At 66.3% G+C, this 230686-nt stretch carries 190 protein-coding genes, 1 tRNA gene and 1 pseudogene (2 of these 192 cut by a window edge); 117 read left to right on the forward strand and 75 right to left on the reverse strand.

What is annotated here, in order from left to right; all coding sequences use genetic code 11:
• A protein-coding gene (murL, locus tag SOM47_RS05070; RefSeq protein WP_042612711.1) for a UDP-N-acetyl-alpha-D-muramoyl-L-alanyl-L-glutamate epimerase crosses the window boundary here: on the forward strand, positions 1 to 538 show its 3' portion. It extends 815 nt beyond the left edge of the window; the window shows 538 of its 1353 coding nt (coding positions 816-1353); its start codon lies off the left edge, out of view; the stop codon is at positions 536 to 538.
• Entirely contained in the window at positions 519 to 1925 is a 1407-nt protein-coding gene (gene murD / locus SOM47_RS05075) for a UDP-N-acetylmuramoyl-L-alanine--D-glutamate ligase (protein ID WP_320504928.1), read from the forward strand. Before murL ends, murD begins: the two co-directional genes overlap by 20 nt.
• An 84-nt stretch (positions 1926 to 2009) precedes the next feature.
• On the opposite strand, the gene SOM47_RS05080 is transcribed toward murD, so the two are convergent.
• The gene (locus tag SOM47_RS05080) at positions 2010 to 3008 is read right to left on the reverse strand and encodes a polyprenyl synthetase family protein (protein ID WP_042612709.1); all 999 of its coding nucleotides are present in this window, start codon (positions 3006 to 3008) and stop codon (positions 2010 to 2012) included.
• A gap of 227 nt (positions 3009 to 3235) precedes the next feature.
• Between SOM47_RS05080 and SOM47_RS05085 the strand changes: the two genes are divergently transcribed.
• Both SOM47_RS05085 and SOM47_RS05090 read left to right on the forward strand, forming a co-directional pair.
• Positions 3236 to 4852, forward strand: a complete 1617-nt coding sequence (locus tag SOM47_RS05085) for an alpha-glucosidase family protein (RefSeq protein ID WP_320504929.1) — start codon at positions 3236 to 3238, stop codon at positions 4850 to 4852.
• A 153-nt stretch (positions 4853 to 5005) separates the two neighbouring features.
• Positions 5006 to 5308, forward strand: a complete 303-nt coding sequence (locus SOM47_RS05090) for a hypothetical protein (protein WP_320504930.1) — start codon at positions 5006 to 5008, stop codon at positions 5306 to 5308.
• A gap of 100 nt (positions 5309 to 5408) precedes the next feature.
• On the opposite strand, the gene SOM47_RS05095 is transcribed toward SOM47_RS05090, so the two are convergent.
• Together SOM47_RS05095 and SOM47_RS05100 are read right to left on the reverse strand one after the other, a co-directional pair.
• Positions 5409 to 8174 carry a TonB-dependent receptor gene (locus SOM47_RS05095; protein ID WP_320504931.1) on the reverse strand — a complete coding sequence of 922 codons (2766 nt, stop codon included), beginning with the start codon at positions 8172 to 8174 and terminating at the stop codon, positions 5409 to 5411.
• Between the two features lie 189 nt (positions 8175 to 8363).
• Positions 8364 to 10439, reverse strand: coding sequence for a glycoside hydrolase family 97 protein (locus tag SOM47_RS05100; RefSeq protein ID WP_414715756.1), 2076 nt, complete (start codon positions 10437 to 10439; stop codon positions 8364 to 8366).
• Positions 10440 to 10676: 237 nt separating this feature from the next.
• Here SOM47_RS05100 and SOM47_RS05105 point away from each other — a divergent pair, with 237 nt between their 5' ends.
• From SOM47_RS05105 to SOM47_RS05130, 6 genes are all read left to right on the forward strand, one after another.
• Positions 10677 to 12893 (forward strand): glucosidase family protein, encoded by a 2217-nt coding sequence (locus SOM47_RS05105; protein ID WP_320504932.1) that lies wholly within the window; start codon positions 10677 to 10679, stop codon positions 12891 to 12893.
• Entirely contained in the window at positions 12890 to 14389 is a 1500-nt protein-coding gene (locus SOM47_RS05110) for an MFS transporter (RefSeq protein ID WP_320504933.1), read from the forward strand. The genes SOM47_RS05105 and SOM47_RS05110 overlap by 4 nt, the downstream gene beginning before the upstream one ends.
• A complete protein-coding gene (locus SOM47_RS05115; RefSeq protein WP_320504934.1) occupies positions 14389 to 16107 on the forward strand; it encodes an alpha-amylase family glycosyl hydrolase in 1719 nt (572 codons plus the stop codon). The genes SOM47_RS05110 and SOM47_RS05115 overlap by 1 nt, the downstream gene beginning before the upstream one ends.
• 234 nt (positions 16108 to 16341) lie before the next feature.
• Positions 16342 to 16728, forward strand: a complete 387-nt coding sequence (locus tag SOM47_RS05120; RefSeq protein ID WP_320504935.1) for an SseB family protein — start codon at positions 16342 to 16344, stop codon at positions 16726 to 16728.
• A gap of 81 nt (positions 16729 to 16809) precedes the next feature.
• Positions 16810 to 17688 carry an endonuclease/exonuclease/phosphatase family protein gene (locus SOM47_RS05125; protein ID WP_320504936.1) on the forward strand — a complete coding sequence of 293 codons (879 nt, stop codon included), beginning with the start codon at positions 16810 to 16812 and terminating at the stop codon, positions 17686 to 17688.
• Complete coding sequence (locus SOM47_RS05130) at positions 17688 to 18185, forward strand: hypothetical protein (protein ID WP_320504937.1); 498 nt, start codon at positions 17688 to 17690, stop codon at positions 18183 to 18185. The genes SOM47_RS05125 and SOM47_RS05130 overlap by 1 nt, the downstream gene beginning before the upstream one ends.
• 281 nt (positions 18186 to 18466) lie before the next feature.
• On the opposite strand, the gene SOM47_RS05135 is transcribed toward SOM47_RS05130, so the two are convergent.
• Positions 18467 to 18808, reverse strand: coding sequence for a hypothetical protein (locus SOM47_RS05135; RefSeq protein ID WP_320504938.1), 342 nt, complete (start codon positions 18806 to 18808; stop codon positions 18467 to 18469).
• Positions 18809 to 18818: 10 nt separating this feature from the next.
• Complete coding sequence (locus tag SOM47_RS05140) at positions 18819 to 19850, reverse strand: LacI family DNA-binding transcriptional regulator (RefSeq protein WP_320504939.1); 1032 nt, start codon at positions 19848 to 19850, stop codon at positions 18819 to 18821.
• 751 nt (positions 19851 to 20601) lie between these two features.
• Here SOM47_RS05140 and SOM47_RS05145 point away from each other — a divergent pair.
• From SOM47_RS05145 to SOM47_RS05165, 5 genes are all read left to right on the forward strand, one after another.
• Positions 20602 to 21177: a single-stranded DNA-binding protein gene (locus SOM47_RS05145; RefSeq protein ID WP_320504940.1), complete on the forward strand. Its 576-nt coding sequence runs from the start codon at positions 20602 to 20604 to the stop codon at positions 21175 to 21177.
• Positions 21178 to 21470: 293 nt separating this feature from the next.
• Positions 21471 to 22310 carry a TIM barrel protein gene (locus SOM47_RS05150; protein WP_042612718.1) on the forward strand — a complete coding sequence of 280 codons (840 nt, stop codon included), beginning with the start codon at positions 21471 to 21473 and terminating at the stop codon, positions 22308 to 22310.
• 30 nt (positions 22311 to 22340) lie between these two features.
• Positions 22341 to 24029 carry a GMC oxidoreductase gene (locus SOM47_RS05155; protein ID WP_320504941.1) on the forward strand — a complete coding sequence of 563 codons (1689 nt, stop codon included), beginning with the start codon at positions 22341 to 22343 and terminating at the stop codon, positions 24027 to 24029.
• Positions 24029 to 24604 carry a gluconate 2-dehydrogenase subunit 3 family protein gene (locus SOM47_RS05160; RefSeq protein ID WP_320504942.1) on the forward strand — a complete coding sequence of 192 codons (576 nt, stop codon included), beginning with the start codon at positions 24029 to 24031 and terminating at the stop codon, positions 24602 to 24604. Before SOM47_RS05155 ends, SOM47_RS05160 begins: the two co-directional genes overlap by 1 nt.
• A gap of 11 nt (positions 24605 to 24615) precedes the next feature.
• A complete protein-coding gene (locus SOM47_RS05165) occupies positions 24616 to 25359 on the forward strand; it encodes a 3-keto-disaccharide hydrolase (RefSeq protein ID WP_320504943.1) in 744 nt (247 codons plus the stop codon).
• 29 nt (positions 25360 to 25388) lie between these two features.
• Here the strand turns inward: SOM47_RS05165 and SOM47_RS05170 are convergent, their stop codons facing one another.
• The 5 genes from SOM47_RS05170 to SOM47_RS05190 are packed head-to-tail and all read right to left on the reverse strand — an operon-like array spanning position 25389 to position 30018.
• Entirely contained in the window at positions 25389 to 25685 is a 297-nt protein-coding gene (locus SOM47_RS05170; RefSeq protein WP_042612413.1) for a c-type cytochrome, read from the reverse strand.
• Positions 25686 to 25703: 18 nt separating this feature from the next.
• The gene (locus tag SOM47_RS05175) at positions 25704 to 26567 is read right to left on the reverse strand and encodes a sugar phosphate isomerase/epimerase family protein (RefSeq protein ID WP_042612414.1); all 864 of its coding nucleotides are present in this window, start codon (positions 26565 to 26567) and stop codon (positions 25704 to 25706) included.
• Positions 26568 to 26586: 19 nt separating this feature from the next.
• The gene (locus SOM47_RS05180; protein WP_042612415.1) at positions 26587 to 27711 is read right to left on the reverse strand and encodes a Gfo/Idh/MocA family protein; all 1125 of its coding nucleotides are present in this window, start codon (positions 27709 to 27711) and stop codon (positions 26587 to 26589) included.
• Between the two features lie 9 nt (positions 27712 to 27720).
• Positions 27721 to 28938, reverse strand: coding sequence for a nucleoside permease (locus SOM47_RS05185; protein ID WP_042612416.1), 1218 nt, complete (start codon positions 28936 to 28938; stop codon positions 27721 to 27723).
• Between the two features lie 27 nt (positions 28939 to 28965).
• Entirely contained in the window at positions 28966 to 30018 is a 1053-nt protein-coding gene (locus tag SOM47_RS05190; RefSeq protein WP_320504944.1) for a sugar phosphate isomerase/epimerase family protein, read from the reverse strand.
• Positions 30019 to 30114: 96 nt separating this feature from the next.
• Here SOM47_RS05190 and SOM47_RS05195 point away from each other — a divergent pair, with 96 nt between their 5' ends.
• Positions 30115 to 31119, forward strand: coding sequence for a LacI family DNA-binding transcriptional regulator (locus tag SOM47_RS05195; protein ID WP_042612418.1), 1005 nt, complete (start codon positions 30115 to 30117; stop codon positions 31117 to 31119).
• Between the two features lie 72 nt (positions 31120 to 31191).
• On the opposite strand, the gene SOM47_RS05200 is transcribed toward SOM47_RS05195, so the two are convergent.
• The gene (locus tag SOM47_RS05200) at positions 31192 to 32844 is read right to left on the reverse strand and encodes a M4 family metallopeptidase (RefSeq protein ID WP_320504945.1); all 1653 of its coding nucleotides are present in this window, start codon (positions 32842 to 32844) and stop codon (positions 31192 to 31194) included.
• A 324-nt stretch (positions 32845 to 33168) separates the two neighbouring features.
• Between SOM47_RS05200 and SOM47_RS05205 the strand changes: the two genes are divergently transcribed.
• The 10 genes from SOM47_RS05205 to SOM47_RS05250 all read left to right on the forward strand — a co-directional run bounded on the left by SOM47_RS05205 (position 33169) and on the right by SOM47_RS05250 (position 43491).
• On the forward strand, positions 33169 to 34170 hold the full coding sequence (locus SOM47_RS05205; protein WP_320505063.1) for an aldose epimerase family protein: 1002 nt from the start codon (positions 33169 to 33171) through the stop codon (positions 34168 to 34170).
• Positions 34167 to 34934: an SDR family oxidoreductase gene (locus tag SOM47_RS05210; RefSeq protein ID WP_042612421.1), complete on the forward strand. Its 768-nt coding sequence runs from the start codon at positions 34167 to 34169 to the stop codon at positions 34932 to 34934. Before SOM47_RS05205 ends, SOM47_RS05210 begins: the two co-directional genes overlap by 4 nt.
• Positions 34935 to 34941: 7 nt before the next feature.
• Positions 34942 to 35556, forward strand: a complete 615-nt coding sequence (locus tag SOM47_RS05215) for a 2-dehydro-3-deoxy-6-phosphogalactonate aldolase (RefSeq protein ID WP_042612422.1) — start codon at positions 34942 to 34944, stop codon at positions 35554 to 35556.
• The gene (gene dgoD, locus SOM47_RS05220) at positions 35553 to 36701 is read left to right on the forward strand and encodes a galactonate dehydratase (protein ID WP_042612423.1); all 1149 of its coding nucleotides are present in this window, start codon (positions 35553 to 35555) and stop codon (positions 36699 to 36701) included. Before SOM47_RS05215 ends, dgoD begins: the two co-directional genes overlap by 4 nt.
• Before the next feature lie 2 nt (positions 36702 to 36703).
• A complete protein-coding gene (locus tag SOM47_RS05225; protein WP_052811783.1) occupies positions 36704 to 37621 on the forward strand; it encodes an SMP-30/gluconolactonase/LRE family protein in 918 nt (305 codons plus the stop codon).
• Positions 37618 to 38496 carry a 2-dehydro-3-deoxygalactonokinase gene (locus tag SOM47_RS05230; RefSeq protein WP_042612425.1) on the forward strand — a complete coding sequence of 293 codons (879 nt, stop codon included), beginning with the start codon at positions 37618 to 37620 and terminating at the stop codon, positions 38494 to 38496. The genes SOM47_RS05225 and SOM47_RS05230 overlap by 4 nt, the downstream gene beginning before the upstream one ends.
• A gap of 82 nt (positions 38497 to 38578) precedes the next feature.
• Complete coding sequence (locus SOM47_RS05235; RefSeq protein ID WP_320504946.1) at positions 38579 to 40141, forward strand: sodium/sugar symporter; 1563 nt, start codon at positions 38579 to 38581, stop codon at positions 40139 to 40141.
• Between the two features lie 11 nt (positions 40142 to 40152).
• Entirely contained in the window at positions 40153 to 42000 is a 1848-nt protein-coding gene (locus SOM47_RS05240) for an NPCBM/NEW2 domain-containing protein (RefSeq protein WP_320504947.1), read from the forward strand.
• An 82-nt stretch (positions 42001 to 42082) separates the two neighbouring features.
• A complete protein-coding gene (locus tag SOM47_RS05245; RefSeq protein WP_042612428.1) occupies positions 42083 to 42790 on the forward strand; it encodes a FadR/GntR family transcriptional regulator in 708 nt (235 codons plus the stop codon).
• Complete coding sequence (locus SOM47_RS05250) at positions 42787 to 43491, forward strand: MOSC domain-containing protein (protein ID WP_320504948.1); 705 nt, start codon at positions 42787 to 42789, stop codon at positions 43489 to 43491. Before SOM47_RS05245 ends, SOM47_RS05250 begins: the two co-directional genes overlap by 4 nt.
• A gap of 27 nt (positions 43492 to 43518) precedes the next feature.
• Here the strand turns inward: SOM47_RS05250 and SOM47_RS05255 are convergent, their stop codons facing one another.
• Both SOM47_RS05255 and SOM47_RS05260 read right to left on the reverse strand, forming a co-directional pair.
• On the reverse strand, positions 43519 to 44361 hold the full coding sequence (locus tag SOM47_RS05255; protein WP_320504949.1) for an isocitrate lyase/PEP mutase family protein: 843 nt from the start codon (positions 44359 to 44361) through the stop codon (positions 43519 to 43521).
• A gap of 33 nt (positions 44362 to 44394) precedes the next feature.
• Positions 44395 to 45057, reverse strand: coding sequence for an NAD(P)H-binding protein (locus SOM47_RS05260; RefSeq protein WP_320504950.1), 663 nt, complete (start codon positions 45055 to 45057; stop codon positions 44395 to 44397).
• A gap of 376 nt (positions 45058 to 45433) precedes the next feature.
• On the opposite strand from SOM47_RS05260, the gene SOM47_RS05265 reads away from it, so the two are divergent.
• Complete coding sequence (locus tag SOM47_RS05265; protein WP_320504951.1) at positions 45434 to 46573, forward strand: metallophosphoesterase; 1140 nt, start codon at positions 45434 to 45436, stop codon at positions 46571 to 46573.
• Here the strand turns inward: SOM47_RS05265 and SOM47_RS05270 are convergent.
• Positions 46539 to 47504, reverse strand: a complete 966-nt coding sequence (locus SOM47_RS05270) for a TIGR03571 family LLM class oxidoreductase (RefSeq protein WP_414715757.1) — start codon at positions 47502 to 47504, stop codon at positions 46539 to 46541. The two genes, SOM47_RS05265 and SOM47_RS05270, sit on opposite strands and share 35 nt — an antisense overlap.
• A 184-nt stretch (positions 47505 to 47688) precedes the next feature.
• On the opposite strand from SOM47_RS05270, the gene SOM47_RS05275 reads away from it, so the two are divergent.
• Entirely contained in the window at positions 47689 to 48930 is a 1242-nt protein-coding gene (locus SOM47_RS05275) for an MFS transporter (protein WP_320504953.1), read from the forward strand.
• Between the two features lie 195 nt (positions 48931 to 49125).
• Here the strand turns inward: SOM47_RS05275 and SOM47_RS05280 are convergent, their stop codons facing one another.
• From SOM47_RS05280 to SOM47_RS05295, 4 genes are all read right to left on the reverse strand, one after another.
• The gene (locus tag SOM47_RS05280) at positions 49126 to 50073 is read right to left on the reverse strand and encodes a nucleoside hydrolase (protein WP_042614676.1); all 948 of its coding nucleotides are present in this window, start codon (positions 50071 to 50073) and stop codon (positions 49126 to 49128) included.
• 238 nt (positions 50074 to 50311) lie between these two features.
• Positions 50312 to 52468: a TonB-dependent siderophore receptor gene (locus SOM47_RS05285; RefSeq protein WP_192083117.1), complete on the reverse strand. Its 2157-nt coding sequence runs from the start codon at positions 52466 to 52468 to the stop codon at positions 50312 to 50314.
• Positions 52469 to 52687: 219 nt separating this feature from the next.
• The gene (gene mqo / locus SOM47_RS05290) at positions 52688 to 54394 is read right to left on the reverse strand and encodes a malate dehydrogenase (quinone) (RefSeq protein ID WP_320504954.1); all 1707 of its coding nucleotides are present in this window, start codon (positions 54392 to 54394) and stop codon (positions 52688 to 52690) included.
• A gap of 182 nt (positions 54395 to 54576) precedes the next feature.
• Positions 54577 to 55482 carry a LysR family transcriptional regulator ArgP gene (locus SOM47_RS05295; RefSeq protein WP_320504955.1) on the reverse strand — a complete coding sequence of 302 codons (906 nt, stop codon included), beginning with the start codon at positions 55480 to 55482 and terminating at the stop codon, positions 54577 to 54579.
• Positions 55483 to 55615: 133 nt separating this feature from the next.
• Here SOM47_RS05295 and SOM47_RS05300 point away from each other — a divergent pair, with 133 nt between their 5' ends.
• Together SOM47_RS05300 and SOM47_RS05305 are read left to right on the forward strand one after the other, a co-directional pair.
• Positions 55616 to 56251, forward strand: coding sequence for a LysE/ArgO family amino acid transporter (locus SOM47_RS05300; RefSeq protein WP_042614668.1), 636 nt, complete (start codon positions 55616 to 55618; stop codon positions 56249 to 56251).
• Positions 56252 to 56395: 144 nt separating this feature from the next.
• Complete coding sequence (locus SOM47_RS05305; RefSeq protein ID WP_320504956.1) at positions 56396 to 58375, forward strand: alpha/beta hydrolase family protein; 1980 nt, start codon at positions 56396 to 56398, stop codon at positions 58373 to 58375.
• A 53-nt stretch (positions 58376 to 58428) separates the two neighbouring features.
• Here the strand turns inward: SOM47_RS05305 and SOM47_RS05310 are convergent, their stop codons facing one another.
• Together SOM47_RS05310 and SOM47_RS05315 are read right to left on the reverse strand one after the other, a co-directional pair.
• Positions 58429 to 60180: a peptide MFS transporter gene (locus SOM47_RS05310; RefSeq protein ID WP_320504957.1), complete on the reverse strand. Its 1752-nt coding sequence runs from the start codon at positions 60178 to 60180 to the stop codon at positions 58429 to 58431.
• 76 nt (positions 60181 to 60256) lie between these two features.
• Positions 60257 to 61408 carry an acetyltransferase domain-containing protein gene (locus SOM47_RS05315; RefSeq protein WP_320504958.1) on the reverse strand — a complete coding sequence of 384 codons (1152 nt, stop codon included), beginning with the start codon at positions 61406 to 61408 and terminating at the stop codon, positions 60257 to 60259.
• Between the two features lie 141 nt (positions 61409 to 61549).
• On the opposite strand from SOM47_RS05315, the gene SOM47_RS05320 reads away from it, so the two are divergent.
• From SOM47_RS05320 to SOM47_RS05330, 3 genes are all read left to right on the forward strand, one after another.
• Complete coding sequence (locus SOM47_RS05320; protein WP_320504959.1) at positions 61550 to 63517, forward strand: OPT family oligopeptide transporter; 1968 nt, start codon at positions 61550 to 61552, stop codon at positions 63515 to 63517.
• Positions 63518 to 63648: 131 nt separating this feature from the next.
• Positions 63649 to 65727 carry a prolyl oligopeptidase family serine peptidase gene (locus SOM47_RS05325; protein WP_320504960.1) on the forward strand — a complete coding sequence of 693 codons (2079 nt, stop codon included), beginning with the start codon at positions 63649 to 63651 and terminating at the stop codon, positions 65725 to 65727.
• 123 nt (positions 65728 to 65850) lie between these two features.
• Complete coding sequence (locus tag SOM47_RS05330) at positions 65851 to 67092, forward strand: DUF819 family protein (RefSeq protein ID WP_320504961.1); 1242 nt, start codon at positions 65851 to 65853, stop codon at positions 67090 to 67092.
• Between the two features lie 581 nt (positions 67093 to 67673).
• Here SOM47_RS05330 and SOM47_RS05335 read toward each other — a convergent pair.
• The 5 genes from SOM47_RS05335 to SOM47_RS05355 are packed head-to-tail and all read right to left on the reverse strand — an operon-like array spanning position 67674 to position 70707.
• On the reverse strand, positions 67674 to 68153 hold the full coding sequence (locus SOM47_RS05335) for a hypothetical protein (protein WP_320504962.1): 480 nt from the start codon (positions 68151 to 68153) through the stop codon (positions 67674 to 67676).
• A gap of 49 nt (positions 68154 to 68202) precedes the next feature.
• A complete protein-coding gene (gene minE / locus SOM47_RS05340) occupies positions 68203 to 68463 on the reverse strand; it encodes a cell division topological specificity factor MinE (RefSeq protein ID WP_042615170.1) in 261 nt (86 codons plus the stop codon).
• A 2-nt stretch (positions 68464 to 68465) separates the two neighbouring features.
• A complete protein-coding gene (gene minD, locus SOM47_RS05345) occupies positions 68466 to 69275 on the reverse strand; it encodes a septum site-determining protein MinD (RefSeq protein ID WP_042615169.1) in 810 nt (269 codons plus the stop codon).
• A gap of 42 nt (positions 69276 to 69317) precedes the next feature.
• On the reverse strand, positions 69318 to 70097 hold the full coding sequence (minC, locus tag SOM47_RS05350; protein WP_042615174.1) for a septum site-determining protein MinC: 780 nt from the start codon (positions 70095 to 70097) through the stop codon (positions 69318 to 69320).
• A gap of 13 nt (positions 70098 to 70110) precedes the next feature.
• The gene (locus SOM47_RS05355; RefSeq protein ID WP_042615168.1) at positions 70111 to 70707 is read right to left on the reverse strand and encodes a GNAT family N-acetyltransferase; all 597 of its coding nucleotides are present in this window, start codon (positions 70705 to 70707) and stop codon (positions 70111 to 70113) included.
• Between the two features lie 140 nt (positions 70708 to 70847).
• Here SOM47_RS05355 and SOM47_RS05360 point away from each other — a divergent pair, with 140 nt between their 5' ends.
• From SOM47_RS05360 to SOM47_RS05380, 5 genes are all read left to right on the forward strand, one after another.
• Complete coding sequence (locus SOM47_RS05360) at positions 70848 to 72038, forward strand: sensor histidine kinase (protein ID WP_042615167.1); 1191 nt, start codon at positions 70848 to 70850, stop codon at positions 72036 to 72038.
• The gene (locus SOM47_RS05365) at positions 72038 to 72679 is read left to right on the forward strand and encodes a response regulator (RefSeq protein ID WP_042615166.1); all 642 of its coding nucleotides are present in this window, start codon (positions 72038 to 72040) and stop codon (positions 72677 to 72679) included. The genes SOM47_RS05360 and SOM47_RS05365 overlap by 1 nt, the downstream gene beginning before the upstream one ends.
• 228 nt (positions 72680 to 72907) lie before the next feature.
• Entirely contained in the window at positions 72908 to 73981 is a 1074-nt protein-coding gene (locus SOM47_RS05370) for a polyketide cyclase (RefSeq protein WP_192083126.1), read from the forward strand.
• A gap of 88 nt (positions 73982 to 74069) precedes the next feature.
• Positions 74070 to 74441: a DUF423 domain-containing protein gene (locus SOM47_RS05375; RefSeq protein WP_192083127.1), complete on the forward strand. Its 372-nt coding sequence runs from the start codon at positions 74070 to 74072 to the stop codon at positions 74439 to 74441.
• Between the two features lie 3 nt (positions 74442 to 74444).
• The gene (locus tag SOM47_RS05380) at positions 74445 to 75119 is read left to right on the forward strand and encodes a DNA-3-methyladenine glycosylase family protein (protein ID WP_192083128.1); all 675 of its coding nucleotides are present in this window, start codon (positions 74445 to 74447) and stop codon (positions 75117 to 75119) included.
• Positions 75120 to 75242: 123 nt separating this feature from the next.
• Here SOM47_RS05380 and SOM47_RS05385 read toward each other — a convergent pair whose 3' ends face one another.
• From SOM47_RS05385 to SOM47_RS05405, 5 genes are all read right to left on the reverse strand, one after another.
• On the reverse strand, positions 75243 to 76046 hold the full coding sequence (locus SOM47_RS05385) for a M15 family metallopeptidase (protein WP_192083129.1): 804 nt from the start codon (positions 76044 to 76046) through the stop codon (positions 75243 to 75245).
• A 9-nt stretch (positions 76047 to 76055) separates the two neighbouring features.
• Complete coding sequence (locus tag SOM47_RS05390; RefSeq protein WP_192083130.1) at positions 76056 to 76655, reverse strand: hypothetical protein; 600 nt, start codon at positions 76653 to 76655, stop codon at positions 76056 to 76058.
• Positions 76652 to 77956 (reverse strand): alpha/beta hydrolase family protein, encoded by a 1305-nt coding sequence (locus SOM47_RS05395; protein WP_249404316.1) that lies wholly within the window; start codon positions 77954 to 77956, stop codon positions 76652 to 76654. The genes SOM47_RS05390 and SOM47_RS05395 overlap by 4 nt, the downstream gene beginning before the upstream one ends.
• On the reverse strand, positions 77953 to 78132 hold the full coding sequence (locus SOM47_RS05400; protein ID WP_042615160.1) for a type II toxin-antitoxin system antitoxin: 180 nt from the start codon (positions 78130 to 78132) through the stop codon (positions 77953 to 77955). The genes SOM47_RS05395 and SOM47_RS05400 overlap by 4 nt, the downstream gene beginning before the upstream one ends.
• 61 nt (positions 78133 to 78193) lie before the next feature.
• Entirely contained in the window at positions 78194 to 79072 is an 879-nt protein-coding gene (locus SOM47_RS05405; RefSeq protein WP_320504963.1) for an SPFH domain-containing protein, read from the reverse strand.
• Between the two features lie 132 nt (positions 79073 to 79204).
• On the opposite strand from SOM47_RS05405, the gene purT reads away from it, so the two are divergent.
• Entirely contained in the window at positions 79205 to 80392 is a 1188-nt protein-coding gene (purT, locus tag SOM47_RS05410) for a formate-dependent phosphoribosylglycinamide formyltransferase (RefSeq protein WP_320504964.1), read from the forward strand.
• A gap of 1 nt (position 80393) precedes the next feature.
• Here purT and SOM47_RS05415 read toward each other — a convergent pair whose 3' ends face one another.
• The gene (locus SOM47_RS05415) at positions 80394 to 81611 is read right to left on the reverse strand and encodes an endonuclease/exonuclease/phosphatase family protein (RefSeq protein WP_320504965.1); all 1218 of its coding nucleotides are present in this window, start codon (positions 81609 to 81611) and stop codon (positions 80394 to 80396) included.
• A gap of 38 nt (positions 81612 to 81649) precedes the next feature.
• Complete coding sequence (locus tag SOM47_RS05420; RefSeq protein ID WP_320504966.1) at positions 81650 to 82405, reverse strand: arginyltransferase; 756 nt, start codon at positions 82403 to 82405, stop codon at positions 81650 to 81652.
• Between the two features lie 152 nt (positions 82406 to 82557).
• Between SOM47_RS05420 and SOM47_RS05425 the strand changes: the two genes are divergently transcribed.
• Positions 82558 to 83121 (forward strand): EF-hand domain-containing protein, encoded by a 564-nt coding sequence (locus tag SOM47_RS05425; RefSeq protein ID WP_042615155.1) that lies wholly within the window; start codon positions 82558 to 82560, stop codon positions 83119 to 83121.
• 71 nt (positions 83122 to 83192) lie between these two features.
• On the opposite strand, the gene SOM47_RS05430 is transcribed toward SOM47_RS05425, so the two are convergent.
• The 4 genes from SOM47_RS05430 to SOM47_RS05445 all read right to left on the reverse strand — a co-directional run bounded on the left by SOM47_RS05430 (position 83193) and on the right by SOM47_RS05445 (position 86844).
• The gene (locus SOM47_RS05430; RefSeq protein WP_320504967.1) at positions 83193 to 84419 is read right to left on the reverse strand and encodes an RNA polymerase sigma factor; all 1227 of its coding nucleotides are present in this window, start codon (positions 84417 to 84419) and stop codon (positions 83193 to 83195) included.
• A 119-nt stretch (positions 84420 to 84538) separates the two neighbouring features.
• Entirely contained in the window at positions 84539 to 85054 is a 516-nt protein-coding gene (locus SOM47_RS05435) for a pathogenicity-like protein (RefSeq protein ID WP_320504968.1), read from the reverse strand.
• A 10-nt stretch (positions 85055 to 85064) separates the two neighbouring features.
• Positions 85065 to 85973 carry an acyl-CoA thioesterase II gene (tesB, locus tag SOM47_RS05440; RefSeq protein WP_042615152.1) on the reverse strand — a complete coding sequence of 303 codons (909 nt, stop codon included), beginning with the start codon at positions 85971 to 85973 and terminating at the stop codon, positions 85065 to 85067.
• Positions 85974 to 86064: 91 nt separating this feature from the next.
• Positions 86065 to 86844 (reverse strand): enoyl-CoA hydratase/isomerase family protein, encoded by a 780-nt coding sequence (locus tag SOM47_RS05445; protein WP_320504969.1) that lies wholly within the window; start codon positions 86842 to 86844, stop codon positions 86065 to 86067.
• 34 nt (positions 86845 to 86878) lie between these two features.
• On the opposite strand from SOM47_RS05445, the gene SOM47_RS05450 reads away from it, so the two are divergent.
• On the forward strand, positions 86879 to 87331 hold the full coding sequence (locus tag SOM47_RS05450) for a copper chaperone PCu(A)C (protein ID WP_042615150.1): 453 nt from the start codon (positions 86879 to 86881) through the stop codon (positions 87329 to 87331).
• Positions 87332 to 87436: 105 nt separating this feature from the next.
• On the opposite strand, the gene SOM47_RS05455 is transcribed toward SOM47_RS05450, so the two are convergent.
• Both SOM47_RS05455 and uvrA read right to left on the reverse strand, forming a co-directional pair.
• Complete coding sequence (locus tag SOM47_RS05455) at positions 87437 to 87844, reverse strand: acyl-CoA thioesterase (protein WP_042615149.1); 408 nt, start codon at positions 87842 to 87844, stop codon at positions 87437 to 87439.
• Positions 87844 to 90846, reverse strand: coding sequence for an excinuclease ABC subunit UvrA (uvrA, locus tag SOM47_RS05460; RefSeq protein ID WP_192083138.1), 3003 nt, complete (start codon positions 90844 to 90846; stop codon positions 87844 to 87846). Before uvrA ends, SOM47_RS05455 begins: the two co-directional genes overlap by 1 nt.
• Positions 90847 to 91138: 292 nt before the next feature.
• Here uvrA and rplU point away from each other — a divergent pair, with 292 nt between their 5' ends.
• The 3 genes from rplU to cgtA all read left to right on the forward strand — a co-directional run bounded on the left by rplU (position 91139) and on the right by cgtA (position 92986).
• Positions 91139 to 91456, forward strand: a complete 318-nt coding sequence (gene rplU / locus SOM47_RS05465; RefSeq protein WP_042615146.1) for a 50S ribosomal protein L21 — start codon at positions 91139 to 91141, stop codon at positions 91454 to 91456.
• 11 nt (positions 91457 to 91467) lie between these two features.
• A complete protein-coding gene (rpmA, locus tag SOM47_RS05470; RefSeq protein WP_042615145.1) occupies positions 91468 to 91731 on the forward strand; it encodes a 50S ribosomal protein L27 in 264 nt (87 codons plus the stop codon).
• Positions 91732 to 91930: 199 nt separating this feature from the next.
• Positions 91931 to 92986: an Obg family GTPase CgtA gene (cgtA, locus tag SOM47_RS05475; protein ID WP_320504970.1), complete on the forward strand. Its 1056-nt coding sequence runs from the start codon at positions 91931 to 91933 to the stop codon at positions 92984 to 92986.
• Positions 92987 to 93609: 623 nt separating this feature from the next.
• On the opposite strand, the gene rpsT is transcribed toward cgtA, so the two are convergent.
• Positions 93610 to 93879 carry a 30S ribosomal protein S20 gene (gene rpsT / locus SOM47_RS05480; RefSeq protein WP_042614258.1) on the reverse strand — a complete coding sequence of 90 codons (270 nt, stop codon included), beginning with the start codon at positions 93877 to 93879 and terminating at the stop codon, positions 93610 to 93612.
• Positions 93880 to 93995: 116 nt separating this feature from the next.
• On the opposite strand from rpsT, the gene murJ reads away from it, so the two are divergent.
• The 6 genes from murJ (at position 93996) to SOM47_RS05510 (ending at position 103087) form a co-directional block, all read left to right on the forward strand.
• Positions 93996 to 95588, forward strand: a complete 1593-nt coding sequence (gene murJ / locus SOM47_RS05485; RefSeq protein WP_320505064.1) for a murein biosynthesis integral membrane protein MurJ — start codon at positions 93996 to 93998, stop codon at positions 95586 to 95588.
• Between the two features lie 75 nt (positions 95589 to 95663).
• On the forward strand, positions 95664 to 96611 hold the full coding sequence (locus SOM47_RS05490) for a bifunctional riboflavin kinase/FAD synthetase (RefSeq protein ID WP_320504971.1): 948 nt from the start codon (positions 95664 to 95666) through the stop codon (positions 96609 to 96611).
• Positions 96608 to 99439, forward strand: a complete 2832-nt coding sequence (gene ileS / locus SOM47_RS05495; RefSeq protein WP_320504972.1) for an isoleucine--tRNA ligase — start codon at positions 96608 to 96610, stop codon at positions 99437 to 99439. Before SOM47_RS05490 ends, ileS begins: the two co-directional genes overlap by 4 nt.
• Complete coding sequence (gene lspA / locus SOM47_RS05500; RefSeq protein ID WP_057509280.1) at positions 99439 to 99957, forward strand: signal peptidase II; 519 nt, start codon at positions 99439 to 99441, stop codon at positions 99955 to 99957. Before ileS ends, lspA begins: the two co-directional genes overlap by 1 nt.
• 35 nt (positions 99958 to 99992) lie before the next feature.
• A complete protein-coding gene (gene ispH / locus SOM47_RS05505; protein WP_320504973.1) occupies positions 99993 to 100943 on the forward strand; it encodes a 4-hydroxy-3-methylbut-2-enyl diphosphate reductase in 951 nt (316 codons plus the stop codon).
• 260 nt (positions 100944 to 101203) lie between these two features.
• The gene (locus SOM47_RS05510; RefSeq protein WP_320504974.1) at positions 101204 to 103087 is read left to right on the forward strand and encodes a M61 family metallopeptidase; all 1884 of its coding nucleotides are present in this window, start codon (positions 101204 to 101206) and stop codon (positions 103085 to 103087) included.
• A gap of 111 nt (positions 103088 to 103198) precedes the next feature.
• On the opposite strand, the gene SOM47_RS05515 is transcribed toward SOM47_RS05510, so the two are convergent.
• Positions 103199 to 104182 (reverse strand): hypothetical protein, encoded by a 984-nt coding sequence (locus tag SOM47_RS05515; protein ID WP_320504975.1) that lies wholly within the window; start codon positions 104180 to 104182, stop codon positions 103199 to 103201.
• 567 nt (positions 104183 to 104749) lie between these two features.
• Between SOM47_RS05515 and SOM47_RS05520 the strand changes: the two genes are divergently transcribed.
• From SOM47_RS05520 to SOM47_RS05535, 4 genes are all read left to right on the forward strand, one after another.
• A complete protein-coding gene (locus SOM47_RS05520) occupies positions 104750 to 105256 on the forward strand; it encodes a hypothetical protein (protein WP_320504976.1) in 507 nt (168 codons plus the stop codon).
• Positions 105257 to 105291: 35 nt separating this feature from the next.
• Positions 105292 to 105367: transfer RNA gene (locus SOM47_RS05525), tRNA-Thr, on the forward strand.
• A 389-nt stretch (positions 105368 to 105756) separates the two neighbouring features.
• Positions 105757 to 106506 carry an RHS repeat-associated core domain-containing protein gene (locus SOM47_RS05530; RefSeq protein WP_320504977.1) on the forward strand — a complete coding sequence of 250 codons (750 nt, stop codon included), beginning with the start codon at positions 105757 to 105759 and terminating at the stop codon, positions 106504 to 106506.
• A 60-nt stretch (positions 106507 to 106566) separates the two neighbouring features.
• Positions 106567 to 106929: a hypothetical protein gene (locus SOM47_RS05535; RefSeq protein ID WP_042613149.1), complete on the forward strand. Its 363-nt coding sequence runs from the start codon at positions 106567 to 106569 to the stop codon at positions 106927 to 106929.
• A gap of 193 nt (positions 106930 to 107122) precedes the next feature.
• Here the strand turns inward: SOM47_RS05535 and SOM47_RS05540 are convergent, their stop codons facing one another.
• Positions 107123 to 108259, reverse strand: coding sequence for a GGDEF domain-containing protein (locus SOM47_RS05540; protein WP_320504978.1), 1137 nt, complete (start codon positions 108257 to 108259; stop codon positions 107123 to 107125).
• Between the two features lie 194 nt (positions 108260 to 108453).
• On the opposite strand from SOM47_RS05540, the gene SOM47_RS05545 reads away from it, so the two are divergent.
• The 7 genes from SOM47_RS05545 to SOM47_RS05575 all read left to right on the forward strand — a co-directional run bounded on the left by SOM47_RS05545 (position 108454) and on the right by SOM47_RS05575 (position 128487).
• Positions 108454 to 109170 (forward strand): response regulator transcription factor, encoded by a 717-nt coding sequence (locus SOM47_RS05545; RefSeq protein WP_320504979.1) that lies wholly within the window; start codon positions 108454 to 108456, stop codon positions 109168 to 109170.
• Positions 109171 to 109401: 231 nt separating this feature from the next.
• Positions 109402 to 118029, forward strand: coding sequence for a CLIPPER-2 domain-containing protein (locus SOM47_RS05550; protein WP_320504980.1), 8628 nt, complete (start codon positions 109402 to 109404; stop codon positions 118027 to 118029).
• A 19-nt stretch (positions 118030 to 118048) separates the two neighbouring features.
• Complete coding sequence (locus SOM47_RS05555) at positions 118049 to 121705, forward strand: porin family protein (RefSeq protein WP_320504981.1); 3657 nt, start codon at positions 118049 to 118051, stop codon at positions 121703 to 121705.
• A 5-nt stretch (positions 121706 to 121710) separates the two neighbouring features.
• Positions 121711 to 123129 carry a sensor histidine kinase gene (locus SOM47_RS05560; RefSeq protein ID WP_320504982.1) on the forward strand — a complete coding sequence of 473 codons (1419 nt, stop codon included), beginning with the start codon at positions 121711 to 121713 and terminating at the stop codon, positions 123127 to 123129.
• Positions 123130 to 123244: 115 nt separating this feature from the next.
• Complete coding sequence (locus SOM47_RS05565) at positions 123245 to 124447, forward strand: OsmC family protein (RefSeq protein ID WP_320504983.1); 1203 nt, start codon at positions 123245 to 123247, stop codon at positions 124445 to 124447.
• A gap of 54 nt (positions 124448 to 124501) precedes the next feature.
• Entirely contained in the window at positions 124502 to 127516 is a 3015-nt protein-coding gene (locus tag SOM47_RS05570) for a TonB-dependent receptor domain-containing protein (RefSeq protein ID WP_320504984.1), read from the forward strand.
• A 5-nt stretch (positions 127517 to 127521) separates the two neighbouring features.
• Complete coding sequence (locus SOM47_RS05575) at positions 127522 to 128487, forward strand: DUF1684 domain-containing protein (protein ID WP_320504985.1); 966 nt, start codon at positions 127522 to 127524, stop codon at positions 128485 to 128487.
• Positions 128488 to 128526: 39 nt separating this feature from the next.
• Here SOM47_RS05575 and SOM47_RS05580 read toward each other — a convergent pair whose 3' ends face one another.
• The 4 genes from SOM47_RS05580 to SOM47_RS05595 all read right to left on the reverse strand — a co-directional run bounded on the left by SOM47_RS05580 (position 128527) and on the right by SOM47_RS05595 (position 132128).
• Entirely contained in the window at positions 128527 to 129831 is a 1305-nt protein-coding gene (locus tag SOM47_RS05580; protein WP_320505065.1) for a GGDEF domain-containing protein, read from the reverse strand.
• Between the two features lie 2 nt (positions 129832 to 129833).
• A complete protein-coding gene (locus tag SOM47_RS05585) occupies positions 129834 to 130649 on the reverse strand; it encodes an alpha/beta fold hydrolase (protein ID WP_320504986.1) in 816 nt (271 codons plus the stop codon).
• 111 nt (positions 130650 to 130760) lie between these two features.
• Positions 130761 to 130997 carry a helix-turn-helix domain-containing protein gene (locus tag SOM47_RS05590; protein WP_320504987.1) on the reverse strand — a complete coding sequence of 79 codons (237 nt, stop codon included), beginning with the start codon at positions 130995 to 130997 and terminating at the stop codon, positions 130761 to 130763.
• Positions 130998 to 131789: 792 nt separating this feature from the next.
• Positions 131790 to 132128: a hypothetical protein gene (locus SOM47_RS05595; protein WP_320504988.1), complete on the reverse strand. Its 339-nt coding sequence runs from the start codon at positions 132126 to 132128 to the stop codon at positions 131790 to 131792.
• Between the two features lie 104 nt (positions 132129 to 132232).
• On the opposite strand from SOM47_RS05595, the gene SOM47_RS05600 reads away from it, so the two are divergent.
• The 6 genes from SOM47_RS05600 (at position 132233) to cyoD (ending at position 139556) form a co-directional block, all read left to right on the forward strand.
• Positions 132233 to 133237 (forward strand): 2-hydroxyacid dehydrogenase, encoded by a 1005-nt coding sequence (locus tag SOM47_RS05600; protein ID WP_320504989.1) that lies wholly within the window; start codon positions 132233 to 132235, stop codon positions 133235 to 133237.
• A gap of 60 nt (positions 133238 to 133297) precedes the next feature.
• Positions 133298 to 134920: an L-lactate permease gene (locus tag SOM47_RS05605; protein WP_320504990.1), complete on the forward strand. Its 1623-nt coding sequence runs from the start codon at positions 133298 to 133300 to the stop codon at positions 134918 to 134920.
• A 610-nt stretch (positions 134921 to 135530) separates the two neighbouring features.
• The gene (cyoA, locus tag SOM47_RS05610) at positions 135531 to 136577 is read left to right on the forward strand and encodes a ubiquinol oxidase subunit II (RefSeq protein ID WP_101100241.1); all 1047 of its coding nucleotides are present in this window, start codon (positions 135531 to 135533) and stop codon (positions 136575 to 136577) included.
• 2 nt (positions 136578 to 136579) lie between these two features.
• Positions 136580 to 138577, forward strand: coding sequence for a cytochrome o ubiquinol oxidase subunit I (gene cyoB, locus SOM47_RS05615; protein WP_042613164.1), 1998 nt, complete (start codon positions 136580 to 136582; stop codon positions 138575 to 138577).
• A complete protein-coding gene (cyoC, locus tag SOM47_RS05620; protein WP_042613165.1) occupies positions 138574 to 139212 on the forward strand; it encodes a cytochrome o ubiquinol oxidase subunit III in 639 nt (212 codons plus the stop codon). Before cyoB ends, cyoC begins: the two co-directional genes overlap by 4 nt.
• Positions 139212 to 139556: a cytochrome o ubiquinol oxidase subunit IV gene (cyoD, locus tag SOM47_RS05625; RefSeq protein ID WP_042613166.1), complete on the forward strand. Its 345-nt coding sequence runs from the start codon at positions 139212 to 139214 to the stop codon at positions 139554 to 139556. Before cyoC ends, cyoD begins: the two co-directional genes overlap by 1 nt.
• Before the next feature lie 244 nt (positions 139557 to 139800).
• Here cyoD and SOM47_RS05630 read toward each other — a convergent pair whose 3' ends face one another.
• The gene (locus tag SOM47_RS05630; protein ID WP_320504991.1) at positions 139801 to 141858 is read right to left on the reverse strand and encodes a putative bifunctional diguanylate cyclase/phosphodiesterase; all 2058 of its coding nucleotides are present in this window, start codon (positions 141856 to 141858) and stop codon (positions 139801 to 139803) included.
• A gap of 163 nt (positions 141859 to 142021) precedes the next feature.
• Between SOM47_RS05630 and radA the strand changes: the two genes are divergently transcribed.
• The gene (radA, locus tag SOM47_RS05635; protein ID WP_057509205.1) at positions 142022 to 143404 is read left to right on the forward strand and encodes a DNA repair protein RadA; all 1383 of its coding nucleotides are present in this window, start codon (positions 142022 to 142024) and stop codon (positions 143402 to 143404) included.
• Positions 143405 to 143524: 120 nt separating this feature from the next.
• On the opposite strand, the gene SOM47_RS05640 is transcribed toward radA, so the two are convergent.
• Positions 143525 to 144322: a cytochrome C assembly family protein gene (locus SOM47_RS05640; RefSeq protein ID WP_192083156.1), complete on the reverse strand. Its 798-nt coding sequence runs from the start codon at positions 144320 to 144322 to the stop codon at positions 143525 to 143527.
• A 120-nt stretch (positions 144323 to 144442) separates the two neighbouring features.
• Here SOM47_RS05640 and ffh point away from each other — a divergent pair, with 120 nt between their 5' ends.
• From ffh to SOM47_RS05680, 8 genes are all read left to right on the forward strand, one after another.
• Positions 144443 to 145819 carry a signal recognition particle protein gene (ffh, locus tag SOM47_RS05645; RefSeq protein WP_320504992.1) on the forward strand — a complete coding sequence of 459 codons (1377 nt, stop codon included), beginning with the start codon at positions 144443 to 144445 and terminating at the stop codon, positions 145817 to 145819.
• 43 nt (positions 145820 to 145862) lie between these two features.
• The gene (locus tag SOM47_RS05650; protein ID WP_320504993.1) at positions 145863 to 146936 is read left to right on the forward strand and encodes an NAD(P)H-dependent flavin oxidoreductase; all 1074 of its coding nucleotides are present in this window, start codon (positions 145863 to 145865) and stop codon (positions 146934 to 146936) included.
• Positions 146933 to 147736, forward strand: a complete 804-nt coding sequence (locus tag SOM47_RS05655) for an aminotransferase class IV family protein (protein WP_414715758.1) — start codon at positions 146933 to 146935, stop codon at positions 147734 to 147736. Before SOM47_RS05650 ends, SOM47_RS05655 begins: the two co-directional genes overlap by 4 nt.
• A 102-nt stretch (positions 147737 to 147838) precedes the next feature.
• A complete protein-coding gene (rpsP, locus tag SOM47_RS05660) occupies positions 147839 to 148099 on the forward strand; it encodes a 30S ribosomal protein S16 (RefSeq protein ID WP_042612633.1) in 261 nt (86 codons plus the stop codon).
• A 43-nt stretch (positions 148100 to 148142) separates the two neighbouring features.
• A complete protein-coding gene (gene rimM, locus SOM47_RS05665) occupies positions 148143 to 148655 on the forward strand; it encodes a ribosome maturation factor RimM (RefSeq protein ID WP_042612634.1) in 513 nt (170 codons plus the stop codon).
• On the forward strand, positions 148655 to 149413 hold the full coding sequence (gene trmD / locus SOM47_RS05670; protein ID WP_320504994.1) for a tRNA (guanosine(37)-N1)-methyltransferase TrmD: 759 nt from the start codon (positions 148655 to 148657) through the stop codon (positions 149411 to 149413). Before rimM ends, trmD begins: the two co-directional genes overlap by 1 nt.
• A gap of 156 nt (positions 149414 to 149569) precedes the next feature.
• Positions 149570 to 149977 (forward strand): 50S ribosomal protein L19, encoded by a 408-nt coding sequence (gene rplS / locus SOM47_RS05675; RefSeq protein ID WP_042612636.1) that lies wholly within the window; start codon positions 149570 to 149572, stop codon positions 149975 to 149977.
• Between the two features lie 88 nt (positions 149978 to 150065).
• Positions 150066 to 150446 carry a DUF6404 family protein gene (locus SOM47_RS05680; RefSeq protein ID WP_042612637.1) on the forward strand — a complete coding sequence of 127 codons (381 nt, stop codon included), beginning with the start codon at positions 150066 to 150068 and terminating at the stop codon, positions 150444 to 150446.
• Between the two features lie 157 nt (positions 150447 to 150603).
• Here the strand turns inward: SOM47_RS05680 and SOM47_RS05685 are convergent, their stop codons facing one another.
• Entirely contained in the window at positions 150604 to 152091 is a 1488-nt protein-coding gene (locus SOM47_RS05685; RefSeq protein ID WP_042612638.1) for an MATE family efflux transporter, read from the reverse strand.
• Between the two features lie 178 nt (positions 152092 to 152269).
• Here SOM47_RS05685 and hslR point away from each other — a divergent pair, with 178 nt between their 5' ends.
• Positions 152270 to 152677 carry an Hsp15 family ribosome-associated heat shock protein gene (gene hslR, locus SOM47_RS05690; protein ID WP_320504995.1) on the forward strand — a complete coding sequence of 136 codons (408 nt, stop codon included), beginning with the start codon at positions 152270 to 152272 and terminating at the stop codon, positions 152675 to 152677.
• A gap of 62 nt (positions 152678 to 152739) precedes the next feature.
• On the opposite strand, the gene katG is transcribed toward hslR, so the two are convergent.
• From katG to mutS, 4 genes are all read right to left on the reverse strand, one after another.
• Positions 152740 to 154977: a catalase/peroxidase HPI gene (katG, locus tag SOM47_RS05695; RefSeq protein WP_320504996.1), complete on the reverse strand. Its 2238-nt coding sequence runs from the start codon at positions 154975 to 154977 to the stop codon at positions 152740 to 152742.
• 156 nt (positions 154978 to 155133) lie between these two features.
• On the reverse strand, positions 155134 to 155763 hold the full coding sequence (locus SOM47_RS05700) for a DUF937 domain-containing protein (RefSeq protein ID WP_192083164.1): 630 nt from the start codon (positions 155761 to 155763) through the stop codon (positions 155134 to 155136).
• Between the two features lie 89 nt (positions 155764 to 155852).
• Positions 155853 to 157871, reverse strand: a complete 2019-nt coding sequence (locus tag SOM47_RS05705) for an acyltransferase family protein (protein WP_320504997.1) — start codon at positions 157869 to 157871, stop codon at positions 155853 to 155855.
• A 153-nt stretch (positions 157872 to 158024) separates the two neighbouring features.
• Positions 158025 to 160652, reverse strand: a complete 2628-nt coding sequence (mutS, locus tag SOM47_RS05710) for a DNA mismatch repair protein MutS (protein ID WP_414715759.1) — start codon at positions 160650 to 160652, stop codon at positions 158025 to 158027.
• A gap of 187 nt (positions 160653 to 160839) precedes the next feature.
• On the opposite strand from mutS, the gene SOM47_RS05715 reads away from it, so the two are divergent.
• Entirely contained in the window at positions 160840 to 160986 is a 147-nt protein-coding gene (locus tag SOM47_RS05715; protein WP_320505073.1) for a hypothetical protein, read from the forward strand.
• 11 nt (positions 160987 to 160997) lie between these two features.
• Positions 160998 to 161597 carry a hypothetical protein gene (locus SOM47_RS05720; protein ID WP_320505067.1) on the forward strand — a complete coding sequence of 200 codons (600 nt, stop codon included), beginning with the start codon at positions 160998 to 161000 and terminating at the stop codon, positions 161595 to 161597.
• On the opposite strand, the pseudogene SOM47_RS05725 reads toward SOM47_RS05720, so the two are convergent.
• Positions 161535 to 161998 (reverse strand): annotated as a pseudogene (locus tag SOM47_RS05725) (transposase); the annotation flags it as partial. The gene SOM47_RS05720 and the pseudogene SOM47_RS05725 sit on opposite strands and share 63 nt — an antisense overlap.
• Before the next feature lie 115 nt (positions 161999 to 162113).
• On the opposite strand from SOM47_RS05725, the gene SOM47_RS05730 reads away from it, so the two are divergent.
• The 3 genes from SOM47_RS05730 to SOM47_RS05740 all read left to right on the forward strand — a co-directional run bounded on the left by SOM47_RS05730 (position 162114) and on the right by SOM47_RS05740 (position 165278).
• A complete protein-coding gene (locus tag SOM47_RS05730; protein ID WP_320504999.1) occupies positions 162114 to 163778 on the forward strand; it encodes a CocE/NonD family hydrolase in 1665 nt (554 codons plus the stop codon).
• Positions 163779 to 163983: 205 nt separating this feature from the next.
• Positions 163984 to 164571: a TetR/AcrR family transcriptional regulator gene (locus SOM47_RS05735; RefSeq protein ID WP_042612644.1), complete on the forward strand. Its 588-nt coding sequence runs from the start codon at positions 163984 to 163986 to the stop codon at positions 164569 to 164571.
• Positions 164572 to 164705: 134 nt separating this feature from the next.
• Positions 164706 to 165278 carry a DUF308 domain-containing protein gene (locus SOM47_RS05740; RefSeq protein ID WP_320505000.1) on the forward strand — a complete coding sequence of 191 codons (573 nt, stop codon included), beginning with the start codon at positions 164706 to 164708 and terminating at the stop codon, positions 165276 to 165278.
• A 30-nt stretch (positions 165279 to 165308) separates the two neighbouring features.
• On the opposite strand, the gene SOM47_RS05745 is transcribed toward SOM47_RS05740, so the two are convergent.
• Entirely contained in the window at positions 165309 to 166262 is a 954-nt protein-coding gene (locus tag SOM47_RS05745; RefSeq protein WP_414715760.1) for a cation diffusion facilitator family transporter, read from the reverse strand.
• 131 nt (positions 166263 to 166393) lie between these two features.
• On the opposite strand from SOM47_RS05745, the gene SOM47_RS05750 reads away from it, so the two are divergent.
• Together SOM47_RS05750 and SOM47_RS05755 are read left to right on the forward strand one after the other, a co-directional pair.
• Positions 166394 to 167020 (forward strand): YiiX/YebB-like N1pC/P60 family cysteine hydrolase, encoded by a 627-nt coding sequence (locus SOM47_RS05750; protein WP_320505001.1) that lies wholly within the window; start codon positions 166394 to 166396, stop codon positions 167018 to 167020.
• Positions 167017 to 167919, forward strand: coding sequence for an alpha/beta hydrolase (locus SOM47_RS05755; RefSeq protein ID WP_320505002.1), 903 nt, complete (start codon positions 167017 to 167019; stop codon positions 167917 to 167919). Before SOM47_RS05750 ends, SOM47_RS05755 begins: the two co-directional genes overlap by 4 nt.
• Before the next feature lie 93 nt (positions 167920 to 168012).
• Here SOM47_RS05755 and SOM47_RS05760 read toward each other — a convergent pair whose 3' ends face one another.
• Positions 168013 to 168405, reverse strand: a complete 393-nt coding sequence (locus SOM47_RS05760; protein WP_320505003.1) for a barstar family protein — start codon at positions 168403 to 168405, stop codon at positions 168013 to 168015.
• A gap of 261 nt (positions 168406 to 168666) precedes the next feature.
• Here SOM47_RS05760 and SOM47_RS05765 point away from each other — a divergent pair, with 261 nt between their 5' ends.
• Positions 168667 to 171411, forward strand: coding sequence for a hybrid sensor histidine kinase/response regulator (locus tag SOM47_RS05765; protein WP_320505068.1), 2745 nt, complete (start codon positions 168667 to 168669; stop codon positions 171409 to 171411).
• 106 nt (positions 171412 to 171517) lie between these two features.
• The gene (locus tag SOM47_RS05770) at positions 171518 to 171880 is read left to right on the forward strand and encodes a glycine zipper 2TM domain-containing protein (RefSeq protein WP_101098382.1); all 363 of its coding nucleotides are present in this window, start codon (positions 171518 to 171520) and stop codon (positions 171878 to 171880) included.
• Positions 171881 to 171996: 116 nt separating this feature from the next.
• Here the strand turns inward: SOM47_RS05770 and SOM47_RS05775 are convergent, their stop codons facing one another.
• Positions 171997 to 173052 (reverse strand): threonine aldolase family protein, encoded by a 1056-nt coding sequence (locus SOM47_RS05775; protein ID WP_320505004.1) that lies wholly within the window; start codon positions 173050 to 173052, stop codon positions 171997 to 171999.
• A 395-nt stretch (positions 173053 to 173447) separates the two neighbouring features.
• On the opposite strand from SOM47_RS05775, the gene SOM47_RS05780 reads away from it, so the two are divergent.
• Entirely contained in the window at positions 173448 to 176039 is a 2592-nt protein-coding gene (locus SOM47_RS05780) for a TonB-dependent receptor (RefSeq protein WP_320505069.1), read from the forward strand.
• 39 nt (positions 176040 to 176078) lie between these two features.
• Here SOM47_RS05780 and SOM47_RS05785 read toward each other — a convergent pair whose 3' ends face one another.
• The 6 genes from SOM47_RS05785 to SOM47_RS05810 form a co-directional block, all read right to left on the reverse strand.
• Positions 176079 to 177182 carry a metallophosphoesterase gene (locus tag SOM47_RS05785; RefSeq protein ID WP_320505005.1) on the reverse strand — a complete coding sequence of 368 codons (1104 nt, stop codon included), beginning with the start codon at positions 177180 to 177182 and terminating at the stop codon, positions 176079 to 176081.
• 76 nt (positions 177183 to 177258) lie between these two features.
• Positions 177259 to 179517 (reverse strand): TonB-dependent siderophore receptor, encoded by a 2259-nt coding sequence (locus SOM47_RS05790; protein WP_320505006.1) that lies wholly within the window; start codon positions 179515 to 179517, stop codon positions 177259 to 177261.
• A 16-nt stretch (positions 179518 to 179533) separates the two neighbouring features.
• Complete coding sequence (locus tag SOM47_RS05795) at positions 179534 to 179833, reverse strand: DUF3325 domain-containing protein (RefSeq protein WP_042612653.1); 300 nt, start codon at positions 179831 to 179833, stop codon at positions 179534 to 179536.
• Positions 179830 to 181407, reverse strand: coding sequence for a PepSY-associated TM helix domain-containing protein (locus tag SOM47_RS05800; protein WP_320505007.1), 1578 nt, complete (start codon positions 181405 to 181407; stop codon positions 179830 to 179832). Before SOM47_RS05800 ends, SOM47_RS05795 begins: the two co-directional genes overlap by 4 nt.
• Positions 181404 to 181739 (reverse strand): hypothetical protein, encoded by a 336-nt coding sequence (locus tag SOM47_RS05805; RefSeq protein ID WP_197974207.1) that lies wholly within the window; start codon positions 181737 to 181739, stop codon positions 181404 to 181406. The genes SOM47_RS05800 and SOM47_RS05805 overlap by 4 nt, the downstream gene beginning before the upstream one ends.
• 89 nt (positions 181740 to 181828) lie before the next feature.
• Complete coding sequence (locus SOM47_RS05810) at positions 181829 to 182266, reverse strand: winged helix-turn-helix transcriptional regulator (RefSeq protein WP_320505070.1); 438 nt, start codon at positions 182264 to 182266, stop codon at positions 181829 to 181831.
• Positions 182267 to 182347: 81 nt separating this feature from the next.
• On the opposite strand from SOM47_RS05810, the gene SOM47_RS05815 reads away from it, so the two are divergent.
• The 3 genes from SOM47_RS05815 (at position 182348) to gpmA (ending at position 185415) form a co-directional block, all read left to right on the forward strand.
• Positions 182348 to 183550 carry an MFS transporter gene (locus tag SOM47_RS05815; RefSeq protein WP_320505008.1) on the forward strand — a complete coding sequence of 401 codons (1203 nt, stop codon included), beginning with the start codon at positions 182348 to 182350 and terminating at the stop codon, positions 183548 to 183550.
• 85 nt (positions 183551 to 183635) lie between these two features.
• Positions 183636 to 184598 carry a cation diffusion facilitator family transporter gene (locus SOM47_RS05820; protein WP_320505009.1) on the forward strand — a complete coding sequence of 321 codons (963 nt, stop codon included), beginning with the start codon at positions 183636 to 183638 and terminating at the stop codon, positions 184596 to 184598.
• Positions 184599 to 184665: 67 nt separating this feature from the next.
• Positions 184666 to 185415, forward strand: coding sequence for a 2,3-diphosphoglycerate-dependent phosphoglycerate mutase (gene gpmA / locus SOM47_RS05825; RefSeq protein WP_042612657.1), 750 nt, complete (start codon positions 184666 to 184668; stop codon positions 185413 to 185415).
• 3 nt (positions 185416 to 185418) lie between these two features.
• On the opposite strand, the gene SOM47_RS05830 is transcribed toward gpmA, so the two are convergent.
• Entirely contained in the window at positions 185419 to 185847 is a 429-nt protein-coding gene (locus SOM47_RS05830) for a DUF4262 domain-containing protein (protein WP_320505010.1), read from the reverse strand.
• A gap of 170 nt (positions 185848 to 186017) precedes the next feature.
• Between SOM47_RS05830 and SOM47_RS05835 the strand changes: the two genes are divergently transcribed.
• Positions 186018 to 188114: a M13 family metallopeptidase gene (locus tag SOM47_RS05835; protein ID WP_042612659.1), complete on the forward strand. Its 2097-nt coding sequence runs from the start codon at positions 186018 to 186020 to the stop codon at positions 188112 to 188114.
• A gap of 209 nt (positions 188115 to 188323) precedes the next feature.
• Here SOM47_RS05835 and mfd read toward each other — a convergent pair whose 3' ends face one another.
• From mfd to SOM47_RS05850, 3 genes are all read right to left on the reverse strand, one after another.
• On the reverse strand, positions 188324 to 191788 hold the full coding sequence (mfd, locus tag SOM47_RS05840) for a transcription-repair coupling factor (RefSeq protein WP_320505011.1): 3465 nt from the start codon (positions 191786 to 191788) through the stop codon (positions 188324 to 188326).
• Positions 191789 to 191945: 157 nt separating this feature from the next.
• On the reverse strand, positions 191946 to 192491 hold the full coding sequence (locus tag SOM47_RS05845; protein WP_042612661.1) for a GNAT family N-acetyltransferase: 546 nt from the start codon (positions 192489 to 192491) through the stop codon (positions 191946 to 191948).
• Between the two features lie 93 nt (positions 192492 to 192584).
• Positions 192585 to 193442: a 23S rRNA (adenine(2030)-N(6))-methyltransferase RlmJ gene (locus tag SOM47_RS05850; RefSeq protein ID WP_042612662.1), complete on the reverse strand. Its 858-nt coding sequence runs from the start codon at positions 193440 to 193442 to the stop codon at positions 192585 to 192587.
• Between the two features lie 35 nt (positions 193443 to 193477).
• Here SOM47_RS05850 and creB point away from each other — a divergent pair, with 35 nt between their 5' ends.
• From creB to SOM47_RS05880, 6 genes are all read left to right on the forward strand, one after another.
• Complete coding sequence (gene creB / locus SOM47_RS05855; RefSeq protein ID WP_320505012.1) at positions 193478 to 194197, forward strand: two-component system response regulator CreB; 720 nt, start codon at positions 193478 to 193480, stop codon at positions 194195 to 194197.
• A gap of 2 nt (positions 194198 to 194199) precedes the next feature.
• Entirely contained in the window at positions 194200 to 195633 is a 1434-nt protein-coding gene (gene creC, locus SOM47_RS05860) for a two-component system sensor histidine kinase CreC (protein ID WP_320505013.1), read from the forward strand.
• An 87-nt stretch (positions 195634 to 195720) separates the two neighbouring features.
• Positions 195721 to 197076 carry a cell envelope integrity protein CreD gene (gene creD, locus SOM47_RS05865; protein WP_320505014.1) on the forward strand — a complete coding sequence of 452 codons (1356 nt, stop codon included), beginning with the start codon at positions 195721 to 195723 and terminating at the stop codon, positions 197074 to 197076.
• A 146-nt stretch (positions 197077 to 197222) separates the two neighbouring features.
• Positions 197223 to 198839 carry a M20/M25/M40 family metallo-hydrolase gene (locus SOM47_RS05870; RefSeq protein WP_320505071.1) on the forward strand — a complete coding sequence of 539 codons (1617 nt, stop codon included), beginning with the start codon at positions 197223 to 197225 and terminating at the stop codon, positions 198837 to 198839.
• 104 nt (positions 198840 to 198943) lie between these two features.
• Complete coding sequence (gltX, locus tag SOM47_RS05875; RefSeq protein WP_320505015.1) at positions 198944 to 200350, forward strand: glutamate--tRNA ligase; 1407 nt, start codon at positions 198944 to 198946, stop codon at positions 200348 to 200350.
• Positions 200351 to 200375: 25 nt separating this feature from the next.
• Complete coding sequence (locus SOM47_RS05880; RefSeq protein WP_042612667.1) at positions 200376 to 200861, forward strand: Fur family transcriptional regulator; 486 nt, start codon at positions 200376 to 200378, stop codon at positions 200859 to 200861.
• Positions 200862 to 201363: 502 nt separating this feature from the next.
• Here SOM47_RS05880 and SOM47_RS05885 read toward each other — a convergent pair.
• From SOM47_RS05885 to SOM47_RS05905, 5 genes are all read right to left on the reverse strand, one after another.
• Positions 201364 to 202557, reverse strand: a complete 1194-nt coding sequence (locus SOM47_RS05885; protein ID WP_320505016.1) for an HlyD family secretion protein — start codon at positions 202555 to 202557, stop codon at positions 201364 to 201366.
• 9 nt (positions 202558 to 202566) lie between these two features.
• A complete protein-coding gene (locus SOM47_RS05890; protein WP_320505072.1) occupies positions 202567 to 204249 on the reverse strand; it encodes an MFS transporter in 1683 nt (560 codons plus the stop codon).
• The gene (locus tag SOM47_RS05895) at positions 204246 to 204812 is read right to left on the reverse strand and encodes a TetR/AcrR family transcriptional regulator (RefSeq protein WP_320505017.1); all 567 of its coding nucleotides are present in this window, start codon (positions 204810 to 204812) and stop codon (positions 204246 to 204248) included. The genes SOM47_RS05890 and SOM47_RS05895 overlap by 4 nt, the downstream gene beginning before the upstream one ends.
• Before the next feature lie 104 nt (positions 204813 to 204916).
• Positions 204917 to 206137: an MFS transporter gene (locus SOM47_RS05900; RefSeq protein ID WP_320505018.1), complete on the reverse strand. Its 1221-nt coding sequence runs from the start codon at positions 206135 to 206137 to the stop codon at positions 204917 to 204919.
• 162 nt (positions 206138 to 206299) lie between these two features.
• On the reverse strand, positions 206300 to 208483 hold the full coding sequence (locus SOM47_RS05905) for a TonB-dependent receptor (protein ID WP_320505019.1): 2184 nt from the start codon (positions 208481 to 208483) through the stop codon (positions 206300 to 206302).
• 153 nt (positions 208484 to 208636) lie between these two features.
• Here SOM47_RS05905 and SOM47_RS05910 point away from each other — a divergent pair, with 153 nt between their 5' ends.
• Together SOM47_RS05910 and SOM47_RS05915 are read left to right on the forward strand one after the other, a co-directional pair.
• Complete coding sequence (locus SOM47_RS05910) at positions 208637 to 209050, forward strand: MerC domain-containing protein (RefSeq protein ID WP_320505020.1); 414 nt, start codon at positions 208637 to 208639, stop codon at positions 209048 to 209050.
• A gap of 111 nt (positions 209051 to 209161) precedes the next feature.
• The gene (locus tag SOM47_RS05915) at positions 209162 to 209344 is read left to right on the forward strand and encodes a 30S ribosomal protein THX (protein WP_042615275.1); all 183 of its coding nucleotides are present in this window, start codon (positions 209162 to 209164) and stop codon (positions 209342 to 209344) included.
• A gap of 250 nt (positions 209345 to 209594) precedes the next feature.
• On the opposite strand, the gene SOM47_RS05920 is transcribed toward SOM47_RS05915, so the two are convergent.
• Positions 209595 to 211658: a 3-hydroxyacyl-CoA dehydrogenase NAD-binding domain-containing protein gene (locus SOM47_RS05920; RefSeq protein WP_320505021.1), complete on the reverse strand. Its 2064-nt coding sequence runs from the start codon at positions 211656 to 211658 to the stop codon at positions 209595 to 209597.
• A 235-nt stretch (positions 211659 to 211893) separates the two neighbouring features.
• Here SOM47_RS05920 and rpoE point away from each other — a divergent pair, with 235 nt between their 5' ends.
• From rpoE to recO, 9 genes are all read left to right on the forward strand, one after another.
• Positions 211894 to 212514 (forward strand): RNA polymerase sigma factor RpoE, encoded by a 621-nt coding sequence (rpoE, locus tag SOM47_RS05925; protein ID WP_042615277.1) that lies wholly within the window; start codon positions 211894 to 211896, stop codon positions 212512 to 212514.
• On the forward strand, positions 212511 to 213359 hold the full coding sequence (locus tag SOM47_RS05930; protein WP_320505022.1) for a sigma-E factor negative regulatory protein: 849 nt from the start codon (positions 212511 to 212513) through the stop codon (positions 213357 to 213359). Before rpoE ends, SOM47_RS05930 begins: the two co-directional genes overlap by 4 nt.
• An 86-nt stretch (positions 213360 to 213445) precedes the next feature.
• Positions 213446 to 215005, forward strand: a complete 1560-nt coding sequence (locus SOM47_RS05935; protein WP_320505023.1) for a DegQ family serine endoprotease — start codon at positions 213446 to 213448, stop codon at positions 215003 to 215005.
• A gap of 203 nt (positions 215006 to 215208) precedes the next feature.
• Positions 215209 to 217002, forward strand: a complete 1794-nt coding sequence (lepA, locus tag SOM47_RS05940; RefSeq protein WP_042615285.1) for a translation elongation factor 4 — start codon at positions 215209 to 215211, stop codon at positions 217000 to 217002.
• A gap of 58 nt (positions 217003 to 217060) precedes the next feature.
• Positions 217061 to 217855: a signal peptidase I gene (gene lepB, locus SOM47_RS05945; protein ID WP_042615280.1), complete on the forward strand. Its 795-nt coding sequence runs from the start codon at positions 217061 to 217063 to the stop codon at positions 217853 to 217855.
• 30 nt (positions 217856 to 217885) lie between these two features.
• On the forward strand, positions 217886 to 218269 hold the full coding sequence (locus tag SOM47_RS05950) for a DUF4845 domain-containing protein (protein ID WP_042615281.1): 384 nt from the start codon (positions 217886 to 217888) through the stop codon (positions 218267 to 218269).
• Complete coding sequence (rnc, locus tag SOM47_RS05955) at positions 218259 to 218942, forward strand: ribonuclease III (protein WP_320505024.1); 684 nt, start codon at positions 218259 to 218261, stop codon at positions 218940 to 218942. The genes SOM47_RS05950 and rnc overlap by 11 nt, the downstream gene beginning before the upstream one ends.
• Positions 218939 to 219835: a GTPase Era gene (gene era, locus SOM47_RS05960; protein ID WP_320505025.1), complete on the forward strand. Its 897-nt coding sequence runs from the start codon at positions 218939 to 218941 to the stop codon at positions 219833 to 219835. Before rnc ends, era begins: the two co-directional genes overlap by 4 nt.
• 24 nt (positions 219836 to 219859) lie before the next feature.
• The gene (recO, locus tag SOM47_RS05965; RefSeq protein ID WP_192083188.1) at positions 219860 to 220582 is read left to right on the forward strand and encodes a DNA repair protein RecO; all 723 of its coding nucleotides are present in this window, start codon (positions 219860 to 219862) and stop codon (positions 220580 to 220582) included.
• 9 nt (positions 220583 to 220591) lie between these two features.
• On the opposite strand, the gene SOM47_RS05970 is transcribed toward recO, so the two are convergent.
• Positions 220592 to 221326 (reverse strand): Hpt domain-containing response regulator, encoded by a 735-nt coding sequence (locus SOM47_RS05970; RefSeq protein ID WP_192083189.1) that lies wholly within the window; start codon positions 221324 to 221326, stop codon positions 220592 to 220594.
• Positions 221327 to 221452: 126 nt separating this feature from the next.
• Here SOM47_RS05970 and rlmD point away from each other — a divergent pair, with 126 nt between their 5' ends.
• The 9 genes from rlmD to SOM47_RS06015 all read left to right on the forward strand — a co-directional run bounded on the left by rlmD (position 221453) and on the right by SOM47_RS06015 (position 228620).
• The gene (rlmD, locus tag SOM47_RS05975) at positions 221453 to 222787 is read left to right on the forward strand and encodes a 23S rRNA (uracil(1939)-C(5))-methyltransferase RlmD (RefSeq protein WP_320505026.1); all 1335 of its coding nucleotides are present in this window, start codon (positions 221453 to 221455) and stop codon (positions 222785 to 222787) included.
• Positions 222788 to 222862: 75 nt separating this feature from the next.
• A complete protein-coding gene (locus SOM47_RS05980; protein ID WP_192083190.1) occupies positions 222863 to 223378 on the forward strand; it encodes a CYTH domain-containing protein in 516 nt (171 codons plus the stop codon).
• 87 nt (positions 223379 to 223465) lie between these two features.
• The gene (locus SOM47_RS05985; RefSeq protein ID WP_320505027.1) at positions 223466 to 224167 is read left to right on the forward strand and encodes a DsbA family oxidoreductase; all 702 of its coding nucleotides are present in this window, start codon (positions 223466 to 223468) and stop codon (positions 224165 to 224167) included.
• Positions 224168 to 224234: 67 nt separating this feature from the next.
• The gene (gene nagZ, locus SOM47_RS05990) at positions 224235 to 225242 is read left to right on the forward strand and encodes a beta-N-acetylhexosaminidase (protein WP_320505028.1); all 1008 of its coding nucleotides are present in this window, start codon (positions 224235 to 224237) and stop codon (positions 225240 to 225242) included.
• Positions 225242 to 225799, forward strand: coding sequence for a hypoxanthine-guanine phosphoribosyltransferase (locus SOM47_RS05995; RefSeq protein WP_042614978.1), 558 nt, complete (start codon positions 225242 to 225244; stop codon positions 225797 to 225799). Before nagZ ends, SOM47_RS05995 begins: the two co-directional genes overlap by 1 nt.
• Positions 225799 to 226545 carry an S-methyl-5'-thioinosine phosphorylase gene (locus SOM47_RS06000; RefSeq protein ID WP_042614977.1) on the forward strand — a complete coding sequence of 249 codons (747 nt, stop codon included), beginning with the start codon at positions 225799 to 225801 and terminating at the stop codon, positions 226543 to 226545. The genes SOM47_RS05995 and SOM47_RS06000 overlap by 1 nt, the downstream gene beginning before the upstream one ends.
• 89 nt (positions 226546 to 226634) lie before the next feature.
• Entirely contained in the window at positions 226635 to 226838 is a 204-nt protein-coding gene (locus SOM47_RS06005; RefSeq protein WP_042614976.1) for a cold-shock protein, read from the forward strand.
• Between the two features lie 81 nt (positions 226839 to 226919).
• Positions 226920 to 228182, forward strand: a complete 1263-nt coding sequence (locus tag SOM47_RS06010; protein WP_320505029.1) for an FAD-dependent oxidoreductase — start codon at positions 226920 to 226922, stop codon at positions 228180 to 228182.
• A gap of 171 nt (positions 228183 to 228353) precedes the next feature.
• A complete protein-coding gene (locus tag SOM47_RS06015) occupies positions 228354 to 228620 on the forward strand; it encodes a hypothetical protein (RefSeq protein WP_042614974.1) in 267 nt (88 codons plus the stop codon).
• 482 nt (positions 228621 to 229102) lie between these two features.
• Here SOM47_RS06015 and pdeM read toward each other — a convergent pair whose 3' ends face one another.
• Positions 229103 to 229747, reverse strand: coding sequence for a ligase-associated DNA damage response endonuclease PdeM (gene pdeM, locus SOM47_RS06020; RefSeq protein ID WP_320505030.1), 645 nt, complete (start codon positions 229745 to 229747; stop codon positions 229103 to 229105).
• A protein-coding gene (locus SOM47_RS06025; protein ID WP_320505031.1) for a ligase-associated DNA damage response DEXH box helicase crosses the window boundary here: on the reverse strand, positions 229737 to 230686 show its 3' portion. The gene runs 1507 nt beyond the window's last position; the window shows 950 of its 2457 coding nt (coding positions 1508-2457); its start codon lies beyond the right edge, outside the window; it ends in the stop codon at positions 229737 to 229739. Before SOM47_RS06025 ends, pdeM begins: the two co-directional genes overlap by 11 nt.

The raw sequence follows: 230686 nt of genomic DNA on the forward strand, positions 1-230686 counted from the left end.
GCGCTACGTCGCTGCCGACCTGCAGTACTACTCGCTGCTACGGCCGATGTCCGAGCTGGCCGTGGCGCGGCAGTTCGCCAAGACCGATTTCTACGACGCGCATTTTTCCAGCTGCAACCGCAATTTCCACATCCTGGGCGAGCGCCCGGTGAACCGCTGGTGTGGTGTGTGCCCGAAGTGCCACTTCGTGTTCCTGGCGCTCGCACCGTTCATGTCCAAGGCCCGGCTGGTACGCATCTTCGGCCGCAACCTGCTGGATGACCTGGACCAGGCCGGCGGCTTCGATGCCCTGCTGGAATTCCAGGACCACAAGCCGTTCGAATGCGTGGGCGAGGGCAAGGAGTCGCGTGCGGCGATGGCTACCCTGGCCACCCGTCCGGACTGGAAGGAAGACGCGCTGGTGAAGCGTTTCTGCAACGAGATCCTGCCGCAGCTGGATGCGGCCGAGCTGGCGCTGGAGCCGATGCTGGAACTGCAGGGCGAGCATCGCATCCCGGCCGGGTTGTGGGAGCGGGTGCGTGAAGATTTCGCAGCTTGAGGGAAGGCGGGTCGCCTTGTGGGGCTGGGGCCGTGAGGGACGTGCGGCGCATGCCGTGCTGCGCGCGCGATTGCCGGCGCTGCCGCTGACCCTGTTCTGCCCGGCCGCCGAAGTGGATGCGGCGCGGGCGGAGGCGGGCGGCACGCTGGATGTGCGTGGCGAACCCAGCGCGGAGCTGCTGGCCGGCTTCGACGTGGTGATCAAATCGCCCGGCATCAGCCCGTACCTGCCGGTGGCACAGGCAGCGCTGGCGCAGGGCACGCAGTTCATCGGCGGCACCGCGCTGTGGTTCGCCGAACATGCGTCGGACGATGGCACGGTGCGCAACACGATCTGCGTCACCGGCACCAAGGGCAAGAGCACGACCACTTCGTTGTTGGCGCACCTGCTGCGCGCTGCGGGGCATCGCACCGGGCTGGTGGGCAATATCGGGCTGCCGCTGCTGGAGGTGCTGGATCCGCAGCCGGCACCGGCTTTCTGGGCAGTGGAGCTGTCCAGTTACCAGACTCGCGAGGTCGCCCGCAGCGGGGCGCACCCGCAGGTCGCGGTGGTGCTGAACCTCTTTCCGGAACACCTGGACTGGCATGGCAGCGAACAGCGCTACCTCCAGGACAAGCTGGCGCTGGTCACCGAAGGCGCGCCGCGCATCGCGGTGCTCAACGCGGCCGATCCGCGCCTTGCTGCGTTGTCCCTGCCGGACAGCGAGATCATCTGGTTCAACCAGCCGAGCGGCTGGCACATGCGCGGCGACATCGTGCACCGCGGCGGACAGCCGGTGTTCGACAGCCGCTATACGCCGCTGCCGGGGCGGCACAACCGCGGCAACCTGTGCGCGGTGCTGGCGGCCATCGAGGCGCTGGGGCTGGACGCGGTGGCGCTGGCGCCGGCGGTGCAGTCGTTCCGGCCGCTGCCCAACCGGCTGCAGCGCATCGGTGCGCGCGAGGGCGTGGTCTACATCAACGATTCGATCAGCACCACCCCGCACGCCAGCCTGGCCGCGCTGGACTGTTTTGCCGGGCAACGCATCGCGCTGCTGGTGGGCGGGCACGACCGCGGGCTGGACTGGAGTGACTTCGTCCAGCACATGGCACACGACCAGCCGCCGCTGGAGATCATCACCATGGGCGCCAACGGGCCGCGCATCAACGCGTTGCTGCAACCGCTGGCCGACGCCGGCCGCTTCGGCCTGCACGCCGCGCAGGACCTTGCCGAGGCGATGGCCCTGGCACGCGCTGCGCTCGGCAATGCGGGCGGGGTGGTGCTGCTGTCACCCGGCGCACCCAGCTATGGCGTGTACCGCGATTACGTTGCACGTGGCCGTCACTTCGCCGAGCTGGCCGGTTTCGACCCGGACCTGATCAGCGCCATCCCTGGCATCGGCCTGTAAAAAAGGGGACGGAGGGGATTAAGTCGCAATTGGCCACAAGGCGGCCAATTGCGACTTAATCCCCTCCGTCCCCTTTTTTGAACGTCAGTGGCTGCGGCTGACGGCGTAGCGGGCCAGGCCGCGCAGGGCGGCTACCGCATCGTTGTCGGCCAGGCCGTCCAGTGCACGCTCGGCAGCTGCGGCGTATTCCTCGGCGCGGTTGCGGCTGTAGGCCAGCCCGCCGGTGGCGTGGATCGCCGCCAGCACCTCGGGCATCGCGCTGGCGTCACCGTCCTGCACGATGCTGCGCAGGCGCTGGCGGGTTGCCTCGTCCGAATGGGCCATGGCGTGGATGAGCGGCAGGGTGGCCTTGCCTTCGGCCAGGTCATCGCCCAGGTTCTTGCCCAGTTCTTCGGCGTTGGCCGAGTAATCCAGCACGTCATCGGCGATCTGGAACGCATAACCCAGCGCCATGCCGTAGTCGTACAACGCCTGCTGGGTGGCCTCGTCCACCCCGCTGGCCAGCGCGCCCAAGCGGGTGCCGGCGGCGAACAGCACCGCGGTCTTGCGCTCGATCACGCGCAGGTAGGCGGCTTCGTCGGTATCGGGGTTATGCACGTGCAGCAACTGCAGCACTTCGCCTTCGGCGATGCGGTTGGTGGTGTCGGCCAGGATCCGCATGACCGGCATCCGATCAAGTTCCACCATCAACTGGAAGCTGCGCGAATACAGGAAATCACCCACCAGCACGCTGGGCGCGTTGCCCCACAGTGCGTTGGCGGTGCTGCGACCACGGCGCAGGCTGGATTCGTCCACCACGTCATCATGCAGCAGCGTGGAGGTGTGGATGAACTCGATGATCGCCGCCAGCTGGTGGTGTTCCGGGCCGGCGCCACCGACCGCGCGGCCGGCCAGCATCACCAGCATCGGACGCAGGCGCTTGCCGCCGGCGGAAATGATGTGGTCGGCGATCTGGTTGATCAGCACCACGTCCGAAGCAAGCCGGCGCCGGATCAGGGCATCGACGGCCGCCATGTCGTCGGCGGCAAGCGTCTGGATCTGGGGCAGGCCCAGGGCGGCACGGGTGTCTTCGATGATGGTCATGCGGTCTGGCTTCAAGGCTCGCCGCCGATTATAGGCGCTGGCCGTGAATTCGGGCGCATCCGGGCCCGGACAGGGCGCTGGTGGCCGCCCGATGGACCGTTGAAGGCACCGGTCGCCGTGAATACGTATGCAGGCAGCTCCACGCCGCAGGGCCCGAGGCTAAGCTTCCATCGCTGCATTCCGGCCCGTGTTTCCGCAGGGGCCAACAGAGCCCGGAGGGGGGCCTGATGTCCAATACGCCATGGTGGCGCGGCGCCGTCATCTACCAGATCTACCCGCGCAGTTTCCTCGATGCCAACGGCGATGGAGTCGGCGACCTGCCCGGCATCATCGACCGCCTGGACTACATCGCCGCGCTCGGCGTGGACGCGATCTGGATCTCGCCGTTCTTCAAATCGCCGATGGCCGACTTCGGCTATGACATCGCCGATTACCGCGACGTGGATCCGCTGTTCGGCACCCTGGACGATTTCGACCGGCTGCTGGCCAAGGCGCATGCGCTGGGCCTGAAGGTGATGATCGACCAGGTGCTGAGCCATACCTCGATCGAGCACGACTGGTTCCGCGAGAGCCGCCAGGACCGCACCAATCCGAAGGCGGACTGGTATGTGTGGGCCGACCCGCGCGAGGACGGCACCGCGCCGAACAACTGGATGTCACTGTTCGGTGGCGTGGCGTGGCAGTGGGAGCCGCGGCGCGAGCAGTACTTCCTGCACAACTTCCTGGCCGACCAGCCGGACCTGAATTTCCATAATCCGGCGGTGCAGAAAGCCACGCTGGACAACGTGCGGTTCTGGCTGGATCGCGGGGTGGATGGATTCCGACTGGATGCGATCAATTTCTGCTTCCATGACCGCCAGCTGCGTGACAATCCGCCGAAGCCGGCGGACAAGCGCGTCGGGCGTGGTTTCAGTCCGGACAATCCGTACGCCTACCAGTACCACTATTTCAACAATACCCAGCCGGAGAACCTGCCGTTCCTGGAGGAACTGCGTGCGCTGCTCGACCAGTATCCGGGGGCGGTCAGCCTGGGTGAAATCTCCTCGGAGGATTCACTGGCCACCACCGCCGAATACACCACCGCCAAGCGCCTGCACATGGGGTACAGCTTCGAGCTGCTGGTGGATGACTACAGCGCGGCCTATATCCGCGATACGGTATCGCGGCTGGAAGCGGCGATGACCGAGGGCTGGCCGTGCTGGGCCATCTCCAACCATGACGTGGAGCGCGCGGTGACCCGCTGGGGCGGGCATCCGGCCGATCCACGCCTGGCACGGATGCTGGTGGCGATGCTCTGTTCGCTGCGCGGCTCCATCTGCCTGTACCAGGGCGAGGAGCTCGGCCTGGGCGAGGCGGATGTCCCGTTCGAGGCGCTGCAGGACCCCTACGGCATCACCTTCTGGCCGAACTTCAAGGGCCGCGACGGCTGCCGCACCCCGTTGCCGTGGCGCGATGCCCCGCTGGCCGGTTTCACCACAGGCACGCCGTGGTTGCCGATCCCGGCCGACCATCAGTCGCGCGCAGTCGCCGTGCAGGAAGCCGAGCCGGATTCCGTGCTGTCTGCTTTCCGCCGCTTCCTGGCCTGGCGACGCACGCAGCCGGTGCTGATGCACGGTGCCATCCAGTTCCTGGACAGTGCCGAGCCGGTGCTGCTGTTCGAACGCACGCTGAGCGAAGAACGGTTGCTGCTGGCCTTCAATCTGTCCTCCCAGCCGGTACGCCACCCGCTGCCCGCCGGGGCATGGCGGGCGGTGGAGGTGCCGGGTCCGGATGCGGGCGCGATCGATGGCGTCGACATGGTGCTTCCCGCGCACGCGGTGTACTGCGCACGTCGCATCGACTGACTGTTATCTCCGTTGGTGGTAGTTGAAGGGGCGCGGCCGAGGAGCTGCGCCCCTTTTTTTGGTCGAATTCCGAGGCGGGAAGCGAACTGTCCTGAACGACAGCGTCAGACAGGCAAGGCAAATTCCAAGCTCCTGCCACAGAACGGAACCGACATGAAAATCCATCCCGCGACAGTCCTGGTGATGTGTGCGCTGCTCGGTGCAGCCTTCGACACGACCGCCACGCAAAGGGGGCCGGACCAGGATGCAGCGTGCGCCGATGCCTTCAGCCGATCCCCCGCCGCCGCAACCTGCACGCTGCACAAGGCTGAAGCCAACGTCAACCATTGCAACTTGTGGGCAAGCTGCAGGCGCGACAACGGGAGCTTCAACGAAACGTTCGGCGTATTCAAGGGAGACCGTGTTTACAGGGTCTGCAACAAGGATGGCAAGCTGGTAGCTGGCTGCCCTGGCTGAGCGACCCGGTGAACCGGGCACGACGGATGTTTGCCACACGCCGGAAACGAAAATGGCGCCCCATGAGGGCGCCATTCCGTTCAGTCCCGCGGAGGCAGGGTCAGAACTTGTAGTTCAGCCCCAGCATGTAGGTGCGGCCCCATTCCACGTATTCCAGCGGACGATCCGTCGTCCCGGCATAGGTGCGGTACGGCTCGTTGGTCAGGTTGGTGCCCTGCAGCAGCAGGGTCAGGCCGGCCATGGCGCTGCTGTCGCTGAAGGTGTAGCTCACCTGCGCGTCGGTCACGTTCTCGCCCACCACGTAACGCAGCGTGCGGTTGCCGTTGAAGTTGCCGATCTCACCGATGAAGTCCGAACGACGGCGCTGGCTCACGCGTGCTTCAAACCCATTGCGCTCGAAGTAGGCGGTGAAGTTGTACACGCGGTCGGACAGGCCGGGCAGCGCGATCGGATCGCTGCCCACGCTGGAGGCGCTTTCCGGATCCAGGATCTCGATGTCGCTGTCGTTGAAGGTCGCGCTGGCCTGCACGCCGAAACCACGCAGGGCATCGGTGAACATGTCCAGCGGCAGCGAAGCGGTCAGTTCCAGGCCGCGCAGGGTGCCGCCCTTGCCGTTCTGCGGCGAAGAGAACGTTCCGGTCTGCAGCACCGGTGCCACCATGCCCGGCGGCGGCACGTAGCTGGCCAGCAGGTCGGAGAAGTCGTAGTCGTCGACCGACTGGGTGTACACGTAGCTCTTCAGGTCCTTGTAGAACACCGCGGCCGCCACATAGGCGCGTTCACCGAAGTACTTTTCATAGGACAGGTCGAGCGCGGTGGCACGCCATGGATCCAGCAGCGGGTTGCCGCCGCTGCCGCCGGGGCGGCCGGTGGCGGTGTCCACGCCAAACTCCAGGCCGGCACGCATCTGGTCCACGCGTGGGCGCGCCACCTGCTTGGCCGCGGCGAAGCGCAGGGTCTGCTGGTGCGGGAACATGAAGGCCAGGTTCAAGCTCGGCAGCCAGTCGTTGTAGGTCTTGCCGGCGTCGATCGGCAGCACGTTCTGGCCGTCCGGACGCGAGCGGTCGAAGTAGTTGGACTGCGAGCTCTGGTCGGCGTGCTGCATCTGCACGCCGATATTGCCGCGTACGCCGACCACGCCGATGTCGGTGTTGATGTTGGCGCGCAGCCACGCGGTGGTGATCTTCTCCTGCACCGTCCACGACTTGGGAATCAGGTAGTCCAGATCGGTGACCGGGTTGAACTCCATGTAGCGCTCGACGGCGGCCGGCACGTTCCAGGCCGGGATGTAGCCGATGCCGGCGAAGCCCAGGTTGACGCGGTCACGCTGCAGGTCAGCGGCGATATTCGCATCGCCCTGTGCACCGAGCAGGATGTTGCCCTCGGCCTGGGTTTTGTCCTTCTGGCGGTCGGCGTAGTTGACGCCGATGTCGAAGTCGGCGAACACCGAGGAAAGGCCTTCCGGCGCCGGCAGGGTGAGTGCCACGCGTGCACCCTTCAGGCGGTCTTCCACCGTGGGTACCTTGCCGTAGCCGGATCCGTAGATGGTGTTGGTCAGGAACAGCGCATCGGGATTGGAGTAGTCCAGCCCCGGAGTGATCTGCGAAAAACCGTTCGGGTTGACCACCAGGCCGATGGTATCCAGCTGCGGCATCGGGGTCAGCTGCAGGTTGTTTTCCAGGTTCAGCTCATCGCGGGTGGCCTTGGAGTAGTTCACGTCGGCCACCAGCTTGACGCCGTTGCCGAAGGTGAACTCGTTGTTCCAGCCGAACGCATCGATCTTGTCTTCGCGCTTGTTGTACATGCCGCGCACCAGCGGATAGACGCCGCTGGCGGTGCCACCGGCGAAGGTGCCATCGGCATTCACCTGCGGATTGCTGATCAGCAGGCCCGGCGTGTAGCCACCGTTGAAGTTGCTGAGGTTGACCTCGAACTGGTTGGCGGTGTCGATCTGTTCGGCTTCAGTGTGGAAGGCATCGAGCGTACTGGTCCAGCTGTTGGACGGCCGGAACTGCACGGTGGCCATCACGCCGTCGCGCTTGTTGTTGCCGGTGCGGCGCAGCGCCTTGATGCCATCGCTGAAGGCAACGCCCGGGGCTAGCCCCGGCCGGTTGCCGTTGTCGGTGTGTTCGGTGGTCCACGGCTCGTACAGACCGACCTGGTTTTCCTGGATCGGGTTGTCGCTGTGCGCGTAACCAATGGCAATGCCCAGCGTCTTGTCCAGGAACTGGTCGATGTAGCTGGCGCTGAAGCGGTTGCCGAACTCGTCCACGCCAGCGGCTTCGCCGAGCGAACTCTTCTGGTAGCGGCCGCTGACCGCGATCACGCGGTCCGGGAAGCTCAGCGGACGGGCGGTCTGCATGTCGATGGTGCCCGACAAGCCCTGGCCGACCAGGGCCGCGTCAGGAGTCTTGTACACGGTCACGCCGTTGACCAGTTCGGACGGATACTGGTCGAACTCGACGCTGCGGTTGTCACCGGTGCTGACCACTTCGCGGCCATTGAGCAGGGTGGTGGCGAAGTCCGGCGACAGGCCGCGCACGCTGATCACCTGGGCGCGGCCGGCCACGCGCTGTGCGGCCAGGCCGGGCAGGCGCGCGAGCGATTCGGCGATGCTGACGTCGGGCAGTTTGCCGATGTCTTCAGCGGAAATGACTTCCACCACCGAGGTGGCGTCCTGCTTCACCGCGATGGCGTTCTCGATGCCGCGGCGGATGCCGGTGACCTGCACCGCATCCAGGTTGGTCGCCGCAGAACCGGTCTGGCCGGTGGCGGTGGTGGACGTGGTGGACTGCGCAAATGCGAGTACCGGTGACAGTGCGACGGCCAGCGCCAATGACAGCGCGTTGCGCTTGTGGTTCGACATTTCCCCTCCCAGGCAATGTTGCCGAATCTAGTTGTGGTCCGCGCCGGCACTGCCGATACGGGTCGCGGCACGGTGGCCGCTGACTGCGACGCTATGGTATGCAGCGCGCCGCGCGCTGGAATCAGCCTGCATACGTATTCAATGCAACGACATGCGGTGTAAGCGATTACAAAAAGGGGACGGAGGGAATTAATTTGAATTAATTCCCTCCGTCCCCTTTTTGAAGCGGATGGCCTGGCCGCCGCCGGGGCCGAGGATCAGGGTGAGCTGGTCGGAGCTGGTGACCTCGCGGGTCTCGCGCGCGAAGGCAAAAGGATTGGTGCGGAAATCCGCGCCGTCGCCATCGCGGTAGATCTCCGCCGTGTAGCGCACGCCCGGTTCCAGGAAGCCCAGTGATACCGGCAGCACGCGGCCGTGCTCATCGGTGATGCTGCCCAGGAACCAGTCGCGGCTGTTGCGGTCGCGGCGGACGATGGTGACGAAGTCGCCGACCTCGCCATCCAGCACCCGGGTCTGTTCCCAGTCCACCGCCACGTCCTTGATGAACTGGAAGGCGTCCAGGTGCTGCTGATAATGCTCGGGCAGGTCGGCGGCCATCTGGATCGGGCTGTACAGCACCACGTACAGCGCCAACTGGCGGGCCAGCGTGCTGGGAATGGCCTGCCCATGGCGGCCCTTCAACGACAGCACCCCGGGGGTGTAATCCATCGGCCCGGACAGCATCCGGGTGAACACCAGGTTGACCTCGTGCTCGGGCGGATTGGGCGGCTGGCCCCACGCGTTGTACTCCATGCCGCGTGCGCCTTCGCGCGATATCCAGTTCGGATAGGTGCGGCGCAGGCCGGTGTCCTTGATCGGTTCGTGCGGATTGACCGCGAGCCTGCGTGCGGCCGCTTCCTGCACCACCTTCAAATGGTGGCGGGCCATGAACTGGCCGTCATGCCATTCGCGCAGCAGCGGGCCACCGGCCGGGTTGCGTCGGTCCACCTGGCCGTCATCGCAGACGTAGCCGGTCTTGAACGAATCCACGCCCAGGCGCGCATACAGATCGAGCGCCGCGCCCAGCTGGTCCTCGTAATGGTCGATGGCGCAGCCGGTTTCATGGTGGCCCACCAGGTGCACGCCCTTCTTCGCACCGTACGCGGACAGCGCCTCGATATCGAAATCCGGCGTCGCGCGGGTGAAGTCGAAGTCGTAGCCGTTGCCGACCCAGTTGCCGTCCCAGCCGGGATTCCAGCCTTCCACCAGCACGCCACGGAAGCCGTTGGCGGCGGCGAAATCAATCACCTTCTTCGTCTTGGCGGTGGTAGCGGCGTGGCGCCGGCCGGTGGCCCAGCTTTCCTCGTCCAGGTGCATCGACCACCACACCCCGAGATACTTCGATGGCTTGACCCAGCTGACATCGCCCAGCGCATTGGGTTCGTTGAGGTTGAGGATCAGGTCCGATTCGACCAGTCCACCCGCGCGGTCGGCGATCTGCAGCGTGCGCCACGGCGTGCTGAAGGGCAGGGCACGGCGGACCTTCCAGCCATCGGCGGACGGTGACAACTGCGCGCGCAGGCGCTGGCCTTCGGTGCGGCGCAGCCACATGCCGGCATAGTCCACCAGCGCGGCTTCGTGGATGGCCACGTGCAGCCCGGCGTCGCTGCGCAGGGTGATGGGGGTGTGCGCCAACGGCACTTCCTGCAGCGGCGTGCGCGCATAGAGGTATTCATAATGGATCGGCTCGCCGGCCGGGATCCACCAGGCCGTGGACGGCTGGGCGATGGCGAACTCGGTCAGCTCCTCATCGATGATCGCCTCGGCCAGTCCCGGCTGCTGCGGAAACACGTAGCGAAAGCCCACGCCGTCATCGAACACCCGGAACACTACGTCCAGCCGGCGTTTTTCGCCGGTGGTCTGGCGCAGGGAAACGGTCAGCTCGTTGTAGTGGTTGCGGGTCAGTCGGCGTTCGCCCCAGGGCTGCTCCCAGGTTTCATCGAAGCGGCGGGTGCTGCTGCCGGTGATTTCAAAATCGCGGTCCAGCCGGCCATCGCGCAGTTCGAAGCCCAGCTTGGATGCGTCCACCACCGCATCGCCCAGTCGCTCCACCTGGTAGCGGGCCGTCCCGCCGTCCACCTGCAGCGTCACTTTCAGGATCTTCCCCGGCGATTCGACACTGGCCGACGGGGTGGTGGCAGCCATCAGGACCGGGCTGGCGAACAGCAGGGCCAGGCCCAGCCACGGCCTGCTGTGCCCACGCAGCAACAATGAAAACAGCGACATTTCCCCTCCCAGGGTGATGCAGGAACTGCGCCGACCATAGCCCAGCCGGTACGGCCGCCTGACCCGACAGGCCATGAATACGTATGCAGGCAGACCGCCTCCGGCGCCTGCCGTCTACCATGTCCGCACGATGCCTTGAGGGAGGCGTTGCGCCCCCGCCGGCCGCTTGGCAGGCAGGGACCTACAACATGCAAAGAGGGAGGGAGGGTGACAGGCGCAAGCCGGTCGTCCGCTTCGATGCTGAAGATGATCTGCCTGACCGTCGCCATCGCGACGACGCTGGGTTCGGCCGCGCATGCCGCCGACCTGGAATTCGCTGGCCGCACGGCGCGCGCCGAATCCGTGGCCGGTGGCGGCTTCGTGCTGCACACGCCGGATCGCCAAGTGCGCATTACCGCGCAGCCGATGCGCAGCGATACCGCCAGCCCGATGTTCGATGCCCTGTTCGCGCTTGCGCAGCAGGAACTGGACCAGGACCGCGTGGAGGCGATCCGCGATCCCTCCTTTGACGAGGGCCGCCCGGTGCCGTGCGAGTGCTTCAAGACCGGTGCCAACTGGCCGTATGTCTGGACGCGCGATGTCAGCTTCGCCGCCGACCTGGCGCTGGCACGGCTGGATCCGCAGCGCACCCGACAGTCGCTGCAGTTCAAGCTGTCCGAAGCACGCGATGGCCATACCTCCGGCCTGTTCGTGGCGCAGGACACCGGCTCCGGTGGCAGCTGGCCGATCAGCAGCGATCGCATCGTGTGGTTCCTCGCCGCGCGCCACCTGCTGGACGACACCGCCTTCGCCGATCAGGTCTGGCAGGCGCTGCAGGGCACGCTGGCGCAGGACCGGGCGATGGTGTTCGACGCGGCCACCGGACTGTACCGGGGCGAGACCTCGTTCCTGGACTGGCGCGAGCAGACCTATCCGGACTGGACCCGCGAGGACGTGCGCTTCATCGGCGATTCCTTCGCGCTGTCCACCAACGTGCTGCACTACCAGGCCCTTCGGCTTGGCGAGCAGTTGGCGGATCAGCACGGCGATGCCACGCGCGCGGCGCAGTACAAAGCCTGGGCCGATGCGCTGGGGCTGCGGATCGATGCGCGCTTCTGGCGCGAAGATGCCGGCCAGTACATGAGCTACATCGGCGAAGCCGCGCACCCGGTGCCCTACGCCAAGTACGATCTGCTGGCGACGTCGCTGGGTGTGTTGGCCGGCGTGCTGCCGACCGAGCGTGCACGCCGCGCGCTGGCTGCGTATCCGGCGAGTGCGGCCGGCAGCCCGGTGGTGTGGCCGCAGGAAGGCAACCAGCCGGTCTACCACAACCGCGCGATCTGGCCGTTCGTCAGTGCGTATTCGCTGCGCGCCGCGCGCCTGCTGGACGATGCGCCGCGCATCACCGGCGAAGTGCAGTCGCTGATGCGCGGTGCTGCGTTGGCCGGTTCGAACATGGAAAACTACGAGCTGCTGACGCAGAAGATCCACGTCGACGAAGGTAAGTTGAGTGGGCCGGTGGTGAACTCCGAACGCCAGCTGTGGTCGGTCGCCGGCTACCTGGACATGGTGCTGCAGGGCGTGTTCGGCATGGAAACCGACGGCCGAGTGCAGCCGAAGCTGCCGGTCGCGCTGGTGCCGGAACTGTTCGGTACGCGTGACCGCATCACGCTGCAGATGGAGGGCAAGCGCTATGTGCTGCTTAAGCCTGACGTGCTGCAGGGTGAGCTGCTGGTGGCCGGAAAAGTACAGCGCGACGGTGACACCACGACGGTGCAGCTGGCGCCCGCGGCGACTTCTCCGCAGCGTGTGGTGCGTGCCCAGAGGGCACGTACTGCCGTTGATGCGGCCGCCTATGCACCCGCGACGCCTGCCGCGCCTTCGGCCAAGCAGGACGGCAAAGCGTGGACCATCAGGGTGCCGGCCCAGCACGTGCTGTGGCGCGATGGTGCAGCCGTTGACGTGCACGATGGCGTGGCCCGCATGGCGGATGACGGCCTGCAGCACTGCCTCAGCCTGACCTATCGCGAAAACGCGCTGGAATCGCTGCACAGCCCGACCACCTGCATCGGCCCGCAGCAGCGCCTGCCCGGTGCGCAGCGCTGGTCGTGGACGCAACCCGCGGCCGGTCGCGTGCGCGTGCGGCTGCAGTTCAACAACCCCAACGGCCCGATCAACACCGGGGTCACCGCTGCGGTGAAGCAGCTCGCGGTAAGCTGCGCCGGCCAGCCCGTACAGACGCATACGATGGTGATGCCGCATAGCGTGGCGGTGCAGGAATCCACCGCGGCCGAGTTCGACCTGCCTGCCAGCGCGTGCACGTTCCAGCTGCAGGACGGCTTCAACATGAGCGCGCTTCAGCACTTCGCCCACTACACCGGCGGCAAGGGCGGCCGCGCGGGCGTGCTCAACGAGGCGGACGTCAAGGCGCTGCTGCTGGCACCCATCGCCCCGCTCGCAGGGGATCGCCCATGAGCCGTCCCGCTGTCAGCCGGCCTGACAAACCGCAGCTGTCGTTCTGGCAGATCTGGAACATGTGCTTCGGTTTCCTCGGCATCCAGTTCGGCTTCGCGCTGCAGAACGCCAACGCCAGCCGCATCTTCGAAACCTTGGGCGCGTCAATGGACGCGGTGCCCGGGCTGTGGATCGCCGCACCGCTGACCGGCCTGCTGGTGCAGCCGATAGTCGGCTATCTGTCCGACCGCACCTGGACGCGCTGGGGCCGTCGCCGCCCGTTCTTCATGATCGGCGCGGTGCTGACCACGTTGGCGCTGCTGGTGATGCCGAACTCGCCCACGCTGTGGATCGCCGCTGGCACGCTGTGGGTGCTGGATGCGTCCATCAACGTATCGATGGAGCCGTTCCGTGCCTTCGTCGGTGACCAGCTGGCACCGCGCCAGCGGCCGACCGGCTTCGCCATGCAGAGCTTCTTCATCGGCGTGGGCGCCATCGTGGCCAGCTTCCTGCCCTTCATCCTCGCCCACTTCGGCGTGGCCAATACCGCCGCGCCGGGCGAAGTGCCGGATACCGTGCGCTATGCGTTCTACTTCGGCGCGGTGGTGCTGCTGGCGGCGATCACCTGGACCGTACTGAGCACGCGCGAATACTCACCGACCGAGCTGGCCGGCTTCGCCGATGCCGAGCCGCCGCACGCCCATGCGGTGGCCGCGCGCGGCGTTCCGCCGTGGGCGCAGATTGTGCTGTGGCTGGTGGTGGGCATCGTGCTGGCGGCGCTGATCGCCTGGCAGGGCGGGGACAAGATGCTGTACGTGCTGGCCGGCCTGTGTGCGGCCTACGGCATCCTGCTGGGCGTGGCGCGGGTGCTGCCCGGCACCCACATGCTGGCCACCATCGTCGATGACCTGCGCCACATGCCGGGCACCATGCGGCGGCTGGCGTGGGTGCAGTTCTTCTCCTGGTTCGCATTGTTCGCGATGTGGATCTACACCACCGCCGCAGTGGCCGGCACCCACTTCGGTTCCACCGATCCGCAGTCGGCCGCCTACAACGAAGGGGCCAACTGGGTCGGCGTGCTGTTCGGTGCGTACAACGGCTTTGCTGCCCTTGCCGCCCTGCTGATCCCGCTGATGGTGCGCGCCATCGGGCTGCGCTGGAGCCACCTGGTCAACCTGTGGCTGGGCGGGGCAGGGCTGGCGTCGATGATGTTCATCGACGATCCGCACTGGCTGCTGTTGTCGATGGTGGGCGTGGGCTTCGCCTGGGCGTCCATCCTGTCCCTGCCTTATGCCCTGCTGTCGGACAGCGTGCCGGCGGCGAAGATGGGCGTGTACATGGGCATCTTCAATTTCTTCATCGTGATCCCGCAGCTGGTGGCCGCCAGCGCGCTTGGTTTTGCCCTGCGCGCATGGCTGGGTGGCCAGCCGATGCAGGTGCTGGTACTGGGCGGCTGCAGCCTGCTCGTGGCCGGCCTGTGCGTGCTGCGTGTTCCGTCCCGTCCGGAGGTGGTGTGATGCGTGTGCGTCTGTCTGTTGCTGTAGGTTTCGCCCTGTTCGCTGGCCAGGTGCTGGCCGCCCCGCGCCCGGAGTACGTAGGCACCACCGAACCGTTCGCCAGTGATGCGGTCTATTTCGTGGTCACCGACCGCTTCGTCAATGGTGACCCCTCCAACGACCATCGCGACCAGGGCGGCAAGCACCGCACGTTCGATATCCCGGTGCCGTGCCCGGACAAGGTGGACGGCAACATCGGCTACCTCGGCGGTGACTTCAAGGGCGTGCTCGACAACGCGGACTACATCCGCAACCTCGGCTTCGGCGCAGTGTGGATCACCCCCATCGTCGACAACCCGGACCAGGCGTTCACCGGCAGCAAGGAAATCAGCTGCACCAGTACCCTGACCGACCGCGGCAAGACCGGTTACCACGGGTACTGGGGCACCAATTTCTACAAGCTGGACGAACACCTGCCCAGCGCCGGCCTGCAGTTCGCCGACTTCACCAGGGGCCTGCACGCAGCCAGGCTGAAGGTGGTGCTGGACATCGTCGGCAACCACGGCTCGCCTTCATGGACCATGCCGGTGCGCCAGCCGCAGTTCGGGCAGATCTTCGACAAGGACGGCAGGTTGATCGCCGACCACGAAAACCTGGCGCCGCAGCAGCTGGATCCGAAGCACAACCGGCTGCATGCGTTCTACAACAACATCGGCCCGGTGGATTCGTCGAAGGGTTCGATTTTCGACGGCAACCTGGCTGAGCTGGGCGACTTCAACGAACACAACCCGGCGGTGATGGATTACCTGGTGGGTGCCTACCTGCAATGGACCGCGCAGGGCGTGGACGCGCTGCGCATCGATACCATCGGCTGGCTGCCGCACCCGTGGTGGAACGCGTTCGTGCGCCGCGTGCGCGCCGAGCATCCGGGCATGTTCATGTTCGGCGAAGCGTTCGACTACGACGCGTCGAAGATCGCCGAGCACACCTGGCCGGCGAATGCCAATGTCAGCGTCTTGGATTTTCCCTCGCGCGGGGCGATGGAGGAGACCTTCGGGCTGAAGCAGAAGGGTTTCGAGACGCTGGCTGAGCCACTGCACCTGCTGGGCGGACCGTACGCCAACCCGTACGAGCTGATGAGTTTCTACGACAACCACGACATGCCGCGGCTGGATGCCAGCGATACCGGCTTCATCGACGCGAACAACTGGCTGTTCACCGCGCGCGGCATTCCGGTGCTGTACTACGGATCGGAAACCGGCTTCATGCGCGGCCGCGCCGAGCACGCCGGCAACCGTGCGTATTTCGGCCAGCAGCGCGTGGACGCCGCAGCGCAGAGTCCGATCTTCGGGCCGCTGCAGCGCGTGGCGAAACTGCGCGAGACGACCCCGGCACTGCAGCGCGGGCTGCAGGTCAACGAGCGTCTGCAGGGCAACGAAGCGGTGTTCTTCCGCGTGCTGCAGTTCGACGGCGTCAAGCAGACGGCTCTGGTGCTGTTGAACAAGGGGGATGCAGCAACGCGCATCGAGGTGAAGCGTTACCTGCAGCCCGGCACCTGGCGCGACGCCCTTGACGGCGGCAGCGTGGAAGTCTCCGGCGCCCTTCAGGCCGATGTCCCCGCGCACGGCATCAAGGTGTTCATACTGGATGCCCCAGTGCAGCAGGACGCGCTACGCGCCGAACTCGACCGCGCCATGTCCGACCAGCACGCCCGCACCCGCAAACTCACCACTCCCTGACCATCCCGCTCCGGTGCGTGACGACCGTTGGTCGTCACGCTGTTGCCTCCGCTCCGGTAGGTGACGGCCGCTGGCCGTCATGCCCCTGCTCCGGTGGGTGACGACCGTTGGTCGTCACGCTGTTGTCTTTGAATCAAGAGCGTGACGACCAACGGTCGTCACCCACCACAGCCCTCCAGCGGCCCTCACTACCGCAGGTACAATCACGCTTCCGCCCGCCGTGCTGCACCCGCCATGACCGACCTTCCGCCCCAGACCCCGATCGAAACCCTGCTGCAGACCGCCATGGCCGGCCAATTGCCGATCAAGGCCTTCATGCAGGCCTTCGTCGCCTCCGAGGTGGTGCTGCTCACCGGCAGCCTGGTCACCCCCGACGGTAGCGGTTTCGACCCGCTGTTGTTCGACAAGCAAGGCGTGCTGCACGTCGCCGTGTTCACTGCCCCGGCGCGCGTCGGCGTCCATTCCGAACAGGCCCCGCACCAGATCCGCTGGCTGATGCTCGACGTGCTGCGCCGCGTACCGGGCGGCTACGGCGTGGTGATCAATCCCGGCACCACGCTGGGCTTTGAGATTTCGCCGACGGGAGTGGGTGAAATCCTCAAGGATTTCGCAACTTTGTAGCAGGTCGATCCATATTTCGCATCGCAGAATAGGCAATGTTCGCGTAAATTGGATCATCTGATTTTAGGCACTCGGCGCACGATGGAACTTCGCCTTCTTTGGTGGAACGTTGGAATCCTCAACGGAATTGGCCGCGCAGCCTCCGATTCAAAGCGTTCGGCTGCAATCTCGATTCTGGGTGAGTTGATCGGATCTCATCAGTCCGACCTGATTGGATTATGTGAGATATCCGTCGAGGACGTTCGCGCGCTGGAGCTTGTCGTGAATGACCTTGGATATGGGGTGAGGTCGCTACATGCGCAGGATGGAAAAGTTCGCTGCAATATGTGCGTGGTGTATCGAGTCGGAAAGTTGCGATTGTCCGAAGAGATGATCATTCATCACGTTGCTAGGTCAGGGGGCAAGGCGCTGCGGCTTGGTGTTGGCATTGTGGTCACTTTCGAAGCTGGCAAGGATGAGTTGGCGGTTGTGCTGTCCCATTGGCCAAGCCGTCTTTACATGCCCGACAGAAGCCAGGAGCGGATTTACCTGGGTTCTAAACTTCTTGACATAGTCTCCGAAATGCGTATGCAAAGACCGGTGGTCCTGATGGGCGATTATAATGATGAGCCATACAGTGACTCTATTTTCCACCACCTAGGTGCTGTTCGGGACAGCTCTCTGGCATTGGCTAATGGCAAAATCTACAACCCCTTCTGGAAGCATCTATCTGGGCCGTGGTCGCATCCTTTCACGGGCCTTCCGATAAGGCACGGCACACATCGATACGGCAGTGCCAGGAATCAAACTTGGTGGCTGTTCGATCAAATTATGTTTACGCACGATTTGCTCACAGGTGATAGCTGGGTCTTGGATGAATCGGGCGTTGGCGTGATTCCCTTGTCTGGCATTGGTGGCAGGAGCAAAGAAGCTAATTTCGATCACCTTCCGGTGGTTGCTCAATTGAACTGGAGTGTTTAATGGTTGATTTCGTCAAGGCGCTTCGTCAGGGGATGGCAGCCAAAGAAAATGCCGACAAGAATCAGGAGGAGATTAGAGGGGTTCTAGCCAGAGCCAGTTCGCAGTTTGCTGAAGTAGGTCTGAATGGATTCGTCTTCAAGATTGGCTCGGTCATGAAGATGACGGCGGCCTCGCTAAAGAAGCAGCGTGCGGGGATCCTTGGGATGACGCTTGACGATATGCCTGAGTATGAGATTTCTCATTACGCTTTGAGGGCTACTATCGGAAATCATCAGGTCGACCTTTGTGAGTGGTCCCGATCGGATGCTGGCTATCCGGTAAAGCTGAAGTACGCCGGGCGCGAGGTCACATGTCAGGACGGTGGCGGACTCGAGGTTGCCTTGACCGAGCTGCTGTCGACCGCATACGCAGGGCGGGAGATCGCGAAGCTCTTAACCACGGCGGGCGTTGCGCTGCCGAATTCGGCGTCGGATGATCCTGTGCAGACCGAGGAATGATCTGCAGTTTGGTTCGGCCTGCGTGGTTTCTTGTGCCACGCTGGTGATGGTTTTCGCTGCTGATTGAAATGCCGGTCCGGCCGGGCTGGCGCCGACACCTTACGCTGGGAAACTCCGTCCAGGGGGCGTCCAGGAGGCGTAGGGTTTGACGGGTAGTGACGGCCGCTGGTCGTCATGCAGACACACATGCACCAGCCGACCTGACGGCCAGTGGCCGTCACTAGCCTTGCACTCTCCACATAGCGTCTTGGGTCCCAGCGCTGACCCACCCCACGCGCGTGTCACCCGGCGTCCGGCTTCTTGTGCGGGTACCAGAGCAGTGAACTGCCGTTGTTCAGTGCTTCTTCGTAGAAGCAGACAAAGCCGCGGTAGAGATCCGTGTTCAGCACCTCCACCCGGAGCCTGCCGCAGCGCAGGTCCTGTATATCGCCCATGCCGAAGCGCGCGCACTCGGCCAGTGCCTCGTCGAACGCATCCTCCTCGCTCGGCTGGCTGAGGAACAGCATGCAGTTATGCCGATCGCCGACTTCCGGCGCCTTCCAATCGAACTCCGCCGTGCCTGAATACGCGCCGGAGAATCCGTAGATCATCACCACCCTCAGCGGTGTTTCTTCAGCAGCCATGCGGGTCCTTTCAGCGTTGCTGCGATGATTCGCGCAGCACCAGTTTCACCGGAATGCTCATCCCTTCGGCGGTTTCGCCGGCCACCAGCGCCAGTAGTTTCTCCACCAACAGCTGTCCGGCCTGCTTGGTGTCCTGCGCGACGGTAGTCAGCGGCGGCGATACCGAAGCCGCCAGGGGAATGTCATCAAACCCAGTGACGCGCACATCATGCGGTACGCGCAGGCCGTGTTCGCGCAGGGCGCGCAGCGCGCCGATGGCGATAAGGTCACTGGCCGCGCAGATGGCATCGAATGGCACGCCACGTGTCAGCAGCAGTTCGCAGGCGGTCTGCCCGTATTCCTCGGTGGTGATGGCGTCGACCTGCAACTGCGGATCGGCCGCCAGGCCACGCGCTTCCAGTGCAGCCACGTGCCCGCGGTAACGCTCCTGGAACTCCGGGTAATGACTGGAGGCATGGCCGAGGAAGGCGATACGGGTGCAGCCCTGGCCCAGCAGGTGGGCGGTGATGTCGAACCCGCCTTGGTAGTTGTCGCTGCCGATTGATACGCCGGGCTGGCCGGGCAGGGCGGCGCCCCAGCGCACGAAATGCGTGCCTTGTTCGACAAGCCGCTGCAGGCGGGTGAGCGATTCGTGGTAGTCGCCATAGCCCAGCAGGATGATGCCGTCGGCCTTGTTGCTGTCTTCGTAATCGGTATGCCAATCGGTGGACAGCTGCTGGAACGACACCAGCAGGTCGCGGCCGTGCAGGGCGCAGGCGCGGGTGATCGAGCCCAGCATCGCGTGGAAGAACGGATTGATCAACGAATCGTCGGTGGTGGGGTCTTCGAAGAACAGCAGCGCCAGCGTGCCGGCATTGCGCAGGCGCAGGCTGGAGGCGTTCTTGTCGACCTTGTAGTTCAGTTCGCGGGCGATGGCGATGATGCGCTGGCGGGTCTCGGCATTGACCATCGGGCTGCCACGCAGGGCGCGCGACACCGTGGGCTGAGAAACCCCGGCCAGGTGGGCGATGTCCAGGGACGTGGCTTTGCCTTTGATGGTCATGAACGCGGCGCTGGGGTGACGGCCTTCATGATGCCACGGGCTGTCGCGGGTCGCTGGTTTGAGCCACGCCGGAAGGCCACCTGCGCCGAGGCACGAGGTGGCGGACGGTGCGGGTCACAGTACCGGGGACGCTACCCCGCTATTTTCCCGGCGGATCCGAAGATCCCCGCGCACCGCCCGCCATGGAACCGACGGGACGATGCATTCTCTGCCCGGACGCCAAGCATGGGCAAAGTGCGGGGTGAAGCGTCTTACGCAGGACTGTGATCCTGGCTGGCCTCGTTGGACCAGCCCCGTCATCCTGCGCGGGCAGGGCGCGAGCGGCTATGAGAAAAACTGCAATCTGCAGGTGCGCGACGCCGAGCACGGCTCGGCGCTACCCGCCCCCAGCCGCCCGCGCGACCCTGCCGCCCCCATGACCCGGTAGCGCCGAGCCACGCTCGGCGGAATCCCCCCGCAGGCCAACATCCTCGCCGCCCCCTACACCGGTAGCGCCGAGCCACGCTCGGCGGGATCCCCCCGCAGGCCAACATCCCCGCCGGCCCCCGGAAACCCCATACCGCCAAACCCCGCTCGCCCGGCCCCCACACAGGCAGAACCCGACCCCGCACGACCCAATCCCACCCGAGTCCAGCGCCCGTCCAGTGGTAACATGGGGCGTTCTGCAATCCCCCCAATTCACTGGGGCGGTCCCGCGCCGGCGCCCCCAAGGCCCGCCCGGACCGTCCCCGGACAACGGAAGAACACTCCTATGGCGCGTGGCATCAACAAAGTCATCCTGGTCGGCAACCTCGGCAACGACCCGGATGTGAAGTACACCCAAGGCGGCATGGCCATCACCCGTATCAGTCTGGCCACCACCAGCGTCCGCAAGGACAAGGATGGCAACCAGCAGGAGCGGACCGAATGGCACCGCGTGGTGTTCTTCGGCAAGCTCGGCGAAATCGCAGGTGAATACCTGCGCAAGGGCAGCTCGGTGTACGTCGAAGGCAGCCTGCGTTACGACAAGTACACCGGCCAGGATGGTGTGGAAAAGTATTCCACCGACATCATTGCCGATGAAATGCAGATGCTCGGCGGCCGCGGTGAAGGCGGCGGCGGCGGTGGCGGAGCAGGTGGCGGTGGCGGTGGCGGTGGCAATTACGGCGGTGATCGTCCGCAGCGCCAGCAGGCCCCGCGCCAGGAATACGGCGGCGGTGGTGGCGGCGGTCAGCGCCAAGGCGGCCAGGGCGGCCAGGGCGGCGGCTACGGCCAGCAGCGTCCGCAGCAGCAGCCGCAGCAGGCGCCGCCGATGGACGACTTCGCTGACGACGATATTCCGTTCTGACGGAGAGTCTGCTGCCAGCTTTCAAGACGTTTCAGAAAGCCTCGTTTCGACGGGGCTTTTTTGTGTCCGACGGGCCTGCCAAAGGGGCACGACACACCACGCATTGTGCCCCGCATCACGTATTTTCGTGCACTGCGTCTTGCAAAAAAACGACGGCCCGGCCTATGGTGCAATCGATTGCATTTCGATGAATCGTTGCGTTTGATACCGGTTGGGAGGCCGGAAAGCAGATGCCCAGCCATCCGACTGGATCGATCCAAGGCCGAGTGCTGACGCGACGGGATGCGCTGCGCATGGCCATCGCTGGCAGCGTCGGCCTGGGCACTGCCGCCGTTCTGCCCGCGCGCGCCGCAGACACCGCCACCTCACTCAAAGGCAACCTCAAGCACTCCGTCGCCCGCTGGACCTTCCCACAACAGTCGGTCGCCCAGCTCTGCCAGACGGTCAAGGACCTCGGCTTTTCCGCCATCGATCTGGTCGGCCCGAACGACTGGCCCACGCTGAAGGCCCATGGCGTGGACAGCTCCATGTGCAACGGCGCGGAGATCAGCCTGGAAAAGGGCTTCGCCGACCGCCGGTTCCACGATGAACTGGTGGCGCGCTACACGCGACACATCGACCTGGTGGCCGATGCCGGTTATCGCAACCTGATCTGTTTTTCCGGCAACCGCAACGGCATGGACCCCCAGCAGGGCATGGCGCATGCCGAGGCTGGCCTCAAGCGCATCCTCGGGCATGCCGAGAAGCGCGGCGTAGTGCTGGTGATGGAGCTGCTGAACTCCAGGGTCGATCATCCTGATTATCTGTGCGACCACTCCGCCTGGGGCGTGGATCTGTGCCAGCGGATCGGTTCGGCGCATTTCGGCCTGCTTTACGACATTTACCACATGCAGATCATGGAGGGCGACATCATCGCCACCATCGGCAGGCATCACGCATATTTCAAGCATTACCACACCGCAGGCGTGCCTGGCCGACACGAGATAGGAGACCAGCAGGAACTGCATTACCCCGCCATCTGTCGCGCGATCCGCGACACCGGCTTCGATGGGTATCTGGCGCAGGAATTCATGCCTGCAGCGCCCGATCCCGTTGGCTCGCTGCGCGAGGCGATACGCCTCTGCGACGTCTGAAACGATATCCACCAAGGTGAAGCAGAACCCATGGCAGACAATCATTACGACGCGATCGTCGTCGGCTCCGGAATCAGTGGCGGTTGGGCGGCAAAGGAACTGACCGAAAAAGGCCTCAAGGTGCTGATGCTCGAACGCGGACGCAACATCGAGCACGTCAAGGGCTATGTCAACGCGATGAAGGAGGCATGGGATTTCCCGCATCGCAACCGGCCCACGCAGGCGATGAAGGCGGACTTCCCGGTGCTGATGCGTGATTACGGCCTTGCCGAGAATCTCGAGGGCATGTGGGCCAACGAGAAAGACTCGCCTTACATCGAGACCAAACGGTTCGACTGGTTCCGCGGGTATCACGTGGGTGGTCGCTCGCTGATGTGGGGCCGGCAGAGTTATCGCCTTTCGGACCTGGATTTCGAGGCGAACCTGAAGGATGGCATCGCCACCGACTGGCCGATCCGTTACGCCGACATTGCGCCCTGGTATGACCACGTGGAGAAGTTCGCCGGGATCGCCGGTACGCGCGAGGGGCTGGACGTATTGCCGGACGGTGAGTTCCTGCCGCCGATCCCGTTGAACATCGTCGAGAAGGACGTGGCTGCGCGGATCAAGCAGGCCTTCGGCGGCACGCGCCACATGATCCACTCGCGCACCGCGAACATCACCCAGCCCAAGGTCGAACAGGGCCGAGTCAATTGCCAGTACCGCAACAAGTGCATCCTGGGCTGTCCGTTCGGCGCGTATTTCTCGACCCAGTCGGCGACGCTGCCGGCGGCGATGAAGACCGGCAACCTGACCTTGCGGCCGTTCTCGATCGTCAAGGAAGTGCTGTACGACAAGGACCGCAAGCGGGCGCGCGGCGTGGAGATAATAGACGCCGAGAACGGACAGACCTACCAGTACACCGCCAACGTCATCTTCCTAAATGCCTCCTCGTTCAACTCGACCTGGCTGCTGATGAACTCGGCCACCGATGTCTGGGAAGGCGGGCTGGGGTCTTCGTCCGGCGAGCTTGGGCACAACGTGATGGACCACCATTTCGGCGCGGGGGCCTCCGGCCGGGTCGAAGGCTACGATGACAAGTACTACTTCGGTCGCCGCCCCTGCGGCTTCTACGTCCCGCGTTTCCGCAACGTCCTCACCGATGACAAACGTGGCTATTCCCGCGGTTTCGGTTACCAGGGGGGTGCAAGCCGCAACGGCTGGTCGCGCGAGATCGCCGAAATGAACATCGGCGCCGATCTGAAGGACGCGCTGACCGTGCCGGGCGACTGGCGCATCGGCATGACCGGGTTCGGAGAAATGCTGCCGCACCATGACAATACGATCCGCCTGGACAGCGACAAGAAAGACAAGTGGGGGCTGCCGGTGCTGGCGATGGACGTGTCCCTGCGCGCGAATGAAACGGCGATGCGCAAGGACATGGCCGCAGACGCCGCCGAGATGCTGGAGGCCGCCGGGGTGAAGGACGTGAAGATGCACGACAACGACTACGCCCCGGGCAAGGGCATCCACGAAATGGGGACCGCGCGCATGGGCCGTGAGCGCAGGAATTCGGTGCTGAACCAGCACAACCAGGTCTGGGACGCGCCCAATGTCTATGTCACCGACGGCGCCTGCATGACCTCCAGCGCCTGCGTGAATCCTTCGCTGACCTACATGGCCCTGACCGCGCGTGCTGCCGACCACGCGGTGCGTGAACTGAAAGCGGGGAACCTCTGATGGACCGCCGCGAACTGCTGAAGATGATCGTTGCCGCCACCGGTGCGGCGATGGTCGGCCTGCCTGCGCTGGCCAACGGACAGGTGCCTGCCGCGGGGTCGAAGAGCGCCTTCTCCGCCGCCGATGTCGCCACGCTGGACGAGATCGCTGAGACCATCCTTCCGCGCACCGGCACGCCGGGGGCCAAGGACGCCGGCGCGGGTGCGTTCATGGCGACGTTTGTCAGCGACTGCTACACCGCCGAGCAGCAGGCGGCGTTCCGCGCCGGCCTGGTTGATATCGACAAACGCGCCGGTGGCCGCTTCGTGGCGCTCACCGCGCAGGACCGCACCGAACTGCTGCGCACGCTGGATGCGGAGGCCAGGAAACGCATTGTCGAGGTGGACGACACGGGCACCGCAGAAGCCGCCGCCGCGGTGCCGCACTACTTCACGATGTTCAAGCAATTGACCATCTTCGGCTTCTTCACCTCGAAAATCGGCGCGACCGAAGTCTTGAAGTACGTCGCCGTACCGGGCCGTTATGAGGGCGACGTCGCCTATGTTCCCGGCACGCCCGCATGGGGGACCAGCTGATGAAGAACACGATGACCAGCCCCCTGCTGGCTGCCGCCTGCCTGCTGGCAACCGCGCCTGTGTTCGCGCAGGCCAGCGGCGACCCCGCGCGGGATCCGACCAGGACCGAGGTCTGGAAACCGGTGCCTGCGAGCGTGGCCACCCCCACCGGCGGCGCGCCCTCCGATGCCATCGTGCTGTTCGACGGCAGGGATGTTTCCGCGTGGGAATCCGAGCAGGGTGGACGCGTGCCGTGGCGCGTCGACGATGGCGCCATGACGGTGGTGCCGGGCAGCAAAGGCATCCGCACCCGGCAGCGGTTCTGCGATATGCAGTTGCACGTTGAATGGCGCTCGCCCAGCGCAACGGCCGGTTTCGAGGGCCAGGACCGCGGCAACAGCGGCATCTTCCTGCAGGAGTTGTACGAACTGCAGGTGCTGGACAGTTACAACAACCCGACCTACGCCAACGGCCAGGCCGGCTCGATCTACAAGCAGGCGATGCCGCTGGTGAATGCCTCGCGGCCGCCGGGCCAGTGGCAGGTCTACGACATCATCTGGAAGGCGCCGCGCTTCTCGCAGGGCGGCGGGCTGACCTCGCCCGCGCGCATCACCGTGCTGCACAACGGCGTGTTGGTGCAGGACGATACCGTGCTGGCGGGCAGGACCGAGTACATCGGTGCCCCCTCGTATGCGCCGCATGACTGCGCGCCGATCTCACTGCAGGAGCACGATTCCGCAGTCAGCTACCGCAACATCTGGGTGCGCGAACTGTAACCGCACGGCGCCATCCCGGCGCCGCGATTCTACTTCGCAAGGAAGCTCGTGATGTCGTCGATCTCCTGTTGGGAGAGCTGCGAAAAGGGTGGCATCAGGCCGCCGCCCTTGCTGATCTTTTCCTTGATCTGCGCCGGCTGCAGGCGCTTTCCGACGTCGGTGAGCGCAGGGAACGCGCCCGGCATGCCCGCGCGATCGGCGCCGTGGCAGGCCGTGCAGTGAGTTGCATAGAGCTGCGCGCCGGCGGCGGGGTCGTCCTTGGACCACGCCGCGTTCGCAAAGGTCGCCGCCGATAGAACCACGGCGGTTGTCAGGATCTTGTTCAAGTGGGTTTCCTTGGCGTGCTAGCGCGGTGCGCTGGCTGGCAGGGTGGCGGTCAGGTGGTTGCGCAGATAGTCCGCGCCGGTCTGGATGATGGCGGCCGGATCGCGCGGATGGTCGTGCTCGACGATGTACCACTGCACGCCGGCGGCTGCCGCAGCGGGCAGGATCGTGTTCCAGTCCAGCACGCCCTGGCCGACCGCCGCGAAACCGCCTTCGTCCTCGGCCTGGCCCTTGGGCGCATTGTCCTTGGCGTGCACCGCGAACACCCGGCCGCGGAATTTCCCGAGCATGAGCGCCGGGTCATGGCCGGCACGCGCTACCCAGGCCAGGTCCAGCTCGGTCTGCAGATCGGGCCCGGCCGCGGCGAACAGCAGCTCCAGGCCGGTGGTGCCGTCGAAATCGACCAGTTCGAAATCGTGGTTGTGGTAAGCCATGCGCATTCCCTGGGACCGCGCCCGCTTGGCGAGGCGGCCCAGTTCCTGGCCGAGCGCGGTCCAGCCGACGGCGTCCGTCGGGCGGTCCTTCTCGTCCAGGTACGGGACCACCAGCGTCGTGTTGCCGATCGAGCGGTTGAAGGCGATCACGCTGTCCAGGTCGTTGCGCAGCTCTGCCAGCTGCACGTGCGAGGACACCGCCTTGATCGCATACCGGTCCAGCAGCTGCTTGAGTTCGGCTGCGGTTACGTTCTGCGTGCCGACGGTCTCCACCGCATGCACCCCGGCGTCGTGGACGATCTTCAACTGCTGGTCCAGCGTGCCGGCGTCGCGCAGCGTATACATCTGCACCGCGATGGGCTTCTGCGGGGCGGTGGCTTCGCCGGCGAAGGCGGGCAGGACAGCGCACAACAGCAGAACGAGAGGGGCGGTGCGTGCAGCGATGTTCATCAACAGATCCTCCGGGGATTCAACCGATGGGGGTCCAGGCGCGCGTCCTGGCCGATGCGATGACGCGGTCGACGATCAACGCCGAGCGCAGGCCGTCTTCGAAGGTGGGCAGGCCCTGCGGTTGCTCGCCTTCGATGGCCCGATAGGTGTCGGCGACAAAGGCTTCGAAACAGGTGCCATAGCCCTGCGCGTGGCCGGCCGGCAAGGCCGACAGCCGGCGTTGTTCGGCAGTGCCGGCACCCGGCCCACGCACGAAGATTTCTTCGCGCTGGTCGGGCAGGCCGATCCACAGCCGCTCGGCATCTTCCTGGTTGAATGCCACGCTCGCCTTGGCGCCATCGATCTCGAACCAGAGACGATTGTGGCGGCCTGCCGAGACCTGGCTGACCGTCAGCGAGGCGAGGGCGCCGGCGCTGGTCCTGAACATCGCCGCGGCCACGTCTTCGCTCGCGACCGGCTGCATCGCGCCGCCCGCCGCCGGCGTGCTGAAGCTCTGCCCGGTCAGGGTGCCGCGCTCGCCTATCACGGTGGCGAACGCCGCGCTTACGTCGACGAACCGCTCGCCGCCGACCCACTCCACCAGGTCGCACCAGTGGGAGCCGATGTCGGCGAACACGCGTGACGCCCCGCCCAGTGCCGGGTCCACGCGCCAGTTGTTGCTGGCCGGATCCAGCAGCCAGTCCTGCAGGTAGCTGCCGTGGATCAGGTGCAGTGGGCCCAGTTCGCCCTGGGCGATGCGCGCGCGGGCCTCGCGCACCACCGGGTGGTAGCGGTAGACGAAGGGCACCGTGGCGACCAGCCCGGTCGAGGCGGCCAGTGCTGCCAAGGCCTGTGCGTCTTCCAGCGTGGTCGCCAGCGGTTTCTCGCAGATCACGTGCTTGCCCGCTTCCAGTGCCGCCTGCGCCATGCCGCGGTGCAGATGGTTGGGCGTGCAGACGTGCACCACCTGGACCTGCGGATCAGCGAGGACTTCGTCGATATCGCGGTAGGCGCGCGGGACATTCCACGACTGCGCCACCTCGCGTGCGCGCTGCGGCGATGAGGCGGCCACGCCGCGTACCGTGGCGCCGGCGAGGAGGGCCGCGCGACGGTGCACTGCGCCGATCATGCCGGTGCCGACAATGGCGATTCCAAGCGTGCGCATCTGTGGTCCTCAGGGTGTGGAAGGGGCGGCGGCGACCACCGGCCGGTCGCGGAACAGCAGCAGGAAGGCGACCAGCACGACCAGCGCCACGCCTGCGGGGAACAGCCAGATCTTCTGCCAGTCCGGTCCGGCTGCGGTGGTGTAGTGCTCCACCACCGCGCCGGACAGGAACGTGCCGATCAACATGCCCACGCCGTAGGTGGCCAGGGTGATGAAGCCCTGTGCGCTGCTGCGCGCGGCGGGGCCGGCATGCGCATCGGTGTAGATCTGGCCGGTGACGAAGAAGAAGTCGTAGCAGATGCCATGCAGCACGATGCCGATCACCAGCAGGGAGAAGCCGCCGCCTGCATCGCCGAAGGCGAACATGACGTAGCGCAGCACCCACGCGGCCATGCCCACGGCCAGCATCGCCTTGACGCCCAGCCGCACGAACAGGAACGGCATCGCCAGCATCAGCAGCACTTCGGATACCTGGCCCAGCGATTGCAGGCCCGCCGCGCCGCGCACGCCGAGGTCGTTGAGGTAGGGGTTGGTGAAGTTGTAGTAGAACGCCAGCGGGATGCAGATGGCGATGGAAGCCAGGAAGAACACCAGGTAGGAGCGCGACTTCAGCAGCCGCAGCGAATCCAGCCCCAGGATCTGCCCCAGCCCGGCGTCGCGTTGCCGGGCCAGCGGTGGTGTGTGCGGCAGGGTGAAGGCATACAGGCCCAGTGCCACCGAGGCGATCGCCGCCATCTGGAAGGTCAGCTCGAGACGATGCGCCTGCTCCCAGCCCAGCCAGCCGATCAGCACGCCCGCCACGATCCAGCCGACGCTGCCGGCGACACGCACGAGCGGAAACTGCTTTTCAGGCGATTGCATGTGCCGCATCGCCACGCTGTTGGCCAGCGCCAGGGTCGGCATGAACAGCAGCATGTAGCCCATGACGCAGGCGGAGAACGTGCCGAAGTCGGTCGCCGTGGAGGCCATCCACATCAGCACCGCGCCGGCAAGGTGCAGCACCGCGAGGATGCGCTGCGCAGCGAAGTAGCGGTCGGCGACCAGGCCGACCAGGAAGGGCGCCACGATGGCGCCGATCGACTGGCTGAGGAAGGCCGTCGCCACCTGGCTGGCGCTGGCCTGCAGCGGGCCCTGCACCAGGTACGTGCCCAGGGTCACGAACCATGCGCCCCAGATGAAGAACTGCAGGAACATCATCGCGCCCAAGCGCGACATGGCGTACGTCATGGCTACCCCTCCCAGGGCGGTGATGGCTCAGATCCCCAGCATGCGATGCAGTGACTGCGTATCCACGCCGGTGTCGGCGAAGTCGTCGAAGGCACGCTCGGTCACGCGGATGATGTGGTCGCCGATGAAGGCAGCGCCCTCCCGTGCGCCGTCTTCCGCGTGCTTCAGGCAGCACTCCCACTCCAGCACCGCCCAGCCCGGGAAATCGTACTGGGCGAACTTCGAGAAAATCGCCTTGAAGTCGATCTGGCCGTCGCCGAGCGAGCGGAACCGCCCGGGACGATCGATCCAGTCCTGGTAGCCGCCATACACGCCACTGCGCGCGCTGGGGCGAAACTCCGCGTCCTTGACATGGAAGATGCCGATGCGCGCGTGATAGCGGTCGATGAACCCGAGGTAGTCGATCTGCTGCAGCAGCAGGTGACTGGGGTCGTACAGGATTTTCGCGCGCGGATGGTGGTCCACCACGTCGAGGAAGCGCTCGAAGGTCGCGCCGTCGTGCAGGTCCTCGCCCGGGTGGATTTCGAAGCACAGGTCCACCCCGCAGGCATCGAAGGCATCCAGGATGGGACGCCAGCGGCGGCCGAGTTCGGCGAAGGCTTCTTCCACCAGCCCGGGCGGGCGTTGCGGCCAGGGATAGAAGTAGGGCCAGGCCAGCGCGCCGGAGAACGTGGCATGCGCCGTCAGTCCCAGGCGCTGGCTGGCCTTGGCGGCCAGCATCAGCTGCTCCACCGCCCAGACCTGGCGGGCGGCCGGGTCACCGCGCTTTTCTGGCGGTGCGAAGCCGTCGAACAGGCTGTCGTAGGCGGGATGGACGGCGACCAGTTGCCCTTGCAGGTGGGTGGACAGCTCGGTGATCTCTACGCCCTGCGCGGCCAGTGTGCCGGCGATGTCATCGCAGTACGCCTGGCTGCGCGCAGCCTCGGCCAGATCGAACAGACGGGGATCGCTGGTGGGTACCTGCAGGCCACGATAGCCCAGCCCTGCCGCCCATCCGGCCATGGTGTCCAGCCGGTTGAAGGGCGGTGTGTCGCCGATGAACTGCGCCAGGAACAGCGCGGGACCTTTGACCGTCTTCAAGGTGATTCGCCCTCGATGCAATCGATTGCATTATCCTAGCAGGGCCTCCTGGAAGAGCTGTTGTGCAGTGCACAGCGCAACCGAAGACCAAAAACCATGGCCACTATCTACGACATCGCAAAACACGTCGGCGTCTCCGCTGGAACGGTTTCGCGCGCGCTGTCCCGTCCGGACAAGGTCCTGCCGACCACGCGCAGCCGCATCGAACAGGCCGCCGCCGCACTGGGCTACGTGCCCAACACGGTGGCCAGGACGTTGAAAACCCAGCGCAGCGGCAAGATCCTGGTCACTGTTCCGGACATCGCCAATCCGTTCTTCGCGCAGATCCTGCAGGGCGCGGAGGACGCCGCGCAGGCGGTCGGCTACGCCGTGCTGCTGGGCGACACGCAGCATCAGCCCGATCGCGAGGAGCGCTATGCGCAGATGCTCCGCCGCAACGAGGCCGACGGCCTGATCGTGCTGGGCCATCGCCTGCCGCCGACGGCGCGCGCGATCGTGCAGCAGCGGGGCGCCGCCGCGCCGGTGGTGAATGGCTGCGAGTTCGATCCCGCGTTGGGCATCCCCAGCGTCCACATCGATAACGCGGCCGCTGCACGGGCGGTGATGGAACACCTGTATGCACTGGGCCACGAGCGGATCGCCGTCATCGGCGGGCCGCCCGATAATCCGCTGCACCAGCAACGGCTGGAAGGCGTGCGGGCGGCCGGCAAGGCGCGCGGCCGTCTGCACCAACTTGTCGTCGAGCCTGGCGACTTTTCGGTGGAATCCGGCCATGCCGCGGCGCTGGCGCTGTTGGCCCGCACGCCCGCTCCCACGGCGATCTTCTGCGTCAGCGACCAGATGGCGCTGGGCGCGCTGGCGGCTTGCCGGGACCTGGGCGTCCGCGTGCCGGATGACCTGTCCATCGTGGGCTTCGACGACCTTGCCTCGTCCCGCTACCTGACGCCGGCGTTGACGACTGTCAGGCAACCGATGCGGGAAATCGGCGCCTGCGCGGTCAGTCTGTTGCTGGCCATCATCGAAGGTCGGGATGTGCCACTTCAGCAGACGCTGGATTTCAGCCTGATGGTGCGCGGCTCGACGGGTGGGCCAAGGAAGTGATGACGGCGCGGCGATGACCCGGCAGGCGCGATGCCTGCCGGATCCCGTTGTCGGCATCACGCCACGGCGCGCTCAGGCATCGCAGCGCACGCCGACTTCATCGAATGCGATCACCACGTCTTCTACCGGGTAATCCAGGTCCCGTGCGGCGGCAATGACGCCACAGGCGCCGCTTTCGAACGTGCTGCTCGGTGTCCAGTAGTTCTGGTTGGCCGTGGCCATCACAATGAACGCCTGTCGGGTATCCCAGCCCTCGCGGTGCGAAAGCAGGTAAAAGGCCCTGTTGTAGACGCCGGACGAGTAATGATTGTTCGTGCCCGGACGGAAATCGCGCGCATGCCCGATCGACCTGCCGTCACGCGTCGGGTCTTCGAAGTAGCGAAGCGCCGCGTCTCGCTTGATGATCCCGGCACCCACCAGGAAGTCGTTTTTGCCTTTCAGGTAGTACTCGGCGGCTTCGCCTGCCATATCCGAGAACGCCTCGTTCATGCCGCCGGAGTGCAGTGCGTTGTAGATCAACCCGGAGTTCTGTTCGGTGAAACCATGGGAGACCTCATGGGCGACCACATCCAGAGAGACCAGTGGATAGAACATGTTCTGCCCATCGCCGAAGGACATGACGCGGCCGTTCCATGTCGCGTTCTCGTAATTGCGCGAGTAGTGGACCTGAAGCTTCAGCTGGAACCGCAGCGGTGCGGTGTCCAGCCAGTCGCGGTACATGTCGAACACAGTGCCGCCGGCTGCGTGCGCGTCGTTCAATGGGGAGTAGGCGCCATTGATGGCTTTGACTGTGTTCTGCGGGCAGCTGAAGCTGTGTGCTGCCGTGACCGCGCCTGATCCGCCGTGGTTGAGGTTGATGGTTTTTACGTTGTCGTTCTCCAGCCTGCACGTCGCGCCGTCAGTGGTGACGTCAAGGTGGGGCGCATTCGCGCCGTAGGCGATCTGTCCGGTCTTCTCGTTGCCACCCGGGCCGATACCGATCTTCGCCGTGGCCAGGCCCTCCCATTGCTCCAGCACGTTGCCGTCCATCGCATCGACGATGGTGAAAGGGCGGGTGGCTGGCTGGTGCTCGCCCTCGGCCAGGAAATCCACCACCCATGCCAGCCGTGCCACCGCGTGTGCATCGAGATGGATCATCAGTCGCTGGTTCTGGTTCTGTATCCGCATGCCGCCGGCGCGCATCCCGGGGGCACTGGCTTTGGCGATGTCCGCAGCACGCGCGCCTTCGATGCGGGGTGCCACATCGGGAACCTCGGCCTGCAGCGAGGCGACCGCCGTGCCGAACAGGCTCCGCACCTGGCCCGTGGCAGCGGTGGCGACCACCACATGTTCACCGAATACCGGTACGCCGTGATGCAACTGTTCGAAGCGCTGATGCTGCACGCCGTTGCGGTCGACGTGGCTGGACAGCAGTCGCAAGCTGGAACCGGCATCGAGCCCGAGCACCGACGGAAGTCCAGTGGTCCCGGTGTTGCCGCGGGCCAACGCCGGGGTCGCCGCGAGATCGAGCCGATGCAGGACAATGCGCTCGGCGGCCGCCGCAGGCACGGCCAGCAACGCGGCGGAACACAGGGTAAGGGACAGCAGGCTGCGGGATGGCAGGTGGATCATGGGTGGCACTCCTCGCTGGATGGATGCCGGAGCGGTAGCCCTGCAGGAAGATCGGGCTTTCACGGGAGTTACCGCCGACGAGGTCACCGTGGTGCGGGGCGAGCGCCGCAGCAACGGCGGCGGATGCGACGGCGGGGCCTGCGCGGCCCCGTGCCAGGTGGGATCGGCCTCCACGCCTGGCGTGATTCTCGTTTCTCCTTACCCTCGTGTACTTGAGTGCCTGACCCTTGTGGCAATAAATCCGTAGGTGCTGCTGGGTATGGGGGAGGGCAGGAAAGGCAAGCACGCAGGACGCAGACCATGCTGCGGTGCAACTTTTCATTTGTAGTATTATTTGATTAATTGCAATCCAGGCCGTTGGCCGTGTCGCACCGCCTCCGAACTATGGAATCGTGGTGCCGTTGGAGTTCCTTGGCGTGGAGCGTGGATTGCATGGTGATGCTGGAAAACGCCCATGGGCTACGGGCAGAGATCGCACAGCGCGGCGCCGCCCTGGCGGCCATGTGGGTGCCGGACCGTGACGGGCAGTTCGCAGACGTGGTGCTGGGCCATGCCGAGCAGCGCCAGCGGACGTCGGATCGGTCCTTCTTTGGTGCCAGCATCGGCCGGGTAGCGGGACGCATCAGCACGGCCGGCTTCCTGCTCGAGGGCCAGCATCATCCGCTCGATTCAGTCGATGGCCTCACCACCCACCATGGCGGACCCGACGGATTCGATGCCCGTGACTGGCAATGGCTGGGCGTGCGCCGTGACCGGGCGCGGCTGCAACTGGTCAGCCCGCATGGCGACCAGGGCTTCCCGGGCGCGCTGACGGTCACCGTGGACTATCGGCTGGATGACACTGACACCCTGCACGTGGACTACGCCGCCACCTGCGACCGCCCCACGGTGGTCAACCTGACCCATCATCCGTTCTGGAACCTCGCCGGCGAAGGGGCGGGCGCGGTGGACGCACATCTTCTGACACTGCCTGCATCGCGCATGGTGGCGCTGAGCGCAGCGCTCACGCCCACCGGACAACGGCCAGAGGTGGCCGGCAGCGCGTTCGACTTCCGCCGCGCGCGGTTGATCGGCGAGGCGCTGTCCGTCACTGGCGATCCGCAGTTGCAGCTCGCCGGCGGCCTGGATCATTACTGGATTCTCGATGCCCCGGCAGACGCCGGCGTGCGCCCGGCGGCGCGCCTGCATGACCCGCATTCCGGCCGCGTGCTGGACGTGCTGAGCGACCAGGCAGGCGTGCAGGTGTATTCGGGAAACTTCCTGGATGGCAGCCTGCAGGGGGCATCGGGCAGGCCATATCACGCACACGCGGCCATCTGCATTGAACCGCAGGCCTATCCCGATGCGATGAACCAGCCCGCCTTGCCGGACATCACGTTGCAGCCCGGTGCGGTCTACCGCAACCGCATCCGTTATCGCTTCAGCAAGGACACCCCATGAATGCAGTGACTGACCCCGCACAGCGGCTGGCCGGCAAGGTGGCGATCGTCACCGGTGCCGCCAACGGCATCGGCCGTGCCATCGCCGGACTGTTCCAGGCGCACGGTGCCATCGTGGCCGGCTACGACCAGTCCGCGCCCTGCGCTGAGGACGCGGTGTGTGCGCTCTTCCAGCAGGGCGATGTCAGTGATGCCGATGCGGTGGCGGCCTTCGTGGAACGTGTGGTGTCCGCCCACGGCCGCGTGGATGTGCTGGTCAGCAATGCCGGCATGGATGTGTTTTCCGCGCCGCTGGAGCTGTCTTCGCAGACCTGGCAACGCAACCTGGACGTCAACCTCGGCGGCCACTGGAACTTCGCCCGCGCCGTGCTGCCCTGCATGCTGGCGCAGGGCCGCGGATCGGTGGTCAACATCGCCTCGGTGCACGGCCATCGCATCATCCAGGGCGCCTTCCCGTACAACGTGGCCAAGCACGCCTTGATCGGCCTGACCAAGGCGCTCGGGTTGGAGTACGCCGACAAGGGCATCCGGTTCAACTCCATATCGCCCGGGCTGATCCTGGTGGACCGCATCGAACGCTGGTTCGAATCACAGCCCGATCCTGCCCAGGCACGCCTGGAACAGGAAGCACTGCTGCCACCCAAACGTATCGGCGAAGCGTCGGAAGTCGCGCAGACCGCGTTGTTCCTGGCCAGTGACGAAGCCCGTTTCATCAATGCCGCCGACATCCTGATCGATGGCGGCCGCAGCCAACTCTATTACTGAGCCCGCCATGACCCATTCCCCGCTTCCGCTGATCGCCATCCTGCGCGGCATCACCCCGGCCGAGGTGCGCGCGCACGTGCGCGTGTTGATCGATGCCGGCATCACCCAGATCGAAATACCCACCAACTCGCCGGACTGGCTGGGCAGCGTGCAGCTGGCCCTGCAGGAAGCCGACGGCCACGCCGAGGTGGGCGCCGGCACGGTGCTGGACATCGCCGATGTGGACCGCCTGGCGGACAGCGGCGCGCGGCTGATGGTGACGCCGAACACCGACCCGGTGGTGATCGCGCATGCACGTTCGCGTGGACTGGATATCGCCGCCGGGTTTGCCACCGCCAGCGAGGCCTTCGCGGCCTTGGCCGCCGGTGCGCAGCGTTTGAAGCTTTTCCCCGCGGCACATTTTGGCCCTGCCTATGTGCGTGCGCTGAAGGCCGTACTGCCGGTAGACGTGCCACTGTATGCGGTAGGGGGCATCGGGACGGACAACCTGGCCGCGTTCCTGCAGGCCGGCTGCGCCGGCGCCGGGCTGGGCGGTGAGCTGTATCGCCCGGGCCAGGATGCAGCCACCACGGCGGGCCATGCGGACGCCTTCGTTGCTGCCCTGCGGAGTGCGAACGCATGAAGATCACCCGCCTGAGCACCTACCGCGTGGCGCCACGCTGGATGTTCCTGAAGATCGAGACCGATGAAGGCGTGATTGGATGGGGAGAGCCGGTCATCGAAGGCCGTGCGCGCACGGTCGAAGCCGCCGTGCACGAGTTGGGCGAGCAGTTGATCGGCAAGGATCCGGCGCGTATCAACGACCATTGGCAGGTGATGTATCGCGGCGGTTTCTACCGCGGCGGTGCGGTGTTCATGAGCGCGCTGGCCGGCATCGACCAGGCGCTGTGGGACATCAAGGGCAAGACGCTCGGCGTGCCGGTGTACCAGCTGCTGGGTGGGCTGGTGCGTGACCGCATGAAGACCTATTGCTGGGTGGGCGGTGACCGGCCGGCCGATATCATCGAACAGATCCGGGCACGCGTGGCGCTGGGCTATGACACCTTCAAGCTCAACGCCTGCGAAGAGATGCCCTTGCTGGCGCCCAGCCGCACCATCGATGCGGCGGTGGCCAAGGTGGCCGAGATACGCGAGGCGTTCGGGCAGAGCATCGAATTCGGGCTGGATTTCCACGGTCGCGTCGGCTGGCCGATGGCCAAGACGCTGATCCGCGAACTGGAGCCGTACCGCCCGTTGTTCATCGAAGAACCGGTGCTGGCCGAACAGGCCGAATACTACCCGCGGCTGGCCGAACACACCGCCATTCCGCTGGCAGCCGGCGAACGGATGTTCTCGCGTACCGAGTTCAAGAGCGTGTTCGCCGGCGGCGGCCTGTCGATCGTGCAGCCGGACCTGTCGCATGCCGGCGGCATCACCGAATGCATGAAGATCGGCGCGATGGCCGAAGCCCATGACGTGGCATTGGCGCCGCATTGCCCGCTCGGGCCGGTGGCACTCGCGGCATGCCTGCACGTGGATTTCGCCAGCTGGAATGCAGTGCTGCAGGAACAGAGCATCGGCATCCATTACAACGCCGATGGCGAGCTGCTGGACTACGTCAGGAACAAGGACGCCTTCACCATGCACGGCGGTTCGATCCTGCCCTTTACCCTGCCGGGGCTGGGCGTGGAGATCGACGAAGCGGTGGTGATCGAACGCGCGCGCCGCGCCGGTGAGTGGCGCAATCCACTGTGGCGGCACGAAGACGGGAGCGTGGCCGAATGGTAAGCATGGGCGAGGGCCGGACCCTGCCGACCGCCGCGCTGGCGTTCGACAGCCATTGCACGCTGGGCGAAAGCATTGTCTGGTGCGCGCGCGAACGGGTGCTGTGGTGGACCGACATCAAGGGCCGGCGCATCTGGCGCGGCAGCCCGGACGCGGGCAGTACCCAGTGGTGGAGCACGCCGGGGCGGGTAGGTTCGCTGGCGCTGTGTGAGTCAGGCCGGTTGCTGCTGGGGATGGAAGACGCACTGTACCTCGGTGATCCCACCCGCCACGCTGCCGGTACCGGTCTGTCCTGTGACCACCTGGTCGACGTGCCGATGGAGGGGGCGGCCATGCGCATCAACGATGGCCGCCTGGACCGGAGCGGCAACTTTGTCTTCGGCTGCATCAACGAAGATCCCGCGCATGCGCGGACGGCGCGCTTCCACCAGTACTCGCTCAGGCAGGGCCTGCGTGCGCTGGCCCTGGAGCCGGTGGCCATCGCCAACGGGATCTGTTTCGATCCCGATGGGCGGGGCATGTATTACTGCGACTCGCTGCAGGGACGGATCATGCACGTCGGCTACGACGCAGCCACGGCCACGGTCAGCGAGCCACGCGTGTTCGCGGTCATCGAAGGCGGGGCCGAGCCGGACGGTGCCGTCGTGGATGCCGATGGACGGGTGTGGGGTGCGCAATGGGCCGCGGGGCAGGTGGTGCGTTACGCCGCCGCCGGTGAGGTCGAACTGCGCGTGCCGGTGCCTGCATCGCAACCGACCTGCGTGGCGTTTGCCGGCGAGGATCTGGGCACGTTGTATGTCACCTCCGCACGGGATGGGCTGGATGCTGCCGCACTGCACGCGCTGCCGACCAGCGGAGGTGTGTTCACGGCCGTGCTGGATGGCGTGCGTGGCCTGCCTGACGTCCGGTTCGCAGACGCATGATCGCCATCGACTGGGGTAGCTCCAGCCTGCGCGCGTTCCGCCTGGACCGCGACGGGCAGACGGTGGACAGCCGTCGCTCCGACCAGGGGCTGTTGAACGCCAATGGACGATTTGCCGAGGTGCTGGAGGCACTGATCCACGGCTGGGACGATGCGCTGGTGGTGATGGCGGGGATGGTGGGCAGCCGCCAGGGCTGGAGGGAGGTGCCTTATGTGCAGGCCCCGGCGGGGCTGCATGAGATCGCGGCGGGAATGCAGCGATTGAACGACGCTGCCATCGAGCGCGAACTGTGGCTGGTGCCGGGCCTCAGCTGCGTGGACGTGCACGGCGTACCGGACGTCATGCGCGGCGAAGAGACCCAGCTGTGCGCGTTGCTGCCGGTGCTGGGGCCGGGCACGCATCCTGTCGTGCTGCCGGGTACCCACAGCAAGCACGCGCAGGTGGTGGACGGGCGCATCCAACAGTTCAGCACCTACATGACCGGTGAGCTGTTCGCGGTACTGCGCCAGCACAGCCTGCTCGGCCGGATGATGGTGGACGCGCCGCATGATGCGGCCGCCTTTGCCGAGGGCGTGGCGATGGCCGCGCGCGATGGCAGCTTGTTGCACCAGCTGTTCAGCGTGCGCACCCGGGCGCTGTTCGACCAGTTGCAGCCTGCGCAGCTGGCCAGCTATCTGTCCGGCCTGTTGATCGGCAGTGAACTGCAGGCCATCGATGCCGAGGGTGGGCCGCTGCACGTGATGGCCTCCGATGGCCTGGCCGATGCCTATGTTTGCGCACTGGCGCTGCAGGGACGGGCGGCAACGCGGCATGCCGAAGACAGCGTGGCGCAGGGTCTGTACCTGCTTGCCCGTGCACGTGAGCTGCCGATGTAAGCGCAAGCCAGGCGCAACGGTTACTTCTTTCCACTCCGAACGCCGGTGACAGATCCCGGCACCCGCCTCAAGGAAGCAGGACATGCAACTTTCGGTGCTCGATACCTCCATCGTACTGGTCTACCTGGCTGCTGTATTCGTGCTGGCGCAGTGGGTTTCGCGGGAAAAGGCCGGCCACACCAAGAATGCCAAGGACTATTTCCTGGCCAGCAAGTCGCTGCCGTGGTGGGCGGTGGGCGCTTCGCTGATCGCTGCCAACATCTCCGCCGAGCAGATCATCGGCATGTCCGGTTCCGGCTATGCCATCGGCCTGGCCATTGCCTCCTACGAGTGGATGGCCGCCTTGACCCTGCTGATCGTCGGCAAGTGGTTCCTGCCGATCTTCCTGCGCAATGGCATCTACACCATGCCGCAGTTCCTGGAGCAACGTTACGGCACCCGCATCCGCACGCTGATGGCGGTGTTCTGGCTGGGGCTGTATGTGTTCGTCAACGTCACCTCCATCCTGTGGCTGGGGGCGATCGCGGTCAGCCAGGTCACTGGCATGGACCAGATGCTGGCGGTGGTGTTGATCGGCGTGTTCGCGCTGCTGTACCAGCTCTACGGCGGCCTGAAGGCGGTGGCGCTGACCGACATCGTGCAGGTGTCGCTGCTGGTGCTGGGCGGGCTGCTGGTGACCGGGCTGACCTTGAGCCAGCTGGGCGAGGGCGCCGGCATCGTGGCCGGGTTCCATCGCCTCTGGGAGGCGCATCCGGGCCACTTCGAGATGATCCTCAGCAAGGACAATCCGTTCTACAAGGACCTGCCAGGCATCAGCGTGCTGATCGGTGGGCTGTGGATCATGAACATCAGCTACTGGGGCTTCAACCAGTACATCATCCAGCGCGCATTGGCCGCCAAGGACATCGGCGAGGCGCAGAAGGGCGTACTGTTCGCTGCTTTCCTGAAGCTGCTGATGCCGGTCATCGTGGTGGTGCCGGGCATCGCCGCGGTGATGCTGGCGCCGGGCCTGGACGCGCCGGACCAGGCCTATCCGACCATGATGCGGTTGCTGCCTACCGGCATCCTCGGGCTGGTGTTCGCTGCACTGGTGGCGGCGATCGTGGCCTCGCTCGCGTCCAAGATCAATTCGGTGGCGACCATCTTCACCCTGGATTTCTACGCCCAGCGCAAGGGCCCGCATGAGCAGGCCACGCTGGTACGCGTGGGCCGCCTCGCCGCCGTGGTCACGGTGGTGCTGGGCATCCTGGCAGCCAAGCCGTTGCTGGGCAGCTTCGACCAGGCCTTCCAGTACATCCAGGAATACACCGGCTTCTTCACCCCGGGCATCGTGGTGATCTTCCTGCTGGGCCTGTTCTGGAAGCGGGCCAACGAAGCCGGTGCGCTGGCGGCGGCGGTGGGCTCGTTCGTGCTGTCGATCGTACTGAAGCTGGCGTGGCCTTCCTTGCCGTTCATTGATCGTGTCGGCCTGGTGTTCCTGCTGGCACTGCTGCTGGCGGTAGGCGTATCGCTGGCCACGCCTGCCGCGCCGGCCAAGGACGTGGTGCGCACCGACGACGTGGTGTACGCAACACGCACGTCCTTCAACGTGGGGGCCATGGCGGTCGTCGCGATCCTGGTTGCCCTGTACACCCTGTTCTGGTGAGGAGAGAGAGCATGACCTGCAAGACCCTGCTTGCCGTCGCCCTGGCGTTGGCTCCGTTGTCCGGCATCGCCGCCGAGCCCCGCGAAGACCTGCAACCCAGCGGACGCTTCAGCGTGTATGGACATGGCGCCGCTGCGACGCCGCCGATGGGCTGGAACCCGTGGAATGCGTTCCGTACCGAAGTCACCCAGGACAAGATCCTGTCGGTGGCAGAGACCATCAAGCGCAATGGCATGCAGCAGGCCGGCTACCGCTACATCAACATCGACGACGGCTGGTGGCTGCAGCGCCGCGCCGACGGCGGCATCCAGATCCGCACCAGCATGTTCCCGATGGCGGCCAGCCGCAGCGGTGTGCCCAGCCTGCGGCCGTGGACCGACCACCTGCATGCGATGGGCTTCAAGGCCGGCCTGTATACCGATGTGGGGCGCAATGCGTGCTCGCAGGCACATGATGCGCACAGCCCGAATCTTCCGGTCGGCACGACAGCGCAGCGCGAGATCGGCCTGGAGGGCTTCGAGGCCAGCGACCTGGCCACGATGTTCGGGGAATGGGGGTTCGACTACATCAAGGTCGACGCTTGTGGATTGGCTGATTTCGGCCAGGGCAGCAAGGCGTTGGCGAGCGCGACCTACCGCGAAGGGCGTCCGTTGATCGTGCGTGCCGATGCCCAGGCCACCGATGCGGACAAGGTCGAAGGCGCGTATGCGCGGGTCGGCAGGCTGCTGGCACAGGTCAACCCGGACAACGATTTCGTGCTGTCGATCTGCCCATGGGGAGAAGCCGGCGTGGGCAACTGGGGCGGCCGCCACGGCAACCTGTGGCGCACCAGCCCGGACATCGAAATGACCTGGGAAAGCATGCTGCACAACTTCGATACTGCATCGCGCCGGGAACTGTATGCCGGTCCGGGGCGCTGGAATGATCCGGACATGCTGGCGGTGGGACTGGGCGAATTCGGTGCCGACCACATGACCGAAGCGCGCACGCATTTTTCGATATGGGCCATCCTGGCGGCGCCGCTGCTGGTGGGCTTCGACCTGAACCATGCCACCCCGGCGCAGGTGGCGTTGCTGTCCAATCCGGAGGTGATCGCAATGAACCAGGATCCGGCCGGCAACCAGGGCCGGATCGTCGCCAGCGAGGGACCGCTGCAGGTGCTGGTCAAGCCGTTGTCCGCCCGCGGCGAACGCGGCGTGCTGTTGTTCAACCGGGGCGAAGCAACGGTGGAGGCACGGGTCACCGCCGCGCAGATGCTGCTCAGCGACGCCGCCCCGATCCGGGCGCGTGATCTGTGGGAACAACGCGACGTCACAGCCACCGACGGCGGGATGGCATTCACCCTGCCAGCCCACGGCGCGGTGCTGTTGAAGGTCAGCGGCACGCCCGATACGAGCGAGGGCACATCACTGGGGGAGATCACCGGCCGCATCCATGTGGCGGTGGACGGCCTGCCCGGTTACAGCGCCCGGCCGGCCGAGGTATCGGGTACCCCGCGGGTGGACCGCACACCGCAGGGCGGGCCGCTGCGCATCGCCGGCACGGCGTACGCGCGGGGTATCGGCATCCACGCCAATTCGCGCTTGGAGGTGCTTGCGTCAAGCCATTACAAGCGCTTCACCGCGCTGGCGGGCGTGGATGACAGTGCGGCGGCTGCGTCCGGCACCGTGGTGTTCAAGGTCTACGGGGACGGCAAGCCGTTGTTCACCAGCGCGCCGGTGCGACGCGGGCAGGCGCCGGCACGGATCGAGGTAGCCGTGCAGGGCGTGCAGGTGCTGGAACTGGTGGCCGAAGCGGCGACCGTGGGAGAAGGCGCCCGCACGCCGGTGGTGGCCTGGGCCGGCGCGACGCTGCAGTGATGGCAGGCCTGCAGGGGGCGCGTAGGGGGTCGGTCTATACTTGCGCCATGCAACCCCCACGCGCCCCCGACCAGGTCTGGACATGATGGCGACATCCAGTCGTAGCCTGCATGGGCAGATCGTGCACGAGCTCGGCAAGCTGATCGTGGCCGGCCAGTACAAGCCCGGGGAAATACTGCCGCGCGAAGAACTGCTGTCCGCGCAGCTGCAGGTCAGCCGCACCGCGCTGCGCGAATCGCTGCGTGTACTGGGTTCCAAGGGGCTGATCGAAACCCGCCAGAAGATCGGCACGCGGGTACGCGAGGCCGAACACTGGAACCTGCTGGATCCGGACGTGCTGTCCTGGCACGGCGCGGCGTTGCCCACGCTGGAGTTCGTCGAACAACTGGCCGAGATGCGTGAACTGATCGAGCCGCCAGCGGCCGCCTTGGCCGCGCAGCGGCGTACCGATGCGCAGTTGGCGCGTATCGGCCAAGCGTATGAGGCGATGGCGGCGGCAGAGGACATGGAGGCCTGGGCAGCGGCAGATCTGCGCTTCCACCACGCCGTGCTGGACGCGACCGGCAATGCGCTGCTGCGACCGTTGTTCAGCGTGATCGAAACCGCACTGGGCAGTTACCTGTTGCTGTCCGCGCGCAAGGCCGATGCGGACTTCAAGTATTCGCTGCCGCGGCATGCGCGCGTGCATGAGGCCATCGCGGCGCAGCAGCCCGAGCAGGCCCGGCAGGCGATGCTGGAAATGATTGCCGATTCCCGCAGCAACCTGCGCAGGCAGGCGCCGTCTCCATGAACTGCACGATTCCGCCCGCGGTGGCACTGGATGCGATCCATACCGGACGCGCGGTCCCCTATACGCGTCCGGGAAGCTGCAGCGCGATCGCCAAAGTACCGGTCAGCGGGCCGGTGCGTATCCATGCCGAAGGCATCGAAGGTGATGAACAGGGCGATCGCCGGGTGCATGGCGGTCCGGAAAAAGCGATCCATCATTATCCGTTCGATCACTACGCGTTCTGGCGCGGGGCGCACCGGCATCCATTGCTGGACGGGAGCGGCGCCTTCGGCGAGAACTTCTCCAGCACGGGCTGGACCGAAGACACGATCCACCTGGCCGATGTGATCCGGGTCGGCACGGCCACGCTGCAGGTGTCGCAGGGGCGGCAGCCGTGCTGGAAGCTCAACGACCGCTTCGGCCTGCCGGACGTGGCGCGCAGCATGCAGTCCAGCGGCCGCACCGGGTGGTATTACCGGGTGCTGGAGGGTGGCCAGGTGGCACCGGGTGATGCGATGACCGTGGTGGAGCGGCAGTGCCCGGACTGGTCGTTGCGCCGGCTCGGCCATGTGCTGTTCGACCGTACCCTGGAGCGCAGCGTGCTGGAGGAAGCCAGCCAACTGCCGCTGACGGCATCATGGAAGAAGCTGCTGTCCAACCGGCTGCAGCGCAACGAAGTGGAATCCTGGCATTCAAGGTTGCAGGGACCGGAGCCCGGGTAGCGCCGAAGCCGTGCTCGGCGGCCTGCATCAGGCATCGCGGTGCAGGGGCCGCTCGAACAATGCATTCAACGTAGCCCCCGACGCCGCACCTTCCAGTCCGGCGAAGCTCCCCTGTTCCTGCAGCAACTGCGCGGCCTGCATGAAACCGCCCCAGGCCGCCCGTGCCAGTGCGCCGCCCAGGCTGACCCGCCGCACGCCCATCGCGGCGATGTCCTGCAGGGTGAACGCACTGGGGCCGCCGACCAGCAGGTTCACCGGTTTCGGTGCCACCGCGGCCACCACCGCCTCGATGTGCGCGCGCTGCACGATGCCCGGTGCATACAGGCAGTCCGCGCCCGCATCAGCGTAGGCGCGCAGGCGCAGCAGGGTGTCGTCGATGTCGGGTTGGCCGACGAAGAAATTCTCGGCACGACCGATCAACATCACGTCCGCACCCGAACGGTCGATCGCCGCGCGCGCGGCACGCAACCGGGCCAGTGCTTCATCCAGGGGCCGCAGCGGCTGGAAGGCATCCGGGCTGGCATCTTCGATGGACAGGCCTGCCACGCCGGTATCGATCGCGCGCAGGACGGCGCGTTCGACATCGGCCGGCGCCGCGCCGAAGCCATCGCCGAAGTCCGCGTTCAACGGCAGCGACGTGGCAGCGGCCATCTCGCGCAGATGCGCCAGTACCTGCTCCAGGTCCTCAGCCCCATCGGCCTTGCCCTGGCTCCAGGCATGGCCGGAACTGGTCGAGGCCAGTGCCTTGAAGCCGGCGCTCTGCAGGTAGCGCGCGCTGCCGGCATCCCATGGATTGGGAAGTACGAAGCAACCGTGCTGGTGCAACGCGCGGAACTGTCGTCGGCGTTCGCTGGTATCGGGTGTGGTCATGGATGAAGGCCTGGTGGGCGGCGGAGGGAAGTATCAGGACTGCGCAGCAAGATAGTGCAGCGCATCGCCTACCGGCGTGGTGCCCGCGGTCAGCTCGATGATCGCCCGCGTGATGCCGGGGCGCTCGACCAATGCCACCAGGGTAGCGGCCACGTCGGCACGCGGCACCTCGCCGTAGGCGATGGCCGGGCCGGCCGTTACCAGCTTGCTGCCTTCGGCATCGGACAAGGTGCCCGGCCGCAGGATCACCCACTCCAGCCCGGAGGCGGCCAGGTACACGTCGGCCTGCTTCTTGACCTGCATATAGATCTCGAAGGTGTCCGACATCGGCTTGCCCCGGCCGGCCTCGGGAAACGCAGAGACCAGCAGGAAGCGCTGCACGCCGGCACGCCGCGCTGCATCCACCGCGACCTGCAGCGCGTGGCCATCGATGGCACGCGTGGCCTCCGCACCGCCCTTGCCGCCGGCGCCGGCAGAGAACACCACCACGTCACTACCGGCCAGCATTTCCGCCAACCCCACCGCATCCAACTGCTGCAGGTCCCCGCACACCGGCACCGCGCCATCGGCCCGCAGCGCATCGGCCTGTTCGGCCCTGCGATGCAGCGCCCGCACCCGATGCCCCCGCTCCGCCAACTGCCGCACCAGGTGCCGCCCGACCTTGCCAGCCGCACCCACAACAAAGACCTGGCTCATACCGGGCACTCCACAGAGGAAAGGAACCCCTACCATGCCCCACCCAACGTTGCCTCCCTGTAGCGGCCGGCATGGTGCTCTCTTCTTTTTTCCTCCCATACGCGGCCTGCGCAGTGAACCTGTCATGGGCCGGGCGGGTGGGGTTGGCAGGACGCTGAGCCGCATGGATGCGGCGACGCAGCCTACAAGGACGTACTTGCGGCGTGTCCTGCCAACCCCACCTGCCCGGCCCAACCCCCAGTAACAACGTCAACCGCCGCCCGCGAGGGGCCCAGCCGTTCGCCACAGAACACTGCTTTCCGCACTGGAACCCCGGAGACGAAATCAGTCACGATGCACGGCTAACCTCCCCACTGCTCCCCCTGGAACCCCCACCGTGCTGAGTGTCATCGCTTCCGTTCTCGCGCTGTACATCGTGCTGCGCCTGGTCTGGCCCCTGCGCCTGCCACTGGCCGCGCGCCTTCTCCTTGCCGTGCTGGTGTTCGGCATGGCCCTGCACCATCGCATCGTCGCCCAGTTCGCCGGCACGATGGCTTCGCCGGAAATTCCGAAGATGGTCATCGCCGTGCTCGCCACCGGCTTCACCGCCCTGCTGCTGGGGGCGCTGTTCCTGCTGCTGCTGGATGCCGCGCTGCTGCTTGCGCGCTTGCTGCGCTCGGCCAGGGCGACCGCTGCACTGCGCGCGCGCTGGCTGCGGCCGATCGCCGGCCTCACCGCGCTGGCGCTTGGCATTTTCGGTGTCAGCCAGGGCATGGCGGTGCCCAAGCCGCGCAGCATCGAGGTGGAGATCGCCGGACTACCAGCCGCCTTCGATGGCTATCGCGTGCTGCAGCTGACCGACATCCATGCCAGCCGCCTGCTGACCGGCGACTGGGTGCGCAGGGTCGTGGCCGAAAGCAACGCGCTGAAGCCGGACCTGGTGGTCATCACCGGTGACCTCATCGATGGCACGGTCACCGCCCGTGCAGATGATTTCCAGCCGCTGGGTGGCCTGCAGGCGCCGGACGGCGTCATCGCCATCACCGGCAACCATGAGTATTACGCGCAGTACACCGAGTGGATGCAGGCCTTCCGCGGACTGGGCATGCAGGTGCTGGAAAACACCCATACCGAAGTGCGTCGTGGCGATGCGGGGCTGACCATCGCCGGTGTCACCGATCCGGTGGCAGAGCGCTACGACCTGCCGCAGCCGGACCTGGCAGCCGCGCTGCACGGCGCTGATCCGCAGGCGCCGGTGATCCTGCTCGACCATCGCCCGCGCGAGGCGCAGGCCAACGCGGCGCGCGGAGTGAAGCTGCAGTTGTCCGGCCACACCCACGGCGGCCACATCATCGGCATGGACCAGCTGGTGAAGCGGGCCAACGGCGGCTATGTATCCGGCCGCTACCAGGTGGGCGACATGACCCTGTACGTGAGCAACGGCGCGGGTCTGTGGCCGGGCTTTGCCGCGCGCATCGGCGTGCCTTCGGAGATCACCCTGATCACCCTGAAGGCTGCGCCGAAAGCGCGGGAATGATCTCCGCGCCGATCTGTTCGATGATCTCGGCGGCAGGTCGCCCGCCACTGAGGCTGAACATCACGTGGTCCACGCCGAGGGCGTGCATGCGCTGCAGATAGTCCCGGACGGCAGCGCTGCCACCACGCAGGCCCAGCTCCAGCGGCGTAGCCGGCGCTGCAGGATCTTCCAGCAGCTGCAGCTGGGCGGACTGCACGAAGGGCTTGCGTGCACTGCCGAGCTTCTGCCGCAGGGCGTGCTGCCACAGTCCGATCCGGCCTTCCTGCGTGCTTTCTTCCCGGTGGTAGGTGGCCCAGCCGTCGGCATGTTCGGCAATCCACTGCAGGGACTGCCGCGCCGATCCCACCACCAGCATGGGAATGCGTGCGGCAGGCGCGGGCAGTACCGGATAGCCCACCTGCTGCAGCATCAGCGCACGCTCCTGCACGTCCGGCGACAGTGCCGCGCGCAGCAGCGGCCAGCGTTCGCGGAACACCTGCGCGCGCTGCTCCAGAACGGCGCCGAAGGCGGCGAACTCTTCGGGCCGGTCGCCCGAGCCCAGGCCCAGCACGAAGCGCCCGTTCGACACACGCTCCAGGCTCAGGGCGGCCTTGGCGATGTGCAGCGGATGGCGCAGCGGCAGCACCGCCGCGGCCAGTCCGATGGCGATGCGCGAGGTGGCGGCGGCGAGCAGGGTGAGCCAGACGAAGGGGTCATCGACGGCACTGGCCTGTGGCGCAGCGGTGTCCCCAGGCGACCGCTGCGGCACCATCAACGGGACATCGCGCGCCCACAGCGCAGCGAAGCCCTGTGCTTCGGCCAGGCGCGCCAGCGCCTGTGCCTGGACAGGATCCGGCTGCGCACCGGCATCGCTGCCCAAGGGCGTCATCAATCCCAGTGTGAGATGGCCCGGAGCGAAGAGTGTGTCGTAAACGGCATTATGTCCCGGCACGGGCGGTGTCCCTTTCTTCGAGGACTGCAGCCTACCTGCAACGCCGTGCAGCGGGCGCCACCTGCAGTGGAATGCTGCAGGCCACTGTCGTGTGGGGTCTCCTTCACCCGTGCTGCGCTAGGGTGGCCGCTTCTGGAATGGAGGCTGTCGGATGCAGCATCGGGGAGCAGGCGCGAGCGGTGCGATGCATCGCCGCTCAATGTGGGTAGCGGCGCTCTCCACCGTCGTGGAGTGGTACGACTTCACCCTGTACCTGTACTTCGCCACCGTGCTCTCGCGGGTGTTCTTCGGCGGCGGCGAGACCGCGCTGTTGGCCACGCTTGCCGGCTTTGCGGTGTCCTACCTGATGCGCCCGCTGGGTGCGCTGTGTTTCGGCCATCTTGGCGACCGCTTGGGACGGCGCTGGATGCTGCTCGCTTCGATGGCATTGATGGCTGCGGCGATGCTGGCCACGGCCTTGTTGCCCACTCATGCGCAGATCGGTGCCAGTGCCGGGGTGCTGCTGTTGGCGTTGCGCTGCGTGATGGCGTTTTCAGTGGGCGGCGAATACACCGGCGTGGTCGCCTACCTGCTGGAAAGCGCGCCGCCGCGGCGACGCGGCCTGGTGACCTCGCTGGCGTCCGCGGCAAGCGAGGTCGGGGCGCTGCTGGCGGTTGCGTTGTCGGCGCTGACCGTGGCGCTGCTGCCGCCGGCGGACCTGGATACCTGGGGCTGGCGTATCCCGTTCTTCGTCGGCGCCGCACTGGCGCTGCTGATCCTGCTGGCGCGTTCGGGCATGCACGAATCGCCTGAGTTCGAACGCCAGCAACGCGAAGGCAGCGTGCCCAGTGCGCCGATACGGCAGATCCTGCGCACTCATCCGGGGGCAGTGGCGCGCACCTTCGCGATCTCTGCGCTGGGCTCGATCACGTACTACGTGGGCATCACCTATGTGCCGGCATTCCTGCACGCCAATGGGCGAGGGGAGGGCGAGGCGTTGTGGCTGTCGACCATCGCCGCGGTGGCGGTGATCCTCGCCACGCCGCTGTTCGGGCTGCTGTCGGACCGATTCGGACGACGGCCGCTGCTGCTGGGGCTGACCCTGCTGTCGGCGCTGTTGCCGCTGTCGATGTTCGCGTGGATGGCGCAGGCATCGACGCTGGGAGTAGTCGCTGCAGCGGTCGTCCTGGCCTGCGTGGCCGGTGGCATCAGTGCAGTGGCGGCCTCGGCCACGGCCGAACAGTTCCCCGGCGAAGGCCGGCTGAGCGGGCTGGCGCTCGGCGTGACCATGGCCACGGCGGTATTCGGTGGTGCGACACCGTGGCTGGCACAGTGGTGGGTCGAACGCAGCGGGTGGAACGCTGCGCCCGGGGCGATGATCGCCATCGTCGCGTTGCTGGTGCTGCCGGTGCTGTGGCGCCTGCCGGAGACCCGCCCGCTGCGGTAGCGCCGAAGGCAGCGGACGGCAAAAGCAGGACGGCCAGCGGCCGTCCCTACCGTGGTAGCGCCGAGCCATGCTCGGCGAGCGCAGCGGCAGGCAAAGCAGGACGGCCAGCGGCCTTCCCTACCGTGGTAGCGCCGAGCCATGCTCGGCGAGCGCAGCGGCAGGCAAAAGCAGGACGGCCAGCGGCCCTCCCTACCGTTACAGCGACAGGGTTCTTTCGATGTCCGCCAACACGGCGCTGGCATCCACGCCGATCGCGATCGACTGCATCGCCTGGCCATCCCACACGCTGGGACCAAAGGCCATGCCGGCCGGCTTGGGGATGGTCATTCCGCGTGCCACGCCATCGGTGGCCACGCGTACGCTGGCATGTTCGAAGTCGAACAGTTCCGGACGGGTCAGCGCGATGCAGGCACAGCAGTCGTGCACCACCATGCCCTTGTGGCCGGCCTGCAGGTAGAAGTCCACATAGTCCTGTGACAGCGCACGCACCAGGTCCGCATCGGCGCCACCGGCGTGGGCCAGTGCATCCAGTCCGTGGCGGTCCATCTCCACCTGGGTGGTGACGTCCAGGCCGATGGCGGTCACCGGCCAGCTGGCGGTGAACACGATGTCGGCGGCTTCAGCGTCGCCCCAGATGTTGGCCTCGGCGGCCGGGGTGATATTGCCGTTGACATGGAAGGCGCCTCCCATGATCACCACGCCGCGCACCAGCGAGGCGATATCCGGCGCTTCGCGCAGGGCCAGCGCCAGGTTGGTCATGCGGCCCACGGCGACCAGGGTGACCTGGCCCGGCTGCGCACGGACCAGGTCGATGATCAGCTGGTGCGCGCTGCGCGGATCGGCGGCCACGTCCAGCTGCGCCGGCACCGGGTGGTTGCCCAGGCCGTTGTCACCGTGGATGTGCACTGGCCAGGCTTCGGGCTGGGCATCGGGCTGCAGCGGGCCGGCGGCGCCGCGCGCCACGGGGGCATCCAGGCCCCAGGCCTGCTTCAGGAACAGCGCGTTGTGGGTGGTCGATTCGACGGCGGCATTGCCGAACACCGTGGTGACGGCCAGCAGGTTCACCTGCGGGTGCTTGTGCAGGTACAGCAGCGCCAGGGCGTCGTCGACGCCCGGGTCGGTATCAAAAATAACGTTGTGCATCATGTTGTTGTTCTTCTTCCGTCCGGGGTGGTGCGGGGCGCGCCCAGCGGCGCTGCCCGTAGCGTAGTGTCTCAAGTGTCCGGACATGATGACAGGCGGGCTCGGCGGGCGGGGGCTGACGACCAGCGGTCGTCACCCACCAGCGGCAGGATCAGCGGGCGGTAGCGCCGAGCCATGCTCGGCGAGCGCAGCGGGATGGGAATGACGACCAGCGACTCGTCACCCACCGAGGGCGGTATCAGTACTTCCAGCGCAGGCTGAAGGCCACGAAGCGCGGTTCGCCGTAGTTGTTGTAGTCCAGGTTGGCCCAGTAGGTCTTGTCGAGCGCGTTGCGCACGCTCAGCGTTGCCGTCCAGCTGTCGCTGATGCGGTAGTTGGCGTTGAACTGCACAAGCGCATACGCCGGCTGGTTGACCGTCACCGTGCCGCCCGGGGGGTAGGGCACGTTGAAGCCCTGCACCTTGCTCTGCCACTGCACGCCACCGCCCAGGGTCAGGCGCTCCCAGGCACCGCGCAGGCGCACGCTGGTGTTGAGCTGCAGGAAGTCTTCGGGCAGGTTCGCGTACAGCAGGTCGGTCGCTGCCCGGGTCACCTTGACGTGGGTGAAGCCGGCATTGACCGTCCAGCCCGGCAGGATCTCGCCGTTGAGGTCCATTTCCCAGCCGCGCGCCTTGGTGCCGTTGATGCCGATGTAGGCCGAGCTGCCATCGCTGAGCGAACCGTCCGGCACGCTGGCATCGCGCACGGCGTAGTTGTCCTGCTTCGCTTCGAACACCGCGGCATTGGCGGTGAAGCGGCCGTCCAGCCATTGCGACTTGATGCCTGCCTCGACATTGGACCCTTCCACCGGGGCCAGCAGGTTCTCGTTGCGGTCCTTGTAGTTCTGCGGATTGAAGATCTCGGTGTAGCTGGCATACCCGGAAACATTCGGGGTGATGTCATACACCAGGCCCACGTACGGGGTGACTTCGTCATCCACCTTGTAGGCGCCGCTGGTGGCGGTGTAGGTGTTGGCGATGTTGTACGCGCGGGTGCGGGTTTCCCACGAACTCAGGCGCGCGCCGGCGATCAGCGAAAGTGGCTCGGCAAGGCGCAGGCGGGTGGATGCGTACACGCCGCGCTGCGTGGTGCGCGCATCGCGGTGCGCGCCGGTGCGGTTGACCACCAGCTCCGGCGCATTGCCATCCCAGGCGTGGATGTCGGGGATGTCGTAGCGCCAGCCGCCGGTGGGGGTCATGGTCCAGGCGGTGGACTGCAGGTCGGAGAAGCTGCCACCGAACACCACGTCGTGTTCGCGGCCGAACAGACCGAAGGTGCCTGACAGATAGACGTCCACGCCCTTGCGCGTGTCATCGGTCTCGCCCGCTGCACCCAGCAGATAGATGCCTGCGCCGGTGGTCGCATCCGGATACCCGCTGCCGTACACGCGCACGTTCTGCACGTTGCCGCGGGTGTAGGCGGTATTGACCCTCAGCAGCCAGTTTTCGCCGAAACGCTGTTCCAGGTTGGCGAACGCGGTGCTGGTCTGGCGCTGCCACCTGGCCCAGTCCGGGGCCAGGTTGGTGCTGCGCGGCAGGTGCGCGAAGCTGCCGTCGCTGTTGAAGAACGGCACCGTGCCCCAGGTGGTGGCGGTGGGATTGTTGTCCTGGGTCTGGAAGCCGACGGTGACGGTGGTGGAGTCGGTCAGGTCGCCTTCCAGTACCGCCATGCCGGACATCTTGTCCTCGCTGTAGCGGTCGTAGTAGTAGTCCTTGTCCTGCCAGGCGGCGACCACGCGGCTGCGGAAGCGGCCATCGGCGGTCAGCGGCGCGTTGACGTCGGCCTGCATGCGGCGGAAGTCCCAGCTGCCGGCACTGATAGCGAAGGAGGCATCGAAGTCCTTGCCCGGGCGCTTGCGCAGCAGGTTGACCGTGGCCGAGGGCACGCCGGCGCCGCTGAGCAGGCCGTTGGCACCGCGGATCACTTCAATGCGGTCGTAGAAGGCGGTGTCGTATTCCTGGTTGGTCGAGCCGCTGTAGGTCGGCAGGCCGTCCACCTGGAAATCGGTGATGGCGAACCCGCGCGCGTAGTACAGCGGGCGCTGGGTGTCGTAGAAGGAGACGTTGACGCCGGTGACGTTGCGCATCACATCGTTGACGCTGAACAGCGATTCGTCCTGCAGGCGCTCCAGGCCGATCACGGTGCTGGACTGCGGCGTTTCCTGCAGGGTGATGGGCAGGCGCGTGGTGCTGGACGCAACGGCGCGGCTGCCGCGCACGCTGACTTCGTCGAGGGTCTTGGCATCCGGGGCGGCGCTGGCATCGGCAACGGTATCGGCCAAGGCAGGCGCGGTGGACAGCGCAGCCAGCAGGGCAACGGTCAACGGTGCGTGGCGGAACGAGAGAATGGCAGTCATGGCGGCTTCGAGGGAAGACGGGAAGGCGGGCAGGGCACGGCCGGCGGAAGGCGCCGACAGCCGGTCGATAGGCGCACAAATGTAAATGATTATCGACAACTTTACAATTCTCATCTTCTGGCGGGGGTGTGACAACCAAGGTCGTCCGCTACAGAAGCGGAAACAAAAGCGGCCACCCGAAGGTGGCCGTTGGCGTGTTCCCGGAAGCGGGGCGCAGGCTTACAGCGCCTGCATTTCCTCGTTCCTGTTGCGCTTTTCCTGCGGCGGCAGCGGCGTTTCAGCCGGGCGCGCCACGGTCGCCGGAATGGCGGGCGGCTGGGCCACGTCAGCCGGTACGTCCAGGAACGGCAGCTTCAGCGTCTGGCTGGTCAGCGTGCGGATCTCGTTGGTCAGGGCAGGGCTCTCGTTGAGCTTGCGGCCGTAGGACGGCACGATCTCGCGCAGGCGGGCTTCCCAGCCGGCCTTCATCTCGTCCGGGAAGGCCCTGGCCATCAGGTCGAGCATGATCGGCGGCGAGGTCGAGGCACCCGGCGACGCCCCCAGCAGGGCGGCCAGGGTGTGGTCCTTGTCGGTCACGATCTCGGTGCCGAACTGCAGCAGCGGGCCCTTTTCCGGGTCGTTCTTGATGATCTGCACGCGCTGTCCGGCGGTGACCAGGGTCCAGTCCTCGCGCTTGGCGTTGGGGTAGTACTTGACCAGCTCGGCCTGGCGGTCATCGTCGTTCAACTGGGCCTGGCTCATCAGGTACTTCACCAGGTCCAGGTTGTCCGCGCCCACGTTCAGCATCGGCGCCACGTTGCTGTGGGTGACCGACGAATACAGGTCGAACCACGAGCCGTGCTTGAGGAACTTGGTGCTGTACAACGCGAACGGTCCGAACAGAACCACCGGCTTGCCATCAAGCTTGCGCGAATCCAGGTGCGGCACCGACATCGGCGGCGAACCGGTTTCGGCCATGCCGTAGGCCTTGACGCCATGGCGCGAGGCGATCGCCGGGTCCTTGAAGGCAAGGAACTGGCCGCCGACGGGGAAACCGCCGTAGTTCTTCGACTCCGGGATGCCCGACAGTTGCAACAGCTTCAGCGCGGCGCCACCGGCACCGATGAAGACGAAGCGCGCGTGGGTGGTGCTCTCGTTGCCGGACTTGAGGTCCTTGACGGTCACGTTCCAGGTCTTGTCGTCGTTCTGGCGGAGCGCGCTCACTTCATGACCCAGATGCAGGCCGAAGTTCGGACTGCGCTTGAGTCCGTCGGTGAGCTGGCGGGTGATCACGCCGAAGTTGACGTCGGTGCCCAGCGGCATCCAGGTTGCGGCAACCTTCTGGTTCGGGTCGCGGCCTTCCATCAGCAGCGGTGCCCACGCCTTGATCTGCGCGGGGTCTTCCGAGTACTGCATGCCGTAGAACAGCGGGTTCTTCACCATTGCCTGCTGGCGCTTGCGCAGGAAGTTGATGTTGTCATCGCCCCACACGAAGCTCATGTGCGGGGTGGCGTTGATGAAATCGCTCGGCTGGCTCAGGCGGCCCTGGCGCACCTGGTGCGACCAGAACTGGCGCGATATCTCGAACTGTTCGGCGATGCCGACCGCGCGCTTGGTCTCGATGCTGCCATCGGGCAGCTCAGGCGTGTAGTTCAACTCGGCGAATGCCGAGTGCCCGGTGCCGGCATTGTTCCAGCCATCCGAGCTCTCCTGGGCCACGCCGTCGAGCCGCTCGTAGATCTGGATGTTCCAGTCCGGCTGCAGTTCCTGCAGGTAGGTGGCCAGGGTGACGCTCATGATGCCAGCGCCCACCAGGACCACATCGACGGGTTTTTCGTTGCTTGCCGCCGGCACCGAGCGCGTGGTGAGCGGCCAGTACAGGAACAGTACCGACGCCACCAACAGCAGCACGAGCAGGGCGACTAAAGCCTTGCCAAATTTCTTCATGGGAACGATTCGTTTGGGGAGGGAATCAGGATGCGTGCCGGACAGGTACGGCGCGTGAAAACGCGTCAGGATAGAGCCGCCCACGGCAACCAGTGTCGGATTTTACCCCTTTACGGTACGGATTTGGTGCGACGCAGCATCCTGCGGGAGGTAGCGGGCGGCCGGCCCGACCCGGCAAAGCCTCAGCGCTTGCGGCGGATCAGCGCGGTCGAGGCTCCCAGCACCGCCCGCGTCAGCAGGGCCATCGTCTGCACATCGCCCTTCCAGTGCTGCCAGTACAGCGGCACGTCTTCCCAGGCGCGCTGGCGCACGTAGACCAGCCGTCCGGCATCCAGGTGGCGCTTGACCAGCGGCAGCGGGTTCATGGTCCAGCCCAGCCCGCCCAGGTTGGCCTGCACGAAGGCGCGGGTGGAGGGAATCCACCAGGTCGGCGCCGTGTTGGGTACTTCCACCCCGGCCATGCGGCGGGCAAAGCGCGCCTGCATGTCGTCTTTGCGGTTGAACACCAGCACCGGGGCCTCGGCCAGCGCCTGCGCGCTCACCCCTTTGCCGAAATGGCGGTCGCGGAATTCCGGGGTACAGGTGGCCGCGTAGCGGATGCTGCCCAGGGCATGGATCTGGCAGCCCTGCACCGGCTCGTCCAGCGTGGTCACCGCGCCCAGCACCGTGCCCTGGCGCAGCAGTTCTACGGTGTGGTCCTGGTCTTCCACGCGCAGGTCCAGGGTGGTGCCGGTGACCTGGGCGAACTGCTGGGCGGCCTGTGGGAACCAGGTTTCCAGGCTGTCATGGTTCACCGCCACCGGAATGCTGGCCTGCGGCAGGTCCTCGTCGGCCAGCCCCATGCGGTGCAGCGCATCGTGTTCCAGCAGGGCGGTCTGCTCGGCCAGCTGCACCAGCACCTGGCCCTCGGCGGTGGCGGTAGCCGGTGCGCCCCGCTTCACCAGCAGCCGGCCGACGCGGTCTTCCAGTGCTTTCACCCGCTGGGAAACGGCCGAAGCGGTGACATTGAGCGCCTGCGCGGCGCGGTCGAAGCTGCCTTCGCGGATGACCGCGGCGAGGGCGCGGAGCTGGGCATGGTCGACGCGCATGGCGATTAAGTTCTGCTAAAGAGGCTTAAGTAAGTTTAGCTTTTCTTGAGATTGGTGCAACGCGACAATGCACCCCGTACCCGGTGCTGTCCGCCTTCGCGAGGCACCGCTCCCTGCTCCACGAGGTGTTCCCATGTTCTCGATCATTTCCGCCAGCACCGGCCTTGCGGCCTGGTTCAGTGGCGCCGCCACCGGCATCGGCCTGTTCGCCGTGGTCGGCGCGCAGAGCGCCTTCATCCTGCGCCAGGGGATCCTGCGCAAGCACATCGTGCCGGTCGTGGCGACCTGCGCGGCGATCGATGCGGTGTTCATCTTCGCCAGCGTGGCCGGACTGCGCACCCTCATCCAGGCCGCGCCGTGGCTGACCAGCGCCGTGCTGTGGACCGGCGTGGCGTTCCTGGCGTGGTACGCGCTGAAGTCGGCGCGGCGTGCGATCGCCGGCGGCGGTGGCATGGGCGAGGCCGAAAGCGATGACGGCAGCCGCCGTGCCGTGCTGATGGCCGCGGTCGGCTTTTCGCTGATCAACCCGCACTTCTGGCTGGACATGATGGTGATCGGCTCCATCGCTGAAAACTTCGGCAACGACCGCATGGCCTACGCGGCCGGCGTGGTCACCGCCAGCTGCCTGTGGCTGACCGCGCAGGGCCTGGGCGCCCGCCTGCTGGCGCCGCTGTTCAACAAGCCAGGCACCTGGCGGGTGCTGGACGGCACCATCGCGGTGATCCTGAGCATCCTCGCGCTGACCCTGGCGGTCCGTGGCGTGAACTGATTCCACTCTCCAAGGTGGGGTGTGCAGGGCGGCATCGGAAACGGTGCTGCCCTTTTTTTCAGGTTTTCCTGATTCCCAATTCGTTCACCTCCTGTTTACAATCGCCCGGTCGCGGACATGGTGTCCGCAGGGGGCGGGATAAGGATGCGCAAGACGATACTGGCGGCGATGATCGCCGCGATGGCCCTGCCGATGATGGCAACGGCAGCGGACGTAAACCTGGACACGTTCCTCAAGCGCGACAGCTTCACCGATCTCAAGCTGTCGCCGAACGGCGACTACTACGCGGCAACCATTCCGCTTGAGAAGTCGACCGCCGTCGCCATCCTGCGCGTGGCCGACAGCCAGATCGTAGGGCGCTTCGTGCCGCCGGAGAACAACCATGCCGCGCGTTTCGACTGGGTCAGCGACGACCGGGTTCTGATCGAACTGGGCCAGAAGTTCGGTTCGCTCGACGAGCCGCAGCGCACCGGTGAGCTGTATTCCCTGCGTGCCAACATCACCAGCGGTGAGCTGCTGGTCGGCTACCGGGTGACCGGCGGCAACACCGGCACGCGCATTTCCGGCAAGAAGGCCGAGGCCGTCGCGGCGTTCCTCAGCGATGACCTGCCGCGCGATGACAAGCACGTGCTGATCGCGGTGACGTCGTTCAACGGTGACCCGTACACGCGCCTGGAGCGGATGGACGTGACCAGTGGGCGCCGCATCCCGGTGACCCGTTCGCCGGTGCAGCGTGCCGACTTCACCACCGATGCCGAAGGCAATGCGCGCTTCGCGCTGGGTGCCGGTTCGGACAACGTCAACAAGCTGTTCTACCGCGACCGCAACAATGAAAACTGGAAGCTGGTCAACGACGAGGCGGTGTCCAAGCGGATCGAGCGCGCGATCGGGTTCTCCGCCGACGGTGCGTTGGCCTACCTCAACGTGGAACAGCCTGCGGGACCGGACAAGATCGTCAGCTGGAATCCGGCCAGTGGCGAGCGCAAGGACCTGCTGCGCGACCCGATGGTCGACCCGGCGCGGCTGATCTACCGACCGGGCACCGCGGTGCCCGTGGGCGCGCTGTTCCTCGGCGATACACCGCGCACCCGCTTCTTCGACGAGACCTCTGCCGACGCCAAGCTGTATCGCAGCCTGGAATCGGCCTTCGGCGGGGACGCGGTCTTCATCACGTCCAGCACGCGCGACAGCAACAAGGTCCTGGTGGAGACGTTCTCCGGCCGTAATCCCGGTGATTTCTTCATCTACGACCAGAAGGCGAAGGCGGCCCAGCACGTGGTCAGCCGCAGTACCTGGATCGACCCGGCCCAGACCGCGCCGGTCCGCGCGATCACCGTCAAGGCACGTGACGGTTTGCCGCTGCACGGCTTCCTGACCACCCCGCACGGGCGTGAGGCGAAGAACCTGCCGATGGTGGTGCTGCCCCACGGTGGGCCGTTCGGCATCTTCGAAGATGGGACCTACGACAGCCAGGCGCAGATGCTGGCCAGTGCCGGGTATGCCGTGCTGCAGATGAACTTCCGCGGTTCCGGCAATTACGGCCGTGCATTCGAACAGGCCGGTGCCCAGCAGTGGGGCATGGCGATGCAGGACGACCTGACCGATGCAACCCGCTGGGCGATCAGCGAAGGCGTCGCCAACAAGGCGAAGATCTGCGTCTACGGCGCCAGTTACGGCGCCTATGCGGCGCTGATGGGCGCGGCGAAGGAACCTGGCCTGTACCGCTGTGCCGCCGGTTACGTGGGGGTCTATGACCTGCCGATGATGCACAGCCGCGGCGACATCCAGCAGCGGATGTCCGGGGAGACCTACCTGCGCGAATGGATCGGCCCGGCCGACAAGGTACGCGACGTATCGCCGGTCAACCTGGCATCGCAGATCAAGGTGCCGGTGTTCCTGGCGGCGGGTCGCGAAGACCAGCGTGCCCCGGTGCAGCACACCGAACGCATGGAAGCGGCATTGAAGAAGGCCGGCGTACCGGTGGAGAGCCTGTACTACCCGCGCGAAGGGCACGGCTTCTACGTCGATGCCAACCGTCGCGAGTACTACGGCAAGCTGCTGGCGTTCCTGTCGCAGAACCTCGGCGGTGACAAGGCGGCCGCGCCGAAGCCGGCCGCACCGTGAAAAAGGGGACGGAGGGAATTAATCTCGATTAATTCCCTCCGTCCCCCTTTTTCTTACTTCACTCCGTGCATCATGCGGCGCAGCAGGGGGGCGGTGGCGAAGGCGAGCACGGCGCAGCCCAGGCCGATCCACATCAGCAGCCAGAACAGGTGGGCGTAGCTGGCCGAGGCGCTCACCACGTCCAGCGTTTCGCCTTCGGGTACTTCGATGGCGGCCAGCTTGCCGAACAGCGCGGCCAGCGTTTCAGAGAACGCCGTGGCCAGGAACCAGGTGCCCATCATCAGGCTGACCACCCGCGGCACCGCCAACTGGGTGACCGCCGACAGGCCCACCGGGGACAGGCACATCTCGCCACTGGCCAGCAGGAAGTAGGCAAGCACCAGCCACCACACACTGGCCATCTGGCCGGTGGCGCCGACCTGCTGCGCGGCCAGCGCCAGCGGCACGAACGACAATGCGCCAAGCACCAGGCCGATGGACGATTTCATCGCCTTGCCCGGTTCGGCACGGCGGCGGTCCAGCCAGCCCCACAGCAGTGCGAACAACGGCGCCAGCACCACCAGGAACAACCCGCCCAGGTAGGTGAGCGAACCGGCGGTCTGGGGGATGACCAGGCAATCGCGGACCAGCAGCACCAGCATCACCAGCACGATGGCGATGAACATGCGGCGTGGCCACGCGGAGCCGGGCGAGCGGTCGGACAGCCGCGCGCTGACCACGAAGCCCAGCGGCGCCAGCAGCAGCGACAGGATCGACCACGGCAACGGGGTGCCCTCGCGGATCACCAACGCGGGCACGATGTCCTTGGTCAGCAGGCGATCGGTGAAGGTGACCCATGAGCCGTAGCTCTGCTCGTACAGGGTGAAGAACACCAGCGCCATCAGGATCAGCACCATCAGCGCGATCATCTGCTGGCGCTGCACCGGCGTGCAGCGGGTGCCGGTGAACCAGGCAAACCACAGCAGCACGCCCCCCAGCACCACCAGCATCAGCATCAGCGCCAGGCTGATTTCACCGCCGAGTGCGAAGGCGCCGTTGCCGGCGGCCCACATCAGCCAGGCCACCGGCAGCACCGCCAGCACCGCGCCGACGTAGATCAGCCATTCGCGCGGCAGGCCCAGCACGCGTTCGCGCAGTGAAGCCGGATCACGCGGTTCGGCGTGGCCGTGCAGGTACTTCTGCCCCCACAGGAACATGCCCAGGCCGACCAGCATGCCGATGCCGGCCGCACCGAAACCGTACTTCCAGCCGTAGGCTTCACCCAGGAAGCCGCACACCAGCGAAGCGAACAGGGCGCCCAGGTTGATGCCGGCGTAGAACAGCGAGAAACCCGAATCTCGGCGCGGATCGTCTTCGGCGTACAGCTTGCCCACGATGGTGGAGATGTTCGGCTTGAGGAAGCCCACCCCCATGATGATCAGCGCCAGCGACAGGTACGTGATGGTCAATGCACCGGTATCGCGCACCACCTGGCCGTTTTCCAGGTAGGCCGCGTGCCCTTCGAAGGCCATGCCCAGGTGGCCGAGAACCAGCAGTACGCCGCCGAACAGCACCGCCCGGCGCATGCCCAGCCAGCGGTCGGCCAGCATCCCGCCGAACACCGGGATGCAGTACACCAGCCCGCCGTAGGCACCGAGCAGGTCCAGCCCGGCCTTGTCGCCGAACAGGTGGTACTTGGTGAGGTACAGCAGCAGCAGCGCCTTCATCCCGTAGAAGGAGAAGCGCTCCCACATTTCGGTGAAGAAGCAGACGTAGACGCCCTTGGGGTGGCCCAGGAAATCGTCATTGGCAGCGATGGCGGTCATCGGTTCGGGGGCAAGCAATGAAGCCGGCGATTATGCGGTCAGAACTCCGTGGATGCGCGGAAAGTGCCAGCCGTCCTCACAGATAGCGCAGCCAGGCGAGGTCCTTGCGGCGAGCCTTCAGTGCGGCGAAGGCACGGGTCGGCAGGTACAGCAGAAGCGCCAGCGCGATGCTGATCAACAGCAGCGCGGCCACCGATTCCACCGCGAACAGCGCGCCGTTGGTGGGTCCCCACAGCGCCAGCGCGGCCAGGTACATCAGCTTCAACACATACAGGTGCAGCAGGTAGAAGAACATCGGCGCCGCACCGATCCGGGCCAGCGGCTGCAGCGCGGCGGCCACGGCCGGCACTTCGTACAGGCGCAGCAGCAGCAGGCCCACGCCGAGGGTGGCCAGCAGGAACAGCAGCGAAGGCGGGTACTTGGTGATGTTGAAGATGCCCATCAGTGTCTGCAGCGTGGTGGGCTGCAACTGCCACGGCGCATCGCCGTAGACATTCAGCGCCCGCAGCAGCATGAACGCCGCCAGCGCGCCCCAGCCGGCCCACAGCAGCCAGCGCTGACGCTGTGCCGGCGGGCGCGTGGCGGCGAACCACGGTCCCATAAGGTAGCCCAGCACGATCACTCCGATCCACGGCAGCAACGGATAGGACGTACGCAGGCGCAGCGCATCGCCGAGCACGATCCAGTCGCGCTGGTGCAGCACCTTCCACAGCGTGGCCAGCACGCCGTCGCCTTGCACGTGCACGCCATCGAGCAGGTTGTGCCCGGCCACCAGCAGCAGCGCCAGTGGCAGCAGCACGCTGCGCGGCAGCCAGACAAGCCCGGCCAGCGCGATCATGCTCAGGCCGATCACCCAGATCACCTGCAGGTAGATCGTGTCCGGCGGGAACTGGAAGGTCCAGGCGAAGTTGACCAGGGTCAGCTCCAGCACCACCAGGAACAGGCCGCGCTTGAACAGGAAGCCGGCGATGGCGCGGCGTGGATCGGCTTGGCGCTGGCCGTACAACCAGGCCGACAGGCCGGTCAGCAGCACGAACACCGGTGCACACAGGTGGGCCAGCAGCCGGCAGGCGAACAGGGCAGGGGACACCGTGGTCACGTCCATCGGATCGCTGACCTGGTGCTGCAGGAAGAAGGTTTCGCGGACGTGGTCGAGCAGCATCAGCAGCATCACGGTGCCGCGCAGCTGGTCGATGGAGGCCAGCCGGGTGGAGACGGAAGGGGGCATGCGGGCGCGCTGGAAGGGGTCTGGAAAGGATATAACATATCATTTAGGCCCCGGCCCGTGCGAGGGCCGGGTACCGGCGTGCTGGACTTGCCGCAGGCCGGACGCTAGCGTTGCAGGGATTTTTTCGTATCAGGGGCTTCAATGAACAACGTCGCTGCGCCCAAGCAGCTCACGTTCCGCGCGGTGGTGCTTGCCATCGTGTTGGCCGTGGTGCTGTCGGCCGCCAACGCCTACCTGGGCCTGTTCGCAGGCCTGACCATCGCCACCGCGATTCCAGCGGCGGTCATCTCCATGGGCGTGCTGCGCCTGCTGGGCGGTGGCACCATCCTGGAAAACAACATCGTCCAGACCGGCGCGTCGGCCGGCTCGTCGATCGCCGCCGGTGTGATCTTCACCATTCCCGCGCTGGTGATCATGGGCTACTGGCCGGACTTCAAGTACTGGTGGGTGCTGGGCATCGCCGGCCTCGGTGGCCTGCTCGGCGTGCTGTTCTCGGTACCGCTGCGGCGCTCGATGATCGTCGAAGATCCGCTTCCCTTCCCGGAAGGCAAAGCGGCGGCCGAAGTGCTCAAGGCCGGTGAGAACCCCGGTCCGGGCCTGAAGATCCTCGGCCTGTCCGCGGTGATTGGCGCGGTGGTCAAGGTCGCCGCGGCCAGCGGCATGCGCCTGATCCCGGATGCCTGGGCCACCTCGGCCTACCTGGGCAGTTCGAAGATCACCGCCTTCATCGGCACCAACCTGTCGCCGGCGCTGCTCGGCGTGGGCTACATCGTCGGCCTGAATGTCGGCATCGTGGTGGTGTCCGGCTCGATCCTCACCTGGCACATCGCCATCCCGGTCTACCAGGCATTCTTCCTGCAGACCGACCCGGCGCTGGCCGCGTCCATCGCCACCGCCTCGTCCACCGATGCGGCGTTCGCCATCTGGGGCGCGAAGATGCGCTACCTGGGTGTGGGCGCGATGCTGATCGGTGGCATCTGGACCCTGTTCTCGCTGCGCAAATCGCTGCTGAGCGGCGTCAAGAGTGGCTTCGCCGCGGCCCGCAAGAGCTCCGGTCCGGCGCTGGCCGAAACCGAGCGCGACCTGCCGATGAAGTGGATGCTGGTGGCGCTGGTGGCCTTCACCCTGCCGCTGCTGGCGCTGTACCAGGCCATCGTCGGCCAGTGGCACGTGTCGATCCCGATGACCATCATCATGATCGTCGCCGGCTTCCTGTTCGTTTCCGTATCGGCCTACCTGGCCGGCCTGATCGGCTCGTCCAACAACCCGGTTTCGGGCATCACCATCTCCACCATCCTGTTCGCTTCGGCGGTGCTGGTGCTGCTGCTGGGCAAAGATGGCCTGACCCCGGTCGGCGCCTTCGGTGCACCGCTGGGCGCGGTGGCGGCGATCATGATCGGTGCGGTGGTGTGCTGCGCGGCGGCCGTCGGCGGTGACAACCTGCAGGACCTGAAAGCCGGTTACATCGTCGGCGCCACGCCGTGGAAGCAGCAGCTGATGCTGGGCATCGGTGCGTTCTCCTGCGCGCTGATCATGGCCCCGGTGCTGAACCTGCTGGCCACCGCCTACGGCATCGGCGCCCCGACCCCGGAGCATCCGAACGCGCTGGCGGCCCCGCAGGCGAACCTGATGGCGTCGGTCGCGCGCGGCCTGTTCGGCGGCGAACTGCCGTGGAACTTCATCATGATGGGCGCGGTGGTCGGTGCCGCCATCATCGCCCTGGATGAGTGGCTGAAGAAGACCGGCAAGCGCTTCCGCGTGCCGGTGCTGGCTGCCGCGATCGGTATCTACCTGCCGCTGGAACTGATGGTGCCGATCTTCCTCGGCGGCCTGATTTCCTACCTGGTGGAGCGCTTCCACAAGGTGCGTGCCGATGACGAAGAAGGCCGCGACCGCGTGCACAAGCCGGGCGTGCTGTTCGCCGCCGGCCTGATCACCGGCGAAGCCCTGATGGGTATCGCCATCGCGGTGCCGATCGTGGTCAGTGGCCGCGCCGACGTGCTGGCGGTGCCGTTCACGCTGCCGGCCGCGCAGTGGATCGGCCTGGCCGTGCTGTTCCTGGTCGGCTGGCTGATCTACCGCACCGGCAAGAAAGCCAACGCCGGCTGATCGGCCCAGCGGGAAGTGGGGAAGCGCCGGGCCATGCCCGGCGTTTTCCTGTCCGGGGGCATGACCGATGGCCTTGGCAGGCTGCCGTGCCGGGGCCTACCATCGACGTTTTGCCGTCCCGCGGAGAACCGATGAAACTGCGTCATGCCTTGTTGCCGTTGAGCCTGCTCGCGGCGCTGCCGTCCGTGGCTGCTGCCCGCGGCCTCGATGTCCGCGACCTGATCGCGCTGGACCGCGTTTCCTCGCCGGTGCTGACGGCCGATGGCGGCAGCGTGGTGTTCGCCAAGCGCAGCGTGGACAACGAACAGAAGGCCAGCAATGCGCTGTTCGTGCGCAACCTGCGCACCCGCGATGCCGCACCGCCCAAGCAGCTGACCCCGAGCGGCTGGAACGTCAGCTCCGCTTCGTTGTCGGCCGATGGCCGCACCGTGTACTTCCTCAGCGCCAAGAACGGCAGCCAGCAGCTGTACGCGCAGGGACTGGACGGCACCACGCCGCGCCAGCTGACCGATTTCCCGGTGGACGTGGACAGCTACCACGTGTCTCCGCAGGACGACCGCGTGCTGTTCAGCGCCGGCGTCTTCCAGGACTGCGGTTCGGACCTGGCCTGCACCGAAAAGAAGCTGGCCGCGATCAAGGGCACCAAGGCCAGCGGCCAGGTGTTCGATTCGATGTTCGTGCGCCACTGGGACACCTGGAACGATGGCCGCCGCAACACCCTGTTCGTCGCGCCGCTGCCGACCGGCAAGGCTGCCGGGGTGAAGGGCGCCTCCGCGCTCAGCGCCACCCTGGCCGGCGACGCGCCGTCCAAGCCGTTCGGTGGCAATGATGATTTCGCCTGGTCGCCGGATGGCACCAGCGTCGTCGCCAGCATCCGCGTGGCCGGCCGCGAAGAACCGTGGTCCACCAATTTTGATCTGTACCGCTTCGACGCGGCCGGCAAGCAGGCACCCGTCAACCTGACTGCCGCCAACCCGGCCTGGGATGCCGGCCCGGTGTTCAGCGCCGACGGCAAGACCGTGTTCTACCGCGCGATGAAGCGCCCGGGCTTCGAAGCGGACCGCTTCGGTTTGATGGCGATGGACCTGGCCAGTGGCAAGAGCCGTGAGATCGCTGCGGAGTGGGATCGTTCGGCCGGTGGCATCGTGCTGTCCGCCGATGGCAGCACGATCTACACCACCGCCGATGAGCTGGGCGAGCACCCGCTGTTCGCCGTGGACGTGGCCAGTGGCCAGGTCGACAAGCTGATCGGCGATGGCAGCGTGACCGCCGTGGACGTGGCCGGTAACAGCGTGGCCATCACCCGCAACAGCCTGAAGAGCAACGACCAGGTACTTGTCGGCCTGCTGCCGCCCGCTGGCCAGCCGATCGGCGAGCTGCGCGCGCTGACCCCCGCAGCCGGTGACGTGCTGAAGGACGTGTCCTTCGGTGACTACGAACAGTTCGAGTTCAAGGGCTGGAACAACGACACCGTGCACGGCTACGTGGTCAAGCCGCACGATTATCAGGAAGGCAAGCAGTACCCGGTGGCGTTCCTGATCCACGGTGGCCCGCAGGGCAGCTTCGGCAATGGCTGGAGCTACCGCTGGAATCCGCAGACCTATACCGGCCAGGGCTACGCGGTAGTGATGATCGACTTCCACGGTTCCACCGGCTACGGCCAGGCCTTCACCGATGCGATCAGCCAGCATTGGGGCGACCGTCCGCTGGAAGACCTGCAGAAGGGCTGGGATGCGGCGTTGAAGCAGTATTCCTTCCTGGACGGCGACAAGGCCTGCGCGCTGGGCGCCAGCTACGGTGGCTTCATGGTCAACTGGATCGCCGGCAACTGGAACAGCCCGTTCAAGTGCCTGGTCAACCATGATGGTGTGTTCGACCAGCGCATGATGGGCTATGCCACCGAAGAGCTGTGGTTCACCGAGTGGGAGCAGGGCGGTACGCCGTTCGCCAAGCCGGCCAACTATGAGAAGTTCAATCCGGTCAACCATGTAGCGGACTGGAAGAAGCCGATCCTGATCATCCACGGCCAGCTGGATTACCGCATCCCGGTCGAGCAGGGGCTGGCGGCGTTCACCGCCGCGCAGCGCCAGGGCATCGACTCCAAGTTCCTGTACTTCCCCGATGAGAACCACTGGGTGCTGAAGCCGGCCAATAGCGTGTTGTGGCATGACACGGTGAATGCCTGGTTGAAGCAGCACATCGGCCAGTAAGCCGCGTTGAAGCGCCGCCCCCCGGGGCGGCGTTTTTGGTTTCCGTAGCGCCGAGCCATGCTCGGCGGCTTCTGTCCACCGCTGCGCTCGCCGAGCATGGCTCGGCGCTACCCCTGGATTGGCATGGTCTCGACTCCCTTGATCCAGAACGACATCGTCGTCTTCGGCCTGATCGCCGCCACCCTCGGTGCCGTGTTCTGGACCGCGTCGCGCCAGCAGGGCCCGTGGAAGCGCTTCTATGCCTTCGTGCCGGCGCTGCTGCTGTGCTATCTGTTGCCCGGCATCTACAACACGGTCGGCTTGATCGATGGCCAGAATACCCGGCTCTACAACCCGATCGCGCGTGACGTGCTGCTGCCGGCGGCACTGGTACTGCTGACCCTGGCGGTGGACATCAAGGCGATCCTGCGGCTGGGCCCGAAGCTGGTGCTGATGTACCTGGGTGCTTCGGCCAGCATCATGCTCGGTGCGGTGGTGGCGTTCCTGCTGATGCGCGCGCTGCACCCGGAAACCGTGGCCGGCGACACCTGGGCTGGCATGGCCGCGCTGGCCGGCAGCTGGATCGGCGGCGGTGCCAACATGCTGGCGATGCGCGAAGTGTTCGACGTCGATGCGACCACCTTCGGCCAGTTCGCGGTGGTGGACGTGGGCGTGGGCTATGTGTGGATGGCGGTACTGATCTTCCTGGCCGGGCGCTCGGCGAAGATCGATGCGCGCAGTGGCGCCGATACCTCCGCGATCGATGCGTTGAAGGAGCGGATCGCGCGGTTCCAGGCCGAGCACGAGCGCATTCCCACCCTGACCGACCTGATGTCGATCGTGGCGGTGGCCTTCGGTGGTGTCGGCCTGGCCCACGCCATCGGCGCCCCGCTGGCGGCCTGGTTCAAGCTGCATGTCAGCTGGGCGTCGCAGTTCAGCCTGGACGCGCCGTTCGTCTGGGTGGTGGTGTTGTCGACCACGCTGGGCCTGGGCCTGAGTTTCACCCGTGCGCGCACGCTGGAAGGCGTGGGCGCCTCGCGGGTGGGCTCGCTGCTGCTGTACTTCCTGATTGCCTGCATCGGCATGCAGATGGACCTGGTGGCGCTGCTGGACCGTCCGTGGTTGTTCGCGCTGGGGTTGATCTGGATTGCGGTGCACATCGTGCTGCTGTGGCTGCTGGCCAAGCTGCTGCACGTGCCGTTCTTCTACTTCGCCATCGGTTCGCAGAGCAATATCGGTGGGCCGGCATCGGCGCCGGTGGTGGCTGCGGCGTTCCATCCTGCGCTGGCGCCGGTGGGCGTGCTGCTGGGCACGATGGGGTATGCGACCGGCACGTACCTGGCGTACGTGGTGGGGATCACGTTGCGGGCGTTGGCGGGGCAGTAGTTTTTTGTCTGTTTGCATGGGGCGCCGGGGGAGGCGGGGATCAGCGGGACACGCCGCAAGTACGTCCATGTAGGCTACGTCGCCGCATCCCTGCGGCTCAGTGTCCCGCCGACCCCCGCCTCCCCCGGCGAGCCAGCATTGCGCCGGCGGAGGGAAAAAAAGAAAAAAGCAGGTAGCGCCGAGCCGTGCTCGGCGGAGTTCCTCCGTGGCCGTCAACAAAGAGCCGCCGAGCATGGCTCGGCGCTACCGCTCTTGCTTTTTTTCCTCCCCACCGGTCGCGCTGAGCTGGCAGGCGCCGGCGGAGGGGAAAAGAAAAAAGCAGAAGCAGGTAGCGCCGAGCCGTGCTCGGCGGAATCCCTCCGTGGCCGTCAAAGAGCCGCCGAGCATGGCTCGGCGCTACCGCTCTTGCTCTTCTTTTTCCCCAACGGTCGCGCTGAGCTGGCAGGCGCGGGTGGGGCAGGTTGCACGGGACACTGAGCCGCAGGGATGCGGCGACGTAGCCTACATGGACGTACTTGCGGCGTGTCCCGTGCAGCCTGGCCCGCCCGCGCCCTCGCAGTCCACGTAACTCGAAGCACGACTCAGCCGACCAACAACCCCCGTTCGACCAACCAAGCGCGCGCATCCTCGGCATCACCCTCGAACCACGCCCGCGTGGACCCCAACCGGTACGTGTACCCCCACGCATCCATGTCCGCCATCAGCTGCGCGCTGCCCACCCCCGGCAGCTCCGCCGCCAGCACGATCTGCAGGTAACAGGTCGCATCTTCTTCGGGCACCGAATCGGTGGCGTCGGTATGCACCAGCGCACGCCGCTCCGGCGGCAGCACGATCAGGTGGCAGGCTTCATGCAGCATCGAATGCACCGGCGTGTCATCGCGTACGTAGACATCGCTGGCGATGATGCCGGCCTCGGGCTCGCCCCAGTAACTGCCGGGGATCGGCTCACCGGCGGCCACGTGGTGCAGTTGCAGGCCATGCCCGGACAGCAGGCGCGCGGCATCGTCGAAGGCGATGTCGCCGACGCGGGTGACCGACGGTTCGGGGGCGGGTTCGTTCATGGCATCGAGCAGAAACCCCGCCCGCGGCTGGCGCGGGCAGGGCAGGGGATCAGGGCTTTTCGGGCCCTTCCGGCAAGGCGACGGAGATATCCAGCACGTCGTGCTGCCCGTCCTTGACCAGGTCGACCTTTACCGCATCGACATCGATGTTGACGTACTTGCGGATCACTTCCAGCAGCTCGCGCTGCATCAGCGGCAGGTAATCGGGACCGCCGCGGTGGCTGCGTTCCTGCGCGATGATGATCTGCAGGCGGTTCTTCGCTGTCTCGGCGGTGGTCTTCTTGGCTTTCAGGAAATCGAACAGGCCCATGCTTACCCTCCGAACAGCTTGCTGAAGAAGCCCTTCTTCTCCACGGCGGTGAAGCGCATCGGGCGGTCTTCGCCCATGATGCGCGCGACGGCATCGTCATAGGCCTGGCCGGCGGGTGACTCGCCGTCCAGGATGACCGGTTCGCCCTTGTTGGAGGCATTGAGCACATCGCCGGATTCGGGGATCACGCCGATGGCCTTCAGGCCCAGCACTTCTTCCACGTCGGTGATGCTCAGCATCTCGCCGGCTTCCACGCGCACCGGCGTGTAGCGGGTCAGCAGCAGGAAGGCCGGCACGTCATGGCCGTTTTCTGCCTTGTGGGTCTTCGAATCCAGCAGGCCGATGATGCGGTCGGAGTCGCGCACCGAAGACACTTCCGGGTTCACCACCACCACGGCGCGGTCGGCGAAATACATGGCCAGGAACGCGCCCTTTTCAATGCCGGCCGGCGAATCGCAGATGACATATTCAAAGCCATCGGCGGCCAGGTCCTTCAGGACCTTGCCCACGCCTTCCTGTGTCAGCGCATCCTTGTCGCGGGTCTGCGAGGCAGCCAGCACGTAAAGGTTGTCAAAGCGCTTGTCCTTGATCAGGGCCTGCTTGAGGGTGGCTTCGCCGTGCACGACGTTGACGAAGTCGTACACCACGCGGCGCTCGCAGCCCATGATGAGGTCGAGGTTGCGCAGGCCGACGTCGAAGTCGATCACCGCCACCTTCTTGCCACGACGTGCCAGGCCGCAGGCAAGGCTTGCGCTGGTGGTGGTCTTGCCGACGCCGCCCTTGCCGGAGGTGACTACGATGATTTCAGCCAAAGGACTTCTCCTGCTCTTGTTCTGGTTGGGGCTGCGACAAAGTCAATCCAGCGCAGCGATCTTGATCTGGTCCTGTTCCAGCCAGACCTGCACGGCCTTGCCGCGCAGGTTGTCCGGTACATCGTCCAATACCTTGTAGTGGCCGGCAATGGCCACCAGTTCGGCATGGAAATCGCGGCAGAAAATACGCGCCGCGGTATTGCCCTGGGCACCGGCCAGCGCGCGTCCGCGCAGGGTGCCGTAAATATGGATGCTGCCATCGGCGATCACTTCGGCGCCCGCGCCGACCGTGCCCATCACCGTGAGGTCGCAGTTTTCAGCGTACAGCTGCTGGCCCGAACGCACGTTGGCCAGCTGCATGCGGCCCGGCTTGGGGGTCTCACCCGGCACTGGCGCGGCGGCCAATGCGGCGACCGCGGGCGCGGCGCGGCGCGGTTCGCGCGCGGGAGCCGCCGGGGGGGCTGCACGGGGCGGGGCCGGCTCGGCGTCGGCACGTTCGTACTGTGCGCGGAACTTGGCCAGCAGCGGCAGGCCCAGCTGTTGGGACAGCAGTTCGATCTCCGAGGTGCCGTAGGCCAGTGCCACCGGCAGCACGCCGGCGCCACGCAGCCCGTCCAGCAGCGCCTTGGCGCTGGCCACGTCCGGGGTGCGGCTCAGGCCGCCGAAATCAAGGATCACCGCGGCGCGTCCGAACAGCTTGGGCGCGCGGTTGACCCGCTCGTTCATCTCCTGCACCAGACGCTCCACATCCATCGTGCGAATGCGCAGGTTGGCGATACCTACCTGGCCGATCTTCAGTTCACCGGCCTGTTCGTAATCCATGTTCACCGCCACCTCAAGTACCCGTCGACTGCTGGGCGGGGGCGGGCCGTTGCCGGCCACGCGCCCATGCCACGTCCGGCAGCTTGCCGCCGTAGGTATCACTCACCCAGGCATAGCTGCACAGTTCCTTGGCCAGCATGCTGGCGCGGACATCCACGTGCGGCATGGTGTTCTGGCCCAGTTCGCGGAAGCCGAAGCTGCCGTGGAAAAGCAGCGCCGCATCAGCGCCATGGTCCTGGAAGACCTCGCAGGTCATCTGCGGATAGCGCAGTTCGGCATAGCTCTGCGCATCGGCGTAGAACGCCCGGCCCACGCCACCACCGCGGCGGCGGCTGGCCACCACGATGCGGTCGATATAGAAGAAGCTGCTGGGCAGCTGCTGCTTGAACCAGGCGAAGTTGCTGCTGTCGTGCTGGCTCTCGCTGCCGAAGCCGATCAGGAACCCGGCCAGGTTGCCGTCGCGCTCGGCGACGCGGAAATACTCAGCGGTTTCATAGAACAGGTGCAGCCGGTGCGCGTCCAACGGCAGGATCGCCAGACCGGCGTTGTTGTTCAAGGCCAGGACGGAATCGAGCTCATGCTCGCGCACGTCGCGGATGACAATCGACATTGAGACTCCGTGGGGTGGTGCATGTTGCCCGTTGCGGGGCCCTTCCCACTGATTATTGCATGGGGGGGGCGCTGCCGGGGGAAACCGGGGCATGACTTCCGTGGGAGTGACGCAGGCCAGGTTCAGCCTAAGATGCAGGGATGTTGGGAGCCCTCAGTCATACCCGTGTCCTCCGCCTGGCTGGCCTGTTCACCTGGGTCATGGTCGGTCTTCCCCTGGTTTACTCGCAGATCGAGAACCTGCGTCGGCCGGCCAGCGACAACGGCGGGGCGGTGCTGTTGTTCGCCGCCTACCTGGTATTCGGCGGGGCCTACTTCCGGCTGACCCGCGACCTGCGCAGCGGCGGCCATGCCAGCTGGCTTGATCGCGGCATGCTGGTGCTGCTGACCATTTCCGCGCTGGGGGTGAGCTTCCTCAGCGGTTCCGGGCTGGGCAGCATCCTGATGATGGTGGCGGCCGGGGTCATCCCGTGGATGCTGCCGGCGCGCTATGGCGTGCTGTGGCTGCTGGTCAGCCAGCTGGCGGTGGCCCCCGTCTACTACGTGCTGCTGAGGTTCCCGCTGTTCGAAGCGGTCATGCAGTCGCTGCTGTATGGCGGCTTCTCCATGTTCATCTTCGTGACCAGCCTGGTCGCACGGCAGCAGACCGACGCCCGCGAGGAGCAGCGCCAGCTCAATACCGAACTGCGCGCCACCCGCGTACTGCTGGCTGAAAGCGCGCGGGTCAACGAGCGCACGCGCATCTCCCGCGAACTGCATGACCTGCTGGGCCACCACCTGACCGCGCTCAGCCTGAACCTGGAAGTGGCCGGCCACATCACCGAGGGCCGCGCTCAGGAGCACGTGCACCAGGCGCATACCCTGGCCAAGCTGCTGCTTACCGACGTGCGCGAGGCGGTCAGCCAGCTGCGCGACAGCGGGGCGATCGACCTGGCTGCGGCGCTGCGCCCGTTGACCCAGCGCGTGCCCTCGCTGGACGTCCACCTGGACGTGCCCAGTCCGCTGAACGTGGAAGACCCCGAGCGGGCCCACGTGCTGTTGCGGTGCACCCAGGAAATCATCACCAATGCGGTGCGCCACGCCGGTGCGCGCAACCTGTGGATCACCGTCCGCCGCGAAGCCGGCGGGGTCAGCCTGGAGGCGCGTGACGATGGGAACGGCGCTGATGGCATCATGGTGGGCAATGGCCTGCGCGGAATGCGCGAGCGCCTGCAACAATGTGGTGGAGAGCTGCAGATTGAAACCCACCGGGGACAGGGCTTCCGCCTGCGTGCCTCGGTTCCTGGTGTCCCAGCGTTGGCGCTGAGCACCGCACCTGAAGGAGTTCGTTGATGATTCGCGTCTGCCTGGTCGACGACCAAACCCTGGTGCGGCAGGGGATCCGCTCACTGCTGGCGCTGGACGATGGCATCGAGGTGATCGCCGAGGCGGCGGATGGGCGCCAGGCCGTGGAGATCATTCCGCAGGTCAAGCCGGACGTGGTGCTGATGGACATGCGCATGCCCGCCATGTCCGGGCTGGAGGCATTGCAGATGCTGTCCAAGCTGGAGCAGCTGCCGCCGACCATCATCCTGACCACCTTCGACGACGACCAGCTGGTGCTGGCCGGGCTGAAGGCCGGTGCCAAGGGCTACCTGCTCAAGGACGTGACCCTGGACCAGCTGGTGGGAGCGATCCGCACCGTGTCCGAAGGCGGGTCGCTGGTGCAGCCGGCGGTGACCCAGCGGCTGCTCTCCGGGCTGGAGCACATGCGCAACGAGTTCGTCAGCCTGGACCGCCCGGATCCGCTGACCGATCGCGAAACCGAGATCCTGCGGCTGATGGCCAGCGGTTTCTCCAACAAGGAAATCGCCAATTCGCTGGGCGTGGCCGAGGGCACGATCAAGAACCACGTGTCCAATATCCTGTCCAAACTGGGCGTGCGCGACCGGACCCGTGCCGTGCTCAAGGCATTCGAGCTTCAATTGGTCTGAAAACCGTTCAACGGCGGGGGTTTACCGATAATATGGACCGGTAACCTCCGTCTGCCCCCTACTGGTGGGTGGCCCATGTGCGCTACCCTTCGGCCCCTTGTCTGTACAAATCGGTTGTCGACACGGAAACCGGTGGTCCAAACCAGATCAACAAAGCCAACGAAGCTGCTAGGATTGGCGCTTCGCTTCACTCAACCCGGCCGTGGGATCGGCCCCGGAGACTTCTGAATGACCCGTATTATCGAGTTCCTGATCGCCTTGGGGATCGTGGCTGGCCTGTTCGTCATCATTGGCGTGGTCCTCCCGGGCGAGCGCCATATTTCGGAAAGCATCGAGACCAACCGCAAGATGACGATCGTGTACGACACGGTCAACAGCCTGCGTCGCTTCAAGGATTGGAACCCCCTCCTGCTGCGTGATCCCGCTACCGACCTGAAGTTCTCCGGCCCGGCTGCCGGCGTCGGCGCCACCCTGGACTACGCGTCCAAGGACCTGGGCAACGGCACCTGGAAGATCACCGAGAGCGAGCAGAACAAGCGCGTCGCCATCGCCATCGAAGACGCCACCAAGGGTCACGACAAGACGACCGCCTTCATCCTGGAGCCGACCGGCAAGGATGGCCGCAACGTCAAGATCACCCAGGAATACAACGTCAAGTATGGCTTCGACCTGTTTGGTCGTTACGCCGGCCTGTACGTCAGCCGCCACATCGGTGACGACCTGAAGATGGGTCTGTCGCGCATGGCGAACATGCTGGCCACCGTGCCGAACGTGGACTACCGCACCGCCGAAGCACCGCTGAACGACCTGGCCATCGTCGATGTCCCCGCCGAAGACCTGCTGGTGGTCACCGCGGGCAACGTGGATCGTGGCGAAGCCACCATCACCAAGTCCATCGCTGACAACCAAGAATGGATCAAGCGCGTGATGGAGGCCAACGACCTCGAAGCCGTCGGCCCGTTCCGCATCATCACCACCGATTTCGGTGCCGAGAAGTACGCCTTCGACGTCGCCCAGCCGGTGAAGAAGAAGGGTACCGAAGGCGTGCCGGCCGAAGAGCTGGCGGTCAAGATCGATGGTGGCGCCCCGGTGAAGTACGTCCGCGTTGCTCCGCACCGTTCGGCCCATGCGACCTACACCGGTCACGTGGCTGGCCTGGACGTTGCCCGCAATGCACTGCGCGCCTGGTCGGTGACCGGCGGCAACGAAGTGATCGACCGTCCGTACGAGACCTGGAATGGTGGCGTGCAGAAGTCCTTCACTCCGGAAGGTACGTACGACATCTACTGGGCCGTCAAGTAAATCTGGACGCCTGATGTAACGTAGAAAACAAAAACGCGCCGCATCTTGCGGCGCGTTTTTTTTTGGCATTGCTGGAAAAGGAGTGGACATGTTTGCGATTGATCGACGCGCGCGCAGGCCCTCGTTGCTGGCCTGCCTCGGTGCGCTGCTGGCAGCGGCTTCCATCGGCCTGTCCGCCTATGCCTCGCACGGCGTCAGCGAGCCCCTGGCGCAACAGCACCTCAACATGGCCGCGTTGTATGCCTTTGCCCACGGTGCGGTGCTGGCGGCGCTGGGGCCGCGTGCCACGGCCACGTTCGGTCGGCTGGCGCTGTACGTGATCCTGCTCGGCACGCTGCTGTTCGCCGGCAGCCTGGCCGGCAATGCGCTGTGGCAGTGGTCCACGCGGCTGGCGCCGGTGGGTGGCATGGCGCTGATGCTGGGTTGGGCGCTGGTGGCCATCGATGCGCTGAGGCGCTGAGCCATGCCCCGCTTCGCGCGCGGCTTCGACGTGGAGCAGGCGCACGCCTGGCTTGCCCGGAGTGACCGCCGGCTGGCGGCGTGGATGCGCCGACTGGGTCCGCTGCCGGCGCCGGAGGGCTGGCGGAAATCATTCGATCCGGTCGATGCACTGGCCAGGGCGATCCTGTTCCAGCAGCTCAGCGGCAAGGCCGCCTCGACGATCGTGGGGCGGGTGGAGGCGGCCATCGGCAGTGCCCGCCTGCATGCCGATACGCTGGGCCGCATCGACGATGTGGCGCTGCGCGCGTGCGGGGTGTCGGGCAACAAGGCACTGGCGCTGCGTGACCTGGCCCTGCGCGAGTCCGCCGGCGAGATTCCCAGCCTGCGGCGGATGGCGGTGATGGAACACGAGGCGATCATCCAGGCGCTGGTGCCGGTGCGTGGCATCGGCCGCTGGACGGTGGAGATGATGCTCATGTTCCGGCTGGGCCGCCCGGACATCCTGCCGTTGGATGACCTGGGCATCCGCAAGGGCGCCCAGCGCGTGGACAAGGCCGAGCTGATGCCCACGCCGAAGGCGCTCGCCCTGCGCGGTGAAAAGTGGGGGCCTTACCGCACCTACGCCAGCCTGTACCTGTGGCGCATCGCCGATTTCAGCGAAGGCCCGGCCATCAAGACCAACCGCTCCCAAGACTGACCAACCCGGTAGTGACGACCGTTGGTCGTCAGCGCGCTGCCGCTGCGCTCGCCGAGCATGGCTCGGCGCTACCGGTTGCCGATCCTGCCTTGGGTGGGTGACGACCGCTGGTCGTCACGCTCTTCAGCTGCCGCACCAGCGCCAATGCCACGGCTCATGCACGATCCCATGCGGATTCCCGCGCGGATAACTCATCCGGAACCCATGCTCCGCCGCGTGTTCCTGCAGCCACGCGTACGCCGCCGTCTCTTCAAACGACGCCTCGGCCGGCGGATCCCCCGGCATCCCGATATCCAGCGCCATTCCGCTGTGGTGCTCGCTGAATCCGGGCGCGGCATTGACCTTCAGGATCTCCGCCACCTGCTGGCCGCGCGCCAGTTTGCGTTCGAAAATACCCAGCTGGTAATCGTGGCTGCGGTAACCCGAAATCGCGTCCAGCGTGATGCCTTCACGTGCCGCCTGCAGGCGCATGCGTCGCCACGCCTGCGCTGCTGCACGGCGCAGCCACAGCGGCCGGCCGAAGCGGTCGCGCCCGGCCAAGTGCAGCAGCACCGGCTCGGCTTCCAGTGCCAGGCCGGTGTCGGCGGCATACGCATCGGCGTCCAGTCCCAGCTGCTCCAGGCGTTCGTGCAGGCCCTGGGGTGAGAGCAGCCGCTGCTCCAGCGGCCCGCTGCCGCGTTGCGGGTTCAGCCAGGACAGCGCGTCCAGTGCCTCGGCGGCACCGGGTTCCTGCGGCAGGTGTGGAATCAGCGAGTGCACGCCGTGATCGAAGATGGCGGCCAGGTAGCGGCCATCACGTTTGCGCCGCAGCACCCAACGGGCACGCGCCAGCAGGCGTGCATCGGCGTTGCCATGGGCGCGCAGCAGCGCGGACGGCCACGCTTCGATGGCATCGGTATTGAGCAGCAGGGGCAGGGATCTGGACATGCGCCCAGCTTAGCGCGGACGGCCGGGAGGCGTGGCGGCCCGGCGCAGCGCGTCCAGCAGCGATTGCGGTTCGGCCAGGCTCAGCAACAGGGTCGGTCCGTCGCGCACCGGAATCACCAGCACGCGGTGCACATCGGTCACCAATGCAAAGCCCTTGCCACCGCCGTGCAGGCGATAGTGTCCGGAGTGGAAGCCCGGCATGCTGTAGGCGTTGATCTTGTGCCGCAGGCCATGCCGCTGGTCCTGTTTAAGGTCTACCACGGCGGCGTTCGGCAGGTCCATGTGCTCCACCGGGGTGCGCTTTCGGTAGAACGTGGAATGGACGCTCAGCACGCTGCCATCCAGCTCCACCCGGCGCCGGAAGAACAGCCAGCACAGCAGCACGGTCAGCAGCGCGGCGATGGCCAGGCTCCACGCTGCGCTGCCGTGCAGGGTGAAGTAGGGCGGGGTGAGCGTGACCGCGAACGGCATCGCGCCGGCTTCGACAGGCTGCCGCAGGGGATACAAGGTGAGGCCGACGAACAGCAGCAACGGCGCGATGATCCACAGCAGCCGCAGTGGCGAGCCATCACTGACCGCGAAGCGGCGGGGATCACTGCCGCCGCTCATCGCTGCGCCTCGATCCAGCGTGCGGCGTCGTCGATCAGCTGCGGATCGACATGGCCGGGCTGGGTGTATTCCTTCAGCGAACCGGGGCCGCTGCCGGCGATGCCGATATGGTTCAACGACGGGTAGCGTTTCCACTGCACATCGCTGCGCCCCTGCAGTGCCGCCTGCCAGAGCGTCCAATCGGTGTCGGGCACCTGGAAATCGCGGCCGCCGTGCAGCATCAGCAGCGGCTTGCGCAGGGCCCTGGCGTCGGCGCGTGCGTCCACCGCTTCGATGCTCTTCCAGAAGTCCTGCGGCACGCCCAACGGCAGCGCACTGGCAGCAGCAGGTGTGGCGCTGCGCGCCGCGGCGATCTGCGTATCGAGTGTGTCCAGGAACGCCTGTTCCGCCGCGCTGATGCTGCCGTCCAGATTCAACAGGTAGCGGTTCTGTTCGGGCAGCAGGTCCAGCAGGGTGCGCGCGGGTGCGGCCCACAGGATCGCCCCGCGTGCCTGCGGCCAGCGCGTGGCAATGCGGGGAGCGAGCATGCCGCCCTGGCTGTGGCCGAGCACGAACACCCGCTGGCCATCGATGCGCGGATCCGCCGCGAGTGCAGTCAACGCAGCGATCGCATCGTCGGTGGTTTCGTCGTCGACATCGAACGGCTGCTGGAAATCCTGCGGCCGCGCCTTGCTGCGCTTGTCATAGCGCAGCACGGCGATGCCGTGTGCGGCCAGTCCCCGCGCGATGTCCATGAAGGGCCGGTTCGCGCCGATGGTTTCATCGCGATCCTGCGGGCCGGATCCGTGCACCAGCACCACGGCCGGGAACGGGCCCTTGCCGTGGGGCAGGGCCAGCGTGCCCGGCAACGCACCGCGTGCCTGCGGCACGTTGAAATCCAGCTCGCGGTAGTTCGCATCGGCCGGTGGCGGAGCCGCCTTTTCGGCCGCTGCCGGGCGCAGCAGCAGGCCGGCGACCTGGTCCTGTGCATCCACCGCGACCTGCGCGTTGACCGCCGCGCCGGCAAAGCGCAACGGCACCTCCACCAGGTGCATGCCCTGCTGCTTGCTCACCGTCGGCTGGCCGCGCTGCTGCAGTTCGCCCAGTGAATTCCACAGCGCCTGCAGGCGATCAGCCGGCGCGGCCGAGGCCATCGCCGGGGTCAGCATGGCGGCGGTGTCCTGCACGCGGCCGGCCTGCAGGTTATCCAGCAATTGCGTGGCCACCTGCGCCGGTTCGGCGGCGGTGGCGATCCCGGCCAGCAGCGAAAGCGTGGTGGCGACCAACATGCGCGGCGCGCGCCTGCCCAGGTTCCTGCTCATTGCTTGCTCTCCTGCGAGGGGGTGGGTTTCGGCAGCCGTCCGGCCTTGCGCAAGGCATCGCGCAGCATGTATTCGATCTGGGCGTTGAGGCTGCGCAGCTCGTCGTCGGCCCAACGCTGCGTCGCGGCCAGGACATCGGCGTTGATGCGCAGTGGATAGGCTTTCTTCTCGCTCATGGATACTCCTGGCTCAACGGCGGGTTCCGGCCAGCGGCCGGCAGGACACCGTCATACCGGCTCAGTACAAGGAGCCGGCGTTGACCACCGGCTGGGTGCCGCGGTCGGAACACAACACCGTCAGCAGGTTGCTCACCATGTGCGCCTTGCGCTCTTCGTCCAACTGCACCACGCCGTTCTTCTGCAGTTCGGCCAGTGCCATTTCCACCATGCCCACCGCACCGGCCACGATCCGCGTGCGGGCGGCGATCACCGCATTGGCCTGCTGGCGCTGCAGCATGGCCTGGGCGATTTCCGCAGCGTAGGCGAGGTGGCTGATGCGCGCGTCGATGATCTGCACACCGGCATCGGCCAGACGTTCGGCCAGTTCATTCTTCAGGTGCAGCGAAATCTCGCTGGCATGGCTGCGCAGGGCCAGCTGGCCTTCTTCGTGCTGGTCATACGGATAGCTGGTGGCCATCGCACGCAGCGCGGACTCGGACTGGATATGCACGAAGCTTTCGTAGTCGTCCACGTTGTACACCGCCTCGGAGGCATCCACCACCTGCCACACGATCACCGCGGCGATCTCGATCGGGCTGCCGTCCAGCTCGTTGACCTTCAGCTTGCCGCTTTCGAAGTTGCGCACGCGCTGGCTCACCCGGCGCTTGGAAAAGAACGGGTTGTTCCAGCGCAGGCCGTTGTCCTTGACCGTGCCGACGTACTTGCCGAAAAGGCTCAGCACCGCGGCCTGGTTGGGTTGCACGGTGTACAGGCCAGCCAAGGACAGCAGGGCCAGGAGCATCACCAGAACGCTGCCCAACAGCAGCATCGGGGCAGGGCGCATCCCGTTCGCGCCCGTGGCGCCGAGCAGGAACACCACGCCGGCAAGGCCGGCGATGAGCACAACGGCGGCCAGCACGGCCAAGCCGTTGAGGGAGCGGATCGGCTTCTCTTTCATGACGGCACATCCTTGAGGGTCTGGATTGGAAGATATCAAATTGATATCACTCCACAAGTGCCGTTCGTCGGCAGCAAAGGGGCGACCGGCTAGAATGACCGTCCGCCTTCGCCTCGACGCTGGAACGCCACCATGTCCGCATTTGGAACTCCGTTGTCCCCCTCCGCCACCCGCGTGTTGCTGCTGGGATCGGGCGAACTTGGCAAGGAAGTGGCCATCGAGCTGCAGCGCCTGGGCGTGGAAGTGATCGCCGCCGACCGTTACGCCGACGCGCCGGCGATGCAGGTCGCGCACCGCGCGCACGTGATCGACATGCTGGATGCGATGGCCCTGCGCGAGCTGATCGCGCTGGAAAAACCGCATCTGGTGGTGCCGGAAATCGAGGCCATCCACACCGAGACGCTGGTGCAGCTGGAGCAGGAACAGGGCCTGCGCGTGGTACCCACCGCGCGTGCCGCGCGGCTGACCATGGACCGCGAAGGCATCCGCCGGTTGGCGGCGGAAACGCTGGGCCTGCCGACCTCGCCCTATCGTTTCGTGGATACCGAAGCGGAGTACACCGCCGCCGTGCAGGCGATCGGCCTGCCGTGCGTGGTCAAGCCGGTGATGTCTTCATCGGGCAAGGGCCAGAGCACGCTGCGCAGCGAAGCCGACGTCGCCCCGGCCTGGGCCTATGCGCAGACCGGTGGACGCGCTGGTGCCGGACGCTGCATCGTCGAGGGCTTCATCGATTTCGATTACGAGATCACCCTGCTGACCGTGCGGCATGCAGGCGGCACCTCGTTCTGCGCGCCGATCGGCCACCTGCAGAAGGACGGTGATTACCGCGAAAGCTGGCAGCCGCAGGCGATGTCCGCCGCGGCGCTGGCACGCGCCGAGGAGATTTCCCGGGCCATCACCGATGACCTCGGCGGCTGGGGACTGTTCGGTGTGGAGCTGTTCGTGAAGGGCGACGAGGTGTGGTTCAGCGAAGTGTCGCCGCGCCCGCATGACACCGGCCTGGTCACCCTGGTGTCGCAGGAACTGAGCGAGTTCGCGCTGCACGCGCGCGCGATCCTCGGCCTGCCGATCCCGGTGATCCGCCAGAGCGGCGCCAGTGCGTCCTGCGCGCTGCTGGCCCACGGCGAGGGTGTGCCGTACTTCACCGATGTCGCCGCCGCGCTGCAGGTGCCGGACACCGCCGTGCGCCTGTTTGGCAAGCCCAGCGTGCACGGCCACCGTCGCGTTGGCGTCACCCTGGCGCGCGCCGACAGCACCGACCAGGCCCGCGCGATCGCCCGCGATGCCGCCGCCGCCATCGGCGTCACCCTGAAGCCCTGACTTACTTCACGTCGGCCCAGACCAGATGGTGATCGCTGCCGTCAGCGATCTTCGCTTCGTCCGTGCCTTCGGCCGGCCAGAACACGCCGCCGCCGACGTAGGCGAAGCCGACCGAGGGCAGCACGTAGTCCAGCCGCATCGTGCCGGACTTCGGGCCGAAATCGCCGGTGGCGTGCTGCGGGGCGCCGCGACGGGCGATGCCCTTGGCGGCGTAGGCCAAGCTGGTCTGCTCGCCGCCGATGCTGGACGGGGTGGCATGGCGCAGCACGCGCGGGTTTTCGATCAGTTCCAGGATGCCTTCGTGCCGGCCATCGCCGTCCACCGGGTCGTTGTTGAGGTCGCCCAAGATCACGAAGCGCGCGTCCTGCGCCAGTCCGCCGCAGCGCTGCTGGTCGTCGCACAGCCACGGCTTGTCACCGGCTGACAGATACTCCTGCCACAGCTTCAGCTCGTCGTGGTTGCGCGCGGCGTTGCGCTTTTCCGGGCCGTCGAACACCGGCGGGGTGGGGTGGGATACCAGTGCGTGCACCACGCCCGACGGCGTGCGCACCGGCACGTCCCAGTGCGATTTGGACGACAGCCGCAGCTGCGACCACACCGCATCGGAATAGAAGCTCTTTCCGGTGCGCGGGTCGATCGGGCGGATCGCGCCGGGCAGGGTGTTCCACTTCAGCAGCTGGAAGCTGCGCACCTGGGTTTCGTCGATCGGATAGCGCGACAGCACCAGCATGCCGTACTGGCCCGGGTGCAGGCCGTAGCCCCACGCGTCGTTGCCGCGGGCGCGGCCTTCGCCGCCCACTTCGCCATTGTTGTCCAGGTCCAGCCCGCTCTGCACGCCGGTGTTGACCGGGGCGAGATAGCGGTAGGCAAAGTTCAGCGGCTCACCACCACCGGGCTGGGCCACGGCCAGGTAACGCTGCTGGAACAGATCGGCGGCGCGGTGCGCGTCGTCGTAGTCGAATTCGTTGAGCAGCACCAGGTCCGGGCGCACCTGCTGCAGCACCGCGGCGATCTTGCGCGCGTGCGTGCTGTCGCCTTCCAGTTCGGCGATCAGCCCGCCGGTCTGGTCGGAGTACAGCGAGGTGTTGTAGGTGGCCAGGCGCAGGGCGGTAGAGGCATCAGGCATCGCGGCGGCACGCTCGGGGGTCTGGGCGCAGGCGCTGCACAGCAGGGCCACGGCGACGGTCAGGGCGGAGAGGCTGAAGGCAGGAATTTTCATGGCCGGTATTGTGCACCCGCGCCTGTGTCAGCGGCTTGTCAGCGTCCGGCCAGTTCGCCGTCGAATTCGTTCCAGCGCCGGCCGTCGTAGGCTTCCAGCGGGCGGAACCGGCGCTTGTAATCCATCTTCAGGTGGTCGCGGATCCAATACCCCAGATACAGGTGGGGCAGCGATTCGCGCTGCGCCCAGGCCACCTGCTGCAGGATCGCGAAGGTGCCCAGCCCGCGCTGTGCGTGGTCCGGGTCGAAGAAGGTATAGACCGCCGACAGGCCTTGATCGGTGACGTCGGTGACGGCCACGCCGATCAGTTCGCCCGGCCCGCCCTGCGGTGGCGGCAGGCGGATTTCCAGGAAGCGCGTCCGCGACCAGCTGCCGATCAGGAACTGCTCGAACTCGTGCGGGCCATGGGTGTCCATGCCGCCGTTGGCATGCCGATGGGCCAGGTAGCGGTGGTACAGCGTGAACAGTTCCTCGCGGGGGGCGGCGGCGGTGATGCGCACTTCCAGGTCGGCATTGCGCGCCACGCAGCGGCGCTGGCTGCGGTCCGGGGCGAAGCGCTGCACGGGAATGCGAACCGCCACGCAGGCATGGCACTGGGCGCAGTGCGGGCGATAGACCAGGTCGCCACTGCGACGGAAGCCCCAGCTCAGCGCCATCGGGTACAGGCCGCCCAGGCGGCGGTCATGCGGGTCCAGCACCAGGTCGCGCGCGATCCGCTCCGGCCAGTAGCCGCAGGGGTGCTCGCCGGTCTGGAAGAGCCTCAGTTCGTCGTCGCGGTCGCCGTGTATCGCCATGCCCACAGCATAACGTCCGGCTGTCGCAGTGGCCGCGACTGTCTGCCAAATGAACGCGCCCGGGCTGTCTGTCAACCGCTGCGGCGGCCACGCGTTGTCTTCCTTCGAGGGTGATTGAAAAACACCCCGTCCCCTTCTACTGGAGTGACCCCATGACCCTGCGTACCCCCCTGCTGCTGGCCCTGCTGCTGAGCACCTCCGCCACCGGCATCGCCCTGGCTGCCGATGCGCCGCCGGCGCCTCAGCGCCCGGTCAAGCTGGACACCAACAACGACGGTTTCATCGATCGCACCGAAGCCGCCGCCGCTCCGCGTCTGGCCGCACGCTTCGACCAGCTGGACACCAACAAGGACGGCAAGCTGTCCCGCGAAGAACGGCCGCGCGGCAAGCACGGGCATCGTGGCCCGGGGCGCGGCCATGCCGAGCAGCTGGCCCGTCTGGATACCAACAAGGACGGTCGCATCAGCCGCCAGGAGGCCGCTGCCGATCCGCGCCTGGCCGGGCGCTTCGACCAGATGGACCTCAACAAGGATGGCTACCTGGACAAGGCCGACCGCGAGCTGCGCATGAAGCAGCACCGTGATGCCTGGTTCACCGCGGCCGACACCAACAAGGATGGCCAGCTGAGCAAGGCCGAGTTCGATGCGGCCAAGGGCCCGATGCGTGGCCCGCGCCACGAGGGTCATGGGCCGAAGGGTCCGGTACGGCCGTTGTAAGACTGACGGCCAGCGGCCGTCACTACCGGGTTTCGAGTGCGGTGACGGCCTCTGGTCGTCACCGCTTCGGATTACAGCGCGCCGTTTTTCCACAACAGCCAGCACACCATGAGCAAGGCCGCCAAGGCCGCCCCGATCATGCCGTGCTTGCCGTACAGCGCCTCGTATTTCCAGTTGCGCTGACCCTGCAGCCCGCGCCGCTCTGCATCGCGGTCGATCAGCGGCTGCATGATCCGCCGCAGCGGCACCAGGCACTGCCAGCACACCAGCGACAGGCCCGCGAACAGGGCGAACAGGCCCACCCACGCCGGCAGCGCCAGCAGTGACATGACCAGTACCGTTACGCAGACCACCAGCGCGGTGAAGGTGTTGAGGTGCACGAAGCGCCGGATCCGCGCGCGTTCCTGCGGCGATTCCGCGAAGGACATCAGGTAGCGGCCGCCCAGATAGCTGAAAACCGTCCCGCCGACCACCGCGCCGATCATCGCGCCCACGTTGACGTGGTCGACGAAGCCCGGAAACTGGCCCGCCGCCGCGGTAAGCGACCCCATCGCCGTTCCCGCCGAGGCGCTGGCACCGCCCAGGCCGAGCTTGCTGCCGCCCACGCCCACGCCGGTACCCAGGGCCACGATCGCTGCGCTGGCCGTTCCCGGAGCGGCCACCATCAGCATCGACACCACCGTGGTGGCGAACGCTGCACCGGGCGCGCTGCTGCGCGCGAACTCGCCGAAACGCTGCAGCAGGCCTTCGCGCACCCTGCCGCGGGCGCGGGAAAGCCGCTTGCGCACGGCCGCATCGCTGAGCCCGAGCAGGCTGGCGACGTGCTGGGAACGCTGGCCTTCGCGGTAGTACAGCAGCAGCACTTCGCGGCTCTCCTCGGGCAGCGCGGAGATGATGTCCTCGGCGGCGACTTCTTCTTCGATGCGCAGCAGGCGATCGGCCGCGCCGGGGGCGGGATCGGCAGCCATGTTGATCGCCAGCTCTGCTGCTTCGCCCGAAAGCGGACGGCCGCGCTGGCTGCGCAGCCAGTCGCGGGCCAGGTTGCGGGTGATCTGGCGCAGCCACGGCATGAAGCTGGAGGGATTGCGCAGCTGGCGCAGCTGCTGCCAGGCGCGCACGAACGCTTCCTGGGCGATGTCTTCGCTGGCGTGGCGGTCGCGGGTGATGGCCAGGGCGATGGCGGTCACCGTGTTCTGGCAGGCCACCACGATGCGCCCGTAGGCATGCTGGCAGCCATCGGCCGCGGCGGGCAGCTCGCGGTGCAGGGTGTCGTCGAGGCTGGCGGCTACTGCGGTCATGGGCGGCGCTCCTGCGGGGATTGTGTCCCAAGACGGAGCGCGGCGCAGGATGTGACCGGTGGTCGTCACCCACCAGGGCAGGCGCAGGCATCGGACGGCCAGCGGCCGTCACTACCGGCTCAGGGTTGCGGCGCGGAGGGCTGGATGCGCACGCGGACTTCTTCTTCCTCAACCGGCGCGGCCGGTGCGGCGGGCTGCTGTTGCGGAGCAGGTGCAGGAGCGGGCGCCGGGACGGCCGGCTGCTTTGCGCTGCGATGGCCCATCCCGATGAACAATGCCACGCCGGCAATCACCACCAACAGCGCGATACGGATGCGCCAGGCCCAGCCGCGGCCGTTGGACGGCGCTTCGGTTTCGCGGAAGGCGAACTCGGCGGTCGGGTGGTCGCGGCGGGTGGTGTCGAGCAGCCGCGCATCACGCAGGATCTCGCGCGCACGCGGCTGGTCGTCCGCGCGCACCACCCATACCGTGGGGTGGCGGATGTTCTTGCTCTGGTCGAGGTAGCTGAACTGCCCGCGGCGCTTGGTGTGGTACGTGCGCCCATCGGTCACGCGCACTTCGATTTCGTGGCTGCGCAGCAGTTCGGCCACGCCTTCCACGGTTTCCACGCGCTGGCTGCTGAAAATCTGTCTCATGGCGCGTTCCTCAGTCCTTGGCCGGCACGGCAGCAGCGGCGGCGCTGTCAGGCACCACGCGGATCAAGCCTTCCTGCGCGGTACTTGCCACGAGGCGACCGTGGCGGTCGAAGAACTGGCCACGTGCCAGCCCACGCGAATCCTGCGCGCTCGGGCTGTCCAGCGCATACAGCAGCCAGTCGTCGGCGCGGAACGGACGGTGGAACCAGATCGCGTGGTCCAACGATGCCATCTGCACGTGCGGCTGGTAGTAGCTGATGCCGTGCGGGAAGGTCGCCGTGCCCAGCAGATGGAAATCCGAGGCGTAGGCCAACAGCGCCTGATGCAGTTCCGGTGCATCGCCGACCGGTTCGGTCAGGCGGAACCAGACCTGGTGGTAGGGCGGGCGCTTGGGCGGGTTGAGTTCATCGCGCGGATAGACGTGGCGGAACTCGAACGGGCCACCCCGCGACAGCCAGCGCTGCACCTTGATCGGCAACCGGTCCAGCACGTCCTGCGGCAGCGGACGGTTGGGTTCCAGGTCTTCCGGCTGCGGCACTTCGGGCATCTTGTGCTGGTGCTCGGCGCCGCTTTCCTCCTGCTGGAAAGAGGCCGCGCAGAAGAAGATCACCTTGCCGTGCTGGATCGCGGTCACCCGGCGTACCGAGAAACTGCCGCCATCGCGGGTGCGGTCCACGTCGTAGACGATGGGGTGGTCGATATTGCCGGCACGCAGGAAATACGCGTGCAGCGAATGCACGTGGCGCCCGTTTTCCACCGTGGCCTGGGCGGCGGCCAGCGCCTGGCCCAGCACCTGCCCGCCGAACACGTACTTGGTGCCGATGTCGCGGCTCTGGCCACGGAACAGGTTGTCTTCCAACCGCTCCAGGGTGAGCAGGTCGATCAATTCGGAGACGACGGGTTCGTGCGTGTCGTTCAAGGGGGACGGCCGGTGTCGGAACAGGCGGTGATTATAGCCGGGCGGCCGTTCAGCAGCCCCCGGCAGGTGCTGCCGGCGGTTGCCCGGTGGCTCAGCCCTTGCCGAGCCGGGCCACCAGCGCCTGCAGTGCCTGCTGCGCATCCGGCGCATACCAGGCTTCGACGAAGCGATCCAGGCGGATCAGGTCCGGGTGCAGGGCTTCATGCAGGTCCTGGCGGGCGATCGCGCGGGTCAACAGCATCGGCTGGCGTGGCATCTTCAGCAGCCGCTGCAGCCAGGCCACCGCGCGTGGCACGACCAGGTCGCCGTCGGCCAGCTCATCCACCAGGCCGATCTGCAGGGCCTGCTCGGCCGGCACCATGGCGGCGGTGGTCAGCAGGATCCCGGCGCGGTGCATGCCCACGGCGCGGCGCAGCAGGCGCTGGATGCCCTCCGGTGCCACCAGGCCTACCTGCACTTCATTCAGGCCGATGGCGAACGGCTGCGCCGTATCAGTGCTACGCGCCATCACCCGGTAGTCGCAGCACAGGGCCAGCACGCAGCCACCGGCCGGGGCGTGCCCGGTCAGTGCGGCCACCACCGGGATGCGGCTTTCGGCCAGCGTGCGTACCGCGCCGAAGAAGGCGTTCCAGCTGTCCAGCAGGGCATGCTGGTCGTCGCCATGCGACAGCAGGTGGGGCACGTCCATGCCGCCGGTGAATACCCTTTCGTTGCCTGACAGCACCAGTCCGTGCACGTCTTCGGCCATGGCCTGTTCGACGGCGTGGATCAACTGCCGGCAGAGGTCGGTGTCCAGCGCATTGACCGGCGGCCGCGCCAGGCGCAGTTCGCGGATCGGTCCATGGTTGTACACCTCGATGAGCGTGGTCATGCTGCGATCTCTTGCCGGGAGGGAACGTGGTCCGATGATAACCAAACCATGCGTTGGCGTACTGTTCGCGTTGTGTGCAGTGGCAGCATCGGGAGTGGCGCTGGCCGCGCCGGTGGAGTGCCTGCAGTTGAAAGACGGATGGGCGCGGTTGCCGCCTAGCGCGGCGATGAAGATGACCGCCGGCTACGGCACGATCCACAACACCTGCGCCACTGCCGTGACGATCATCGGCGCGCGCAGCGTGGCCTTCGGGGAAGTGTCATTGCATGAAACCACGCTGCAGGGCGACGTCAGCCGCATGCAGCACCTGCACCATCTGGCGTTGCCGGCCGGTGCGACGGTGGAGCTCAAGCCCGGTGGCAAGCACCTGATGCTGATGCAGGGCAAGGCCGCGCTGAAGGACGGGCAGGCAGTGCCGCTGGTGCTGCAGCTGGAAGGCGGCGGTGAAGCGGCCGCGACGCTGCAGGTGCGCGCCACCGGACGCTGATGACGGCCAGCGGCCGTCTCTACCCGTCGGGACCGGTAGCGCCGAGCCATGCTCGGCGAGCGCAGCGGCAGTGCAGGCGCATGACGGCCAGCGGCCGTCACTACCTCAGGTGGAGGCGTTGCGTACGGCGTCGGGAAGCGGGGCGCTCTTGCCGGTCTGGGTGTCCATCCACACCACCACTACGTTGCCGTCCGAATACAGGCGTGATTCGTCCTGCTGGTCAACGATGCGGTGGCCGATGGTGACGCTGCTGTTGCCCAGCCGTTCCACGAACAGTTCCACCAGGATGTCGTTGGGCCACACGATCGGCAGCCGGTAATTGACGTTGGTGGCGGCCACCACCGGGGCAATGCGGTCGGTCATCGCCACGCCTTCCACGCCCAGCATCCAGCGCACGCGCGCTTCTTCCAGATAGGAAATGTACTTGGCGTTGTTGACGTGGCCCATGCTGTCCATGTCGCGCCAGCGCACGCTGATCGGGATGCGGGCGAGGATCTTGTGCTCGGTGCTCATCAGGCGTCCTTCTTCTTGCGCGTAGCGGTGGTCTTGGTCGTGGTGGATTTGCTGGGAGCGCCGGTGCTCTTGGCCGCGGCGGCCTTCTTCTTCGGCTCCGGCTTCACCTTGCGCGGCGGACGCGCATCAGGCTTGTTGGCCACCGCTGCCGGCTTGTCCGGGCGCGCGCTGACCGAGGGCAGCATCTTGGCCAGGAACTGGCCGGTGTAGGAGGTCGGGCAGGCCGCCACGTCTTCCGGGGTGCCGGTGACCAGGATGGTGCCACCGCGATGGCCACCTTCCGGACCGAGGTCGACGATCCAGTCGGCGGTCTTGATGACGTCCAGGTTGTGCTCGATCACCACCACCGTGTTGCCTTCGTCGCGCAGCTTGTGCAGTACGCCCAGCAGCGCTTCGATGTCATGGAAATGCAGGCCGGTGGTCGGCTCGTCCAGGATGTACAGCGTGCGCCCGGTATCGCGGCGCGACAGCTCCTTGGACAGCTTCACGCGCTGCGCTTCACCGCCGGACAGCGTGGTCGCGCTCTGGCCCAGCTTGATGTAGCTCAGGCCCACGTCGACCAGCGTTTCCAGCTTGCGCGCGATGCTCGGCACCGGCTCGAACAGCTTCAGTGCATCTTCGACGGTCATCTGCAGCACGTCGTTGATGTTGTAGCCCTTGTACAGGATCTCCAGCGTCTCACGGTTGTAGCGCTTGCCATGGCAGACATCGCAGGGCACGTACACGTCCGGCAGGAAGTGCATCTCCACCTTGATCAGGCCATCGCCCTGGCAGGCTTCGCAGCGGCCGCCGCGCACGTTGAAGCTGAAGCGGCCCGGTGAATAGCCGCGCGCACGTGCTTCGGGCACCTGGGCGTACAGTTCGCGCAGGGGGGTGAACAGGCCGGTGTAGGTGGCCGGGTTCGAACGCGGGGTGCGACCGATCGGCGACTGGTCGATGTCCACCACCTTGTCGAACAGGTCCAGCCCGTCGATTTCCTTGTACGGGGCGATATCGTGCGATGCGCCGTTGATCTCGTTGGCGGCCAGCGAGAACAGCGTGTCGTTGATCAGCGTCGATTTGCCCGAACCGGACACGCCGGTGATGCAGGTCATCAGGCCCGCCGGAATGGCCAGGTCGACGTTCTTCAGGTTGTTGCCGCTGGCCCCGCGCAGGTGCAGGGTCATCTTCGGGTTCGGCTTGTGCCGGCGTGCCGGGATCTCGATCGCACGCTTGCCCGACAGGTACTGGCCGGTCAGCGAGCGCGGCGCGTCCAGGATGTCCTGCAGGCTGCCCTGGCCGACGATCTCACCGCCATGCACGCCTGCACCCGGACCAATATCGAGCACGTAGTCGGCCAGGCGGATCGCATCTTCATCATGCTCCACCACGATCACCGTGTTGCCGAGGTCGCGCAGGCGGGTGAGGGTGCCGAGCAGACGCTCGTTGTCGCGCTGGTGCAGGCCGATGGACGGCTCATCCAGCACGTACATCACGCCGACCAGACCGGCGCCGATCTGCGAGGCCAGGCGGATGCGCTGGGCTTCGCCGCCGGACAGCGTATCGGCCTTGCGCTCCAGGCTGAGGTAATCCAGGCCCACGTCGACCAGGAAGCCCAGTCGTTCGCCGATCTCCTTGACGATCTTGCTGGCGATCTCGCCACGCCAGCCGGGCAGGCTCAGCGTGCTGAAGAATTTCAGTGCTTCGTCGATCGGCATCACCACCAGGTCCGGCAGCGGGCGGTCGGCCACGAACACGTTGCGCGCGGCGCGGTTCAGGCGCGCGCCCTTGCACTCCGGGCAGCTCTGTTCGCTGATGTACTTGCCCAGCTCTTCCTGCACCGCCGCCGATTCGGTTTCCTTGTAGCGGCGTTCCAGGTTGGGAATGATGCCTTCGAAGCGGTGCTTGCGCTGGGTGCGCCCACCGGCTTCGGTGAAGTAGGTGAAGCTGATGGTTTCATCGCCGCTGCCGTACAGCACGGCCTTCTGTACGCTGGCCGGCAGGGTGTTCCAGGCCGCGTCCACGTCGAACTTGTAGTGCTTGGCCAGCGAGGCGATCAGCTGGAAATAATAGGCATTGCGACGGTCCCAGCCGCGCACCGCACCGGCCGACAACGGCAGCTCGGGATGCACGACCACGCGCGAGGGATCGAAGAACTCGGCCATGCCCAGGCCATCGCAGCCGGGGCAGGCGCCCATCGGCGCATTGAACGAGAACAGGCGCGGTTCCAGCTCCGGCAGCGAGTAATCGCAGACCGGGCAGGAGTACTTGGAGGAAAACAGGGCCGGCGCGGTCTCAGGGTTGTCCAGCGACTGCACCGACACCATGCCGTCGCCCAGCTTCAGTGCGGTTTCGAAACTCTCGGCCAGGCGCTGCTTGATGTCCTCGCGCGGGCGGAAGCGGTCGATGACTGCTTCGATGGTGTGCTTCTGGCGCAGCGCCAGCGGCGGCACCTCATCGATTTCATACAGCACGCCATCCACGCGCACGCGCACATAGCCCTGCGCGCGCATCTGGTCGAACACCTGGGCATGTTCGCCCTTGCGGTCGCGGATCACCGGTGCCAGCAGCATGTAGCGCTGTTCCGGGTCCAGGGTCAGCACGTGGTCGACCATCTGGCTGACGGTCTGCGCCTCCAGCGGATAGCCGTGGTCGGGGCAGCGCGGGGTGCCCACGCGTGCATACAGCAGGCGCAGGTAGTCGTAGATTTCAGTGATGGTGCCGACGGTCGACCGCGGGTTGTGCGAGGTCGATTTCTGCTCGATCGAGATGGCCGGGGACAGGCCTTCGATGTGGTCCAGGTCCGGCTTTTCCATCACGCTGAGGAACTGGCGGGCATAGGCCGACAGCGATTCCACGTAACGGCGTTGGCCCTCGGCGTAGATGGTGTCGAAGGCCAGCGAGGACTTGCCCGATCCGGACAGGCCGGTAATCACGATCAGCTTGTCACGCGGCAGATCGAGATCGATGTTCTTGAGGTTGTGCGTCCGCGCGCCGCGGATGCGGATGAAATCCATCGCCATGGGGGATCCGGTGTTGGGGGCTTGGGCTGGGGCCCGGCCAGCAGGAAGGGCGTCGGGGAGGGCAATCAAGCAGCCTACCGAGCAGACCAGATGGGGGCAATGGGCGACAATGCCAGCCGCCTGTCGCAGCACATGAGACTGACGTACAGGGTGATGAAGGCCTTGTCGCGCCTGGGTTTGCGGGGTGTGGGGGAGGGTTGACCGGGGCCGGGTGTGCCGGTACAATTCCGCTCCTGTCTGCCCTCGATGGCAGCAGTCAATAGACCACAATAACTACAAAGGAAGTCTGGTCATGTACGCAGTACTGGTCACCGGCGGTAAGCAATACCGCGTCGCGCAGGGCGAAAAGCTCCGCGTGGAAAAGCTCGAAGTCGAAGTCGGCAGCGAGATCAAGTTCGACAACATCCTGCTGCTCGGCGACAGCGATGGCATCAAGATCGGCGACGCCCTGAGCGGCGCTGCGGTCACTGCCACCGTCCTGTCCCAGGGTCGTGCCGACAAGGTCCGGATCATCAAGTTCCGTCGCCGCAAGCACCACATGAAGCGCCAGGGTCACCGTCAGTACTACACCGAAATCGAGATCACCGGCATTGCCGGTGGCAGCAAGTAAGGAGATAGGTCATGGCACATAAAAAAGGCGTAGGCTCTTCGCGCAACGGTCGCGACTCCAACCCGAAATACCTCGGCGTGAAGATCTTCGGTGGCCAGGCCATCGACGCCGGCAACATCATCGTGCGTCAGCGCGGCACCCAGTTCCACCCGGGTACCGGCGTTGGCCTCGGCCGCGACCACACCCTGTTCGCCCTCGTGGACGGCAAGGTGGAGTTCTCGGTGAAGGGTGCGAAGAAGCGTCGCACCGTCAGCGTGGTTTCGGCCGAAGCCTGATCCAGGCGCGGCTGGCGCCCATGCCAGTCATGGGTGCGCTGCAGAAGAGCCCCGCTTCGGCGGGGTTTTTCGTTGGATGCAGCAGGTAGTTTCGACGTACATCCGGTCCACCGCGCAGGTGGCCGAGCCCTGGCGACGCCGGGGCAGTAGAATCCCAAGGCGACGGCAGGCTGCCGCGCCCATCGCAGGCATCGAAAAAATGAAACTGGTAGACGAAGCAGAAATTGAAGTGTTCGCCGGCAACGGCGGCAATGGCTGTATCGGCTTCCGTCGCGAGAAGTTCATCCCGCTCGGTGGCCCCGATGGTGGCGATGGCGGCGGCGGTGGCAGCGTGTGGATCCGCGCCGACGAGAACCTCAACACCCTGGTCGATTTCCGCCATGACCGCATCTTCAAGGCGCAGCGCGGCGAGAACGGCATGGGCCGCCAGGCCTATGGCAAGGGCGGCGAAGACCTGGTCATCACCGTGCCGGTTGGCACCACGGTGACCAACGTGGCCACCGATGAAGTGATCGGTGACCTGACCCAGCACGGCGATCGCCTGCTGGTGGCCAAGGGCGGCCGTGGCGGCCTGGGCAACATGCATTTCAAGAGCTCGACCAACCGCTCGCCGCGCCAGGCGCTGCCGGGCGAGCCGGGTGAAGAGCGCTCGCTGAAGCTGGAGCTGAAGCTGCTGGCCGACGTCGGCCTGCTGGGCTTCCCGAACGCCGGCAAGAGCACGCTGATCCGTGCGGTGTCGGCGGCGACGCCGAAGGTGGCCGATTACCCGTTCACCACGCTGTACCCGAACCTGGGTGTGGTGAAGGTGGAGAACTACCGCAGCTTCGTGATCGCCGATATTCCGGGGCTGATCGAAGGTGCCGCCGATGGCGCCGGCCTGGGTGCGCAGTTCCTGCGCCACCTGCAGCGCACGCGCTTGTTGCTGCATCTGGTGGACATCTCGCCGATGGAAGGCGGGGTGGAAATCTCGCCGGTGGAGCAGGTGCGTGCGATCGAGCGCGAGCTGGAACGGCATGATCCGGAGCTGCTGAACAAGCCGCGTTGGCTGGTGCTGAACAAGGCTGACCTGATGTTCGAGGACGAGGCCAAGGCAGCGGCCGAGCAGATCATTGCGGACCTGGGGTGGAAGGAGCCGTGGTTCCTGGTGTCGGCGCTGGGTCGTGAGGGGACGTTCCCGGTGATGAGCAAGATCATGGCGTTCTTCGATCGCCAGAAGGAAGACGAACTGCAGGCGCGTCACGCGGCTGGCGAGTAATCGGCTTCGTTTGGCATCGCGCGAAAAGTCCGGCTTCGGCCGGGTTTTTTTGTGGCTGTTGGTTGGCGGCGAGTTGGCGGCGAACGGCGGAGCCCCTCGTGGTGGGTCGCTCTACAGCTTGATTTCTGGGTTGGGCCGGGCGGGAGGGGTTGGTGGGGGACGGCAAGAGCCGCTCCTGCGGGCCTCGTTTCGCGCCATCCATGGCGCTCAACGCCCCCACCAACCCCTCCCGCCCGGCCCTGACAGTCTGCGCGCGGCCCGCCACGTAATGAAAAATGAAAAGCGGTAGCGCCGACCCATGGTCGGCGAGCGCAGCGGCGCCGTTGGCGGGAGCATTCCGCCGACCATGGGTCGGCGCTACCAGAGCACCGTGGCGCGTCGGGTGGAGGGAGCCCCTGAGTCAGGGGCGGCCGCGAAGCGGCGGGGTGTGGGTGCTGGTAAGGAGGGGCCCGCGGTTTGCGGAGCAAAGCGTGGGAGCGGCAGCGCGAATGCGATGACGTGTCCCGACCCACCACGAGGGGCTTCGCCGTTCGCCGGCCCAAATCGCAGGCAACAAAAAACCCGGCCGGAGCCGGGTTTCAAGTAGCAGCCAACGCCCTGGGGGCGCGGGCGACTTCGCCTGATCAGGCGGCCTTGAGGGCCTTGATGCGGGCGGTCAGGCGGCTCTTGTGGCGAGCAGCCTTGTTCTTGTGGATCAGACCACGCGCGCTGAAACGATCGAGGATCGGCTGGGCAACGGTGAAAGCGGCTTCGGCGCCGGCTGCATCGTTGTTATCCAGAGCCTTGATCACTTTCTTGACAGCGGTGCGCAGCATCGAGCGCTGAGCCACGTTGCGCGCGTTGCGCACGACGGTCTGCTTGGCGCGCTTCTTGGCGGACTTGATATTGGCCACGGTGGTGGTTTCCTGAAAAATCGGTGTTATGGGAACAGCAAGCTAGCTAGTATGATGACTCGAGAAATGTACGTCAAGTCGATTGTCAAGAGGATGTTTGAGTGAGTTCACCCAAGATGCTGCGGGGCCTGCTGTCGTTCAGCAGCATGACAATGGTTTCGCGGGTGTTGGGGCTCGTACGGGACACCGTCATCACCACGACTTTTGGTACGAACGCCACGACGGACGCGTTCTGGGTCGCCTTCAGGGTACCTAATTTCCTGCGCCGGTTGTTCGCCGAGGGCTCTTTTGCCACCGCCTTCGTGCCGGTGTTCACTGAAGTGAAGGAGACCCGCAGCCACGAGGAGCTGCGCGACCTGATGGCGCGGGTGGCCGGGACGCTCGCCGGCGTGTTGATGGTGGTGACGGCACTGGCACTGATCTTCGCACCTCAGCTGGCCAATCTGTTCGCCAGCGGCGCCACCACTGATCCGGCCAAGCAGGGCCTGCTGGTCGACCTGTTCCGGCTGACCTTCCCGTTCCTGTTCTTCGTCTCGCTGACCGCGCTGGCGGGCGGGGCGCTGAACAGCTTCCAGAAGTTCGCCATGCCGGCGCTGACCCCGGTCATCCTCAACCTGTGCATGATCGGCGGCGCCCTGTGGCTGGCCCCGCGCATGGACGTGCCGATCCTGGCGCTGGGCTGGTCGGTGCTGGTGGCCGGCATGCTGCAGCTGCTGTTCCAGTTGCCCTCGCTGAAGGGCATCAACCTGCTCACCCTGCCGCGCTGGGGCTGGAACCATCCCGGCGTGCGCAAGGTGATGACACTGATGATCCCGACCCTGTTCGGCTCGTCGGTGGCGCAGATCAACCTGCTGCTCGATACCGTCATCGCCGCCAAGCTGACCGATGGTTCGCAGTCCTGGTTGTCCTTGGCTGACCGTTTCCTGGAGCTGCCGCTTGGCGTGTTCGGGGTGGCGCTGGGCACGGTGATCCTGCCGGCGCTGGCCCGCCACCACGTCGGCACCGACCGCGCGGGCTTCTCCAATGCGCTGGACTGGGGCCTGCGGATGACCCTGCTGATCTCCATCCCGGCCATGCTGGGCCTGCTGCTGCTGGCCGAACCGCTGATCGCCACGATCTTCCAACACGGTGAATTCACCGCCTTTGACACCCGCATGACCGCGCTGGCCGTGTATGGCCTGAGCTTCGGGCTCCCGGCCTTCGCCCTCCTGAAGATCGTGCTGCCGGCCTTCTACGCCCGCCAGGACACCCGCACCCCGGTGCGCGCCGGCATCGCCGCGCTGGTGGCCAACATGGTGTTCAACTTCGCCCTGCTGGCAGTGCTGTATCACGTGATGGTGCCGGCGGAGCTGCGCGCGCAGGGCGTCATGCAGGCGCTGGGCCAGCAGCCGGGCCTGCACCTGGCGCTCGGCATCGCCAGTGCGCTGTCCAGCTACCTGAACCTCGGGCTGCTCTGGTACTGGCTTGGAAAGACCGACGTATATGAGCGCCGCCCCGGGTGGACGCGTTTCCTGGTCCGCCTGGCGGTGTCGTGCGTGGCGATGGTGGGCGTGCTGCTGGCCCTGCTGTACTGGCTGCCGGCGTTCTCGCCGATGGGCCTGTGGCAGCGGATCGGCGCGCTGTCGCTGCTGGTCGGGGCGGGCGGGGCGACCTACCTGCTGGTGCAGGTGGCGCTGGGCCTGCGTCCGCGCGACCTGCGTGGGCATTGATCCATGGCCACCACGGCTATACTTCATGGTTACCACAGTTGATCCAGCGGCCCGTGCCGGCCGCGAGCGGAGTTGATGAGCAGGTTGTTTCGAAGCGTTGAAGGCGGGGCGTTGTTCCCGCACGGAAGCGTGGTCTGCATTGGTGCCTTCGACGGCCTGCACCTGGGCCACCGGGCGCTGGTGCGCCACGCGGTCGCCCGTGCCCGCGCGCTGGGCGTGCCGGCCGTGGCCGTGGCCTTCGAGCCGTTGCCACGCGAATTCTTCGCCCAGGGCACGCCGCCACCGCGGCTGACGCTGGCGCGCGGCAAGGTGGAGATGCTGCGCGAACTCGGCGTGGATGCCATCGGCCTGCTGCGTTTCGATGCGCGCATGGCCGCCATGCAGGCCGAAGATTTCGTACGGCGCCTGCTGGTGCAGCGGCTGAGCGCGCGTGAAGTGTGGATCGGTCCGGAATTCCAGTTCGGCAACCGTCGGCGCGGCAACCTGGCGTTGCTGCAACAGATGGGCGCCGAGTTCGGGTTCCAGGCCAATGAGATCGAGCCGGTCCATCTGCGTGGCGAGCGCATCTCCAGCACCCGCATCCGCCAGCTGCTGCTGGCCGGTGATTTCGACCACGCCAGCGACCTGCTGGGGCGGCCCTACGCGATCAGCGGACGGGTGGTGCGCGGGCGCCAGCTGGGCCGTACGCTGGGCTATCCCACCGCCAACCTGCGTTTCCCGAAGACGCCGGCGCTGTCGGGCATCTATGCCACCCTGGTGCACGGCGTTTTCGAGCAGCCGTGGCCGTCGGTATCCAGCTTCGGCACCCGTCCCACCGTAGACGGCGTGGAGCCGCTGCTGGAAGCCCACCTTTTCGATTTCCAGGGCGACCTGTACGGTCGACACATCGACGTCGAGTTCGTGGCAAAGCTGCGCGACGAAGAAAAGTTCAATGATCTGGCGGCGCTGACCGACCAGATGCACCGCGATGCCGAACAGGCGCGCGCCATCCTTTCCGAACATAGATTGCGAGCCACTGCGTGAGCCAGGACTACAAAGCCACCCTCCATCTGCCGGCCACCGAATTCCCGATGCGCGGCGACCTGCCCAAGCGCGAGCCGGGCATCCTGGCGCGCTGGGAAGAGCAGGGGCTCTACGCGCAGTTGCGCGAGAACGCCGCCGGCCGCCCGCTGTTCGTACTGCATGACGGCCCGCCCTACGCCAACGGCCGCATCCACCTGGGCCATGCGGTCAACAAGATCCTCAAGGACATCATCGTCAAGTCGCGCTACCTGGCCGGCTTCGATGCGCCCTACGTGCCGGGCTGGGACTGCCACGGCCTGCCGATCGAGATCGCGGTCGAAAAGAAGTGGGGCAAGGTCGGGGTGAAGCTCGATGCGGTCGAATTCCGGCAGAAGTGCCGTGAGTTCGCCGAGGAACAGATCGAGATCCAGCGCGCCGACTTCAAGCGCCTGGGCGTGACCGGCGACTGGGACAACCCGTACAAGACGCTGAGCTTCGAGTTCGAAGCGAACGAGATCCGCGCGCTGTCCAAGATCGTGGCCAATGGCCACGTGATCCGCGGTGCCAAGCCGGTGCACTGGTGCTTCGACTGTGGTTCGGCGTTGGCCGAAGCGGAAATCGAATACCAGGACAAGGTCTCCCCGACGGTGGACGTGGCCTATACGGCGCGTGATTCCAGGGCGCTGGCCGCGGCCTTCGGCGTGGACCTGCCCGAAGGCGTGGAAGTGGCGGTGCCGATCTGGACCACCACCCCGTGGACCCTGCCGGCATCGCTGGCGGTGTCGCTGGGTGCGGCCATCGAATACTCGCTGGTGGAAGGCCCGGCGCACAACGGCGGCCGTCGCTGGCTGGTGCTGGCCACCGCGCTGGCCGGTCGTTCGCTGGCACGTTACGGCGTGCAGGACGTGGTCAGCCACGGCCATGCCAACGGCGCGGCGCTGGAAAACCTGCTGCTGGCCCACCCGTTCTATCCGCAGCGCGATATCCCGCTGCTCAACGGCGCCCACGTGTCCGACGAAGACGGTACCGGTGCGGTGCATACCGCGCCCGGCCACGGCCAGGAAGATTACGCGGTCAGCCAGCAGTACGGCCTGCTGGAGCGCTACCACGCCGGTGAAATCAATCCGATCGACGGTGCGGGCGTGTACCTGCCGTCGACACCGCCGGCCGGCGATGTCGTGCTCGCCGGGGTGCACCTGTGGAAGGCGCAGCCGCTGATCGTGGAGGTGCTGCGCGCGTCCGGCGCACTGCTGGCCTTCGCCGAGATCACCCACAGCTACCCGCATTGCTGGCGCCACAAGAAGCCGGTGGTGTTCCGCGCCACCCCGCAGTGGTTCATCTCGATGGAGAAGGCGAAGCTGCGCGAAGACGCGCTGACCGCCATCGACAACGTGGGCTGGTTCCCGGCCTGGGGCAAGGCGCGCATCCAGAGCATGGTCGATGGCCGGCCGGACTGGTGCATCAGCCGCCAGCGCACCTGGGGCGTGCCGATCGCGCTGTTCACCCATCGCATCACCGGTGAAATGCACCCGCGCAGCGTGGAGCTGATGCAGGCCGTGGCCGATCGCGTGCAGGTGGACGGCATCGACGTCTGGTACTCGCTGGACGCCGCCGAACTGCTGGGCGCCGAAGCGGCCGATTATGAAAAGGTCACCGACATCCTGGATGTCTGGTTCGATTCCGGCGTCACCCACGAAGGGGTGCTGCTGGCGCGTGGCTTCGGCAAGCCCGCCGACCTGTATCTGGAAGGTTCCGACCAGCACCGCGGCTGGTTCCAGTCCTCGCTGCTGACCGGTGTGGCGATCGACCGCCATGCGCCGTACAAGCAGTGCCTCACCCATGGTTTCACCGTGGACGAGCACGGCCGCAAGATGTCCAAGTCGCTGGGCAACGGCATCGAACCGCAGGACATCATGAAGACCTTGGGTGCGGACATCCTGCGCCTGTGGATCGCCTCGGCCGACTACAGCAATGAAATGTCGCTGTCGCAGGAGATCCTCAAGCGCAACGCCGATGCCTACCGTCGGCTGCGCAACACCGCACGCTTCCTGCTGGCCAACCTGGACGGTTTCGATCCGGCCGTGCACCTGCGCCCGCTCAACGACATGGTCGCGCTGGACCGCTGGATCGTGCACCGCGCCTTCGAACTGCAGGAAAAGATCAAGGCGGCGTACGAAAGCTACGACATGGCCGAGATCGTGCAGCTGCTGCTGAACTTCTGCAGCGTGGACCTGGGTTCGCTGTACCTGGACGTGACCAAGGACCGCCTGTACACCATGGGCGAGGACTCACGCGGCCGGCGTTCGGCGCAGAGCGCGATGTACCACATCGCCGAAGCGTTCACCCGCTGGATCGCCCCGATCCTGACCTTCACCTCCGACGAGCTGTGGGGCTACCTGCCGGGCGAGCGCAGCGCACACGTGCTGTTCGACACCTGGTACGACGGCCTGGCGCCGCTGCCGGCCGATGCCGAACTGTCCGCCGCCGATTTCGACCAGCTGCTGGCCCTGCGCGAGCAGGTGTCCAAGGTGCTGGAGCCGATGCGTGCCAACGGTGCCATCGGTGCCGCGCTGGAAGCGGAGATCACCGTCGCCGCCAGCGAAGAGCAGGCCGCACGCTGGCAGCCGCTGGCCGAGGAACTGCGCTTCCTGCTGATCAGCGGTGACGTGCAGGTGCGCCCGGCGACCACCGAGGAAGTGTTCGTCAGTGCCCAGCCGACCAGCAAGACCAAGTGCGTGCGCTGTTGGCACTTCCGTGCCGACGTGGGCAGCGTGGCCGAGCATCCTGATATCTGCGGCCGCTGTGCCGACAACATCGACGGTGCCGGCGAAGATCGGCGGTGGTTCTGATGACCGCCGTCCGTCCGCGTCCGAACGCGCTGATCTGGCTGGTCCTGTCGGTGGTGGTCATCATCCTGGACCAGTGGAGCAAGGCCTGGGTGCTCTCCAGCCTGCCCGAATACGAGCCGGTGCCGGTCATCGAAGGCTTCTGGAACTGGTTCCGCACCTACAACACCGGGGCGGCGTTCAGCTTCCTCAGTGATGCCGGTGGCTGGCAGAAGTACTTCTTCACCGTGCTGGCGATCGGCATCAGTGGCCTGATGGCGTGGTGGCTGTACGGCACCGCCCGCAGCAACTGGCGCAGCGCGCTGCCGTTCGCGCTGGTGATCGGCGGTGCCATCGGCAACGTGATCGACCGCCAGGTGCACGGCCATGTGGTGGATTTCATCCAGTGGTACGTGGGTGACCACTACTGGCCCTCGTTCAACATCGCCGACGCGGCGATCGTGGTGGGCGCCGTCGGTATCGCGGTGTTCGGCCTGTTCGAGGGCAAGTCGTCCAAAAAAGCGGATAATACGACCCCGTAACCCCCCAAGCCGGCCGACGCCGGGAGACGTTGAAGATGGATGTCCTGCTCGCCAATCCGCGTGGTTTCTGTGCCGGTGTCGATCGTGCGATCGAGATCGTGAAGCGCGCGATCGAAACGCTCGGCGCCCCCATCTACGTGCGCCATGAAGTGGTGCACAACCGTTTCGTGGTCGACGACCTGAAGCAGCGTGGCGCCATCTTCGTCGAGGAACTGGACGAAGTACCGGACAACAACACGGTCATCTTCAGTGCGCACGGCGTATCCCAGGCAGTGCGCCAGGAGGCCGATCGCCGTGGCCTGAAAGTGTTCGACGCCACCTGCCCGCTGGTGACGAAGGTGCATTTCGAAGTGGCGCGCCACTGCCGCGCCGGCCGCGACGTGGTGTTGATCGGCCATGCCGGCCACCCCGAAGTGGAAGGCACCATGGGCCAGTGGAACCAGGAAGCCGGCACCGGGAAGATCTATCTGGTGGAAGACGTGGAGCAGGTGGCCTCGCTGGTGCTCGACCAGCCGGAAAACTTCGCCTACACCACCCAGACCACGCTCTCGGTGGATGACACGCGCGGCATCATCGATGCGCTGCGTGCCAAGTTCCCCGCCATGCAGGGGCCAAAGAACGACGACATCTGCTACGCCACGCAGAATCGCCAGGACGCCGTGCGCGACCTGGCCAAGCGCTGCGACCTGGTGCTGGTGGTGGGCTCGCCGAACAGCTCCAATTCCAACCGGTTGAGCGAACTGGCTCGCCGTGAGGGCGTGGAGTCCTACCTGATCGACGGCGCGCACGAGATCGATCCCGCGTGGGTGACCGGCAAGCAGCACATCGGCGTCACCGCTGGTGCATCCGCGCCGCAGGTGCTGGTGGACGGCGTGCTGGCCCGCCTGCGCGAACTCGGTGCCGACGGCATCGGCGAGCTGGAAGGCGAACCGGAATCGATGGTGTTCGCCCTGCCCAAGGAACTCCGCCTGCGCCTGGTCGACTGACCATCGCGTTTTGAAGGCGCCGCGCTGCGCGCTCGCCGAGCACGGCTCGGCGCTACCGGGGCGTCTGACCGGCCGGGTGTGGTAGCGCCGACCCATGGTCGGCGAGCGAAGCGGCCGCCTTGGCTTTTGCGTTTGACGTTCCGGGCGGTGCACACCCGACTTTGCCCAATCCGGCCACCGGCCGATCCGTGACCTTTGGCCATGGGGCAGGGCGCGGCCGTAGGCCTAGGATCAAGGCTCTCCCTCTGCTGGAATTGCCGATGAAAACCCGTGCCCTGGCGCTGTCCGTCCTGCTCTCGTTGACGACTACGCCGGCACTCGCGCAGACCCCGCCGCCGGCCGACAGTGCCTGGCCCGGCACGCTGCGCATCAACGTCGACGCACGTGACCTGGACCGCCGCATCTTCAAGGTCACCGCCACGGTGCCGGCCAAGCCGGGCCCGCTGACCCTGCTGTATCCGCAGTGGCTGCCGGGCAACCATTCGCCCAGTGGCCCGATCGACAAACTGGCCGGCCTGCAGGTCACTGCCAATGGCAAGCCGCTGAAGTGGGAGCGTGACCAGTTCAACGTGTATGCCTTCAAAGTGGACGTGCCACAGGGCGCCACCGAAGTAGTGGCGCGCTTCAATTACCTGTCCTCGCAGGGCGGCAGCCAGGGCCGCGTGGTGATGACCCCGGAAATGCTCAACCTGCAGTGGAACGCCAGTTCGCTGTATCCCAGCGGCGTGGATGCCGGTGGGTTGCAGGCGCAGGCCAGCGTGACCCTGCCGGCCGGCTGGTCCTATGCGACCGCGCTGGAAACCGAGCGCCGCGACGGCGACACCGTGGTATTCAAGCCGATCAGCTATGAGCACCTGGTGGATTCGCCGTTGTTTGCCGGCGAGCACTTCCAGCGCTTCGACCTGGATCCGGGCGCGAAGCAGCCAGTGCACCTGAACGTGTTCGCCGACGATGCCAAATCGCTGAAGGCCAGCGCGGAGCAACTGAAGGCGCACCGCGCGCTGGTGCAGCAGATGGACAAGCTGTACGGCGCACGCCATTTCGATCATTACGACTTCCTGCTGGCGCTGACCGACAAGCTGGGCGGCATCGGGCTGGAGCATCACCGTTCCAGCGAAAACAGTGGCGATGTGGGCTATTTCACCGAGTGGGACAAGAACTGGTGGGCGCGCGATCTGCTGCCGCACGAGTACAACCATTCCTGGAACGGCAAGTACCGCCGCGGCGCCGACCTGGCAACCGCGAATTTCAACGTGCCGATGGGCGACAGCCTGCTGTGGGTGTACGAAGGGCAGACCCAGTTCTGGGGCCAGGTGCTGGCCGCGCGCTCCGGATTGTGGAGCACCGACCAAGCGCGTGACATGCTCGCCAACGTGGCGGCGACGTTCGATCGCGGGCGTCCCGGACTGGCCTGGCGGCCGCTGCAGGACACCACCAACGACCCGACCATCGCCCAGCGTCGTGGCCTGGCGTACCGCAACTACCAGATGAGCGAAGACTACTATTCCGGCGGGCAGATGCTGTGGCTGGAAGTGGAGGGCAAGCTGCGCGCGCTGAGCGGTGGCAAGCGTGGCCTGGATGACTTCGCCAAGGCCTTCTTCGGCATGGACAACGGCGAGTGGGACGTCAATCCGTACACCTTCGATGACGTGGTGGCCACGTTGAACACCATCGCCCCGGCGGACTGGGCCGGCTTCCTGCGCGAGCGCCTGGATGGCCATGGATCGCTGATCGGCGGGCTGGAAATGGCAGGCTGGAAGCTGGCCTACCGCGATACCCCGAACGAGGCCTTCAAGGCGCAGGAAACCCGCGCCAAGGCCGCGCTGCTGACCTATTCCATCGGGGCCACCGTGACCGATGCCGGCGTGGTGGGTGACGTGGTGTGGGACAGCCCGGCCTTCAACGCCGGTCTTGCACCGGGCATGTCCGTGATCGCCGTGGACGGACGCGAGTACAAGAGCGAGCGGCTGAAGGAGGTCGTGGCCGGCTCCAGGGACAGCAAAGCGCCGATCACCCTGCTGGTGAAGCACTTCGACCGGGTAATGCCGATCAGCATCGATTACCACGGCGGCGCGCAGTACCCCGCGCTGGAACGGATTGCCGGCACGCGCGATGGGTTGTCCGCGCTGTGGAAGGCGCGCTGACCTCAGCGTTGAGGCTCAGCCTGCCCCGGTAGCGCCGAAGGCAGCGGCAGGAGCCGCTGCCAACGTCGCCTGCGACGGCCCGGAGGGGGCCGGCCAGGGCGGCCGGCATCGCTATGCTCGGCGAGCAGCATCCTGATCCATCTGCACACGCGACGGATTCCCGGGATCGTAAATAATCTGCATCGTCTCCCGCGGAATCGTCGCCAGATCAAGCAACGGCACGTAGCGCCGGATCACCGCGCGCTGCGGCTGTCCGGCCACATCGGTAAACCGCAGCTGGAACTCCACCTGCGGCTGTTCGTTGAAGAACGCACCGGTCTGGCGCACGTCGTCGATGATGGCGACGGTGCCCACGCCCCGATACTTCAGCGCGTTGCCCGCTGCATCCGCCTGCAGCCGGCGCATCAACAGTCGTATGCCAACCACGAACACCCACAGCACCAGCGGACAGATCAGCAGCGGATGCCCGAGGCTGAGAAACGTCCAGCCCAGTCCATCGTTCTGCAGCTGCCACGCCACGCCGTACGCACTCGCGACCACTGCCACGAACAACACGCCGATCGAAACGCGCAGCCATAACGTGCTGTGGTTGATCTCCGGCGTGCCGCCTTCCAGGGACATGTTGGGATAGGGGCCGGGCGAGCGGCTCAAGCGGGCGGGCAGCGTGCGGCCGACCTCGTAGCGCCGCTGCATCGGCTTGCTGTCCACCAGCACGAGTTCATCGGTGATGGGCGTGCCGGATAGATTGTCGAAGGCCAGGCGCAGCCGCAACTGCGGGAAACCGTCGACGCTGCCCGGCAGGCTGACCACCTGTTCGATAAGTGCGTTGCGCGGCTCACCGCGGGTCAGGATGTCGTGCATCCGGCGCACCGAGCGGACTCCGGCAAGCACGAGGGTGTCCACGTAGACGTAAAGCAGGCCCAGCCACAGGCCCATGGAGACGGCCAGCATCGTCAGCGCCCACCCCGGCGCGACGCGGGCGTCCAGCGGCACGGGGTAACTGACCTGGCCGTACATCATCACGGGCAAGCCGACGGCGAACATCAGCGCGAAGAACAGCAGGAATGCACCCCAGAACCAGAGTGGATTTTTCACGGCCATGTGAGGGGAGTACAGGGGAGGGCAGCGTACTACAGGGGTGTCAGGGCCTTGTCGGGAGTGGCGTTGGGGGCACGCGCAGCCGGTGACGTTTGAGGGCACTATAAGGACGACACAGCAGGAGCACGGGACCCGATGAGAAGGACAGCGGTAATCGCAGGATGCGTAGTAGTTGTAGTGGCAATCGGCGGTGCGCTCTTGTTCTGGCGTGGCGATGCGCAGCCCGGGACGGTGTCGGCTGTTGAAGCGGAGCTTGTCGGCGGTGTTGCAGGCAGCGCAATGCCCGTCGCACGGCTCACGCCCCGGCAGCCTTCAGGCCGCCCCGGATCCTCCGCCTACGATCCAGCCATGCTGCAGCAGGTGGGTGCGAAGGCCTATAGCATCCACCGCCCCCCGGCATGGCGGGCGGCCGGGGACGCGAAGCAACAGGTGCTCGCGCTGAAGCCCCGCTCGGACGCGGGTGACGGTCTCGCCACGTATGAAATCTAGCTCGCGGTGCGTGACTGCAGGAATCTGATCTCCGGGGAACCCGAAGCGAGCTGGCAGGCCATGCGGCGCGCTGGCATGCGACCCGATCCGGACTTCCTGAGCAAGCTGGAGGTGCGCCTGGGCGAGTGCGTCGCCCTGAGCCAGGACCCCGCGCTCTACCGGGCGCCATGGCTGGCGCGCGCGGCCGAGCAGGGCTCGGTGGAGGCGCAGCTGCTCTACGCGATCGACGTGCGGACGGCGGTGGGCGCGTCGTCGGCAGCGGAACTGGCTGAGCGCGAGGAGGACGTGCTGGCCTGGCGTGAGACCTCCCTGCGCTACCTGCATGCGCTGGCGGACGGTGGCAACGTGGAGGCGCTGTCAGGCCTGCAGAGCGTTCATGAAAGTGGTTACCGGACCGTCAAGGATCCGGTCGCGGCTTACGCCTATGGGCAGGTACTGCAACGGCTGAGCCCCACGTTCTGGTCGGATGCGCTGCTGGCCCAGTCCCGCCAGGCCCTGTCCCTGGACCAGCAGCGGATGGCCGCCGAGCAGGCGGAAGCGATCTATCGCCGCTGCTGCATGCTGCCCCGGTCCGGTGATTGACCGGCTGTTCCCCAGCCCCTAGAATTGCCTGCTCAGCCGGAATAGCTCAGTTGGTAGAGCGGCGCATTCGTAATGCGTAGGTCGTAGGTTCGATTCCTATTTCCGGCACCAGTTGTACGAAAAGCCCCGGCCTTGGTCGGGGCTTTTTGTTTGTTTGCGTTGGCGCCGACCCAGGGTCGGCGGCAGTCGGTTGCCCACCTCTCCACCCTAAGTCGGCTTCCCGGACACTCACCGACATCCTCCCTTCCGGAGCGCGTGCGACGTGTGCTATGAAAGCCATGCCTCGCTTCAAGGTTCTTTCAAGGATTGGAAAGATGACTGCGTTCGGGAGACGGGTCGCAGGTGCGTTCGCGCACATTGCGGCGGCTGCAACCAGTAGGCTCCGGGCCGGTTCGGTAGCGCTCTGGAGCTGCGCCCTTCTAGCCGGGCTGTCCTGGCTTGCGCCGGCTTCGGCGCAGACAACGGTCCGCTACCTGCATACCGATGCACTGGGATCGGTCGTGGCCAAGACGGATGCCAATGGCAACGTCATCGAGCGGATGACGTACGAGCCTTACGGCGATGTTGTCGGGGAGGATCTGACTGACGGTCCCGGGTATGCCGGACATGTGAGCGATGCCGCTACCGGTCTGACTTACATGCAGCAACGGTACATGGATCCGCAGTTGGGGATGTTCCTGTCTGTGGACCCGGTGACGGCGTTTGAACAGCCTGTGGGGCAGTTCAATCGATATCGGTATGCGAGCGGGAATCCATATCGCTTTACTGACCCAGATGGGCGTCAAGCGCTGGGAGCGCCGAAGGACTTCTACAATCCTGTAACAGCTGAGCAAGCCCGGCAGATCCTCCCTGCAGTTGCCGACTTCACTCCTGTCTTGGGTGACGTCAAAGGTATTGTTGAGGCAATCCAAGCTCCAACACCTGCGAATATTGCTGGGGCGGCAATTGGTCTGGTCCCGCTTGCAGGTGATGCCGGGAAGGCAGTCCTGAAGCATGGTGACGAAGCCGCGAAAATAGGACGGAAACTCGCCAGCGAGCAGAAAGGTGCTGGAACGATTTATGTCGATTCCAAGGGAAACGCGATCCCGACACCTCCAGGTGGGAAAATTGAAGGATCTCCGGATGGCCGTTTCGTTCAGGCGAAAGGGCCTGATGGGCAGCCTACTGGGGTGCGTATGGATGGAGGACATAACCATCAACCCATCCCGATCCGCGAGCGCAGCAGCCGCATGGTCATGTTCCAGGGGTAACCAATGCCGACGGGACCCCTTGGCTTCCAATAAAACAATAATAGAGGAGCTGCGTGGAACATGGATAATGATGCAGGGCTCATCAAGATGACGATGCTTGTTAGAGATTTTGCACTCGGCACTGTCAACGCCCAGAGCTTCATTGACGAGTACTCCAACTTCTACTATTACGAGGCGTTGGACGGGCACGAGGCTTCAAGCGCGATGCATTATGGAGATATGGTACGGCCAGGTCCGGCTGTTGAGTTGCACCGCCGCATTCAAGAGGAAGTTGTGAACAAGATTTCGCTTGATCCGGAGTTTTCAGCCGAAGCATTGAAGATGGCAGGGCGACTGACGGCCAGTGAAGCCCGAGAGCGTGCGCTTCGGATCTGTACAGACGTCGGAATTGACGCTGTACTGTCGGCGGTAGGCCCCGCTTGAGTAGATGGTTCTGGGATATCCAATGGATGCCATGCGGATCGTACTGGTCGGAGAGCTTCTCAATGCCCCAGTGGGTTGCCTAGTAATGCGTAGGTCATAGGTTCGATTCCTGTTTCCGGCACCAGTTGTACGAAAAGCCCCGGCCTTGGTCGGGGCTTTTTGTTTGTTTGCGTAGGCAACGCCCTCCGGGCGCTCAGCCCACTACCCGGTTGCGCCCGCTCTGTTTGGCGGCATACAGGTGGTCGTCCGCAACGGCGAGCAGCGCGTCGAAGTCCGGATTTCCACTGGTGCCCGCTGCAACCCCTGCGCTCAACGTGGCGTTGACGGGCTCGTCCCCGACGGTCCGTGCGGCCTGTTCGAACGCCGCTCGAAGCCTTTCTGCTGCCTCTACCGCTCCGGCGTGGTCCACGTCCGGGAGCACGCACAGGAACTCCTCCCCGCCGAGCCGGAATACCCAGTCCTTCTTCCGCAGAGAATCCTCCGCGACGCGGGCGGCCAGCACGATGACCTGGTCGCCGATGGCGTGCCCGAGACGATCATTGATGCGCTTGAAGTGGTCGATATCAAAATAGATCATTGCGCGGGAGCGTCCAGTGGACCTGTCGCCCCGTTGCCACGCCGCCTTGCGATCTTCCAGGAAGCGGCGGTTGTACAGGTTCGACAGAGGGTCGCGGATGGAGGCCTCGTAGAGCTGCTGGGCGGCCCGTTCCTTGCTCATCGTCACCATCAGCGCGCTGGCGAGCAGCACTTCGATGAGGATCTGCGCGTTGAAGAACACGACGGCCCACGTCTCAGCCGGCGCAGCACCAAGGGGTTGCGGCAGCCATACGGTGAAGGGCAGCGCCAGCACGGCCAGCGTGCTCGCCACCAGGAAGACCATGCCGAGCGACCGCCGCGACGGCAGGCCCGGATCCTGTTCCCGCAGCAGCTGGTAGGCAGGCAGCCCGGTATACAGCGCAACCAGGCCGATGCGCAGGGTGGCGTTCAGCGCCTCCATCCCCAGCCGGTCGAACCACACGAACGCGGCAGCAAGCCAGGCCAGCGATGGCAGCAGCAACCAGCCCCATCGTGCGTTGTGCCCGAAGAATGCGCGTACTGCCTGCCATCCGAACGCGAACGCCAGCGAGATGAAGAAGGCCCCCAGATGCAGCCCCGTCTTGCCTGGAAACGCGCTGGGATGGACCAGGAAAGCGCAGCCGATCGCCCCTGCGGCGAAGGGAGCCGCGAACCAGGCAATGCGTCGGCCGGTCGGCCGGACAGCCCCCAGGAGCACCGCGATGAGCAGGAGGACGACCGCGCTGTAACCGAGGAGGGTGGGGATGTCGACCATCAGTTGGCTTGATAGGGGGCGCGGTGCTGCGCGGTTGCGGCCCGGGTGCTGGAGCCGGAGTCGGAAGTCCTGCTGGACGGGCAACGATCGCCGCGTTGCATTCAATGGGTAGAATACGTCGGCCCGATGGAGCGTCGGCTGAAGCCAGCGGGCGCAGCGGGCGATGTGCTCACAAGACGAGACGGGGACCTTCAATGCAGTCTGGCTCATCGGAGCAACACACGAAGATCCTCGTGGTGGAGGACGACCACGAATTACGCGACCAGATCCTGGTGCCGGACCTGATTGACTTGGGTTTCGATGTCCAAGCGGCCGGCAGCGCGCTTGAGATGTATCGGCAGCTGATGCGGGGGCGCGTGGACGCCGTCGTGCTCGACGTTGGGCTGCCTGATGAAGACGGCTTCAGTGCATTGGCGCATCTGCGGCAAAGCGATGACGTCGCTGTCGTGCTGCTCACTGGGCGCTCGGGAAGTGCGGACCAGATCCGCGGACTGGACGGCGGTGCCGATGCCTATCTGGTCAAGCCGGTGGAAAGCGAAGTCCTTGCCGCTACCCTGCGCAGCGTGTTGCGTCGCCGTGGGCGGGAAACAGCCGGGCGCGCAACCGCCACGGTGCTGAAAGCCTCCGGCTGGAGCCTGGCGCTGGAAGGCTGGCGTCTGACCTCGCCGGCAGGAAAGCAGGTCCAGCTTTCGCACGCCGAGCTGCTGCTGTTGGCGGCGTTGATGCGTACCCCGGGGGCGGCCATGTCGCGCGATGAGCTGACAAAGAACATCGTCGCCCAGCTTCCCGAGTTCGACCCGTATCGGCTCGAGATGGTCGTCCATCGGCTGCGACGGAAGGTGGAGGAAGGCGCCGCGCAACCGCTGCCGGTGCGTTCCATACGTTCAATCGGCTATGCCTGGGCCTCGTAGCCGGCTGTCTTCACCGTTTATTTCTTTTTATCTCACGCGATGAAAACATCCGTGATTGAGTGGTAAACAGTCGCTGCTTATAGTGCGCGCCTCGCAATGGGGCGCTCGGCAGCTCGCCGCAGCATCGTGCTTTCTCCCGCTCCGACCGCTGACGCCAGCGGTGCGCTTTCGTGCGCGTGCGTGATCTTCGCAATTGGCTTGTGCCGCCGCACCAACAGGGGTTCCAAGGATATGGCTCGTCAGCTCGCACGCTCTCCGCAAGGGCGCTTCCGTCGTTGCTTTGGTTTCGGGTTCTGGTTGATGGTGCTGGTGGCCCTGGCGCCGCTGACCGCATTCGCCCAGCTCGCCCCGCGCCACAGCTTCAACGTCCGCGGCGATGTGGCCATGGTCGGCAACGCCCTGTTGACCTGCGCCACGTCCGGCACGGGCTCGGCGAACTGCGCCAGCCAGCGCATGAGCAACAGCACCGGCGGCAACGGCAACCGCGTGATGGAGTTCATCAACGTAGATGCGGACGGGCTCCCGTCCACCGTGCCGGCGAACTCCTCCGCGGCCACCTTGAGCGTGCCGGCAGGCGCGCGGATCCGCTCGGCTGGCCTGTACTGGGGCGCGCGAGCGGGCAACACCGATGCCGCGCGGCGGACGATCCAGCTGCGGGTGCCTGGTGGCACCTACCGCTCGGTGACCGCCAGCGCTGCCGACCTGAACACCTTCAATGATCAAGGCGATACGAACGCCAACCGGCCCTACACGGCTTACGCGGACGTGACCGCGCTGGTCGCCGCGTCGGGCAACGGAACCTACTACGCCGGTGGGCTGACTGCCGTCACCGGGAACGGCGGTGGGCTCGGGAACTACGGTGGCTGGGCGCTGATCGTCCTGTACGAAGACGACAGCAAGCCCTTCCGCCGCTTGATGGTGTTCGACGGCAACGCCGGTTACGTCAGTGGCGGCAATGCACAGTCGGCCTCCGTGTCGGGTCTGCTGACGCCGGCAAGCGGTCCGTTCAATGCCTTCATGGGTGCCCTGGTGTGGGAAGGCGACGGCGACATCACCGGTGACGCATTCCAGCTGAGCGGCAACGGAAACGTGCTCAACGCAGGCGCTGTCAGCGATGCGCTGAGCCCGGCCAACAACTTCTGGAACAGCGGCATCACCCGTCTCGGTGAGCGCTTCACCAACAAGACACCCGACTACGCCAACCAGTTCGCTGTCGATCTGAAGCTGGTCGACATTTCAAACAATGCGGCGAACGCGGCGTCTGCCCGCCCGCGGCTGGCCAACAGCGCCACCGGCGCCACCCTGACGTTCACCAGTACCGGCGATGCCTACTTCCCGCATGCGCTGGTGTTCGTGACGGACCTGTTCGTGCCCGATCTGGTCAGCTCGCTGGACAAGACGGTACGCAACCTGACCCACCCGACCGGTCCGTTGCGGCGCGGCGACATTCTTGAGTACACCATCTCCTTCCAGAACAGTGGCCAGGATGGTGCGACGCGCACCACCGTCCGCGATCCGATCCCGACCCACACGGCGTTCGTACCGGGCAGCCTGCGCGTCGTCGCGGATGAGGGGCGGGGCATCAGCACCGGTGAGAACCCGGCCGAGACCGATTCGGCGGGCGACGACGTCGCGGAATTCGACGCTGCTGGCAACCGTGTTGTGTTCCGCGTGGGTGCAGGCGCCGATGCGACCAATGGCGGCCTGTTGACGCCGGGGCAGGGCGCAACGCTGCGCTTCCAGGTCAAGGTCAGTGACACGGCGCCGGATACGGCGCAGATCATCAACAACGCCGAGGTCACCCACAACGGCCAGACCGTGGAGGTGCCCGATGACTACGAGGGACGCGCCTCGGCCACCATCGGCCCGGTCGAAGTGCCCGCCATTGCCGCAGTGGATTTCTGTCCTGCCGACGGTGGCATTTTCGGCGTGGTGAACGGAGCGGGCTTCCGACGTTACGTTCCGGGCGCCAGCACCGACGAAGCCGTGGGTGACCTGGCCATCAGCCTGCCCGGCAACCTCAACGGATTGATGGTGGATGCCGCGCGCAACCGCCTGTTGTTCCACACCCGGGCAAACGGCTCCGGCGGTGAAGTGTGGGCGTATGACGCCAACAATGGCGGCTGGTACCAGACCGGTGCGGTGATCGCCGCGGACCTGCCGCGCGCTGGCATGACACGCGAAGGTATTGGTTACATGGTCACCGCCGTCAGCGGCAGGACCGCCCGCATGTATCGGCTGGACCCGGCGGGGACGTTTGGTTACACCCCCGGTGCCCCCACCACGTTGACCTACGACGTGGCCCCGTCGGATACCGGCTCGGGCGACATCGCCTTCGACCAGGATGGCATCGGCTGGCTTGTCGCCGGTTCGGATCTCTACCGGGTTGATGTGGATGCCGGCACGGCCACCCTGCAGCAGCGCTTCACGGGAGCGCCGAACGGTGCCTTCTATGCCGGCGCGGCGTTCGGCGCGGATGGCCGGCTGTACGTCGTGGTCAACGCGACGGGCAACTACTACGCGATGGACCTGGCTACCGGCACCATGACGCTGGCGGGCAATTCGTCCCTGGCCAGCGGCGGCGACCGCGGCCGCGACCTGGCCTCGTGCAGTTTCCCGGCGATCGCTCCGCCCCAGCTCCAGGTCGACAAGGTGCTTGGCGCCGTGAACGGCGGCGCGCCGGGCACCAGTGTGGCGCCGGGCGACGTGCTGGAGTATGAGATCCGCATCCGCCACGTCGCCGGTTCCCAGGCCGCCACCCTGTTTGCAGGCGATGTGGTCGAGGGCGTCCCCGCGAACACGACGTTCCTTCCGGCCGGCAGCGACTTCACGTGCAGCGCCGCCGTGTGTTCGAACACCAACGCGGTCAACATCACGGCCGGAGGCTCGGTCACGCTGCGCTTCCGGGTGCAGGTGGCGGCCACGGTGCCAAGCACGGCAACGGCGATCCGCAATGAAGTGGCCGTGCAGGGCAACACGCCCGTGGACTGTGCCGCGACCGGCAACGACTGCGAGGAGACCACGCCGCTCACGCTGACGCCTGGCCTGGCCTCGACCAAGGCGCTGAGCCTGGTCAACGGCGCCGCGCCCAGCGGAACCGTCGCTGTCGGTGATCTGCTGACCTATACGGTCACCGCGACGAACACGGGCAACATGGTGCTGCCTTCGGTTGTCGTGGCCGATGCACGCATCGTGCCGGCCAGCATCACCTGCACGGATCTGGCGCCCGCCGCCGCGTGCGTTCTGTCCGGCGTCTATACCGTCAGCCAGACCGACGTTGACACCGGACTGGTCCGCAACACGGCCACGATCACCACGCCGGGCACCGACGGGGTCTGCCCCGTCGGCAACAGCAACGCCTCGTGCAGTCCCACCCTGGAAATCCCGGCTGAACCGGCGCTGCCTGCATTGACGATCGTCAAGACGGGCAGCGCCCCGGCTACGTCCGCCGTCGGTGACACGATCACCTACAGCTTCCTGCTGACCAACACGGGCAACGTGACGTTGAACGCGCTGGCGGTCGTCGATGACAAACTGGCCACGCCCCCGGTGTGCCCGGTGACCACGCTCGCTCCGGGAGCGAGCACCACCTGCACGGGCACCTACACCCTGGTCCAGGCTGATCTGGATGCAGGCCGCGTCGTGAACACGGCCCATGCGGAAGGCACGCCGCCGGCGACGCCCGGCAATCCGAACCCGCCGCGCGTGCCGAGCCCGGAAGACGAGGAAACCACGGACCTCACGTCGGCCCCGGCGCTCACCATCGTCAAGACCGCGGGCCAGCCCAGCGGCACGGCTGTCGGCAGCACCATCGCCTATTCCTTCCTGGTGACCAACACCGGCAATGTCACGTTGACCGGCATTGCCGTGGTCGACGACAAACTGTCCTCCGCGCCGGTCTGCCCGGTGACCACGCTTGCTCCGGGAGCGACCACCACCTGCACGGGCACCTACACTCTGGTCCAGGCTGATCTGGATGCAGGCCGCGTGGTGAACACGGCCCATGCGGAAGGCACCCCGCCGGCGACCCCGGGCAATCCGAACCCGCCGCGCGTGCCCAGCCCGGAGGATGAAGAGACCTCCGTGTTGCCGGCGATGCCGTCGTTGACGCTGGTCAAAACGGCCGGATCGCCGAGCGGCAACGCCGTAGGCTCGACGATCCCCTACAGCTTCCTGGTGACCAATACCGGCAACATCACCCTGACCGGCGTTGCCGTGGTCGATTCGAAACTGACCACGGCGCCGACCTGTCCCATCTCCACGCTCGCACCGGGCGCGACGACCACCTGCACCGGCTCCTACGTGCTGACTCAATCGGACCTCGACGCCGGGCGCGTGCTCAACACGGCTTACGCGGAAGGCACGCCGCCGGCCACCCCGGGCAATCCGACCCCGCCGCGGGTGCCGAGCCCGGAAGACGATGAAACCACCGAGCTTGCCCAGACCCCGGCACTGACGTCGGTGAAGCAACTGGCGGGCAATGCGGACGAGGACGCCTCGAGCACGGTGACCCTGGGCGACACGCTGACCTACGCGGTCACGGTGACCAACACGGGCAATACGACGCTCGCCAGCGTCACGGTGTCCGATGCCCGCATCGTCCCCTCGACCACCACGTGTTCCAACCTGGCACCCACGCTCAACTGCGTGCTGACCGGCACCTACCGTGTCAGCCAGAACGACATGGACAGTGGCCTGGTCCGCAACACTGCCGTGGTGTCCACCCCGGGCAACCCGTCCTTGTGCCCGGCGGGCAACACCAGTGCGCTCTGCAATCCGACGCTGGACATCCCTGTGGACGCGCCGGCGCCCGCGCTGAGCATCGTCAAGTCCGCGGCCACCCCGACCGGCAACGTCGTCGGCAGCACCATCGCCTACACCTTCGTGGTCACCAACACCGGCAACGTCACCCTGAGCGGCATTGCCGTGGTGGATGCCAAGCTGTCCGTTGCCCCCGTCTGCCCGGTCACCACGCTGGCACCGGGTGCGGCCACGACGTGCACGGGCAGTTACACGCTGGTCCAGGCCGATCTCGATGCAGGCCTGGTGGTCAATGCGGCCCATGCCGAAGGAACGCCGCCGGCGACGCCTTCCAACCCCAATCCGCCTCGCGTGCCGAGCCCGGAGGATGAAGAAATCACGCCGTTGCAGGCGACGCCAGCACTGACGATCGTCAAGACGGCGGGCACGCCCAGTGGCAACACCGTGGGCAGCACCATTGCGTACTCCTTCCTGGTCACCAACACCGGCAACGTCACGGTCACCGGCGTTGCGGTCGTTGATGACAAGCTGGCGCAGGCAGCGCTTTGCCCCACCACCACCCTGGCCCCGGGCGGAACCACCACTTGCACCGGGACCTACACGCTGGTCCAGGCCGACCTGGATGCGGGCCGGGTGGTGAACGTGGCGCATGCCGAAGGCACGCCGCCGGCGACGCCGTCGAACTCCAACCCGCCACGCGTGCCCAGCCCGGAAGACGAGGAAACGACGGACCTGCCGTCAGCCCCGTCGCTCTCGATCGTGAAGACCGCTGGGCCGCCGTCGGGCGCCACGGTCGGCAGCACCATCGCCTACACCTTCGTGGTGACCAACACCGGCAATGTCACCCTCAACGACATCCGCATCGTGGACGCGCAGCTGGCAGCGGCTCCGGTCTGCCCGACCACCACGCTGGCCCCGGGTGCCGCCGTTTCGTGCACGGGCAGCTACACCTTGAGTCAGCTCGATCTCGATGCGGGCCGGGTAGTGAACCGTGCGCATGCCGAAGGCGTGCCGCCGGCGACCCCGGGAAATCCCAACCCGCCGCGCGTGCCCAGCCCGGAAGACGAGGTGATCGTGGACCTGCCGGCGGCACCGTCGCTGAGCATTGAAAAGACGGCAGCTCCGGCCAGCGGCAACGCAGTGGGCAGCACCATCGCCTACACCTTCCTGGTCACCAATACGGGCAACCTGACGTTGACCGCGGTCAACGTGGTGGACAGCAGGTTGGCCACTGCACCGAGCTGCCCGGTTACCGTGCTGGCGCCCGGTGCGAGCACGGTCTGCACGGGCAGCTACACCCTGGTCCAGGCCGACCTGGATGCGGGGGAGGTGGTCAACACCGCCCATGCCGAAGGCACGCCGCCGTCAACGCCGGGCAATCCTGGCTCCGGCCGCGTCACCAGTCCGGAAGACACGGTGCGCACTCCGGTAGCGCAGCTGCCGGCACTGGAATCGACCAAGCTGCTTTCCCGCAATGCCGATGAAGACGGGTCGGGCACGGTGAGCCTCAACGACACGTTGACCTACACCATCACCGCCACCAATGCCGGCAATACCACGCTCAAGGACGTGGTCGTGACCGACAGCAGGATCACGCCCGCAAGCGTCACCTGCGCGGCCCTTGCGCCCGCAGCGAGCTGCGTACTGACCGGCACCTACCAGGTCAGCCAGGCGGATGTGGTCGCAGGCAACGTGCGCAACGTGGCTGCCATCGTCACGGCAACGCCCGGCCTGTGCGAAGCCGGCAATGATGATCCGATCTGTTCGCCGAGCCTGGACGTTCCGGTGCTGGCCTGGGACATCGACGCCGTCGATGACCGTGACCGCACGCCGCAGAACACCCCGGTGACCACCCCGGTCCTGCAGAACGATCTGCTCGACGGCAGGGCGGTCGACCCCGCGACGGTGCAGGTCAGTGAACTGGTCCCGCCGACCAACGGTTCCATCGTGGTCAACGACGACGGCACCATCACGTATACGCCCAACCCCGGTTTCTGGGGCGAGGACAGCTACGAGTACCAGATATGCGAGCGCGCCAACCCGACCAACTGCACCACCGCCCGCGTGGTCATCGCCATCGATCCCAACCGGGTTGAAGCGATCGACGATGCAGGCCGCACCGAGCCGGGTGTTCCCCTGCAGCTGGTCGTGGTCGGCAACGACCGCAGCCACGGCGCGCCGCTGGATCCGGACTCCGTGTTGCTGATGACGCCGCCGGCGAACGGCAGTGTCACGTGCGCGGCAGGCAGCTGCAGCTACACGCCGGCGCCCGGTTTTGCCGGCACCGACACCTATGTCTACCGGGTGTGCGATACCTCGTACCCCACGGCACTGTGTGCTGACGCAACCGTTACGGTGGACATCGAAGGCACGGCCTCGCTCCGGCTGACGAAGTCGACCACCTCGCGCGACATCAAGACGGGCGACCTGGTCCGTTACAGCGTCACGATCGAGAACGTCGGCACGGTGGATCTGTCCGGCGGCAGTGTCCTGGACACCCCACCGGCTGGCTTCACCTACGTCGAAGGCTCGCTGGCTGCCAGCGACGCGCGATCGACCGTCGTTGCCAGTGGCTTCAACCCGATCCGCTTCGACGGGATCGATCTGAAGGTCGGCGACCAGATGACCCTGGTCTACCTGATGCGGGTGGGCGCAGGGGTGCAGCGGGGCGTGCAGATCAACCGTGCGCAGGCGCTCGATGGAACCGGACAGCCGGCGTCCAACGTGGCCACGGCGGAAGTGGTGCTCGATGCCGATCCGCTGCTGGATGAAAGCCTCGTGTTCGGCACCGTGTTCGACGACCGCGACGGCGATGGCTGGCAGGACAGCGCGGCATTGACGGGTTTGAAGGTGCAGGGTGGTTTCGCAGCAGGCGACTACATCGGGGGATCGACCCTTGTCGACAATGGCGATGGCACCGGCTTGTTGCCGGTCGCTGATGCGAGCGCCCCGTTGTTGCGCGGCCTGTCGCTGGGCCGCCTGAGCGGACGTCAATCGGTGGCTGACCCGGCGGAGCGCCACGTGCTGGTGATTCGCCAGCGGCTGCGCACCGCTGCCTTCACCGACGACTTCATTCTCGAAAGCGACCAGGGCATCCGTGTCCGCATGGCTGCCGATGGCAGCACGCGCATCGAGATGCGGGGCGATGCAGCGAAGGGGCTGACGGCCGCAGCGCCAGTGGTCGAGCGCCGCTCCGTCGTCGAGGGCAACGAGGTCGTCGTGGATTACATCATCCGCAACGAAGGCATCGATGAGCGCGGCATTCCGGGCGTCCGCCTGGCATCGGTGGAAGGGCTGCTGATCGAGACCGACCAGTTCGGCCGCTATCACCTCACCGGAGTCGATGGTGGAGCATGGGCCCACGGGCGCAACTTCATCCTGAAGGTGGATCCTTCCACCCTGCCGGCCGGTGCGGGATTCACCACGGCCAATCCGCTGCTGCGGCGGGTTACGCCGGGCGTGCCGGTGCGCTTCGATTTCGGCGTGCGCATGCCCGAACCGATCCGCGCCGACGCGCAGGCGGTGGAGCTGGAACTGGGCGAGGTGCTGTTTGCCCCGGACAGCGCAGTCGTGCGGCCCCGCAATGGCGCGGTCCTCGACAACATGGCCGCGCAGGTCGAAACCCACCACGGCGGCGACGTGCTGATCCGGGGCGACGGCAACCAGGCGCTGGGCTACCAGCGCGCCGTTGCGGTGCGGGATGCGCTGGTTGCACGGCTCCCGCCTGAAGTGGCTCAACGCACCTCCATCAGCGTGCGCGGTGACCTTGGCGATCCGGCCAGTCGCTCACTCACGCTGCAGGGCGCGGACACCCTTCTTGGGACCGTGCTTTTCGATACCGACAAGGCCGAGATCAAGCCCGAGTTCGGCCCGCTGATGGAGCAGGTAGCGGCGGCCGTCGTGCAGGCGAAGGGACGCGTGATTGTCACCGGCCATACCGATGTGCGCGGTTCGCACGCCTACAACAGGCAACTCGGGCTGCGCCGTGCCCAGGCTGTGCAGCGCGCCATTGCGGCGAACCTGCCGCCCGGGACGGTCCAGGCAGTGAACGTGGAATACAACGATGACCCGGCAACCCCTGCCGAGCACGGTCGCTGAGAAGGAACAGGGGACAGCCATGAATATTCAAATGAAGCTGCTGGATTGCGCGCTCATCAGCCTGCTTGCCGGCGGAATGGGGCTGGGAACGGCCTACGCCCAGGAACCGGCCGCCGACTGCACCGACAGCGGTTGCCGCTCCGAAGACGGAGTGCTCTTCCAGGTCCGCACCCGAAGCTACGACGAGCCCGTGACGCGTGGAACGGCGCCGGACTCGGGGTCTCGGGCGCTCGCGCCTGATCGCCGGGTGCAGGTGGCGTTGGCGCAGCCGGGTCGCGCCGTCGCCAGTGGAAAGTTTTCCATCGATCTGCCGAACGGTGGCGCGGTCTGGGCCACCGAAGACCCCACGCTGGGTCAGCCGACGCTGTCCATCTCGGCGCCGTCGATCGTGGCCTTCGACGGCACCCGCGTGACCAAGCCGGTCCAGTTCTACGTCCGCAGCAACTACCCGCGCTTCATCGACCGATACGAGTTGAGCATCCATCGGGCAGAAGATGTGGACCTGATCGAGCCGCTGGCCCGCGTGCCGCTCGCGGTTGCTGCCGTGTCGAGCGGCGAATGGAACGGAGAGCTGCCGGGCCGCTACCGTTACCGGGCAGGGGACGAACTGGTCTACGTGCTGCGCGCCTACGATGCAGAGGGGCGCTTTGACGAAACGCAACCGCGTCAGCTGCAGCTGGTGCGCCCTGAAGAGGCCGAGCGCGGTGCGGTCGCGCTGCGCCAGAGTGTGGAAAAGAGCATGGGGACTGCGCTCACCACCGAGCAGGCGCAGCAGCAGAGCCTGCTTGACGAGGTCTTCGCGGTCGATGGCCTCCGTCAGCAGAACATCCCGATCCACGGCTCCCGCATCCGGATCAATGGACGCAACCTGCCCGAAGGCTTGAGCCTGAAGATCAACGGCGACACTTACCCGGTGGACATGGAGCGCAAGTTCGTCGCCGAGTACTTGTCCCCGATCGGCTTGAGTTCTTTCCTGATCGAGCTGGAAGGCAAGGGCGAGCCGATCCGCAGTACGCTGGATGTCGATGTCACCGGGCGCTACCTGTTCGGTGTGGGCCTGGCGGACGTGACGGTGTATCAGAACAAGGTGGGCGGCTCCGTCGACGCAACGGCGGTGAACGAACGTTACGCCGATGATGTGATCAGCGATGGTCGCCTGGCGTTCTATCTGAAAGCCAAGACCCAGGGGCGTTACCTCATCACCGCGCAGGCCGACACGACCGAACGTGACCTGGAGGCGCTTTTCACTGGCTTCACCAAGGCGGACCCGACGGATATCTTCCGCCGCCTGGATCCGGATCTGTACTACCCGGTGTATGGCGATGATTCCAATGTCCATCGGGACGTGGACACCATGGGCCGGTTCTACGTGCGGATGGACTGGGACAAGAACCAGGCCCTGTGGGGCAACTTCGCCACCGGCATCACCGGCACCGAGTACGCGCAGTACGTGCGTTCACTGTACGGCGCAGCCCTGGACTGGCGCTCGCGTGCGAGCAACGCATGGGGCGACCCTGCGACCATGCTGCGTGCGTTTGCATCCGAAGCGCAGACCGCACCGGGACACAGCGAGTTCCTGGGCACCGGCGGCAGCCTGTACTACCTGCGCCATGCGGACGTCCTGCCGGGCTCGGAGCGCGTCGTGCTGGAGATCCGCGACCTGACCACGGGCCGGGTGGAAAGCACGGTATCGTTGCAGCGCGGCGCGGATTACGAGATCGATGAACTGCAGGGGCGCATCCTGTTGACGCGTCCGCTCGCGCAGGTCACCCGCGAGAACCTGCCCTCGATAACGCGGGATACGCCGCTGGATGGCTATCAACAACGCCTGGTCGTGGATTACGAATGGGTGCCCTCCGAGTTCGATGCCGACGACATGACGGCAGGCCTGCGGGCCAAGCATTGGTTCGGCAACCACGTGGGCGTGGGCGTCACCCAGGTCAACGAGAACCGTTCGGGCGAAGACTATTCGCTTTCCGGTGCGGACCTTACGCTGCAGGCCGGCAAGGGTACCTTCCTGAAGATCGAGCACAGCCGCACAGAGTCGAACAGTGCACCGCTGTTCTTCTCCGACAATGGTGGCTTCACCTTCCAGCGCATCGACGGCGCCGGGCCGCAGAGCGGCGAAGCCACGGCGGTCGAGGGCCGCGTGAACCTCAAGGAGCTGGGCTGGACCGCCCAGGATTGGAGCGCGGCCGCGTGGTGGCGCGAAGTGGGGGCGGGCTACTCGATCAGCCGCTACGACACAGCAGCCGATGTCACCGAATACGGCGCCGAAGTGCTGGGCCAGGTCCATCGGGACCTGTCGCTCTACAGCCGTGTGAGCCGCGCCGAGCGGGGCAGCGAAGCACTGGAGCAGGCGCAGGTGACCGCGCAATGGCGGATCGGCGACTTCGATGCACTGACGGCCGAGCTGCGACGAACCGATGAAGAGCGCGCCAGCGGCAATGCTGCTGGAACCCTTGGCGCACTCAAGTACACCCGCCGCCTTGGTACGGCATTGGACGTGTACGGTGTGGCGCAGGTGACGCTCGACGATGACCATGGCAAGTACGCCGACAACGATGCGTACACGCTGGGTAGCAAGTATCTTTTCGGCGACAGCTCGACCGTCGGCCTGGAGACCACCCGGGGTGACAGGGGAGATTCCACCCAGGTCGATGCCGAATACCGCGTCAACGCGCAGCAGAGCCTGTATGGCAGCTACACAGTTTCCACCGACAGCACGGGCTACGACTCGTTGTTCAACCCGCAGCGCCAGTCCGGCTGGACGGCTGGCCAGCGGTGGCGCCTGTCCAACCAGGTGAACGTGTTCAACGAGAGCCAGTACCTGAAGAATCCGGACGAATCCGGCCTGGCGCACACCTTCGGCATGGATTTCTATCCGGCGCAGGGCTGGAACCTCGGCTTCACGCTGCAGGAGGGCGAGTTGGTGAACAACGATGGAGGACAGGTCGATCGGCGCGCGGTGAGCGTGTCGGGTGGGCGCACCTCGGTGGAGACCGATTGGCAGAGCAAGCTGGAATGGCGGCGCGACACCGGTGCCGAGCGCCGCGAACAATGGGTGCTCAGCAACCGGCTGACCCACCGCTTCAATGACAGCTGGCGCATGGCAGCGCGCCTGAACTGGTCGGACACCGATGACGAGCTCGATCCCACGCAGGGAGCCCGCTTCATCGAGGGCAACGTCGGCTTCGCCTGGCGCCCCTGGGAGAGCACGCGCTGGGGCGTCTTCGGCCGGTATACCTATCTGTATGACCTCTCCACACTGGGGCAGGTCAACGGCACGAACGTGGACCAGAAAACCCAGGTGGTTTCCCTCGAGGGTGTTTACCGGATCGACCAGCGGTGGGAAGTCGCGGCAAAGGTGGCCCAGCGCGAGGGCGAGGTCCGCATGGGCCGGGGCGCCGGCCCGTGGTTCGACTCATCAACGACCTTCATGGCGGGGCAGTTGAGGTATGACCTGTTGCAGTCATGGCATGGGTTGGCCGAGTACCGCACGCTGCAGGTGAAGGACGGCGGTACCCGCCAGGGCTGGCTGGTCGGCCTGGACCGGGACATCGGCAAGAACTTCCGCGTGGGGGCAGGCTACAACTTCACCGACTTCAGCGATAAGCTCACCGACTTCGACTACGACCACCGCGGCTGGTATCTCAACGTGGTGGGCACTTATTGAGATACATGCAGACCACGTCACCCGGGCACGAACCCTCCAACGAACGCGGCGATGCTGCCCGGCAATCCATCGGGCGCGGCACGCTTTCCGTGCTGGCCCAGCCCGTCCGGTGGCTGCGGAACGTGCCCGTGGCCGATCCGGTGGACCTGCGCAACGCACCGATGCTGCAGTTGGTCCTGCTCCTGCTGGGAGGGCTGCCGCCGCTTGCGTGGGCCTACCGGGCGTTTGCCATGGACGTGCCGTGGCGCGAGGGAGAAGTCGGCAGCATGGCCTTGAGCCTGCTGTTGAGCGTCGTCGCGCTGAGCGGGTTCGTCCTGGTCCGGATGGGGCACTTCCGCTGGGCGGCCTATCAGCTGCTGGCCGTTTTCGCAGTGTCGGTATGCCTGTCCTATGCCGGCAGTGGGTTCGGCGCCCAGCGCTTCGAACAGCCGGTGCTGACCGTCTGCATGGTCATTGCAGCCCTGGTCGTCGGCCGTGCTGCGTTGTGGGGCGTCACGGCGGCCATCTGGATCGCGTTCGGTCTGGGGGTCTGGTCTGAATGGTCTGCCGATGGCTCGGCAGCGCTGGTTGTCGATGGGCTCATCAGCGGGGCGATCTTCCTGCTTATCGCCGTGGTGCTTGATCGCGCCAGCTCGGCACTGCGACAGAGCCTGGCCGAAGCGAGGGCGAAGGGGCGCGAGGCGAACGAGGCCTACGTGCGGCTGCAGGGGGCGGTGGAGCAGCGGCGCAAGGTGGAGCAACAGCTGGTACATGCCCGCAAAATCGAAGCCGTGGCACGCTTGGCGGCAGGGCTGAACCATGATTTCAACCACCTGTTGTCGCTGATCCTGGGGTATGTGCAGCAGGCAAAGCGCGGCCAGACCGCGGAGAAAGTGGCGGGCTCGCTTGCAGGCGCCGAGAGCGCCGTGCGCAAGGCCGATGCTCTGAGCCGACGGCTGCTGACGTTCAGCCGGCAGAATGATCCGGTGATCGAGCCCCACGAACTGCGCGAGGTGGTGGAAGAGCTGGCGCCGCTGCTGCGACAGACGGTGTCACCGGGCGTGCGGGTACATACAGACATCCCGGCAGGGCTGTGGGTGGAGTTCGATCGGGATCAGTTGGGGCTGATCCTGCTGAATCTGTTGAGCAACGCGGACGACGCGATGCGCGGGACGGGAGACGTCCAGCTGGTGGCGCATGGCACCGCCAATGAAGTCTGGCTGGTCTGCAGCGATTCGGGCCCGGGAATCGCGGCCGAACTGCAGGATGCGATCTTCGAACCCTTCGTCACCAGCAAGCCGGCCGGGCAGGGTACCGGCCTTGGGCTGGCCATGGCGCGCGACCTCATGTCCAGCCAAGGCGGCAGCATCGCAGTGGAAAGTACGCCGGGCCGCGGCGCCAGCTTCCGCCTGCGCTTCGTGCGGTCTGCAGGCTGCGCCGCGTGAGCGGATCCTGATCCCTGCGCACGAATATCGGAATTGCCAACGGTTATTTAAGCGCGGCGACGTGACGTGAAACAGTGGGCCTTCGTTCACGGTCATCCACGGAGTCCGCCCGCCCATGTCCACCGCCCGTTCTGCGTCGCCGTTCAAGGTTTTCGGCGCGACAACCTTGTCTGCCATGCTGCTGCTGGCCGCGCCGCTCGTTTCCTCAGCGGCGGACAGCGGCTCTCCCCTGCGAACCTATTTGGCCGCCAAGCGTGAGGCCATCCAGGCGCAGTCCGCGCAACCTGCCGCGCCCACCGCGATCCACGCCAAGGCCACGGCCGAAAGCCGCTCCGGCGTACGTCGCTTGCGCATCGGGCCCACGGGCGAATTCCAGTACATCAGCGATAGTGGCCGCAACTACGCCGGTTACAACCTGGGCGCCGGTTCCTGGGACTCGCTGGTCGGCACCTTGGCCAGCTCCGTGGCCGATGAGTACATCGTGCAGGCGGCCGAGCAGAATGTCCCGCTGGATGCGCTGGACGTGGTGTTCACCAGCATTCCCGAACGCAAGAGCGAGAGCCTGGCGTACCCGAACAACCTCTCCTATGTGGCCTACATCGATTCGCCCGCCACCGACGCGCAGCTGCAGGCGCTTAAGCGAGCGGTGCACGAAAAATCCTCTGCCATCGATCTGGTAACGCGGCCTCAGCAGGTCAGCCATGCCGAAGTCGAGTACATCCATAGCGATGCGGTGCGCGACCCCAAGCTGCCGCCCGGCCTGCGCGATTTCATCACAGAGGAAAAGCGTCCGGCAGTGTTGGCCAGGCAGGTCAAGCCGGGCTCGGGCAAGGGCAAGCCCACCGAGCCGGAAACCCTGGTGGCGCGCGCCCATGTCGAGCCACGCACCGGCCTGCGCCGGGTGTTCCTGGGCAAGGACGGTTATCACCAGCAGCTGCACGACAGCGCGCCCGGCCTGCTCGGCTACGGGCTGGCGCCGACGGTGGAGGAACACCTGTTGGGCGTGACCGGTACTTGCCTGACCCACATCTTCGAGGTGCAGGCCGCCGCACGGAATGTGCTGTTGGATTCGCTGGAGCTCACGGTCGATGGTCAGCTGAGCCCGCGTTTCGGCAGCAACATCCGCTCGCCGGCACGCTATAGCGACATCCGTTACAAGTTGCGGATTGAATCGCCTGCATCCGAACAGGAGATCGACGCGCTACGCCAGTCGGTCGAGGCGACGTGCCCGCTCTACAACCTGGTAAAGGACGAGCAGAAGCTCGAAGGCAGCATCGTCCGCGGTGCCTACACCGAAGCGACGAACCAAGCGCGATAACGCACGCCGCGATCCATCCGGCAGTGCCCTTCAGCCATCCTCTGGGGATATTCAATGAGTCGCACCCTCCGTTCGCAGCCGATCGCGAAAAGCCCGCGCCATGCCCTGCACGGCCCTCGTCCTCGTCGCGGGCGGCTGGCTTTCGCGTTGTGCACCCTGCTTGCACCGGCAGCGTATGCGGCCGAGGAGAGGAGCGCCGATGCCACCCAGTCGCAGGGCTCGAACGCCCGCCTGCTGGACAAGGTATCGGTGCTGGGTTCGCAGATCGCCGGGGGCGGCGCGCAGGCCGCGCTGCCGGTGGTCGCGGTGGACCGGGAACAGATCGACGCCATCGGGGCGACCAACGGCAACGAGTTGTTCCGCAGCCTGCCGCAGTTCGGTGATGTCGCCGTCACCGAGAAAGGAACCACCAACGCAGGGCGAAACTCGAACGTAGCGCGCGGTGACGTGGGTTCCATCAACCTGCGCAATCTGGGGTCCAAGTACACCCTGCTGCTGATCAACGGCCGGCGCACGGTGCAGCACCCGATCAGCAACAGCGGAGATGACACGACCTACAACGCCAACGCGATTCCTACGTTCGGGCTGGAGCGGGTCAACCTGTTGCTGGATGGTGCGGCGTCCATCTACGGGTCCGATGCCGTGGCAGGCGTGGTCGACCTGGTGACGCCGAGTAATGTGGCGAACGGCGGTGGCATCAAACTGAACTACGGCAAGGTGGCTGATGGCCATCGCGAAGACATTTCGCTGGATGGTTATTTCGGCAGTGATTTCGCGCAGGGGCGCGGCAATATCTCGGTGTTGTATGGCGTTTCCAAGCGCACGGCGCAGCGCAATTCGGATGCCTGGTTCACCGCCATCGATGGTCGCCGCCCTCTCGGCGATGGCACCAGCGTGCCGGATCCGAACGGCACCTCAGGCTTCAGTACGCGCACACCCTGGGGTCATTTTGATACCTACGCCGGCAGCCGGCGCACAGGCAGCTGGCACGTCGATCCGGCCAGCGGCGCGCTGGTGTCCGGCGCGGTACCGACGCGCTATCACTACGATTCCGCGGCCGAGCCGGGCATCACCTCGGCACCGTCCATCAACAAGGGAAACGTCTTCGCCAGTGGACGCTTCGATGCCACCGACAACCTGCAGTTGTTCGGTGAGCTGGGGTACTACCGGGCGACCTCCGAATCCTGGGTGAGCAGCGAGTCGGGCTTCGGCGGTGACGGCTTCCTGCTGCATATCCGGCCGGACGCCTATTGGGTACCGGACGCCTTGCGCGGCGCCGATGCGATCCGGCTGTTGAACTACCAGTTCGCTGATTCGGGCATCCGCCGGGTCAAGGTGGATAACGATCAGTCGCGTGTGCTGCTGGGCGTGCGCGGCTGGACCGACGGCGGCTGGAATTGGGAAACCGCGCTGCTGTATTCGCGCGCACGCAGTACCGACACGCAGCAGGGCGGGCTGACCGATGCCTTCATTACGGCGGTGAACCGTACCGATGCCGGTGCCTACAACCCCTTCAGTGGCGGTGATACGGCCAGCATCCGGCTGGGCGATGCGACGCCCTACGACACCTCGGCGTTCATTGGCGAGGCGACCCGCGAAGGGACCACGGAGCTGGCGCTGTGGGACTTCAAGATCAACCGTTCCGATCTGTTTACCTGGTACGCCGGTGACATCGGCCTGGCGGCGGGTGTGGAGTACCGGTATGAAAGCCGTGAGGATGACCGCGACGAAAACATCGATGGCAGCCGCCCTTACACGGACTGGTATACCGGCACGGTCGCGGCCAGCAACTTCTTCACCCACAGCCCCCGGCCCGATGTCCGCGGCAGCCGCAACGTAAAGTCGGCGCTGATCGAACTCGCCGTGCCGCTGGTTTCGCCCGCGCAGGGCATACCGCTGGTGCAGTCACTGGACCTGCAGCTTGCGGGCCGCTGGGAGGACTACAGCGACGCCGGCAAGGTGGCCAAGCCGAAGCTGGCCGCGGCATGGAAAGTCAATGACAGCCTGTTGCTGCGCGGCTCGGTCAGCGGCGGTTTCCGCGCACCGGGACTGGAACTGGTGAACTCCCCGCCAACCTACGGGTTCGGCTTCAACAACGATGCGATCCGCTGCCACGCGCTGATCACCAAAGGTGCGCAGCCCGACTACAGCACCTGCTTGAATGCCTACAGCAGTGGCTCGTCGGTCAAGCCGTCGGTGAGCGCGGTGACCTCATACGGCGATGAAGTGAAGCCGGAAACCACCCGGCAGTCGTCATGGGGCGCGGTGTTCGAGCCGCAGTTCCTGCCCGAAGCCCTGGGCTCGATCAGCCTGAGCGTGGATGCCTGGCGGGTGCAGGTAGAGAATCCGATCAATACCCTGGGCGAGGAGCTGTTGTACGACGCGTATCTGCGCGTGGTGGAAGGCAGCAGCAACCCGAACGTGGTGCGTGCGGAGGTGACGGCAGAAGATACCGCGCTGTTTGCAGGCTCGGGTCTTGCGCCTGCAGGCGTGGTGACGCACGTGTACAACCGTTACCAGAATCGTCGGCCGCTCACCGCGTCGGGCGTGGATTACAACTTCACCTGGCGCCTGCGCGAGACGGCGTGGGGCAACGTTGCGTTCCTGCTCAGTGTCAGCCAGCTCAAGGAGTACACCCAGCAGAAGCCTGCCGAGGTGCAGCAGGTGGCCGCCGCGATAGCCAATGGCCAGTTGAACATCATCGCGCCGGACCTGGGCGCGGCCAACGAGGTCGGCATCAATGGGGCCAAGCCGGAATGGCGGGCCAGCGCAACCTTGATCTGGAACCTCCAGGACTGGACGGTCCGCGTGCGCGACGACTATATCGACAGCGTGACCGCCGGCGCCTATGCCGATCGCACGCCGTTCGTGGTGGGCTCCACACAGCGCTGGGCGTTGTCGGTCAAGAAGGAGTTCAACAGAGGACGCCTGAAGGGAACGGCAGTGGAAGTGGGGGCGCGAAATCTGTTCAACGAAGAGCCGCCGTTGAATGCCACCGGCAGCTACCTGAGCGCATTGCACGAAACCTACGGACGCTACGTCCACCTCGGTATTTCCAAAAACTGGTGACCTGCATGAAGACGCACACGCTTGCTGTACTTGTTGTCACCCTGCTTGCGGTGGCGTGCAGCCCGCAGGACAGGCCTGCGCCGGAGGCTTCCGCAGCGGCGACTGCAGCGCTTGATTTCAAGCGCGAACACGCCGAGTGGGTGCATGAACGTGCCGCGGACCTGGGCAAGCCCGATGGGTGGACCAGCCTGATCGGACTGCACTGGATCGAACCCGGAACGCAGAGCGTGGGCGGTGCTGAAGGCAATGCCATCCGCCTGGCGATCGCACCGGACCGCCTGGCCCAGCTGGAGCAGCGCGCCGACGGTGTGTACGTCAGGCCGGTCGATGGGGCGCAGATCACCGCCGATGGCAAGCCGGTGCACGGAGAGGTGCGGCTGGAACCAGAAGGGAAGGGCGGGGGCACCAAGCTGTCCTATGACAAAGGCAAGGGGCAGATCACCGCGATCAAGCGCGCGCAGCGACTGGCCTTGCGCGTGCGCCATGCGGATGCGCCGGCGCGCCTGCATTTCGGTGGTCTGGACTTCTTCCCGGCCGAGGAAAGCTGGCGTGTGCAGGCGCGGTTCGTGCCGCACCCGGCCGGCAGGACGCTGCCGATCGTGAACGTGCTCGGCGAGGTCGCGGATACTCCGAATCCGGGCTACGTGGTGTTCGAGAAGCAAGGGCGTGAGTGGCGGTTGGAAGCCCTCGGCGACCCGACGAAAAGCTTGAACCTGATGTTCCAGGACCAGACCACCAGTCGCCAGACCTACGGAGTGGGGCGCTACCTGCGCACCGATGCGGTCGCGGCAGACGGCACGGTCACGCTGGATTTCAATCGCGCCTACAACCCGCCGTGCGCCTATACGGACTTCGCCACCTGCCCGTTGCCCCCGCCGGAAAACCGGCTGGCCCAGCAGGACGCCAGCGGTGAACGCGTGCGGCTGGCGGTGCTGGCGGGCGAGAAGAAATACGCCCTGGCGCAGCACTGACCTGGTAGCGCCGACCCATGGTCGGCGGCACACGAGTGGTCACCCGCTGATCCGCACCCGATTCCGGCCGTTGGCCTTCGCCTGATACAGCGCCTCATCCGCACGTGCCACCAGCTGTTCCAGCAACCTCGCGTCGCTGCCCGGCAGGGCCTCGCCCAGGGCGCCGCCCACGCTGACCGTGACATCGATGCATAGGCCGCCCACGTGCACCGGCGCGCCGGAAATCGCGTTGCGCAGGCGTTCGGCGGTGGCGGGTACCTCATCGGCGGTCGGTGCCGCCAGCAGCGCGATGAACTCCTCCCCGCCAAAGCGCGCGAACAGGTCACGCTCACGCAGCGCCTCGCGGCAGCGGCGGGCAACCACTTTCAGCACTTCATCGCCGATCGGGTGACCGTGGGTGTCGTTGATCTTCTTGAAATGGTCGACGTCCAGCATCAACACCGCAACCGAGCGTCCGGTTGCCTCGCGCGCTGCGATGATCTGCGCGGAGCGCTCTTCGAAGTGCCGCCGGTTGGGCACGCCGGTCAACGGGTCCGACGAAGCCAGGCGCCGCAGTTCGGCGGCCATCAGCAGGTCCGCGGTGATGTCGGTGAATAGCCAGATGCGGCCCTGTTCGCCATCGCCGCGCACCGGATGGGTATCCACCTCGAAGGTGCGCTCCCCCATCACCCAATGCAGCGTCGTCGCAAAATTGAGGTTGCCCACCTGGGCGGCGTAGGCCTGTTCCAGCTCTTCATGGTTGTCGCAGCGCTGCCGCAACGCCCGCATCGGCGCAACGAGGTCAACGGCGCGATGTCTGCCGGGCTTCTGCCCCAGCAGCTCGGCGGCGCGCTGGTTTATCACCGTGCCCAGGCCATCGCCGTCGACCAGCACGATTCCCGCAGGAACACTTTCCACCAGATCGATGAACTGGTTGCGCACGACGATGTCCTGCACCGCGCCGCGTCGCGCCGAGAGAAGCTGCGCGACACTGGGGCCCAGCAATGCCACCGAGGCAGCGGACTGCTCGGGGTTGGCACCGGTCTTCCAGAGCAGCAGCAGGCCGCTCGATGGGGCGTCGTCCGACGGCGCGGGGATGAACAGCACGCTGCCTGCAGGGCCGCCCAGCGCGGTGAGAACAGCTGTTGGCAGGCGGAAGCGCGAGGCGTCCACCGGCTGATCATTCCAGGCGTGTTCCAGCACGCCACTGCGCGCGAGATTGAAGCCGGAGAACGAGGTCAAGGGAAAGCCGGTAGACCATGCGACGCGCCCGTCGGTCTGCACTTCAACCACGATCGCCAGGTCGGCCCCGGACGCGGTACGTGCGAACTGGCTCAGGCTGACCAGGGCGTTGCTGTCGGCCATCTTCAACGGGCCGTCCGATCCAGTCGCTGTTGGAGGATCCGGGTCATTTCATCGGGCGCGGTCATGTGCGGAAGATGGCCCGATGCATCGATGATGTCGAGGGTTGCTCCCTCGATGGCCTCGGCCAGCCAGTGACTGACGGCCACTGGCACGGCGACGTCGACCGAGGTCTGGACCAGGTGCACCGGGCGCGAAACCTGCGCCGCCAGTGCTCGGACATCTGAAGTAAAAATGGTGCGGGAGGTATTCAGCGCGATATCCGGACGCATCCGGAACAAGGCATTGGAAAAATCGGCGATGACCTCGCGGTCATCCACGCCGACCACCATCGGGGCGAAGCCGGCCACCCACGCCTGGTAATTCGCGCTCATGCTGTCAAACAGGTTTTCCAGGTCATCCGGCTTGAACCCACCGGTGTAACCGTCGTCATCCAGATAACGCGGCGATGCCCCGATGAGTACCATGCGCTCGAACAGCTCCGGCCGCGCGATGGACGCAAGGGCGCCGATCATCCCGCTCATGGAGTGTCCGATATAGGTGCAGCTCTGCACGTCCTGCTCGTCCAGGATATCCAGAAGATCATCGGCATAGCCGGCCAACGAACCGTGCCGTTCGAAGTCGTAGGTTTCCGTACCACGGGGACCGCAGCCGGCGAGATCGAATGAAATGACATCGAACCGTTGTTCGAACCACGGACGCAGGGCGGACCAGGCGTTCTGGTCGGTGCCAAAGCCATGCGAAAGGACCGCGATGGGCTTGCCTGCACCGCTGCGGCGGCCGTTGAATCTGTCAAAACTTTCCACGAACAAGGTACCCATGGCGTTTCGTAACCCGCGATAGTAGGCCACGTTGGGGCGAGGGTCCATTACACCTCCGGGGTAGGGGGGATACACCCGGCCGCGGGCGGCACCTTGGCGCAGGGCGGCCGGTTACTGTCCTGCTTCTGCCCTCAGCTGCAATCCCAACGCCCGGCTCACCCCAAGCACCGTCTCGAAATACAGCGGTCGGGTGCCATCCAGTTGCCGGCGCATGGCGTCGCTGCGCATCCCGCAGGCGCGGGCGGCCCGGCTCATGCCGTGCAGTTCGGACATCAGCAGCAGGGCGCGCGCGATGCTCGCTTCGTCGCAGTCCTGCAGGCGTAGGCGGGAGTCCAGATGTTCCGCCATCTGCCAGGCCGGATCTGTATTGCGGGGCGGACGATGCCCCGCACTTCCGTTGCCGCCAGGGCTCATTGGCTCCTCCACGCTGTCTGCGCGGCGTCACTGACCAGTGCCTGTCCGGCAAGGAGCAGGCCCTCAACGTGCCGCTCGCTGATGCCGCTGTTGGTCGGGCCGTGTAGGCGGCATGCAGCAGGTCCAGCACGCAGGCCAGTCCTTGCAGGGTTCGCATCGGCACGGCGACGCGGCTGGCGTAGGCGCTTTCCTCGTGTTGCTTCGGCGTGTTCTGTAAGGCGTTCTCGACGTTATCGGCGACCAGCCGCAGATGCACCACGCTTTCGCCACGGGCGCGCGAGGTTTCGTACTCTTCCAGCCTTCGCTCGAGTCGTTCAATGAAGTGGGGCGGGAAGTCGAGCATTCTGTCGCCCAACAGGGCGTGCAGACGTTTGGCAATGAGCGGATGCTTCGGATCCATCGGTCGTCCTTCGCAAGGCGTGAGGCCACCTGCGCGTGCGCGCAAGGTGGCAGGCGATGCGGGTTGCCATACCGGTGAACATTGACAAAAAAGCCGGCGGATCAGGGATCCCCCACATCGCCCGCCATGGAATCCACGGGCAATGCAGTGCATTCTCCGCCGTGCCCAAAGGGCAAAACAGAGCAAAGTTGTCAATGTCTCAAACAGGATGGCAATCCCGACTGATGCTCTTCGTCATCAGCACGGCCATCCCATCAGCCATTGCCCCACCCGTACATGGGCGGATCTTCAAAAGCAGGCGGCGTCCGTCGTCCGGTGCGTCGGTATCAGCCCGCGCGTGCCGGGAAAAGTGCACCGGATCCCAGCCGACCCACACCGAATGCCAGCTGCCGCAGGTAGCCGCCCATCGCGCCCGCCGCGATGCCCGCCAGCGCCCGCCGCGCCACGCCAAGCGCCGGCCCCGCATGGCCGCGCAGCCACGGCAAGGTCGCCAGCATCTGCGCCCCCAGCAGCATCGCCAGCACGTCCAGGCCCAGCGCATCCACCACCGGCAGCAGCGGCAGCAGCTCCGGGTTACAGGCCACCAGCAGCGCGAACACCGTGGTCAGCAGGAACAGCGTGCGCTTGCCCGCAGGGGAGGTCGTCCAGCGGACGATGCGTGACATGAGCAATATGGCGGGGCCTGATGGGCGGTTGATCGACAGTGTAGCGCCGGGTGAGCCTCGCGCCTGTTACAGTCCGCAAAACGTCATGGGGAAGGAAGTCCTGTATGAAAGTCGCCGTTTTCAGCGCACGCCCCTATGACCGCCGCTCGTTGGATGAAGCCAATCAGCAAGGAGGGGCGGCCAACGGGGTCGAGTTCCAGTATTACGACGCCACGCTGGACGTCCACACGGCCACTCTGGCGCAGGATTGCGACGCGGTCTGCGTGTTCGTCAACGACCGTCTGGACGCCCCGGTGCTGCAGGCATTGCATGGAATGGGGGTGCGCGCGGTGCTGCTGCGCTGCGCCGGTTTCAATAATGTCGACCTCGCCAGCGCCGAAGGCCTGGGGTTCTTTGTCGCGCGCGTGCCCGCCTATTCGCCCGAGGCCGTCGCCGAGCACACGCTGGCGTTGATCATGACGCTCAACCGCCAGACGCACCGGGCGTACAACCGGGTGCGGGAGGGCAACTTCATGCTTGAAGGCCTGCTCGGCCGCACCCTGCATGGCAAGACCGCGGGTATCGTCGGCACTGGAAAGATCGGTCTGGCGACCGCGCGCATCCTGCACGGCATGGGCTGCATCGTGCTCGGCCATGACCTTTATCCGTCGCCGGACTTCGCCGGGTTGGGCCAGTTCGTGCCGTTGCAGGAGCTGCTGGCACGTTCGGATGTCGTGTCGCTGCACTGCCCGCTGACACCGGAAACCCAGCACCTGATCAACGATGATTCGCTGGCGCTGATGAAGCGCGGCGCGATGCTGGTCAATACCTCGCGCGGCGGGTTGGTGGATACCGATGCGGTGATCCGCGCGCTGAAGTCGCGGCAGCTCGGTCACCTGGCCATCGATGTGTACGAGCAGGAAAGCGCGCTGTTCTTCCAGGACCGTTCCGGACAGATCATCGACGACGATGTGTTCCAGCGCCTGATGACTTTCCCCAATGTGCTGGTGACCGGCCACCAGGGGTTTTTCACCGCCGAGGCGCTGCAGGAAATCGCCGAGACCACGCTGGGGAATCTCCAGCATTTCGCTGCCGGCACCGACTGTCCCAACAAGGTAGCCAAGGCGTAACAACGGTCTTCATGCGCGCACCCGCCGGGCATGCCCGGCACCACCATAGGAAGGCGGACCATGTGGCAACAGAACTACGATCCGCTGGGTAACTCCAATCTTTCGGCGCTGCTGGCCGCCTTGCCGGTGCTGGTATTCCTGCTGGCATTGACCGTGCTGCGCTTGAAAGGGCTGACCGCCGCGTTGCTGGCGGTGGTGGTGTCCGCGCTGGTTTCTGCCCTGGTATTCGGCATGCCGGCCGGCACCATCGCCGGGGCCGGGCTGCTGGGCATCGCCAACGGCGTGTTCCCGATCAGTTTCATCGTGCTGATGGCCGTGTGGTTGTACAAACTCGCCATCCGCAGCGGCAAGTTCGAGGTGATCCGCGGCAGCATCGCGACCATCTCCGAAGACCAGCGCATCCAGGTGCTGCTGATCGCGTTCTGCTTTGGTGGCTTCCTGGAGGGCGCGGCCGGCTTCGGCGTGCCGATCGCCATCTGCGCCGCGTTGCTGGTGGAGCTGGGTTTCCGCCCGTTGAAGGCGGCCATGCTGTGCCTGCTGGCCAACGGCGCGGCCGGTGCGTACGGGGCGATCGGCATCCCGGTGCTGGTGGGCGCGCAGCAGGGCGGGGTCAGCCTGGATGCGATGTCGCTGATGCTGATGGCGCTGGTGCAGGTGATCGCGCTGCTGTCCCCGGCGATCCTGGTGCTGATGCTGGATGGCTGGCGCGGTGTGCGCGAGACCTGGCCGGTGCTGCTGGTGGTGGGCGGGGTATTCAGTGGCGTGCAGACGGCGGTGCTGTATCTGCTGGGGCCGGAACTGGTGGACATCATCGGACCGCTGGCGGCGATGGCCGCACTGGCCGGCTTCATGCAGGTCTGGCGGCCCCGCCGCATCTACCGTGAAGCGGATACGCCGCCGGGGCCGGTGCAGCGCTACACCTTGAAGGAGGTGCTGCTGGCGTGGTCGCCGTTCTACATTCTTACCGGCGCCATCCTGCTGTGGAGCCTGCCGGCGTTCAAGGCGCTGTTCGCCGCCGGCGGTGCGCTGGGCAGCACCGTGCTGCACCTTCCGATCCGTCTGCTGGATGGCCGCGTGCAGGAGTTGCCGCCGCTGGTGGAAAACGTGCATACGCTGCCGGCGGTGTGGAATGTCGGCTGGTTGAATGCTTCAGGTACCGCCATCCTGGTGGCTGCCGTGCTGACCGTGGTGCTGTCGCCCCGGCTCAACCTGCGCATGGCCGGGGAGGAGCTGGCACAGGCCGGCCGGGAGATGTGGAAGCCGCTGGCCACGGTGTCGCTGGTGATGGCGGTGGCCTACATCACCAATTACTCCGGCGCCTCGTCCACCATCGGGCTGGCGCTGGCGCAGACCGGCGGCGTGTTCCCGTTGCTGTCGCCGGTGATCGGCTGGATGGGCGTGTTCATCACCGGCTCGGTGGTCAACAGCAATACCCTGTTCGCCCATCTGCAGGCGGTCACCGCCGCCCAGATCGGGGTGCCCGAAGCCCTGCTGGTGGCGGCCAACACGGCCGGCGGGGTGATGGCCAAGCTGGTGTCCCCGCAGTCGATCGCCATCGCCGCCGCAGCGGTCAAGCTGGTGGGGCAGGAGTCGGCGATCATGCGCACCACGCTGGGCATCAGCCTGGGTCTGCTGGCTTATGTATGCCTGTGCACGTGGGGGCTGTCGGTGTTGCTGGGGTAGGGGGGCACCCACGCGCCTTGGCGGCCGAAAAGCACGCATTTCGCAATTTTTCTCATGTACGGCGATGACGTCAGGCCACACGATGAACGTGCTGGACGCAGCTCCTCCGGCCGGTGGCGGCCCCTTCTCTCGAGGGCGTCGCCACCGTTTCAGCCTGTCATTGGGCAACGGCGGAAGTGTGGCGTCCTCGTCCTCACAGGGGGGCGTCTGCATGGGGTCATGCCCATCCGCCGTATTTTTTTTCATCTGGTTGGTTGCCCTGCTTGGGGGCAAGGGGTAGGGTGCCTGGGGGAAGAGCGTGACGACCAACGGTCGTCACCCACCAGAGCGGCAGTCGTCGCGCACAAGGGCGGCGGTCGGCATCCATGGGGTGCGCTTTTCGGGCGACCTGCGCCTGCGACAGGCGACTGCGACAACGTGTCGCAGGCCGAGAACGTCGAAAACTGCGTCAGATCAATGTCAATGGCTTTCTTAAATGGGCAGTGACGGCCTAAACTTGAAAAGCTGACTCTTCCCCCGTTCTCCGAACCCGTCGATCCCTGACAGGTCGGGCCGGCTTTTGCCGGACTGGGCAGGGCGGGGTGGCATTCCCTCGCAATTGGATCGACCGATGATTCCGTTGAAAACCCTTGGACGCTTCTTGCGTCCGGGCCTGCTGTTCGCACTGGCGGTGTTCCTTACCGGCTGCAACACGGCCATCCTGAATCCGAAGGGCCAGATCGGCCAGGATGAGAAGACCCTGCTGATCACGGCTGTCGTGCTGATGCTGCTGGTCGTCGTCCCGGTCATCATCATGACCCTGACGTTCGCCTGGAAGTATCGCGCTTCCAACACCAAGGCCCGTTACGAGCCGAACTGGTCGCATTCCACCGCGATCGAAGTGGTGGTCTGGTCGATCCCCTGCATGATCGTGCTGGTGCTGGCCGTGCTGACCTGGCGGTCTTCCCACGCGCTGGACCCGTATCGCCCGATTGAATCGGACGTCAAGCCGGTCGTGATCGAGGCCATCTCGCTCGACTGGAAGTGGCTGTTCGTCTATCCGGAAGAAAAGATCGCCGTGGTCAACGAGATCAAGTTCCCGGTCAACACCCCGCTGAACTTCAAGATCACCTCCGATACCGTGATGAATGCGTTCTTCATCCCGCATCTGGGCAGCATGATCTACTCGATGGCCGCGATGGAGACCAAGCTCCACCTGATCGCCAACGAGACCGGTGAATTCCCGGGCATGTCCTCGCACTACAGCGGTGCCGGCTTCGCCAAGATGCATTTCACCGCCCATTCGGTTACCGAACCGGAATACCGCGCGTGGGTGGACCAGGTGCGTGCCGAACAGGGCAACAGCCTGAACAAGGACACCTTCCGTGCGTTGGGCGAAGAGCGCAACTCCGACTGGCATCCGGTGACCTATTACGGTCAGGTGGAAGAGGGCCTGTTCGACTGGGTCATCGCCAAGCACATGGGTGACAACAAGCACTACGGCATGAAGCACGCCCATGCCGGTGCTGCGGCGGCCGACGCGGGCTCGCAGGAAGACCATGAGGGCCATGCGCCGATGGACGACCACGAGTCCAAGGCGTCTGGCGAGAACCTCGACGCCAACACCAACCACGACGAGCACGCGGGCCATGCCGGCCACGAGGGCTCGGGAGAATGAACATGCTGGGTAAGCTCTCTATTGAGTCGATCCCCCACGATCCGATCGTCCTGACGACGTTGATCGGCGCGATCCTTGGTGGCCTGGGCGTTGTCGCCCTGATCACCAAGTTCAAGCTGTGGGGTTATCTGTGGAAGGAGTGGTTCACCTCGGTGGATCACAAGAAGATCGGCGTGATGTACCTCATCGTCGCCTTCGTCATGCTGCTGCGCGGTTTCTCCGACGCCATCATGATGCGTACCCAGCAGGCCATCGCCGTCGGCGGGTCCGAGGGTTACCTGCCGCCGCACCACTACGACCAGATCTTCACCGCCCACGGCGTGATCATGATCTTCTTCGTGGCGATGCCGCTGATCACCGGCCTGATGAACCTGGCCGTGCCGCTGCAGATCGGTGCGCGCGACGTCGCGTTCCCGTTCGTGAACTCGCTCAGCTTCTGGCTGTTCGTGTCCGGTGCGGTGCTGATCATGCTTTCGCTGTGGATCGGTGAGTTCGCCGCAACCGGCTGGCTGGCATTCCCGCCCTTGTCCGGCATCGAGTACAGTCCAAGCGTCGGCATGGATTACTACATCTGGGGACTACAGGTAGCAGGCCTGGGTACCACGCTGAGCGGCATCAACTTCTTCATCACCATCCTGAAGATGCGCACGCCCAGCATGAAGCTGATGCAGATGCCGATCTTCACCTGGACCGCGCTGATCACCAACATCCTGATCGTCGCCGCTTTCCCGGTGCTGACCATCACCCTGGTGCTGCTGACCCTGGACCGTTACCTGGGCACGCATTTCTTCACCAATGACGGTGGCGGCAACGCCATGCTGTACATCAACCTGATCTGGATCTGGGGCCACCCGGAAGTCTATATCCTGGTGCTGCCGGCCTTCGGCGTGTTCTCCGAAGTGATCGCCACGTTCTCGCGCAAGGCGCTGTTCGGCTACAAGGGCATGGTGTATGCAACGGCCGCCATCGGCGTGCTGTCCTTCATCGTGTGGCTGCACCACTTCTTCACCATGGGTTCGGGTGCCAACGTCAATGCCTTCTTCGGCATAACGACGATGATCATCTCCATCCCCACCGGCGTGAAGATCTTCAACTGGCTGTTCACCATGTTCCGCGGTCGCGTGCACTTCACCTCTCCGGTGCTGTGGACCATCGGCTTCATGATCACCTTCGTCATCGGCGGCATGACCGGCGTGATGCTGGCGATCCCGGCCATCGACTTCGTGCTGCACAACAGCCTGTTCCTGATCGCCCACTTCCACAACGTCATCATCGGCGGCGTGGTGTTCGGCATGTTCGCCGGCATCACCTACTGGTGGCCGAAGATGTTCGGCTACAAGCTCAATGAGTTCTGGGGCAAGGCCGCGTTCTGGTGCTGGTTCATCGGCTTCTACGTGACCTTCATGCCGATGTACGTGCTGGGCTTCATGGGCATGACCCGTCGCCTGCAGAGCACTGTCAACCCAGCCTACGAGCCGCTGCTGCTGATCGCTGCAGGTGGTGCCTTCATCGTCGGCGCCGGCATCCTGTGCCAGGTCATCCAGGTCTTCGTGTCGATCCGCGACCGCAAGAAGAACATGGACCTGACCGGCGATCCGTGGGATGCCCGTACGCTGGAGTGGGAAACCTCTTCGCCGCCGGCCTTCTACAACTTCGGTACGCTGCCGCAGGTCACCGAGCTGGACGATTTCTGGGCGCGCAAGCAGCGTGGTGAAGCCTGGCCGAAGCCGGCCAGGTACTCCGACATCCACATGCCGCGCAACACCGGAACGGGCGTGGTGATCGGTGCCTTCAGCATGGTGTTCGGCTTTGCGATGATCTGGCACATCTGGTGGCTGGCCATCATCGGCCTGGTCGGCATGATCGGCACGTTCATCTACCGCACCTTCGACAAGGACGTGGACTACTGGGTCCCGGCCGCCGAAGTGGAGCGCATCGAAAACGAACACCGCAAGCACCTGGTTGCCCAGGGCCTGGTCAAGTCGGAGCTGAAGGCATGAGCACCCATACCCCAACCGTGAACCACGGGCACGCTGCGCAAGCGGCGGCCCATGGCCATGACGAGCACGAGCACCACGACACCGGCGGCAACACCGTCTTCGGTTTCTGGGTGTACCTGATGAGCGATTGCCTCATCTTCGCTTCGCTGTTTGCCACCTACGTGGTGCTGGTCGGTGGTACCGACGGCGGCCCCGGCCCGGGCGATCTGTTCGAGCTGCCGTTCGTTGCGTGGGAAACCGCGCTGCTGCTGACCTCCTCGCTGACCTTCGGCCTGGGCATGATAGCCATGCACAAGAACAAGGTCGGCCAGCTGTACCTGTGGCTGGGCATCACCTGGCTGCTGGGCTTCGGCTTCATGTGCATGGAAGTCTGGGAGTTCAACCACCTGATCCACCAGGGTTACGGTCCGGACCGCAGTGCCTTCCTGTCGGCGTTCTTCGCCCTGGTGGGTACCCACGGCCTGCACGTGAGCGCCGGCCTGTTGTGGCTGCTGGTGATGTTCATCCAGGTCAAGCAGAACGGCCTGACCGCGACCAACAAGACCCGCCTGGCGTGCCTGAGCCTGTTCTGGCACTTCCTGGACCTGATCTGGATCGGCGTGTTCTCCGTCGTCTACCTCAATGGAGCGCTGTAATGGCACATGACAACGCACACGACCATGGCCACGGCGCCGGCGGCGAAAGCCACGGCAGCGTCAAGTCGTACCTGATCGGCTTCGTGCTGGCGGTGATCCTGACCGTCATCCCGTTCTGGGTGGTGATGTCGGGTGATTTCTCCCGAACCGTCAGCGGCGTGGTGATCGCGGTCTCCGCGGTGCTGCAGATGCTGGTCCACCTGGTGTTCTTCCTGCACCTGGACCGCTCGTCGGAAAGCCGCTGGAACGTCAATGCGGCGGTGTTCACCGTCGTGGTGATCGGCATCATCGTCGCCGGCACCCTGTGGGTCATGCACAACATGAACGTGCACATGATGCACTGACGTCTTCGCGACGTTGCCGCAAACGAAAAGGCCACCCCTCGGGGTGGCCTTTTTGCTGGGTAGTGACGGCCGCTGGCCGTCATGGGTTGGACGCATTGCCCCGGTAGTGACGGCCGCTGGCCGTCATGGGTTGGGCGCATTGCCCCGGTAGTGACGGCCGCTGGCCGTCATGGGTTTCTCGTGTTGACGGCCAGCGGCCGTCACTACCGTGATGGGTGTTGACGGCCAGCGGCCGTCACTACCCTCAGGCGACCTTGCGCAGGAACTCGTCCGGGGCCATCGGGCGGCCCAGGTGATAGCCCTGCAGCTGGTCGCAGCCCAGGCTGCTGAGGTAGTCGCGCTGGCCGGCGGTTTCCACGCCTTCGGCCACCACGTTGAACTGCAGCGAACGACCCAGTGCGACGATCGAGGACACGATGGCTGCATCCTCGGCGTTGTCTTCCAGGTCGCGTACGAAGGCGCGGTCGATCTTCAATTCGGTGGCCGGCATGCGCTTGAGGTACAGCAGGCTGGAGTAGCCGGTGCCGAAGTCATCGATCGAGATCCGCACGCCCAGCGCGGTCAGCGCGTTGAGGATCTGCAGGCTGGTTTCCACGTTCTTCATCGCCGTGGTTTCGGTGATCTCCAGCGTCAGCCGGCTGGCCTCCAGACCATGCCGTTCCAGCGTTTCCTTTACCGTTTCCACCAGGCCGGCCGCGGCGAACTGCAGCGGCGACAGGTTCACCGCCATCGTCCAGTGCGGATTGCCGGCGTCATGCCATGCCCGCAGCTGCGCGCATGCCTGGTCCAGTACCCAGTCGCCAATCGGCAGGATCAAGCCGCTGCGCTCGGCGATCGGAATGAAGATGTCCGGCGCCAGCATGCCCAGCTCCGGGTGCTGCCAGCGCAGCAGCGCTTCAGCGCCCACCGCAGGGGCGCCGGCGGCGACAAATTTGGGCTGGTAGTGCAGCAGCAGCTCGCCGCGTCCGGTGGCCTTGCGCAGGTCCTGCAGCAGCCGCAGCTGGCGGTTGGCGCTGACCTGCATGGACGGGGTAAAGAAGGTGTAGCCGTTCCGCCCTTCCTGCTTGGTGTGGTACATCGCGGCATCGGCGTTGGCCATCAGCTCGCGTTCGTCGGCCGCATCGTCCGGATACAGCGCAATACCCAGGCTGGCGGTAACCTGCAGTTCGGCCGCCTCGATCAGGAAGGGTTCGGCCACGGCCGCGATGATGCGTTCGGCCACCACCATCGCATCGTCGGGTTCCTCGATGGGCAGCACGATCACGAACTCGTCGCCACCCAGGCGTGCCAGTGTGTCCTGCGGGCGCAGCAGGGAGCCGATGCGCTGGCTCACCTTCACCAGCAGGCGGTCGCCGAGCTGGTGGCCGTAGGCATCGTTGACGGTCTTGAAGCCGTCCAGATCACAGAACATCACTGCCACGGCGTGGTTGCGCCGGCGTGCTTTTTCGATGGCCTGCTCGATGCGATCCTGCAGCAGCGAACGGTTTGGCAGCTGGGTCAGCGGATCGTGCAGCGCAGCCTGCAGCAGCTTGTCATTGGCGCGTTCCAGCGACTCGGCCAGCAGGCCGGTGCGTTCGCGCATCTGGCGGTCGAACAGCGAGGCCACCAGCGCGATGCCGATGGTGCCCAGCGTGGTGACGATGACCAGCACCGCCAGCCATTGCGCGTCGATGCCACCGTCGATCACCGCCCCGCACAGGCTGCCCAGCGGGAAGCGTGCGGCGGCCATGCCGGTGTAGTGCATGCCGACGATGGCAAGGCCCATCACCAGCGACGCGGCGCCGCGCAGGCGGCGGGTATTGCGGCCTTCGATGCGCAGGCGGAAGGCGATCCACAGCGCTGCGCCGGCCGCGCCGATGGCAATCAGGATGGAGGCTATGAACCACAGCGGGTCGTAATCGATTCCCGGCTGCATGCGCATCGCGGCCATGCCCAGGTAATGCATCGCGGCGATGCCCAGGCCCATCAGCAGCGCACCGGCGAACAGGCGGCGGGTGGGCAGCTGCGGACGCGAGACCAGCCACAGCGCATACGCCGAGGCGCCCACCGATACCGCCAGCGAGTACACGGTGATGGCCAGGTCGTAGCCGATCGGGATCGGCAGCTTGAAGGCCAGCATGCCGATGAAGTGCATCGACCAGATGCCCAATCCCATCGCCGCCGCGCCGCCGGCCAGCCACCAGCGCGCCACGCGCCCTTGCGCCGTGGCCAGTCGGCCTGCCATGTCCAGTGCCGTGTAGGAGGCCAATACGGCCACCAACAACGAGAAAAAGACGAGGCTCTGGCTGTAGCTGCCAGTCATGGAAAGTCCTTGGAATGGGGGAGGGCGCGCATGGCGGCGCACATGGTATCGGCCGGTCTGCGCTGAACCTGAGTGGAGCATCACGCTGCCCGCGGGGGGGCGGTCGCAGCGGTTGCGACGGGGCTCGGCTATGCTCGCCATCCAACGCGCAACCGGAATGATCATGGCCAAGAGCCGCACCGCCTACGTCTGCAGCGAATGTGGCGCCGACTACAGCAAATGGCAGGGCCAGTGCACCGAGTGCAAGGCCTGGGACACGCTGTCGGAAATCGTCGTGGAAAGCGCGGCGGCGGCCGGTGCGCCGGCCTCACGTCGCAGCGGCTGGGCCGGCAAGATCGATCCGCCCAAGGTCACCGCCCTGAAGGACGTGGCGCAGACCGACCACATCCGTGTCACCACCCGCATCGGCGAGTTCGACCGGGTGCTCGGTGGTGGCCTGGTGGAGGGCGCGGTGGTGCTGGTTGGCGGTGATCCGGGCATCGGCAAGTCGACCCTGCTGCTGCAGGCGGTGGCGCTCATGGCCGCCGAACTGCCGGTGCTCTATGTCACCGGCGAAGAGTCACTGGCCCAGGTGGCCGGCCGCGCGCACCGGCTGGAGCTGCCGCTGGAGGGCGTCAACGCGCTGGCCGAAACCTGCGTGGAAACCATCCTGCAGCACGCCGGCAAAGCCAAGCCGCGGCTGATCGTGGCCGACTCCATCCAGACCCTGTGGACCGAATCGCTGACCGCCGCCCCCGGCTCGGTCAGCCAGGTCCGCGAAAGCGCCGCGCGGTTGGTGCGATTTGCCAAGGAGACCGGCACCGCCGTGTTCCTGGTCGGCCATGTCACCAAGGAAGGCGGTATCGCCGGCCCGCGCGTGCTGGAGCACATGGTCGATGCGGTGCTGTATTTCGAAGGCGAGAGTGGCAGCCGTTTCCGCCTGCTGCGCGCGTTCAAGAACCGCTTCGGTGCGGTCAACGAACTGGGCGTGTTCGCGATGGGCGACAAGGGCCTGAAAGAGGTCTCCAACCCTTCGGCGATCTTCCTGTCCGGCGGCAGCACGCGGCAGCCGGGCTCCTGCGTGATGGTCACCCGCGAGGGCACGCGGCCGTTGCTGGTGGAAGTGCAGGCGCTGGTGGATGCCTCGCCGCTGTCCAATCCGCGCCGCGTGGCGGTGGGCCTGGAACAGAACCGGCTGGCGATGCTGCTGGCGGTGCTGCATCGCCATGGCGGGGTGCTGGTCGGCGACCAGGACGTGTTCGTCAACGTGGTCGGCGGTATCCGCGTGCAGGAGACCGCAGCCGATCTGCCGGTGCTGCTGGCGGTGCTTTCCTCGCTGCAGGATCGCGCCCTGGCGGAGAAGACCATCGCCTTCGGCGAAGTGGGCTTGTCCGGCGAGATCCGCCCGGTACCGAATGGCGAAGACCGCCTGCGCGAAGCGGCCACCCATGGCTTCAAGCGCGCCATCGTACCCAAGGCCAACGCGCCCAAGGGCGGCACGGTGAAGGGCATGGAAGTGATCGCGGTGGAGCGCCTGTCCGAAGCGCTGGAAGCGGCTGCACAGTAGCGGTAGCGCCGAGCCATGCTCGGCGGCTTTTGCTGCTGCAAACGATATCGGCGTGTCCGCCGAGCATGGCTCGGCGCTACCGGATCCGGATCAGGTAGTGCGCGAATACGGCCCGCTGCTTCAGCGGGTCGTATGCCCGAACACCAGTTCGATCACAAACTGGCTGCCAAAAAACGCCAGCAACAGCAGCAGCATCGCGCTCAGGGTCCAGTGCACCGCCTTCAGGCCGCGCCAGCCGTAACGACGGCGGCCGATCAGCAGCACGCCGAACACGATCCACGACAGCACGCTGAGCACGGTCTTGTGCACCAGTTTCTGCGCCAGCAGGTCATCGACGAACAGCACGCCGGTGACCAGGGTCAGCGTCAGCAGGAAGAAGCCGACGGTGATTACCCGGAACAACAGGGATTCCAGGTCCGCCAGCGGCGGCAGGGCACGCAGCCAAGGGCGGAATTCGCGCCGACGCAGGGCGCGTTCCTGCAGCCACTGCATGATCGCCAGCAGCGCGGCGATGCTCAGCGTGGCGTAGGACAGCAGTGCCAGCCAGGCGTGGGTGGCAAGCCGCCAGCCCAGTTCCTTGCTCGGCTCATGCCCATAGCCGTGGTAGGCGCCCAACAGCACCGCCGCCAGCGGGAACACCACCACGCCGAGTGCGGCCATGCGACCGCGCGCGCCGACCAGCGAGGTCAGCCCGGCCATGCCCAGGCCGACCAGCGACAGCGCGGCGAAGAAGTGCATGTCCGGCCCGCCGGCGCTCTGCAGCGCCACCTGCACGTGGTAGCCGGCGTGCAGCAGCAGCGCCGGCACCGCAGCGGCCAGCCAACCGCGGCCCGGGCGCGGCGCATCGCTGCCGACCGCGCGCACCAGCGCGGCGGTGGCGATCAGGTAGAGCAGGGCTGCGATGAGAACGATTGTCATCGTGGAAGTTTCGCACACCCCCAACGCAGTGGCGACGGCCCATCGCGCGCGCCCGGGTCGCCGGGGCGACCGGCTATACTGTCTGCCTCATTGTCCCCCGTTCCAGACAGGTTGCATCGCATGTTCGAGTCCCTGACCCAGCGCCTTTCCGGCACCATCGAGCGCCTGCGCGGCCGCGGCCGCCTGACCGAGGAAAACATCCGCGACGCGACCCGCGAAGTGCGCATCGCGCTGCTGGAAGCCGACGTCGCCCTGCCGGTGGTGCAGGCGCTGATCGAGCGCATCAAGGAGCGTGCGGTCGGCCAGGAAGTGCTGAAGTCGCTGACCCCCGGCCAGGCCCTGATCAAGGTGGTCCGCGATGAGCTGACCAACGTGATGGGCGCTGAAGCCAGCGACCTGAACCTCAATGTGCCGGCACCGGCGATCATCCTGATGGCCGGCCTGCAGGGTGCGGGCAAGACCACTACGGTAGGCAAGCTTGCCAAGCACCTGAAGGAAAAGCGCAAGAAGAAGGTGATGGTGGTGTCGGCCGACGTCTACCGTCCGGCCGCGATCGAGCAGCTGAAGACCCTGGCCGAGCAGGTAGGCGTGATGTTCTTCGCCTCCAGCGCCGACCAGAAGCCGGAAGCCATCGTGCGCGCAGCGATCGATGATGCGCGCAAGTCCTTCGTGGACGTGCTGATCGTCGATACCGCCGGCCGCCTGGCCATCGACGAAGCAATGATGGCCGAGATCAAGGCCCTGCACGCGGCGGTCAATCCGGCCGAAACCCTGTTCGTGGTCGATGCGATGACCGGCCAGGACGCAGCCAACACGGCCAAGGCCTTCGGCGATGCGCTGCCGCTGACCGGCGTGGTGCTGACCAAGACCGACGGTGACGCCCGCGGCGGTGCCGCGCTGAGCGTGCGTTACATCACCGGCAAGCCGATCAAGTTCGTCGGCGTCAGCGAAAAGCCGGACGGCCTGGATGTGTTCCACCCGGACCGGATCGCCAGCCGCATCCTGGACATGGGCGACGTGCTGTCGCTGGTGGAGCAGGTCGAGCAGCAGGTCGACAAGGACAAGGCGCAGAAGCTGGCCGAGAAGGTTGCCAAGGGCAAGAAGTTCGATCTGAACGACATGCGCGACCAGCTGGAGCAGATGCAGAACATGGGCGGCATCGGCGGGCTGATGGACAAGCTGCCGGGCCTGGGGCAGATCCCCGAGCACCTCAAGGCGCAGGTCAGCCAGGGCAAGGAAGTGCCGCGCATGATCGCCATCATCAGCTCGATGACCAAGAAGGAACGGCGTAATCCGGGCCTGCTCAACGGTTCGCGTCGTGCCCGCATCGCGCGCGGTTCGGGCACCCAGCCGGCCGACGTCAACAAGCTGATGAAGCAGTACATGCAGATGGAAAAGATGATGAGCAAGATGGCCGGCGGCGGCATGAAGGGCATGATGCGCAGCATGAAGGGCATGATGGGCGCCATGGGCGGCCGCGGCCTGCCGTTCCGCTGATACCGGATTGCCCCGCACGGACTCCTTCGAAGAGGGTCGATGCATGCGTGATGATGGAATTGCTGGCCGGGTAGAACGCTTCTGCCAGCGCTTCAACCTGCAGATGCCGGTCCTGCTGGCGCCGATGGCCGGCGCCTGTCCGGTGCCGCTGTCGGCGGCGCTGGCAACGGCCGGCAGCATGGGCGCGATGGGCGCGGTGCTCTCCCCCGCGGCCGATATCGGCCGCTGGATGGATGAGTTCCGTAGCCGCAGCAGCGGCCCGGCGCAGGTCAATCTGTGGATCCCCGATGCGCCTGCGCTGCGCGATGCGCAGGCCGAAGCGGCGACCCGCGCGCTGCTGGCGCAGTGGGGGCCGGAGGTGCCGGCCAGTGCCGGCGACGCCGGTCCGGCGGATTTCGATGATCAGTTCAATGCGGTGTTGGCTGCCCGTCCGGCGGTGCTGTCCACCATCATGGGCGTGCTCGACGACCGCCACGTACAGCAGCTCAAGCAGGCCGGTATTGCCTGGATTGCCTGTGCCACCACATTGGCCGAAGCGCGCGCGGCGCAGGCCACCGGAGCCGATGCGGTGGTGGCGCAGGGCTTCGAAGCCGGCGGACACCGCGGTGCGTTTGATCCGGCGCAGGCCGAGCGCCAGCTGGTGGGCCTGTTCTCGCTGCTGCCGCGCCTGGTCGACCATCTGGATATTCCGGTGATTGCCGCAGGCGGCATCGCCGACGGCCGTGGCATCGCCGCCGCACTGACCCTGGGTGCCAGCGCGGTGCAGATCGGTACCGCGTTCCTGCGCACGCCGGAGGCGGCGATCGCGCCGGCATGGGCCGATGCGCTGGCCGCCACTGAACCGGAAGACACCTGGCCCACCCGTGCCTTCAGTGGCCGGCTGGGACGCGGGCTGGCCACGGATTATGTACGTGCGGCGGCCGAAGCCGATGCGCCGCCGCCGCGGCCCTATCCGGTGCAACGCGGGCTGACCGCGGCGATGCGTGCGCAGGCGGCACGCGACAACGCCCTGGCTTCGATGCAGGCCTGGGCAGGGCAATCGGCGTGGATGGCGCGCGCCGAACCAGCCGCTGCGCTGCTTCAACGCTGGTGGCAGGACGCGCAGGCACGCCTGTGAGCGCAGCCACCGGCACCGCGCTGTTCTGCAATGGCGAGCAGGCCGATGCGGCGACATTGCGCGCGGCCCTGGTCAACTACGGCCACTTCACTTCGCTGCAGGTGCGCGGCAATGCGGTGCAGGGGCTGGATCTGCACCTGCAGCGATTGGCCCATGCAACCCAGGTGCTGTTCGGCGGCGTGCTGGATGAGGGCCAGGTGCAGCGATGGATGGCGCAGGCGCTGCAGCATGCCGGAGTGGCCGACGCATCGCTGCGGGTGACGGTGTTTTCCCGTGCTTTTGATTTCCGCGCTCCCCTCGCCACGGTAGCCGTGGACGTGCTGGTGGCGGTGTCCGCGCCGGTACGGCTGAGCGCGCCGCGCGCCGTGTGCAGCGTGCGCTATCAACGCGAATTGCCGGCGCTCAAGCACGTCGGCACCTTCGGTCTGTTCCAGCAGCGACGCGAGGCGATGTCCGCCGGCTTCGACGATGCGCTGTTCCTGAACGAGGAGGGTCTGGTCAGCGAAGGCAGCACCTGGAACCTGGCCCTGCACGATGGGCGGCAGCTGGTATGGCCCCAGGCCCCGGCGCTGCGCGGCACCGCCGAGACCCTGTTGCGGCAACACTGGAATGGGCCGCAGGTGGCAAAGCCGGTGGGCGTGGCAGAACTGGACGAGGTGCAGGCCGCGTTTGCCTGCAACGCCAGCGGCATCTGGCCGCTGGTGGCGATCGATGGCCGCGCGCTGGCCGGATCGGAGGCGCTGGCCGGGCAGGGCAGGGCAGTGATGGCCGCGGTGCCGTGGCAGCCGTTGCAGGCGTGAAGGTCGCAAACCCAGGCTGGGGTTGGCTTGGGCCGAACCTGCCGCTATAATCGTCGGCTTACCGCGCCATCCTGGCGACTGGGTTACATAGGAAAATACACCATGGTCAAGATTCGACTGACCCGCGGCGGCGCCAAGAAGCGTCCGTTCTACCACATCATCGTGACCGACGTCCGTAGCGCCCGCGACGGCCGCAACATCGAGCGCGTCGGTTTCTACAACCCGGTTGCACAGGGTGGCGAGAAGCGCATCGAACTGGACCTGGCCCGCGTTGACCATTGGGTCAAGAACGGCGCCCAGCCGACCGACAAGGTCCGCAACCTGATCAAGGAAGCGTCCAAGTCCCAGGCCGCTGCGGCCTGATCTTGGAGGGCCGCGCCCGTCGCGGCCCATCTGGCATACGCAGATGAAAGATATCGAGCGCCGGATCCTGCTGGGCAGGGTTGCCGGCGCTTTTGGTGTGCGCGGCGAACTTAAGCTCGAGTCCTGGACCGAGCCGCGTTCTGCCATCTTCAATTACCAGCCGTGGATCGTGGTCAGCCCTTCGGGGCAGGAATCCACCGTTTCCGGCGTCCGCGGCCGCGATACCGGCAAGCACCTGATCGCCCGGTTCCCCGACGTGGATGACCGCGACGTGGTCGAGGCCATGCGCGGTACCGAGGTCTACGTGGCCCGCAGTTCGCTGCCGCCGCCGAAGCCGGACGAGTACTACTGGGTCGACCTGGAAGGCCTGGACGTCAAGACCGTCGAGGGGGTATCGCTGGGCCAGGTGTCGCACCTGTTCTCCACCGGTTCCAACGACGTGCTGGTCACCCGGGGCGACCGTGAGCGGATGATCCCGTTCGTCCAGCCGGAGTTCGTTAAATCCGTGGACTTCGATGCCAATCTGGTCATCGTCGACTGGGATCCGGACTTCTGATGCGCTTTGACGTCATCACCCTGTTCCCGGAGTTCCTTGCCCAGTCCGCCGGGCTGGGCGTGGTCGGCCGGGCGCAGGAAAAAGCGTTGTTCAGCCTGCACGGCTGGAACCCGCGTGATTACGCCGAAGGCAACTATCGTCGCGTGGACGACCGTCCGTTCGGCGGTGGGCCGGGCATGGTGATGCTGATCGAACCGCTGCAGGCCTGCCTGTCCGCGGTGCGCGCGGCGGACCCGACCCCGGCGCCGGTGATCTACCTGAGTCCGCAGGGACGCCCGTTGACCCAGGCCAAGGTGCGTGAACTGGCGGCATTGCCGCGCATGATCCTGCTCTGCGGCCGTTACGAGGGGATCGACGAGCGGTTCCTGGCCAGCGAAGTCGACGAGGAGATTTCCCTCGGCGATTACGTGCTGTCCGGCGGCGAACTGGGGGCGGCGGTGATCATCGACGCCGTGGCCAGGTTGCAGGAGGGCGCGTTGAATGACGCCGAATCCGCCGCCCAGGACAGCTTCGAAGGTGAACTGGGGCTGCTCGATTGCCCGCATTTCAGCCAGCCGGCCCAGCATCCGCTGGGCGATGTCCCGGATGTGCTGCGCTCGGGCAACCATGCCGCCATCGCCGCATGGCGCAGGCAGCAGTCGCTGCTGCGGACCTGGCAGCGGCGGCCCGAATTACTGGACGAGTCCACGTTGAACAAGGCCGACCGCAAGCTGCTGGCACAGGGCCGGGACGGATTGGAAAGCGACAAGAACCCCTAGCAAGGACGGCCCGTATTGGGCTATGATTGCGAATTACCATCGCCCGTACTGGTCGATGTGCTCCATACATAACAAACGTGCGGCACAGTCCAGTGACCGCATGAGCCCACGCTGTCGAATGACACGCCCACCCGAACATATGAATCGGTGTAACCCATGAGCAAGCTGAACAAAACCATTCTCGCGGACTTCGAAGCCGCCCAGATCACCCGCGAACTGCCGAAGTTCAGCCAGGGCGACACCATCGTCGTGAACGTGAAGGTGAAAGAAGGCAACCGTGAGCGCGTCCAGGCCTACGAAGGCGTTGTGATCGCGACCAAGAACGGCGGCCTGAACTCGGCCTTCACCGTGCGCAAGATCTCGCACGGCTACGGCGTCGAGCGCGTCTTCCAGACCCACAGCGCCATCATCGACTCGGTCGAAGTGAAGCGTCGTGGTAAGGTCCGCGCCGGCAAGCTGTACTACCTGCGTGGCCTGGAAGGCAAGGCTGCCCGCATCAAGGAAGATCTGGCTGCTGCTGCGCAGGCCAAGGTCGCGCGCCTGGCTGCCAAGGCTGCCCAGTAATACCTGCCGACAACTCCGGTTGTCGCCGCAACGGCCGCCTTCGGGCGGCCGTTTGCGTTTGGGTCCGCGCAGCGGCTATGTTCCGGGCATGAATACGTCTACTCCCCCGATTTCCGAGCGCTATCCACCGCAGGTGCGCCGCGCGCTGCAGCAGCTGGACGCCGCTGGCGTGAAGCGCTCGATGTCCGCGCCACCGCTGTACCGCCTTTTCTGGCGGCTGGGCTGGGGCGTGGCGCCGCCGATCCTGACCGGCTTCGCCACCAATGTGCTGACCACCGGCGCGTGGTTCGGCATCGGCTGGGGCACGGTGATGTGGCTGATGCTGTGGCGCAGTAGCGGTATGACCGGGCTGGGGATGGTGACCACGGCCGTCCTGGCCGGCCTGGCCTTCGGCGTGTTGATGGCGGTGATGCTGCGCTATCAGCGGCAGCGCTTGGGCCTGCCGCTGTGGAAAGACATCGCGCCCTGAGGCAAGGTCCGTGACACACCCGGTAGCGCCGACGCATGGCCGGCGAGCGCAGCGGGCCCTGCGCGGAGAGATTCCGCCGAGCATGGCTCGGCGCTACCGGGAACAGGGTGGCGCCGACCCATGGTCGGCGAGCGCAGCGGGCCCTGCGCGGGCGGCCTCAGCGCGGTGGCGCGGCGGGCGAGGCGGCAGCAGGCGCGGCGATTTCCAACGCAGCATCCGGGTCGGCTACCGGCGAAGGCGGACTGGCCGGGACTTCGGCCGGCGTGCCGTGCGCGGGGCTGTCCAGCATCCGGGCCTTGCGCCATCCGCCCCAGCGGTAATAGGCCAGCGACAGCAGCATCGACACCAGTGAGCTGGCCGGAAAACTCCACCAGATCGCGTCCACGCCCAGATACGGCTGCAGCAGTTCGGCGAAGGGCACCCGCACACCCCACAACGACCCGGCCAGGATCAGCAGCGGCGCCAGCACCGCGCCGGTGGAGCGCACCACGCCGGAGATCACGAAGCTGACGCCGAAGAACAGGAACGACCACACCGCGATGTGGTTGAGATGCCGTGCCGCCTGCAGCGCCTGGCTGCCATCGGGCAGGAACAGTGCCAGCGTGTAGCGGTCAAGCAGGATCAACGGGGCGATCAGCACGCCCGTCATCAGGAAATTGAACAGCACGCCCTGGCGCGCGGTGGCACGTACGCGTCCCCACAGCTGCGCACCGACATTCTGCGCCGCCATCGACGAGCACGCCGCACCGATCGCCATCGCCGGCATCTGCACGTAGGTCCACAGCTGCAGCGATGCGCCGTAGGCCGCAGCGGTATCGGTGCCGTACTGGTTGACCATGGTCATCAGCATGATCATCGACAGCGAGATCAGCACCATCTGCAGGCCCATCGGCACGCCCTTCACCACCAGCGCCTTCAGGATCGGCAGGTCCACTTTGAACAGCGCCATGTCCCTGCGCCCCAGCCACAGCACGTGGCGCTTGTGGCGCATGTACAGCAGCAGCGCAACCAGCGACAGCGTCTGCGCGATCAATGTGGCCCATGCGGCACCGGCGATGCCCAGTTCCGGCAGCGGCCCGAGGCCGAAGATCAGCAGCGGGTTGAACACGATGTCCAGCGCGACGGAAATCAGCAGGAAGCGGAACGGCGTCCGCGAATCACCGGCACCGCGCATCGCCGCGCTGAGGAACGCGAACGCGTACAGCGTCGGCATCGCCAGGAAGATCACCTTCAGGTAGGCCTCGGCCAGTGGCAGCGAGGCCGCCGGCGTGCCCATCGCCGCCAGCAGGGGATGCGCCAGGAACCAGCCGGCCACGGCGATCACCACCGACAAGCCGATGAAGAACGTGGCGCTGGTCCCCATCACCCGGCGTGCCTGGCCGATGTCCTTGGCGCCCATCGCCTGGCCGATCAGGATGGTCGAGGCCATCCCGATGCCGAACACCGAGCCGATCAGGAAGAACATGATGTTGTTGGCGTTGGCCGTCGCGGTCAGTGCCGCTTCGCCGAGGAACCGCCCGACCCAGACCGCATTCACCGAGCCATTCAGCGACTGCGCGATGTTGCCCGCCAGGATCGGCAGGGAGAACAGCAGCAGGTTGCGCCCGATGGGGCCGGAAGTGAGGTCGAGCGGCGCTTTTGCCATGGGTTGGAGATCGAACGGGCGTGCGCGCACACTAGCATCTGGCGGGTCTGCGGGATGTGCCGGTGAATCATTCACCGAGGGGCACAGCAGGTAGCAGGAGGAAGCTTGATTGCCGCAGGGACGGCCGCATGTCCTGAGCAGCATCTCCTTGAACGAGCCCGCGGAGCAACCCCTGTCGATGACCGAGCTTTCCCTGCCGCAGCCCAGCGTCCGCTTGGATATCTGGTTATGGGCGGCACGATTCTTCAAAACCCGGAGCTTGGCCAAACAGGCCGTTGAAACCGGAAAGGTGACCGTAGCTGGCCAACGGCCGAAGTCCTCGCGCGCGGTGCGGGTCGGCGAGCAGCTGACCATCGAGCGCGGCGAAGAGCACTTCGAAATCGCGGTGGCCGCGTTGAGCGACCAGCGCGGTCCGGCGCCGGTGGCCCAGCAACTGTATGCGGAAACAGACGCATCCAAGGCACGCCGTGCAGAGCAGCGTGCAGTGCGGATCGCGGCGCGTGATGGCTACAAGGCGCCGGAGCACAAGCCGGACAAGCGGGCGCGAAAGCTGATCCGCGCGTTGGGGGACCTGGACGCGCTTTGAGTGTGGGGTGGAAGGCGGTGACGACCAACGGTCGTCACCCACCCGGGTCAGGGACTGCGACTTCAGCCGTGCAGGTCGTAGCGATCCAGCTCCATCACCCGCGTCCAAGCGGCGACGAAGTCCTGCACGAACTTCTTCTGGCCATCGGCACTGGCATACACCTCGGCCACCGCGCGCAGCACCGAGTTCGATCCGAACACCAGGTCCGCACGGCTGGCGGTCCAGCGCGTGCCACCGCCGTTGCGGCTGCTGCCTTCGTAGCCATCGCCGGCGGCCTTCCACTGCGTGCCCATGTCCAGCAGGTTGACGAAGAAGTCGTTGCTCAGCGTGCCGACACGATCGGTCAGCACGCCGTCCCTGCCACCGTCCACGTTGGCGCCCAGCACGCGCAGGCCGCCGACCAGTGCGGTCAATTCCGGTGCGGTCAGGGTCAGCTGCTGGGCCTTGTCGATCAGCAGCGCTTCGGCGGGGACGCTGTAGCGGCCCTTGAGGTAGTTGCGGAAGCCATCGGCTGCCGGCTCCATCACCGCGAAGGATTCCACATCGGTCTGTTCCTGGCTGGCATCGGTACGGCCTGGAGTGAACGGCACGCTGATGTCATGGCCACCGGCCTTTGCCGCCTGCTCGATGCCCACGCCACCGGCCAGCACGATCAGGTCAGCCAGTGAAACCTGGGCGCCACCGGCACCGTTGAAGTCGGCCTGCACTTTCTCCAGCGCGGCCAGCACCTTGGCCAGCTGCTGCGGCTGGTTGACCGCCCAGTCCTTCTGCGGTGCCAGGCGCACGCGTGCCCCATTGGCGCCACCGCGCTTGTCTCCGCCACGGAAGGTCGACGCCGATGCCCACGCGGTGGACACCAGTTCGGCCACGTCCAGGCCGCTGGCGGCGATCTTCTGCTTCAGCGCGGCCACGTCCCTGGCGTCCACCAGCGGATGCGCAGCGGCCGGCACGGGATCCTGCCAGATGAAGGTTTCGGCGGGGACTTCCGGGCCCAGGTAGCGGGCACGCGGGCCCATGTCGCGATGGGTCAGCTTGAACCAGGCGCGCGCGAAGGCATCGGCGAAGGCCTGTGGATCGGCCAGGAAGCGGCGCGAGATCTTTTCGTAGGCCGGATCGAAACGCAGCGACAGATCGGTGGTCAGCATGGTCGGACGGTGCTTCTTCGACGCATCGTGTGCATCGGGAATCACCGCCTCGGCATCCTTGGCCACCCACTGGTGGGCACCGGCGGGACTCTTGGTCAGTTCCCACTCGTGCTTGAACAGCAGCTCGAAGAAGTCGTGGCTCCACTGCGCCGGGGTGCGCGTCCAGGTGACTTCCAGGCCGCTGGTGATGGTGTCCCCGCCCTTGCCGCTGCCGAAGCGGTTGCTCCAGCCCAGGCCTTGGCGTTCCAGTCCATCGGCCTCGGGTTCCGGACCGACATTGTCGGCCGGGCCTGCACCGTGGGTCTTGCCGAAGCTGTGGCCACCGGCGATCAGCGCAACGGTTTCCTCATCGTCCATCGCCATGCGACCGAACGTATCGCGGATGTCGAAAGCGGCCAGCAACGGATCGGGGTTGCCGTCCGGGCCTTCGGGGTTCACGTAGATCAGGCCCATCTGCACGGCGGCCAGCGGGTTTTCCAGCTTGCGCGAATGCACGTCGCCGTCGGCGTCGTCATCGGATACCAGCACCCCGCCGGCCTTCTCCACGCCCTCCGAACCGTGCTTGTAGCGTTCGTCGCCGCCGAGCCAAGTGGTCTCGCGGCCCCAGCACACGTCCTGGTCGGGTTCCCAGGTATCCGGGCGACCGCCAGCAAAGCCGAGCGTCTTGAAGCCCATCGATTCCAGCGCGACGTTGCCGGTGAGGATCAGCAGGTCCGACCAGGAAACAGCCTGTCCGTACTTCTGCTTGATAGGCCACAACAGGCGTCGTGCCTTGTCCAGGCTGACGTTGTCCGGCCAGCTGTTGAGCGGGGCGAAGCGCTGCTGCCCACGGCCGCCACCGCCGCGACCATCGCCGATGCGATAGGTGCCCGCGCTGTGCCAGGCCATGCGCACGAACAGGCCACCGTAGTGCCCGAAGTCGGCCGGCCACCAGTCCTGCGAATCGGTCATCAACGCTTTCAGGTCATTCTTCAGCGCCTGGTAGTCCAGGCCCTTGAACGCGGCGGCGTAGTCGAACTGCGGATCCAGCGGATTGGAGCGCGAGGAATGCTGGTTGAGCAGGTCCACGCGCAGTTGCTTGGGCCACCAGTCCCGGTTGGTGGTGCCTTCACCGGTGACGGCGTGGTTGAACGGGCACTTCGCTTCGCTATTCATGGGTCTCTACCTGTGTACTGGCGAATGTTTATAGGGAACGTAAATCGATGTCCCATCCCACGGTAAGCACCGCGCGCGGGAACGTACATTCGATTCGCTCAACCTCATCAATAGTAAGAAGCTATGAACTAGGAGAGATTGGACAGTCGTGCCCAATCAGGGGCGCTTGCCGAGCAGTCCACCGCCGATTTTCAGGACATCACCGAGGCCAAACTGCCCATCGCCGTCCTGATCGAGCAGGGCGCCGAGGCCACCGCCGGCCATGCCTGATGACTGTGCTTCCTGTCCGAGGGCCTGGCTGAGCTGGCCGGCGTTGCCCTGCTGGGCAAATTTCTGGGCCAGGAACGACATCACGATCGGGGCAAGCAGGGCCAGCAGCTGGCCGGACCTGCTGCTGTCCAGCCCGGTCTTCTGGCCCAGCAGCTGCGCGGCCTGCGGACTCTGGCTGCCGAATACATGACCCAGGATGCCAGCGCCATTGGTGGCCTGGCCGCCGGCTCCGCCGAGCACCGCACCCAGCAGGCCGCCGAGGTCGAAACCGCCTGCGCCGCTGGCGGCGGCCGGGCGGGTTCCGAGGTGATCACGCTGCAGTGCATTGAGCAGCGACTGCGCACCCTGGGGATTGCTGGCGTTGTTGCCCAGGGCGCCCAGCAGCAGCGGCAGCGCGGACTGGATTGCCTGGCTGGCCTGGTTGCTGTCCACGCCGAGGGTCTGGGACACCTGCTGCAGGGCCGGACCCTGCTGCAGCTGCTGGAGGAGGGAGCTGGTGAGCGACTGCGTGTTCATGGCGGAACTCCTGCGGCTCGGTGTGGGTGCGACTCGGGTGTCGAACCCGCCGAGCATAACGCCGCCTGCACGAAAGCGATGCGAAGGCTTCACGGTGTGCCCTGGGGCACACCAGCAGCAGGCGGAGCCGCCATCGCGACAGTGCGGTCCCCTATCTCCAGCAGCAGGCGGTCGAAATCGGGCAGCAGGGTGCGGTTGCCGTGCCCACTCAGGTGATCCTGGTCGAAGAACAGAGGCTGGTCGCCATCCATTGCCGCGCAGCGCTGTGGCGTGCACAGCAAAGGCATCGGATCCCAGACGTGCAGCGCCGGATAGCGTGCTGACAGACGTTCCAGCATCGCCATCTGCGGCGCGCGCAGGGCCTCCATCTCCGCACGCGGCACGCTGAGTCCCCCGGCGCAGGCCGGGTTCATCCGGTTGAAGGCATCGGAGCATCGGTAGGCGGCTGACCGGAACACCGGCATCGGTGCATCGATGATCACCTGCACGTTGAGCGCCTGCAACCGCTGCAGCACGGCATCGGCGTCGCGCTCGGCCGCAGCGGTATCTTCCGCACGGCGCTCGCCGCGCAGGGCAGCGAAGCCCGCTGCTTCGCCACCGCTCCAGTCCGCATCGCGTAGCTCCTGCATGCGCAGCGAGGCCAGCAGTACGATGTCTCCGGGCCGCGCCTCATCTTCGATCTTCTGGAGGACGCGATCCAGGTAGGGCGCGCAGTCCACGCTGCTGGCCCGCAACAGGTTGACGATGCTGCAACCCCCGCGCTCTTCAATGTGTAGCTCAAGGTCGAACTGTCGTGCCGCAATCGTCACCATGTTGCGATAGGCCGCCGCGTGCGAATCCCCGGCGACAAACAGACGGCGGCCCGCAAGTGCAGGTGCATCGATCGGCTCGACCGGCATCCAGGCGGGTTGCCGTTGTGCCCTCCAGGTGTAGCCATCGCGCGTGGCGCTCAACGACAGGCTGTCGGTGTACTGGAGGATGGTCCACGCACCTGCGGTGGAAACGCCCAGCCCGGCCATGGCGCAGAGCAGCACTTTGCCGGGGTGCCAGCGGCGACCAGCGTGAGCGTTGCGCAGGGGGCATTCCACCCAGTGATACGACGCGCTGGCCAGCGCCAGCAGCATGACGGGATAGGCCCACAAGGCGATGCCCTGCATGCCGTAGGTCCAGCGCAGCAGGACCAGCAACGGCCAGTGCCACAGATACAGCGAATACGACAACCTTCCCAGGTACACCAGCGGCGCCCATTGCAGGCCGCGCAGCAGGACATGCGGGCGTGGCGCGCCGCTGGCCGATGCCGCAGCGCCAAGCAGCATCACCGTGCCGACGACGGTGGCGATGGCGCCGGGGAACGGCACCGGCTGATCACCGGCGAACAGGAACCCGACCACCACCAGCAGCAGTCCCGGCACCGCCCAGCCTTGCCAATGCGGCGCCAGCGTGCGGGTGGCGATGTACTGGTACAGCAGCGCGCCAGCGGCCAGTTCCCACAGGCGTGCTGGCAACAGATAGAACGCGCTGGTGGGCGCGGCCTTGGTCTGCCAGGCGGCCAACAGCAGCGATGCCAACGCCAGCAGCGGCAGGATCCCGTTTACCCATGGCCGCGATTGCCGTGCCCGCAGCCAGACCAGGAACAGCAGCGGAAACAGCAGGTAGAACTGTTCCTCCACACCCAGCGTCCAGGTATGCAGGAACGGATTGAGGTCTGCACCCGGAGAGAAGTAGTCCCCCTGCTGCCACGCCAGCACGAAGTTGGCGACCCCGAACAGCGCGCCCAGTCCGGTCTGGTCGAACTGCTCGTTACGCCACGCACGCGGCATCAGCAGGGCTGACAGCAGGAAGGTAGCCAGCAGTACCAGCAGCAGGGCAGGCAGCAGGCGGAGGACCCGGCGACGGTAGAAGTCCAGCAGGTAGGGGACGGCACGGGCGTGCGGACGCGATGCCAGCGACTGGCTTATGACGAAGCCGGACACCACGAAGAAAAGGTCCACGCCACTGAAGCCCCCGGGCAGCAGGGATGAATCGACATGGAAGATGACCACCGCAAGTACGGCGATGGCACGCATGCCATCGATGGCGTTGTCATGGCGCGGTTTGGGATAGGACATGGACGAACCTGTGGCGGGCAAGGCCACAGGATCGAAAGCTGCGCGGTGGCGGACAAGCAGCAGATGCGACACGCATGATTGCTGTTTGGCCAGCGTTGGGCCCGCCCCGGTAGCGCCGACCCATGGTCGGCGAGCGCAGCGGGCCGTCCAGAATCAGACCAGTGCTTTCAACCGATACAGTGCTTCCAACGCCTGCCGCGGCGTCAGTTCATCCGGGTCCACCGCCGCCAAGGCATCCAGTGCGGCGGTGTTGTGGGCGGCAAACAATCCAAACTGCTGCGGCGCATCCAGCGCCTGCGGCGCAACGGCCGCCGACTGGGTTTCACCGCCGCGCTGTTCCAGTTCGGCCAGCCGGCGTCGTGCCTGCGCCACCGTTGCCCGCGGCAGCCCGGCCAGCGCGGCTACCTGCAGGCCGAAGCTGCGGTTGGCCGGGCCATCCTTCACTGCATGCATGAAGACCAGCCGCTCGCCGCCGTTCTGGTCGATGTGTTCCACCGCGTCCAGATGCACGTTGGCGATGCCGCTGCGGCCGCCTTCGTGCTGTTCGCCGGCCAGTGCGGTCAGCTCGAAATAGTGCGTGGCGAACAACGTGTAACAGCGGTTCTGCCACGCGAGGTGGCGCGCCACCGCATCGGCCAGCGCCAGGCCGTCGTAGGTCGACGTACCGCGACCGATTTCATCCATCAGTACCAGCGAATGCGCAGTGGCGTGGTGCAGGATGTAGCTGGTCTCGGCCATTTCCACCATGAACGTCGACTGCCCGCGCGCCAGGTCGTCGCCGGCGCCGATGCGGGTCAGGATGCGGTCGATCGGCCCGATGACCGCACGGCTGGCGGGCACGAAGCTGCCGATATGGGCCAGCAGCACGATCAACGCGTTCTGTCTCATATAAGTGGACTTGCCGCCCATGTTCGGGCCGGTGATCACCAGCATGCGACGGTCCGGGTGCAGGTCCAGGTCGTTCGGTTCGAACGGCTGGTCGCGCACCGCTTCCACCACCGGGTGGCGGCCGCGTTCGATCTTCAGGCAGGGCGCGGTCTCCAGCTCCGGCCGCGACCAGTCCAGCGCCTGCGCGCGTTCGGCGAAGCCGGCCAGCACATCCAGTTCGCTCAGCGCGCCGGCGCACTGCTTCAGCGGCTCCAGGCAGTCGCCCAGCGTGTCCAGCAGCTGCTCGTAAAGCTGCTTTTCGCGCGACAGGGAGCGGTCGCGCGCGGACAGCACCTTGTCTTCGAAACTCTTCAGTTCTTCGGTGATGTAGCGTTCGGCATTGGTCAGCGTCTGGCGGCGGGTGTAGTGCACCGGCGCGCGGTCGGACTGGCCCTTGCTGATTTCGATGTAATAGCCGTGGACGCGGTTGTAGCCGACCTTCAGCGTGGCGATGCCGCTGCTCTCGCGTTCGCGCTGTTCCAGGTCGATCAGGAACTGGTCGGCATGCGTGGACAGCCGGCGCAGCTCATCCAGTTCTTCATCGAAGCCATCGGCCAGTACACCGCCGTCGCTGAGCTTGAGCGGCGGCATGTCGGCGATGGCGCTGGCCAGCAGGCGCGCGCAGTCGTCGTGCTCGCCGAGCAGCTGGTGCAGCGCCTGCAGGCGCGGCGAATCCAGCGGACCGAGTACCTCGCGGACTGCCGGCAGCAGGCCCAGGCCGTCGCGCAGGGTGGAGAAATCGCGTGGGCGTGCGGAGCGCAGCGCCACGCGGGTCAGGATGCGTTCCAGGTCGCCCAGGCGGCGGAACTGTTCGCGGATATCCGCATCGGCGCCGCGGTCGATGAGTGTTTCCACCGCATGGTGGCGCTGCACCAGCACTTCGCGCAGGCGCAACGGACGGTGCAGCCAGCGTCGCAGCAGACGTCCGCCCATCGGGGTCACCGTGCTGTCCAGCACGCCGAGCAGGGTGTTGCGGGTATCGCCATCCACGCGCGTGTCCAGCTCCAGATGGCGGCGCGTGGCGGCATTCATCGCGATCGCTTCGCCCGCGTTTTCCATCGCGATGGACGTCAGGTGCGGCAGGCGCTGCTTCTGGGTCTCTTCGACGTAGCCCAGCAGCGCACCGGCGGCACCGGTGGCACGTGGTTTGTCATCGATGCCGAAGCCACTGAGGTCGTGCAGCTTGAAGAACGCGAGCAGCTGGCGGCGGCCACTGTCGGCGTCGAACAGCCACGGCGCGCGCAGGCGTACGCCCTTGCGCTGGCGCAGGAATTCCGGCCAGTTTTCTTCGTCGGGAACCAGCAGTTCGGCCGGCTCCAACCGTGCCAGTTCGGCTTCCAGCGCATCATCGTTGTCGACTTCATTGACCAGGAAGCGCCCGCCCGCCAGGTCTGCCCACGCCAGTCCATAGCCGGACCTGCTGCGCGAGAGCGCCATCAGCAGGGTGTCGCGGCGCTCGTCCAGCAGGGCTTCGTCAGTGACGGTGCCGGGGGTGACGATGCGCACCACCTTGCGTTCCACCAGGCCCTTGGCCAGGGCGGGGTCGCCGATCTGCTCGCAGATCGCCACCGATTCGCCTAGAGCCACCAGTCGGGCCAGGTAGCCTTCATAGGCATGCACGGGAACACCGGCCATCGGGATCGGGGCACCGCCGGAGCTGCCGCGCTGGGTCAGGGTGATGTCCAGCAGCCGTGCCGCCTTGCGTGCGTCGTCATAGAACAGCTCGTAGAAATCGCCCATGCGGAAGAACAGCAGCAGGTCCGGGAACTCGGACTTGGCGGCGAAGAACTGCTTCATGAGCGGGGTGTGCTCTGGCGCACTTCCGGATTTCTGCTGCTTTTCAATTTTTGACATATCAATCAATGCTTTAAGTAATCTGTTTGGCAGCAACTGCGGACGAGTAGGGGCATCTGTTCCCGTCTTCGGACAAGCGCCTGTAGCGCCAACGTAGCGCCCTAGGATAACGTCCAGCGAAACAGGGTCCACCCGGAGCTACACGATGAATAACAAGGCCTCTTGACGTCTGGCGCTCACGGCGACCATGGTCAAAGAGCAGCTGTCTTTCACGCGCGTGCCGGAGGTCAACGCCGAGGGCAAGATCGCCAAGTTTGCCCCGAATACGGATCAGAAGCGCTATGTGGTGTTCGACAGCACCGAAACGCGCCGCTTGGCTTTGGGGTGGCCGTGAATAAAACCGGGATGAGCTACATCTTGCAGCGGCGCATCGGTGCCCGTGTGCTCAAAGCGACGCTGGGGAACTGCCGGGACATCACGCTTGCCAAGGCCCGCGAAGACGCCAAGGTTGCTCTGGCTTCCATGCAAGCCAGTGGCAAGACGCCCGCCCAGGCCAAGCAAATCGACAAGGACGAGATCCGGGTAAGCCTGATGACGGTTGAGGCGTGCTTTGCGCTCTATCGCCGTCACCTGATCGAGCGGGCAAGGCCCGCCAAGGACAGCAGCCTCCGGGGGCTCGAATACGCCGAGAAGCGGCTTGGCCGGGCTGAGGTGGGTCTCTTGGGTCTGCCTATCGGTGACTTGGCCAACGAACAGCGGATCTTGGACGCGTTTGACGAAATCGCCAAGGGCAAGCGCCATCTGGCCGAGGGGACCAAGCGGGCGAATGCCACAACCACGGCGTTTGATAAGCCAACCGTCACCACCGCAGAACTGACTTTCCGTTGGGCCAGTCGCGCGGTGGGCTACTGCATGGATCGGGAAAAACGCATTGCTGCGAATGCGATTCTTGGTCGAGCTTGGCGCGTGGATGATCGTGGCATCCATGATCGTGCCCGCACGTAGGCTCAGGCACTGATGCTGCAGGTGTGCGTAGACCGCCTCAGGCATCTTGGCGGCCAGCCCGTGCGTCTCCAGCAACCGGGGGAAGTTGAGGACCGTAGTCTCATCAGGATGCGCTCCAGGCTGTTGATACCGGCGAACCGGCGCATCACCGCCGTGTCGTACAACGCTTCTTCCATCGGCGGATCGCTCAACGCGTACCACTGCTGCAGGAAATGGATGCGCAGCATGGTTGCCAGCGGACACGGCTGACGGCCGCGGCGGCCTGCAACCGGATAGTGCGGCTCGATCAGTGCCAGCAGTCGCTTCCAAGGCACCACCGGGTCCATGTCGTTGAGGAACAGCTCGCGGCGCGTCTTCTTGCGCTGGGCCAGGCCTTCGACGTCACCGAATGTCAGCCGCATGGAGGGGCCTTCAACGTTATCTGATGGAACTCAATCTTGCCGGCCAGCGGCCGGCACTACCATCGGATTTCGTGCAGATTTGTTCAGACCACCCTTGGAAGGAGTTTTGCTGGAAATGCAGAAGATCAATGTTGAGTTTGATGTTCCCGTGCTGATGAGAGACGGCACTATCCTAAGGGCAAACGTATCAACCCCGGCCGGTGATGGGCCCTATCCCGTCTTGGTCGAGCGCACCCCCTATGACAAGAATGCCCCGCTCGCGATGGGCTTCGAGGTTCTCGATGCGGCGCGCGCCGGCTATATCGTCGTTCGGTTGGACACTCGTGGCAGCGGGTCTTCGGACGGAGAGTGGTTGCCGTGGAAATACGAGCGAGAGGACGGCTACGACACTGTTGAATGGGCGTCATCGCTGCCGAAGAGTAACGGCAAAGTCGGCATGTTCGGTGGCAGCTACAACGGCAGCACCCAGTGGAGTTCGGCCATCGCTCGCGCACCTGGTCTGGCAGCGATCGCGCCGATGGTGACGTGGGCGGATCCGGAGGATGGGCTGCTGTTCCGTGGCGGGGCCACCGAGCTTGGCATTAACGCCTTCTGGAGTATTGGAATGGCGCTGAGTCACTTCCACAAGGTCTATCCCCCGGACGAGGCGTCCGCAAAGGCGAAAGCGGCATTTCCGCATTACGCCGGCCTCAATGAGAGCATCTGGGCACTGCCTTCCGCCGCGCAACCTTACTTCGTGGAACTGGGTATGCCGGACCTCGGCGTTGCACGCGCGTTCGAGGACCGATCGACAACGGACGACTCCCGGGTGGCCGGCCGCTACGACCAAATCATCGTGCCTTCACTCAATTTCGCGGGCTGGTACGACGTGTTCCAACAGGGTGCGCTGGACAATTACAGTGCGATGCGCGCACGCGGCGTCGTGACTCGACTCATCGTTGGGCCTTGGATGCACACTTCAACGATTTCCGCTGTCAGTAAGGGAGAGGTTGGTGAGGTCAACTTCGGCCCGTTGTCGCTCATGCCGGGCGGTGAACCAATCTCAAAGCTGCACTTCGATTGGTACGATCACTGGCTCAAGGGGTCTCCTGCGACCAGCGCACACGCCTCGGGCGTGCTGATTTTCGTCATGGGCGCGCACGAATGGAGAGCCGAACCAGACTGGCCGCTTGCGCGAGCGATCACCACGCCCCTCTATCTGGCGCCCGATTCGACACTGCGCTGGGAGCTGCCAGAACAGGAAGGCGGGGAGTCGAAATACGTCTACGACCCGGCCAACCCGGTGATCACACGCGGCGGTAACCTGTTCATGGATGCCGACTACCCCGCCGGGCCATTTGACCAGCGAGAGGTCGAGGGCCGTGACGACGTGCTGGTGTTCACGACGGAAGCGTTTGAGGGGAATACGGAGATCACCGGGCGAATCAGGGCAACTTTGTCTGCGGTCACCGACGGCCCCTCGACTGACTGGGTCGTCCGACTGTGTGAGGTCGACAACGCCGGTGTTTCCCGCAACATCGTCGACGGCATCACGCGAGTTCACAGCGAGCCGGGCAGGGTGGATGAGGTCAGTATCGATCTCTGGTCGACGTCGATTTTGATCAAAGCAGGGCACCGTCTTCGAGTGCACGTCACTTCAAGCAACTTCCCGCGCTGGGACCGGAACTTGAACACTGGCGAAAGAGAGGACAGGGGAGTCGCCATGCGTGTCGCCAAGCAGCGAATTCTGCACGACAGCCGTCACCCATCCCGGGTGGACCTGCCAATCAGTCCAGGTTGACCGCTGGGAGGCGCTAGTAGGCTTGACAGCTTGGAGGCGGCCCAGGAAAGGCTTGGAATTTTCCCCAAGAACGGTGAGCGGCGATCGTTGCCCTCAACCGGGAACTCAACGCCCCCTCGCGCTCAACTGCGCGGGGGAATGACGGTGGATTGCTTTTGGGTCTACCTATAGGTAGGATGGCATCCTCGCTTACGGTGATGCCGCTATGTTTGCCCAGCTTTCCCCCAAAAGTGCCGAGATCGTCGCGCACACACGGACGCTGCTTGAATCTGGCGGCTACAACAGCTTCAGCTATGCCGATATATCGGCGTTGGTGCAGATCAGCAAGGCGAGCATCCACCATCATTTTCCCAGCAAGGTGGATCTGGTGCGTGAGGTGGTGGCGCGCTATCGGGCCGAGGCATCTGAAGGGCTGGGACTGCTGGAACGGCAACTGGCCGATCCCCTCAAGGAACTGACCGCCTACGCGGATTACTGGTCAAGCTGCATCCGGGGAGGCAAGTCGTCCTTCTGCATTGCCGCGATGCTGGCAGCGGAGTTGCCGACCATTCCTCTGGAGGTCGCCAGCGAGGTGCGTGGCCATTTCGCAGATCTTGCGGCATGGCTTGCATCCACCCTGGAGCGTGGGGTGGCGAGCGGGCAGTTCCACCTGACGCAGAGTCCTGCGCTTGAAGCCCAGGTTTTCATGTCCTCGGTATACGGGGCCATGCTGGCCGCGCGAGGGCTTGATGATCCGGACGCATTCGAATCCGTGGTGCGGGCATCCATCGGTCGTCTTACGAGTGGCCACTGAGCCCCGTGTAAGTCGCTGCTCCGCCAGGTAAACGGACCACCGCATTCGTACACGCCGCTTCGGCATGGCCATGCAGCCTATCAACTAGTAGATATACAGTTATTTCCGCAGCCCAACATTCACTGGAAACCATCATGCAAGCAGCCAAGTCTCCCTCGTCCCCCACCGCCAATCAGTGGCTGGCAACCTATTACTTCCTCCGGGCAGGAGTCTCCTTGGCGTGGATCGCGCTGGTGGTGCTGCTGGGAAGGCACGATGCAACGCTCGGAGCGGTCCTGTTGGTGATCTACCCGGCATGGGACGCCTTGGCCAATTACGTTGATGCGCGGAGGAATGGCGGGTTGATCCGCAACTCGACGCAGACGCTCAACCTGGTGATCAGTGCCGTTGTCACCGTCGCCATCGGCTGGGCATTGACCATCAGCATGCCAGCCACCATCAAAGTATTCGGCACCTGGGCGATCCTGTCGGGCCTGCTCCAGCTGGCGACCGCAGTGCGCCGCTGGAGAACATCCAGCGGGCAATGGGTCATGATCCTCAGCGGCGCGCAGTCTGCCGCGGCCGGTGTCTTTTTCTTCAAGATGGCCGCAAGCGGCGCCGCTCTGGGCGTGGTCACGGTGGCGCCCTACGCGGCGCTGGGTGCGGTGTACTTCCTGATATCGGCGGTCTGGCTGGCGGTGAGGAATCGGCGGCAGCACGCCGGCTGACGAGCACGGCCGGACGATCCTGCGATGCTGTCAGGGCGGCCCGGCCAGCATCGCCGCCCGCCGCGCCCGATACACCTCCGGCGTCTGCGGTTTGATGAACACCGCTGTCAGCTCGGGATACTCGCGCTTCACCGCCTGCTCGATGCGGGTGATGCATTCCTCGATCTGCGGCGTGGTGCGGTCATCTTCGAACTCCGCACTGAGCATCGCCACCACTTGGTTGGGTCCCATCTGCATGGTGCTCAGGCCGTTGGCACGGCGCACGTCCGGATCGGCGTTGGCTACTTCGAGAATGCGTTCGGCCACGTGCGGGTGCGCCGCTTCGCCGACCAGCAGTCCCTTGGTTTCTCGGGCCAGCAGGAAGGCGGTGGCAGCCAGCACGGCGGCAATGCACAGCGACGCCACGCCATCCAGCACCGGCATGTCCAGCAACTGTGCGGCGAGCAGGCCGACCATCGCAAAGCCCAGGCCGAGCAGCGCCGCGCTGTCTTCCAGCAGCACGGTGAAAGTGGTGGGGTCCTTGCTGCGCCGGAAGGCTTCGAAGTACCCCATGCTGCCCTTGGAGGCGCGGAATTCGCGCAGCGCGATCCACCACGACGTGCCTTCGAACACCATCGAAACACCGAGCACGATGTAACTCACCAGGTGGTTGGTCGCCGGTTCCGGGTGCAGGATGTGCTGAACGCCCTGGTAGCCGGACACGATGGCACCGGCGGCGAACACCAGCAGGGCGACGATGAAACTCCAGAAGTACAGCTCGCGGCCATGGCCGAACGGATGCGTTGCATCGGGTTTGCGTTCGGCGCGGTGCAGGCCGTACAGCAACAGCAGCTCGTTGATGGTGTCGACCAGCGAATGCACGCCTTCGCTGACCATGGCCGAGCTGCCGGACAGGCCGGCGGCGATGAACTTGGCGATGGCGATGGCGAGGTTGCCGGCGAGTGCGGCGTAGACGACGAGACGGGAACCGGACGGCTTGGCCATGGCAGGGCAGACGGGTAGGGGGCTGTATCATCGGCAAACGGCCGTGCCGGCTGCGTGCAGGGCGCGGCGGGCCGTCCCGCGGCAGGAGTGGCATGGCATCATCACGGCCTTGTCCTGCCGTGTGATCGTCCATGAGAGTCGCCCTGCTATGCCTTGCCTTGTTGTTTGCGCCGCTGCTGCCGGCGCAGGCCGCGCCGCCCCGGCCACAGAACGGGGACCTGCTGTTCGTCACCGCCGCCACCACCGGCCTGAGCGGTGCGATCAATGATGCCACCGGCAAGCCAGGTACCCTGAGCTACGACCACGTCGCACTGATCGCACGCCAATCCGGCGGCGCGGTCGTGCTGCATGCTGATGACAAGGGATCGCGTGAGCAGACGCTGGACAGCTTCCTCGATGATGCCCGTGCCAAGCACCGCCACGTGGTGCTGTACCGCCTGAAGGGCGAGCAGCGTGCAGCCATCCCGGCGGCCATCGCCAAGGCGCGCACCCTGTTGGGCAAGCCCTACAACGACACCTACGTGCAGGATGAGGACAGCTACTACTGCTCGGATTTCATCGAACGTGCGTTCCGTGCACAGCAGGTATTCGCCACCCAGCCGATGAACTTCAAGAACCTGCAGACGGGAGAAGTCTCGCCGTACTGGGTGGAGTTCTACCGCAGCCGCGGCATGGACGTGCCACAGGGGGCGCCGGGCACCAACCCGAACGACATGTCCGCTGCGCCGGTGCTTGAGCGCATCGGGGAGCTGGAATGATGCGCCTTCTGGTATCGAGTTTGTTCGCCGTGCTGCTGGTGGGCGGTGCAAGCGCGGGTGAGCGCGCCCCTGCACAGCGCGGACACGGCCAACCGTACGAAATCATCGGGAGCCAGGTATGGGACGTGCCGGATCCCGCCTCCGGACGCGATTACCAGGTGTTCGTGCAGCTGCCTGCTTCGTATGAGAAGGAACCTGCGCGCCGCTACCCGGTGCTGTACGTCACCGATGCCGACTATGCCTTCCCGGTACTACGCCAGGTTGGCCGCCGGCTGGGCAGTTCGGTGCAGGAGTTCATCCTGGTTGGTGTGTCCTACGCAGTGGGTGAGGAAGGCATGCCGAGCCGCCGCCGCGACTACACGCCCACCGCCAACGGCGCAGACGGTGCGCCGGCCGATGCGGAGCATGGCGGCGGGGCGGCGCACGTCGCCTATCTGCGCGACCAGGTGCTGCCGTTCGTGGCCAGGCGCTTCCGCACTGATGAGACGCAGCGGCTGTTCCTGGGCCATTCCTACGGGGCACTGCTGGGCACGCAGATCCTGCTGAGCGAGCCGTCGCTGTTTGCCGGCTATGTGTTGGGCAGCCCGTCGTACTGGTTCGACCAGCACGTCATGGAGCGCATGGAACAGGCGTCCGCAGCAACCCTGAAGGACATGCCGGCGAAGGTATATTTCTACATCGGCGAGTACGAGGCGAAGCGGGTCGGTGATCTGCGTTACCTGCAGGACGATGACATGGTGGAGGACGCGCGGCGCATGGAGCGCACGCTGCGCAGCCGTGGCTATCCCTCGCTGGTGATGCGGTTGGATGTACTGAACGACGAGGACCACCTGAGCATCGCGCCACGTGGCTTCACGCTGGGCCTGCGCTATCTGCTGCCGGGCAAGTCCGCACCGTAGTGGCGACCTTGGTCGCCACCTGAGGCATCCGCCGAGCATGGCTCGGCGCTACCACGGCCAGCGCAGAGCCGCCGCGCAGGGCGCCATCACCCGTCACGCGGGCTGCAGGTGGATCTGCCGGTGGCTGGCGAAGATGTCCAGCACGATGTCGAAGTAGGTCTGGCCGTGGCCTTGCTGCAGGGCCCGCAGCTGTGCCTGCAGGGAGGCGCTGTTGAAGTGCCCTGGCTGGTCAAGCTTGTGCTGCAGCCAGGCAATGGTGGTTGCCACGCCGAGCGCGGCGCGGCTGGTTTCCATGTCCTGCCAGACCACCGTCACTGCCTTGTGGCCTTGCAGTGCGCCATAGCCGCCATACAGCAGGTCATCCAGCGCATCCAGGCTGTTGCCGAGCGCCCAGTCCTCGTCTGCCATGAACACGCGGTTGAGCTCGGCGTAGAGCGAGGGAATATCGAGAACAACGCTGCCGTGCAGCGTGAATTCGATGCTCATGCAACGCCCCGCGAGGGAGCGCGTTGACACTGTTGCCGCCACTTGTGCATTAGATTGCCCGCTTTCCTGGTCCTGGCGTCCGCAGTCTTGTCGACTTCCCCCTACCTGGGCAAGGCCCAACGCGGATTCCCCTTCACCGACGGGGATGCGGCCGATCGCGTGCGCGTCCATGATTGGCAGGCTACTTCGCTTGGCCATCCGGATGGCTGGCCACTCGCGCTGCGGCACGCCACCAGCCTGATGCTGGCCAGTCCGGAGAGCATGTACCTGGTGTGGGGTGATGAGCTGGTGTTCCTGTTCAACGATGCCTACAGCCCGATCCTGGGCCCGCGGCTGGAACAGGCGATGGGCGCGCCGCTGCGCACGCTGTGGGCTGATGCGTGGGACGCAGTGAGGGGGCCCATTGAACAGGCCCTGGCAGGAAGATCATCGCGATTCGACAACATGCCGGTACAGATGAACCGCCATGGAGCGGTGGAAGACACCTGGTGGACGTTCTCGTTCTCGCCGATCCTGCTTGAGGACGGCCGTGTCGGTGGGGTGTTCTGCGTGACCCGCGAAGTCACCCAGGCCATCGTGGCGCAGCAGCGGCTGGCCCATGAGAACGAGCGGCTGATCGCCCTGTTCGAGAAATCACCGATGTTCATGGCCTTCCTGAGTGGGCCGGAGCATCGGGTGGAGCTGGCCAATCCGCGATACGCCGAGATGGTCGGGCATCGGCCGGTGATCGGCCAGCGGCTGGCGGACGCGATCCCGGAAGCCATCGACCAGGGCTACCTGCCGCTGCTGGACCAGGTGTACCGCAGCGGGGAGACGTACATCGGCACGGAGGTGACCTATGACCCGCTCGCTGCCGATGGCAGCACGACCGAGCCACGCAAGCTGGACATCGTCTTCCAGCCGGTCAAGGACGAGGCGGGCCAGTCGATCGGCGTGTTCGTGCAGGGCCTGGATGTCACCTCGCAGGTGGCGTTGCAGCGCAGGCTCAGGCGCAGCGAGGCGCGGCATCGGCAGATCATGGACAGTGCGATGGACTACGCCATCTTCGCCATGGACCTGGAAGGGCGCATCACGCTGTGGAACGAAGGTGCACGGCATACGCTTGGCTGGACCGAAGCGGAGATGCTGGGGCAGACCCCCGAGCGCTTCTACCTGGAGAAGGATCGCCGGGCAGGCCGGTTCCAGCACGGGATGAAGGTGGCGCTGGCCGAAGGCGGGCTGTCCGGCGAGCGCCCCTTGCTGCGCAAGACCGGCGAAACCTTCTGGGCCCAGGGCGCATTGACCCTGCTGCGTGACGAGGAGGGCACCGCGATCGGCTTCGTCATCGTGCTGCGCGACCGCACCCTGGAGCGGGCTGCGATCGATGCCCTTGCCGCCAGCGAGCGGCGGCTCGGCGCGCTGGTCGCTGCCTCTTCGCAGGTGCTGTATGCGCTGTCGGCGGACTGGCGCGAGCGCCGGCAGATACTGCGCCAAGGCGATACCGCGCAACTGTTGCCGCCAGACTGGAACTGGCGGGAAGCCTTCGTACATCCTGATGACCGCGCCATGGTGGATTCCGCCATTGCCGAGGCGGACCGGAAAAAGAAGCCGTTCGAGATCCAGCACCGCACGCCGCTGCGCAACGGCAGCCATCGCTGGGTGCTGATGCGCGTGGTACCCATGTTGGACGCGGACGGGTCGGTCAGCGAATGGTTCGGCACGGCCACGGACATCACCGGGAAGCGCGAGGCCGAAGAGCGGCTGCAGCAGCTGACGGTCACCCTGGAAGAGCGCGTGCGCGAACGCAGTGCCGAGTTGTTGATGACCGAAGAAAAGCTGCGCCAGAGCCAGAAAATGGAAGCGGTCGGCCAGCTTACCGGCGGTATCGCGCATGATTTCAACAATCTGCTGACGTCGGTGTCGATGGGACTGGAACTGCTGGAAATGCGGGTCGCGCAGGGACGTATCGACGACCTGGGCCGCTACGTGGAAATGGCGCGTTCCGGTGCCGACCGCGCCGCGGCGCTGACCCAGAGACTGCTGGCGTTCTCGCGGCGGCAGACCCTGGCCCCCACCGGTGTGGTGGTGGAGCAGATGGTGCTCGGGATGATGGAGATCATCACCCGCTCGCTTGGGCCGTCGATCGCCATCAGCACCGCTTTCGACGATGGCGGTGCCACGGTGCAGGTCGATGGGCCCCAGCTGGAGAATGCGCTGTTGAACCTGTGCATCAATGCACGCGATGCCATGCCTGATGGCGGAACACTGGACATCAGCAGCCACGCCATCGAACTGGCCGGTACCGATGCAGCGGCGCTTGAACTTCCGCCTGGCCCCTATGTGCGCCTGTCAGTGCGCGACAGTGGCACGGGCATGGAAGCGGACGTTGTAGCCAAGGTGTTCGAGCCGTTCTTCACCACCAAGCCGATCGGCCAGGGCACCGGCCTCGGGCTGTCGATGATCTACGGATTCACGCGGCAGTCCGGTGGTCAGGTCCAGGTGGATTCCCGTCCCATGCAGGGCACCACGATGCATCTCTACCTGCCGCGGATGGCGGAGGGCATGCAGGCGCCGGCGGACCCAGCAGCGGCGGTGGCCGAGAACGATGTGCGACGCGGGCCGATGCGCACCGTGCTGCTGGTGGAAGACGAAACCGCGGTGCGCGTACTGGTCAGTGAGGTGCTGGTGTCGGCAGGCTATCGGGTGATCGAAGCCTCCGAGGGACCGCCTGCCTTGGACGTGTTGCGCTCGGTGGAGCCGATCGATCTTCTGCTGACCGACGTCGGGCTGACCGGACCCTTGAATGGCCGGCAGGTCGCCGACGCCGGCCGGCAATGTCGACCCGGCTTGCCGGTCATGTTCATCACCGGCTACGCGGCCAGTGCGGCGGTCGGCGCCGGGCACATGGAGGCAGGGATGGAAGTGCTGGCCAAGCCGTTTTCCGCGGCCGAGCTGGTGCGTCGCGCGGACACATTGCTGTCCCGCAGCGAAGACGCGCCTCGGTCGCCACGGCCCACCGCTGGCTGAACAGGGCGACCCACCTGCACAGTCCCTGCACGGGAATTCACCCGGGTTTGCCAACGTCAGGGGAAGACTGTCTGCATACACCCGGACCGTGAAGGAGTCCCCCCCGATGAAGATGTCCATCCCCCTTTTGTGCGCTGGCGCCCTGATGGCCGCATCCTCGGCGGTGTCCGCGCAGACCTACGGCCCGCGCGATGAAGGTCGTCGCTTCGACGACGGCAGCCGCGTGGTTTGCCGCAACGTGGAAGTGCAGCGCAACAGCAAGGATTCCAACCGCATCGCAGGTACCGCCACCGGCGCGGTGGTGGGTGGCCTGCTGGGCAACCAGATCGGTGGCGGCAACGGCAAGAAGCTCGCCACCGTCGCCGGCGCCGTGGCCGGCGGCGCGGCAGGCCGCAACATCCAGGGCCGTCACCAGCAGAAGACCGGGGATCGCGTGGTCGAGCGTCGCTGCGAGCGCGAGTACAGGTAAGACCGCTGACAGGCGCAACGCGACTGGCATAGCAGAAACAGGAGGGCGGCTTTGGCCGCCCTCCTGCGTTCGTGGCACGGCCGACGACCACGCGGGAGCGTAACCGCCTGCCGGCATCAGCTGCCCAGCACCCCGGCGAATTCATCCAACTGCTGCTGGCTGGTCGACCACGCCGTGACAAAGCGCACCGGTACCTCGTCAGCGCCCAGCGGCATTGACGGTGGCAGGCTGTCCGGGTACCAGTCGTAACACTGCACGTCGGCAGCGAGCAGGCGTTCCAGCAGCGTTCTGGGCATCACTACAAAGACTTCATTGGCCTGCACCGGCCAGGCCAGGCGGATGTCCGCATGCGCCTGCAGGGTGGTGGCGAGCACCTGGGCTGCGTGATTCGCCTGCGCGGCCAGTTCCAGCCAATGGTCGTCCTGCAGCCAGGCGGTGAACTGGGCGCCGAACAGGCGTCCCTTGGATACCAGCTGCCCCGCCCGCTTGCGCCGGTAATCGAATCCTTCTGCAAGTTCCGGCTTGAAGAAGACCACCGCCTCTGCCGCTAGTGCGCCGTCCTTGGACGCACCGAAGGACAGCACGTCGATGCCAGCGTGCACGGTCATTTCGGCAGGCGTGCAGCCCAGCGCCGCCACCGCGTTGGCCAGGCGTGCCCCATCCATGTGCACGCGCAGCCCGTGCTCATGGGCGAGGTCGGACAGCGCCTTCAGTTCGGCGGGCGTGTACACCAGGCCGTTCTCGGTGGCCTGTGCCAGCGATATTGCCGCCGGCTTGACGCTGTGCGGCCGCGCATCGGGCAGCCGCTTGAGCGTATCGCGCAGCGCCGCCGGGGTGATCTTGCCGCTGTCGGTGACGATCGGCAGCAGGCGCGCGCCACCGGTGAAGAACTCCGGTGCAGTGGATTCATCGCTGATCAGGTGCGCCTGCGCATGGCACAGGATGGCATTCCAGGGCTGCGCCACTGCAGAAAGGGCAAGGCAGTTGGCGGCGGTGCCGGTGGCCACGAAGAAGGCCTTCACGTCGTGCTCGAACACGCGCGCGATCGCCTGTTCGGCCTGGCGGGTCCACGCATCATTGCCATACGAGGCGGCGGTGCCCGAGGACGCCGCGATGAGTGCATCAAGGATACGTGGCGAAACGCCGGACTGGTTGTCACTGCCGAAATTCATGCAAGGCCCTTCACTGGATGACATTGGCAAAGCGTACCGCGTGCAACCCACCTGCGGCTTATGGATCTGATCCGTGCACCGTATGTGCAAGGGCGCGTGTGGCGCGCAACGACTCGATCACTGGCAGCGAACGTAAATTTACGTTTTTGGTTGCTCTAATGCGCACGACCGATCTGTCGGGATCGGCACACAACTCGTCACCCCGTCCAGCGCTGCCTGCCTGGCGCGTGCTCCCCCAGGATCCCCCTGCGCACCCGTTGCTGCCGGCCGGGAAGGTGCACGCCTTTGTCTGGCGCCGCACCTCGAAAGGAACACCCTGCATGTCCCCATCCGCTCCCCCGCGCCGCCGCCGCATGCCGACGCCCCTCCTGCTTCGGCGCGCGCTGCTTCCTTCGATGATCATGGGCATGGTGGGCACTGCGCAGGCGCAGGCGACGGCCACGGCATCGGAACCGTCCGTGCCGGTGGCTGCGCAGGAACTGGATTCGGTGCAGGTGCGCGGCGTGCGCGGCAGTGCGACCGGCGCGGTGGAGGCCAAGCAGGCCAAGGCGGAGATCAGCGATTCAGTCGTCGCTGAAGACATCGGCAAGCTGCCTGACAACAGCGTGGCCGCCGCACTGCAGCGGGTCACGGGTGTGCAGGTAGCGCGTGGCGGTGCGGAAGTCGGCACGGTGCTGGTACGCGGCCTGCCGGATGTAGTGACGACCTTCGACGGCCGCAACGTGTTCACCGCCAGCGGGCGCGGCATTGCCCTGCAGGACATTCCGGCCGACCTGCTGCAGAGCGTGGACGTCTACAAGACCGGCAGCGCGAAGTTCCTGGAAGGGGGCATCGGCGGCAGCATCGACGTGCACCTTCGCAAGCCGTTCGACCTGGACAAGGCCACCACGCTTGCCGGCAGCATCAGTGCCGTCCGCGGTGACCAGGCGGATGACACCAAGCCCAACGGCAGCCTGACCGCCGCACACAACTGGGACAGCGGACACGGGCGCATGGGCGTGCTGGGCAGCATCTCGCTGCAGCAGCGCCCCTCCCAGGAAAGCAACAGCTTCCATGGCACCTACGATCGTGTTGCCAATCCGGCTGATCCCTCCCAGGAGATCTTCGTGCCGTACAACGCCGGCGGGCTGGTGGCGAACAACACGCATAAGCGGCGCGCGGCCAACTTCACCTTCCAATGGGCGCCGACGGACAACAGCGAGGTCTATCTCGATACGTTCTATGTCAATTACGAGGGCCGCAACAACGTCAACTACTGGATGCCGTTCCCCGGCCTGGTGAACCCGGGCAACGTGGAGTCCGTGAGCCTTCGCCCCGGCAGCAACGTGATGGACGGCTTCGTCGCGCGCGACCTCTACACGCTGTCCAGCACGCAGGCACACAAGCAGACCTCCGATACCTTCCAGGCGGCGTTGGGCGGCAAATGGCACAACGACACCATCAGCCTGTCCACCGAACTGGCCTACACCTGGAGCACCAACAAACACCGTGCCATGACCCTGGACATGGGCATGGAGGCGCCGTTGATGCATATGCGCGATGCCGGTGGCGTGCCCGATACGTGGGTTACTCACGCCGATGGCTCGGCATACGATGTCACCCACCCGGCCAACTGGTACCTCAGCCAGTACTACGACAGCTGGGACGAGCAGAAAGGCGAGGAGTGGGCATGGCGCGGCGACAGCACCTTCCAGTTCGAAGCCGGGCCGTTCAGTTCACTCGATGCGGGGCTGCGGATCAGCCGTCGCACTGCTTCCAACCACGGTGGCGATCCGGGCGCGATGGACAACATCACCGGCAGCCGGGTGTACGCCAGCGATGTTGCGGGGCTGGCCGACGTATCACCCGGTGGCATGCTGGATGGCGCCCGCGCGTTCTCCACCGACCGCTGGGCGGTCGCCAACGCGGACTACCTGCTGCAGCAGACCGCGCAGCTGCGCCAGATCATGGGCCAGTCGCCGGACGCACCGGCCGAGCTGCCCTCGCTGTTCTTCGACAACCGCGAAGACAACTACGCCGCCTACCTGCAGCTCAACTGGGGCACTACGCTGGGCAGCATCCCGGTGGATGGCCGCATCGGGGTGCGCGCCACCCGGTTGGAATCCGAGCTCAGCGGCACGCGGACCCTCGATGGCGTGGACGTGCCCAGCCGGATAAAGACATCGCAGACGAAGTTCCTGCCCAATGCCAGCGCCAATTTCTCGCTGCGCGAAGACCTGATCCTGCGGCTGTCCGGTAGCCAGACCATCGCCCGCCCGAACTTCGCCGACCTCAATCCGCAGCTCAGCCTGTATGAGTCCACCGACAGCCTGCCGGCGCGTGGCAATGGCGGCAATCCGGAGCTGCAGGCGGTGGAGTCGAAAAACCTGGATGCCTCGCTGGAGTGGTATTTCCAGCCCGGCTCGTTGTTGTCGGCCGCCGTGTTCCATCGCAGGCTGGACGGCTACGTGCAGCGCTATGCCGATGATGAAGTGATCGGTGGCACCACGTATTCGATCACCCGCCCGCGCAATACGGGGGAAGGCACGCTGAAGGGATTCGAGGTGGGTTACAGCCAGTTCTACGACTTCCTGCCAGGTTGGCTGTCCGGCTTCGGCACCCAGCTCAACTACACCCGCATCAGCGCCGAAGCCGAATCGCCGACCGGACAGATGCAGCCGTTGACCAATGTGTCCCAGCATGCTTTCAACGCGGTGCTGATGTACCAGTACGACCGCTTCTCGGCCCGCTTGGCGTGGAATCGTCGTACCGACTATACGGCCAGTTTCAACAGTTCCGGTGACCAGCCCAGCGAGATCCGGCATGCCGACGAGGACTGGCTGGACGTAGCATTGAACTACGACGTCAACGAGCGCATCACCGTGTTCGCCGAGGCGACCAACCTGCTCGGCGGTTCGACCCGCAACTACTTCGGCAGTCCGGCCTTCCCGCGCGATTTCGCCTCGCCCGAGCGCACCTACACGGTGGGCGCGCGCTTCCGCCTGTGACTGCGGCTGAAGGGGCCAGTGTGTGCCGGGAGGGGAGACTCAGTCGTCGAGCCCGATCACGCCAGGCGCGAGCGGCACCCGCTTACCGTCCAGCAGGCCACGGCTCAGCCGGCCTTCTTCCATGAACAACAGTTCGCCGTTCTCGCCGTTCTTGATGCTGCTGTCGACTGCGATGACGCGATCGCCATGGAAGCTGCTCACGTGCGGCATCGAGGTGTGGCCTACCACGATGCGTTTCAGTCCGAGACCATCCAGCACCGCCTGCACGCCCTCCGTATCCAGGCGGCCATCGAAATAGCCGCGGTACCAGATCGGGCTGGTCTTGCCGTCGTACAGGGGGGCAGTGGCTGGGTCGGCCTTCACCTGCTCGCGCGGGAGGCCCAGCGAGGACCGGTAGGCGGCATTGGTCGCCGCCGGATCCAGCGCCAGCGCGAGTGCGTCCGGTGAGATGCCCCCGTGCAGGAACAGCGTATCGCCGATGCGCAGCAGGACCGGACGGGTGCGCAGCCATTGGCCGATCACCGAGTCAGGACCGTACAGCTGCGGGTAGCTGCGACCCAGCAGCTGCGCACTGCGCAGGTACTTCGGATTGACGTAGCGCAGGTCGTCGTACAGCACCATCGTTTCGTGGTTGCCCAGGACGAAGTGCACCGCGCCGCCTGCAGCGCTGGCTTGCTGCTGCAGGCCGTACAGCAGCCAGAAGGCCTCGGTCACCTTCGGCCCGCGATCAAACACATCGCCTGCCACGACCAGCGTGTCGGTACCCCGCGCCCAGCGGTCCTGCGCATCGATGATGCCGTTGGCGCGCAGCAGCTGCACAAGCAGGTCGTACTGCCCGTGGATGTCGGACAACACCACCACGCGCGGCACGGCAGGCAGTACATCCACCGCTGCGACCGCCCCGGGGGCGACGTCCACGGGGTGCGGATAACCACAGACCGGCGCGACGCGGGTGGCGGTCTGCTCGCGGGTGACCACCTTGTCATCGCATATCCAGCGCGCCTGCACCTGCTCGCCGTCACGCACGATGTAAGGACCATCGGCGTCGACGTGGGCGGCTGGCGCGGGGACTTCGCGCGCGCTGGATGCCGTGCTGGCAAGCAGGCCGGCAAGCAGCAGAAGGGGCGTGGTGCAATGGCTCATGGCGGGACATCCGGAGAGAATCGGGCAGGGCCGCGAAGGCCCCGCCCGTGATCCTACCCGTTGTGCGCAGGCCCGGTCAGAACTTCGCGCGGACGTTGAACAACACCCGCCGCGGCTCGCCCCAGTAACCGGAATTGAAGAAGCCGACGTTGCGGTAGTAGACCTTGTCCAGCACGTTGGTGACGGTTACTCCGAAGCTGACGTCGTCGGTGATGCGGTAGGCACCCATCAGGTCGAACAGCACATAGCCGCCCTGGTGGACCGCCCCTTCGGCGGTGACAGGTGTGCCATTGGCGTTGAAACGGCCGGTGGGAATCGGCTGGGTCTGGGAGATGTCGCTCTGCACGGTGAAACCACCGCCAACGGTCCAATCACCCAACCGGTAGGTGGTATTGAAGCGTGCCAGGTGCATCGGGCTGGTGGAGCCGAAGCGGCTCCCATCCGGATTGCTGCTGTAGGCATAGGTATAGCCGCCGGTCATGCTCCAGTGCTCGGTGATGGAGCCGGACACCTCGAACTCGCCGCCTTTCGTCTTGATGCCGGCACGCGCGATGTACGGTGTGCTGCCATCGGGCAGCTTTATGTCGCCGGCCGCCGGATCGATCTCCGATACGTTGTCCTGCTTCATGTAGAAGCCGTTGAGCGCGGCATACAGTCGGCCGCCGAAGAACTCGGCCTTCAGGCCGTACTCGTAGTTGCCGCCGGTGGTGGGGTCGAGCAACTGGTTGTTGACGTCGCGCCGCGCCGTGGCCTGGAACACATCCGAATAACTGGCGAACGCGCTGATGCTGGAGGTGAGGTCATGGATGACGCCCACGTACGGGGTGGCCATGTGCGCGCTGGTGCGTGCGGTCTGCCCGGTGAACACGCCTTCGACGTTGTAGCCGTCGGTGGTGGTTTCGTAGTCGGAGTAGCGCACGCCGGCGATGACCTTCAACGGGTCGATCGGGTTCAGGCGCACGGCGGCGTAGTAGCCGGTTTCGGTGGTGCGGGTGATGCTGGACGGGATGCCGGCATTGAAGGTGGTCGGCTTGCCGATGTTGCCGTCCCACGTGAAGATGCTGGGGAAGGCGGTGGTGCTGTAGGGGCGCGAGCTGATGCCGGCGCGGATCGTGTCCAGGTCGCGGTCGTAGTGGTTCACGCCGAGCACCAGTTCATGCTGGCGGCCGAACAGCTGGAATGGGCCGGAGGCGTAGAGATCGAAGGCGTCCTCGCGGGTTTCCGACACCGAGTAGGTGTCCGAAACGGAAAGGCCCAGGCCGGTGATCGGATCGGCAAAGCCGGTGCCACGCGTGGCGTTGTAGCTGTTGGAGCCGGCCAGCAGCAGCGAATCAGTATCGGTGGCACGGTGGTTGTAGGCGATGCGACCGCTCCAGCCCGCGGCCAGCTGCTGTTCCAGCGTGGCGAAGTAGTTGGTGCTTTCGCGGTTCCACTCGTTCCAGCGTGCCGCGGCGCTGTAGGAGCGCGACATCTTCGCGCGGCTGCCATCGCGGAAGAACAGCGGTGATGCGCTCCACGCGCCCCCATCGGACTCCGTCTTCAGATAGTCGATGCCGGCGCGCAGGCGGGTGTTGTCGGTCAGGTCGGCTTCGATCACGCCATACAGGCTGGGCGAGGTGTCCTGCTGGAAGCGCACCCAGCTTTCCTTGTCAGTGTAGGCGCCGACCACGCGCCCGCGAACGCGGCCGCCCTTGCTCAACGGACCGGACAAATCCAGTTCGGCGCGCTTGTAATCCCACGATCCGGCACTCAGGCTGGTGCTGGCCTGGAAGGTGTTGGTAGGACGCTTGCGCAACATGTTGACCGTGGCCGACGGATTGCCTGAACCGGTGACCAGGCCGCTGGCGCCGCGGACGATCTCGATGCGCTCGTACACCGAGGTATCACTGAGGATGGAGTTGCCGCCGGCGCCGGTGGTGTAGTTGGTGGGGACGCCATCGAACATGAAGTTGTTGATGGCGAAGCCGCGTGCGTTGAACAGCGTGCGGTTGCTGTCGTAGGACTGCACGGTGATGCCGGGGGTCTGCTGCAGCACCTCGGCAATGGTGATCAGGTTGAAGTCTTCGATGCGCTGGCGGGTGAACACGGTCAGCGACTGCGGCGTCTCACGCAGGGTCAGCGGCAGCTTGGTGGCGGTGTTGGTGCCATATACCTGGTAGCCCTCGGTGCGCTGGGTGACCATCACGCGGTCCAGTTCGGTGGCCTCGGGCACGTCGTTCACGGCGGCTGTGGGCGTGGACTGGGCGGAGGCCAGCGGGGCGGCAAGCAGCCAGCCAGCGGCCAGGGACACGGCAAGGACATGCCGGCGCGGGGCGCCAGGGGACAGCGTTTTCATCAGCGGGATCTCGGTATCAGGAGCGGGAAGACGGGCGTGGTGCCGGCATGGCCGGGTGGCGGAAGCTGAGCCAGAGCACCATCGCTCCGGCAGCGGCGGCGAGTACGCCGCACCAGCCGACCACGCCCCACGCAATGCCCCAGGCGCCGATGCTGGCCGCCAGGCTGGCGGCGAGGCTGCCGCATCCCAGCAACCGCAGCAGGCGTCGGCGCGCCGCTGCAGGCGGGTACCCGGCAACATCGCGGTGATGGCGCTCCATCGCCAAGGCCAGGCAGGCAAAGGCGAGGGTGGCCAGCAGCAGGGCGAGTACGCTCATGTGCCGGCCCCGGCGGTCGATGAGGTGCGTTGCGTGCGCGGCTTGCGCGCGCTGGGCACGAAGCGATGGACTTTGCGCGCGCTCCACAGCAGGCCGCCGCCGATCAGCAGCAGGCCGATGTCGATGCCGGCCTTGGCGCCGTCGCCGCCGGCCAGTGCACTGAACAAGCCGCCGTGCCAGGCGACCATGTTGTAGAGCGGCAGGCCCGATGCCAGCACGCCTGCCAGTGCGAGCTGTTCCACCCAGCCGCGGCGTGGCAGGCGCAGCATCGCGTGCAGCAGGCACGCCGCCCATGCATGGAAGAACACGCGGACTTCGGCATCGCTGCGGTTGGCGAGGTCCAGCGGCAGCAGCCGATTGCCCCACAGGAAGGCCAGCATCGCCACCGGCAGGCCGACCACGAAGCCGATGTTGAGGCGTTCGACAATGCGGAAACCCAGGTGCGGGCGCGCCGGGTCGGGCAATTGGGCGCGGCGCTTGACCGTCCACAGCACCAGCCCGGTGGCCACCATCAGCGTGCCGGCGATGCCCGACAGGAAGAACAGCCAGCGCATCGCAACGGGCGCGAACCGCGCCGCGTGCAGGCCGATCATGCCGTCGCGGGTGACCACCACTGCCGACCTCGCGCCGACCTCGTCCACCAGGCTGCCGCTCGCATCGAAAGTGAGTGTCTGGTCGGCATCGGCAATGCGGTCACCCGATTGCCGGCGCACGCTGATGCGCATCGCCGCGTCTGCGGGGTGTTCCACCTGGACCGAGCCGCCGCGGCCATCGCCCCACTGCAGTTCGGCGCGGTGCAGCACGTCCTTCAGGTCTGGCGGGGTGGCGGCGACGTGGCGAGGCTCGACCTTCGCCGCGCGAGGGAACAGCTCGGCGAAGAACGCATCGCGGCCGCCGCTGAAGTTGGCATCCACCGCCCACGGCATGTACAGCGTCATCAGGGTGATCAGGCCGGTATAGGTGATCATCAGATGGAAGGGCAGGGACAGCACGGCCAGCGCATTGTGACCGTCCAGCCAGCTGCGTTGCCCCTTGCCACGGCGCAGGGTGAAGAAGTCGGTGAAGATCTTCTTGTGGGTGATCACCCCGCTGACGATGGCCACCAGCATGAACATCGTGCAGAAGCAGACGAACCAGCGCGCCCACAGCACCGGCACGTAGTGCAGGTCGAAATGCAGCCGATAGAAAAAATCGCCACCGCGGGTTTCGCGGACCTGGACCGGATTGCCCTGGGCGTCCAACGTGGCCTGGTAGGGATTGCGCTGGCCACGCCGGCGCTCGGCCGCGCCCGGCGGCTGCCAGCTGACCGTGGTGGCGCTGCTGCGGTGGCCGGGTAGTTCGATGGACCAGCGCTGGGCGTCCGGCGCGGTGCGGGCCAGGAAGCGCTGCGCCTGTTCCAGCGCGACCGGCGCGGTGGCAGGCAGCCCGGTTTCCGGCTGCATCCAGCGCGTCAGTTCAACGCGCCAGTAAGCAGCGGTGCCGGCGATGAAGATCAGGAACAGTACCCAGCCGACCAGCAGGCCGGACCAGGTGTGCAGCACCGATTGCGATTGGCGGATGCCGGCCAGGCTCATGCCGAGCCTCCGCGCAGCAGCCAGGCGATGGTCAGCCCGAGCGCCCCCGCCATCAGCAGCCCCAGTGCGGCACGTGCGGTGCTGCGCGCGGCGAACGCCCAGATTGCCGCTGCGGTGTAGACGAGAAAGGAGAGCATGGTGGCGATCAGCGCGGTGTCCGCCGCACCGCCCGGTAACAGACGCGCCAAGCCCGCCGCCCACGTTGCTGCGACTGCGTAGCCGCCGAGCAGGGCCAGGCCACCGCGTGCCCACAGCACCCCATGGCCAGCGCCGCGCGCGTTGCGCTTGGCCGGTGCGCGGGCAGGCGGAAGGGAACAGGAGGATGTCGACATTCTGAAGATGAATGAGAACCGTGTGCAATTGCGAGCAGATGCTATTTGAGTGCAACGGTGCTGTCGACCCCTCGATCGGGGGATGCGCTTCAGCCCGGGTCGAGCTTGAGCACCACGGTGTCGGCGGCCTCCAGCACGCGACCTCGCGGCGTGCGGGGTTGCATGTACGGCAGTTCACGGCCGCTGCTGCGCTCCACCAGTCGCGAGTGCGGCTCGCCCGGAGTGAAGCGCTGCGCCTGGCCCCACTGCCGCAACGCAACCACGACCGGAAACAGCGCAGTGCCCGCCTCGGTGAGCACGTACTGCTGGTAAGAGGTGCCATCGGCGGCCGGCTGCAGTGCCAGCACGCCGCCGTCGACAAGGCGGCGCAGACGCTCGCTGAGGATGTTGCGGGCCACCCCCAGGCTGCGTTGGAAGTCGCTGAAGCGGTGCACGCCATCGAAGGCGTCGCGGACGATCAGAAGGATCCAGCGGTCGCCGAGCAGCTCGGTGGCGCGGGCCACGGGGCAGGGGGAGAAACTGGGCATGGTCGGCTCGGCGATGGATTCTGGTTGCATTTTAAAACCAAACTACCTACGGTGCGAGCAGTTGCAATTTGAAACTGGTCCATGAAGAAGTTTACCCCCTCCCCGGTTGTCGACCCCAGGCTGTTCCTGCTTGCCACTGCGGCCGGCGCCAGCGTTGCCAATGTCTACTACGCACAGCCACTGCTGGAGCGCCTGGCCGATGCCTTCCAGATGGATGCCGCGATGGCCGGAATGGTGGTGGCGGCCACCCAGGTGGGCAGCGTGCTGGCGCTGTTGATCCTGCTGCCGCTCGCTGATCGGCGTGAACGCCGAGGCTTGCTGCTGTTGCAGTTCGGTCTGCTGGCGTTGTCGCTGCTATGGCTGGCCGCCGCGCGCGGCAGCGTGTCCCTGCTGCTCGGCATGCTGCTGGTGGGCCTGTTCGGGACGGCCTGCACGCAGGCCTTGATCACCTGCACGGCGGCGATGGCCACGCCAGCGGTACGCGGCCGCCACGTCGGCACCGTGCAGGGCGGTGTATTCGCTGGCCTGCTGTTGGCACGCGTGGTGTCCGGGACGGTAGCCGCCGGGCTGGGATGGCGCGCGGTGTACGCCGGTTCGGCGGTGCTTATTGCTGCGCTGGGGATGCTGCTGTGGCGGTGCTTGCCGCCGATGCCGGTAGCGCAGGGGCGAGTCCATCAACGCGGCGTCATGGCGTCGATGTGGCGCTTGCTGTGCGCGGATGCGACGCTGCGCGAACGGGGCGTGCTGGCGTTGCTGCTGTTCGCCGGCCTCAACCTGTTCTGGAGTGCGGGGTCGCTTGCGCTGTCGGCACCGCCGTTGGCCTGGTCCACGACGGGTATCGGCGCGCTGGGCCTGGCCGGGCTGGCGGGCGCCTTGCTGGCGGGGCGGGTGGGCCGCTGGATGGACCACGGTCATGGGCGCGCGGTGAGCGCTGCGGCCTTGTTGCTGATGCTGCTGGCATGGCTGCCGCTGCTGCAGCTGCCCACTTCACTGGGGTGGTTGCTGCTGGGCATCGTGTTGCTGGACCTCGGCGGCCAGGCCTTGCATGTGAGCAACCAGGCGCTGGTGCTGCGGGCAGCGGAGCCCGTGCACGGGCAGCTGATCGCGCTGTACATGCTGTTTTATGCGGTGGGCAGCGGCATGGGGGCGGCGGCTGGGCCCGCGCTGCAGGCGCACGTGGGGTGGACGGGAGTCTGCAGCGCAGGCGCGGGCGTTGCGCTGCTGGCCTGCCTCTGGTGGGGCGCGGCGCGCTGGCACAGGGCCGCCGCGGTGCGCTGCAGATGACCGCATCGAGGGCGATGTTATAACCGGTGTGATGGTATCCCCTGCACGTGGGGCGTAGCCTGCCGGCAACACACAGGAGACCCTGATGGGCCACGACCACAACCATCTTCCCGCTGAAATCCGCCACGAAAAGCCGCTGTGGTGGGCACTGGGCCTGACCGCCGCGTTCCTGCTGGTGGAAATCATCGGCGCGTTCGTGACCAACAGCCTGGCGCTGCTGTCCGATGCGGCGCACATGGCCACCGACACCCTGGCTTTGATGATCGCGCTGGTCGCGGTACGGCTGAGCCGGCGTCCCCCCGATGCCCGCCGTACCTACGGCTACGCGCGGCTGGAAGCGCTGGGTGCGATGTTCAATGGTGCCATGTTGTTCGTGGTGGCCGGCTACATCCTGTGGGAGGCCATCGCCCGGTTCCGCCAGCCGCAGGAGATTGCTTCCACCGGCATGCTGGTGATCGCCGCGGTGGGCCTGGCAGTGAACCTGGTCTCGATGCGCCTGCTCAAGGCCGGCAGCGGCGAGAGCCTGAACGTCAAAGGCGCCTACCTCGAAGTCTGGGCGGACATGCTGGGATCTGTAGCGGTGATCATCGGCGCGCTGCTGATCCGCTGGACCGGCTGGAAGGTGATCGATCCGATCCTGGCGGTGCTGATCGGCCTGTGGGTGCTGCCGCGGACCTGGGTGCTGATGCGTGAAGCGATCAACGTGCTGCTGGAAGGCGTGCCGAAAGGCGTCGTGCTGGCCGATGTGCGCAGCAGCCTGTGCAACCACGGCGCGGTGGTGGACGTGCACGACCTGCACGTATGGGCTCTGGCCTCCAGCACGCCGGCGTTGAGCGCCCACGTGGTGCTGCGCGAAGGCGCCGATGCGGACCAGGTGCGGCGCGAGCTGGCCGACGCGCTGCACGAGCGCCACGACATCGACCATGTGACCCTGCAACTGGAAGCCGAGCATTGTGGCGATGCCTGCGCGGTGGGACCGGCGCCGACGGCTCACGAGCACGGGCCCGGCCACGACCGTCACGGCCATCATGGCCATGTCCACCACTGAGCCGGCGCCCGGCGTTCTTTCACCGTCTACAATGGCCGCCTGCCTTCCCGACGTTGGAGACCCTGCAGTGACTCGTAAACTCGTACTGTTGCGCCACGGCCAGAGCCAGTGGAACCTGGACAACCGCTTCACCGGTTGGGTCGACGTGGAGCTGACCGACAAGGGGCGCCAGGAAGCGGCTGCCGCCGGTCGCCTGATGCGCGAAGAAGGCCTGCAGTTCGACGTGGCCCATACCTCCGTGCTCAAGCGTGCCATCCACACCCTGCAGGGTGCGCTGGCCGAAATGGACCAGGATTGGCTGCCGGTCAGCAAGAGCTGGCGCTTGAACGAACGCCATTACGGCGGCCTGCAGGGCCTGGACAAGGCGGAAACCGCGGCCAAGCATGGCGAGGAACAGGTCAAGATCTGGCGCCGTTCCTACGACATCCCGCCGCCGACGATGGACATCGAGGATCCGGGCCATCCGCTGCACGACCGCCGCTATGCCACGCTGGACCGCAACGCGCTGCCGGGTACCGAATCGCTGGCCACCACGCTGGACCGCGTGCTGCCGTACTGGTTCGATTCGATCGCCCCGCAGTTGAAGGACGGCAAGACCGTGCTGGTCACCGCGCATGGCAACTCGCTGCGTGCGCTGTACAAGTACCTCAACAACGTCTCGCGCGAGCAGATCCTGGAACTGAACATTCCGACCGGCATCCCGCTGCTGTTCGAGCTCAACGATGACCTGACGGTGCAGTCGTTCCGTTACCTGGGCGACCCGGAAGCCGCGCGCAAGGCCGCCGAAGCGGTGGCCAACCAGGGCAAGGCGAAGTAACCCCTATACCACGATGCCCAGCGCCTCATCGGCCTGGGCATCGTCGTAATCGGGTTGCCAGGCGAAGCGGTGTTCCTTGTCCGGCAGGAACATGACCACGGCCTGCAGGGGCTGCCCGCCGCGGTGACGCACCGCCATGCCGAGGTAGTCGTCATGGCAGTCCTCGCGCACCGCGCGGAAGATGACCTTGTACCCGCCATCGAGCACATCGGCATCCTCCACGCCGGTATGGATCTGGTGGCCGCCGGCCAGCAGTTGCGCGCACTCGCTCAGCAGCGCGTGCGCCTTGGAACGCTGGAGCCCGAACACCATCACTTCCGGCGCGTCATACGTCGCCTGGAAGCCTATCGAATAGGAGAAGCCGGTTTCGCCATCCGGTCCGGGCAGGATGTGCAGGCAATGCCAGCCGTGCGCACGGATATCGTCGGCCACTCTGCGATCCTGGGGTCTATCCGCTGTTGTCATGTGAAAGCCTGCCCGTTGATCGTGAAGGACGACCGCCAGTGTCACACGTGTGGCGGTCATGCGCGCGGCGTGACCTTTGGCGGTCCCCTGGGCCCCATGTCCGGGCTACCCTCGGGGATTACCTGTCGGAGAGTCCCATGAAGTTGCGCACCCTGGCCCCGTTGGGCCTGACCGTTGCCATCGCCGCCTCGCTGGCGGCCTGCGGCAAGACCGAAACCGCGCCCGCCGCCACTGCCGATGCGGCCAAGCCGGCCTTCGACCAGTCGCTGATCAAGACGCCGCTGATCTCGCTCGACAGCGCCGACCTGGATACTGCCATCTCGGCCTGTACCGACCTCAATGCCTTCGTCAACCAGAAGTGGCTGAGCGCCAACCCGGTGCCGGGCGACCAGACCACGTGGGGCAGCTTCGAGATCCTGCGCGAGCGCTCGCTGGAAGTGCAGCATGCACTGGTCCAGCAGGCCGCAGCCAGCGAGGCCAAGGCCGGCAGCGTGGAAGCCAAGATCGGTGACATCTGGAAGACCGGCAGCGACGAGGCGAAGATCGAAGCCGCCGGACTGGCGCCGCTGCAGCCGCAGCTGGACAAGATCGCCGCGCTGGGCGACACCGCCGCGATCACCCAGTACCTGCGCGACAGCCAGGCACAGGGGCAGGGCGTGCTGTTCTCGCTGTTCGCCAACGCGGATTACAAGGACTCGGCCAACGTCATCGCCTATGTCGGCCAGGGTGGCCTGGGGCTGCCGGAGAAGGGCTACTACTTCGATGCATCGCAGGCGAAGATCCGCGATGCCTACGTGGCCTACATTGCCCAGGTGTTGACCCTGTCCGGCGTGGACGCCGCGCAGGCGGCCGACCAGGCCAAGGCCGTGCTGGCCTTCGAAACCCGCCTGGCCAACGCCTCGCTGTCGCGCATCGAAATGCGTGATCCGTCCAAGCGCTACAACCCGGTCAGCGCCGCCGATGCGGACAAGCTGACGCCGAACTTCAGCTGGACCGCGCTGTTCGACACCCTGAAGGTGCCGGCCGCGCAGAAGTTCTCGCTGGCCCAGCCGCAGTTCTTCACCGAAGTGGACAAGATGCTGGCCGACGTACCGGCCGCCACCTGGCAGGCGTACCTGCGCTTCCACACCATCGACGATGCTGCGCCGTACCTGAGCAGCAACGTGGAAAAGGCCAACTTCGATTTCTACGGCAAGACCCTGCGCGGCCAGCAGGAGATGCAGCCGCGCTGGAAGCGCGTGCTGGATTCGGTCAACACCGGCATGGGAGAAGCGCTCGGCCAGCTGTACGTGGATGCGGTGTTCCCGGCCGAAAGCAAGGAGCAGATGCAGCACCTGGTGGAGAACTTGTCCGAAGCGCTCAAGGCCCGCCTGGAGAAGCTGGAGTGGATGGGCGAAGACACCCGCAAGAAGGCGCTGGAGAAGTGGGCCAGCTTCACCCCAAAGATCGGCTACCCGGACAAGTGGCGTGACTGGTCGGGCCTGCAGACCAACGGCGACAGCTTCCTGGGCAACATGCAGGCCGCGCGTGCGTACAACTACCGTTACATGCTGGACAAGATCGGCAAGCCGGTGGACAAGACCGAGTGGGGCATGACCCCGCAGACCGTCAACGCGTACTACAACGCTACCAAGAACGAGATCGTGTTCCCGGCGGCGATCCTGCAGGCACCGTTCTTCGACGCCAAGGCCGATCCGGCGCTGAACTACGGCGGCATCGGTGCGGTGATCGGCCACGAAATGATGCACGGCTACGACGATTCGGGCAGCCAGTTCGCCGCCAACGGCAACTTCGACAACTGGTGGACCGACGCGGACCGCAGTGCCTTCACCCAGCGTACCGACCAGCTGGTGGCGCAGTTCGATGGCTACGAGGCGGTGCCGGGCGTCAACGTCAAGGGCAAGCTGACCCTGGGCGAGAACATCGGCGACCTGGGTGGACTGACCGTGGCCTATGACGCGCTGCAGATGGCGCTGAAGGAAGATCCTTCGAAGAATGTACCGGTGGACGGCTACACGCAGGACCAGCGTTTCTTCATGAACTGGGCTACGGTGTGGCGCCGCAACTTCACCGATGGCGAGCTGCGCGTACGCCTGAACACCGATCCGCATGCGCCGGCGAACTTCCGTGCCAACGGTGCGCCGTCGAACATGCCGGCGTTCGCGGCGGCGTTCGAGTGCAAGGCCGGCCAGCCGATGGTGCGCGCCGACGACAAGCGCGTGGTCATCTGGTGATCATGCGCTGCTGTTGAAGCATGAAAAACCCGGCGCAAGCCGGGTTTTTCTTTGGCCGTGGTAGCGCCGGTAGTGACGACCGCTGGTCGTCAGGCTCCTGCTCTGGTGGGTGACGACCGATGGTCGTCACGCGGGTGCTGCCTTGCCGCTGCGCTCGCCGAGCATGGCTCGGCGCTACCACTCCGGCGAGGTCACCTGACGGTGCCGGGTCAGCCCGGCGCCAGCGTCGTCAACAGCGCCTTGGCCGCATTGAAGCGGTCTTCCGGCAGCGGCAGTGGATGCTTGATCCGCAGTTTGTCCGGGCCGTCCATGCTGTACAGATTCGACTGCTTCTGGATCAGCTGGATCACCGACATCGGATCGATATTCGGCTTGGCCTCGAACACGATGCGGCCGCCGGCCTCGCCGAGGTCCAGCTTGCGGATGCCCAGCTCGTTGGCCTGCAGCTTCAGTTCGGCGATGGCGAACAGGTGCTTGGCCGCATCCGGCAACAGGCCGAAGCGGTCGATCATCTCCACCTGCAGCTCGCGCAGTGCCGCACTGTCGCGCGCGCTGGAAATGCGCTTGTACAGGGTCAGCCGGGTATGCACGTCGGGCAGGTAATCGTTGGGGATCAGCGAGGGCACATGCAGTTCCACTTCGGCCCCACGGGCTTCCTCGCCGGCATCCAGGTCGGGCAGCTTGCCCAGCCGGATGCTGCGCACCGCACGTTCCAGCAGTTCGGTGTACAGGCTGAAGCCCACTTCGGCCATCTGTCCACTCTGGTCTTCGCCCAGCAGTTCGCCGGCGCCGCGGATCTCCAGGTCGTGGGTGGCCAGTGTGAAGCCGGCGCCCAGCTCGTCCATCGAGGCGATGGCTTCCAGGCGCTTCTCCGCATCCGGTGTGATCGAGCGGCGGTCCGGCACCACCAGGTAGGCGTAGGCACGATGGTGCGAGCGCCCCACGCGGCCGCGCAGCTGGTGCAGCTGGGCCAGGCCGAAACGGTCGGCGCGGTTGATGATGATGGTGTTGGCGTTGGGGATGTCGATGCCCGATTCGATGATCGTGGTCGACAGCAGCACATTGAAGCGCTGCTTCTGGAACTCCAGCATCACCCGTTCCAGCTCGCGCTCGGGCATCTGTCCGTGGGCGATGCCGATGCGGGCTTCGGGTACCAGCTCGGACAGCTCACGCTGCATGCGGCCGATGCTTTCCACGTCGTTGTGCAGGAAGTACAGCTGGCCGCCGCGGGCCAGTTCGCGCTGGAAGGCTTCGCGCAGCAGCGCATCGTCCCATTGGCTGATGAAGGTCTGCACCGCCAGGCGGTTCGGCGGCGGAGTGGCGATGATCGACAGGTCGCGCAGCCCGGCCATGGCCATGTTGAGCGTTCGCGGAATAGGCGTGGCGGTCAGGGTCAGCAGGTGCACGTTGGCACGCATCGCCTTCAATGCTTCCTTCTGGCGCACGCCGAAGCGCTGTTCCTCGTCGACCACGACCAGCCCGAGGTCCTTGAACTTCACGTCCGGCTGCAGCAGCCGGTGGGTACCGATGATGACGTCGATGGTGCCGTCGGCGACCTTCTCCAGTTCGGCCTTGATCTCCTTGGTGGACTTGAAGCGCGACAGCACTTCCACCTTCATCGGGTAATCGGCGAAGCGGTCGCGGAAGTTGCGGTAATGCTGTTCGGCCAGCAGCGTGGTCGGCACCAGCACGGCGACCTGCTTGCCGGCGCTGGCCGCAGCGAACGCCGCGCGAACGGCCACTTCTGTCTTGCCGAAGCCGACGTCACCACAGACCACGCGGTCCATCGGCTGGCTGCTGGCAAGATCGCGCAGGGTCGCGTCGATGGCGGCCAACTGATCCTGGGTTTCCTCGAACGGGAAGCCAGCGGCGAACGGTTCGTACATCGCGCGGTCCACATCCAGCGCCAGCCCGGCGCGGGCGCGGCGGCGCGCCTGGATCTCCAGCAGCTCGGCGGCTACGTCGCGGACTTTCTCGGCGGCCTTGCGCTTGGCCTTGGTCCATTGTTCGCCGCCCAGCGAATGCAGCGGGGCGGTTTCCGCCGATGCGCCGGAATAACGGCTGATCAAGTGCAGCTGGGCCACCGGCACGTACAGCCGGTCGCCCTTGGCGTATTCGATTTCCAGGAACTCGCCGGGCATGCCGCCGACGTCCATCGCGATCAGTCCGCGGTAACGGCCTACGCCATGGTCTTCATGGACGATCGGCGCGCCTTCGGTCAGTTCGCCGAGGTCGCGGATGATCGCCTCGGGCTCGCGACCGGCACGACGCGAGCGCCGCTGGTGCGCTGCGCGTTCGGGGAACAGCTGGCGCTCGGTCAGCACGGCGATGCGTGGATCGTCCAGCGCGAAGCCGTCTTCCAGCGGTGCAACGGTGATCGCAAAGCGCTCGCTGCCGGCCAGGAAGGTCGGCAGGTCGGCCACCACCGGCGGACGCAGGGAGGCGGCCTGCAGGACTTCCAGCAACGCCTCGCGGCGACCGGCGGTATCGGAGGCGATCAGCACGCGGCCGGGATACTGCTCGATGAAGGTGGCCAGCGCCTGGCCTGCGACGGCATCACGCGCAGCGACCGGCAGCGGCGGCAGCGCAGTGTCACCCAGCGCGTGGGCCTGCTCGATGCGCGCATGGCCGGGCGGCCACACTTCCACGCGGGGCAGGTCGTTGAGCTTTTCGCGCAGCAGTTCAGGCGACAGGTACAACTGCCCCGGCGGCAGCAGCGGGCGTTCGACGTCGTGCCGGCGCTGTTCGTAGCGCTGGCCGGTCTGCGCCCAGAACGCCGCTGCGGCTTCGCCGACGCCGGCGGCGATCACCGGCAGCACGTCGGTGGAGAAGTAATCGAACAGCGTCGCGGTGTGGTCGAAGAACAGCGGCAGGTAGTACTCGATGCCCGCCGGTGCGAGTCGGGATTTCAGGTCCTGGTACAGCGAACTGCGGCGCGTGTCGACATCGAAGCGTTCGCGCAGGGCGTCCATCACCCGCGAGATGCTGGCATCGTCCATTGGCACTTCGCGACCGGGCAGCATGTGCACGGCCTGGACCTTTTCCAGCGAACGCTGGGTCTCCGGGTCGAAGGCGCGGATGGTGTCGATGTCCTGGTCCAGCAGTTCCACGCGCAGCGGTTCGCTGGCACCCATCGGGTACACATCCAACAGGCCGCCGCGCACGGCGAAATCACCCGGATCCATCACCTGCGGCACGTTGCGGTAGCCGGCGCTTTCCAGCCGCCGCTTTTCCGCATCCAGGTCCAGCCGCTGGCCGACTTCCAGATCGAAACTGCCGCCGATCACATACTGTTTCGGCGCCAGCTGCTGCATCAGGGTCTGCACCGGAACGACCACCAACCCACGCTTCAGCCCGGGCAGGCGATGCAGGGCGGACAGGCGTTGGGAAATGATGTCCGGGTGCGGACTGAAGCGATCGTAGGGCAGGGTTTCCCAGTCCGGGAACGCCACCACCGGCAGCGACGGATCATCGCCGAGCAGCGTGCGCAGATCCGATTCGATCTGGTTGGCGCCGTGGTTGTCCGGCGCGACGACCAGCACCGGGCCATCGTGTGCCTGCGCCGCACGGGCGAGGTACCAGGCCAGCGCGGTGGGCGAGCTGGGAGCGCGCCACCAGGCGCGGAGCTGGCCCGGACGGGGCAGCGGCGGAACGGGATAGGGAGAGCGCGACATTGGCCGCAGATTCTACCAGAGCCGCCTGTGCAGGCCCGGACAACGCCACGTCAAGCAGGGGGAGCACTGACCCACATCGGTAATGGGTAGCGCCGAGCCATGCTCGGCGAGCGCAGCGGCCAGGCAAGCATCGCCGGGCAACGCCCGGCGCATCCGCTCAGCTATCCAGTTCCAGCACCATGCGCACCAGCCCGGGCGTACCCTGCGGATGCGGCACCGGCTTGAAGCCCAGCGAATCGGCCAGCTGCTTCATCGGCTCGTTTTCTTCGGCGACATCGCCATACAGGCGATCCAGATACTTGCCGCGCGCCCACTTGACCAGCTTGCGCATCAGCTGCCGGCCGAGGCCCTGGCCGATCAGGAAGCGGCTGATCAGGATGGCGTACTCCGCTTCACGGGTTCCCTGGATGATCGAGGCACGCGCGACGGCACCGACCACCGCTTCGCCGGCAGGCAGCGACTCGGCGGCGACCAGGGTGATTTCGGTCTTGGGATTGGGATGGGTCAGCCGCTGGGTGGTTTCCGGCGACAGTTCGGTCACCGCCTGCAGGAAGCGATCGCGGATTTCTTCCGGGCCGAACAGGCTGAAGGCCGCCTGCAACGGCGGGCCGTCTTCGGGCCGGATGGGACGGATCAGCAGTTCATGGCCACTGGGGGCCTTGAAGATCTCGTGCCAGGGCGGCATGCGGTTGCGAGTGGCCATACCGGGTAGTTCCTTGGTGGTCCAGCGATTGTGGCATCCCCATGGCTGCATTCCGTGAACGGAAGGTTCACGGGAGGCAGCGGCCAGGACGCCTTAGTCGGCGGTCTTCAACCAGTCCAGGCGGGTGCTGGCGCCGGGCTCGCCCAGGTGCTGCTTCAGGGCGGGCAGAGCGGGGCCAACCATGCGGTCGAACTGGAACGGGGCATTGAGGATCAGCATGCCGCTGCCATTGAGGCGCAACGGGGATTCATCCGGACGCACCAGCAGTTCGATGGTCATCGCGGATTTATAGGGCAGGGCGGTGGCCTTGCGCAGGAAATGCAGGATGGTGCGGCGCTGCTTGATCGGGAACCAGACCGCGCAGGTGGCCTGCGGCCAGCGCTCATGGGTTTCTTTCAGGGCGGCGAGGATGCGGATGTACTCGGCGTCCTGGCCCTCGTAAGGCGGATCGATCAACACCAGGCCGCGGCCGATCTTGGCGCCGTTTGCCTTCGGTGGGACCAGAGCCCGTATTTTTTCGTAGCCGTCGCCTTCATACACGCCGACCCGTGCATCACCGGCGAACAGCTTCTTCAGCGCGGCGGCTTCTTCGGGCTGCAGCTCGCAGGCGGCCAGACGGTCCTGCGGGCGCATCGCCTGGGCCGCCAGCAGGGGGGAGCCGGGGTAGGTGATCATCGCCCCGACCGGGTTGTCGGCCTGCACGGCCTTGAGGTAGCGTTCGACCACTTCGGGCAGCTTGGGCTGGGACATCAGCTTCATGACCCCGTCTTCGGCTTCCAGGGTCTTGCGGCTTTCTTCGCTGGCCAGCAGGTAGCGGCCGCGGCCGGCATGGGTGTCCAGCACGAAGAACGGGCTGTCCTTGCGCTTGAAGCTGTCGATCAGGGCCAACTGCACGATGTGCTTGAGGACATCGGCGTGGTTGCCGGCATGGAAGGCGTGGCGGTAGTTCATGGGGCGCAGTGTACGGGTCGGCAGGCGCAGCGGCTATGCTGCCGCCCATGACAGAACCCGTTGCCCGCGTGCTGGTGGTTGAAGACGAAGCCGCCATCGCTGAAACCGTGTTGTACGCCCTGCGTAGTGAAGGCTTCGCGGCCACTCATTGTCTGCTGGGTGGGCAGGCCCTGCAGCAGCTGGAGGAGGGCACGTTCGATCTGGTGATGCTGGATGTGGGCCTGCCCGACCTGGGCGGCTTCGAGGTCTGCCGTCGCCTGCGCGCGCTGCCGGGCGCGGTGGGGCAGCTGCCGGTGATCTTCCTGACCGCGCGCAATGACGAGGTCGACCGGGTGATGGGGCTGGAGCTGGGCGCCGATGACTACGTCACCAAGCCGTTTTCGCCGCGCGAACTGGTGGCGCGCGTGCGGGCCCGACTGCGCCGCAGCTGGGTGGCGGGGACCGCGCCCGATGGCCGCTGGCAGCAGCAGGGTACGTTCCACATCGACCGGCAGGGCCGCCGCATCCGCTATGGCGAGCAGCTGCTCGACCTGACGCGCTACGAGTACGCGCTGCTGGCCGCGCTGCTGCAGCGGCCCGGGGCCATACTCAGCCGGGCCCAGCTGATGGACCGCGGCTGGGATGCCAGCGCCGACAGCGCCGACCGCACCGTGGACACCCACATCAAGACGCTGCGCGCCAAGCTGCGCAGTGCCGGGGCCACCGATGACCCGATCCGCACCCATCGCGGCGTCGGCTACGCGCTGGAGGCCTGAGCATGCGGCTGGGGCTGAAACTGTTCCTGGGCTTCTTCCTGATCGTCGGCCTGGCCGCGTTCTTCGTGATGCGCGTGTTCGTGGAGGAAGTGAAGCCGGGGGTGCGCCAAGCGATGGAATCCACCCTGGTGGATGCAGCGAACGTGCTCGCCGAGCTGGCGGCGCCGGAGCTCAAGGCCGGCACGCTGGCCCGTGGTGGCTTCACCTCCAGCCTGGCCCGCGCGCAACGCCGCGACCCCAAGGCGATGGTCTGGCGCTTTCCCAAGCGCGCGCTGGACTACCGGGTGACCATCACCGATGCCAAGGGCATCGTGCTGTACGACTCGCTGGGCCGTGACGTCGGCCGCGACAACTCGCGCTGGAATGATGTCCATCGCACCCTGCGTGGCGAGTACGGCGCGCGCTCCAGTCCGGAGGTGCCCGGCGATGCCACCCACACAGTGATGCACGTGGCGGCGCCGGTATACGACCCGGCCGATGGCCGAACGTTGATCGGCGTGCTGTCGCTGTCCCAGCCCAACCGCAGCATCGATCCGTTCATCACCGCCAGCCAGCGCCAGATCATGCTGCGCGGTGCGTGGCTGATCGGCCTGTCCGCGCTGATCGGCATCCTGATGACGGCATGGTTGACGACCGGTGTGCGACGGCTCAACCGTTATGCGCAGGCGGTCAGCGCCGGTGAGCCGGTGGCCCCGCCGAAGCCGCGGCGCGATGAGATCGGTGACCTCGGCCGCGCGCTGGAAACCATGCGCCGGAAGCTGGAAGGCAAGGCGTACGTGGAGCAGTACGTGCAGTCGCTGACCCATGAAATGAAGAGCCCGCTGGCGGCGATCCGCGGCGCAGCCGAGCTGTTGCAGGAGCCGATGCCTGCCGAAGACCGCGAGCGCTTTGCGCGCAGCATCGTCGACCAGCAGCAGCGGCTGACCCAGACCATCGACAAGCTGCTGGCGCTGGCCGAAGTGGAGCAGCACGGCTGGCTGCAGTCGCGTGACACGTTGGTGGTGGCCACGCTGTTCGCTGCGGTGGTGCAGGACGCGCAGCTGCGCGCGCAGGCCGCCGGCGTGCAGGTGCAGGTGCAGCCCGTCGGCACGCTGACGCTGCAGGGCGATGGCTACCTGCTGCGCCAGGCGCTTGGCAACCTGCTGGACAACGCAATCGATTTTTCGCCGGCCGGCAGCAGCATCCAGCTGATCGCCGACGTGGAGGGTGCCGGCATCGCACTGCAGGTCGTCGACCAGGGCACCGGCATTCCGGCGTTCGCGCGCGGACGGGTGTTCGAACGCTTCTATTCGCTGGCACGCCCGGCCACCGGCGCACGAAGCTCCGGGCTGGGCCTGCCGTTCGTCAGCGAGGTGGCACGCCTGCACGGTGGGAACGCCAGCGTGGAAGCGGGCGCCTCCGGTGGCACCCGCGCGGTGCTGAGGCTGCCACGGTAGCGGCCACTTCACATTCGCTTCAAACTCAGCTCAAACCCCGCACATCCGGGATGTCCATCCTGCAGGCCTCTCCAACGAGGATGGACCATGAAATCCCTGCACCTGTTCCTGCGCTTCGCCATTGTCGGCGGGCTGATCCTGCTGCTGCTGGTTCCGCTGATGCTGATCCGCGGCGTGATCACCGATCGCAGCGAGTACCGCGAAGAGGCATTCCGCCGGGTGGCCGAAAGCCGTGCCGGCACCCAGCAGCTGGTCGGCCCGGTTCGCGTGGTGCCGTGGATCGAACGCACCACGGTGGTGGTGGTCGACAAGGCAGGCAAGAGCAGCAACGAAGTACAGATCACCCAAGGCCACTGGTTGCAGATGCCCCGCCAGTTGAGCGTGGACGGACGGCTGGCGCCGGACCTGCGCTCGGTCGGTCTGTTCAAGGTGCCGGTGTACAGCTGGCAGGGGCACATCGCGGCCGACTTCGCTGCCGATGACTACCCGGTGAGGGAGGGGCGCAGCTATGGCACGCCTTACCTGGCCATCGGCCTGAGTGATGTGCGCGGCCTGGTCGGCACGCCGGACCTGCGGGTCAATGGTGCACCGTTGCGGCTGCAGCCGGGCGTCGGGATGGCAGACGCGCTGGGGCGTGGCCTGCATGCCGAGGTCGCCGGGTTTGCCGATGCACGCGGTGGCACGCTGGCCGCCAGCCGGATCGAGCTGGACCTGCAGGTGGATGGCAGCCGCTCGTTGGCGGTGGTGCCGGTGGGCGATGACAACCAGATCGCGCTGCGTTCGCGCTGGCCGCACCCCTCGTTCGCCGGCGCGTTCCTGCCCAATGAGCGCCGCGTCGATGCGCAGGGCTTCGAAGCGCGCTGGACCGTGTCTTCGCTGGCTTCCGATGCACAGCGGCAGCTTCGCGCCGGTGATCCGTCGACGCAGGCGGTGGAAGTTTCGCTGGTGGATCCGGTGGATGTATATACCCAGGCTGATCGTGCTTCCAAGTACGGCGTGCTGTTCGTGCTGCTGACCTTCGTCGGCTTCCTGCTGTTCGAACTGATCCGCCAGCTGCGCATCCATCCGCTGCAATATCTGATGGTCGGCCTGGCGCTGGCGATCTTCTTCCTGCTGCTGATCAGCCTGTCTGAGCACATCACCTTCTGGCAGGCCTATCTGGTATCGGCGCTGGCCTGCATCGGCCTGCAGGCGGTCTACCTGGCCAACGTGCTGGGCCACTGGAAGCGCGGCATGGGCTTCGCCCTGATGCTGACGGTGCTGTACGGCGCGCTGTATGGCCTGCTGGTGTCGGAGAACAACGCGCTACTGATGGGCTCGCTGCTGCTGTTCGGCATCCTGGCGCTGGTGATGTGGGTGACCCGCCGGGTGGACTGGTACGCGCTGGGCATGGGAACGCCCCCGGCGCTGCCTGCGGACACCGCGCCGCGCAGTCTCGGCTGATTCTTTCCGGCACGCATGCCAGAGCGCCACGTTCCGGATCGGAATGTGGCGCTGCTGCCTTGTGTGACCTTAGGCATCTGGCGTGCGCGGCCCTTCGCCCTACACTCGGGGATTGATCTATGACGGCGCGTGCCGGGGGCTGGACGATGGGGAAGTGGGGTGTGCTGGCGATCGCGCTGGCGTTGAGCAATCCGGCAGTGGCGCAGCACGTCGAGCCGGTCGACCTGGACATGGTCAGCAAGATCCGCCAGGAAGCGTTCCATCGCTCGCAGGTAATGGATACGTTCAGTCATCTGACCGAAAGCATCGGCCCGCGACTGACCAATTCGCCGGCCATGGCCCAGGCCAACGCCTGGACGCGCGGCAAGTTCAACGAATGGGGCCTGGTCAACGTACACGATGAAGCGTTCGAAGATTTCGGGCGTGGCTGGGAGTTCACTTCGGCGTCGGTGTTGATGCTGGGCAGCGGCTCGCAGGGTGACCGCATGCAGCCGCTGCATGCGCTGCCCAAGGCCTGGACCCCGGGCACCAACGGCCCGGTGGAAGGCGAGCTGGTGCAGGTGGACATCAAGAAGCTGGCCGACCTGGAAAAGTACAAGGGCAAGCTGCGCGGCAAGATCCTGCTGCTGGGCGAAGCACGTGAGTACAAGCGCGGCACCGAGCCGGATTCGCACCGCCACGATGCGACCTCGCTGGAAGGCCTGCAGGAATTCACCGTGCCGAAGAATGCCGCAGCCGACAAGGAGAAGCGGGTCAAGGAGTACACCGAGCGGCAGGCGCTGGCCAAGGCGGTCAATGCCTTCTTCGTGGAAGAAGGCGCGCTGGCGGCGATCAGCATCAGCGGCTGGGACAACGGCATCATCCGGGTCGCTGGGGGCGGTTCGCGCAAGGCCGGCGAATCAGCCGGCATCCCGGAGCTGGCGATGATCTCCGAGCACTTCAATCCGCTGGTGCGCGCGCTGCTGGCCAAGCAGCCAGTGAAGCTGCGCGTGGACGTTGCCGCACGCTTCACCGATGACAGCAACCAGCCCGGCTACAACACGCTGGCCGAGATCCGCGGCAGCGGCAAGGCCGATGAAGTGGTGATGCTCGGTGCCCACATGGATTCGTGGCATACCGGCACCGGCGCAGCCGACAATGCCGCCGGCGTGGCGGTGATGATGGAAGCCATGCGCATCCTGAAAGCCGTGGGCGCCAAGCCCAAGCGCACCATCCGGGTCGCGCTGTGGAGCGGGGAAGAGCAGGGGCTGATCGGCTCGCAGGCCTACGTGGCCAAGCACTTCGCGCAGTTCCCCGAACCCGCCGATGCCGCGCAGAAGGCCTTGCCGGCCTCGTTGCGCGAGCCGACCGGTGCACTGGTCAAGCGCCGCGATTACGAGAAGTTCTCGGTGTACTTCAACATGGACAACGGCTCGGGCCGATTCCGTGGCATCTACGCCCAGGAGAACCTGGCGGCGATGCCGGTGTTCGAAGCCTGGCTGAAGCCGTTCAACGACGTCGGCGCGACCACCGTGGCCACCCGCAACACCGGCTCCACCGACCACATCAGCTTCGACCGCGTCGGGCTGCCGGGCTTCCAGTTCATCCAGGACAAGCTGGACTACTTCAGCAACGTCCACCACAGCCACCTGGACACCTGGGACCACGCCGAACCGGAAGACCTGAAGCAGGCCGCCGCGATCGTGGCCTCGTTCGTCTACAACGCCGCCACGCGCGAGGACCTGTTCCCGCGCAAGGCGCAAAAAGGGGACGGAGGGGATTAAGTCGTAAACGGCACAGGTCCGGCGTGAAGGGTGGGGGGATCGCGACTTAATCCCCTCCGTCCCCTTTTGCTAAAATCGGCGGATATTCGTTCCCCGAGCGTCCCATGACCTGCCGCACCCGCTTTGCCCCCAGTCCTACCGGCTACCTGCACATCGGCGGCGCCCGCACGGCGCTGTACTGCTGGCTGGAGGCCCGCCACCGTGGCGGCGAGTTCGTGCTGCGTATCGAAGATACCGACCGGGAGCGCAGCACGCAGGGCGCGATCGACGCGATCCTGGAGGCGATGGACTGGCTGGGCCTGGGCTATGACGAAGGCCCGATCTACCAGACCCAGCGCGTGGCCCGCTACCAGGAGGTCGCCGAACAGCTGGTCGCCGAGGGCAAGGCCTACTACGCCTACGAGACCCGCGAAGAGCTCGACGCGATGCGCGAGGCCGCCATGGCGAAGCAGGAAAAGCCGCGTTACAACGGCGCCGCGCGCGATCAGGGCCTGGCTTGGCGCGACGACCCGAACCGGGTGATCCGCTTCAAGAATCCGCTCGACGGTACGGTGGTGTTCCACGACCTGATCAAGGGGCCGATCGAGATCGCCAACAGCGAGCTCGACGACATGGTGATCTTCCGCCCGGACGGCTACCCGACCTACAACTTCGCCGTGGTGGTGGACGACTGGGACATGGGCATCACCGAGGTGATCCGCGGCGATGACCACATCAACAACACCCCGCGCCAGATCAACCTGTACCGGGGTATCGGCGCGCCGGTGCCGAAGTTCGGCCACATGCCGATGATCCTCGACGAGCAGGGCGCCAAGCTGTCCAAGCGCACGGGCGCGGCCGACGTGATGCAGTACAAGGACGCCGGCTACCTGCCGGAGGCGCTGCTGAGCTACCTGGCCCGGTTGGGCTGGTCGCACGGTGACCAGGAGATCTTCACCCGCCAGGAGCTGATCGACCTGTTCGACGTGACCAACTGCAATTCAAAGGCCGCGCGGCTGGACATGGCCAAGCTGGGTTGGGTCAACCAGCATTTCCTGAAGACCGAGGCACCCGCGTCCATCGCGCCGGCGCTGGTGTACCAGCTGGAGAAGCTGGGCCTGGACCTGAACGCTGGCCCGTCCGCGGAAGATGTCGTGGTCGCCTTGCGCGAACGCGTGCAGACGTTGAAGGAAATGGCCGAAAAAGCGGTCGTCTGGTACCAGCCGCTGGAAACCTACGACGAAGCCGCCGTAGCCAAGCACTTCAAGGCTGGCGCCGAACTGCCGCTGGGCAAGGCGCGCGAGCTGCTGGCGGCGCTGCCGGAGTGGACCGCCGAGAGCGTGGGCGTGGCCCTGCACGATGCCGCCGCGGCTCTGGAGATCGGCATGGGCAAGGTCGCCCAGCCGCTGCGCGTGGCCATCACCGGCACCCAGGTGAGCCCGGACATTTCGCAGACGGTGTACCTTGCTGGTCGCGATGAGGCCTTGAAACGCATCGATGTTGCCATTACCAAGGTAGTGGCCGCGGCCTGAAATCCGCCCGAACTGGAGAACCCGCATGTCCGCCAAGCACGCCTGCACGGCCCCGCACCACCACGTCCACGACGCGTCGGACTTCGTGGGGGTGGTCGAGCGCGTGTGCCGCGAGCGCGGCCTGCGGCTGACTCCGATCCGCGCCAACGTGCTGCGGCTGATCGCCGAGGCCGGCAAGCCGGTCAAGGCGTATGAGCTGCTGGAGTGGGTGCGCAGTGGCAAGGGCGTGGGCGCTGACGCCCCGCCTACGGTGTACCGCGCGCTGGATTTCCTGATGGCCAACGGGTTCGTGCACAAGCTGGAATCGGTGAACGCCTTCGTGGCCTGCCACCATCCGAGCAGTGCGGCGCATTCGGTGCCGTTCCTGATCTGCAACAGCTGCCACAGCGCGGTGGAGCTGGAAGACCGCGAGATCGTCAGCCAACTGGAAAAGCGCGCCAAGGAACTTGGGTTCCAGCCGCAGGCACAAACGCTGGAAGTACACGGTCTCTGCGCCCGCTGCGCGGGGTGAAGTTTTGTTGTTGCCGGGCCTGCGGCCCGGCGCCTGCTTTTTCAGGCCACAGCAACGGCAACAGCGGCGGGGCTGCTTGTTGGCGGGGCGGGGTGGCTGTGCAGGACACGCCGCAAGTACGTCCGTGTAGGCTCGCTTTTCGCATCCATGCGAAAAGACGGTCCTGCACAACCACCCCGCCCCACCTTCGACAGGTTCATGGTGGCCTTGGTAGCGCCGACCCATGGTCGGCGGAATGTTCCCGCCAACGGCCCGCTGCGCTCGCCGACCATGGGTCGGCGCTACCGCTTTTCTTCTTTTTTTTACGCGGGTGGCGGCCACCGGAACCTGTCAGGGGGCCGGGCGGTGGGGCTGGGCGGGGGCGTTGAGCGCCATGGATGGCGCGAAACGAGGCCCGCATGGACGCAGTTTTTGCCGTCCCCCGACCAGCCCCACCGCCCGACCCAACCCCAGATGCAGCTCTAGAAGCCACCCGCGAGGGGGTCTCACCCGTTCGACCCACTCACCGCTCGCGCGGCGCCGCAGCAGCCTCAACCGACGTATCCACCTTCGCCACCACCGACATCCCCGGCCGCAGCCGCGCCGCCAGCGGTTGATCGGCATCGATCGCAATCCGCACCGGCAACCGCTGCACCACCTTGGTGAAGTTGCCGCTGGCATTGTCCGGCCGCAGCACGCTGAACTCCGAACCGGTGGCCGGGGCGATCTCTTCCACGTGGCCGCGCAGCACTTCGCCTTGGAACGCATCCACCGCGAAGGTCGCCGGCTGGCCGATGCGCATCTGCCAGGTCTGGCCTTCCTTGAAGTTGGCCACCACCCACAGCGCATCGGGCACCAGGAACAGCAGCTGCGAACCGGCCGTCACGTACTGGCCGACCCGCGCGCTGGCTTCGCTGACCTGACCATCGCGCGGCGCGTGCACCGTGGTGTTGGACAGGTCGATGCGGGCCAGTTCCAGCGCCGCCTGCGCACTTTCCACCTGCGCTTCCAGGCCCTTGCGTGCGACCTGGGTGGATACCAGCGTCTCTTCGGCAATCTGGATCTGCGCCTGCGACTGCTGCACGCCGGCCTGCGCGGAGGCCTGGCTGGTGCGGAACTTGTCGCGGTCGTTCAGCGCCACCAGGCGTTGTTCGGCCAGCTGCTCGTAGCGGGCCAGCTCTGCGCGCGAACGCTGCAGTTCGGATTGTCCGGCCGACAGCGTGGCCTTGGCCGAAGCGATCTGCGCGCGGTTCTGCGCCTGCGACTGGTCCGAGTTGGCCAGCGCGGCCTTGGCGCTGTCCAGCGCCGCCTCGGCCTGCGCCACACGCTGGTGGTAGATGCGATCGTCGATGCGCAGCAGTACATCGCCCTGTTTGACGTGCTGGAAATCCTTGACCAGGACTTCGGTGATGTAGCCGTTGACCTGCGGTGCGAGCACGGTGATCTGCCCACGCACATACGCGTTGTCGGTGCTGGCGATGGCGCTGGTGAACGGCCACAGCTGCCAGCCGCGCAGGATCAGCGCGATGCCCACCAGCGCCACCAGCACCATGATCACCACCGCCCGGTTGCTGGGCTTGAGGTACTTGGGCGCGCCTGTGGGGGGCGCCGCAGCTGCCGCCGGCGGGGGCGGGGCAGGGGCCGGGGCGGCATCGGTGGGAGGCGCCGGATTGACGTTGTCGGGAGCCTCGTCATCACGGGGAGGTTGCTGGGACATGGGGTTTACTCAACGCGGTGCGGCGGCCGCATCGGGCGCCACGGGGGAGGAAGGAGAAGGATGGCGCTTGCGCCATTGCTTCATCGCGGCGATCCACACCTGCAGCGACAGCAGCCAGCCCAGGAAGCCCAGCGCCAGCCAGCCGCTGAGGGTGAACACATCATTGAAGCCGCGCACGTTGGCCTCGCGGCGCGCGATCTGCGCCAGCTGGGCGGTGCCTTGCGCGCTGCGCTGCACCGGATCGGTGATCTGCGCGGTATAGAGCTGCTGCTGCAGGCGCAGCCGCTGCGCCACTAGCGGATCGGCCGGGTCCAGCTGGCTGACCAGCGCGGTGGAATACAGCTGCTCGCGATGCAGCTGCACCGTGCCCAGCACCGCCGAACCGGCCAGCCCACCCAAGGTCTGGGTGATCGACAGGGTGACCAGGAAAGTGATCATGTGGTCCACGCCCTGCTTCAGCACGGCGGTGATGCCGAGCATGATCAGCGGCCCCATGAACATGCCCGAGCCGACCGAGGCGAGGAACTGGCTGATGTAGAAATCATGCGGACGGTCCAGGCTGGTGCGGTGCTGGTCGAGCAAGGCCGCGCTGCCCAGCAGCAGGATCGCCATCAGCACCTGAGGGATCAGTCGCTTCGGGCCGAAGGTCAGCGAACTGGCGGCGATGCCGGTGACCACCCCGGCCAGGATCACCGCGAAGAGCGGCCGCATCTGGTCCGGCCCCATGCCGAGCGCGCGCATCAGCCCGACCACGCCATAGGACTGTTCGGTAGTGAGAAAGCGCAGCAGGAACGCGCCGACGATGAAGTGCAGTACCGGAAGGCTGGCCAGCCAGCGCACCTGCAGCAGCGGATTGCGTCGGTAGTGTTCAATCACGAAGGCCGCCGTGGCCATCGTGATCGAGGCAATCAACGCCCAACCCAGCCAGGGCGTGTCGGTCCACCAGCGCACGTAACCCTGCGCCAAGACCACCACCAGCAGGCCCACGGCGGGCGCCAGCAGCGCGAAGGTAAGGAAGTCCATCGGTTCGAAGGCCTTGATCTGCACGCCTGGTGGCAGCTTCAGCAACACCACGGCAGCGAAGGCGCACAGTGCCAGTCCGGCTTCGAAGAAGTACAGCAGATGCCATTGGCCGGTGCCCACCAGGCTGGGCGAGACCACCCAGGCCAGCGGCACCGCCAGCTGTGACAGCCCCACGCCGATCACCAGCAAGTTGCCGGTGTAGCGGCGTGGCAACGACTGCAGCATGTACAGCGTGCCCAGCGTCGAGCACGCCGCGCCGGCGAAACCGCTGGCCGCGCGCAGCAGCACGGTGGTTTCGAAACTGCCGACGGCCAGGTGCAGCAGGGCCAGCGCGGCGTACAGCCCAAGGCCGATTTCGGCGAACAGGCGGATGCCATATTGCTGGCGGAACTTGAAGGCAAGCAGGTTGGCCGTCACGTTGACCATCACGTAGGAGGCGACCAGCCAGGTGCCCTGAACGGGGCTCAGCCCCAACTGGCCCTGCAGGAAGGGCAGGTTGGCGGTGACGAGCGCAGTGCCGAGGCCGCCGGTGATGGCCACCAGCACCGACACCAGCGCATAGGCGGCACGCCGGTGCGGCGGATGCCACGGCATCGACGCCGAGCCCGGGAGAGTGGGCTTCTCGTGTTCCTCCCAGTCCGGGATGGGCTTGAGGTACTGCGACATCAGGCCTCCGTGGCGCTGGTTCCCTGCAGGCCTGCGCGCAGCAGCTGCAGCGCGCGTCCTGCCAGTGCGCTGCGCTCTTCGCGGTTCTTGCCGCGCAGGGCCGCACCCAGCATGCCCGAGATCAGTGAAATATCCGTGGAGGTAAGGTCCGGCCGGCACAATCCGGCGGCGATGGCGCGCTGGATAGGTGCCTCCATCAGGGCGCGCACGCGTTCGCGCGCACCCCGCACGGTCGGGTCGTCCGGATGCACCGCGCGCCAGTAATCGGCCAGTGCGGGCGAATCGATGATACGGCGGGCCATTCCATCGAGCAGCTCGAACAGCGCATCGTCGCGCGCGCCCAGTTCGGCTACCTGGCGCGCGATACGATCCACGGTTCGCTGCAGCAGCGCCTCGATCAACGCGCTGCGATCAGGGAAATTGCGGTACAGCGTCGCCCGTCCCACCTGCGCCCGCTCCACCACCAGGTCGAGCGGGGCGGTGACGCCGTGATTTCCGAACACATGGTCGGCGGCATCCAGGATGAGGGCGCGGCGGGCGGCGGCATCGGCACGTAAAGAAGTCATGGGTTATTTTCGGACAAAAGTGTCCGAACAGCCAGCGCAATCCGCGACTGCGGCGTCGCCGTGTCAGGGCGCAGTTCGCTTGGTGATCATCGGGTGAGCGGAACTCAGGCGGTGCTCGCGGTTGCCAGCCGCGGTGCCTGCTCACGTATCGGGAAGTGCGCCACGGCGGCGATCAGCGCCAGCGCGATGTCCAGGTACCACATGATCATGTAGTTGCCGGTATTGGCCAGCACCAGCCCGCCCAGCCACGCGCCGAAGAAGCCACCGATCTGGTGCGACAGCAGGGTCAGCCCGAACAACGTGCCCAGGTAGCGCGGCCCGAACAGCTTGCCGACCAGGCCAGCGGTGGGCGGCACGGTAGCCAGCCAGGTGAAGCCCAGCGCGGCGGCGAAGACATAGAAGGTCAAGGCGGTCGGCGGGGCGACGAGGTACAGCCCGATCATCAGCGCGCGGCTGGCATACAGCGCCACCAGCAGCAGCTTCATCCGGTAGCGCTGGCCCAGGTAGCCCATCAGCAGGCTGCCCGCCACGTTGAACAGCCCGATCAGCGCGATCGAGGTGGATGAAACGGTGGGCGACAGACCGCACAGTGCGATCTCACCGGGAAGGTGTGTGACCAGGAAGGCGATGTGCAGCCCACAGGTGAAAAAACCAAGGTGCAGGTACCAGTAGCTCGGCTCGCGCAGGGCCAGCCGGAGTTGCGCGGGCAGCCCGCTTTCGGCGGCTGCCGTGGCATGCGCATGGTCGCCGGCACGGCGGCGCAATGGCCAGGCCATCGGCAGGGTCAGCAGGGACACCACGGCCATCAGCAGCATCGCCCGTCCCCAGCCTGCCACGGTGATGACCACCTGCAGGATCGGTGCGAATATGAACTGGCCGAGCGAGCCTCCGGCATTGATCAGGCCCGCTGCGAACGAACGGCGCTCGGCTGGCAGCCGATACGCGGTGGCACCGATCAGCACGGAGAAACTGCCGGCACCCGCACCGGCCGCCATCATCAGGCCCAGGCTGAGGCCCAGCCCCCATCCGCCCGGAAGCAGCGGCGCGAGGGCCAATCCGGCGGCCAGCAGGACGCCACCGCCGATCAGCACCGGCAGCGGCCCGCGCTGGTCGGCCAGCGCACCGAACACCGGCTGCACCGCCCCCCAGACCAGTTGGCCGATGGCCAGCGCGAAGCTGATGTCGACGATGCTGACGCCGGTATCGCGGTGGATGGGATCGACGAACAGGCCGGTGGTCTGGCGTGCCGCCATGGTGATCATCAGGATGCCCGAGGCCGCCAGCAGGATGCCCCAGGGGAGACGCGTGGTGGAGTCGGTGGTCATGGCCGGCACTATAGGCCGTGATCAGCCAGTGCGGTGACGACCAACGGTCGTCACCCACCGACAGCGGGCGCAGGCCAACGGTCGTCACCCACCGACAGCGGAGCAGAGGGCCGGCGGCCGTCACTACCGACAGCGGGAGCAGACGGCCAGCGGCCCAGCCGATCAGAAGTACGCGCGGATGCCGAAGGCCACGCCACGGCCCGGCAGCGGGGCGTAGTCGCGCAGCAGCGAGGTGTGCGGACGCACTTCGCGGTTGGTCAGGTTGCTGCCGTCCACGAATACTTCGTAGCTGTTGCTGTCGCTGCGGTCCCAGCGATACGCGAAGTGTGCATCCACCAGCGTGTAGCCATTGGTCGGTTCTTCGTTCTGCGCGGTGTCCTTCTGGCTGCTGTAACGCACTGCACCCACCGAAGCGCGCCAGCCGTCCTTGGCCCAGCGCAGGTCGGCGCCGACGCGTGCCGGCGAAATGCGCGGCAGGTAGCCCCCGTTGGCCAGGTCCACGGTGTAGTTGTGGTTGTGGTCGCCATGCGGCACGGCGATGTCCACGCTACGGCTGCCACTGCCATCCAGTTCGGCCTTGACGTAGTCACCGAACACGCGCAGGTCCCAGTCACCGGCATTGCCTTCGAACAGATGCACCAGGGCCTCCGCTTCGGCGCCCTTGAAGGTGGCGTCCTGCTGCGCCCACAGGCGCACCGGCAGGTCTTCCACCACGCCGGTGTCGGCCAGGTAGATGAAGTCCTTGAACTTGGTCTGGTACACCGAAGCGGAGAAGTCCAGGCGATCGCTGTGCGTGTGGATGCCCAGTTCGATGCGCTGGCCGCGCTCGGTCTGCAGCTGCGCATCGCCCAGTTCGATCGAACGCGTGGCGATGTGCGCACCGGCGGCGTACAGCTCTTCATTGGTCGGTGCACGCTCGGAGCTATCCACGCCGAAGCGCAGGTCCACGGCATCATTCAGCGTCCAGATGCCGGCCGCGGACAGGTTGGTGGCGTCGAACCTGCGGCGCTGGTAGTCGGCGGTCGGGTCCAGCTTGACCTGGTCATGGCGCGCGCCCAGTTCCAGCTTGAACGGGCCGAACTGCTTTTCCTGCAGCACGAACACGCCGAGGTTCTCGGTCGTGGTATCCGGCACGAAGGCTTCTTCGCCCCTGGCGCCGAAATCGCTGTTGCCGAACTGCAGGCCGAAGGCGCCGTTCCAGCCGGCGATCTCGTTCTGCACCGCTTCCAGCCGGCCTTCGATGCCCTGGTTGGTGAAGCGGGTTGCCGGGGTGCCGGCTTCCAGTTCGGTGTGCTCGTAGTCGGTGTAACCGGCGCGCAGGGTGACGTTCTTCAGGAACGAGGTCGGGTTGTAGATCCCGCCTTTGAAGTCGAAGCGGTTCTGCACCATGTCGATGCGCACGTCATGCTCTTCGCCTTCTTCTTCTTCTGCGCCGTGGTCGTGGCCATGGTCGTGGTCATCGCCTTCGGCATGCACGTGCGCGCCGTTGGGGATGCCGTAGTTGGTGCGGTAGGTACCGGCGGACAGGCCGAAGAAGCCGCCATCGCCGAGCCAGGTGGCACCGACGCCACCGGCGCGGGTGCGGATGGAACTGTTGTCCAGGGTGCCGCGGCGCGGTTCATCGGCATCGCCGTCATCGTGGGCATGGTCGTGTTCTTCCAGCGCATCCACCACCGCGTAGCCGGGAATGCGGTAGTCATCGCCGTTGCGCACCAGGCCGTCCACGTGAAGCACCCAGTTGCCGTTGACGCCGTCCAGCCGGAACATGCCGCTGCGTTCGTCGTTGACGCTGTTGCCGCGCACCTCGGCACGGCCGCTCAGCGGGCGCTCCGGCAGTTCGCTGGCGATGCGCCCATCGACCACGTTGACCGCGCCGCCGATCGCGCCACTGCCGAACAGCAGGGTGGCCGGGCCCTTCAGGACTTCAATCTGGTCGGCCAGGAACGGTTCGATGCTGGTGGCGTGGTCGGCACTGACGGTGGAGGCATCCATGTTGCCGACGCCGTTGGACAACACGGCCACGCGCGGGCCTTCTTGGCCACGGATGATCGGCCGGCCCACGCCGGGACCGAAGTAGGAGCTCTGCACGCCGGGCAGCTTGGCTACGGTGTCGCCCAGGGTGCCGGCCTTGGCTTCGTCCAGGCGTTCGCCCGCGAGCACCTCGACCGGCCGCGCCAGCGATTCGGCATCGCCCTGCAGCGGCGAGGCGGTGACCTTCACTGCGGACAGCTCGGTCAGGTGGCGGTCGGCCGGGGCGTCGGCGGCCATCGCCATCGCGGGCAGCAGGGCAGCGGCGAGGGCCAGGGCGAGAGTGTGCGGGCGGGGCCGGGTACGCAGAGCAGTCATGGGGCTTCCAATGAATTGTTATAACGTATCAACAAGGGGGCGCACGAATCCCATGGCGGACAGCGGGAGAGAGTCGCTGGGCGAAACAGGCCGTGCGGGTACAGGAGGGATGTTATATTATTCCATAACGCTTCGCCGACCCTGCTGGAAGTCATGCCCCTGATCCCACGCCTCCGCCATCTGATTGATCGCTTCGGTGCCACCGGTTCGCTGCTGTGCGCGGTGCACTGCGCAGTGATCCCCGTGGCCTTGGCCGCTGCGCCCTCGCTGGGCCTGTCGGTGTGGGTGGGCGATGGCATCGAGCAGGCGCTGGTGGTGTTCGTCACCCTGCTGGGGTTGTTCAGCCTGGTCTGGGGTTACCGGCGCCATGGTGCGCTGCGTGCGCTGGGCTTCCTGATTCCCGGCCTGGTCGCTTTGTGGACCGGCGTGCTGTACGACCCGCTGCACCACGATCCGGTTCCGCATGCGGTGGTGATGACCCTCGGCGGGTTGCTGGTGGGCGTGGCCCATCTGGTCAACCTGCGCCTCAACCACGGGCACGTACACGACGCCAGCTGCGCGCATTGAGGCCGTCGTGGTAGGCTTTCCGATCGTGCGCGGGGGCGTCCAGCAAGACGGCCCCGCCAAACCCGTGTCAGCACGGGGTAATCAGAATCAACATAGCCAGGAGTTCAAGACATGGGTAAGGGTGACCGCAAGACCGCCAAGGGCAAGCGCTACAACGCCAGCTACGGCAACGCCCGTTCGCACACCGTGAGCAAGGCCGCCGTCGGCGCCGCCGCTCCGGTCGCCAAGAAGACCGTGGCCAAGGCCCCGGCAAAGAAGGCCGTTGCCAAGAAGGCCGTCGCCAAGGCCAGCTGATCCGCTGACCGGCAGAACACGAAAAAACGCGGCGCCCAGCGCCGCGTTTTTTTTATGCCTTGATGTTGCCTTCTTTACTTCACCGACCGGCACACGGCAACAGACTGTCCGGAGGCACGGGGAGCTGCGGCGCAGGACCGTTGGAGCCCCGGACGGGCGGAAACGAGCCCCCATGGATGGGTTTACGGCGTGTCCTGCGCCGTAGCTCCCCGTGCCGGGCACATCAGCAGTAAAGCGAACCGCAACACGGTCACACCACTGCTTCGCGCAGCACCGGATTATCCCAGCCCGGCCGCGGCGAGAACCGATCCCCATGCCGCTGCTGCAGCACCTTCAGCCGCTCCACCAGCGCATCGGCACCGGTCGCCCGGATGTACTGCACCGGACCCCCGCGGAACGGCGCGAATCCGGTCCCGAAGATCACGCCCGCATCCAGCAGGTCTGCATCGGCCACCACGCCTTCGTGCAGGCACGCCACGGCTTCATTGAGCAGCGGCAGGATCAGCCGATCTTCCAGGTCACCCGGCGCCTGGTAGCCCTTGGGCACTTCCGGCTTCTTCGCGCGGCCGTTTTCCCAGGCATAGATGCCCTGACCATCCTTCTTGCCGCGCTTGCCCTGTTCGACGGTCTGTAGCGCCGCCGGAATCTGCAGGCCGAGGAACGGAGCGAGCTCTTCGCCCACGCCGGCCGCTACGTCCAGTCCAACCGTATCGAGCAGTTCGATCGGCCCCATCGGCATGCCGAATTTGACCGCGGCCTTGTCGATCACCGGGCCCGGGATGCCTTCGGCATAGGCGGTCGCCGCCTCCAGCATGTACGGGAACAGTACGCGGTTGACCAGGAAGCCGGGCGTGCCGGCGACCGGCACCGGGAACTTGCCCAGCGCCTTGCAGAAGGCGGCCAGGCGGCGCTCGGTCTCCGGTGCCATGCCGTCGTGGTGGATGATTTCCACCAGCGGCATCTGCGCGACCGGGTTGAAGTAATGCAGGCCGGCGAACTGCGCCGGACGCTGGATGTGGTCACGCAGTTCGATCAGCGGGATCGAAGAGGTGTTGGTGGTCAGCAGCGCATCGGCCTTCAATTTCGGCTCCAGCGTCTGGTAGAGGTCACGCTTGGCCTGCGGATTCTCGATGATCGCCTCGATCACCAGGTCCGCCTGCGCAGCGCCCGCGCCGGCCAGGTCGGCCTGCAGGCGCGCGGCCACCGCTGGCCGCTTGCTTTCGTCGCGCACCTTCTTCTCGAACAGGGTCTGCGCGCGCTGCATGGCCGGGTCGAGGAAACGCTGCTCGCGGTCCTGCAGGGTCACGTTGAAGCCCTTGTAGGCCGACCACGCGGCAATATCGCCCCCCATCACGCCGGCGCCGACCACGTGTACGTGATGGATGCCGTGGTCGCCACTGCCGAGGGCCTTCAGGCGTTCGGTCAGGAAGAAGATGCGGATCAGGTTGCGCGCCGTGGGCGTACTGGCCAGCTTCACCACCGCGCGGCGTTCGGCATCCAGGCGCGCCTGCACCGGCTTGCCGCCACTGCGTTCCCAGGTGCTGATAAGCGCGTACGGAGCAGGGTAGTGCTCCTTGCGGGCCTTGCGTGCGACCTGCTTGGCCATCTGCGGGGCCAGCAGCTTGCGCGCCGGCCAGGTATTGGTCGCCCAGGCGGTTGCGCGCTGCTTGAACGGGCGGACGGTGCCCTTCAGCGCCAGCGCCACGGCGGTGTCCAGCAGCAGGGCCGGGGCCACCACCTTGTCCACCAGGCCGATGTTGCGCGCCGCGGACGCCGACAGGGTGCGGCCGGTCAGCATCATGTCCATGGCCGCCGGGGCGCCGACCAGCTGCGGCAGGCGTGCGCTGCCGCCCCAGCCCGGGAAGATGCCCAGCTGGGTTTCCGGCAGGCCGATACGGGTGCTGCTGTCGTTGGAGGCGACACGGTAGCGGCAGGCGAGCGCCAGTTCGGTACCGCCGCCCAGGCAGTGGCCATGGATCGCCGCTACGGTCGGGCAGGGCAGCTCGGCCAGCTTCTGGTAGGTCACCTGGCCGCGGCGGATGGCGTCATTGACGGTGCCGCGGCGGTCGAACTCCTGGAACTCCTTCAGGTCCGCGCCAGCAATGAAGCCGGCCTGCTTGGCCGACTGGATCACCACGCCCTTTGGCGGATCGATGGCGATGCGCTCGAGCAGGTCGCCCAGTTCCAGCAGGACATCCTGGGACATCGCATTGACGTTGGCGTCCTGGCGGTCGAGATTGAGCACCACGACCCCGTCGTCGCGGATCTCCGGGTGCCAGTGTGCGAGGCGAAGCCCATCGAAGCCTGAGAGCATGGACGTTCCATCCGGTTGTGTATGGAGAAGGCGGCTATGATCCAGAGGTTGTTTCCCTTCCGTCAAATCCCAATAGCTGGGGGAGCGATGGCGGAGGTTCATAGCATGGACCGCTACGTTAACGGAACGTTGGTTAAAAGCTGGTGCGGTGCCCGGTCAGATGGCGCTGAACTTTTCCCGGGATTGGCAGTCTCATTGCCTGACGTCGGTTGGGCTGACAGGAGTTCGGTCCCCAATGGCCGAGGTTGAAACACCACAGGAGCTGGACCTGGAACTGGTCCGGCGTGTGCAGCGCGGCGAAAGCGCGGCATTCGATGTCCTGGTGCGCAAGCACCAGCATCGGGTCGTGTCGCTCGTCGGGCGCTACATCGCCGACTGGAGTGAGTGCCAGGACGTTGCCCAGGACACGTTCATCCGCGCCTATCGCGCGATCAACAGTTTCCGCGGCGACGCCCAATTTTCGACCTGGTTGCACAGGATTGCCGTGAATACCGCCAAGAACCACCTTGCTGCAAGCAATCGTCGCCCGCCGACCGATGACATCGAAATCGGCGATGCCGAACAGTTCGATTCGGGAACGCGCCTGCGCGATACCGATACGCCGGAACGCCAGCTGATGCGCCAGGAGCTGGAAACCACGGTGATGAAGGCCGTCGCCTCCCTGCCGGAGGAACTGCGCCTGGCCATTTCCCTGCGCGAGGTGGAAGGCCTGAGTTACGAGGAAATCGCGCAGAAGATGGGGTGCCCGATCGGCACCGTGCGCTCGCGGATCTTCCGCGCCCGCGAGGCGATCGACACTGAACTCCGGCCGCTGCTGGACACCGGCAGCGCCACCCGTGAGAAGAGCCGCCTATGAGCAAGTACGACCAACCCGAAGACAAGATCGACCTGCATAACCGCCAGCAGTTGTCTGCGCTGGTCGATGGCGAACTGGCCTCCGACGAGGCCCGCTTCCTGCTGCGCCGCCTGCAGCATGATCCCGAGCTGCAGGCCTGCCAGGAGCGCTGGGCCCTGCTGGGCGAGGTGATGCGCGGCAAGGCCGTGGCGCCGGCTCCGCTGGATTTCGCCGCGCGCGTTTCGGCGGCGGTGGCGCAGGAACCCGTTCCCCAGGCCGAGCCGCGGCGCGAAGTGCGCACCGGCTGGCGTCGCTGGAGCGGCGGTGCCGCGCTGGCCGCGTCGGTGGCCGCGGTGGCCTTCTTCATGGGACGCCAATCGCTGGATGAGGGCGCACCACCGGCAGACCTGCCGGTGCAGGTGATCGCCAGCCAGGCCGAACTTGCGCTGCCGGCGTCCGCGCCGGTGCAGGAGCCTGCTGCATCGCAGTCCAGCGCAGCGCTGGTGGCCAGTGTCCCGGCGGCCGCGGTGGCCGCTGCGGCGCGTCGCCAGGACGCCAGCGTCCGCCGCGCCAGTGCCACGCGCAGCCAGCAGATGGCCCGCGCCGCGCAGCGTGATGACGAGCCGCAGCGTGCGCTCGCCGCAACCCAGCCGGTGCTGTCGACCCCGCTGTCCACGGCCGCCCGGCACGAGCTGTCGTTCGGCAGTGTGGGGGCGCTGCAGGCCCGGCCGTGGCCGCGCTCCAGCGTGGGTCCGGCCGCTGGGGCTGCACTGAATGCCAGTTTCCCGGGCAACACGCCGGGCACCTTCTATCCCTTTGAACCGCGGTTGCAGGACGCGCCGCCGGTCCAGGGCCCGCGCGACTGACCGCGCGTGGCCTGCGCCTGCCCGCCCGATGGCGGGCAACGCTTCCTTTTTCTGCTGTCCGATGACCTGCCGGAGGTTGTAATCCGATGATCCCGCTTACCCGTTCGTTCCGTACCCAGGCCCTGGGCCTGCTGGCGATGACCCTGCCGCTGGCCGCCTGCGCGCAGTCACCGTCGCCGGCTCCGCAGGCCACCACGGCGCAGTCCGCGGCCGCCGCGCCGCGTGCGCCGGCCCAGCCGCTGGTATCGGGCCTGCCGGATTTCACCAACCTGGTCGACCAGGTCGGGCCGGGCGTGGTCAACATCGAAACCACGATCGTGCGCGGCGGCAACCGCCAGGCACGCGGCGGCGGGATGGGTCCGGGCCAGGATGAAATCCCGGAAATCTTCCGCCGCTTCTTCGGTCCGGAGTTCGGTATGCCTGGTCCGGGCGGCCCCGGCGGCGACCCGGATGGCGGCCCCAGCATCAAGGGCCGCGGCATGGGCTCGGGCTTCATCATTTCCGCCGACGGCTACGTGTTGACCAACCACCACGTGGTGGCCGATGCGTCCGAAGTGAAGGTGAAACTGGGTGACAACCGCGAGTTCATCGCCAAGGTGGTGGGCAGCGACCAGCAATACGACGTAGCCCTTTTGAAGATCGAAGGCAGCGGCCTGCCGACCGTGCGCGTCGGGGATTCGCGCACCTTGAAGCCGGGTCAGTGGGTGGTCGCGATCGGCTCGCCGTTCGGGCTGGACCATTCGGTCACCGCCGGCGTGGTCAGCGCCGTGGGCCGCAGCACCGGTGGCGCCGAACAGCGCTATGTTCCGTTCATCCAGACCGACGTGGCGATCAACCAGGGCAACTCGGGTGGCCCGTTGTTGAACACCCACGGCGAAGTGGTCGGCATCAATTCCCAGATCTTCTCCGCTTCGGGCGGCTACATGGGCATCAGCTTTGCGATCCCGATCGACCTGGCAATGGGCGCGGTCGAGCAGATCAAGAAGACCGGCCGGGTCAGCCGTGGCCAGCTCGGCGCGGTGGTGCAGCAGATCGATTCGTTGAACGCCCAGGCGCTGGGCCTGAAGGACAGCCGTGGCGCGCTGGTGAATGAGATTGTTGCTGGCAGCGCGGCGGCCAAGGCCGGGGTGCAGGTCGGTGACGTGATCCGCTCGGTGAACGGCAGCCCGGTGAACTCCTTCAGCGATTTGCCGCCATTGATCGGCGCACTCCCGCCGGGCAGCAAGGTCAGCATCGGCCTGGTGCGCGATGGCAAGGAGCGCGAGCTCAGCGCCACCCTGACCGAACTGGCCGAAGACGCGCAGGCGGCGGCAAACCGCCCGGCGGCGGCCAACGAGGACGCGGCGCCGCAGACCGGTGCCAACGCGCTGCTGGGTCTTGAAGTGGCCGACCTGACCGCCCCGCAGCGCAAGCAGCTTGGGCTGGAAGCGGGCGAGGGCGTGCGGGTGACCCGCGTCAACGGCCAGGCCGCCCGCGACGCGCGGCTGTCGCCGGGCATGGTGATCCTGCAGGTCGGCCGTACGGCGGTGGGCAGCGTGGAGGCCCTGAACCGGGCACTGGCCGGTTACAAGAAGGGTGACGTGGTGATGCTGCTGGTCCGCAGCGGCGGCAACAGCGCCTTCGTGGCCGTGAAGACCGGCAGCTGACCGGGAGCGCGGTAGCGCCGGGCCATGCCCGGCGAGCGCAGCGGCAGGCAGGAGCGTGACGACCAACGGTCGTCACCCACCGAGGCAGAAGGCTGACGGCCGGCGGCCGTCAGGACCCACCGGCGGCGGCCGTCCCGTGCGATAATCCAACGTTTACCCTGACGACGCCCGGCGCCGCCGCCACCTCTATGTCCTCTGATTCGATGCGGAACATCCGCAACTTCTCCATCATTGCCCACGTCGACCACGGCAAGTCCACCCTGGCTGACCGCATCATCCAGCTGTGTGGCGGCCTGCAGGCCCGCGAGATGGAAGCGCAGGTGCTCGATTCGAACCCGATCGAGCGCGAGCGTGGCATCACCATCAAAGCGCAGTCGGTGTCGCTGCCGTACCTGGCGGACGACGGACAGACCTACCACCTGAACTTCATCGACACCCCCGGCCACGTCGACTTCTCCTATGAAGTCAGCCGCTCGCTGGCCGCCTGCGAAGGCGCGCTGCTGGTGGTCGATGCCGCCCAGGGCGTGGAAGCGCAGTCGGTGGCCAACTGCTACACCGCGGTGGAGCAGGGCCTGGAAGTGGTGCCGGTGATCAACAAGATCGACCTGCCCACCGCCGATATCGAACGCGCCAAGGCCGAGATCGAGGCCGTGATCGGCATCGATGCCGAAGACGCCGTGCCGGTCAGCGCCAAGACCGGCCTGAACGTGCGCGATGTGCTGGAAGCGATCGTCAAGCGCATCCCGCCGCCGGTGCCGCGTGATACCGACAAACTGCAGGCGCTGATCATCGATTCCTGGTTCGACAACTACCTCGGCGTGGTGTCGCTGGTGCGCGTCATGCAGGGCGAGATCAAGGCCGGCGACAAGCTGCAGGTGATGTCCACCGGCCGCAACCACCAGGTCGACAACGTCGGCGTGTTCACCCCCAAGCGCAAGGTGCTGCCGGCCCTGCGTGCAGGCGAAGTGGGCTGGGTGACGGCCAGCATCAAGGACGTGCACGGCGCGCCGGTCGGCGACACGCTGACCATGGCCGGAGATCCGGCACCCAAGCCGCTGCCGGGCTTCCAGGAGATGCAGCCGCGCGTGTTCGCCGGCCTGTTCCCGGTGGATGCCGAAGACTATCCGGACCTGCGCGAAGCCCTCGACAAGCTGCGCCTGAACGATGCCGCGCTGCGCTTCGAGCCGGAAAGCTCCGAAGCGATGGGCTTCGGTTTCCGTTGCGGCTTCCTTGGCATGCTGCACATGGAAATCGTGCAGGAACGCCTGGAGCGCGAGTACAACCTGGACCTGATCAGCACCGCGCCGACCGTGGTCTATGAAGTGCTCAAGACCGACGGCAGCATCGTCAACATGGACAACCCGGCCAAGCTGCCGCCGGTGAACCAGGTGCAGGAAGTCCGCGAGCCGATCATCCGCGCCAACATCCTCACCCCCGAGGAATACATCGGCAACATCATCAAGCTGTGCGAGGAAAAGCGCGGCAGCCAGCTCGGCATCAACTACCTGGGCAGCCAGGTGCAGATCAGCTACGAGCTGCCGATGGCCGAAGTGGTGCTGGATTTCTTCGACAAGTTGAAGTCGGTCAGCCGCGGCTATGCGTCGCTGGATTACGCCTTCGTGCGCTTCGATGCCGGTCCGTTCGTGCGCGTGGATGTGTTGATCAATGGCGACAAGGTCGACGCCCTGTCGCTTATCGTCCACCGTTCGCACTCCGATCGCCGCGGCCGTGAGCTGTGCGAGAAGATGAAGGAGCTGATTCCCCGGCAGATGTTCGACGTGGCCATCCAGGCCGCGATCGGCTCGCAGGTGATTGCCCGCACCACCGTCAAGGCCATGCGCAAGAACGTTCTTGCCAAGTGCTACGGCGGCGACGTGTCGCGCAAGAAAAAGCTGCTGGAGAAGCAGAAGGAAGGCAAGAAGCGCATGAAGCAGGTCGGCCGCGTGGAAATTCCGCAGGAAGCCTTCCTCGCCGTACTGCAGATGGACAACAAGTAACGGTACAGTCGGCCCCTTACCGGGCCGGTTGGCCCCGCGACGCTGCAAAGGACATTGAATGAAAGCGTTTGAGTTCCTCCTGGTTGCCTTGACCCTGGCCTCCGGCCTGATCCTGCTTGCCGACAAGCTGTACTTCGCCCGCCGCCGCGCCCGTCGCGCCGGCCTGCTGGACACCGAGCCGGCGCTGGTGGACTACTCGCGCGCGTTCTTCCCGGTGCTGGCGATCGTGCTGGTGGTGCGCAGCTTCATCGCCGAACCGTACAAGATCCCGTCCAGTTCGATGATGCCGAACCTGCTGATCGGTGATTTCATCCTGGTCAACAAGTTCGCCTACGGCCTGCGCCTGCCGCTGACCAACACCAAGTTCGTGCCGATCAGCGAACCGGAACGGGGCGACGTGGTGGTGTTCCATTTCCCGGGCCACGACGATCAGGACCCCAACAAGGGCGAGAATTTCATCAAGCGCGTGATCGGCGTACCGGGTGACCAGGTCACCTTCGAAGGCAACGGCCTGATCCTCAACGGCCAGCCGGTGGAATACGAAGACAAGGGCATCTACGCCGGCCATCGCGGCCATGGCGAAGGGTCCAGCCTGCTGGTCGAAAAGCTGCCGGGCCGTACCCACACCGTGCTGGAGACGGCGTATCCTGCCGGCCAGGGGGAATGGACCGTTCCGGCGGGCCGCTACCTGGTGATGGGCGACAACCGTGACAACAGTGATGACGGCCGTTTCTGGGGCCTGCTGCCGGAGCAGAACCTGCGCGGCAAGGCGTTCCTGATCTGGCTCAACTGCTCCGGCTGGTTCTGCAAGGACGGCTTCGAACCGTCGCGGATCGGCTCGGGCGTCAATTGATTCATCCACGCGTATCTGGGGAGAAACGCAATGAACAGCATGAAGGCGCAACGCGGCATTACCCTGACCTCCTTCCTGGTGGTCCTGATCGTGGTTGGCTTCTTCCTTTATGTCGGGATGAAGCTGTTCCCGATGTACCAGGAAAACTACGCCGTCCGTTCGGCCATGAAGAGCCTGGCCAATGAGCCCGGCATCGGCAGCATGCAGCCGGCCAATATCCAGAAGCTGCTGTTCAAGCGCCTGTACATCAACTACTCCGAGAACGTGAAGCCTGCCAACGTGAAGTTCGACCGCAAGGACAATGGCTGGACCATGCGCGTGAACTACGAAGTGCGGCGTCCGCTGATCGGCAACATCGACGTGGTCGGCAAGTTCGACTCAACCCAGGACCTCAGCCGTAGCGGTGTCGAATAAAACCTTCCAACGTGGTGACCTGATCGGCCACTCCTTCGCCAATGCGGACCTGCTCACGCAGGCCCTGCGGCACCGGTCTGCCGGCGTACCGAACAACGAGCGCCTGGAGTTCCTCGGCGACAGCATCGTCAACATGCTGGTGGCGCAGGCGCTGTATGCGCGCTGGCCGAAAGCCGACGAAGGCGCGCTGACCCGCGGCCGCGCCGAACTGGTGCGCGAAGGCGCGCTGGCCGAGCGCGCCCGTGAACTCAAGCTGGGCGAACGGCTGGTACTGGGCGCCGGCGAAATGAAAACCGGCGGCCACCGGCGCGATTCGATCCTCGCCGACGCCTTCGAGGCGGTGGTGGCAGCGATCTACCTGGACGCGGGCTTCGATGCCTGCCGCGCGGTGGTGCTGCCCTGGTTCGATGCGGCCATGGACGCCCTGCCGGCGACCGGACGGCCGGAAAAAGACCCCAAGACCCGGTTGCAGGAATGGCTGCAGGGCCGACAGAAGGCGCTGCCGGCGTACGAACTGGTGTCAGAATCCGGTGACGACCATGCCAAGACCTTCCGGGTACGCTGCAACCTGACAGAACCGGCCGTGTGTACCGAGGGCGAAGGCTCCTCGCGGCGGCTGGCCGAACAACAGGCGGCTGCGGCCGCGCTTGACCTACTGGTGGATTCAAAGTGACCGAACAGACCCCCCATCGTTGCGGCAGCGTTGCTGTCATCGGCCGCCCCAACGTGGGCAAATCGACCCTGACCAATGCACTGGTAGGGGCCAAGGTCAGCATTGTCTCCAACCGGCCGCAGACCACGCGCCACCGGCTGCTGGGCATTGCCACCTACCCGGAAGGCCAGCTGGTGCTGGTGGACACGCCCGGCCTGCACAAGGTGCAGAAGCGGGCGATGAACCGGGTGATGAACCGTGCCGCGCGTGGATCGCTGGAAGGCGTCGACGCCGGCCTGCTGGTCATCGAAGCCGGCCGCTGGGACGAAGAAGACAGCCTGGCCTTCAACGTGCTGCGTGATTCCGGCATCCCGGTGGTGCTGGTGGTCAACAAGGTGGACCGGATGAAGGAAAAGGCCGCGCTGCTGCCGTTCCTGCAGCAGGTCACCGAAGGCCGCGAGTTCGCTTCGGTGCATCCGATTTCCGCGCAGAAGCGCAACGGCCTGGAAGCACTGGTGCGTGACGTGCTGGCCCTGGTGCCGGAAGCCCCGCCGATGTTCGGCGAAGACGAGATCACCGACCGCAGCCAGCGCTTCCTGGCCGGCGAACTGGTCCGCGAGCAGCTGATGCGCCAGCTCGGCGAAGAACTGCCGTACGCCACCACGGTGGAGATCGAGCGCTTCACCGAAGACGGCAACCTGCTGCGCATCGGTGCGGTGATCTGGGTCGAGCGCGAAGGGCAGAAGGCCATCGTGATCGGCAAGGGCGGCACCCGCCTGAAGGACATCGGGGCCAAGTCGCGCATGCAGATGGAGCGCTTGTTCGGTGCCAAGGTGTTCCTGGAAACCTGGGTGCGCGTGCGCGAGGGCTGGTCCGACGACGAGGCCGCGCTGAAGGCCTTCGGTTACGAATAAGCAGCGCCTGCGGGGCCCGCCCTGATGGAGATCGCGTCCGAACCGGGCTTTGTCCTGCACGCGCGGGCTTACCGCGAGACCAGCCTGCTGGTGGAGGTGCTCAGCGCCTCGCACGGGCGGCTGGGCCTGCTTGCCCGCGGCGTCTCCAGTGCGAAGGGGCAGGTGCTGCGTGCGGCACTGCAGCCGCTGCAGTGGATCCGTTTCGACGCGGTGCAGCGTGGCGACCTGGCGCAGCTGCGCGGCGCCGAGGCGCTGGATGCCGCACCGCGCCTGGCCGGCAATGACATGCTGGCCGGCTTCTATCTGAATGAACTGGTGATGCGGCTGGCGCCCCGGCACGACCCGCTGCCGGACCTGTACCGGGCCTACGGCGAAGTGCGCGCGCGGCTGAGCCTGGAGCTGTCGCTGGCGTGGAGCCTGCGCCGGTTCGAACGCGATCTGCTGGAAGCGCTGGGGGTCGGTTTCGACTTGGCCTTCGCCAGCGACGGCAGCGCGGTGGACCCGGCCGCGCGGTATCTGCTGGATCCGCAGGAGGGGCCACGACGGTTGCTCAGCGAACGCGATGGGGAAGGGCGGCGCGGAACGGCAACCGGGGCTGCGCTGCTGGCGCTGGCGCGCGATGAAGAACCCGGCACCGACGACCTGGCCAGCCTGCGACTGCCGATGCGGGTGGTGCTGGCCTACCACCTGGGATCGCGTGGCCTGAAATCCTGGGAGCTGCTGGACGACCTGGCACGACGCCGCTGAGCGGCCTCTTCAATGCAGCAGGGCGGCCACCGCATCGCGGAAGCTGGCCTGGGCCATGTGCGAGGCGGGCATCTGGTGCAGGGTGCGCACCGCGCGGCTCAGCCGGGCAGCACCGACGAAACCACAACTGGCCTGCAGCCGGTGCAGCTGGTTACGCAGGGCCGGCTCGTCATGGCGGTCCACCGCCTGGTCGACGGCATCCCGCACGCTCGGCAGCTCGGCCAGGAACAGCTCGCGCAGCGCCACCAGGTGGTTACGTTGCCCGTTCAGGGCGGCCAGCGCGGTGATCTCGTCCCAATCCTGGGCCTCGTTCAGCACCATGGCCTGGATCGGCGCGCTGTCCACGCGGTAACGGGCCCCTTGGCCCAGGCTGCGACGCACGCCCTTGAGCAGGGCATCGCGGCCCAACGGCTTGACCAGGATGTCGCCGAATCCGGCGTCCCGCAGGCGCCCATGCGCGGACGCGTCGCGATCGGCGGTATGTGCCAGTGCCGGCGTGTCCGGGTACTGCCGGCGCAACTGCTGCAGCAGCTCGCTGCCATGGCCATCGGGCAGGTTCGCATCGATCAGCCACAGGTCGTACTGCCGCACATGGGCCCGGGCGAGCGCGGCGTTGAGCGAGTCGGCGGTATCCACGTCCGCTGGCAGGGTTTCCAGCGCGGCCTTGAGGAAACCACACGTGATGATGTCGTCCTCGACCAGCAGGAAACGGGGGCGCGCGGGGCGCGGCGTATTCGTCTGCATAAGGCTGCCTCCATGTCAGCTACGCTGCATATTAACCACCGCGCGCCGCCTTGCAAGGGTAGAGAGGCGACTTTCCCCCTCATCTGAGACAATACGCGCCCTTTTTCACACGCAGCCCTTCGCCACGTGGCCCGTCAACGTTCCCGCATCGACCGCACCCTCTTCAGAACCGACATCCTCGACCTGAGCCACGACGGCCGCGGCGTTGCCCGCCGTGATGGCGAAGGTGGCAAGGTCACCTTCATCACCGGCGCGCTGCCGGGTGAAGTGGTGATGGCCGAACAGACCGCGCGCAGCAAGCATTTCGACCAGGCGCGCACCGTCGAAGTGGTGGAAGCCTCGCCGCTGCGCGTGCAGCCGAAGTGTCCGCATTTCAGCGTCTGTGCCGGCTGCGTGCTGCAGCACCTGGAAGAAAGCGAGCAGATCGTGGCCAAGCAGCGGGTGCTGATGGACAACCTGCAGCGCATCGGCCACGTGCAGCCGCAGCAGGTGCTGCCGCCGCTGGTGGGCGACAGCTGGGGCTATCGCCGCAAGGGTCGCTTCTCGGTGCGTCGGGTCGAGAAGAAAGACAAGACCCTGGTCGGCTTCCGCGAGCTGGATCCGCGCTTCGTGGCGGACCTGTCCCAGTGCCTGACGGTGATCCCGGAGATCGGCACCAAGGTGTCGGTGCTGTCCGCATTCGTTGAGTCGCTGGATGGCCGTCGCGACATCCCGCAGATCGAGTTCATCGCTGGCGACGACGCGATCGCGCTGACCATCCGCCACATGCAGCCGCTCAGCGCGTCCGATCGCGCGGCCTGGATCGCGTTCGGGCAGGAACACGGATTCGCCATTTTCCTGCAGCCCGACGGCGTGGATTCGGTCCACCCGCTGTGGCCGCAGGAGGTCCCGCTGTCGTTCCGGCTGGCACCGTGGGACGTGGAGCTGGCGTTCCGCCCGCTGGACTTCATCCAGGTCAATGCGAACCTCAACGTGAAGATGATCGAGCATGCGCTGGCGCTGCTGGATGCCGGCCCGGACGAGCGCGTGCTGGACCTGTTCTGCGGGCTGGGCAACTTCACCCTTCCGCTGGCCCGCGGCGTGCGCGAAGTGGTCGGCGTGGAAGGCGATGCCGGGCTGGTGGCGCGGGCGAAGGAGAACGCGCAGCGCAACGGGCTGGCCAATGCCAGCTTCCATGCCGCCGACCTGACCCAGGACCAGCGCCAGGCCTCGTGGATGCTGGAAGGCTTCGACAAGCTGCTGCTGGATCCGCCGCGCTCGGGCGCCATCGAAGTGCTGCAGCAACTGCCGCTGGAGCAGTTCAAGCGCATCGTCTACGTCAGTTGCCATCCGGGTTCGCTGGCGCGCGATGCCGGCTACCTGGTCAAGGAGCGTGGCTTCACCCTGGTCAGTGCCGGGGCGATGGACATGTTCCCGCATACCGCGCACGTGGAAAGCATCGCGGTGTTCGAAAAAGCCTGATCATGGTGGATGACGACCGTGGGTCGTGGTGGGTGACGACCATTGGTCGTCACGCTCTTCCCGCATAATCCCCACATGGGCATTGAAATCGAACGGAAATTCCTGGTCACCGATGATGGCTGGCGGGCGGCGGCGCATGCGGTCATTCCGATGGCGCAGGGCTATATCAACGACATGGGTGCGCTGGACCGGGGCGACCAGAAGGCCTCGGTACGGGTGCGCATCGAAGGCGACGGCGCCGCACTGAACCTCAAATCACGCACGCTGGGGCGCAGCCGGCAGGAGTTCGAGTATCCGATTCCGCTACGGGACGCGCGTGAGCTGCTGGCGCTGTGCGCGGGCGGGCTGATCGACAAGCGCCGGCACCTGGTGCAGCACGACGGCCTGCTGTGGGAAGTGGACGAGTTCCTCGGCGACAACGCCGGGCTGGTGGTGGCCGAAGTGGAGCTGGATGACCCTGAGCAGGCGATCAGCCTGCCCGCGTGGGCCGGCCGCGAAGTCACCGACCAGGCCCGCTACTACAACGTAGCGCTGGCTTCCCACCCTTACACCCGCTGGTCTCCCGAAGAGAAAGGCGACGGCGGGGAGTAAGTCGTAGCCGGCGCGTCAGGGCTTGCCCGAACCCACGTGATCCCGTCCGCCCCTTTTCCGGGGCGCGGCCGTCCCCATGTCGGGGGGATGAAGATCGATATCTATTCCGACGTGGTGTGTCCGTGGTGCTGGATCGGCAAGCACCGTTTCGCGCAGGGTCTCGCGCTGCTTGGCGATGAGGTGCCCGCGCTGCAGGTGCGCTGGCAGCCGTTCCAGCTGGATCCGGATGCCGACACCACGCCGGTGCCGCTGCGCGAGGCCTACGCGCGCAAGTTCGGCGGTGCCGAGCGCACCAACCAATTACTGGGCCAGACCCAGGCGACTGCCCAGGCCGAAGGCCTGCCGATGGATTTCAGCCGAGGCCAGGTCCGCGTGACCACGCTGCAGGCGCACCGCGTGCTATGGCTGGCCGGGCAGCATGGGGTCCAGGATGCGGTGGGCGAGGCGCTGTTCCGCGCGCATTTCGAACACGGGCACAATCTGGCCGATCCGCAGGTGCTGGTCCAGGCCGGGGTCGAGGGGGGACTGGCCGCCGACGACATCCAGGCGATGCTCGGCTCGGACCTCGGGCTGGACGAGGTGCAGCAAAGCCTGCAGCACGCCCATGCCATTGGCATCACCTCGGTGCCGACCTTCGTCATCGACGGCCGTTGGGCAATCCAGGGTGCGCAATCGCCGGAAGCGATCGCCCAGGCGCTGCGCCAGATCGCCGCCGAACGCGGCGAAGCCGCCGCTTCCGGCGCGCTGGACGCTGAAGACGGGTGTGGCCCGGACGGCTGCAGGGTCTGACGCTGGGCCACGCTTCTGCGACAATGCGGCGCTGCGCCATCGTGGCGCCTGCCGTGGAGACCTGAACATGCTGCTGATCGGCGTTGCCGGTACCGAACTGACCGCCCAGGAGCGTGAGTGGCTGCAGCACGATGCCGTGGCCGGCGTGGTGCTGTTCAAGCGCAACTTCGCCTCCCGCCAGCAGATCGCCGCGCTGTCCGCCGCGATCCGTGAGGCCGCACCGCGTCCGCAGTTGATCTGCGTGGATCAGGAAGGCGGACGCGTGCAGCGCTTCCGCGAAGGCTTCACCGATCTGCCCCCGCTGCAGCAGATCGGCCTGGGCTACGCGCAGGATCCACAGGCCGCGCTGGCCGCCGCCGAACAGCACGCCTGGCTGATGGCCAGCGAGGTGCGCGCCAGCGGCGTGGACCTGAGCTTCGCGCCGGTGGTGGACCTGGGCCACCGCAACCGCGCCATCGGTGATCGCGCATTCAGCGAAGATCCGCAGGTGGTGGCCGCCTTCACCGCCGCCTACGTGCGCGGCATGCACAGCGCCGGCATGGCCGCCACGCTCAAGCATTTCCCCGGCCATGGCAGCGTGCTGGAAGACACCCACGTCGACACCGCGATCGATCCACGCGGGCTGGATGAACTGCAGGCGCGGGACCTGGTGCCCTTCGTGGCCGGTATTGCCGCCGGCGCCGACGCGGTGATGATGGCCCACGTCATCTACCCCCAGGTGGCCCCGGAACCGGCGGGCTACTCGCGGCGCTGGGTCCAGGACATCCTGCGCGGCGAGCTTGGCTTCCGTGGCGTGGTGTTTTCCGATGACATCGGCATGGCCGCCTCGTTCAGCGCGGGCGGGGTGAAGGCCCGTGTCGACGCCCATCTGGATGCCGGCTGCGATGTGGTGCTGGTCTGCCATCCCGAGCTGGTGGACGATGCGCTGCAGGCCATGCAGCATCGAACCTCGAACACCGCCGCGCTGCTCGGCCTGATCGGCCGCGGCGCGCTTGGCTGGGACGGCCTGCTGGCCGATGCCCGGCATGGCGACACCCGAACCCGTTTTCTTGAATCCTCTGGAAGAACCGTCTGATGCCCAACCTCACCATTTCCCAGGCCCTGGAACAGGCTGACCTGCTGGTCGACCGCCCCACCATCGACCAGGCCATCGGCCGCATCGCCGACGCCATCGCCAGCGACTACAAGGGCGAGGTGCCGCTGTTCCTGTCGATCATGCATGGCGCGCTGCCGTTCGCCGGCCAGCTGGCGCTGGAGCTGGGCGCGCGCGGTCAGGACGTGCAGTTCGATTACCTGCACGCCACCCGTTACCGCGGCGAGACCACCGGCGGTGATCTGGTGTGGAAGCACAAGCCGGCCACCGCGCTGTTCGGCCGCCGCGTGCTGCTGGTGGACGACATCCTGGATGAGGGCTACACCCTGCAGGGTGTACGCACCTGGTGCCTGGAGCAGGGCGCCACCGACGTGCGCATCGCTGCGCTGACGGTGAAGAAGCACGACCGCGCGCTGCCTGACGTGCAGGCCGATTATTCCGGCGTGGAGCTGCCGGACCGCTATGTGTTCGGCTTCGGGATGGACGTCAACGAGACCCTGCGCTGCGTGCCGGCGATCTACGCGATGAAGGAAAGCTGATGCAGCCCATCGCCCTGGCGGTCATCGGCGGCACCGGCGTGTACAACCTCGCCACGCTGGATGACGTGCAGACCCACGAGGTGGAAACCCGCTTCGGTACGCCGTCCGGTCCGATCCGGGTTGGCAGCCTGCTGGGCCACCGGGTCGCTTTCCTGGCCCGCCACGGCGAGGGCCATTCGCTGCCGCCGCACAAGATCAACTACCGCGCCAATCTTGCCGCACTGCAGCAGATCGGCGCGCCGCGCGTGCTGGCCCTGAATACGGTCGGCGGCATAGGCGATGCCTTCGGGCCGCGCGTGCTCGCCTGCCCGGACCAGATCATCGACTACACGTGGGGTCGGATCTCCACCGTATGTGAAGAGGCGGGCAGCGAGGTCCTGCACGTGGACTTCGGTCACCCGTACACGCCTATGCTGCGAAGCAAAATTCTCGCCGCTGCAAAGGTGACCGGCGTCACGGTGCACGACGGCGGTTGTTATGCTGCAACGCAGGGCCCCCGCCTTGAAACCATTGCGGAAATCGCGCGTCTGCGCCGTGACGGCTGCGATCTGGTCGGCATGACCGGGATGCCCGAAGCGGCCTTGGCACGCGAGCTCGGGCTCGACTACGCCTGCCTTGCGATCGTGGCCAACTGGGCCGCCGGGTGTGGCGATGGGGAGGAAATCACGATGGCCGAAGTGCTGTCCAACGTGCAGGCCGCGTCCAACGGATTGCCCGAGCTGATCGGGGAATTGGCACGGGGGTGATTGTCATCCTCGGGCAAGGTTTGCATACTCGCCCCGTGCGCAGGGTTTTTGCGCACACCACCCATTCATTGCAAAGGTCTCGCATCAACATGGCAACAGGTACCGTGAAGTGGTTCAACGACGCCAAGGGATTTGGCTTTATTACTCCGGACGACGGCGGCGCTGATCTGTTCGCGCACTTCTCCGCCATCCAGGGCAACGGCTTCAAGTCCCTGCAGGAAGGCCAGAAAGTCACCTTCGAAAAGACCCAGGGCCCGAAGGGCGACCAGGCATCCAACATCCAGCCCGCCTGATCCATCCAGTCGCGTGTTGGAGAACCCCGCCTCGGCGGGGTTTTTTTTTTGCCTGCCGCGCGGATCAGGCACAATCGCAGCATGGATCCCCGCATGCGCATCGCCGTCATCGGCTACGGCACCGCTGGCCAGGCATTGGCCATTCTGTTGTCCCGCGACGACCACCACGTCGACATCTTCGAGCGCGCGCCCCACCCCGGGCCGGTCGGCGCCGGCTTCCTGCTGCAGCCCAGCGGCCTGCAGGTGCTGTGGCAGATGGGCCTGCTGGATGCGGTGCGCGCGCACGCCGCCCCGGTGCACCGCTTGCACGGCGATACCCCCTGCGGCCGGGCGGTGATGGACATGGGCTACGACGGACTGGATGCGCGCCTGCACGGATTGGGCATGCAGCGTGGCGCGCTCTTCCAGCTGCTGGACCAGGCGCGTGAGGGCCTCGGGCAGCTGCACGCAGGCGTCACCATCGCATCGGTCGACCATGAGCGTGGGCTGCTGCGCGATGGCGAAGGACGCCAGCATGGTCCCTACGACCTGGTGATCGCCGCCGACGGCTCGGCATCGGCCCTGCGCGCGCAGGTCGGGGCGACGTCGCTGGACCGGGTCTACCCGTGGGGCGCGCTGTGGTGCCTGTTGCCGGCGGAGGATTGGCCACACGTGAACGAACTGCGCCAACGCTACGTGGCGGCGCGCAAGATGATCGGCCTGCTGCCGGTGGGGACGCGCCCCGGGGATGCCACGCCGCGCCTGAGCTTCTTCTGGAGCCTGCCGCGCGAAGACTTCACGCGCTGGGAGGCCGATGGCCTGCAGCCGTGGCTGGATGAGCTGCATGCGCTGTGGCCGGAGGCCGGCCCGCGCTTCGCCCACCTGCAGCAGGCCGGGCAGCTGGTGCGCGCCTCCTACCGCGATGCGGTGATGCGGCGCTGGCACAACGGCCGGCTGGTGCTGGCCGGCGATGCCGCGCATTCCATGAGCCCGCAGCTGGGGCAGGGGGTGAACATGGCGCTGCTGGACGCGCTGGCCCTGCGTGACGCGCTGCGCGTCCACGGCAAGGGCGAAGCCGCCCTGCAGGCCTACCAGGCGCAGCGACGCGCCCACGTGGCCGTGTACCACTACTGGAGCCGCTGGCTGACGCCGTTGTTCCAGTCCGACCGCGATGCGTGGTCGAAGGCCCGGGACGTGCTGCTGGGGCCGATGGGGCGCCTGCCGGGGGGGCGCGGCCACATGCTGCGCGTGCTCAGTGGTACTCAGCGCGGCTGGCTGGGAAAACTGCCGCTGGATCCTGCATTCATCGATGCGCTGGGCGCGCCGCGCGAGCCTGCAGCGGAGGCTGCGTTGTCTGTGGCGTGAACGCCGCCATGACCGGAGTTGACGGTCGGCTCACCCCGTTCATGGCACAACAGGGAGGAACGCACGCACCGCGTGCCCCCGCGTTGTTCCGTGATCCTGTATCGCGCCCCGGCGGGCGGCCCGTACTGCTGCCCCCTCTGGCTCGGGCGAGCCGCATGCAAGGAGTACCCCATGTTGTTCTCGGCTGAAGCGCTGGAATCGGAAATCTGCAAACTGCGCGGGTTGCTGCAGATGCTGCACGAAGACCAGCCGGACGTGCTGGAAGATGTCTTCGAATTCCATGTCGGCAGCCTGATCAGTCATTCCTCCCCGGAGCAGCACGGGTACATCCGCACGTGCGCCCAGGAGATGCTGGCCACGATCCGGGCGTTGCCGCGGCGGGTGGAAAGCCGCGGGCCGGATTTTCGACTGATGCCGGAGATGCTGGCGGTCGCGTGAGTGTTCTGCGCTGCGCGCGGGCTTGAAGCCAGAGCCAGAGCTGCAGGGCTGCTTGTGGGTGGGGCGGGGTGGCTGTGCAGGACACGCCGTGAATCCGTCCATGGAGGCTCGCTTTTCGCATCCATGCGAAAAGACGGTCCTGCACAGCCACCCCGCCCCACCTTTGACAGCTCCATGGCGGCCCAGGAACCTTCGGTAGCGCCGACCCATGGTCGGCGGATTGCGGGGAATGGGGTCTGATGGATTCCGCCGACCATGGGTCGGCGCTACCGCTTTTCTCTTTCTTTTTACGCGGGTGGCGGCCACGGAATCCGTCAGGGCGCCGGGTGGGTGGGTTGTCCGGGACACTGTGAGGCAGGAGCCGAACAGTAGCCTACAGGGACGTACTTGCGGCGTGTCCCGGACAACCCACCCACCCGGCGCCAAGCACGCAACCGGCTTTTTGCAGAAGCCACCCGCGAGGGGGTCCCACCCGTTCGACCCTACCGCGAAGGCAACAGCACCGCCGCCGAGTCCACGCACGCGACCAGCCGCTCACCAGCCGCCAACACCGGCGCCACCCCCGCCGTGAACTGCGAGAACGCCGGCAGCACCGTCACCCGATCGCGCAGCCAGAAGGCCGGCAACCGACGCGGCAACCCCGGCAGCGCCGCCAGCGGATGCAGGTGTCCCCCAATCACGTGGGCCTGCGCATCCGGCTCCGGTTCGTGGCGCAGCAGGAAGGGACCCAGTGCAGCCTGCTCCTCGTGCACCTGCACCTGCAGGGCGGCTTCGGACAGCGCGCGGTCGTGGTTGCCACGCACCACGTGGACCGCAAGTCGGGGCAATTGCTCGCGCCAGGCCAGCCATTGGCTGTACCACGGGGCGCGGTGCAGCGGGCCGTGCAGCACATCGCCCAGGATCCACAGCTGCTCGCAGGCGGTGCGTTCGACCAGCTGCTGCAGCCGCTGCAGGTCAGCGGCGGTGCCACCCACCGGCAACGCGATGCCGGCGCGGCGGAAGATGTCCGCCTTGCCCAGGTGCAGATCGGCGATCAGCAGCGCGTGCAGTCGCGGTATCCGCAGAGCGCGCTCGCCGAGCAGGATCACTTCTTCGCCGGCCAGTTGCAGGGCAAGGTCATCGGGCATTGCGCTTTTCCAGTTGTTGCGCGGCACGCTGTACGCGCGTGCGCCAGTCTTCGTTGCTCAGCTGGCCGCGCAGGCGTTCGGCCCACAGCGGGAAGCCCAGCGGCGTCAGTGAGCGCGGCGCCTGCAGCGACAGCGCCCGGCCCTGCATCCGCTGCAGTGCCTCGCCCAGTCCGTCCACGTCCAGGCTGTCGTGCAGGACTTCGCGTTCGGCCAACTGCAGCAGCATGTGGTCCGGATCGTGTTCGCGCAGCACGTCGTACAGCAGGCCGGCGGAGGCCTGCAGCTGGCGCAGGGAACGCGGCATGCCGCCCGGCAGGCTGGGCACCAGCAGGCCGGACACCCGCGCGATGCCGCGGAACTGGCGGCGTGCCAGCTCCCCCAGGTTGACCGCCGCGCGCAGGTCATCAAGCAGCGCGCCAGGGTCCAGCAGTGCGTTCCATTGCGCAGCATCCAGGTCGATGGGCACTGCCGGCGCCAGCACGAGCCCGTGGTCGTTCACCGCATAGCCGATGCTGTTGCGCTGCAGCCGCGTGCAACGCAGGGCCAGCAGCGCAGCAAGCGCTTCATGCACATGGCGTCCGGCGAACGGGTACACGAACAGGAACTGGCCTTCGCGCCGGCGCACGTCTTCCACCAGCAGGTGATCCGGCGAAGGCCGCGCCGACAGGGTTTCCTGCAGGGCCAGCAGGGGTGCCAGCCAGCGCGATTCCGGGCTGTCGTCGGTCCCGCCCAGCACCGCTTCCAGTTCGTGCCCCAGCGAAGGCGACAACGCCAGTTGGCCGCCCTGCCAGCGCGGCACCACGCCTTCTCCGCCGCGCGCCACGCGCACGTAGGCGGTCATGTCCTTCAGCTGTACCAGTTCGAGCAGGCGGCCGGCGAACTGGAAGCGATCACCACGGCGCAGGCGGCCGGCGAACTGCTCTTCCACCGCGCCCAGGC

This window comes from Stenotrophomonas sp. CFBP8980, from assembly GCF_034046095.1.
In the GTDB taxonomy this organism is placed as follows: domain Bacteria; phylum Pseudomonadota; class Gammaproteobacteria; order Xanthomonadales; family Xanthomonadaceae; genus Stenotrophomonas; species Stenotrophomonas lacuserhaii.

Excerpts from the sequence above, each read along its gene's own strand:
- SOM47_RS05080 (WP_042612709.1), bottom strand. The coding sequence starts at position 3,008 with ATGACCATCATCGAAGACACCCGTGCCGCCCTGGGCCTGCCCCAGATC.
- SOM47_RS05085 (WP_320504929.1), top strand. The coding sequence starts at position 3,236 with ATGTCCAATACGCCATGGTGGCGCGGCGCCGTCATCTACCAGATCTAC.
- SOM47_RS05090 (WP_320504930.1), top strand. The coding sequence starts at position 5,006 with ATGAAAATCCATCCCGCGACAGTCCTGGTGATGTGTGCGCTGCTCGGT.
- SOM47_RS05095 (WP_320504931.1), bottom strand. The coding sequence starts at position 8,174 with ATGTCGAACCACAAGCGCAACGCGCTGTCATTGGCGCTGGCCGTCGCA.
- SOM47_RS05100 (WP_414715756.1), bottom strand. The coding sequence starts at position 10,439 with ATGTCGCTGTTTTCATTGTTGCTGCGTGGGCACAGCAGGCCGTGGCTG.
- SOM47_RS05105 (WP_320504932.1), top strand. The coding sequence starts at position 10,677 with ATGCTGAAGATGATCTGCCTGACCGTCGCCATCGCGACGACGCTGGGT.
- SOM47_RS05110 (WP_320504933.1), top strand. The coding sequence starts at position 12,890 with ATGAGCCGTCCCGCTGTCAGCCGGCCTGACAAACCGCAGCTGTCGTTC.
- SOM47_RS05115 (WP_320504934.1), top strand. The coding sequence starts at position 14,389 with ATGCGTGTGCGTCTGTCTGTTGCTGTAGGTTTCGCCCTGTTCGCTGGC.
- SOM47_RS05120 (WP_320504935.1), top strand. The coding sequence starts at position 16,342 with ATGACCGACCTTCCGCCCCAGACCCCGATCGAAACCCTGCTGCAGACC.
- SOM47_RS05125 (WP_320504936.1), top strand. The coding sequence starts at position 16,810 with ATGGAACTTCGCCTTCTTTGGTGGAACGTTGGAATCCTCAACGGAATT.
- SOM47_RS05130 (WP_320504937.1), top strand. The coding sequence starts at position 17,688 with ATGGTTGATTTCGTCAAGGCGCTTCGTCAGGGGATGGCAGCCAAAGAA.
- SOM47_RS05135 (WP_320504938.1), bottom strand. The coding sequence starts at position 18,808 with ATGGCTGCTGAAGAAACACCGCTGAGGGTGGTGATGATCTACGGATTC.
- SOM47_RS05140 (WP_320504939.1), bottom strand. The coding sequence starts at position 19,850 with ATGACCATCAAAGGCAAAGCCACGTCCCTGGACATCGCCCACCTGGCC.
- SOM47_RS05145 (WP_320504940.1), top strand. The coding sequence starts at position 20,602 with ATGGCGCGTGGCATCAACAAAGTCATCCTGGTCGGCAACCTCGGCAAC.
- SOM47_RS05150 (WP_042612718.1), top strand. The coding sequence starts at position 21,471 with ATGGCCATCGCTGGCAGCGTCGGCCTGGGCACTGCCGCCGTTCTGCCC.
- SOM47_RS05155 (WP_320504941.1), top strand. The coding sequence starts at position 22,341 with ATGGCAGACAATCATTACGACGCGATCGTCGTCGGCTCCGGAATCAGT.
- SOM47_RS05160 (WP_320504942.1), top strand. The coding sequence starts at position 24,029 with ATGGACCGCCGCGAACTGCTGAAGATGATCGTTGCCGCCACCGGTGCG.
- SOM47_RS05165 (WP_320504943.1), top strand. The coding sequence starts at position 24,616 with ATGACCAGCCCCCTGCTGGCTGCCGCCTGCCTGCTGGCAACCGCGCCT.
- SOM47_RS05175 (WP_042612414.1), bottom strand. The coding sequence starts at position 26,567 with ATGAACATCGCTGCACGCACCGCCCCTCTCGTTCTGCTGTTGTGCGCT.
- SOM47_RS05180 (WP_042612415.1), bottom strand. The coding sequence starts at position 27,711 with ATGCGCACGCTTGGAATCGCCATTGTCGGCACCGGCATGATCGGCGCA.
- SOM47_RS05185 (WP_042612416.1), bottom strand. The coding sequence starts at position 28,938 with ATGACGTACGCCATGTCGCGCTTGGGCGCGATGATGTTCCTGCAGTTC.
- SOM47_RS05195 (WP_042612418.1), top strand. The coding sequence starts at position 30,115 with ATGGCCACTATCTACGACATCGCAAAACACGTCGGCGTCTCCGCTGGA.
- SOM47_RS05205 (WP_320505063.1), top strand. The coding sequence starts at position 33,169 with ATGCTGGAAAACGCCCATGGGCTACGGGCAGAGATCGCACAGCGCGGC.
- SOM47_RS05210 (WP_042612421.1), top strand. The coding sequence starts at position 34,167 with ATGAATGCAGTGACTGACCCCGCACAGCGGCTGGCCGGCAAGGTGGCG.
- SOM47_RS05215 (WP_042612422.1), top strand. The coding sequence starts at position 34,942 with ATGACCCATTCCCCGCTTCCGCTGATCGCCATCCTGCGCGGCATCACC.
- dgoD (WP_042612423.1), top strand. The coding sequence starts at position 35,553 with ATGAAGATCACCCGCCTGAGCACCTACCGCGTGGCGCCACGCTGGATG.
- SOM47_RS05225 (WP_052811783.1), top strand. The coding sequence starts at position 36,704 with ATGGGCGAGGGCCGGACCCTGCCGACCGCCGCGCTGGCGTTCGACAGC.
- SOM47_RS05230 (WP_042612425.1), top strand. The coding sequence starts at position 37,618 with ATGATCGCCATCGACTGGGGTAGCTCCAGCCTGCGCGCGTTCCGCCTG.
- SOM47_RS05235 (WP_320504946.1), top strand. The coding sequence starts at position 38,579 with ATGCAACTTTCGGTGCTCGATACCTCCATCGTACTGGTCTACCTGGCT.
- SOM47_RS05240 (WP_320504947.1), top strand. The coding sequence starts at position 40,153 with ATGACCTGCAAGACCCTGCTTGCCGTCGCCCTGGCGTTGGCTCCGTTG.
- SOM47_RS05245 (WP_042612428.1), top strand. The coding sequence starts at position 42,083 with ATGATGGCGACATCCAGTCGTAGCCTGCATGGGCAGATCGTGCACGAG.
- SOM47_RS05250 (WP_320504948.1), top strand. The coding sequence starts at position 42,787 with ATGAACTGCACGATTCCGCCCGCGGTGGCACTGGATGCGATCCATACC.
- SOM47_RS05255 (WP_320504949.1), bottom strand. The coding sequence starts at position 44,361 with ATGACCACACCCGATACCAGCGAACGCCGACGACAGTTCCGCGCGTTG.
- SOM47_RS05260 (WP_320504950.1), bottom strand. The coding sequence starts at position 45,057 with ATGAGCCAGGTCTTTGTTGTGGGTGCGGCTGGCAAGGTCGGGCGGCAC.
- SOM47_RS05275 (WP_320504953.1), top strand. The coding sequence starts at position 47,689 with ATGCATCGCCGCTCAATGTGGGTAGCGGCGCTCTCCACCGTCGTGGAG.
- SOM47_RS05280 (WP_042614676.1), bottom strand. The coding sequence starts at position 50,073 with ATGCACAACGTTATTTTTGATACCGACCCGGGCGTCGACGACGCCCTG.
- SOM47_RS05285 (WP_192083117.1), bottom strand. The coding sequence starts at position 52,468 with ATGACTGCCATTCTCTCGTTCCGCCACGCACCGTTGACCGTTGCCCTG.
- mqo (WP_320504954.1), bottom strand. The coding sequence starts at position 54,394 with ATGAAGAAATTTGGCAAGGCTTTAGTCGCCCTGCTCGTGCTGCTGTTG.
- SOM47_RS05295 (WP_320504955.1), bottom strand. The coding sequence starts at position 55,482 with ATGCGCGTCGACCATGCCCAGCTCCGCGCCCTCGCCGCGGTCATCCGC.
- SOM47_RS05300 (WP_042614668.1), top strand. The coding sequence starts at position 55,616 with ATGTTCTCGATCATTTCCGCCAGCACCGGCCTTGCGGCCTGGTTCAGT.
- SOM47_RS05305 (WP_320504956.1), top strand. The coding sequence starts at position 56,396 with ATGCGCAAGACGATACTGGCGGCGATGATCGCCGCGATGGCCCTGCCG.
- SOM47_RS05310 (WP_320504957.1), bottom strand. The coding sequence starts at position 60,180 with ATGACCGCCATCGCTGCCAATGACGATTTCCTGGGCCACCCCAAGGGC.
- SOM47_RS05315 (WP_320504958.1), bottom strand. The coding sequence starts at position 61,408 with ATGCCCCCTTCCGTCTCCACCCGGCTGGCCTCCATCGACCAGCTGCGC.
- SOM47_RS05320 (WP_320504959.1), top strand. The coding sequence starts at position 61,550 with ATGAACAACGTCGCTGCGCCCAAGCAGCTCACGTTCCGCGCGGTGGTG.
- SOM47_RS05325 (WP_320504960.1), top strand. The coding sequence starts at position 63,649 with ATGAAACTGCGTCATGCCTTGTTGCCGTTGAGCCTGCTCGCGGCGCTG.
- SOM47_RS05330 (WP_320504961.1), top strand. The coding sequence starts at position 65,851 with ATGGTCTCGACTCCCTTGATCCAGAACGACATCGTCGTCTTCGGCCTG.
- SOM47_RS05335 (WP_320504962.1), bottom strand. The coding sequence starts at position 68,153 with ATGAACGAACCCGCCCCCGAACCGTCGGTCACCCGCGTCGGCGACATC.
- minE (WP_042615170.1), bottom strand. The coding sequence starts at position 68,463 with ATGGGCCTGTTCGATTTCCTGAAAGCCAAGAAGACCACCGCCGAGACA.
- minC (WP_042615174.1), bottom strand. The coding sequence starts at position 70,097 with ATGGATTACGAACAGGCCGGTGAACTGAAGATCGGCCAGGTAGGTATC.
- SOM47_RS05355 (WP_042615168.1), bottom strand. The coding sequence starts at position 70,707 with ATGTCGATTGTCATCCGCGACGTGCGCGAGCATGAGCTCGATTCCGTC.
- SOM47_RS05360 (WP_042615167.1), top strand. The coding sequence starts at position 70,848 with ATGTTGGGAGCCCTCAGTCATACCCGTGTCCTCCGCCTGGCTGGCCTG.
- SOM47_RS05365 (WP_042615166.1), top strand. The coding sequence starts at position 72,038 with ATGATTCGCGTCTGCCTGGTCGACGACCAAACCCTGGTGCGGCAGGGG.
- SOM47_RS05370 (WP_192083126.1), top strand. The coding sequence starts at position 72,908 with ATGACCCGTATTATCGAGTTCCTGATCGCCTTGGGGATCGTGGCTGGC.
- SOM47_RS05375 (WP_192083127.1), top strand. The coding sequence starts at position 74,070 with ATGTTTGCGATTGATCGACGCGCGCGCAGGCCCTCGTTGCTGGCCTGC.
- SOM47_RS05380 (WP_192083128.1), top strand. The coding sequence starts at position 74,445 with ATGCCCCGCTTCGCGCGCGGCTTCGACGTGGAGCAGGCGCACGCCTGG.
- SOM47_RS05385 (WP_192083129.1), bottom strand. The coding sequence starts at position 76,046 with ATGTCCAGATCCCTGCCCCTGCTGCTCAATACCGATGCCATCGAAGCG.
- SOM47_RS05390 (WP_192083130.1), bottom strand. The coding sequence starts at position 76,655 with ATGAGCGGCGGCAGTGATCCCCGCCGCTTCGCGGTCAGTGATGGCTCG.
- SOM47_RS05395 (WP_249404316.1), bottom strand. The coding sequence starts at position 77,956 with ATGAGCAGGAACCTGGGCAGGCGCGCGCCGCGCATGTTGGTCGCCACC.
- SOM47_RS05400 (WP_042615160.1), bottom strand. The coding sequence starts at position 78,132 with ATGAGCGAGAAGAAAGCCTATCCACTGCGCATCAACGCCGATGTCCTG.
- SOM47_RS05405 (WP_320504963.1), bottom strand. The coding sequence starts at position 79,072 with ATGAAAGAGAAGCCGATCCGCTCCCTCAACGGCTTGGCCGTGCTGGCC.
- purT (WP_320504964.1), top strand. The coding sequence starts at position 79,205 with ATGTCCGCATTTGGAACTCCGTTGTCCCCCTCCGCCACCCGCGTGTTG.
- SOM47_RS05415 (WP_320504965.1), bottom strand. The coding sequence starts at position 81,611 with ATGAAAATTCCTGCCTTCAGCCTCTCCGCCCTGACCGTCGCCGTGGCC.
- SOM47_RS05420 (WP_320504966.1), bottom strand. The coding sequence starts at position 82,405 with ATGGCGATACACGGCGACCGCGACGACGAACTGAGGCTCTTCCAGACC.
- SOM47_RS05425 (WP_042615155.1), top strand. The coding sequence starts at position 82,558 with ATGACCCTGCGTACCCCCCTGCTGCTGGCCCTGCTGCTGAGCACCTCC.
- SOM47_RS05430 (WP_320504967.1), bottom strand. The coding sequence starts at position 84,419 with ATGACCGCAGTAGCCGCCAGCCTCGACGACACCCTGCACCGCGAGCTG.
- SOM47_RS05435 (WP_320504968.1), bottom strand. The coding sequence starts at position 85,054 with ATGAGACAGATTTTCAGCAGCCAGCGCGTGGAAACCGTGGAAGGCGTG.
- SOM47_RS05445 (WP_320504969.1), bottom strand. The coding sequence starts at position 86,844 with ATGACCACGCTCATCGAGGTGTACAACCATGGACCGATCCGCGAACTG.
- SOM47_RS05450 (WP_042615150.1), top strand. The coding sequence starts at position 86,879 with ATGATAACCAAACCATGCGTTGGCGTACTGTTCGCGTTGTGTGCAGTG.
- SOM47_RS05455 (WP_042615149.1), bottom strand. The coding sequence starts at position 87,844 with ATGAGCACCGAGCACAAGATCCTCGCCCGCATCCCGATCAGCGTGCGC.
- uvrA (WP_192083138.1), bottom strand. The coding sequence starts at position 90,846 with ATGGCGATGGATTTCATCCGCATCCGCGGCGCGCGGACGCACAACCTC.
- rplU (WP_042615146.1), top strand. The coding sequence starts at position 91,139 with ATGTACGCAGTACTGGTCACCGGCGGTAAGCAATACCGCGTCGCGCAG.
- rpmA (WP_042615145.1), top strand. The coding sequence starts at position 91,468 with ATGGCACATAAAAAAGGCGTAGGCTCTTCGCGCAACGGTCGCGACTCC.
- cgtA (WP_320504970.1), top strand. The coding sequence starts at position 91,931 with ATGAAACTGGTAGACGAAGCAGAAATTGAAGTGTTCGCCGGCAACGGC.
- murJ (WP_320505064.1), top strand. The coding sequence starts at position 93,996 with ATGCTGCGGGGCCTGCTGTCGTTCAGCAGCATGACAATGGTTTCGCGG.
- SOM47_RS05490 (WP_320504971.1), top strand. The coding sequence starts at position 95,664 with ATGAGCAGGTTGTTTCGAAGCGTTGAAGGCGGGGCGTTGTTCCCGCAC.
- lspA (WP_057509280.1), top strand. The coding sequence starts at position 99,439 with ATGACCGCCGTCCGTCCGCGTCCGAACGCGCTGATCTGGCTGGTCCTG.
- ispH (WP_320504973.1), top strand. The coding sequence starts at position 99,993 with ATGGATGTCCTGCTCGCCAATCCGCGTGGTTTCTGTGCCGGTGTCGAT.
- SOM47_RS05510 (WP_320504974.1), top strand. The coding sequence starts at position 101,204 with ATGAAAACCCGTGCCCTGGCGCTGTCCGTCCTGCTCTCGTTGACGACT.
- SOM47_RS05520 (WP_320504976.1), top strand. The coding sequence starts at position 104,750 with ATGCGACCCGATCCGGACTTCCTGAGCAAGCTGGAGGTGCGCCTGGGC.
- SOM47_RS05535 (WP_042613149.1), top strand. The coding sequence starts at position 106,567 with ATGGATAATGATGCAGGGCTCATCAAGATGACGATGCTTGTTAGAGAT.
- SOM47_RS05540 (WP_320504978.1), bottom strand. The coding sequence starts at position 108,259 with ATGGTCGACATCCCCACCCTCCTCGGTTACAGCGCGGTCGTCCTCCTG.
- SOM47_RS05545 (WP_320504979.1), top strand. The coding sequence starts at position 108,454 with ATGCAGTCTGGCTCATCGGAGCAACACACGAAGATCCTCGTGGTGGAG.
- SOM47_RS05550 (WP_320504980.1), top strand. The coding sequence starts at position 109,402 with ATGGCTCGTCAGCTCGCACGCTCTCCGCAAGGGCGCTTCCGTCGTTGC.
- SOM47_RS05555 (WP_320504981.1), top strand. The coding sequence starts at position 118,049 with ATGAATATTCAAATGAAGCTGCTGGATTGCGCGCTCATCAGCCTGCTT.
- SOM47_RS05560 (WP_320504982.1), top strand. The coding sequence starts at position 121,711 with ATGCAGACCACGTCACCCGGGCACGAACCCTCCAACGAACGCGGCGAT.
- SOM47_RS05565 (WP_320504983.1), top strand. The coding sequence starts at position 123,245 with ATGTCCACCGCCCGTTCTGCGTCGCCGTTCAAGGTTTTCGGCGCGACA.
- SOM47_RS05570 (WP_320504984.1), top strand. The coding sequence starts at position 124,502 with ATGAGTCGCACCCTCCGTTCGCAGCCGATCGCGAAAAGCCCGCGCCAT.
- SOM47_RS05575 (WP_320504985.1), top strand. The coding sequence starts at position 127,522 with ATGAAGACGCACACGCTTGCTGTACTTGTTGTCACCCTGCTTGCGGTG.
- SOM47_RS05580 (WP_320505065.1), bottom strand. The coding sequence starts at position 129,831 with ATGGCCGACAGCAACGCCCTGGTCAGCCTGAGCCAGTTCGCACGTACC.
- SOM47_RS05585 (WP_320504986.1), bottom strand. The coding sequence starts at position 130,649 with ATGGGTACCTTGTTCGTGGAAAGTTTTGACAGATTCAACGGCCGCCGC.
- SOM47_RS05590 (WP_320504987.1), bottom strand. The coding sequence starts at position 130,997 with ATGGCGGAACATCTGGACTCCCGCCTACGCCTGCAGGACTGCGACGAA.
- SOM47_RS05595 (WP_320504988.1), bottom strand. The coding sequence starts at position 132,128 with ATGTCACGCATCGTCCGCTGGACGACCTCCCCTGCGGGCAAGCGCACG.
- SOM47_RS05600 (WP_320504989.1), top strand. The coding sequence starts at position 132,233 with ATGAAAGTCGCCGTTTTCAGCGCACGCCCCTATGACCGCCGCTCGTTG.
- SOM47_RS05605 (WP_320504990.1), top strand. The coding sequence starts at position 133,298 with ATGTGGCAACAGAACTACGATCCGCTGGGTAACTCCAATCTTTCGGCG.
- cyoA (WP_101100241.1), top strand. The coding sequence starts at position 135,531 with ATGATTCCGTTGAAAACCCTTGGACGCTTCTTGCGTCCGGGCCTGCTG.
- cyoB (WP_042613164.1), top strand. The coding sequence starts at position 136,580 with ATGCTGGGTAAGCTCTCTATTGAGTCGATCCCCCACGATCCGATCGTC.
- cyoC (WP_042613165.1), top strand. The coding sequence starts at position 138,574 with ATGAGCACCCATACCCCAACCGTGAACCACGGGCACGCTGCGCAAGCG.
- cyoD (WP_042613166.1), top strand. The coding sequence starts at position 139,212 with ATGGCACATGACAACGCACACGACCATGGCCACGGCGCCGGCGGCGAA.
- SOM47_RS05630 (WP_320504991.1), bottom strand. The coding sequence starts at position 141,858 with ATGACTGGCAGCTACAGCCAGAGCCTCGTCTTTTTCTCGTTGTTGGTG.
- radA (WP_057509205.1), top strand. The coding sequence starts at position 142,022 with ATGGCCAAGAGCCGCACCGCCTACGTCTGCAGCGAATGTGGCGCCGAC.
- SOM47_RS05640 (WP_192083156.1), bottom strand. The coding sequence starts at position 144,322 with ATGACAATCGTTCTCATCGCAGCCCTGCTCTACCTGATCGCCACCGCC.
- ffh (WP_320504992.1), top strand. The coding sequence starts at position 144,443 with ATGTTCGAGTCCCTGACCCAGCGCCTTTCCGGCACCATCGAGCGCCTG.
- SOM47_RS05650 (WP_320504993.1), top strand. The coding sequence starts at position 145,863 with ATGCGTGATGATGGAATTGCTGGCCGGGTAGAACGCTTCTGCCAGCGC.
- rpsP (WP_042612633.1), top strand. The coding sequence starts at position 147,839 with ATGGTCAAGATTCGACTGACCCGCGGCGGCGCCAAGAAGCGTCCGTTC.
- rimM (WP_042612634.1), top strand. The coding sequence starts at position 148,143 with ATGAAAGATATCGAGCGCCGGATCCTGCTGGGCAGGGTTGCCGGCGCT.
- trmD (WP_320504994.1), top strand. The coding sequence starts at position 148,655 with ATGCGCTTTGACGTCATCACCCTGTTCCCGGAGTTCCTTGCCCAGTCC.
- rplS (WP_042612636.1), top strand. The coding sequence starts at position 149,570 with ATGAGCAAGCTGAACAAAACCATTCTCGCGGACTTCGAAGCCGCCCAG.
- SOM47_RS05680 (WP_042612637.1), top strand. The coding sequence starts at position 150,066 with ATGAATACGTCTACTCCCCCGATTTCCGAGCGCTATCCACCGCAGGTG.
- SOM47_RS05685 (WP_042612638.1), bottom strand. The coding sequence starts at position 152,091 with ATGGCAAAAGCGCCGCTCGACCTCACTTCCGGCCCCATCGGGCGCAAC.
- hslR (WP_320504995.1), top strand. The coding sequence starts at position 152,270 with ATGACCGAGCTTTCCCTGCCGCAGCCCAGCGTCCGCTTGGATATCTGG.
- katG (WP_320504996.1), bottom strand. The coding sequence starts at position 154,977 with ATGAATAGCGAAGCGAAGTGCCCGTTCAACCACGCCGTCACCGGTGAA.
- SOM47_RS05700 (WP_192083164.1), bottom strand. The coding sequence starts at position 155,763 with ATGAACACGCAGTCGCTCACCAGCTCCCTCCTCCAGCAGCTGCAGCAG.
- SOM47_RS05705 (WP_320504997.1), bottom strand. The coding sequence starts at position 157,871 with ATGTCCTATCCCAAACCGCGCCATGACAACGCCATCGATGGCATGCGT.
- mutS (WP_414715759.1), bottom strand. The coding sequence starts at position 160,652 with ATGTCAAAAATTGAAAAGCAGCAGAAATCCGGAAGTGCGCCAGAGCAC.
- SOM47_RS05715 (WP_320505073.1), top strand. The coding sequence starts at position 160,840 with ATGGTCAAAGAGCAGCTGTCTTTCACGCGCGTGCCGGAGGTCAACGCC.
- SOM47_RS05720 (WP_320505067.1), top strand. The coding sequence starts at position 160,998 with ATGAGCTACATCTTGCAGCGGCGCATCGGTGCCCGTGTGCTCAAAGCG.
- SOM47_RS05730 (WP_320504999.1), top strand. The coding sequence starts at position 162,114 with ATGCAGAAGATCAATGTTGAGTTTGATGTTCCCGTGCTGATGAGAGAC.
- SOM47_RS05735 (WP_042612644.1), top strand. The coding sequence starts at position 163,984 with ATGTTTGCCCAGCTTTCCCCCAAAAGTGCCGAGATCGTCGCGCACACA.
- SOM47_RS05740 (WP_320505000.1), top strand. The coding sequence starts at position 164,706 with ATGCAAGCAGCCAAGTCTCCCTCGTCCCCCACCGCCAATCAGTGGCTG.
- SOM47_RS05745 (WP_414715760.1), bottom strand. The coding sequence starts at position 166,262 with ATGGCCAAGCCGTCCGGTTCCCGTCTCGTCGTCTACGCCGCACTCGCC.
- SOM47_RS05750 (WP_320505001.1), top strand. The coding sequence starts at position 166,394 with ATGAGAGTCGCCCTGCTATGCCTTGCCTTGTTGTTTGCGCCGCTGCTG.
- SOM47_RS05755 (WP_320505002.1), top strand. The coding sequence starts at position 167,017 with ATGATGCGCCTTCTGGTATCGAGTTTGTTCGCCGTGCTGCTGGTGGGC.
- SOM47_RS05760 (WP_320505003.1), bottom strand. The coding sequence starts at position 168,405 with ATGAGCATCGAATTCACGCTGCACGGCAGCGTTGTTCTCGATATTCCC.
- SOM47_RS05765 (WP_320505068.1), top strand. The coding sequence starts at position 168,667 with ATGTACCTGGTGTGGGGTGATGAGCTGGTGTTCCTGTTCAACGATGCC.
- SOM47_RS05770 (WP_101098382.1), top strand. The coding sequence starts at position 171,518 with ATGAAGATGTCCATCCCCCTTTTGTGCGCTGGCGCCCTGATGGCCGCA.
- SOM47_RS05775 (WP_320505004.1), bottom strand. The coding sequence starts at position 173,052 with ATGAATTTCGGCAGTGACAACCAGTCCGGCGTTTCGCCACGTATCCTT.
- SOM47_RS05780 (WP_320505069.1), top strand. The coding sequence starts at position 173,448 with ATGATCATGGGCATGGTGGGCACTGCGCAGGCGCAGGCGACGGCCACG.
- SOM47_RS05785 (WP_320505005.1), bottom strand. The coding sequence starts at position 177,182 with ATGAGCCATTGCACCACGCCCCTTCTGCTGCTTGCCGGCCTGCTTGCC.
- SOM47_RS05790 (WP_320505006.1), bottom strand. The coding sequence starts at position 179,517 with ATGAAAACGCTGTCCCCTGGCGCCCCGCGCCGGCATGTCCTTGCCGTG.
- SOM47_RS05795 (WP_042612653.1), bottom strand. The coding sequence starts at position 179,833 with ATGAGCGTACTCGCCCTGCTGCTGGCCACCCTCGCCTTTGCCTGCCTG.
- SOM47_RS05800 (WP_320505007.1), bottom strand. The coding sequence starts at position 181,407 with ATGAGCCTGGCCGGCATCCGCCAATCGCAATCGGTGCTGCACACCTGG.
- SOM47_RS05805 (WP_197974207.1), bottom strand. The coding sequence starts at position 181,739 with ATGTCGACATCCTCCTGTTCCCTTCCGCCTGCCCGCGCACCGGCCAAG.
- SOM47_RS05810 (WP_320505070.1), bottom strand. The coding sequence starts at position 182,266 with ATGCCCAGTTTCTCCCCCTGCCCCGTGGCCCGCGCCACCGAGCTGCTC.
- SOM47_RS05815 (WP_320505008.1), top strand. The coding sequence starts at position 182,348 with ATGAAGAAGTTTACCCCCTCCCCGGTTGTCGACCCCAGGCTGTTCCTG.
- SOM47_RS05820 (WP_320505009.1), top strand. The coding sequence starts at position 183,636 with ATGGGCCACGACCACAACCATCTTCCCGCTGAAATCCGCCACGAAAAG.
- SOM47_RS05835 (WP_042612659.1), top strand. The coding sequence starts at position 186,018 with ATGAAGTTGCGCACCCTGGCCCCGTTGGGCCTGACCGTTGCCATCGCC.
- mfd (WP_320505011.1), bottom strand. The coding sequence starts at position 191,788 with ATGTCGCGCTCTCCCTATCCCGTTCCGCCGCTGCCCCGTCCGGGCCAG.
- SOM47_RS05845 (WP_042612661.1), bottom strand. The coding sequence starts at position 192,491 with ATGGCCACTCGCAACCGCATGCCGCCCTGGCACGAGATCTTCAAGGCC.
- SOM47_RS05850 (WP_042612662.1), bottom strand. The coding sequence starts at position 193,442 with ATGAACTACCGCCACGCCTTCCATGCCGGCAACCACGCCGATGTCCTC.
- creB (WP_320505012.1), top strand. The coding sequence starts at position 193,478 with ATGCTGCCGCCCATGACAGAACCCGTTGCCCGCGTGCTGGTGGTTGAA.
- creC (WP_320505013.1), top strand. The coding sequence starts at position 194,200 with ATGCGGCTGGGGCTGAAACTGTTCCTGGGCTTCTTCCTGATCGTCGGC.
- creD (WP_320505014.1), top strand. The coding sequence starts at position 195,721 with ATGAAATCCCTGCACCTGTTCCTGCGCTTCGCCATTGTCGGCGGGCTG.
- SOM47_RS05870 (WP_320505071.1), top strand. The coding sequence starts at position 197,223 with ATGGGGAAGTGGGGTGTGCTGGCGATCGCGCTGGCGTTGAGCAATCCG.
- gltX (WP_320505015.1), top strand. The coding sequence starts at position 198,944 with ATGACCTGCCGCACCCGCTTTGCCCCCAGTCCTACCGGCTACCTGCAC.
- SOM47_RS05880 (WP_042612667.1), top strand. The coding sequence starts at position 200,376 with ATGTCCGCCAAGCACGCCTGCACGGCCCCGCACCACCACGTCCACGAC.
- SOM47_RS05885 (WP_320505016.1), bottom strand. The coding sequence starts at position 202,557 with ATGTCCCAGCAACCTCCCCGTGATGACGAGGCTCCCGACAACGTCAAT.
- SOM47_RS05895 (WP_320505017.1), bottom strand. The coding sequence starts at position 204,812 with ATGACTTCTTTACGTGCCGATGCCGCCGCCCGCCGCGCCCTCATCCTG.
- SOM47_RS05900 (WP_320505018.1), bottom strand. The coding sequence starts at position 206,137 with ATGACCACCGACTCCACCACGCGTCTCCCCTGGGGCATCCTGCTGGCG.
- SOM47_RS05905 (WP_320505019.1), bottom strand. The coding sequence starts at position 208,483 with ATGACTGCTCTGCGTACCCGGCCCCGCCCGCACACTCTCGCCCTGGCC.
- SOM47_RS05910 (WP_320505020.1), top strand. The coding sequence starts at position 208,637 with ATGCCCCTGATCCCACGCCTCCGCCATCTGATTGATCGCTTCGGTGCC.
- SOM47_RS05915 (WP_042615275.1), top strand. The coding sequence starts at position 209,162 with ATGGGTAAGGGTGACCGCAAGACCGCCAAGGGCAAGCGCTACAACGCC.
- SOM47_RS05920 (WP_320505021.1), bottom strand. The coding sequence starts at position 211,658 with ATGCTCTCAGGCTTCGATGGGCTTCGCCTCGCACACTGGCACCCGGAG.
- rpoE (WP_042615277.1), top strand. The coding sequence starts at position 211,894 with ATGGCCGAGGTTGAAACACCACAGGAGCTGGACCTGGAACTGGTCCGG.
- SOM47_RS05930 (WP_320505022.1), top strand. The coding sequence starts at position 212,511 with ATGAGCAAGTACGACCAACCCGAAGACAAGATCGACCTGCATAACCGC.
- SOM47_RS05935 (WP_320505023.1), top strand. The coding sequence starts at position 213,446 with ATGATCCCGCTTACCCGTTCGTTCCGTACCCAGGCCCTGGGCCTGCTG.
- lepA (WP_042615285.1), top strand. The coding sequence starts at position 215,209 with ATGCGGAACATCCGCAACTTCTCCATCATTGCCCACGTCGACCACGGC.
- lepB (WP_042615280.1), top strand. The coding sequence starts at position 217,061 with ATGAAAGCGTTTGAGTTCCTCCTGGTTGCCTTGACCCTGGCCTCCGGC.
- SOM47_RS05950 (WP_042615281.1), top strand. The coding sequence starts at position 217,886 with ATGAACAGCATGAAGGCGCAACGCGGCATTACCCTGACCTCCTTCCTG.
- recO (WP_192083188.1), top strand. The coding sequence starts at position 219,860 with ATGGAGATCGCGTCCGAACCGGGCTTTGTCCTGCACGCGCGGGCTTAC.
- SOM47_RS05970 (WP_192083189.1), bottom strand. The coding sequence starts at position 221,326 with ATGCAGACGAATACGCCGCGCCCCGCGCGCCCCCGTTTCCTGCTGGTC.
- SOM47_RS05980 (WP_192083190.1), top strand. The coding sequence starts at position 222,863 with ATGGGCATTGAAATCGAACGGAAATTCCTGGTCACCGATGATGGCTGG.
- SOM47_RS05985 (WP_320505027.1), top strand. The coding sequence starts at position 223,466 with ATGAAGATCGATATCTATTCCGACGTGGTGTGTCCGTGGTGCTGGATC.
- nagZ (WP_320505028.1), top strand. The coding sequence starts at position 224,235 with ATGCTGCTGATCGGCGTTGCCGGTACCGAACTGACCGCCCAGGAGCGT.
- SOM47_RS05995 (WP_042614978.1), top strand. The coding sequence starts at position 225,242 with ATGCCCAACCTCACCATTTCCCAGGCCCTGGAACAGGCTGACCTGCTG.
- SOM47_RS06000 (WP_042614977.1), top strand. The coding sequence starts at position 225,799 with ATGCAGCCCATCGCCCTGGCGGTCATCGGCGGCACCGGCGTGTACAAC.
- SOM47_RS06005 (WP_042614976.1), top strand. The coding sequence starts at position 226,635 with ATGGCAACAGGTACCGTGAAGTGGTTCAACGACGCCAAGGGATTTGGC.
- SOM47_RS06010 (WP_320505029.1), top strand. The coding sequence starts at position 226,920 with ATGGATCCCCGCATGCGCATCGCCGTCATCGGCTACGGCACCGCTGGC.
- SOM47_RS06015 (WP_042614974.1), top strand. The coding sequence starts at position 228,354 with ATGTTGTTCTCGGCTGAAGCGCTGGAATCGGAAATCTGCAAACTGCGC.
- pdeM (WP_320505030.1), bottom strand. The coding sequence starts at position 229,747 with ATGCCCGATGACCTTGCCCTGCAACTGGCCGGCGAAGAAGTGATCCTG.